The following is a 222504-nucleotide window of genomic DNA, read 5'->3' on the forward strand; positions in this document are numbered from 1 at the left end:
CCGCAGCACCTGGCGCACGCCGGGGTCGCCCCAGGCCTCGCGCAGGCGGGACCACGCCAGCCCGATGCGCGGCAGCAGCCCCAGCCGCCGCAATGCCGGCACCTGCACCCCCAGCTGCAGCACGCCCCCCAGCATGACACCGCCCGCCATGGCATAGATGGGCTCGATGCCCAGCGAGCGGAACCAGGGCGCGCCCAGCCAGGCCGCCGCGATCATCGCCAGGTTCAGCAGCACCGGCGTGGCCGCCGGCAGGGCGAAGCGCCTCCAGGTGTTGAGGATGCCCGCCGCCAGCGCCACCAGCGACATGAAGCCGATGTAGGGGAACATCCAGCGGGTCATCAGCACCGCCGCTTCGAAGCTGGCGGGCTCCTGCCGCAGGCCGCTGGCCAGGGCCCAGACCAGCAGCGGCGCGCCGGCCACGCCCAGGACGCAGGTGACCAGCAGCGCCCAGGCCAGCACGGTGGCCACGCTGTCGATCAGCCGCTTGGTCATGGCCTCGCCGTCCCTTTCCCTGGCATGCGCCAGCGCCGGCACGAAGGCCTGGCTGAAGGCGCCCTCGCCGAACAGCCGGCGGAACAGGTTGGGGATGCGGAAGGCGACGTTGAAGGCGTCGGTCAGCGCGCTGGCGCCGAAGGTGGCCGCCATCAGCAGGTCGCGTACCAGGCCGGTGACGCGGGAAGCCAGTGTCAAGAGCGAGACGGTGGAAGCGGCTTTGAAAAGGCTCACCGGCTCGAGTGTAGCCGTGGCCCCGGCCGGATCCTGGCACTTGGCCTACAATGGAGGGCTTTGCTGGCATCATCCTCAGACAACCCAAGGAACCCACAATGGCATCAGCCAAACCCAAGAAGAAGAACCCGCGCCTCGCGTCGGGCCGTAAACGCGCACGCCAGGACGTCAAGCTCAACGCGGCCAACACGTCCCTGCGCTCCAAGTACCGCACCGCGGTGAAGAACGTGGAAAAGGCCGTCGCCTCGGGCGACAAGGCCAAGGCCACCGAGCTGTTCGCCAAGGCGCAGAGCGTGCTCGACACCGTGGCCGACAAGCAGATCTTCCACAAGAACAAGGCCGCCCGCGACAAGAGCCGCCTGTCGGCCAAGGTCAAGGCCCTGGGCCAGACCGCTACCGCCACCGCCGCCGCCTGACGCCCCTCAGGCACCCGCCCGGGCTCGCTTGCGGGCCTGCCGTTTGAAACGGGTGCGCTGCCAGCAAAGAAAAAGCAAAGAAGCCGTCGCAAGACGGCTTCTTTGCTTTTGGCCTCAGATGGCCGGCGGAAGCCGCGCCTGCCAGGCGTCGGGCAGGCGACTCACCAGCCTGGCCCGCACCTGCGCCCAGGCCGCGGAGAGCAGCAGCAATGCCGAGCTGATCAGCAATGCCGTCAGTCCCATGGACGCCTGGACGATGCCGAATTCGCGGAACAGGGAGCTCAGCGCGATCAGGACGTAGGCCAGCGCCGAAACCATCATGGCGCGCCGGTCGACCACCAGGGCCACCCCGACCAGCAGCACATAACCGGCCAACACGGCCAATGCATGGCCGATGCCGCCGCTGCCGCCGGTCAGGCCTGTCAGCGTGAAGATGGAATGCACCAGCAGCGGGGAGGCCAGCAGGTGCAGCCAGAACGCCACGTCGGCCCGCCGCGTCCTGCGAAGCGGATCCGACATGTCCCAGGCCATCGCCACCGCAAAGGCGATGCCGCCTGCGGCGAAGGCCATCCAGCCCGTGTAGGCGCGCAATGCCGGCACGGCAATGAGCGCGAACGTCACGACCGCGGCCAGCGCCGAGCCCAGCATCACCGCCACCGTGATGGGCACCTGGAATCGGCGCCAATGCGCCACGCTGGCCGCCGCTGCCGCAGCGGCGGCGGCACCCACGCGCCACCCGTTCGCCTTGTCATCGTCCCACCAGGGCGCCAGCGCGCCAAAGACCGCGAAGCTCACGGCCAGGATGAAGGCCAGGTGCAGCAGGATGGATGGCAGGGCCATGCGGCGGCGCCGGGTGAAGTATTCGGCCAGACCCCAGGCCGCCGCCGCCACGGCCAGGGCGCCGGGCCAGCGCCCCACCAGCCACCACAGGGACAGCAGCATCAGGGCCACGGCGATGGACACGAAGACGTCGTTGAACCCCGTGACCAGCCGGAACTGCTCTTCGTCGGCAGCCGGCGCGGCACGCAGGCGCGCGACGTGGCTGCGCAAGGCGGCCGCCGCATCGGCCCCCAGGGCGCCCGCGGCCACCGCGCTGTCGATATCGCTCTCGCTGTACATGCGCCCACCCTCCTCGAGGGCCGCAGTTTAGGGCGCCGGCCGGTCCGGCCGCTCCGGCAGCAGGCAGGCCTCGCCCACCTGCAGGTCGTTGTCCTTGGCGAAGTTCATGACGAAGTCCCAGGCCATGGGCTCGTGCTGGCGCAGCTGGCTGTTGACGACCACGCACTTGACGCCGCCGATGACGGTGGGCACGCACCAGGGCGAGTAGCTCAGGTGGCTGCCCGGCTGGGCGCCGCCGGGCCGGAAGGAGCTCATCACCCCGGCCAGCCGCTCGGCCCAGTCGCTCGGCCGGAACGTCCGGCCGTCGCGGGTGATGCCTTGGATGAAGACTTCTTGGGCGGAGCTGGAAACCATCGGGATGGGTGTGGAGCGCGCCGCCGCCAGGAGTCGCCTCTTGGTGCGACGCACAAGAATTCTATCTTATATAAGACTTGCCGACGCGTGCCGGGGTGGCTGCGGCGCATCGCTGTGATGCGCAATCGGCAAGCCGCGGCGGCGACCCCTGCGCCTAAAATCGGGCCTCAACGGCTCAACACGCGTTGGGCCGCTTTCATTTGCGAAAGGACCGCCATGGCGCTGATCGAGGCTTCGTCGCCCCACACCATGAACACCTACGGCCGGGTGCCCATCGCCCTGTCGCATGGCCAGGGCGTGCGCGTCTGGGACGTCAACGGCAAGCGCTACCTGGATGCCCTGGCCGGCATCGCCGTCAACACGCTGGGGCACAACCACCCCAAGCTGGTGCCTGCGCTGCAGGACCAGGTGGCCAGGATCATCCACAGCAGCAACTACTACCACGTGCCCAACCAGGAGAAGCTGGCGGCCAAGCTGGTGGAGCTGTCCGGGCTGAGCAACGTCTTCTTCTGCAGCACCGGCCTGGAGGCCAACGAGGCGGCGCTCAAGCTGGCGCGCAAGTTCGGCCACGACAAGGGCATCGCCCGGCCGGAGATCGTGGTCTACGAGAAGGCCTTCCACGGCCGCAGCATCGCCACCCTGTCGGCCACCGGCAATCCCAAGGTGCAGAAGGGCTTCGAGCCGCTGCTGGAGGGCTTCATCCGCGTGCCGCTCAACGACGTCGAGTCGCTCAAGCGCGCCACCGAGGGCAACCCCAACGTGGTGGCGGTGTTCTTCGAGACCATCCAGGGCGAAGGCGGCATCAACCCCATGCGCATCGAGTACCTGCAGCAGGTGCGCCAGCTGTGCGACCAGCGCGACTGGCTGCTCATGATCGACGAGGTGCAGTGCGGCATGGGCCGCACCGGCAAGTGGTTCGCCCACCAGTGGGCCGGCATCAAGCCGGACGTGATGCCGCTGGCCAAGGGCCTGGGCTCGGGCGTGCCCATAGGCGCGGTGGTGGCCGGGCCCAGGGCGGCCAACATCTTCCAGCCGGGCAACCACGGCACCACCTTCGGCGGCAACCCGCTGGCCATGCGCGCGGGCGTCGAGACCATCCGCATCGTGGAGGAGGACGGCCTGCTGGACAACGCGGCGCGGGTCGGCTCGCACCTCAAGGGCGCGCTGGTGCGCGAGTTGGGCGGCCTCAAGAGCGTCAGGGAGATCCGCGGCCAGGGCCTGATGCTCGGCATCGAGCTGGACAGGCCCTGCGGCGTGCTGACCAACCGCGCAGCCGAGGCCGGGCTGTTGATCAGCGTGACGGCGGACAGCGTGATCCGCCTGGTGCCGCCGCTGATCCTGACCGAGGCCGAGGCCGACGAGATCGTGGCCCTGCTGGCGCCGCTGGTGACCGCCTTCCTGCGGGAGTGAGCATGGCGATCCGGCACTACCTGCAGTTCAGCGACCTCACGGCCGACGACTACGCCTGGCTGTTCCGGCGCGCCGCCCTCATCAAGGCCAAGTTCAAGGCCTACGAGAAGTACCACCCGCTGGCCGACCGCACCCTGGCCATGATCTTCGAGAAGGCCTCCACGCGCACCCGCGTGAGCTTCGAGGCGGGCATGTACCAGCTGGGCGGCAGCGTGGTGCACCTGACCACCGGCGACACCCAGCTGGGACGCGCCGAGCCGATCGAGGACACGGCCCGCGTGATCAGCCGCATGGTCGACCTGGTGATGATCCGCACCTTCGGCCAGGACAAGATCGAGCGTTTCGCCGCGCATTCGCGCGTGCCCGTCATCAACGGCCTGACCAACGAGTTCCACCCCTGCCAGATCCTGGCCGACATCTTCACCTTGCTCGAGCACCGCGGCCAGGATTCGGAAGGAATGCCGGACCCGGCATTCCTGCAGGGCAAGGTGGTGGCCTGGGTGGGCGACGGCAACAACATGGCCAACACCTGGCTGCAGGCGGCCGAGCTGCTGGGCTTTACCGTGCACCTGAGCACGCCCAGCGGCTACGAGGTCGACCAGTCGGTGGCCGGCGTGCGCAGCAGCGACAGCTACCAGGTGTTCAAGGACCCGATGGAGGCCTGCCGCGGCGCCGACCTGGTGACCACCGACGTGTGGACCAGCATGGGCTACGAGGCCGAGAACGAGGCGCGCAAGAAGGCCTTTGCCGACTGGTGCGTGGATGCCGAGATGATGCGCGCCGCCAAGCCCGGAGCGCTGTTCATGCACTGCCTGCCGGCCCACCGCGGCGAGGAGGTCGAGGCCGAGGTGATCGACGGCCCGCAGTCCGTGGTGTGGGACGAGGCCGAGAACCGCATGCACGTGCAGAAGGCGTTGATGGAGTTCCTGCTGCTCGGCCGCATGGCTTGAGGGTGGCCGCGCTTCAAACCGCCGCCGTGACGAATGGCTGAGCCGGATCCCTGCCTGGCCTGCGGCGCCTGCTGCGCGAGCTTCCGGGTCGATTTCGCGGTCTACGAGCTGGACGAGATGGGCGGCGCCGTGCCCGCCGGGCTGGCGGTGGAGGTCAACGGCAACACCTGCCGCATGCGCGGCACCGACCATGTGCCCCTGCGCTGCGCGGCCTTGACCGGCCAGGTCGGCCGGCAGGTCGCCTGCGGCATCTACGAGTGGCGTCCCTCCCCCTGCCGCGAGTTCGAGGCCGGCAGCCATGCCTGCGGCGTGGCGCGGGTACGGCACGGCTTGCCGCCGCTGGACGCCGGGGTCTTTTGAGACCCGCAGGATTTTTCGCGGGCTGTTGGCATTAACCGACACCACGCGTTTTTCCTCCGCTCCACACTGCGGCCATGCCAAGCCACGACGAGCCCCGCCTCTGGGACATCTCGCCGCCCGTGCACGCCGGCGCGCCGGTGTTCCCGGGCGACACGCCGTACAGCCAGCGCTGGGCCGCCACCATCGCGCCGGGCTGCCCGGTCAACGTCAGCAGCCTGACCCTGTCGCCCCATGTGGGCGCCCATGCCGACGCGCCGCTGCACTACGACCCGCAGGGCGAGCCGGTGGGCGCGCTGGACCTCGCCCCCTTCCTCGGCCGCTGCCGCGTCATCCATGCTCTGCAGCCGGGGCCCCTGGTGGAGTGGCGTCATCTGGAGCATGCCGCGCGCGGGCTGCCGCCGCGGGTGCTGGTGCGCACCTACGAGCGCGCCCCGGTCGACCGCTGGGATCCGGCGCTGGCGGCCTTCGCGCCGCAGACGGTCGAGCGGCTGGCCGACCTGGGCGTGCGCCTGGTCGGCATCGACACGGCCAGCATCGACCCGGCGCAGAGCAAGGAGCTGCCCAGCCACCAGGTGATCCGCCGGCGCGGCCTGCGCGTGCTGGAGAACCTGGTGCTCGACGGCGTGCCCGAGGGCGACTACGAGCTGGTCGCCCTGCCCCTGAAACTGATGACGGCCGACGCCTCCCCGGTGCGCGCCGTCCTGCGTTCCCTATGACTGCCATCTCCCTGCACGACTGCCGCTCGCGCGACGCCGCCGACCCGCTGCGCCCGCTGCGCGACCTGTTCGCCCTGCCGCCGGGCGTGATCTACCTGGACGGCAACTCGCTCGGGCCCTTGCCGCGCGCCACCGCGGCGCGCGTGGCAAGGGCGGTCGAACAGGAATGGGGCCAGGGCCTGATCCGCTCCTGGAACGACGCCGGCTGGTTCGAGATGCCGGGACGCGTGGGCGACCGCATCGCCGCCTGGATTGGCGCCGGCGCGGGCGAGGTGGTGGCCACCGACACCACCTCCATCAACCTGTACAAGGTGCTGAGCGCGGCGCTGCAGATCGCCGCCCAGGACGCGCCGGGCCGGCGCGTGGTGCTCAGCGAGCGCAGCAACTTTCCCACCGACCTCTACATCGCCCAGGCCCTGTGCCGCCAGCAGGGCTGCACCCTGCGGCTGGTGGAGGCGCAGGAGCTGCCCGCGGCGCTCGACGGCGAGGTCGCGGTGCTGATGCTCACCCACGTGAACTACCGCAGCGGCGCCATGCACGACATGGCGGCCCTCACGCGCGCGGCGCACGAAGCCGGCGCGCTCGCGGTGTGGGACCTGGCGCACAGCGCCGGCGCGGTGCCGGTCCATCTGCACGACGCGCAAGCGGACTTCGCCATCGGCTGCGGCTACAAGTACTTCAACGGCGGGCCCGGCGCGCCGGCCTTCGTGTGGGTGCACCCGCGCCATGCGGAGCGCTTCTGGCAGCCGCTGGCCGGCTGGTGGGGCCATGACGCCCCTTTCGCGTTCACGCCCGAGTACGTGCCGGCGCCCGGCATCGGCCGCTACCTGTGCGGCACGCAGCCGGTGCTGGCGATGGTGGCCCTGGCTTGCGGACTGGACACCCTGGAGGCCAGCCTGCCGCACGGCGGCATGCGGGCGCTGCGCGCCAAGTCGCTGGCCCTGACCGACCTGTTCATCGCCCTGGTGGAGCAGCGCTGCGGCGATGCGGGCCTGCGCCTGGTCACGCCGCGCGATCATGCGCAGCGCGGCTCGCAGGTGTGCCTGTCGTATCAGGGCCCCCACGCTCGGCACTGCGTGTCCTCGCTGCCCCCCGAGGGGGCTGTGCCCGCCTTGGGGCAGCCCGGCGACGGGCACGCCGAAGGCGCCTACGCCATGGTGCAGGCCCTGATCGCGCGCGGGGTGGTGGGTGACTACCGCGCCCCCGACATCCTGCGTTTCGGCTTCACGCCGCTGTACCTGGGCTTCGAGGACGTCTGGAAGGCGGTGGAGCAGTTGGGCCAGGTGCTGGACAGTGGCGAGTGGCGGCGGCCGGAGTTCGGCCGCCGACAGGCGGTCACATGAGACGCCCGGCCGTTCCGAAGTCTCATAGCACCGCAGCCCGCAGGGCGGAGGTTACCCAATGAGCGGAACCAGGACGCCCGGGCCGCAGGACATCGTGCACGCCGAAGGCGCGCAGCTGGACTTCAGCCGCTCCATGAGCTACGGCGACTACCTGCAGCTGGACGCCGTCCTGAACGCGCAGAAGCCGCTCTCGCCCGACCACAACGAGATGCTGTTCATCATCCAGCACCAGACCAGCGAGCTGTGGATGAAGCTGATGCTGCACGAGCTGAAGGCGGCCATCGCCGGCGTGGCGAGCGACCAGCTGGGCAGCGCGTTCAAGATGCTGGCGCGGGTCTCGCGCATCATGGAGCAGCTGGTGCATGCCTGGGACGTGCTGGCCACCATGACGCCGCCGGAGTACAGCGCCATCCGCCCCTACCTGGCCAACTCCAGCGGTTTCCAGAGCGCCCAGTACCGCAGCATCGAGTTCGCGCTGGGCAACAAGAACGCCGCCATGCTCAAGCCGCATGCGCACCGCCCGGACCTGCTCGCCCAGGTGCAGGCGTTCTATGAGGCACCCTCGCTGTACGACGAGTCGCTGCGCCTGCTGGCGCGCCGCGGCCTGCCGGTGCCGGCCAGCCACACGCAGCGCGACTGGACCCGGCCCTACGAGGAAAGCGCCGAGGTGGAGCAGGCCTGGCTCACCGTCTACCGCGACCCGCAGCGCCACTGGGACCTGTACCAGCTGGGCGAGGAGCTCACCGACCTGGAGGATGCCTTCCGGCTCTGGCGCTTCCGCCATGTCACGACGGTGGAACGCGTCATCGGCTTCAAGCGCGGCACCGGCGGCACGGGCGGCGTGAGCTACCTGCGCAGGATGCTGGAGGTGGTGCTGTTTCCGGAGATCTGGAAGCTGCGCACGGACCTCTAGCCCGGCACCGTGGCAGACGGGCCCGCTGGAGGCTGCAGCCGCGCGTCCATATGGCGAAAGACATCGGCGGCCAGCACCCGCCCGGCCAGCAACTCGCCCAGGCGCCGATAGCTCTCCCACTGGGCCTCGTCGAAGAACTGGTCGGCGGTGGTTTCCTGCGGGAAGCGCGCATGCGTCTGCGCATAGTGGCCCACATCGGCCGGCCAATCCGCGACGCGCGCCGGCTTGACCCAGACGATGATCCCGTCGGGCGGTTCGGACGCCGTGTCGCGCGGCCGGCCGCTCTCGCGGTCGTGGTAGATCTCCACCCACAAGGCCCAGGGCTGCGATTCGCCCTTCTGCTGCGCGCGGCGGAAGTCTTCCGGCGTGCCGAAGCCCTCGGCCTTGAAGCCGAACCCGACGAGCTCTTCGCGCGAGCGGATCACGCCCTCCGCGCCGAAATCGATCCGGATGCGGCGCAGCAGGTGCGTGAGGTCGTCGAACCGGTAGTGCGGGTCGGCGCCGTTGTCGCTGGCCAGCACGTGCGTGCTGCGGCGGCGCACCAGTTCGTACGCCGCCGTGTTGTCGAAGTGCCCGCCATCGGAGAGGTACCAGTAGCGGCCTTGCGTGCCGAGGAAGCGGCAGCGCATCTCCTCCAGCAACAGGCACCACAGGCCGCCCGGCCCGGCCGGCCCGTCCGCCCGCGGAGCGGGCCACCAGTAGGCGGTTCTCACGTTGGCCAGGAAAGCCAGCAGCGCATAGCCCGGCCTGGTTTCCTTGCCGACACCCACCGAGAACGCGGCACCGGAGATGGCCACCCACTGCGCCAGCGTCAGGGGCGAGGCCTTCATCTGCGCATGCGTGAACCGCGGGCCGGGGTGGCCCGGCCCGCCGCGCAGCGCGGCTTCGACGAACACGCCGTCCCTGGCCAGGCACATGGCCACTCCCTGCCGGTCGCGTGCGAGCGTGGGCGAGGTGGTGCTCAAGCGCTGGTTCACGGTCACGTTGATCACGTGCTCGATGCCCAGCGTCCGGTCGTTGTCCTCGATGTATTTGTCGATGTCCGAAGGCTCATCCCCTGCGCGGACCTCGTTCACGAAGGCAGCCCGGCTCGACTGCAGCCGCGCCGCATCGACAGGGCGCCGCAGCTCGGACAGGCGCTCGGGGTTGGCGGCGCCCAGGTAAGCCCGCTTCAGCCGGGCGGCGTAGAGGTTGTGGAAGCTCGAGAGATTGAGAAAGCCGGGAGCGAAATGCATGCAGGCCGCCGCGAGCACCAGGCCTGCGAGAAGGAGGACGCCCAGTGCCCAGTCGCCCTGGAACGGCCTGGCAAGCGCCCGCGCGTCGTCGACCACCAGGGCGTATGCCATGACCAGATAGGCCAGCGCGAGCGTCGCCGCGACCGCCAGCGCCAGCAGCAGCACGGCAGCGTCCGTCCAGTTGCGCCAGCGCGATGCCCCCTGCTGCTGAGATTCCGCCTGCGTCAGCCAGCGCCAGGCAGCCGCCAGCAAGGTCCCGTAGGCCGCCGCGGGCACCGTCCACGGCCACCAGTCGCCCTGCCGGGCATGGTGCTGCACCAGGCTCATGGCCAGCGTGTCCAGAGCGGCCACGACCGCCAGCACGACGAGCGCGACCAGGCAGCGCGACAGCCACACCGTCAGCCATCGCCGCTGCCGGTCGACCTGCGCTTGGGTGATGGTCAACCACGTGGTGTCGGCCTTGCGTTGCTGCTGGGAGCCTGCGGTGTCCTCGGCAATGCCAGGCGCCGCTTGCCGGACCTGTTTGCGGCGCGTTTTCAGCCGGGCGGCCGCCAGCGACAGCGCCCAGATGAGCACGCCGGCGACGGCGATGCCGCCAAGCATGGCCGGCGGCCACCAGGCCCGCCCCCTGCTCGCGGCGTAGGCCAGCCAGACTGCGAACAGCGCGACGAACACGGCCAAGGACACGAGCACCATGAGGCTTTGCGTCCACTCCTGCGCCGCAGCGGCCGGGTTGTCCTCGCGGTCGTGGAGGCGGCGCACCGTCAGCCAATAGGCCAGGCCGACGGCGCAGGCGAGCGCGAGCACCGCCAGGGCCGCGAGCCACCAGCCGCTGGCCACCCAGGTCGCGCCACAAGCCGCTGGCGCGCCGCCGTGGGCGGCACAGGGCGGCACCGGCAGCCCCAGGGCTTGCGCCAACGCTGCGCGTGCGGTCACGGCCGGCTCCTCGGTGAGCCAGAACAAGGCATCGGCCAGGAAGCCGCCCAGCACCACGGCCAGACCGAGCATCAGGGCGACAAGCGCCAGATCGAAATGCAGGGCCAGCAAGCCGCGCAGGTAGTAGGCGGCTCCCTGCCGCATGTCGCTGCTGCCTGAGGGCGTCAGGTAGCGGCTGTTCTCCCGCAGCCACTGCAAGGGATGGAGGACCAGCGTCGCCGACGGCGACACGCCACCGGGCGCCAGGCTGACGTCCTGCGACGTAGGGGTGAGCAGGATCCTTCCCGTGTGCGTCCAGGCCGTTTCGGCATCCGGCGTGTGCTCCCGCACCCGGGCCGCCAGACGGCACAGGAACGTGCCGATGTACCCGCCGCCCGACACCGTGGACAGCGTGCCGATCCGGCCGAGCCATTCGTGCGCAGCCAGCGCCTGCAGCACGCCCAGCGACACCGTGGCGCTTCGGATGCCGCCGCCCGACAGCGCCAGGTCGATCTTGCGGTCGGATTTCGCGTGCGTTCCCATGGCCACCCTCCTTTGCCACCGACCGCATTGTGGCGGCATCCACAGGCCGGCTTCTTCCCCCATTTGGGGGTAAGCAGCGCGCCTGCGCCGCTGGATGGAGGGTGCCCGGCGTGGTGCCGCTGCGGCCGCCCGACTTCCCGAAGCCCTCAGAGGGGGCCGTACAGCCAGGGCATATCCAACAGCCGCGCACCCAGCAGGCGCAGCGACGCATCGCGGCCCCAGCGCACCAGCCCGCCGGCATGGAAGATGCGGCCGTTGCGCAGCGACCGGCGCTGCACCCGGGCGCAGCGCTGCCAGCGGCCCTGCGCATAGCATCTCAGCGCGGTGGGCACGTCGATCAGCCGGCCGTCGGCCATGGCCAGCGCGCGGCCCAGCGCGCCGGCATCCTCCAGGGCCATGGCGGCGCCCTGCGCCAGGTAGGGGCGCATCGGGTGCGCGGCGTCGCCCAGCAGGGCGGCGCGCCCGCGCGCCATCTCCTGCGCCGAGCCCAGCGGCGCGCGGTCGTGCAGCACCCACAGGCGCCAGCCGGGCATGGCATCGACCAGCGCGCGCAAGCCCCCGCGCACCGGGCGCAGGGCGGCTTGCAGCCGGGCCGCCGTGGCCTCCCGGTCCCAGCCGGTGGGGTCGCCCTCCACACGGCCTTCCACGAAGCACACCACGTTGAGCAGCTCGCCCGAGCGCACCGGGTAGGTCACGGCATGCAGGTCGGGCCCCAGCCAGGCGGTCACCGCGCGCAGCAGGCCGCGATCGGCCACGTCGGCGGCCGGCAGCAGCCCGCGGTAAGCCAGGTGGCCGAAGGCCCGCGGCCTGGCCTGGCCTCCCAGCAGCTGGACGCGCAGCGTGCTCCACAGGCCGTCCGCGACGGCCAGGGCCTCGCCTTCCACGGTGCGGCCGCACTCGGTGTGCAGGCGCACCACGGCCTCGTCCTCGTCCATCGCCGCCAGGCGCGTGCCGGTGTGCAGCCGGGCGCCCCGTCCCTGGGCGGCCTCCAGCAGCACGGCATGCAGGTCGGCCCGGTGGGCGGTCAGGTAGGGGGCGCCGTAACGCCGCTCGATGTCGGCGCCCAGCGCCAGGGCGGCGATCTCGTGGCCGCGGTGCGCATCGCGCACCACCAGCCGCCGGGGCGCGGCCGCCCGCGCGCGCACCGCATCCAGCAGGCCCCACTCGCCCAGCAGCCGGGTGGCGTTGGGGCCCAGCTGCAGGCCCGCGCCCACCTCGCCGAACGCCGCCGCCTGCTCGAACAGCCGCACCTCCCAGCCGGCGCGCGAGCCGGCCACCGCCGCCGCCAGCCCGGCTATGCCACCGCCGGCGACCAGCAGCTCCTGCGTCACTGCGACAGCAGCTGTCTCAGGACGAAGGGAAGAATGCCGCCGTTGCGGTAGTACTCCACCTCGATGGGCGTGTCGATACGCAGCGTCACCGTCAGCTCCTGGCGGCTGCCGTCGGCGCGGGTGACGACCAGCCGGGCGTCGCTCATGGGCCGCAGCTGCGGGTCGGGGATCACGTCCACCAGCTCCGAGCCGTCGAGCTGCAGGGACTGCCAGGTGTCGCCGCCCTTGAACTGCAGCGGCAGCACGCCCATGCCCACCAGGTTGCTGCGGTGGATGCGCTCGAAGCTGCGCGCCACCACCGCCTTGATGCCCAGCAGCTGCGTGCCCTTGGCCGCCCAGTCGCGCGAGGAGCCGGTGCCGTACTCCTCGCCCGCGAAGATCACCGTGGGCCGGCCCTCGGCCATGTACTTCATGGCCGCGTCGTAGATGGACACCTTTTCGGCGTTGCCCTGTGCGTCTCGGTAGACGGTGAGGCCGCCCTCCTCGCGCGAGCCGTCGGGCAGGGCCGGGATCATCAGGTTCTTGATCCGCACGTTGGCGAAGGTGCCGCGCATCATCACCTCGTGGTTGCCGCGGCGCGAGCCGTAGCTGTTGAAGTCGGCCTTCATCACGCCGTGGGCCTTGAGCCACTGGCCGGCGGGCGAGCTCTCCTTGATGGAGCCGGCCGGCGAGATGTGGTCGGTGGTGATGGAGTCGCCGAACAGGGCCATGATGCGCGCCCCCTCCACCCTGACGGGCGCGGCGGTGCTGGCGGGCTCGATGTCGAAGTCGTCGAAGAACGGCGGCTCGGCGATGTAGGTGCTGGGCGGCCAGACGTAGGTCTCGCCGCCCACGCCCTGGATGCGCTCCCACAGCGCGCCGGGGTTGGACTTCACCTGGCCGTAGTTGGCTTGGTAGGCCTTGCCGTTCATGGCGTGCTTCATCAGCTTGTGGATCTCGTCGCTGGACGGCCAGATGTCGCCCAGCCACACGTCCTTGCCGCCATGGCCCTTGCCGACGGGCTGGGTCATCAGGTCCGTGAGCACGGTGCCGGCGATGGCATAGGCCACCACCAGCGGCGGGCTGGCCAGGAAGTTGGCCTTGATGTTGGGATGGATGCGGGCCTCGAAGTTGCGGTTGCCCGACAGCACGGCCGCGCACACCAGGTCGTTCTTGACGATGGATTCGTTGATCTCGGCCGCCAGGTCGCCCGAGTTGCCGATGCAGGTGGTGCAGCCGTAGCCCGCCACGGTGAAGCCCAGCTGCTCCAGGTAGGACAGCAGGCCGGAGCGGGTGAGGTAGTCGGTGACGATGCGCGAGCCGGGGGCCAGCGAGGTCTTGATGTGCGGCTTGACCTGCAGGCCGGCTTCCACCGCCTTCTTGGCCAGCAGGCCCGCCGCCAGCAGCACGCCGGGGTTGGAGGTGTTGGTGCAGCTGGTGATGGCGGCGATCAGCACGTCGCCGTTGCCGATGGTCACGCCCGCGACGTGCTGCTCGGGCGGCTCGGCCAGGGCCACCGCCGACGGCAGCGTGGGCTTGTTGGCCTGCATCTCGGCCTCGAAGCGCGGCGCCGCCGGCGGGGTGTCGGGCGTCATCGGCACCTTGTCGGACGATTCGCCGAACCGCAGCAGGTGCCGTTCGCCCAGCCGCCCGGCCGGCTGGTTGAAGCCGTTCTCGGCCGGCGGCCTGCTGAACAGGGAGGAGAACTGGCGCGAGACGTGGCCCAGCTCGATGCGGTCCTGCGGCCGCTTGGGGCCCGACAGGCTGGGCGTCACCGTGCCCAGGTCCAGGTGGATGACCTGCGAGTAGTCGACCTGCCCGGGCATGGGGATGCCGAACAGCTCCTGCGCGCGGAAGTAGCCCTCCAGCGCGTCCACCTCCTCCTTGCTGCGGCCCGTGCCCTTGAAGTACTCGATGGTCTTCTCGTCCACCGGGAAGAAGCCCATGGTCGCGCCGTACTCGGGCGCCATGTTGCCGATGGTGGCGCGGTCGGGCACGCCCAGCGTGCGCGTGCCCTCGCCGAAGAACTCGACGAACTTGCCCACCACCTTGTGCCTGCGCAGGATCTCGGTGACGGTGAGCACCAGGTCGGTGGCGGTGCAGCCCTCGCGCAGCCGGCCGGTGAGCTCGAAGCCCACCACGTCGGGCGTGAGGAAGTACACCGGCTGGCCCAGCATCGCCGCCTCGGCCTCGATGCCGCCCACGCCCCAGCCCACCACGCCCACGCCGTTGATCATGGTGGTGTGGCTGTCGGTGCCCACCAGGGTGTCCGGGTAGTAGACGCCGTCGTCGCGCCTGTGCACGCCGCGCGCCAGGTACTCCAGGTTGACCTGGTGCACGATGCCGAAGCCCGGGGGCACCACGCCGAAGGTGTCGAAGGCCTGCATGCCCCATTTCATGAATTCGTAGCGCTCCCGGTTGCGCTGGAACTCGAGCTTCATGTTCAGGTCCAGCGCGTCGCGGGTGCCGTAGTGGTCCACCATCACCGAGTGGTCCACCACCAGGTCCACCGGCACCAGCGGCTCGATCGCGCCGGGAGGCTTGCCCAGCCGGGCGGCGGCGCTGCGCATGGCGGCCAGGTCGGCCAGCAGCGGCACGCCGGTGAAGTCCTGCAGCACCACGCGGGCGACAACGAAAGGGATCTCCTCGGTGCGCTCGGCCGTGGGCTGCCAGTTGGCCACCTGGCGCACGTGCTCGGGCGTGACCTTGAGCCCGTCGCAGTTGCGCAGCACCGACTCCAGCACGATGCGCATGGAGACCGGCAGGCGGCGGATGTTGGGGAACTGCTCGGCCAGGGCCGGCAGGGAATGGAACTGGCCGCTCTTGCCGGCGGCGATCTTGAACTTGCGCAGGGTGTGGGCGAAAGCGTGATTCATCAGTCTCGGCCTTCCATTTTTGTTCATCACGTGGAATGCCGGGCCGGCCGCGAGGGCGGGCCCGCCCGGAGCCTCGTTATTGTGCCCCCAGCCCCGCTCCTGCGGTGGCACCGGGGTCAAGCGTTTCAGCCGTGTGCCGCCTCGAACTCGCGCAGGTAGGCCACCAGCGCGCGCACGCCCTCGATGGGCATGGCGTTGTAGATGGACGCGCGCATGCCGCCCACGATGCGGTGGCCCTTCAACTGGACCATGCCGCGCTGGCGCGCGCCGTCCAGGAAGGCCTTGTCCAGCGACGCGTCCCTGAGGTGGAAGGGCACGTTCATCAGCGAGCGGTCGGCCGGCGCCACCTCGTTGCGGAAGAACCGGCTGCCGTCCAGGAAGTCGTACAGCAGCCGGGCCTTGGCCCGGTTGTGCTCTTCCATGGTGGCCAGGCCGCCCAGCGACTTCACGTGCTTGAACACCAGCCCGGCGATGTAGATCGCGTAGGTGGGCGGCGTGTTGTACATGGAGTCGTTCTGCGCCTGCACCTGGTAGTTGAAGGCGGCCGGCGTGATGGGCAGGGCATGGCCGAGCAGGTCCTCGCGCACGATCACCACGGTCACGCCCGAAGGCCCCATGTTCTTCTGCGCGCCGGCGTAAATCAGGCCGTAGCGGCTCACGTCGATCGGCCGCGACAGGATGTTGGACGACATGTCGGCCACCAGCGGCACATCGCCGGTGTCCGGCGTCCAGTGGAACTCGACGCCGCCGATGGTCTCGTTGGAGCAGATGTGCACGTAGGCGGCCTGCGGGTCCAGCCGCCATTCGGACCGGGGCGGGATGGCGCGGAAGGCGCCGGCCTCGCCCGATGCCGCGACGCACACCTGGCCGTAGTTCTTGGCCTCCTTGGCCGACTTCTCCGACCAGGTGCCGGTAACCACGTAATCGGCCCGGCCCGTGCGGCCGATCAGGTTCATCGGCACGATGGCGTTCTCGCCGATGGCGCCGCCCTGCATGAACAGCACGCGGTAGCCGGAAGGGATGGCCATCAGCTCGCGCAGGTCGGCCTCGGCCTCGGCCAGGATGCCCATGAACTCGGGCCCGCGGTGGCTCATCTCCATCACCGACATGCCGCTGCCGTGCCAGTCGAGCATTTCGGCCGCCGCTTGGCGTAGCACGGGTTCGGGCAGGACGGCGGGGCCGGGGCTGAAGTTGAAGACGCGGGTCATCGCAGGGGCTGGGCAAGGGGAAGCGGGCAAGCATACAAGATGCCCCTCGCGCCCGTTGGCGACCCCGCCCGCCGGCTCAGGCCCAGCCGGTCACGCGCGGCGCGCGGCGCAGGCCGGTCCATTGCAGCTCGGCCAGCACCGCCACGCAGAGCGCCTGGGCCAGCACCCAGGCCACGCCCAGCGCATTGGGCGCGACGGCACCGCTGGCCAGCAGGGCCACGCAGGCGACGGCCCAGCCCAGGTTGCCGATCACCAGCGCCGCCACGGCCGGCCGCGGCAGCGGCTCGCGCAGGGCCAGCCAGGCGACCAGGCCGGCATAGGCGACCAGGAAGGCACCGGTGCCCACCAGCAAGGGCACGGGCAGCTGCAGCCAGGCCGCCAGCCGCGGCGCCAGCAGCAGCTGCGCGGCGCCGGTGGCCAGGCAGGAGGCGGCATCGGCCCACAGCACATGGCGCAGGAAACGGGGCGAGGCGAAGATGGACATGGAAGGCTCCTTTTCGGTGACAGGTGCCGCCATGCTGGCGCCCGGCCGGCGGCGGGTCCATGACCTCGCAGGTCATGGAAACCGGCCGGCGCTGCCCTAGCATGCGCACCATGTCCGCCACCGCCTCCGCTCCTGCCCCCGTCGCCCGGCACCAGCCCTTCGGCGAGCACCTGCGCTTCTGGCGCCAGCACCGGCGCCTGTCGCAGCTGGACCTGGCGCACGAGGCCGAGATCTCCACCCGCCACCTGAGCTTCGTGGAGACCGGCCGCGCCGCGCCCAGCCGCGAGATGGTGCTGCGGCTGGCCGAGCGGCTGCAGGTGCCGCTGCGCGAGCGCAACACGCTGCTGGTGGCCGCCGGCTACGCGCCCATGTACCGCGAGCGTCCGCTGGACGACCCGGGCATGGGCGCGGCGCGCGAGGCCGTGGAGCTGATCCTGCGCGGCCACGAGCCCTACCCGGCCGTGGCCCTGGACCGCCACTGGAACCTGGTGCTGACCAACCGGATGGTGGCGCCGCTGCTGGCCGGCGTCGATGCGGCCCTGCTGCAGCCGCCCGTCAACGTGGCCCGCCTGAGCCTGCACCCGGGCGGCCTGGCGCAGCGCATCGTCAACCTGGGGCAGTGGCGCCACCACCTGTTCGAGCGGCTGCACCAGCAGCTGCGGGCCACGGGGGACCGGCAGCTGGCCGCGCTGCAGCAGGAGCTGGCCGGCTACCCGGTGCCCGAAGGCGCGGCACAGCCGCACCTGGCGGGCGAGCTGCTGGGCGTGGTCATGCCGCTGCAGCTGCGCAGCGACAAAGGCGTGCTGAGCTTCATCAGCACCACCACGGTGTTCGGCAGCCCGGTGGACGTGACGCTGCAGGAGCTGGCGCTGGAGACCTTCTTCCCGGCGGATGCGGCCACCGGCGAGGCGCTGCGGACGCTGGCGGCGTCCTGAGGCCTCAGAGCGGCACGTCGGCCGCCGGCTCGGGGGCGTCCGGCCCCACGTCCTCCTGTTCGATCCGGCGTTCGAAGGCGCGCAGCCGCTTGTAGACCGAGATCAGCTCCACGATGGTGCTCCAGCTCAGGACCAGGAACTGGAACGAGCTCTCCACCCGGTCGAAGGCGCGCGTGATCTGCTGCATCACGCCCAGCGTGATGACGCCCGCCACCACGGTGGGCGCCAGCGCGATCAGCGGGATCAGCACCGCGAACTGCAGGTAGGACCACTTGGCCACGTCGAAGTACAGGTAGTGGAAGAACAGGCGGAAGTAGTTGCGCCGCACGTCGGCGAACAGCCCGCGCACCACCGGCGGGCTGGCGCGCTCGGCGTGGTCCTCGCCGTAGACCAGCTCCTTGCGGTAGGCCGCCTCCACCCGCTGGTTCTGGAACTCCAGGCCGGGCAGCTTGAAGCCCACCAGCGCCAGCAGCACCGTGCCGAACAGCGCCGACATCAGCGCCACCCAGACCATGGAGTGCGGCACCGGCCCGACGAAGGGCAGCTCGGTCACCTTCTCCGACAGCACCCAGAGGATGGGCAGGAAGGCGCCCAGCGTCATCAGGCTGCGCATGAACTCCACGCCCAGGCTCTCCATGATGCGGGCGAAGCGCATGGTGTCCTCCTGCACCCGCTGCGCCGCGCCTTCGATGCGGCGCAGCTGCTCCCAGTGCGCCATGTAGTAGTCGTTCATGGCCTGGCGCCAGCGGAAGATGAAATGCTTGATGAAGAAGTCCAGCACCACCGCGATGGTGATGTACAGCATGGCGATGCGACCGAAGGTGAGCAGCTGGCCCCAGAACTGCGGCAGCGTCACGCTGCCGGGCTTGCCCAGCGCGTTCTGGACCATGTCGTAGAAGCTGCCGAACCACTCATTGATCTCCACGTCCAGGCTCACCCGGTACCAGGTGGCGAACAGGATCAGGGCCGAGCCCAGCAGCGACCAAGGCCACCAGCGGCGGGACAGGAAGAAGGACTTGAACATGCGTTGTCGGCTTGGGGTGTTCTGGGAGCGGCACATCCTACAGGCCACGTTGGATGCCTCCGACGCCCCACGGCTGCGTGGCGACCCAAGATGCGCCATCGTCATCCATTCCCCTGGAAGGAGCCTCCATGAGCCGCAACGATTCACCGCATGACACCCTGTGGAAGCTGATCAAGGACATGCGCTTCGGCATGCTCACCCACCGCCACCCCGACGGTACGCTGCATGCGCACCCGCTGACCACCCAGAACAAGGCCCTGGACGAGGGCGTGCTGTACTTCTTCGTTTCCAAGTCCACCGAGGTCGGCCGGCGCCTGCAGGTGGACGGCGACGTGTGCGTGGCCTACGCCGACGCCAGCAAGGACCACTACGTCTCCATCTCCGGGCATGCCACCGTCAGCAGCGACCGCGCCAAGGTCGAGCGTCTGTTCAACGCCCTGGCCAAGGCCTGGTTCCCGGGGGGCGTGGACGATCCCAACCTGGAGCTGGTGGAGGTGAAGATCCTGCACGCCGAGTACTGGGACGTGAAGGAAAGCAAGGTCACCCAGCTGGCCAAGATGGCCACCGCCGCCGTGACCGGCCACCCGCCGCACCTGGGCGAGCACCAGGAACTGCATTTCAGCTGAGGCGCGAAGCGCCTCAGGCCGTCAAAGGAGCAATCATGAAGACACGCAAGACAGTGACCGCCGTCGTCGCGGCCACGGTGCTGACCACCGCACTGGGTACCGCTTTCGCACTAAGCGGCGGCGGTAGTGCCGGCGGCGGTAGTGCCGGCGGTGGTGGTGCCGGCGGTGGAGGCGGTGGCGCCGGAGCTGGTGGTGGCGGTGGCGCCGGTGCAGGCGGTGGCGGTGGCGCCGGTGCAGGCGGTGGCGCTGGCGCCGGTGCAGGCGGTGGCGCTGGCGCCGGTGCAGGCGGTGGCGCTGGCGCCGGTGCAGGCGGTGGCGCTGGCGCTGGTGCCGGGGCTGGTGGTGCTGGCGCCGGCGGCGCTGGTGGAGCCGGCGGTGGCGCAGGTGCGGGCGGCGCGGGCGCTTCTGCCGGCGGGGGGGACAGTGGCGGCGGTGGCCCGAGCGCCGGTGAGGCAGTCACCGGCACGGGCGGCACAGGGCCGGCCGTTGGCGGCCCCGCCACCGTGATTCCCACGCCGGTCTTCGCGGCGCCGGCCGCGGTGCCCCCGACCACGGCCGGCGCACCCAGCACCGACACGGCGCCAGCCGCCCCGGCAGCCCCGGCGACCCCCGCTACTGCCGCGGCGCCCGCCGAGCCCTCGCCGCCTGCGCCTACGGCAGCGGCACCCGCGGCGCCGGACCTCAGCACACCCTTGTCCTCGGGCGCGGCGCCCGCGGCACCGGGCGTCAGCACGCCCTCGTCCTCGGGCCCGCCGCCCGTTGCCCGGCGCGTGCCGGTGCCCGCGACATCGATGGGCGCGGGCCCCAGCCGGCCAGCGGTTCCACCAGGCAACAGCGGCCGGCCACCCGCCAAGCCGGACCGGAACTGAGCAAAAGAAAGCGGCCCGCGGGCCGCTTTTCTTCTTTGTCGCAGCGGGCTCAGGCAGCGACCGTGTCCGCCACCTGCCTGAAGTCGGCGATCTTGTCGAAGTTCATGTACTGGTAGATGGTGTCGCCGTTGGCGTTGATCACGCCGATGTCGGCCATGTACTCCTCGCGCGTGGGGATGCGGCCCAGGCGCGAGCAGATGGCAGCCAGCTCCGCGCTGCCCAGGTACACGTTGGTGTTCTTGCCCAGGCGGTTGGGGAAGTTGCGGGTGCTGGTGGACATCACCGTGGCGCCTTCGCGCACCTGCGCCTGGTTGCCCATGCACAGCGAGCAGCCGGGCATCTCCATCCGCGCGCCGGCGGTGCCCAGCACGCCATAGTGGCCTTCCTCGGTCAGCTGCTTCTGGTCCATCTTGGTGGGCGGCGCCACCCACAGCTTGACCGGGATGTCGCGCTTGCCTTCCAGCAGCTTGGACGCCGCGCGGAAGTGGCCGATGTTGGTCATGCACGAGCCGATGAAGACCTCGTCGATCTTGGCGCCGGCCACGTCGGACAGCGTCTTCACGTCGTCCGGGTCGTTGGGGCAGGCCAGGATCGGCTCGTGGATGTCCGCCAGGTCGATCTCGATGACCGCGGCGTACTCGGCGTCCTTGTCCGCCTGGAGCAGCTGCGGGTCCTTCAGCCAGGCTTCCTGCGCCGCGATGCGGCGGGCCAGGGTGCGGCCGTCGGCATAGCCGTTGGCGATCATCCAGCGCATCAGGGTGATGTTGCTCTGGATGTACTCCATCACCGGCTCCTTGTTCAGGTGCACCGTGCAGGCGGCCGCCGAGCGCTCGGCGGAGGCGTCGGACAGCTCGAAGGCCTGTTCCACCTTGAGGTCGGGCAGGCCCTCGATCTCCAGGATGCGGCCGGAGAAGATGTTCTTCTTGCCGGCCTTGGCCACCGTCAGCAGGCCCTGCTTGATGGCGTACAGCGGGATGGCGTTGACCAGGTCGCGCAGGGTGACGCCCGGCTGCATCTTCCCCTTGAAGCGCACCAGCACCGATTCGGGCATGTCCAGCGGCATCACGCCGGTGGCGGCCGCGAAGGCCACCAGGCCCGAGCCCGCCGGGAAGCTGATGCCGATGGGAAAGCGGGTGTGCGAGTCGCCGCCGGTTCCCACGGTGTCGGGCAGCAGCAGGCGATTCAGCCAGGAGTGGATCACGCCGTCGCCCGGGCGCAGCGAGACGCCGCCGCGGGTGGAGATGAACTCGGGCAGCTCGTGGTGCATCCTCACGTCCACCGGCTTGGGATAGGCCGCGGTGTGGCAGAAGGACTGCATCACCAGGTCGGCCGAGAAGCCCAGGCAGGCCAGGTCCTTCAGCTCGTCGCGGGTCATGGGGCCGGTGGTGTCCTGCGACCCCACCGAGGTCATCCTGGGTTCGCAGTAGGTGCCCGGGCGGATGCCCTGGCCCTGCGGCAGGCCGCAGGCGCGGCCGACCATCTTCTGCGCCAGCGTGAAGCCCTTGCCGCTGTCCTGGGGCGGCTGGGGCAGGCGGAACAGCGTGGACGGCGGCAGGCCCAGCGCCTCGCGCGCCTTGGCCGTCAGGCCGCGGCCGACGATCAGCGGGATGCGGCCGCCGGCGCGCACCTCGTCGAACAGCACCTCGCTCTTGACCTTGAACTGCGCGACCACCTGGCCGTTCTTCAGCGCCTGGCCCTCGTAGGGGCGCAGCTCGATCACGTCGCCCATCTGCATCTGGCCCACGTCCAGCTCGATGGGCAGCGCGCCCGCGTCTTCCATGGTGTTGTAGAAGATGGGGGCGATCTTGCCGCCCAGGCAGACGCCGCCGAAGCGCTTGTTGGGCACGCAGGGGATGTCCTGGCCGGTGAACCACAGCACGCTGTTGGTGGCCGACTTGCGGCTGGAGCCGGTGCCGACCACGTCGCCGACGTAGGCCACCAGGTGGCCCTTGGCCTTGAGCTCCTCGATGAACCTGACCGGCCCGCGCTTGCCGTCCTCCTCGGGCGTGATGCCGGGGCGGGCGTTCTTGAGCATGGCCAGCGCGTGCAGCGGGATGTCGGGGCGGCTCCAGGCATCGGGCGCGGGCGACAGGTCGTCGGTGTTGGTCTCGCCGGTCACCTTGAACACCGTCACCTTCAGGCTTTGCGGCACCTCGGGACGGCTGGTGAACCACTCGGCCTCGGCCCAGCTTTTCAGCACGGCCTTCGCGTTGGCGTTGCCCTTGTCGGCCTTTTCCTTGACGTCGTGGAACTGGTCGAACATCAGCAGGGTTTTCTTCAGGCCGTCGGCGGCGACGGCGCCGACCTCGGCGTCGTCCAGCAGCTCGATCAGCGGGCTGATGTTGTAGCCGCCCAGCATGGTGCCCAGCAGTTCCGTCGCCTTGGCGCGGCTGATCAGCACGCACTTCTCCGTGCCATGGGCCACCGCCGCCAGGTAGCTGGCCTTGACCTTGGCCGCCTCGTCCACGCCCGCCGGCACGCGGTGGGTGATCAGGTTGAGCAGGAAATCGGCTTCCTGGGCCGGGGGATTCTTCAGCAGCTCGATCAGCTCGGCCGTCTGCTTGGCATTGAGCGGCAGCGGCGGGATGCCGAGCGCTGCGCGTTCGGCGACGTGGTCAACATAGGCTTGCAGCATGGTTTCTCCGTACGGGATCGTTATTTGTTTGTTTGTTCGTTCTGCGAATCAGGCTCAACGGGCCGGTGTCGAGGGAGCGGCCGCGCCGCCGCCAGGCGCCGCCTCGGCCGGCGTAGCGGATGCGGCAGGTGCCGGGGCATCGAGGATGCTGGGCAGCGGGTTCTTCTTGAGGGCCTCGGCGTAGGTCACCTGCTGCGGGCTCTGGCACTCGTCGGCCAGGCGCTGGCCGAGCTTCTGGCTCATCAGCATGGACTTGTTGCCCAGCTGCAGCCACATCGCACCGCGCTTGGGGTCTTCCAGGCGGATGGCGCCGGTGCGGCTTTCTACCGGGTGCATGCGGAAGCGGTGGTTGCGGGTACTCACCAGGAAGAAGCCTTCGCGCTTCGTCGGCGTGATCTTCACGGCCGCGCCCAGCTCGCAGGGGATGTCGCCCACGTAGACGTTCCTGGCCACGGCCAGGTCGGCCTCGCTGAGCTGGATGCCGGGGTCGTCGTCGATGGGCGTGTTTTCTTCCACGGCCTTGCGCGCCGAGCGGGCCAGCCGCGGCTTGGCTTCCGGCTTGGCGGCCGGTTTGGCGGCGGCGGGCTTGGCAGCCCCCGCGGCCGGGGCTTGGGCCGGGGCCTGGGCGAATGCCAGCACGGGCGCCAGCACGAACAAGGATGCGATCACGGTCTTCATGGCTCAGGGTCCCTTGAAATTCAATGGTGCGGCGGCTGGAACCAGTGCCGCACCTCGCCGGGCAAGGCCCGGCCGGTCTGGTGCGCCCGCTCCAGCAGCTGCCAGTGGTAACGGTAGCTCGCCCGGTCTTCCAGCTTGCCGTCGAAGGCGATCGGCGCCCAGTCGGCACGGGCCGCCGCCACGACGATCTGCGCCGCACGCTCGATGTCCTGCTGCTGCGGCGCGAAGGCCTCCAGCACGATGCGCACCTGGTCCGGATGGATGCTCCACATGCGCGTGTAGCCGAACTCGCGCGCGGCCCGCTGCGCCGCCGCACGGAATGCGGCTGCGTCCTTGATCTCGGTGACCACGCAGTGCGAAGGCACCTTGCCGTGCGCATGGCAGGCGGTCGCGATCTCCAGCTTGGCCCGCACCACCAGCGGGTGCGTGAACTGCCCCTGCACGCCCATGGCCTCGGCGGCTATGGCGCCGCCATGGGCCGACACGAAGTCCATCAGGCCGAAGCTGAGCGACTGGATGCGCGGGTGCGCGGCGATGTCGAAGGCGCGGTGCAGCGCCGCCGGGGACTCGACCAGCGCGTGCAGGGGCAGCCGGGGCGCGCCGGCTGCATCAAGCGCCCGGGCGGCCTGCTCCACGTCCTGCACGGACTCGGCCTTGGGCAGCATGACATGGCACAGGCGCTGGCCGGCGCGGCCGACCACGGTCTCGACGTCGGCGGCGAAGGCGGGATGGTCTGCTGGATGGATGCGAACCGCCACCCGGGCGCCGGGTGCGGCGCCCAGCGCCAGCTCGGCCACCAGCGCGGCGTGCTCGGCCTCGCCGCCCACCGGGGCGCCGTCCTCGCAATCCAGGGTGACGTCGAACACGCAGGCGCCGAACTCCTGCGCCATCTCGGCCTGCAGCTGCAGGCTCTTGCGCATGCGCGCCTCCACGCCGCTGTAGTGGTCGCACACCGGGATGGAGCCGGTGCGCGCCTGCGCGCCGAGGAGGATCTCGCGTGGACTGGGGGCTGCGGCTCCGGGCCCGCCTGCGCGGGCCTGGACGGCCCCCAGGCCCGATGCCTCTGGCGTCGGGTTCACTTCGCGGTCACAGCAGGTGCGCGACGCCCGCCTGCTCGTCCTGCAGTTCCTTGAGCGTCTTGTTGATCCGCTCCTGGCTGAAGGCGTCGATCTCCAGGCCCTTGACGATCTCGTACTTGCCGCCCTGGGTGGTGACCGGGAAGCCGAACATGACGTCCTTGGGGATGCCGTACTCGCCGTTGGAGGGCACGCCCATGGTCACCCACTTGCCGCTGCTGCCCAGCACCCAGTCGCGCATGTGGTCGATGGCGGCGTTGGCGGCCGAGGCCGCCGAGGACAGGCCGCGCGCCTCGATGATGGCGGCGCCGCGCTTGCCCACGGTGGGCAGGAACACGTTGGCGTTCCACTCCTGGTCGTTGATCATGTCCTTGACGCTCTTGCCGTTCACGGTGGCGAAGCGGTAGTCGGCGTACATGGTGGGCGAGTGGTTGCCCCACACGGTGAGCTTCTCGATCTCGCCGACCTTGGTGCCGGTCTTGGCCGCCACCTGGCTCAGGGCGCGGTTGTGGTCCAGGCGCAGCATGGCGGTGAAGTTCTCGCGCGGCAGCGAGGGCGCGCTCTTCATCGCGATGTAGGCGTTGGTGTTGGCCGGGTTGCCCACCACCAGCACCTTGACGTTGCGGCTGGCGACGGCGTCCAGCGCCTTGCCTTGGCCGATGAAGATCTTCCCGTTGATGGACAGCAGTTCGGCCCGCTCCATGCCCTGCTTGCGAGGCATCGAGCCCACCAGCAGCGCATAGTCGGTGTCCTTGAAGGCCGTCATCGGGTCGCCGTGGGCCTCCATGCCGGCCAGCAGCGGGAAGGCGCAGTCCTCCAGCTCCATCATCACGCCCTTGAGCGCCTTCTGGGGACCTTCCGCCGGCACTTCCAGCAGCTGCAGGATCACCGGCTGGTCCTTGCCCAGCATCTCGCCCGAGGCGATGCGAAACAGCAGGGCATAACCGATCTGGCCGGCGGCGCCGGTGACGGCCACGCGGACGGGCTTCTTGCTCATGGGGAAATCTCCGGATGGATGGTTGACAACGGCGTCGGCCCGGCGGCGGCGCGGCCGCGGCACTTGGCGAAAACAGGGCGGCAGTTTACCCGCGATCCAGGCAGCGGGTCAATTTGTCTTATGTCTTATATAAGATATGATCGGCCACCGTTTCCCCATGGCCACCACCCTGCCCTCCCCTGCCGACGCCGAGGCGCCCACGCCGGCCTTCAGCCCGCTCTACCAGCAGATCAAGGGGCTGATCCTGCAGAGCCTGCAGGCCGGCGAATGGAGGCCCGGCGAGGCCATCCCCAGCGAGATGGAGCTGGCAGCGCGCTTTCGCGTGAGCCAGGGCACGGTGCGCAAGGCGATCGACGAGCTGGCCGCCGACAACCTGGTGGTGCGGCGCCAGGGCAAGGGCACCTTCGTCGCCACGCATGCCGAGCGGCAGGTGCAGTACCGCTTCCTCAAGCTCATGCCCGACACCGGCGACCAGGCCACCGAGGGACCGGCCGAGCGCCGGGTGCTGGACTGCCGGCGCATGCGCTCCACCGCCGAGGTGGCCCGGGCGCTCGCGCTGCGCAGCGGCGACGCGGTGGTGCAGGTGCGGCGCACGCTGGCCTTCGGCGGCACGCCCACCATCCTGGAGGAGCTGTGGCTGCCGGGCAATGCCTTCAAGGGCATCACGGCCGAGCAGATGGCCGGCTACCACGGGCCGACCTACGCGATGTTCGAGCTGGAGTTCGGCGTGCGCATGGTGCGGGCCGAGGAGAAGATCCGCGCCGTCGCGGCCGATGCCGCCGCCGCCGGGCTGCTGCAGGTGCCGGCGGGCAGCCCGCTGCTGAGCGTGGAGCGGGTGGCCTTCACCTACAACGACGTGCCGATGGAACTGCGCCGCGGCTTGTACCGCACCGACACACACCATTACCGCAACGACCTCAGTTAGGCGGGCGCGAATGGCCTACCGTGCCCGTGTGTCTGCTGCGTTGCAATAGAATTTTGGGTTGTTACGAAAGCTACTCCCTATGACAGAGCTTGCCAGTGGCCTGAAGAAGAAAAGGCCCGAATTCCGCAACATCAACGCGTTCAAGGACCTCACCACCTACCGCCTTCCGGCACCCGGCTGGGTTTCCATCCTGCACCGCATCAGCGGCGTGCTGATGTTCGTGCTGCTGCCCCTGGTGTTCTGGATGTTCGACACCTCCGTCTCGTCCGAGCTGTCCTTCATGCGCTTCAAAGCCGCCTTCGAGGGCGGCCTTGGCTTCGTGCCGGGCTGGTTCTTCAAGCTGGTGGTGCTGGGCCTGATCTGGGCCTACCTGCACCACTTCATCGCCGGGGTGCGCCACGTGTGGATGGACGTGAGCCACAAGGCGGTGAGCAAGTCCTTCGGCGGCAAGTCGGCCAAGTTCGTGCTCGTGTCCAGCATCGTGCTCACCGTGCTGCTCGGCGCCAAGCTGTTCGGCCTGTACTGACATCAGGAGCAAAACAATGGCTGTGAATTACGGCTCCAAGCGCGTCGTCGTCGGCGCCCACTACGGCATGCGCGACTGGCTCAGCCAGCGCGTGACCGCGGTGCTGATGGCCCTCTTCACCGTGGTGGTGCTGGCCCAGCTGGTCTTCTTCCGCGGCCCCATCGGCTACGACAAGTGGGCGGGCATCTTCGCGCCGCAGTGGATGAAGGTGCTGACCTTCGCCACCGTCATCGGCCTGCTCTACCACGTCTGGGTGGGCATGCGCGACGTGCTGATGGACTACATCAAGCCGGTCGGCCTGCGCCTGGCGCTGCAGATCTTCGTCATCGTCTGGCTGGTCGGCTGCGTCGGCTGGGCCGTCCAGGTCCTCTGGAGAATTTGAGCCATGCCCTACTCCGCCAAGAACATCACCAAACGCAAGTTCGACGTCGTCATCGTCGGCGCCGGCGGCTCCGGCATGCGCGCCTCGCTGCAGCTGTCGCGCGCCGGCCTGAACGTGGCCGTGCTGACCAAGGTCTTCCCCACCCGCTCGCACACCGTGGCGGCGCAGGGCGGCATCGGCGCGTCCCTGGGCAACATGTCCGAGGACAACTGGCACTACCACTTCTACGACACCGTCAAGGGCTCGGACTGGCTGGGCGACCAGGACGCCATCGAGTTCATGTGCCGCGAAGCGCCCAAGGTCGTGTACGACCTGGAGCACATGGGCATGCCGTTCGACCGCAACCCCGACGGCACCATCTACCAGCGCCCCTTTGGCGGCCACACTGCCAACTACGGCGAGAAGCCGGTGCAGCGCGCCTGCGCCGCGGCCGACCGCACCGGCCACGCCATGCTGCACACGCTGTACCAGCAGAACGTCAAGGCGCGCACCAGCTTCTTCGTCGAGTGGATGGCGCTGGACCTGATCCGCGACGCCGAGGGCGACGTGGTGGGCGTCACCGCCATCGAGATGGAGACCGGCGACCTGCACATCCTGGAAGCCAAGACCACGCTGCTGGCCACCGGCGGCGCCGGCCGCATCTTCGCCGCGTCCACCAACGCCTTCATCAACACCGGTGACGGCCTGGGCATGGCGGCGCGCGCCGGCATCCCGCTGGAGGACATGGAGTTCTGGCAGTTCCACCCCACCGGCGTGGCCGGCGCGGGCGTGCTGCTGACCGAGGGCTGCCGCGGCGAAGGCGCCATCCTGCTCAACAGCAATGGCGAGCGCTTCATGGAGCGCTACGCGCCCACCCTCAAGGATCTGGCGCCGCGCGACTTCGTCTCCCGCGCCATGGATCAGGAGATCAAGGAAGGCCGGGGCTGCGGTCCCAACAAGGACTACGTGCTGCTCAAGCTGGACCACCTGGGCGCCGAGACCATCCACAAGCGCCTGCCCTCGGTCTACGAGATCGGCGTCAACTTCGCCAACGTCGACATCACCCGCGAACCCATCCCGGTGGTGCCCACCATCCACTACCAGATGGGCGGCATCCCCACCAACGTCAACGGCCAGGTGGTGGTGCAGACGCGCGAGAGCCACAACGCGGTGGTGGGCGGCCTGTACGCGGTGGGCGAATGCTCCTGCGTCAGCGTGCACGGCGCCAACCGCCTGGGCACCAACTCGCTGCTGGACCTGCTGGTGTTCGGCCGCGCGGCAGGCAACCACATCGCCGAGTTCAACGAGAAGAACCGCGAGCACAAGCCCCTGCCCGCCGACGCCGCCGACCGCACGCTGGAGCGGCTGGCACGCCTGGACGGTGCCAGCACCGGCGAGTACGCGCAGGACGTGGCCAACGACATCCGCTCGACCATGCAGCGGCATGCGGGCGTGTTCCGCACCCAGGCCAGCATGGACGAGGGCGTGCGCAGGATCGCCGAGATCCGCCAGCGGGTCGGCGCTATCGCGCTCAAGGACAAGTCCATGGTGTTCAACACCGCGCGCATCGAGGCACTGGAGGTGGAGAACCTGATCGAGTGCGCCCAGTCCACCATGGTGTCGGCGGCAGCGCGCAAGGAGTGCCGCGGCGCCCATTCCGTCAGCGACTACGAGCGCCCGTCCGACGACCCGGTGGCACCGATGGGCCGCAACGACGCCGAGTGGATGAAGCACAGCCTGTGGCACAGCCAGACCAACAGCCTGACCTACAAGCCGGTCAACCTCAAGCCGCTGACGGTGGAGTCGGTGCCGCCCAAGGTGCGCACGTTCTGAAGGCAGCTACGTTCTCCTACGTACTACCGAAACGCACACCCGGCACCCAGATCCGAGCCAGAGACCTCCCATGCAAAAACGCACCTTCCAGATCTACCGCTACGACCCGGACAGGGACGCCAAGCCGTACATGCAGACCGTCGAGATCGAGCTCGACGGCAACGAGCGCATGCTGCTGGACGCCCTGATGAAGCTCAAGGCCCAGGACCCCACGCTGTCGTTCCGCCGCTCCTGCCGCGAAGGCGTGTGCGGCTCCGATGCCATGAACATCAACGGCAAGAACGGCCTGGCCTGCCTGACCAACATGCTGACGCTCAAGGGCACCATCGTCCTGAAGCCGCTGCCCGGCCTGCCGGTCATCCGCGACCTGATCGTGGACATGACGCAGTTCTTCAAGCAGTACCACTCCATCAAGCCCTACCTGGTCAACGACAGCATCCCGCCCGAGAAGGAGCGCCTGCAGTCGCCCGAGGAGCGAGAGGAGCTCAACGGCCTGTACGAGTGCATCCTGTGCGCCAGCTGCTCGACCAGCTGCCCCAGCTTCTGGTGGAACCCCGACAAGTTCGTCGGCCCGGCCGGCCTGCTGCAGGCCTACCGTTTCATCGCCGACAGCCGCGACCAGGCCACGGCCGAGCGATTGGACAACCTGGAAGACCCCTATCGGTTGTTCCGTTGCCATACCATCATGAATTGCACCGACGTGTGTCCCAAGGGGCTGAACCCGACGATGGCCATCGGCAAGATCAAGGAATTGATGGTGCGCCGCGCCGTCTGAGACGGTATGACCCCGGACATCCTGGATGAGCACGAGATCGGCAAGCTGCGGTGGCGGTGCCGCCGCGGCCTGCTGGAGAACGATCTCATCCTGGAGCGATTCTTCCAGCGCCACGCGGCGAACCTGACGGCCCGGCAGGCCCAGGCACTGGAGCACCTGATGCAGCTGCCGGACAACGACCTGCTGGACCTGCTGCTGCGTCGCAAGGAGCCTGAGGGCGAATGGGCCTATCCCGAACTGCGGGATTTGCTGGACCTGCTGCGCAGCTGATGAACGAACACGTGAAGGAAAACTGATGAAACTCGCCGACACCAAAGCCACCCTGTCGTTCTCCAGCGGCAGCCCCAGCGTCGAGCTGCCCGTGTATTCCGGCACGGTCGGCCCGCAGGTCATCGACATCCGCAAGCTGTACGCGCAGACCGGGATGTTCACCTACGACCCCGGCTTCCTGTCCACCGCCGCCTGCCAGTCGTCCATCACCTACATCGACGGCGACAAGGGCGAGCTGCTGTACCGCGGCTACCCCATCGAGCAGCTGGCGACCCAGTGCGACTTCCTGGACACCTGCTACCTGCTGCTGTACGGCGAGCTGCCCAACGCCGAGCAGAAGCAGAAGTTCGACCGCAACGTGACCATCCACACCATGGTCAACGAGCAGATGCAGTTCTTCCTGCGCGGCTTCCGCCGCGACGCGCACCCGATGGCGGTGATGACCGGCCTGGTGGGCGCGCTGTCGGCCTTCTATCACGACAGCACCGACATCAACAACCCGGAGCACCGCGAGATCTCGGCCATCCGCCTCATCGCCAAGATGCCCACGCTGGTCGCCATGGCCTACAAGTACAGCGCCGGCCAGCCCTACATCTATCCGAAGAACTCGCTGTCCTACACCGGGAACTTCATGCGCATGATGTTCGGCACGCCGTGCGAGGAGTACGAGCCCAACGACGTGCTGGTGCGCGCCATGGACCGCATCTTCATCCTGCACGCCGACCACGAGCAGAACGCCTCGACCTCCACGGTGCGGCTGTGCGGCAGCTCCGGCACCAACCCGTTTGCCGCCATCGCGGCCGGCGTGGCCTGCCTGTGGGGCCCGGCGCACGGCGGCGCCAACGAGGCGGCGCTGAACATGCTGCATGAGATCCAGAAGAACGGCGGCGTCGACAAGATCGGCGAGTTCATCAAGCAGGTGAAGGACAAGAACTCCGGCATCAAGCTGATGGGCTTCGGCCACCGCGTGTACAAGAACTACGACCCGCGCGCCAAGCTGATGCAGGAGACCTGCAAGGAAGTGCTGGGCGAGCTGGGCCTGGAGAACGACCCGCTGTTCAAGCTGGCCATGGCGCTGGAGAAGATCGCGCTGGAGGACGAGTACTTCGTCTCGCGCAAGCTCTACCCGAACGTGGACTTCTACTCGGGCATCGTGCAGCGCGCCATCGGCATCCCGGTCAGCCTGTTCACCGCCATCTTCGCGCTGGCCCGCACGGTGGGCTGGATCGCCCAGCTCAACGAGATGATCAGCGACCCCGAGTACAAGATCGGCCGTCCGCGCCAGCTGTACGACGGCGCCACCCGGCGCGACATCAAGCCCATCGCCCAGCGCTGAGCAGGGGCGCACCGGCACCAGGAGCCCGCTTCGGCGGGCTTTCTTTCGTCCCCGCCGGCCGACGCCCCACCCATCGCCATTGGCGAAGACCCGGCTTCCTTGCCGCCGGATAATCGCGGACGCCATCGCCGGATGCGATGGCTCTGCTCCATGGACCGCAGCTTCGCCCGCCGCCTCGACCTCACTTCGCTGCAGCTGTTCGTGGCCGTGTGCGAGCACGGCTCGATCGGCCGCGCGGCCGAGCACGAGTTCATCGCCGCCTCGGCCGTGAGCAAGCGGCTGTCGGACCTGGAAGCCATCCTGGAGACCCCGCTGCTGTACCGCCACACGCGCGGCGTGAGCCTGACGCCGGCCGGCGAAAGCCTGCTGCACCATGCGCGCTCGGTGCTGTTCAGCCTGGAGAAGATGCAGGGCGAGCTCAGCGAGTACGCCCAGGGTGTGCGCGGCCACGTGCGCATCCACGCCAACATCTCGGCCATCGTGCAGTTCCTGCCGGAGGACCTGGCCGGTTTCATAGCCCGCCACCAGCAGGTGAAGATCGACCTGGAGGAGCACGTCAGCGCCGAGGTGATCCGCGCCGTGCAGGAAGGCGACGCCGACATCGGCGTGTGCAACCCGCAGGCCATCATGGCCGAGCTGCAGACCCGCCCCTACCGCCAGGACCGCCTGATGCTGGTGGTGCCACGCGGCCACCCGCTGGGCGCGCGGCCCGAGGTGCGCTTCGCGGACACGCTGGATGAGGACCACGTCGGGCTGCACAGCAACAGCGCGCTGTACCTGGCCATGCGGCGCGCCGCCGCCGCGGCCGGCCGCAGCATCAAGCTGCGCATCCAGGTCACCGGGCTGGACGCCATGTGCCGCATGATCCACAACCGCCTGGGCGTCGGGCTGGTGCCGCACCGCGCCTTCGAGCTGCTGCGCGCCGTCGGCGACCTGCAGGCCGTGCCGCTGGCCGATGACTGGGCGGTGCGCGACATCCAGCTGGTGGCCCGCGATTTCGCCGCCCTGCCCGTCACCGCCCGCCAGCTGGTGGACCATTTGTGCCGCCCGGCTGCGGGCAATGCCCACCGATAGAATTTCCCTTCTTCCCAAGGACAAGCGCCATGCCCCGCACGCTGTACGACAAGATCTGGGACGAGCACGTCGTCCATACCGAGGAGGACGGCACCGCCGTCCTCTACATCGACCGCCACCTGGTGCACGAGGTCACCAGCCCGCAGGCTTTCGAGGGGCTGCGCGAGACCGGCCGCAAGGTCTGGCGCATCAGCTCTGTCGTTGCCACGGCCGACCACAACACGCCCACCACCGGCTGGGAGCGCGGCTACGACGGCATCGACGATCCCGTCAGCAAGGAGCAGGTGACCACGCTGGACCGGAACATCGGCGAGTTCGGCGCGGCGGCCTACTTCCCCTTCCTGTCCAAGCGCCAGGGCATCGTGCACGTGATCGGCCCCGAGCAGGGCGCGACCCTGCCGGGCATGACCGTGGTGTGCGGCGACTCGCACACCTCCACGCACGGCGCCTTCGGCGCCCTGGCGCACGGCATCGGCACCAGCGAGGTGGAGCACGTGCTGGCCACCCAGACCCTGCTGGCCAAGAAGGCCAGGAACCTGCTGATCAAGGTGGAGGGCCAGCTGGCGCGCGGGGTGACCGCCAAGGATGTGGTGCTGGCCATCATCGGCCGCATCGGCACCGCCGGCGGCACCGGTTACACCATCGAATTCGCCGGCTCGGCCATCCGCTCGCTGAGCATGGAAGGCCGCATGACGGTGTGCAACATGGCGATCGAAGCCGGCGCCCGCGCCGGCCTGGTTGCGGTCGACGACAAGACCATCGAGTACCTGAAGGGTCGGCCGCTGGCGCCGGGATTCGATGCGAAGACCGGCAGGTTTTCGGGCGGCGCCGAATGGAACCAGGCCGTGGCCTACTGGCGCACCCTGCAATCCGACCCCGACGCCAAGTGGGACGCGGTGGTCGAGCTCGACGGCACGCACATCGTCCCCCAGGTCACCTGGGGCACCTCGCCGGAGATGGTGCTCGGGGTGGACGCGCGCGTGCCCGACCCCGAGCGGGAGAAGGACGCCAACAAGCGCGCCGCCATCGAGCGGGCGCTGACCTACATGGGCCTGGAGCCGGGCAAGCCCCTGGACGACATCCATGTGGACAAGGTCTTCATCGGCTCGTGCACCAACAGCCGCATCGAGGACATGCGGGAGGCCGCGGCCGTGGTCAAGCGCCTGGGCCAGAAGGTGGCCAGGAACGTGCGCCTGGCCCTGGTCGTGCCCGGCTCGGGCGTGGTGAAGGAGCAGGCCGAGCGCGAAGGCCTGCACGAGATATTCAAGGCGGCCGGTTTCGAATGGCGCGAGCCCGGCTGCTCCATGTGCCTGGCGATGAACGCCGACCGGCTGGAGCCGGGCGAGCGCTGCGCCTCCACCAGCAACCGCAACTTCGAAGGCCGCCAGGGCGCCGGCGGGCGCACCCACCTGGTCAGCCCCGCCATGGCCGCCGCCGCCGCGGTGCATGGGCATTTCGTGGACATCCGGCAGTTCGCCTGACGCGCGCCCCTACCAAGGATCCCCATGGACAAGTTCACCGTGCACAAGGGGCTCGCGGCCCCGATGGACCGCGAGAACGTCGACACCGACGCCATCATCCCCAAGCAGTTCCTCAAGTCGATCCGCAAGACCGGCTTCGGGCCCAACCTGTTCGACGAATGGCGCTACCTGGACCCCGGCTACCCCGGCCAAGACCCGGCCAGCCGCAAGCCGAATCCCGATTTCGTGCTGAACCAGCCGCGCTACCAGGGCGCCTCCATCCTGCTGGCGCGGCGCAACTTCGGCTGCGGCTCCTCGCGCGAGCACGCGCCCTGGGCGCTGGAGCAGTACGGCTTTCGCAGCATCATCGCGCCCAGCTTCGCCGACATCTTCTTCAACAACTGCTTCAAGAACGGCGTGCTGCCCATCGTGCTGCCCGAACCCGTGGTGAGCCAGCTGTTCGACGAGGTGTACGCCTTTCCCGGCTACCAGCTGACCGTCGACCTGGAGCGCCAGAAGGTGGTCAAGCCGCAGGGCGAGGAGATCGCCTTCGAGGTGCAGCCCTTCCGCAAGTACTGCCTGATCAACGGCTTCGACGACATCGGCCTGACGCTGCGGCACAAGGACAAGATCCAGGCCTTCGAGAAGGAGCGCCTGGCGAGCAAGCCCTGGCTGGCGCACACCCTGGCAGGCTGATCCGCCCCAACCGAGAAAAAGACACATGAAGATCGCAGTCCTGCCGGGCGACGGCATCGGCACCGAGATCGTGGCGGAGGCCGTCAAGGTCCTGCGTGCGCTGGACCTGAGGTTCGAGATGGAGACCGCGCCCGTGGGCGGCGCGGCCTACGAGGCCCAGGGCCATCCTCTGCCCGAGGCCACGCTCCAGCTCGCCAGGCAGGCCGACGCCATCCTGTTCGGCGCCGTGGGCGACTGGAAGTACGACAAGCTCGAGCGCCAGCTCCGCCCCGAGCAGGCCATCCTGGGGCTGCGCAAGCACCTGGGGCTGTTCGCCAACTTCCGCCCGGCCATCTGTTACGAGCAGCTGACGCACGCCTCCAGCCTCAAGCCCGAGCTGGTGGCCGGCCTGGACATCCTGATCATCCGAGAGCTCACCGGCGACATCTACTTCGGCCAGCCGCGCGGACGCCGCCAGGCGCCCGACGGCCACTTCCCCGGTGCCGAGGAGGCCTTCGACACCATGCGCTACACGCGGCCGGAGATCGAGCGCATCGCCCACGTCGCCTTCCAGGCTGCGCGCAAGCGCAGCAGGCGGGTGACCAGCGTCGACAAGGCCAACGTGCTGGAGACCTTCCAGCTGTGGAAGGACGTGGTCACCGAGGTCGGCAAGAGGTACCCGGATGTCGCGCTGGACCACATATACGTGGACAACGCCGCCATGCAGCTGGTCAAGGCCCCCAAGAAGTTCGACGTGGTGGTGACCGGCAACATGTTCGGCGACATCCTGTCGGACGAGGCGGCCATGCTCACCGGCTCCATCGGCATGCTGCCCTCGGCCAGCCTGAACGCCGGCAACCAGGGCCTGTACGAGCCCAGCCACGGCAGCGCGCCCGACATCGCCGGCCAGGGCGTCGCCAACCCTTTGGCTACAATACTTTCCGCCGCCATGATGCTCCGCTACTCCCTGAACCAGCCCGAGGCCGCCGACCGGATCGAGTCGGCGGTCCAGCACGTGCTGGCGCAGGGCCTGCGCACGGCGGACATCTGGTCCCAAGGCACCACCAAGGTCGGCACCCGCCAGATGGGCGATGCCGTCGTGGCCGCGATCACCTCCACCAAGAAAACCATTACCAAGGGCTAGCAGCTCCGGTTCGTCGCGCGCCTGCCCCGGGCTCCTGACGAGCCGGGGGACACAGGATTCACTTGAAAGGCGTATGACGATGGCACTCTCCAAGGCACAACAACCGCTGGTCGGCCTGGTCGGCTGGCGCGGCATGGTCGGCTCGGTCCTGATGGACCGCATGCAGGCCGAAGGCGACTTCGGGCTGATCGAGCCGGTGTTCTTCTCCACCTCCAACGCCGGGGGCAAGGCGCCGGCCCAGGCGAAGAACGAGACCGCGCTGAAGGACGCCTTCGACGTCGAGGCGCTCAGGAAGTGCGACATCGTCATCACGGCCCAGGGCGGCGACTACACCACGGAAGTGTTCCCCAAGCTGCGCGCGGCAGGCTGGACCGGCCACTGGATCGACGCGGCCTCCACGCTGCGCATGAAGGACGACGCGGTCATCATCCTGGACCCGGTCAACATGCCCGTGATCAGGAACGCCCTGGTCAAGGGCGGGCGCAACTGGATCGGCGGCAACTGCACCGTCAGCTGCATGCTGATGGGCGTGGGCGCGCTCTACAAGGCGGGGCTGGTCGAGTGGATGAGCAGCATGACCTACCAGGCCGCTTCCGGCGGCGGGGCGCAGCACATGCGCGAGTTGCTGACCCAGTTCGGCTCGCTCAACGCCGAGGTGCGTTCCCTGCTGGATGACCCCAAGTCCGCCATCCTGGAGATCGACCGCAGGATCCTGGCGCGCCAGCAGTCCATGTCGGCGCACGAGACCGAGCACTTCGGCGTGCCGCTGGGCGGCTCGCTGATCCCCTGGATCGACAAGGACCTGGGCGGTGGCGTGTCGCGCGAGGAGTGGAAGGCCGGCGCCGAGACCAACAAGATCCTCGGCCAGGGCGCGGGTTTCGGCACGGCAGCTGTTCCGGTCGACGGGTTCTGCGTGCGCGTGGGCGCGATGCGCTGCCACAGCCAGGCGCTCACCTTCAAGCTCAGGAAGGATGTGCCGCTCGCCGACATCGAGGCGATGATCTCTGCGGACAATGAATGGGTGCGCGTGGTCCCCAACACGCGCGAGGCCACGCTGGAAGACCTGACGCCGGTGGCCGTCACCGGCACGCTGGGCATTCCGGTGGGGCGCCTGCGCAAGATGGCAATGGGTCCGGAGTACCTCGGCGCCTTCACCATCGGCGACCAGCTGCTGTGGGGTGCTGCCGAGCCGCTGCGCCGCATGCTGCGCATCCTGCTGGCTGCCTGATCGGCAGCACTTCGACACGCACAGCAGCGAGTCGTTACAGCACGTTGCCCGACCACAACATCAATTGCTGAGTAAGTGCGTGCTCGCGCCCACGCCTGAAGTTAAAACATGTCTCAGCTTGTCACCCTAATTCATTGATGTTATGGTCCTTTTAGCAAATCAAGTCCCGAGGCGATGGTCCGCATGATGAGAAGAAAACTGCCTGCATTCCGAGCAGTGGGGGCCCCCAAACCGACGAAAAGACCGAGCTGGCAAGCCACTGCGCTGGCCATTGCTGCCACCGTTGCGCTGGGCCTTCCCGTTTCGGAAGCGCATGCCCTCGCACTGGGTCGGGTGACCGTCCAGTCCGCATTGGGCGAGCCGCTGCGGGCGGACATCGATCTGCCCCAGATCAATGCGCAAGAGCTCGAAAGCCTCAAGACCAATCTGGCCTCGCCCGAGGCCTTCCGGGCCGCCGGCCTGGAGTACAACCAAGCCTTGGGCGCCTTGCAGATCGACCTGCAGCGCCGCCCCGACGGCAGTTACTTCCTGCGGCTGACCAGCGACCGGCCGGTCAATGAGCCGTTTGTTGACCTGATCCTGGAAGCCAGCTGGGCCTCGGGTCGCATCGTGCGTGACTACACGATGCTGTTCGATCCCCCCAACCTGCGGCAGCCCGCAGCGCCCATGACGGCGCAAGTCTCGCCGGCGGCGCCCGTCCCTGCACCGGCTGTGGAGGCCGCCGTGCCGGCACCCGCGCCCGCGGCCCCTTCCCCGGCCGACAGTGCCGCGACTGCCGTCGCCGCCGCACCGGTGCCGACGGCCCCCGCGCCGGAAGCGCCCGCCTCGGAGACTTCCGTCGCCACAGCCCCGGTTCCGGAGCCTGCCATTGCCGCCGCCCCCGTCCCGGAGCCCGCCGAAGCCGCCGCCCCCGCCCCGGAAATCCCTGCCCCACCCCCCCCTGCCCCTGCCGAGAACCAGCCCGGCGGCGACGCCCGCAAGGTCACCGTGCAAAGCGGTGACACGGCCGGCCGCATCGCATCCGCCTACAAGCCGGCCACGGTCTCGCTGGATCAGATGCTGTTGGCCTTGCTGCGCAACAATCCGGACGCCTTCATGGGCGGCAACATGAATCGGCTGCGTACCGGCGCTGTGCTGGAAGTGCCCACCGCCGAGCAGGCCGCCGCCATCTCCGCGGCCGAGGCGCGCCAGACGCTGGTGGCGCAGAGCCGCGACTTCAACGAATTCCGCCGCCGCCTGGCAGAGAGCCTGCCCACGGCTCCGGTCGCGGCCGCCGACCGCCAGGCGTCGGGCAGTGTCCAGGCCCAGGTCGAGGAGAAGAAGCCGGCCGCCACCGCACCCGACAAGCTCACGCTGTCCAAGGGCGCGGTCCAGGGTCGGACCGGCGAGGACAAGATCGCCCGCGACAAGGCCGCGCAGGACGCCACCGCCCGCGTCGCCGAGCTGGACAAGAACATCGCCGAGCTGAATCGGCTGGGCACGGCCACCGTGGCAAGCGCGGGCGGCACCGCCGCCGCCGGCGCAGCCGCTGCCACGCCGTCCGCCAGTGCGGCCCGTCCGGCGGCTCCCGCGCTGGGCCCCACGATTGCCGCGGGCAACGCGCCCAGCGCGGCCGCATCCGCGCCCGCTCCCGCAACGCCGGCCCCTGCTGCTGCGGCAGCCGCTTCCGCGACCCAAGCGACGGCGAGCGCCCCGGCCGCGACGGCTTCCGCGCCTTCGCCGGCCGTTGCCGCCGCGCCCGCCGCCAAGCCGGTGCTGCCGCGACCCGCTGCGCCCGCGCCGACGCCCGAGCCCCACCTGCTGGAGGATCTGCTCGAAAACCCGGTCGTGCCGGCCGCGGCCGGCGGCCTGCTGGCCCTGCTGCTGGGTCTGGGCTTCTATCGCGCCCGCCGGCGCAAGAAGGCGTCGCAAGTAGACAGTTCTTTTTTGGAGAGCCGGCTTCAGCCGGACTCCTTTTTCGGAGCGAGCGGCGGCCAACGCATAGACACCACTGACAGCAGCAGCGCAGCCGGCTCGTCCATGGTCTACTCGCCCAGCCAGCTGGACGCGGCGGGCGACGTGGACCCGGTGGCCGAGGCGGACGTGTACCTCGCCTACGGCCGCGACCTGCAGGCCGAGGAAATCCTCAAGGAGGCCCTGCGGACCAGCCCGCAGCGGGTGGCCATCCATGCCAAGCTGCTGGAGATCTACGCCAAGCGGCGTGACACCAAGGCGTTCGAAGTGGTGGCCTCCGAGGCCTACAACCTGACCCGCGGCCAGGGCCCCGAATGGCACCACATCTGCGAACTGGGTCAGGAACTGGACGCCGGCAACCCGCTGTACGGACCGGGCGGCCAGCCCGGCGCCGCGGCACCTGCTGCACCGGTGGCAGCAGCCCCCGCCCCCAGCTTGAGCAGTTCGGCCACCCAGCCCATGCCCCTGGCTGCGGCCGTGCCCCCTGGCATGGACGTCGACCTGGATCTGGACTTTTCGCTGGGCGACGAGGCGCCGGCACCCGCACCTGCACCCAGCCCCGTGCGCGCCCAGCGGGCCGCTCCTCCGCCGGTGATCGTGCCGCCGGCGCCCGCGCGTGCTGCCGAGGCGCCTGCTGCCAAGCCGGCAGGCGACATGATCGAGTTCGACCTGGGTGCCTTGTCGCTGGACCTGGACACGCCCCCTCCGGCCGCCAAGCCGTCAGCCAAACCGGCAGCCAGTGCTGCAGCACCGGCGTCCGCCCTGCCGGCCGACAGCGATGACCCGCTGGTGACCAAGCTGGCGCTGGCGCAGGAGTTCAACGCCATCGGCGATCCGGACGGCGCACGCAGCCTGGCCGAAGAGGTGCTGGCCGAGGCCTCCGGCGACCTGAAGCACCGCGCCCAGCGCTTCCTCGCCGAGATCGGCTGATCCCGGCCGGTCCCCCACCCCAACGGCAGGCCGCCATGCGCATGGCGCTCGGCGTCAGCTACGGCGGGCAGGGCTACCAGGGCTGGCAGAGCCAGCCCTCGGGCAACACCATCCAAGACAGGCTGGAGGCGGCGCTCGGCCAGTTCGCCGCCCAGCCCATCGCCACCGTGTGCGCCGGACGCACCGATGCCGGCGTGCATGGGCTGATGCAGGTGGTCCACTTCGACACCGCCCTTCAGCGCGAGGCGTTCTCCTGGGTGCGCGGCACCAACACCTTCCTGCCGCCGGACATCGCCGTGCAATGGGCCCAGGCCGTGCCCGACGCCTTCCACTCGCGCGCCAGCGCCCTCGCCCGGCGCTATGCGTACGTCGTGCTCGAGTCGCCGGTGCGGCCCAGCGTGGAGGCCGGCCGGGTCGGCTGGGTGTTCCGCTCGCTGGACGGCGAGGCGATGCGGGCCGCGGCCGCGCACCTGCTGGGTGAGCACGACTTCAGCTCGTTCCGCGCCTCCGGTTGCCAGGCCCGCTCGCCGGTCAAGACCCTGGGACGCGTCGAGATCGCCCGCCGCGGCCGTTACTGGCGCTTCGAGTTCGAGGCCAACGCCTTCCTGCACCACATGATCCGAAACATCATGGGCTGCCTGCTGGTTATCGGCCAGGGGCAGCAGCCGCCGGGGTGGATGCGGCAGGTGCTGCTCGCCCGCAGCCGCGACGCGGCCGCCCCGACCTTCGCCCCGGACGGCCTGTACTTCCTGGGGCCGGTCTACGAGCCCCTGTGGCAGCTGCCGAGCCAGGCCGCTGCGTATGATTGGCTGCCATGACCGCCCGGGCTTTGCCGTTGCGCACGCGCATCAAGATCTGCGGCCTCACGCGCGAGCAGGACGTGGACGCCGCGGTGGATGCCGGCGCCGACGCCGTCGGCTTCGTGCTGTACGACAGGAGCCCGCGCCGCGTCGTGCTGGACCGGGCGGTGGAACTGGCACGCCGCCTGCCGCCCTTCGTGACGCCGGTGCTGCTGTTCGTCAACGAGGATGCCGCGCGGGTCGCCGCCGCCTGCCGGGCGCTCCCCCGGGCCGCGGCCCAGTTCCACGGTGACGAGACGCCGGCGCAGTGCCTGGCGGCCACGGAAGGCGGCCGCTGGCCCTACCTGCGCGCCGCCCGGATCCCGACGGATCCGGTCGTGCCGTTCGACTTGCTAAGATTCGCCCACGATTTCGCAAGCGCCCAGGCCCTCCTGCTCGACGCCCATGTCGAGGGTTATGGCGGCGGCGGCAAGGCATTCGATTGGTCACGCATTCCAACAAACGTCGGCGCTCACCTCGTCTTGTCTGGTGGGTTGACGCCTGCAAACGTGGGCGACGGCATCCGGCAGGTGCGGCCGCGTTGCAGGACGCTGGCCGTTGACGTGAGTTCCGGCGTCGAGGCCGTCACCAGCGACGGTTCCGTGCTCAAGGGCATCAAGGACGCCGGCAAGATCCATCGGTTCGTCGCCGCCGTGCGCGCGGCCGACGAGCAGCTTGCACGAGGCCTTCATGACTCCCTACCAGCAACCTGACGCCGCCGGCCACTTCGGCATCTATGGCGGCAGCTTCGTCAGCGAGACGCTGACCCACGCCATCAACGAGCTGCGCGCCGCCTACGCGCGCTACCAGCACGATCCCGAGTTCCTGGCCGAATTCCGGCACGAGCTGGCGCACTTCGTGGGCCGCCCCTCCCCCATCTACCACGCCTCGCGCATGAGCCAGGAGATGGGCGGCGCGCAGATTTACCTCAAGCGCGAGGACCTCAACCACACCGGCGCGCACAAGATCAACAACGTGATCGGGCAGGCCATGCTGGCGCGGCGCATGGGCAAGCCGCGGGTGATCGCCGAGACCGGCGCCGGCCAGCACGGCGTGGCCACCGCCACCATCTGCGCGCGCTACGGGCTGGAATGCGTGGTCTACATGGGGATTGAGGACGTCAAGCGCCAGAGCCCCAACGTCTACCGCATGAACCTGCTGGGCGCCAAGGTGGTGCCGGTGGAATCCGGCAGCAGGACGCTGAAGGACGCCTTGAACGAGGCCATGCGCGACTGGGTGACGAACGTCGAGAACACCTTCTACATCATCGGCACCGTGGCCGGCCCGCATCCCTACCCGATGATGGTGCGCGACTTCCAGAGCGTGATCGGCAACGAGTGCCTGAAGCAGATGCCGGAGATGACCGGCCGGCAGCCCGACGCGGTGGTCGCCTGCGTGGGCGGCGGCAGCAACGCCATGGGCATCTTCCACCCCTACATCCCGCACGAGAAGACACGCCTGATCGGCGTGGAGGCCGCTGGCGAGGGCCTGGACAGCGGCAAGCATTCGGCCTCGCTGCAACGAGGCAGCCCGGGCGTGCTGCACGGCAACCGCACCTACATCCTGCAGGACGACAACGGCCAGATCACCGAGACCCACAGCGTCAGCGCGGGCCTGGACTATCCCGGCGTCGGGCCCGAGCATGCCTGGCTCAAGGACATCGGCCGCGCCGAATACGTGGGCATCACCGACAAGGAAGCCCTGGAGGCCTTCCACTACCTGTGCCGCACCGAGGGCATCATCCCGGCGCTGGAATCCAGCCACGCCATCGCCTACGCGATGAAGCTGGCCGGGACGCTGGGCCGCGACCAGAGCATCCTGGTCAACCTGTCCGGCCGCGGCGACAAGGACATAGGCACCGTCGCCGACCTGGCGGGCGTGGACTTCTACGATCGCCCGTCGATGCGCGGCCTGGGCGTCAAGGGCGGCGGCCGATGAGCCGCATCGCCCCCACGCTGGCGGCGCTGAAGGCCGGCGGCCGCAAGGCCCTCATCCCCTACGTCACGGCCGGCTTCCCCGAGGCGGAGATCACCCCCGAGCTGATGCACGCCATGGCCGGCGCTGGCGCGGACATCATCGAGCTGGGCATTCCGTTCTCCGACCCCATGGCCGACGGCCCGGTGATCCAGCGCGCCGGCGAGAAGGCGCTGGCGCTGGGCGTGGGCCTGGCCCAGGTCCTGGAGATGGTGCGCACGTTCCGCCGGAGCGACGACCGCACGCCGGTCGTCCTGATGGGTTACGCCAACCCGGTGGAGCGCTATGACCTGCGCCACGGCGAGGGGGCCTTCATCCGCGATGCCGCCCAGGCCGGCGTGGACGGCGTGCTCATCGTCGACTACCCGCCCGAGGAGTGCGAGGGCTTCGCCGCCCGCCTGCGCTCGGCCGGCCTGGACCTGATCTTCCTGCTGGCCCCCACCAGCACGGACGAACGCATGCGGCAGGTCGCCCGGCTGGCCAGCGGCTATGTCTACTACGTCTCGCTCAAGGGCGTGACCGGCGCGGGCCACCTGGACACCGCCGCGGTGGAACGGATGCTGCCGCGCATCCGGGCGCAGGTCAGCGTGCCGGTGGGCGTGGGTTTCGGCATCCGCGATCCCGAGACCGCGCGCGCCATCGCCCGCGTGGCCGATGCCGTGGTGATAGGCACCCGGCTGATCCAGGTGATCGAGGAGCAGCCGCGCGACCAGGTGCTGCCGGCGGCCGCCGCCTTTCTCGGTGGTATCCGCCGGGCGCTGGACGCATAATCGATTTTTGCGAAGGAGGAACCCCCATGTCCTGGCTAGAAAAACTGCTGCCGCCGAAGATCCAGCCGACCGACCCGACCGAACGCCGCAGCGTTCCGGAGGGCCTGTGGATCAAGTGCCCCAGCTGCGAGACCGTGCTGTACAAGACCGACCTGGAACAGAACCAGAACGTCTGCCCCAGCTGCAGCCATCACCACCGCATCGGCGCCCGCGCCCGGCTCGACGTCTTCCTCGACGGCGAGGGGCGCTATGAGGTGGGACAGGAGGTCCTGCCGGTGGACGCGCTCAAGTTCAAGGACAGCCGCCGCTATCCCGAGCGGCTGAAGGAGGCGCTGGAGAACACCGGCGAGACCGACGCCCTGATCGTCATGGGCGGCTCGGTGCACAGCATCCCCCTGGTGGCCGCGGCCTTCGAGTTCGAATTCATGGGCGGCAGCATGGGCAGCGTGGTCGGCGAGCGCTTCGTGCGCGGCGTCGAGACGGCTCTCGAGCAGAAGGTGCCGTTCCTGTGTTTCACCGCCACCGGCGGCGCTCGCATGCAGGAAGGCCTGCTCTCGCTGATGCAGATGGCCAAGACCAACGCCGCGCTCACGCGCCTGGCCAAGAAGGGCCTGCCCTACATCAGCGTGCTGACCGACCCCACCATGGGCGGCGTCAGCGCCGGTTTCGCCTTTGTCGGCGACATCGTGATCGCCGAGCCCAAGGCCCTGATCGGCTTCGCCGGCCCGCGCGTGATCGAATCCACCGTGCGCGTGACCCTGCCCGAAGGCTTCCAGCGCGCCGAGTTCCTGCAGCAGAAGGGCGCCGTCGACTTCATCTGCGACCGCCGCGAGCTGCGCAAGACGGTGGCCAGCGCGCTGGCCATGCTGCAGCGCCAGCCGGCCGACGCCGTGAGCTGAAGGCCGCTGCGGGCAGGCTAGCCGATCAGCGCGGCCTGTACCGAGGCCAGCACGATCAGCGCCACCTGCAGCACCACCAGCAAGGCCAGCGGCGACAGGTCGATCCCGCCCACCAGCGGGATGAGGCGGCGGAAGGGCCGCAGCACCGGCGCGGCCAGGCGCTCGATCACGTCCACGATGGGCGAATCGGCGCGCACCCACGACAGGATGGCGGCCACGATCACCAGCCCGATCAGCGCCGAGATCGCCAGCCGCAGCAGGCCGAACAGGGCCAGCACGGGGATCAGCTCGGCGCCGCGCCCGCGTCCCAGCAACAGCCACAACAAGGCGTACTGCGCCAGCTCCAGCAGGTAGGCGCCCATCAGGCTGGCCGTGTCCCAGCGCCCGACCGCCGGCAGCACCTTGCGCAGGGGCAGCACCAGCCAATCAGTCAGCGCGAACACGAAGCGTCCCACGGGGTTGCCGAAGGAGATGCGCTGGTGCTGCATGTACAGGCGCAGCAGGCAGGCGCCGCCCAGCAAGCCCACCACCACGTCGAGCAGGAATGAGACGATTTGATAGAGCATGGGGCCGGGTCTTGAAGGTCGTGGGATGATAGCGGGCAGAAACGGATCGCCAGTGCCCGCCGCCCTCACCCTGCAGTCCCTCCCGTTGTTCCCATTGGGCACGGTGCTCTTTCCGGGCGGACTGCTGCCGCTGCGCATCTTCGAGGTGCGCTACCTGGACATGATCGGCCGCTGCCACAAGGCCGGCGCACCCTTCGGGGTGGTGTCGCTGACCCAGGGCCAGGAGGTGCGGCAGCCGGGCAGCCGCGAGGCGTTCGCGACCGTCGGCACGCTGGCCACCATCAGCGCGCTGGAAACGCCCCGGCCCGGGCTGATGATGATCCGCGCCAGCGGTACCCGGCGCTTTCGCATCACCGCCAGCGACCAGCTCAAGCACGGCCTGTGGGTGGCCGACGTGGAAAGCCTGGGCGACGACCTGTCCGTCCCGGTGCCGCCCGACCTGCAGGGCACGGCCGATGCGCTGGGCAAGGTGATCCGGTCGCTGCAGGAAAAAGCCGAATCGGCCGACCAGCTGCCGATCCAGGGCCCCTGGCGCCTGCAGGACTGCGGCTGGGTGGCCAACCGCTGGTGCGAGCTGCTGCCGCTGCCGGTGGCGCTCAAGCAGCGCATGATGGAACTGGACAACCCCCTGGTGCGCCTGGAGCTGGTGAGCGACGTGCTGGCGCGGATGGGGATCGCCTGAGCGGCATGAACGCCCGCGTCCTGGTGACCGGCGGTGCCGGCTACATCGGCTCGCACACGGCCGTGGTGCTGATGCAGGCCGGGCTGGACGTGGTGATCCTGGACAACCTGTGCAACAGCAGCGCGCTGGTGCTGGACCGGCTGGAGCGCGTCTGCAGCCGCCGGCCGGAGTTCGTGCAGGCCGACGCGCGCGACGCGGCGGCCCTGGACGGCGTGTTCGCCCGGCACCGCATCGACGGCGTCATCCATTTCGCCGGCCTCAAGGCGGTGGGCGAGTCCGTGGCGCAGCCGCTGCGGTATTTCGACAACAACCTGGGCAGCACCGTCACCCTGCTGCAGGCCATGGAACGGGCCGGCGTACGGCGCCTGGTCTTCAGCTCCTCGGCGACGGTGTACGGCGATGCCAGCGCCAGCCCCATCCCGGAGACCGCGCCGCTGGCGGTGACCAACCCGTACGGTCGCTCCAAGCTGATGTGCGAGGACATGCTGCGCGACCTGGCCCAGGCGGATCCGCGTTGGCACATCGCCATCCTGCGCTACTTCAACCCGGTCGGCGCCCACCCCAGCGGCCTGATCGGCGAGTCGCCGCGGGGCACGCCCGCCAACCTGATGCCCTACCTGGTGCAGGTGGCCGGCGGGCAGCGCGAGAGCCTGCAGATCTTCGGCAGCGACTACCCCACGCCGGACGGCACCGGCGTGCGCGATTTCATCCACGTCATGGACCTGGCCGAGGGTCACCTGGCCGCCTTGCGCTACCTGGAGCGCAAGGGGACGGGCATCACGGTCAACCTGGGGACCGGCCGCGGCGTCAGTGTCAGGCAGATGCTCGACACCTTCCAGCGCGTCACCGGACGCGCCGTCGCACACCGCTATGCCGACCGGCGCCCTGGGGACGTGGCCGTTTGCTACGCGGACGCCGGCCGGGCCCTGCAGCACCTGGGCTGGCAGGCCCGGCTCGGGCTGGAGCGCATGTGCGAGGACGCCTGGCGCTGGCAGGCGCAAAACCCGGCGGGCTACGGAGGCTGAGTGGCGGAGCCGCGCGTCGCACCGCGCGTGATGCTGGTCATCACCAAGGGGGAAACCGGCGGCGCACAGACCCATGTGCTGGCGCTGTGCCAGGCGCTGGCGGGCCGCGCCGACATAAACGTGGTCATCGGCGGGACCTCGGCCGACTCTCCGCTGGCCCGGGCCCTGCGGCAAGCCGGCGTGCCCACGCGTACCCTGCCCGCCCTGCGCAACTCCCTGTCGCCCTGGGCGGTCGCGAGGGCGACGCGGGACCTGCTGCGGCTGCTGCGCGAGAGGCCGCCCGACCTTTTGCACGCCCACAGCGCCGTGGCTGGCGTGGTCGCGCGGCTGGCCGGCTGGATCGCCCGGGTCCCCGTGGTCTACACCGTGCACGGTTTCGGCTTCAAGCCGCAGGCGCCTGCGCTGCAGCGCCGCATGGCCTTCCTGGCCGAGTGGACCCTGGCGCCCCTGACCCGCCGGATGGTCTGTGTGTCGCACCACGAGCGGGCGCTGGCCGCCCGGTTGCCCCTGCCGGCGCAACGGGTCAGCGTCATCCCGAACGCCGTGGTCGACACGCCTCACCGGGCGTCGCCGGCACGCGAGCCGGCCCGCATCGTGATGGTGGCCCGCTTCGCCGCGCCCAAGCGGCCGGATCTGCTGTTGCGGGCCGCCGCCCTGTTGCGCGACCAGCAGCGGCACGAGGCCCTCCTGACCCTGATCGGCGACGGGCCCGAGCTGGTGAAGTGCCAGGCCCTGGCGCGTGAGTTCGGCCTGGCCGCGGCCCGGTTTCCCGGCGACGTGTCGGACGTGCCCGAGCGCCTGGCGCAGCATGAGGTGTTCGTGCTGCTGTCCGACCACGAGGGACTGCCGATTTCCGTGCTGGAAGCCATGCGGTCCGGCCTGGCCATCGTGGCCAGCGACCTCCCGGGCATCCGCGAGCTGGTGCGAACCGGACAGGAAGCGTTGCTCGTACCCAACGATCCTGCCGCCGTGGCGCAGGCGCTGGCCCGGCTTGCGGCCTCACCGGAACTGCGTTCGCGCCTGGGACAGGGGGCCCGCCGTCGCTACGAGACATTGTTCACGCCCGGCACGATGGTGGATGCGGTGCTCAACCTCTATGGTCAAATTGCAGCCCATGAGCCGTAGCGCGCCCACCGTGGCCGAACGCAGCAGCCTGGCGTCGCTGACGGCGCACCGCCAGGGTATCCAGCTGGCCTGGTCGCTGGCGGGCGCCCTGCCCTTGCTTCTGGGGTATTTGATCGCCCTGGGCCTGGAGCACGCCGACTGGGTCACCCACCAGTTTCCGCAGACGGTGCTGTGGTGCGCCCTGCCCTACCTGCTGACCGGCCACCTCCTGTACCGAGGCGCGGGGCTGCCCAGCGCCGAGCGCCGCAGCCTGCTGGTGGTCACCACGGCCGTGCCGTTCCTGCTCACGCCCCTGGGGTTTGCCCTGCTGCAGCAGCCGTACTCGCGCGGAGCGGTGCTGCTGGTCTATGGCCTGTCCACCGCCTGGTACCTGCTGGGGATGTGGCTGCACAGGGAACGCAGCATGCAGCGGCTGGTCTGCCTGGACCCCGGGATCGCGCAGAAGCTGCAGGCCCTGGTCGGCGCCGAATGCCTGCAACGGCAGCCCATCCTGCTGGAGCCCTGGCCGGCGGGCGGGCTGGTCCTGGACCAGGGCTGGCAATTCGACGGCGTGGTGCTGGACCGGCAGGTGCAGGCCGACGCCGCCCGCACACAGTTGCTCAGCCAGCTCAAGCTCGATCACGTGCGGCTGTACAGCATCGAGTCCGTGGCCGAAATGCTCAGCGGGCGCAAGGTCAGCCCGGCCGGACAGGACGAACTCTGGCAGATCGACGGCAACCCGGCGTATGACGTCGCCAAGCGCTGCATCGACCTGGTCGCCGTGCTGCTGACCGTGCCCTTGTGGCTGTCCTTGTCGCTGGTCGTAGGCCTGGCCGTCAAGCTGGATTCGCCCGGCCCGGCGCTGTTCCGCCAGCAGCGCGTCGGCCGCAACGGACGCAGCTTCTGCCTGTTGAAGTTCCGCAGCATGGTCCATCAGGGCGCCGGCACCCCCGCCCGCTTCGCGCAACGGGGCGACGACCGCATCACCCGCGTGGGCCGGGTGATCCGCCGCTGGCGGCTGGACGAACTGCCGCAGCTGTGGAACGTGCTGGGCGGCGAGATGAGCCTGATCGGTCCGCGCCCGGAGCAGACCCAGTTCGTGCAGGGCTTCGCCAGCCGCATCGCCGCCTACCCCTACCGCCACCTGGTGCGCCCCGGCCTGACCGGCTGGGCGCAGGTGCAGCAAGGCTATGCCGGCAGCGAGGAAGAGACCGTGGTGAAACTCAGCTACGACCTCTACTATGTGGCGCACTACTCCGTCGCGCTGGACCTGCTGATCGCCTACAAGACGGTGCGGACCATCCTCACGGGCTTCGGTTCGCGTTAGAGAACGGCCTTCGCCTCGGCCAAAAGGACATCGGACCAGATCGGACGCATCTTTACAGCCGCCCTCAATGCCTTGCCTTTGAACGTCGACGCCGCCGAGACGGGGCAACCATGCAGGCCATCGCATTGCAGACCAGCGTCGGCCAACACCTTGAGCAGGGTGAACGGGGAAAACCAAGACCGGTGGTCCGTGTTGACCCGCTCCACGCCTTGGACGGCATGGACCGCGTTGCGAAGGGAAAGCGCGTTGGGCACGGTGACGACGAACTCGGCCCGAGGCAGGCAACTCGCCAAGCGCCGCAGGAACGCGGCCGGATCCGGCAGATGCTCTATGACATCCGGCACCAACACCAGGTCCATCTCCCAGCGCGCCAACTGCGCAGCGGCATCAGAGGAAAAGACATCGAGGACATGGACGTTGTTAAAACCAAGCCCGCGGGCAGTGGTCACGGCGCCAGCGTCGATGTCGATGCCTTCGCAGACGCTGGCACTGCGCGTCAAACGCGCATGCAACCAGCTGCCGTCGGCCACCCTCCTGGCAATCAATGGGACATGGTCCGCAAAACCGACATGCAGGACACGACGGCCTGCCACTCTGGCAGTCAGCAGGTCGCCACGCGGTTGGTGATGCCCGATAATTTGCGGCTGGTAGGCAAAATCGTCACTGAAGCATTTCCCGGACAGATAGCCACCGATTTCATGCATACCGTCATTATCGGCCCGGCTCCACTTGGCACCTAACGTTCTGCTGCTGCTGGAGAACCACGCACTTGGCGGCGTGACCACGATTTGCCGAGCGCTCGCCCTCGCGCTGCAGCGACAGGGCTGGAGAGTCGAGATGGTGAGCCTGGCCGAAAGCGGCTGGCGGCAGCTCTTCGCATCGGCCCGGCGATGCGACGTGATCCTCGCGAGCCACAACTTCCGGCCGGCCTACGTCGGATGGGGTCTGGGACGCATGTTGGGCAAACCGACCGTGGTTTGGTTTCACGGCCCGGTCCAGGAGGTTCTGGCACTCTCGGCCGCTTCGCCGCTCAAGCGCGCCTGGCTGCGCTTCTTCTATGCGCGTCTGAAGCTCATGGTGTTCGTTTCTGAACAGTCCCGCCTGTCGCTCAGGCGTTTCTTGGGCCAGCAGGTGCGCCCGGGCGCCGACTTGAGCGTAGTGGCCAATGCGGTACACACCGCCACCATTGCTCCCGCCGCACCGCGGGAGGGCCGCATCGACGAGTCTTCCCGCGTGCGGCTGGCCTTCGTCGGGCGACTGTCCGCTCAGAAGCATCCGGAACTGTTGCTGGAGGTCCTGCGACGGCTGCCGCGAAAATATGAGCTGACGCTGCTGGGCGACGGTCCTCTGCTCTCCGAGCTGCAACAACTCGGGCAAGACCTGCTGCAGGCGGGCCGCCTGGCCTTCGGTGGCGCTCGGCCGCATGGCCCGGACCTGTACCGGGGCTGGGACCTGACCTTGATGACGTCGCGCTACGAAGGCTACCCGATGTCGGTTTTGGAGTCGATATCGGCAGGCGTGCCTTGCGTGGGCGTGCCCATCGGGCCGCTGCGCGAGATGCTGGGTGACGATGCCCCCTACTTGCTCGCCCGCGACGCCTGCGCCGAGGCGATTGCCCAGACGGTGTTGGCGGTGTGCGCGATGCCGCGACGGCGCCTGCAAGCAGACATGGAGCGCGTACTGGCAAGACATCGGATGGAAGACTTTGTAGGGCGCTGGGAACGATTGCTGTCCTCGGCGGCAGGACGATGAAGGTCCACTTCGTTCGGCTTGCGCAGGCCTATCTACCCGAGCTGGACGCCTACGATTCCTTTCTTCGTGCCCTGGGCCACCAGGCGTGCCTTCATACGCACGTCGGCACCATCCCGGCCGATGCACAGGTGGTCTGGTGGATGTGCGGCCGTGTGCCTGCAGCCATTTCCCATTCGGCACCGGGTGCGTTCCACGTGCATGAGTATTCTTCCGCGTCAGTACCGCCTTTTGCCTGGCTGAAGGATCGCGTCAAGCGTTACCTTCAGCCACGGCCCGACTATCGAATCTTCCAGAACGAATGGGTACGTCGCCGCTTTGACTTCCGGGATGGCAGGCCTTCGGAGTTGCGCGACATGGGCGTGGCTCCGGCGTTTCTGGAGATGCCGCCACACGGGGTGACGCCGGACCACGATTTCGTTTACCTGGGCGAAATGCGCCGGCTGCGGGGCTTTCTACGGGTGTTTGATGCCTTGGAACTCGCAGGCTTGCGGGTATTGCTGGTCGGTCAGCTGCCGGACGACTTGGCGCAACGCCTTGGGCCCACCGCATTGAGGACGGTGACCGGTAGGGTTCCGCATGCCCAGGTGCCTTCCTTGCTGCGAAGGGCACGCGTAGGCTTGAATCTGGTGCCTGACCGCGCGCCCTTCAATTTGCAGACTTCGACCAAGCTGCTGGAATACTGCGCTTGCGGCTTGCACGTGCTCTCGACCGACTATCCCTGGGTGCGCGATTTCGCGCGTCAGCGCGGAGGCGACTTCAGTTACCTGGCCGCACCCGCAGACCCGCGCAGCGTCATGCAGGACCTGGCCAAAGCCTTGCAGGCTCAGGCTCAGGCGACAGCAGCGGTGGTCGACGTGCGCGCGCTTGCTTGGCCTCGCCTGCTCGGCGATCTGCACATCTGGCGGACCATTGGCGTGGAACCATGACATTAGGACGAACTTCCGCCTGGGTGGCGCTGTCCAGTGCCGCGGCCCTTGGTCTGCAGGTACTCCTTGGGCTGGTGCTGCTTAAATTGTTCCCGCCCGCAGCGGTGGGCGAGTTCTCGGTCTTGACCCAGATCGCGTTTTATTGGATGACGCTGGCACTGGCTCAAGGGCCGCTCAAGCTGCTCGCGGACGTGCACCAGCCGCCGCTGGAAGCACTGCGCCGCCTTCTGGCCGCCAGCCTGGGCCGCTGGCTGTTGCTGCTGCCACTGGCTTGGGTCGCGGTAAGAATGAGTGAACCGGGCGCACTGCTGCATGCCTTGGGTTGGACCACGCTCATAGCCGTTCTGCAGCTCGGCTGGTATCTGGCTCAGCCGCTGACGCTGCGCATCGGGCATCCGCTTTCGATCGCCTCGGTGCGGATAGCGCCACCGTTGGTGACCTTGCTTGTCGCGCTGGCGCTCGGTTGGTTCTGGCCGGGGGCGCACGTGAGCGCTCTGCTGCTGTCGGTGACGGCCGGCTATGTCCTGGGTACGCTGTGGCTGCTTCCGCTGCGCAGCGCTCGGATTCCGCGCATCCAGGGCGCTTCTTCCGCGGTCATCACACAGGGTGATAACCGCAGCACGGCCTTGCGGCTGGCCCATACCGCTGCCGATGCATTGATCGGCACTTCGATTCTCATCGTGTGGCACCGTATGCACGGTGCGGCGGAGGCAGGCTACTTGGCCGTGCTCCTAAGGATTCTGGGATTCGTTCCGGCTGTTACGCACGCGGCTTGGGCGCAAGTTCTGCTGGCGCAAAACACGCCGCATCGGCGGGCCTCCCTCAGAGCCGGAATGGGAGGGGCGGCAGTCACGACCATGCTGGGCCTGGCTTGCGCCATCGCTTTGCACCTCGACATGCTGTCCTCGGCGTGGAGCGGTCTGTTGCCTTACCTGCTTCCGGTGGTGGCTTGGCAAGCAGGCGCCTGCATTCTGGCATCGCTAAGCCACCTTCCCTTTCAGCAGGGTCGCGCAAGCGCTTTCTCAGTTGCCGCGATCTGCTATGACCTGCTGCAGTTGCTGCTGTTGATCCTGCCATTCGTGCTGGGACTGTCGCTGTCACCACAGCTGCACATCGCCGCATTCGGCGGCTTGTCGCTCGCGGGGCTGCTAATGCTGAGCCTATGGGTCGGGCGGGCGCATTGAGGCGCTCCAGGCCCGAACTTACAATCTTGCCTTTTGCCTGCCCGGCCACGCGATCATCCGCCCCTGTGGATCGCTGGCGCACCGCTTCCACATGTCCGACGTCCACAGTTCGCATAATCCGGCTCCTGACGACAACCAGCTGATCGCCGAGCGCCGCGAAAAACTCAAGGCCTTGCGCGAAGCGCAGAAGGCCGGTGGCGGCGTCGCCTTCCCGAACGACTTCAAACCCTCCGACCACGCGGCCACGCTGCTGCAGCGGCACGGCCACAAGGAAGCACCGCAACTGGAAGCCGAGGGCATCACCGCGCGCGTCGCCGGCCGCATGATGCTCAAGCGGGTGATGGGCAAGGCCAGCTTCGCCACCCTGCAGGACGCCACCGGCCGCCTCCAGGTGTACGTGACCCGCGACGGCGTGGGCGAGGAGGTGTACGCCGCCTTCAAGCACTGGGACCTGGGCGACGTCGTGGGCTGCGAGGGCAAGGTCTTCAAGACCAAGACCGGCGAGCTGTCCGTCAACGCCACGTCCATCCGGCTGCTCACCAAGAGCCTGCGGCCCATGCCGGACAAGTTCCACGGCGTGGCCGACCAGGAGGTCAAGTACCGCCAGCGCTACGTGGACCTGATGACCGACGAGGACGCCCGCCGGCGCTTCGTCGCGCGCAGCAAGGCCGTGGCCGGCATCCGCGACTTCATGGTGCAGCACGGCTTCCTGGAGGTGGAGACGCCCATGCTCCACCCCATTCCCGGCGGAGCCAACGCACGGCCCTTCGTGACGCACCACAACGCGCTGGACCAGGAGATGTTCCTGCGCATCGCACCCGAGCTGTACCTCAAGCGCCTGATCGTCGGCGGCTTCGAGCGCGTGTTCGAGATCAACCGCAACTTCCGCAACGAAGGCATCTCGGTGCGCCACAACCCCGAGTTCACCATGATGGAGTTCTACGCGGCGTACTGGAACTACCGCGACCTGATGGATTTCACCGAAGCCTTGGTGCGCGACGCGGCCCAGAAAGCGGTGGGTACCCTGCAACTCACCTATGGCGGCAGGCCGGTGGACCTGGCGCAGCCCTTCGCGCGGCTGACCATCCGCGAGGCCATCGTCGCGCACACCGGGGCGGGCGACAACGTCGACAATCGCGACTGGCTGACCGGCGCACTGCGCAAGGCCGGCCTCACCGAGGAGAAGCACGGGCTGGCGGGCCGCTCGCTGGCCAGCCTGCAGGTGCTGTACTTCGAGGAGACGGTGGAAGAAAAGCTCTGGCAGCCCACGTTCATCATGGAGCACCCCACGGAGATCTCGCCGCTGGCCCGCGCCAACGACCAGCGGCCCGAGGTGACCGAGCGCTTCGAGCTGTACATCACCGGACGCGAGTTCGGCAACGGCTTCTCCGAGCTCAACGACGCCGAGGAACAGACGGCGCGCTTCGCCGCCCAGGTCAACGCCAAGGACGCGGGCGATGACGAGGCCATGTTCTTCGACCACGACTTCGTGCGCGCGCTGGAGTACGGCATGCCGCCCACGGGCGGCTGCGGCATCGGCATCGACCGGCTGATGATGCTGCTCACCGACAGCCCCAGCATCCGCGACGTGATCCTGTTCCCGGCGCTGCGCCGGGAATGAGCCGGGCCCCCGGGGCCCTGGGCATCGACTTCGGCACGTCGAATTCGGCGGTCGCCGCCGTCAGGCCCGACGGCACGGCCCGCCTGCTGCCCTTGGAAGGCGATGCCACGGCGCTGCCCACCGCCGTGTTCTTCAACGCCGAAGACAAGACGGTCCACTTCGGCCGGGAGGCCATGGGCCTGTACCTGGCTGGGGTGGACGGACGGCTGATGCGCTCGCTCAAGAGCCTGCTGGGCAGCAGCCTGATGCAGGAGCACACGGCCATCGGCTGGGGCGAGATGCGTTTCACGGACATCATCGCGCGCTTCCTCGCCGAGTTGGGCGAGCGCGCCCGCCGCCAGCTGGGTGCCCTGCCGGCACGGGTGACGGTGGGCCGCCCGGTGCACTTCGTCGACGATGCCCCGGAGCGCGACCGCCAAGCGCAGGAGGCGCTGCAGCAAGCGGCGTTGGCGGCCGGCTTCCAGGAGGTGGGCTTCGAAATGGAGCCGATCGCCGCGGCCCTGGATTACGAGCGCCGCATGGCCGCCGAGGCCGTGGTCCTGATCGTCGACGTGGGCGGAGGCACCTCGGACTTCACCGTCGTTCGGCTGGGGCCCGACCGGATCCGGCGGGCAGACCGGGCCGACGACATCCTGGCCACCAGCGGCGTGCACTTGGGCGGCACGGACTTCGACCGCAGGCTGAACCTGGCGCGCGTCATGCCCCTGCTGGGATTCGGCCATCGCGGGCCGCAGGGCCGGGAGGTGCCCAGCCGGGTCTTCATGGACCTGGCGACCTGGCACCTGATCAACTTCCTCCATGCGCCGCGCACCCTGGCCCAAGTGCGTGCCCTGCGCGCCAACTACGGCGACCTGCGCCTGTACGAACGCCTGCTGGCCGTGCTGCAGCGGCGCCTGGGCCATCGGATCGCCGGCGAGGTGGAGCAGGCCAAGATCGACTGCTCCAACACGGGCGGCACGGCGCTCATCGACCTGGCCGCGGTCGAACCTGGTCTACAGGCTGAACTCACCGGTGGCGACATGGCCTTGCAGCTGCAGCCCCTGTTGGGGCAAGTGGTGGATTGCGCGCACGAATGCCTGCGCCGCGCCGGCGTGCCAGGTGAACGCCTGGGCGCCGTCTACCTCACCGGCGGCTCATCGGCCCTCAAGACCTTCCAGAACTCCCTGCGCCAAGCCTTTCCCGGCGTGCCGCTGGTGGAGGGCGACCTGTTCGGCGGCGTCGCGTCGGGGCTGGCGTACGCATCCGGGCGCGCCCGGAGCAGCTGAGGTTCACGTCGGTCGCTGTCGAAAGGAGAGCAGTCAGGGCAGCAGATCGAGCGCGCGCATATAGCGCGGCTCGGCCATCAATGCATCCCAGGACAACGCCGGACGCGCCGGCAGCAGCTCCAGCCGGCGCTGCTCGCTGGCCTCGCTGGACTGCCACTGGCGCTGCTCCTGCGCCGCGGCCAGCCCCTCCAGCAATTCATCGACGGCGGCGCCGCCCTCCGTTTCCACCGACTGGTTGCACAGCAGCACCATGTCGCAGCCGGCGTTCAGCGCCGTGACGGCGGCTTCGGTGTAGCCCACCTGCCGGCCCTCGATCACCCGCGCGCCGGCCATGCTCAGGTCATCGCTGAAGACCGCGCCCTGGAAGCCCAGCTGGCCGCGCAGGATGCCGTTCAGCCAGCGGCTGGAAAAGCCCGCAGGCCGCGCGTCCACCTGCGGGTAGATCACGTGCGCGGGCATCACACTGGACAGCGAACTGCTCAGCCAGCCGTAGGGCGCGGCATCGTCGGCCAGGATGGCCTTCAGGCTGCGCTGGTCGACGGGAATGGCTACGTGCGAATCGGCCTTGACGAAGCCATGGCCGGGGAAGTGCTTGCCGCAGCTGGCCATGCCGGCCTGCAACAGCCCGTGCGCCAGGCTCTTGGCCAGCAGCGCGGCCACCCGCGCATCGCGGTGGAAGGCGCGGTCGCCGATGACACCGCTGCCGCCCCAGTCGAGGTCCAGCACCGGCGTGAAGCTGAAGTCCACGCCGCAGGCGCGCAGCTCGGCGGCCAGCACGTAGCCGGCCGCCGTTGCGGCATCGGTGGCCTGCATCGCGCTCGCGCCCTTGCCGCCGTCGCGCATCCACAGCTCGCCGAAGGCGCGCATGGGCGGCAGGCGGGTGAAGCCGTCGGTGCGGAAGCGCTGGACGCGGCCGCCCTCGTGGTCCACGCAGATCAGCAGGTCCTCGCGCACGGCCTTGACCTCGGCGCACAGACGGGCCAGCTGCTCGCGGTCCTGCCAGTTGCGGGCGAACAGGATCATGCCACCGCACAGCGGGTGGGCCAGGCGACGGCGATCGGCATCGGTCAGCTGCAGCCCGGCCACGTCCAGGATGACGGGCGCATGTTCGGTCATGGGGTGGGGTCTTCCTTTTTCTCCACCACCACGAAGCTGGCGGCGTAATCGGTTTCGTCGGTCACGGTCACATGGGCCACCAGGCCCTGCGCCTCGAACCAGTCCTTGAGCCCGCCGTGCAGCACGATCACCGGCTGCCCGCTGGGCCGCTTGGCGATCTCGCACAGCGCCCAGCTCATGGGCAGGCGCATGCCCAGGCCGATGGCCTTGCTGAAAGCCTCCTTGGCGGAGAAGCGCGTGGCGATGTAGCGCACACCGCGCTCGGGCCAGCGCCTGCTGCGCGCCTGCCAGGTGGCGAACTCGCCGTCGGCCAGGATCCTGCGCGCGAAGCGCTCGCCATGCCGCTCCAGGGAGGTGCGGATGCGCCGCACGTCGCAGATGTCGGTGCCGATGCCGTAGATCACGGGCTGAAAGCCTTGTCGATCTCGGCGCGATAAGCCCGCACCGCCGCCGCATAGCCCAGCTCCAGTGCGTCGGCGATGAAGGCATGGCCGATGGACACTTCCCGCACGCCGGGCACGGTGCGCAGGAAGTCGGCCAGGTTGTCGCGGTTGAGGTCGTGGCCGGCGTTGATGCCCAGGCCGGCCGCCTGCGCCGCTTCGGCCGCCGCTGTAAAGCCGCGCAGCACCTCGGCCTGCCGCGGCGTGCCCCAGGCGCGCGCATAGGTCTCGGTATAGAGCTCGATGCGGTCGGCGCCGGCCGCCCTGGCCGCGGCCATCAGGTCCGGCCGCGGATCCATGAACAGGCTCACGCGCACGCCCAGCGCCTTCGCCTCGGCGATGACCGTCCTCAGCCGCTGGGCGTCGGCCGGGAAGTCCCAGCCATGGTCGCTGGTGAACTGGCCCTCGCTGTCGGGCACGAAGGTGGCCTGGTGCGGCCGCAGGACGCGCACGAAGTCCATCAGGTTGTGGAAAGGGTTGCCCTCGATGTTGAACTCTGCCCCCGGCCGGGCCGCCACCAGCCGGTGCAGCAGGGGCACGTCGTCGGCGCGGATGTGGCGCGCGTCGGGCCGCGGATGCACCGTCACCCCGTGCGCGCCCGCGTCCAGGCACAGCGTGGCGGCGCGCTCGAGGCTGGGGATGCCCAGGTGGCGGCTGTTGCGCAGCAGGGCCACCTTGTTGAGGTTGACCGAGAGCGCGGTGGGGGGGTGGTTCATAAGGCCTGCAGGTCCATCATCAGCTGCCGGGTGCGCAGCGTGGTCACGCCGCAATGGTAGTGCAGCAGCGCGCGCAGCTGCGGCTTGAGGCCGGCGATCACGGCCGCGGCTTCGCGGATGGTGGCGCCGAAGGGCGCGGGCTGCCGCAGCGCGCGCTCCAGCCCCATCCACTGCGCGCCGCTCAGGCTGGCGCGGCCGTCGCCGGCGGCCGCTTCCACCAGCCCCCCTTCGGGCACCAGGCTGTAGCGGCCTTCGGGCTGCAGCGGTGCCAGGGCCAGGGTCTGCATGTCCAGCGCCGGCAGCAGGCCGATCTCGCGCAGCAGCAGCAGCTCGAAGGCTCGCAGGGCCGGCTGCAGCGCCTCGCCATGCTCCCAGGAGAGCACCTGCACTGCGGACGCATAGGCTTCGAACAGGCCGGGATGCGGATCGTCGCGCGCCAGCAGGCGCAGCAGCAGCTCGTTGAGGTAGTAGCCCGACAGCAAGGCGTCGCCGGTGGGCATGACCTGGCCGCCCACCCATTCGGCGCCCTTGAGCGTGCGGATCTCCGCATCGCCACCGAAAGCCAGGCGTAGCGGCTGCAGCGGCAGCAGGACCGGCCGGAAGTTGGAACTGGGCCGCTTGGCCCCCTTGGCCACCAGGGCCACCCGGCCGTGGTGCCGGGTGAACACCTCCAGGATCAGGCTGGACTCGCTCCAGTCGTAGCGGTGCAGGACGAAGCCCGGCTCGTCGGAAATGCGCCGGCTACTCGTAGCCAAAGCTGCGCACCCTTGCTTCGTCGTCGGCCCAGCCGGTGCGCACCTTGACCCAGATCTCCAGGAACACCTTGGCACCCATCAGCTTCTCCAGCTCCTGCCGGGCCTCGGTGCCTATGCGCTTGAGGCGTTCGCCCTTATCGCCGATGACCATGGCCTTGTGGCTGTCGCGCTCCACCACGATGGTGGCGGCGATGCGCACCATGCGCCCATGCTGGGGACTGGGCTCCTCCTCGAACTTCTCCACCACCACGGTGGAGGTGTAGGGCAGCTCTTCTCCGGTGAAGCGGAACAGCTTTTCGCGCACGGTCTCGCCCGCCAGGAACTTCTCGCTGCGGTCGGTGAGTTCGTCCTCGCCATACCACCAGGGCTGCTCGGGCAGGTACTTCTCGCAGATGGCGAACAGCCGCTGCACGTCCTTGGGGTTCTTGGCCGACATGGGGACGAACTCGGCGAAGTCGTGCCGCTGCTGCATGTCGCGCAGCCAGGGCGCGATCTCGCCGCGCCGGTGCACCTGGTCGAGCTTGTTGGCCACCAGCAGGGCTGGGATGCCGGGCTTGAGCAGCGACAGCACCTTGGCATCGCCCGGGGTGAAGTGGCCGGCTTCGACCACGAACAAAACCAGGTCCACGTCGCCCACGGCCCCCATCACCGTCTTGTTGAGCGAGCGGTTCAGCGCCGTGGCATGCCGCGTCTGGAAGCCGGGCGTGTCGACGAAGACGAACTGGGTCGGGCCCACCGTGCGGATGCCGGTGATGCGGTGGCGCGTGGTCTGGGCCTTGCGCGAGGTGATGCTGATCTTCTGGCCCACCAACGCGTTGAGCAGGGTGGACTTGCCGACGTTGGGCTTGCCGACGATGGCGACCAGACCGCAGCGCTGCGCGACCGGCGCCGCAAGGCTGTCCTGCTTCGCCGGCTGCGGGCCTGCATCGGTGGGGTCGGTCGCGTCCATCAAAGATTGCGGCTCCTGAGCGTGGTCAGCATGGCCGCCGCCGCGGCCTGCTCGGCCGCGCGGCGCGAGGCGCCGATGCCCCGCTCGGTGGCGCCCAGTTCGGGAATCTCGCACTCTACATCGAAGGTCTGTTTGTGCGCGGCACCCAAAGTTCCGGCGACCCGGTAGACCGGCAGCTTGAGCTTGCGGCCCTGCAGCCATTCCTGCAGCTCGGTCTTGGGGTCCTTGGCGGCGGCTTTCATCTCGGGCCTGATGTCCACGTCCTGGAACAGCCGGCGCACCAGGGATTCGGCCGCGGCATAGCCCGCGTCGAGGTGGACCGCACCCACCACCGCCTCCAGCGCGTCGGCCAGGATGGAGGGGCGCTTGCTGCCGCCCGAACGGATCTCGCCCTCCCCCAGCCGGATCACCTCGGGCAGGCCCAGGCGCACCGCCAGCTGGTGCAGCGTGTCCTGCTTGACCAGGTTGGCCCGCACGCGCGACAGCTCGCCTTCGGGCAGGTCCTTGAGCCGCTCGTACAGCAGGCCCGCCACGGCCAGGTTGAGGACCGAGTCGCCCAGGAATTCCAGGCGCTCGTTGTGCTCGGCGGAGAAGCTGCGGTGCGTCAGCGCCAGGGCCAGCAGCCGCGGGTCCTGGAAGCGGTGCTGCAGGCGCTCCTGCAGGGCCGCCAGCGCGGGCGCGGACGGGTTCACCGCCGGTACACGGCCCCGTTCACCGGGTCGTGCGGGACTGGCCCGTGTATTTCAGCAGCAGGTGGGCCGGGCCGAACATGTGGATTTCGCGGTTGTAGGCGAACCGCACCACCACCTGGTCGTTCACCTTGGTGATCTCCAGGTCCCGGCCCGAGATCGACTTGATGTCGTCGATCTGCGCCGCCCGGTCGAAGATGGAGCGCACGTCCACCGGCGTGCTGCCTTCATTGGCGGCCTTCTGCACCGCTTTCAGCGCAGCCTGGTACTCCAGCAAGGTGGGGAACACCTGCGCGGCCAGCACGGCGAGGCCGCCGAGCACGACCAGCACGATGACCAGCCCGAAGAACGAAATGCCGGCTTGGCGGGATTTGCGCGATTTCATCATTGCCCTCTCTCCTCACTCGAAACTGCCGATGCGCTTGAAGTCGCCGAAATTCATCCACACGAAGAAGGCCTTGCCCACGATGTTGCGATCGGGCACGAACCCCCAGTAGCGCGAATCGAGCGAATTATCGCGGTTGTCGCCCATCACGAAATAGTGGCCGGGCGGCACCTTGCACACCAGGCCCTCGACGCTGTAGCGGCAGTTCTGCTTGTAGGGGTAGTCCTCGGCCCCCGGGACGAAGGCCGGCCGGTCCTCGTCGTTGAGCACCCGGTAGGTCTTGCCGCCCAGGCTCTCCTGGAACTGGCGGGCGTAGCGCATCGCGTCCTGGTCGAAGAAGTCAGGCACCGGCTGCGTGGGCACCGGCTGACCGTTGATGGTCAGGCGCTTGTTCAGGTAGGCCACCTCGTCGCCGGGCACGCCGACCACGCGCTTGATGTAGTCCAGGCTGGGCCGGGGCGGGTAGCGGAACACCATCACGTCGCCGCGCGCGGGCGGCGTGCCCTCGGTCAGCCTGGTGTGGATCACCGGCAGGCGCAGCCCGTAGGTGAACTTGTTGACCAGGATCAGGTCGCCCACCAGCAGGGTGGGGATCATGGAGCCGGAGGGGATCTTGAACGGCTCGAACAGGAACGAGCGCAGCACGAACACCGCCAGGATCACCGGGAACAGGCCGGCGGTCCAGTCCAGCCACCAGGGCTGCATGAGCAGGCGCTGGCGCGCCGCGGCCAGGTCGCCGCCGTGGTCGGGGGTGATGCCCCGGGCCGCCAGACTGGCGCTGCGCTGCCCGGCGTCGGCCTCCAGGCGGGCGGCCGCCTGGCGCCGGCGGGGCAGGAACACCAGCCGCTCGGCCAGCCAGTACAGGCCGGTGACCAGGGTGGCCAGGAACAGCAGCAGGGCGAAGTTGCCTTCCACGAACCCCAGGTACCAGGCCACGGCGTAGCCGCCGAAGCCCGCCAGCACCAGCGCCGTCAGCACCGGCATCACAGCGCCCCCACGCTTGCGGCGGCAGCCGCGGCGCTGCCCCCCGAGGGGGCCTTCGGGGCTTGGAGCGGTCCGGCGCCCCTCATTCGTCGACCTGCAGGATGGCCAGGAACGCTTCTTGGGGGACTTCGACCGAGCCGATCTGCTTCATTCTTTTCTTGCCTGCCTTCTGTTTCTCGAGGAGCTTGCGCTTGCGGGTGATGTCGCCGCCATAGCATTTTGCCAGCACGTTCTTGCGCAGCGCCTTGATGGTCTCGCGGGCGATGACGTTGGCGCCGATGGCCGCCTGGATGGCGACGTCGAACATCTGGCGGCTGATGATCTCGCGCATCTTGGCCGCCACCGCCCGGCCCCGGTACTGGGCCTGGCTGCGGTGCACGATGATGGACAGCGCGTCCACCTTCTCGCCGTTGAGCAGGATGTCGACCTTCACCACGTCGGAGGCGCGGTACTCCTTGAATTCGTAGTCCATCGAGGCATAGCCGCGGCTGACCGACTTCAGCTTGTCGAAGAAGTCCAGCACGATCTCGCCCAGCGGCAGCTCGTAGGTGAGCATGACCTGGCGTCCGTGGTAGGCCATGTTGATCTGCACGCCGCGCTTCTGGTTGGCCAGCGTCATGACGGGACCGACGTACTCCTGCGGCATGTACAGGTGCACGGTCACGATAGGTTCGCGGACCTCCTGGATGCGGCCCTGGTCCGGCATCTTGGCGGGGTTCTCCACCATGATCACCTCGCCGTCGCCCTTGACCACCTGGTAGACCACGCTGGGCGCGGTGGTGATCAGGTCCTGGTCGAACTCGCGCTCCAGCCGCTCCTGCACGATCTCCATGTGCAGCAGGCCCAGGAAGCCGCAGCGGAAGCCGAAGCCGAGTGCCTGGCTGACCTCCGGCTCGTAGTGCAGCGAGGCGTCGTTGAGCTTGAGTTTCTCCAGGCTGTCGCGCAGTGCGTCGTACTGGTTGGCCTCGGTCGGGTACAGGCCCGCGAACACCTGCGGCTGGATCTCCTTGAAGCCGGGCAGCGGCTCGGTGGCGCTGAACGCAGCGCCGCCGGTGCCGGGCTTGATCAGGGTGACGGTGTCGCCCACCTTGGCGGCTTGCAGTTCCTTGATGCCAGCGATGACGTAGCCCACCTCGCCCGCTTCCAGCGCGTCGCGCGACTCGTTCGCCGGGGTGAACACCCCCAGCTGGTTGGCCTCGTAGCTGGCCTCGGTGGCCATGAGCTTGATCCGCTCGCCCCTGGCCAGGCGGCCGTCGACCACGCGCACCAGCATCACCACGCCGACGTAGCTGTCGAACCAGCTGTCGATGATCATGGCGCGCAGCGGGCCGTCGGACTTGCCGCGCGGCGCCGGCACCTTGGCCACGATAGCCTCCAGGATGTCGTCGATGCCCATGCCGGTCTTGGCCGAGCACGGGATGGCCTCGGACGCGTCGATGCCGATCACGTCCTCGATCTCGCGCTTGGCGTTGTCGGGATCGGCCTGCGGCAGGTCCATCTTGTTGAGGACCGGCACCACCTCCACGCCCAGGTCGAGAGCGGTGTAGCAGTTGGCCACCGTCTGCGCCTCCACGCCCTGGCTCGCATCCACCACCAGCAACGCGCCCTCGCATGCGGACAGCGAGCGCGACACCTCGTACGAGAAGTCGACGTGGCCGGGCGTGTCGATCAAGTTGAGGTTGTAGATGCGGCCGTCGCGGGCCTGGTACTTCAGTGCGGCGGTCTGCGCCTTGATGGTTATCCCACGCTCTTTTTCGAGATCCATCGAGTCCAGCACCTGCTCTTCCATCTCACGGTCCGACAGCCCGCCGCAACGCTGGATCAGGCGGTCGGCCAGCGTCGATTTGCCGTGGTCGATGTGCGCGATGATCGAAAAATTTCTGATGTGATTCATCAACGGGAACGCTTAAGTGATTGAATTCAAACGACAGCGGGCAAGAAAAAAGGGCGCGTCTGGTGGCGACGCGCCCTGAACCAACAATCTATGGCAACTGCGAAGGTTGGAGCTTCATTGTAGGCAAAAAGCCCGGACCGTACAGCCGGGCCGGGCGGGGCAAAGCCTCGTTGCGGGTCGGCAACATGGTTTCTATGCACAGGTTATCAACATTTTTCATGAGCAACCGCGAGGACAAGATGTGGGCGACTTGTGGAAGCTCTGTGACCATGCGGTTCACATCCCGTATCGTGGGCAATACCAACGGGCTTATGCAGTAATGAGCGGTTGAGCCCATCTGATTCTACCCAAACCCGATAATCGGAAGCCGGAAGTGAGCAACCGCAAACTTTTGGGTTGACTAACTGCTGAGTTGTTTTTTATTTTTTGCCCTGCTGGAGAAGGCATGAAAAAGCCCCAAACCCGAGTACGGGCTGGGGCCTTGAAGCGGCTCAGGCGCTCAGCGTGACGGCCGGATCAGCAGGTAGGTGGCCAGTTCGCCGCGGCGCAGCAGCACCGGGATGGGCTTGGTCTTGTCGACCTTGGCGACCACCGCGTCGAACTCGCGCACGCTGTTGATCTCGGTATTGCCGATCTGCACGATCACGTCCCCTTCGCGGATCCCGGCACGAGCCGCGCTCTCGGTGGCGGCTTCCACCCGTACGCCGCCCTTGATCTTCAACTCCTTCTTCTGCGCGTCGCTCAGGTCGCTGACGGCCAGGCCCACCGACTGGGCGGCGGCCGAGCCCTTGGGCTTTTCCTCCGGCGCGGCGGCGCGGCGCACCGGCTTTTCCGGTTCGATCTCCGCCACCTGGATGTTCAGCTCGCGCGTGCCGCCGCGGCGGAACACCGTCAGGCTGGAACGGCTGCCCGGCTTGGTGTTGCCCACCAGGCGCGGCAGGTCGGTGGCGCGCTCGATGGTCTTGCCGTCGAAGCGGGTGATGATGTCGCCTGCCTCGATGCCAGCCCGGTCGGCCGGCGATCCGGCTTCCACGCTGCGCACCAGTGCGCCTTGAGGACGGCCCAGGCCGAGCGACTCGGCCACGTCCTTGGTCACCTGGTCGATCTGCACGCCGATGCGGCCGCGCACCACGCGTCCGCTGGGGCCCCGCAGCTGGTCGGCCACCCGGATCGCCTCGTCGATGGGGATCGCGAACGAGATGCCCATGAAGCCGCCCGAGCGCGAGTAGATCTGGCTGTTGATGCCGATCACCTCGCCGCGCATGTTGATGAGCGGCCCGCCGGAATTGCCGGGGTTGATCGCCACGTCGGTCTGGATGAAGGGCAGGTAGTCGCCGGTCTCGCGGGCCTTGGCGCTCACGATGCCGGCCGTCACGGTGTTCTCCAGTCCGAACGGCGAGCCGATCGCCATCACCCATTCGCCCACCTTGAGCTTGCTGACGTCGCCGATGCGCACGGCCGGCAGGCCGGTGGCGTCGATCTTGATCACCGCGACGTCGGTGCGCTTGTCCGGCGTGCCCACCACCTTGGCCTTGAACTCGCGCTTGTCCGGCAACGTCACGATCACCTCTTCCGCCCCCTCGACCACGTGGGCGTTGGTCATCACGAAGCCGTCCTGGGTCAGGATGAAGCCGGAGCCTACGCCGCGCGGCCGCGCCTCCTCTTCCTGGGGGCGGTCGGGGCGCGGCCCCTGGCGCGGCACGCCGGGCAGCGGCTGGCCGAAGAAGCGCCTGAAGAACTCCTGCATCTCCTCGTCCATGCCGGGCGGCAACTGGCCGCCGCCGCCGCCGCCGCCGCCGCCGCCAGGGTTGCTGCGGGCGCGCTCCAGCGTGCGGATGTTGACCACCGCCGGTCCCACCTGCTCCACCAGCTCGGTGAAGTCGGGCAGGTTGCCGCCCTGCCGGTTGGGCGCCGACTGCGCCAGCACCGGCTGCGCCGGAACCAGCGCCACCGCGGCACCAACGGCCAGTGCCGACACGGCCAGCCGCATCCTCAGGGTTTTCCATTCGATCCGGAACATATCCACCTCTAGTGAAAGAGCAAGACGGGAGCAAGGCCCGGCTGCAGGCTCTGAGCCGCAGCGGGGCGGATTGGTTCGCCGCCGACGCGCCACCTCGGCCGGCCGGGCCACAGATGGGGGCTTATTTGCGGCGCTCAAGGTTCTGCGCGAAGGCGCGCAGGGTCTGGGGCGGAACCTCGCCCACCGCGGTGAGCCACCAGTCCTGGACGCGGCGCGTCAGGGTCTGGCTGGCACCGGCGGCGAACAGGCCTTCCTGCAAGTGGCGCTGGCGGTCGTAGCCCTCGATGAACAGCGACACCGACGCCAGGCCGTCCGAGAAGATCCACTGCACCGTGCCTTCGGCGGCGCTGCCGCGGCGTCGGTAGCAGCTCATCGGCTTGAAGCCCGGCGGACTGGCCTTGAGCGCCCAGCCTTCGGCGGCGGCGTCGGTCTTCACCGCGTCGGAACGCTCGACGCGCCAGCCTGGCGGCGGCGCCATCAGCTCGGCCAGCTTGTCGGCCTTGAGCGGTGCGTCCAGTTGCAGCTCGGAGAAAGCCGCCTGTTCCAGCACCTCGCCCCCGCCGCCCAGGGTCTGCAGCTTGACCACCAAGCCGGTTTTCTTCTCGCTCCAGATGCGGTAGCCGAAACGCAGCCCGTCCTTGGGCGCGATGTGCACCACGTCGGCGTCATAGCCGGCCACCCGGTCGCTGCCGGTGCGGCGCGCGGTGTAGAACTCGGCGATCGCAGTGCCGCTGGATTTGAGCAGGTCGGGGAAGACGCCCAGCGAATCGCGCCGCTCGGTGCGGGCGACGCGCTTTTCCGGCCACAGCGTCACGACCTCGTCGTTGCGGCGCAAGGTGGACCGCGGCGCCCCGGTCAGGCTCTCCACCCGCTCGACCTGCTGCTCGGCGTCGCAGGCGTGCCAGATGCGGGCAGTGGACATGGCGCCGGCGTTGGAGGACACGACGAAGGTGCCCACATAGTTGCGCTGGCGCGAGGCCTCGTGCATGCGCATGAGCCACTCGTTGACGCCGCGCTCCGGCGCGGCCCCGGCCACCGGGGCGGCACCTTGCGCGGCGACCAGGCCGGCGCTGCCCAGGGCCCAGACGGCCAGCAGGCGGCGCGCGGCTTGGGGAAGCAGGAAAACCAGGCGGGGCGACTCCATGAACCGCTTACCGCGCGGGCCCTTCGAAGGTGGCATTGAGCAGGAAACCCGCTGGTGTCTGCAGCGCGGTGGCGCCGCCGAACTGGCGGTGCGCCGCCAGCAGCTCGTCCAGCTGCGGGTCGCGGATCATCACCGCCCCTCGCTCGGCACCCGCCAGCACCATGCCGCCCGCTTGCTGCGGCGCGGCCGCCAGCTGGGGCTGCGCGCCCGAACCCCCGGGTGCGGCCACCACCGACCAGCCCAGGGCGGCCACCGCGGCCACCGAAGCCAGGCCCGCCACCACTTTCCAGCGGAAGACGCCGTCGTTGGCCGCCGGCCTGGCATCCAACCGCTCCATGCCGGAGGGAATGGCTGCGGTGGCCAGGGTGGCCAACGCCGGCTCCTGGGCAAGCCGTTGCGACAGCCGGGCCACGAAGGCCGGCGAGCCGCTGCCCGCGGCCAGGTCGCTGGAGCGCAGCACGTCACCGATGAGGTGATAGGTCTGCCAGGCCTGGCGCGCCACAGGATCGGTGGCCACCGTCTCCACGCCCCGGGCGAAATCCTCGCCGCGCAACTGGCCGTCGGCCAGCGCCGAGATCATTTCCTTGGTGTCCATCTGGTTCATTCGCATCACCTCTCGTCGCCTACCAGCGCTTGCCCGACTGGTTCTCCAGCAAGGGCTTGACCTTGGCCGAAATCGCCTCGCGCGCCCGGAAAATCCGCGAACGCACGGTACCGATCGGGCAATTCATCACTTCCGCGATCTCTTCGTAGCTCAGGCCCTCGATCTCGCGCAGCGTCACCGCCTGGCGCAGTTCGTCGGGCAGGGCTTCCATGGCCGAGTTGACCGTGGCGGCGATTTCCTTGGCGGCCAGCACCGTCTCCGGCGTTTCGGGGCTGGTTAGTTCGTTCTCCACGGAGGAAGTTTCATCCTCCTCGTCGTTCCCGCGCAGGGCGCTCTCGGAAACCAGCGGGTCGCGCTTGAGGTCGACCAGGGCTTTCTTGGCGGTGTTGACGGCAATCCGGTACAACCAGGTGTAGAACTGCGCCTCGCCGCGGAACTGGGCCAGCGCCCGGTAGGCGCGGATGAAGGTTTCCTGGGCGATGTCCTCCACCAGGTCGACATCGCGCACCATGCGGCCGATCAGCCGCTCGATGCGGCGCTGGTACTTGATCACCAGCAGCTCGTAGGCCTTCTGGTCGCCCGCCACCGTGCGCTCCACCAGCATCTGGTCGGTATCCTGGGGCGTTGGGGCGGGAGCGGGCGCGTTCTTGGTCATGGTTTCGCCGCGGAGGACGCCGAAGCCGGGGGCGCATCGGGTCTGGCGCGGGAATATACCGCACGGCGCAGCGCGTCCCAGTGCGCCGCGCGCATGCCCCGCTCCAGCCAAAGCCAGCTTGGAAGCCGGTGCGGCCCCTCGCCCAGGGCGCTCATCCGCAGCAGCAGCGCCCACTGCAGGTCCAGGCCCACTTCGAGCCGGGCCTGCACCGGCACCGCGGCGCCCTCCTCCTGCCAGGTCCAGCCGCCGCCATCCCAGCTGAGCTCGCCCCGGGGACCGGCCCGCCAGGCGGTCAGTGCCCATCCGCCCAGGCCGGCCACCAGGGCCAGGCCCAGCGCCGGGCGCCATCCCGGCACCACCGCCAGCCAGGCCACCTGGGCCACCGCCGCGCAGGTCCAGACCAGCAGCAGCACGGCGCCGCCCCAAACGGAACGCCCCACCGGGTAGCTCACCGATGGGGCGTTGTGCATGGGCTCGTGCCGGGGAAGCGTTACGGGCCGGTGCGGCTGGTCGTCGTCACAGGCGCTTGAAGACCAGCGTGCCGTTGGTGCCACCGAAGCCGAAGTTGTTCTTCATCGCCACCTGGATCTTCGCGTCGCGCGCCTGGTTGGCGCAGTAGTCCAGGTCGCATTCGGGATCCTGGTTGAAGATGTTGATGGTCGGAGGCACCTTCTGCTGCTGCAGCGCCAGTACCGTGAACACCGACTCGATGCCGCCGGCGCCACCCAGCAGATGGCCGGTCATGGACTTGGTCGAGCTGACCACCGTCTTCTTCGCATGGTCGCCCAGCGCCAGCTTGATGGCATTGGTCTCGTTCACGTCGCCCAGCGGCGTGGAGGTGCCATGGGCGTTGACGTAGTCCACCTGGTCGGCGTTCATGCCCGCGTTGCGCAGCGCGTTCACCATGGCGCGGCGCGGGCCGTCCACGTCGGGCGCCGTCATGTGGTGCGCGTCGGCGCTCATGCCGAAGCCGGCGAGCTCGCAATAGATGGTGGCGCCGCGTGCCTTGGCATGCTCGTACTCCTCCAGCACCAGCACGCCGCCGCCCTCGCCCAGCACGAAGCCGTCGCGGTCCTTGTCCCAGGGGCGCGAAGCGGTCTTGGGATCGTCGTTGCGGGTGGACAGTGCGCGCGAGGCGGCGAAGCCGCCGATGCCCAGCGGCGAGACGGTGGACTCGGCGCCGCCGGCGACCATCACGTCGGCGTCCCCGGACTCGATCATGCGGGCGGCCAGGCCGATGGAGTGCAGGCCGGTGGTGCAGGCCGTCACGATGGCGACGTTGGGCCCCTTGAAGCCGTACTTGATGGACACGTGGCCCGAGATCATGTTGATGATCGACGAGGGCACGAAGAACGGGGAGATGCGGCGCGGCCCGCGCGCGGTCAGCTCCTGGTGCTGGGTCTCGATGCCCGGCAGGCCGCCGATGCCCGAACCGATGTTCACGCCGATGCGCGTGGCCAGCTCATCGCCCAGCGCGTCGCCGGTGGGCAGGCCGCTGTCGGCGACCGCCTGGGCGGCGGCGGCCAGGCCCAGGTGGATGAAGCGGTCCATGTGCCGGGCTTCCTTCTCGGGCACATAGTCGCCGACGTTGAGGCCTTTGACCTCGCCGGCGAACTTGCAGGCGAAGTTGCTGGCGTCGAACTGGGTGATGAAGTCGATGCCGGACTGGCCAGCCAGCAGCTTGGCCCAGGACTCGCCCACCGTGTTGCCCACGGGGCTGACGCAGCCCAGGCCGGTTACGACAACGCGGCGTCGGGTCATCCTCTTAAGCCTTCTGGTGCGCGTTGGCGTAGTCGATCGCGTTCTGCACGGTGGTGATCTTCTCGGCGTCCTCGTCCGGGATCTCGATGCCGAATTCGTCTTCCAGCGCCATCACCAGCTCGACCGTGTCCAGCGAGTCGGCGCCCAGATCGGCCACGAAGGCCTTCTCGTTGGTCACCTGGGACTCTTCGACGCCGAGTTGCTCGGCGATGATCTTCTTGACACGTGCTTCGATATCGCTCATGGGTTCCCTCTAGGGGTTTGTGAATGAATCAGGAATTTTAGCGGGCGCGCGCCGGCGCTCCGCCGCTGGGTTACAGGCCGGAACCTCCGGCCCGTTCGGGAGAGCTAGGCCATGTACATGCCGCCGTTGACGTGCAGCTCCTGGCCGGTGACGTAGCCGGCCTGCGGCGAGGCCAGGTAGGCCACGGCGTGGGCCACGTCCTGGGGCCGGCCGAGCGCGCCCAGGGGGATTTGCCCGAGCAGCGCCTTGTGCTGCTCTTCCGGCAGGCTGGCCGTCATGTCGGTGGCGATGAAGCCGGGGGCGACGCAGTTGACCGTGATGCCCCGGCTGCCCAGTTCGCGCGCGAGCGCGCGCGTCATGCCCGCCACGCCGGCCTTGGCGGCGGCGTAGTTGGCCTGGCCCGGGTTGCCCGAGGCGCCCACCACCGAGGTGATGTTGACGATGCGGCCGTAGCGTTGCTTCATCATGGTGCGCATCACGGCGCGGCTCATGCGGAACACCGCCTTGAGATTGGTGTCCAGCACCGCGTCCCAGTCCTCGTCCTTCAGCCGCATGGCCAGCATGTCGCGCGTGATGCCGGCGTTGTTGACCAGCACCTGCAGGCCGCCATGCTCCTTGGCGACGGACTCCACCAGCGCCTCGGCGGCGGCGGCATCGTTCACGTCCAGCTTCGCGCCGCGGCAGCCGGCATGGGCGGCCAGGGCGGCGCCGATCTTCGCCGCGCCGTCGTCGGTGGTGGCGGTGCCGACGACCTTGAGGCCGCGCGCCGCGAGTTCGGCCGCGATCGCCGCGCCGATGCCGCGCGAGGCGCCGGTGACCAGGGCCACCTGGCCTTGGGTATCGCTCATTGCATCATCCCTTTCACCTCGGCCAGCGTGGCCGGGTCGTACACGGCGGCGGCCGCCAGGTTGGCGTCGATGCGCTTGCACAGGCCGGCCAGCACCTTGCCCGGTCCGCATTCCACGAGGGTGGAGATCCCGCGGCCCTGGATGGCGCGCACGCACTCCACCCAGCGCACCGGGCCGAAGGCCTGGCGGTACAGCGCCTCGCGGATGCGATCGGCATCGGTGTGAACCGCCACGTCGATGTTGTTCACCACCGGAATACGGGGCGCCGCGATGGGCGTGGCCGCCAGCCGCTCGCGCAGCCGGTCGGCGGCCGGCTTCATCAGGCTGGAGTGGAACGGCGCCGACACCGGCAGCGGCAGCGCGCGCTTGGCGCCCTTGGCCTTGAGCACCTCGCAGGCCTTGTCCACGCCGGCCTTGCTGCCGGCGATCACGGTCTGCGCCGGGTCGTTGAAGTTCACCGCCTCCACCACCTCGGCCGTGCCCGCACCGAAGGACTGCAGCGCCTCGGCGCAGCCTTCGATCACCTGCCGCGCCTCCAGCCCCAGGATGGCCGCCATGGCGCCGGCGCCCACCGGCACGGCCTCCTGCATGGCCTGGGCGCGAAAGCGCACCAGCGGTGCCGCCTGCGCCAGCGTCAACGCGCCGGCCGCCACCAGGGCCGAGTACTCGCCCAGCGAATGGCCGGCCAGGGCGGCCGGCTCGGCGCCGCCCTCGGCGCGCCAGGCACGGTATGCCGCCACGCCGGCCACCAGCATCACCGGCTGGGTGTTGGTGGTCAGCGCCAGTTCCTCCTTGGGGCCTTCGTGGATGAGCCGGCCGATGTCCTGCTGCAGCGCGTCGGAGGCCTCCTTCACCGCCTCGGCCACGGCCGGGTGGGCGCCCCAGGCGTCGAGCATGCCCACGGCCTGGGAGCCCTGGCCCGGGAAGACGAAAGCGAACGGTTTCATTCTGGTGTGGATCGCCGGTTGATGTGATCGGGCCGCGGCCCCGGTGGAGAAGGCGCGCGGCTAGAAATCCAGCAGCACCGCGCCCCAGGTGAAGCCGCCGCCCACGCCTTCGAGCATCAGCGTGTCGCCCTTCTTGACCTGCCCGCCACGCACCGCGGCGTCCAGCGCCAGCGGGATGGAAGCCGCGGAGGTGTTGCCATGCTGGTCCACCGTGACCACCAGCTTGTCCAGCGGCAGCTTCAGCTTCTTGGCCGTGCCCTGCATGATGCGGATGTTGGCCTGGTGCGGGATCAGCCAGTCGATGTCGGCCTCCTGCCTGCCGGCCTTGGCCAGCGTGGCGCGGGCCGCCTCCTCCAGCACGCCGACGGCCAGCTTGAACACCGCCTGGCCGTCCATCTTGAGCAGGGGATCGCCCAGCACCTGACCGCCCGACACCGTGCCCGGCACGCACAGGATGCCCACGTGCCGGCCGTCGGCATGCAGATCCGTGGCCAGGATGCCGGGGGTGTCGGACGCCTCCAGCACCACGGCGCCGGCGCCGTCGCCGAACAGCACGCAGGTGGTGCGGTCGTTGAAGTCCAGGATGCGCGAGAACACCTCGGCGCCCACCACCAGCGCCTTGCTGGCCGCGCCGGCCTTGATCATGGCATCGGCCACCGTGAGCGCATAGACAAAGCCGCTGCACACGGCCTGCACGTCGAACGCGGCGCAGCCGGCGATGCCCAGCTTGTTCTGCAGGATGCAGGCCGCCGAGGGGAACACCATATCGGGCGTGGAGGTCGCCACGATGATCAGGTCGATCTGCGAGGCGGCGACGCCGGCGGCCTCCAGCGCGTGGCGCGCGGCATGCGCGCCCAGGTCGCTGCTGGTCACGTCGGCGGCGGCGAAGTGGCGGGCGCGGATGCCAGTGCGCTCGATGATCCACTGGTCCGAGGTCTCGACGCCCCGCTGGGCCAGCTCGGCGGCCAGGTCGGCGTTGGTGACGCGCCGCGGCGGCAGGTAGCTGCCGGTGCCGGTGATGCGGGAGTAAGGTCTCATGGAATTCAGGTGGCCACTGCCTCGGCCGGCTGCGCGTCGGCGTCGCCGCCCGCCAGCAGGGGACGGGCATGGGCGATGCGGGCCTGCACCCGCTCCAGCAGTTGGTTGCGGGCCGCATCATACGCGCGGTTGAGCGCCTGGCCGAAGGCGAATTCGTCGGCCGAGCCATGGCTCTTGAACACCAGGCCGCGCAGGCCCAGCAGCGCCGCGCCGTTGTAGCGCCGGTAGTCCACGCGCCGCTTGAACGCGGCCAGCACCGGGTAGGCCATCAGGGCCGCCACCTTGGTCAGCGGGCTGCGCGAGAACTCCTCCTTGAGGAAGCCGCCGATCATGGAGGCCAGGCCCTCGCTGGTCTTCAGGGCCACGTTGCCCACGAAGCCGTCGCACACCACGATGTCGGTGGTGCCCTTGAAGATGTCGTTGCCTTCCACGTTGCCGTGGAAGTTGAGGTCGCCGGAAGCGGCGGCCGAGCGCAGCAGCTCGCCCGCCTTCTTGATGACCTCGCTGCCCTTGATGATCTCCTCGCCGATGTTCAGCAGGCCGACCGAGGGCTGCTCCTCGTTCTTCAGCGCGGACACCAGGGCCGAACCCATCACGGCGAACTGCAGCAGGTGCTGCTCGGTGCAGTCCACGTTGGCGCCCAGGTCCAGCACCGTGGTGGCGCCGCCCTTGGCATTGGGCAGCGGGTAGGCGATGGCCGGCCGGTCGATGCCTTCCACGGTCTTGAGCAGGTAGCGCGCCAGCGCCATCAGCGCCCCGGTGTTGCCGGCCGACACGGCGGCCTGGGCCTGGCCGTCCTTGACCTGCTGCAGCGCCACCCGCATGGACGAATCCTTCTTCTTGCGCAGCGCGATCTCCACCGCGTCGTCCATGGCCACCACTTCCGAGGCGGCGACGACCCGGGCGCGGGGGTGGCTGAAGTCCTGCAGGGACTGCGGCAACCCCACCAGCAGCAGCTGGGCCTGCGGATGCTGCTCCAGGAAGTGCCGGCAAGCCGGCAGGGTGACTCGGGGGCCGTGGTCGCCCCCCATGCAATCGACGGCCAGGGTAATACTCATGGGCTCAACTGTAGAGCGATGCCGGCGGTGCCCACCAAGACAAAGGCCCGTGCCACGCAAGCGGCACCGGGCCTTGTTGGTCGAAAACGACGATGTGGGGAGGGCGGATCAGGCGTCGTTCTTGGTCTTGAGCACCTTGCGGCCCCGGTAGAAACCGTTGGGGCTGATGTGGTGCCGCAGATGCGTCTCGCCCGTAGTGGGCTCGACCGCGATGCCCGGCACGGACAGGGCGTTGTGCGAGCGATGCATGCCCCGCTTGGAGGGCGACTTCTTGTTCTGCTGGACGGCCATGGCGGGCTCCTGGATTCAAGGCGCTGCGCCACGGGCGCAGGGTCATGGGGTGGGTGGGCAGGCGCCGCACGGCCGCAAAAGGCGGCAAGGCAGGCGGCTGGAAAGCCCATGATTATAGCCCAGGGCCGGCTGGCGTCACTCGGCCTTGCCCTGCCGCAGCTTCTGCAGCATGGCGAAGGGGTTCTCGCGGACGGGGGCCGCCTCGCCAGCGCCCGGGTCGGCGGCCGACATCGGCAGCGGCTCGGGGCAGACCTCGTGGCGCGGCGCGACCGGCAGCGCCATCAGCAGTTCGTCCTCCAGCAGCTCGGCCAGGTCGAAGGCCCGGCTGGTGGCCAGCACGTCTTCCTCGGACTGGTCGTCCTCGGCGGCGGCAGCGGCTTCGTCGGCGACGAAGCGGAAACGCCCGTCCACCTCCACCGGCGTCTCCACCGGCTGCAGGCAGCGCTGGCAGGTGAGCTGCAGCTGCGCCCGCGCCCGCAGGTGCAGCCAGACCTGGGGCTGCAGGTGGCGCGGATTGCGCAGTTCGCCCTGCGCGCTCCAGTCCACGAGCGAATCGGCGCCGCGGCCCTCGGTCTCGGCCAGCAGCCGGCCGAAGGCGGACAGCGGCTGTTGCCCGTGCAGCGAGGCGCCCTCCTCGGCAAAGGCCTGGACATCGAGGCGGCGGGCGAGGAACTCCTTGGGCATCGGGCCAGTTTAAAAGAAGATTCGCCGAGAATCGGCCCATGCCCGCTCCCGACCGCGCCACCGCACCGACCTCCGGCCGCAGCGTCGTGCTGGGCTCCACCTCGCCCTACCGCCGCGAACTGCTGACACGGCTGCGCCTGCCCTTCACCGTCGCGGCGCCTCGAGTGGACGAGACACCGCGAGGCGGCGAACTGCCCGCCGCGCTGGCGCGGCGCCTGGCCGTGGCCAAGGCGCACGCCGTGGCCAGCGCCCACCCGGAGGCCGCCGTGATCGGCTCCGACCAGGTGGCGGACCTCGAAGGCGAGCCGCTGGGCAAGCCCGGCACGCACCAGCGCGCGGTCGACCAGCTGCGCCGCATGCGGGGACGTACCGTGGTGTTCCAGACCGCGGTGGCCGTGGTGTGCCGTGCGACGGGCTTCGAGCAGCTCGACCTGGCGCCGGTGCGGGTGCGTTTCCGCCACCTGTCCGATGCCGAGATCGAAGCCTACCTGCGCGCCGAGCAGCCCTACGACTGCGCCGGCAGCGCCAAGAGCGAGGGCCTGGGGATCGCGCTGCTGGAGGCCATCGACAGCGACGACCCCACGGCCCTGGTCGGCCTGCCGCTGATCCGCACCTGCCGCATGCTGCGCGCCGCCGGCGTCACGCTGCTGGCCTGAGCATGGCGGAGCGCGGCAAGCTGTACCTGGTACCGGCGCCGCTGGACTTCGGCGAGGCGCCCGCGCCCCTTGATGACGTGTTGCCCGCCGCTGCGCTGGGCATCGCGGCGCGCCTGGGCCACTGGGTGTGCGAAAACGCCAAGACCACCCGCGCCGTGCTCAAGCGCATCGGCGAGCTGCGGCCGCTGGCCCTGCCGGTGCAGCAGCAGCACATCGTCGAGCTGCCGCGGGAGCTGCACAAGAAGGGGGATGCCGGCACCGCGCCCGACCTGCGCCACCTGCTGGAACCCGCGCTGCAAGGCCACGACCTGGGGCTGATGAGTGAGGCCGGCATGCCCGCCGTGGCCGATCCGGGCGCGTCGGTAGTGCGCGGCGCGCACGACCTGGGCCTGGACGTGGTGCCCCTGGTCGGTCCCTCGTCGCTGCTGCTGGCGCTGGCCGCCAGCGGCCTGAACGGCCAGACTTTCGCTTTCGTCGGCTACCTGCCGCAGGAGGCCGCGGCCCGGACGCAGCGGATCCGGGAGCTGGAGGCGCTGGCCCTGCGCACGGGACAGTCCCAGCTGTTCATCGAAACGCCGTACCGGAACGCCGCGCTGTTGGGGGCATTGCTGCAGGCGCTGCGGCCCGAGACGCGGCTGGCGGTCAGCAGCGGCCTCACGCTGGCCACGGCGTGCACGCGCAGCCTGCCGGTGTCGCGCTGGCGCTCCCAGCCCGCGGCCATCGGCAACGCGCCCGCGGTGTTCGCGATCGGGCGCTGAGCAGCCCGCTCAGCGCAGGCTGGGTACGCTCTTGAGCGCGCGCACCGCGCCCTCGCCCATGGCCGCGCCGAAGCGCTTGGCCAGCTTCTCGGCCACGTTCTCGCGGCGCGTGTAGTCCACCAGCTCCTCGGCCTTGACGATCTCGCGCGCCACGAAGTCCAGGTTGCCCAACTGGTCGGCCAGGCCCAGTTCGACCGCCTGCTGGCCGGTCCAGAACAGGCCGCTGAACAGCTCGGGGGTCTCCTTCAGCCGCTTGCCACGGCCGGCCTTGACCACGTCGATGAACTGGCGGTGGATCTGGTTCAGCATGGTCTGGGCGTAGGTGCGCTGCTGCTCGGTCTGCGGGCTGAAGGGGTCCAGGAAGCCCTTGTTCTCGCCCGCGGTCAGCAGCCGGCGCTCCACGCCCAGCTTGTCCAGCAGGCCGGTGAAGCCGAAGCCGTCCATCAGCACGCCGATGCTGCCGACGATGCTGGCCTTGTCCACGAAGATGCGGTCGGCCCCCGCGGCGATGTAGTAGGCCGCCGAGGCGCAGGACTCCTCGACCACCGCGTAGACCGGCTTCTTGTGCTTGGCGCGCAGGCGCACCACCTCGTCGTTGATGATGCCGGCCTGCACCGGGCTGCCCCCGGGCGAGTTGATCAGCAGCACCACGGCCTGGGCGCCCACGTCCTCGAAGGCGGCGCGCATGGCCGCCACCACGAACTCGGCGCTGGCGTCGGCGCCGTCGGCGATCTCGCCCTTGATCTCGATCACGGCGGTGTGCGGCAGCGACTTGTCGGCGCTGCTGGGGCCGCCGCGGTACAGCAGCGTCCACACCAGGAACGCGAAGAACGTCAGCCAGGCCAGCCGGGTGAAGGTGCGCCAGCGACGCGTCGCGCGCTGCTCGGCCAGCGTGGCGAACATCAGCCGCTCCAGCGTGGAACGCTCCCAGCCCGGACCGTCTGCTTCCTTTTTGGAAGCACCCGGCCCGGCGCTGGCGCGCGCTGCAGGCGAGTTGTCCTCGAATTCGGGGCGTTCCGGCGGGAAGGGATCGGTCATGTGGGGGATCAGAAGGCGACGGGTTGCAGGTTCCAGTCAGTATGCCAGCGCACCACCCCGTCCTGCTCGCTCAGGGTGATCTTCACCAGGCCGCCGCGGCACGGCCCGCCGGCGCAGGCGCCGGTGTCGGGCCGGTAGGCCGCGCCATGGGTGGCGCACAGCAGCCAGCGGCCGCTGTCGTCGAAAAAGCGGTTGGGTTGCCAGTCCATCTCCATCGCCACATGGCTGCAGCGGTTGAGGTAGGCGTGGACCCGGCCCTGCCAGCGGACGGCAAAGGCGCGGCAGGTCTGCCCGCCGTAGACCACGTCGAACGACACCGCCAGGCCGCCGTCGGCCAGGTCGGCGGAGTTGCACAGGTCGACGGCGCCGTCCACGTCCGGCGCCTCAGGCGTTTTCCAGCAGCCAGTCGTGCAGCTCGCGCACCGAATGGGCCACGTGCAGGGGCCGCAGGGCGGCGAAGCTGTCGGGTTCGTGCGCACCGTAGCTCACGCCCACGCTGGCGCAGCCGGCATTGAGCGCCATCTGCAGGTCGTGCGTGGTGTCGCCGACCATCAGCGTGCGCCCGGGCTCGGTGCCGAACTCGCGCATCAGCTCGTGCAGCATGCGCGGGTGCGGCTTGCCCGCCGTCTCGTCGGCCGTGCGCGAGCCGTCGAACACGCCCTGCAGCAGGGTGCTGCGCAGCGTCTCGTCCAGCCCCCGGCGCGACTTGCCGGTGGCCACCGCCAGCCAGTGGTGCCGGGCCTTGAGCTCGCGCAGCAGCGGCATCACGCCCTCGAACAGGCTGAGGTCGTCCTGGTGCTGCTGGTAATGGAAGCGGTAGCGCGCGCCCAGCTCGGCGTATTTGGCCGGCGGCACGTCCGGCGCGGCATGGGCCAGCGCCTGCATCAGCCCCAGGCCGATCACGTAGGCCGCAGCCTTGTCGCTGGGCACCTGGCCGCCCACGTCGGCCACCGCGCGCTGGATGCAGCGCACGATGATCTGGGCCGAGTCGTACAGCGTGCCATCCCAGTCGAAGGCGATGAGGTCAAACCGGCGCGGGCGCATGGTGCAGGGAGTCGGTGAAGGATTGGAGATCGGGTGGCAGCGGCGCCAGCAGCTCGACGCGAGCCAGGCTGGCCGGATGCAGGAACTGTAGCCGGCAGGCGTGCAGGAACATGCGCTTCAGGCCCTGCCTGTGCAGCGCCTTGTTGAGCTCGAAGTCGCCGTACTTGTCGTCGCCGGCAATGGGATGGCCCTGCGACGCCAGGTGGACGCGGATCTGGTGGGTGCGGCCGGTCTTGATGGTGACCTCGAGCAGGGTGGCCTCGCGCAGGCCCCCACCCCCGCCCTCCCCCGGCGGGGGTGGGAGCGACAACCGCTGTGCCACCTTCACCAGGGTGATGGCGCGCATGCCGTCGGGGTCGTCCTTGGCCACCACCCTGACGCGCCGCTCGCTGGCACCGGAGGTGCCTGCGGCCCCGGCCTGCAGGTACTTGTGCAGCGGCACGTCGATCACCTTGCGGCTGGCGGGCCACGCGCCGCCGACCAGGGCCAGGTAGGTCTTGCCGGTCTCGCGCTCGCGGAACTGGTCCTGCAGCCGGGTCAGCGCGGAGCGGCGCTTGGCCACCAGCAGAATGCCCGAGGTCTCGCGGTCCAGCCGGTGCACCAGCTCCAGGAACTTGGCGCCGGGCCGGGCCTGGCGCAGCTGCTCGATGACGCCGAAGCTCACGCCGCTGCCGCCGTGCACCGCCACGCCGGCGGGCTTGGCGATGGCCAGCAGGTGCTCGTCCTCGAACAGCACCGGGAACTCGCGTGCCGGCGCCGGCCGCTGGTCCGCGCTGGCCACCCGCTCGGGCAGCCGCACCGGCGGCAGCCGGATGGTGTCGCCGGCGGCCACGCGCGTGTCGGCGGCCGCCCGGCCCTTGTTCACCCGCACCTCGCCCGAGCGGATGATGCGGTAGACATGGGTCTTGGGCACGCCCTTGAGCTGGCGGATGAGGAAGTTGTCCAGCCGCTGCCCGCTGGATTCCTCGTCCACCTGGACGCTTTGGGCTTGCGCCGTTGCCGGCCCGCCGCTGCCCCCTATAATTCGTTTCACTAGCGTAACGCCGTAAGTGGTTGATTTTCCGGGCAGTTTAGTCCACGGGAATCAGCCGGGCGAACGGTACGCTGGCAGGTCGATGCCACTGGCGTCCCGTGCGGGAGAGTTGCAAGCCCCAGCTTGCGGCGGCCCGCCGGGCACCGGGCTCGGCGAATCTTCGAAAGCACCGATACGGAATACCAGCCTGCAAGCCCCTGGGGCTTGCAGGCGGATCAAAGCGAGAACACCTGTGTTGATGGCGATCTTCCTGGCCTGCTGGCACTGGCTCACGAGCCCGGCCCAAGGCATGGAGCCGCCGCGGGCCCGCGCCAGCTCGTCTGGACGGGAAGCTGCCCAGCCCCCAGCACGCCCCAGGCGCCGCAAAGGCCGCCGGTTCCTCGCCCCCATCCACGCGCCTTGGCCCCGGCCGCCGAGATAAGTCTCGGCCCGCGGACCACTCCGGCAATTCCATCCGCTTCGAAGCTCGCCCGGCATCGTTCGCGTCCCGCAAGGGCGCGTTTGTGTTGAGAACAAGAAGGTGACGCTATGAAGCGGATGCTGATCAACGCCACGCAGGCCGAAGAGCGCCGGCTGGCCATCGTCGACGGGCAAAAGCTCCTCGACTACGAAATCGAGATCGAAGGGCGCGAGCAGCGCAAGGGCAACATCTACAAGGCCGTGGTCACGCGCGTCGAGCCCAGCCTGGAGGCCTGCTTCGTCGACTACGGCGAGGACCGCCACGGCTTCCTGCCGTTCAAGGAGATCTCCAAGCAGTACTTCGCCCAGGGGGTGGCGGTCTCGCAGGCCCGCATCAACGACGTGATCCGGGAAGGCCAGGAGCTGCTGGTCCAGGTGGAGAAGGAGGAGCGCGGCAACAAGGGCGCGGCGCTGACCACCTTCGTCTCGCTGGCCGGCCGCTACGTGGTGCTGATGCCCAACAACCCGCGCGGCGGCGGCGTCAGCCGGCGCATCGAGGGCGACGACCGCGCCGAGCTCAAGGAGGCGATGGACCAGCTGGAATACCCCAACGGCATGTCCATCATCGCGCGCACCGCCGGCATCGGCCGCAGCGCGCCCGAGCTGCAGTGGGACCTGAACTACCTGCTCAAGCTGTGGGGCGCCATCGACGGCGCCGCCAAGGGCGGCAAGGGCGCCTTCCTGATCTACCAGGAGTCGTCCCTGGTGATCCGCGCCATCCGTGACTACTTCAACCACGACATCGGCGACATCCTGATCGACACGGACGAGATCTACGACCAGGCCCAGCAGTTCATGTCGCACGTCATGCCCGAGCATGCGGCGCGCGTGAAGCGCTACCGCGACGACGCCCCGCTGTTCAGCCGTTTCCAGATCGAGCACCAGATCGAGTCGGCCTATGCCCGCGAGGTCAAGCTGCCCTCCGGCGGCGTGGTGGTGATCGACCACACCGAGGCCCTGGTGTCCATCGACGTCAACTCGGCGCGCGCCATCAAGGGCGGCGACATCGAGGAGACCGCCACCCGCACCAACCTGGAGGCCGCCGACGAGGTGGCGCGCCAGATGCGCCTGCGCGACCTGGGCGGCCTGATCGTCATCGACTTCATCGACATGGAGGAGTCGAAGAACCGGCGCGAGGTCGAGAACCGCCTGCGCGACGCGCTGCGGCAGGACCGCGCCCGCGTGCAGTTCGGCACGATCAGCAAGTTCGGCCTGATGGAGATGAGCCGCCAGCGGTTGCGCCCCGCCCTGTCGGAAGGCGCCTCCATCCCCTGCCCGCGCTGCGGCGGCCACGGCCACATCCGCGACACGGAAAGCTCGGCCCTGCAGATCCTGCGCATCATCCAGGAAGAGTCCATGAAGGACGGTACGGCCGCGGTGCACGTGCAGGTGCCGGTGGAGGTGGCCTCGTTCCTGCTCAACGAGAAGCGCGCCGAGATCGCCAAGATCGAGCTCAAGCAGCGCATCGCCGTGGTGATGGTGCCCAACAAGTCGCTGGACACGCCGCACTACAAGCTCGAGCGCCTCAAGCACGACGACCCGCGCCTGGACAACCTGGCGGCCAGCTACCACATGGCGGTCGAGGTCGAGGACCCGACCACGGTGACGCGCCGCTCGCAGGAGCGCGCCAACCGGCAGGAGCCCGTCATCAAGGGCGTGCTGCCGGATGCGCCGGCGCCCATCGCCCCGCCCAGGCCCGAGCCGGTGCAGGCCGCGCCGGCTCCGGCGCCGGTGCAGCCGCCGGTGGCCGCGCCGCAGCCGGCCGAGAGCGGCTTCATGGGCTGGCTCAAGGGCCTGTTCGGCATCGCCCCGCCGCCGGTGCCCATGCCGGCAGCGGCCACGGCCGTGGGCCGCAAGGACGACAAGCCGCGTGAAGGCCGTTCCGGCGAGCGCGGCGAGCGTGGTGGCGATGGCCGCCGTGGCGGCCGGAGCCGCCGCGGCGAAGGCCGCGGGCGCGACGGCGAGGAGCGCGCCGCCGGCGATGTGCGCAATGCCGAGGAGCGGCGCGAGCGTGGCGGCCAGCCGCAGCGCGAGAGCGCCCTGGCAGGCGCCGAGGGCGGTCAGCCGCAGCGCGAAGGCCAGGGCCGCGGCCGCGGTGGCCGTGATGGCGAAGGCCGGCGCGGCGAGCGCGCCGAGCGCGGTGAGGGACGGGAAGGCCGCGAGCCCCGCGAGGGCCGTGGCGAACGGCCGCCGCGCGGCGAGCGCCGCGAGGAGCGCGTGCCGGCCGAGGTCGGCGCATCGGCCCCGCCGGTGGCGGAGGCCGGCACCGGCGGCGAGCCGCGCCAGGAACGTCCGCCGCGCGGCGAAGGCCGTGGCGAGGGCCGCCGCGAGCGCGGCGAGCGCACCGGCGAGCCGCGGCGCGAGGGCGATGCAGGCCGGCGCGAGCGTGGCGATCGCCGCGGCGGCGAACGCGGCCCGCGCGAGGCGGCGCCCCTGGCTGCCGAAGGTGCCGAGCTGACACCGCTGGCGCATCCCGGCCTGGCCGGTGGCGAGCCCGAGTTCGCGGCGGCGGCCCTGGTCGAAGGCGCGATGCCGGCGGAAACGGCGAGCGACGCCCCCGAGGCCCGCGAAGGCGCGGAAGGCCGGCGTGATCGCCGCTCGCGCGACCGTTACGGGCGTGACCGCCGCGAGCGCGCGCCGCGCGAGGAAGGCGCCGCGGCACCCGAAGCCGCGCAGCCGCAGGGCGGCAACGACGTTGCCTCCGGCGAGAACGAGCCGCGCCGTACGCGCTACCCCACCGGCTTCGTTTCCGAAGAGGCCGCGGTGGAGCCGTCACCGGCCCGTCCGGCCCCTGTCCCGGCCGAGGCCGCTGCGGCCGGTGCGACGGCCCCGCGCAGCGGCCAAGGCGCTCAGCGCGCCGGCGGCCTGCCCAAGGTGATCCCGTTCCAGCTGCCAGTGGACCAACTGGCGCAGGTGGCCCAGGCCTCCGGCCTGCAGTGGGTGAACTCCGACGCGCAGAAGATCGCCGCCGTGCAGGCCGCGATCGCCGCCGAGCCCAAGCCGATCCGCGTGCCGCGCGAGCGTCCGGCCCCGGTGGTCATCGACGAAGGCCCGCTGGTGCTGGTGGAAACGCGGCGCGAGCTGCGCGATTTCCAGCTGCCCTCCGGCGGCGCCTGATCCGGTCGAGTCGCGCAAAAAAGCCGCAGCATGCTGCGGCTTTTTTTATTCGCTGGCAGCCCGCTTCCAGGCCTGGCCGGCGGTGACGCCGTCGCCGCGTTCCTCGGCCAGCTCGGCCAGGGCGCGCCAGGCGCTGCGGTGCAGCCGCACGTCCTGCAGGCCCAGCGCCGCCTGCATCAGCAGCTGCTGTGCCTTGCCCCAGAGCTGGCGCTTCAGGCAGGCCATGCCCGCCAGGTACTGCAGGCTGGCGTCGCGGGGGTTGGCGCGGTGCGCGGCCTCGATGCGCGCCAGCCAGGGCGCATCCAGCGAATCCAGTCCGCCCTCCAGGGCGCGCACCAGCTTGACCTTGAGGCTGTCGCTCAGGCTGGCCTGCCGTTCCCACACCGGCAGCAGCCATTCGCGAACCTGGGCCGCATCGCCGCCCAGGGCGGCCAGGCGCTGCGCTGCGTGGATGGCCAGCTCGGGCATCTGGCGCTCGGCCGGCTCCAGCGACGCCCAGGCGCGCTGCAGCTGGGTGACGTCGTGCGCGCCGTTGAGCAGCTCCGTCGCCAAACCGCGCACGATGCTCTGCGCAGCGCTGGGCGAGAACGCCCGGTGCTTGGCCAGCAGCCGCGCCGTGTCCAGCGCCTCGCCGGTGTGGCGGGCCAGGCGCGCGGCCTTGAGCTTCAGGCGCAGGGTCAGCATGCGCCGGGCCGCCCCCTGCGACAGGCCACGCAGCCAGCCGATGGCGGCGTCGGGCTCGCGGTCGTCCAAGGCCCAGCGGGCGGCCCGCAGCAGGGTTCCCTCGTGCAGGTCCGGCACGCCGCCGTTCGCATGCTCCAGCGCCAGCTTGAGGTGCTGGTCGCGCGCGGTGCGGTCCTGCAGCGCCTGGCCGCTCTCGGCGGCCAGCAGATGGGCCAGCGCGCGCAAGCGTCCGGCGTGCGCCGGAGCCTCGCCCGAGGCCCTCAACGAGGCTTCCTGCACCAGCGCCGCCTCGGCCGACTTGCGGGCGCGGATGAAGCGCCCGCTCAGCAGCTGGGCGATGGCGTCGACCAGCGAGGCGTGCATGGCGCGCTCCTTCTGCTGGGCGCGCCAGCGCAGCGCCTGCCGCGGCAGGTCGAACAGCGCCGCCAGCGCGCGCAGCGCGGCGTGCAGGAAGACGAAGACGGCGAGCAGGCCCAGCACCACCAGGTTGAGCGACAGGTCCAGCCGGTGGGGCGGCCAGAACAGCGTGACCGTGCCCTGGTTGTTGCCGGCGAACAGGGCGATCGCCACGGCGACGCCGAACAGGGCCAGGAGCCAGAGAGCAGCGCGCATCCGGTCTCCCCTCAGCGGCCCGCCGCCGCCGCGTCCAGCAGCGCCAGGGTTTCGTCGATGCGCGGCAGCTCCACGTTGCGCAGCTGCGCCTGCAGCTGCTGCAGCGTGGCGGCGGCCGCCTGCGTGCGGCGCGAGCTCGGATCGAAGTACTTGGCCAGCGCCGTGGCGGCCGACGCGACGTCGGCGCGCGCCAGGTCGGTCTGGCGCGCCAGCAGCGACAGCCGCGCATCCAGCAGCTTGAGCTTGAGGTTCTCCCGCAGGAAGAAGCTCTGTTCGGGCGACAGCAGCGCCGCCTCGGGCTGGTCGATGCGGCTGACACGCACCAGGGCGCGCGCTTCCTCGCGCAGCAAGGCCCCGAGGCGCCGCCACCAGGGCTCGGTCGCGGGTTCCGGCTCGCGCCGTGCCTGCGCCGCGGCCGAGGCCGCGCCCACCGCGTTGGCCACCGGCAGCTCGTCGACCTGCCGCGCCAGCTCGTCCAGCCGCACCAGCAGGCCAGCCACGTCGCTCAGGCTGGTGGCCTTGATGCGCTCCATGTCGCGGCTGATGGCGCTGCGCAGCCGGGCCAGCCGCGGCTGGTTGGCGCGGGCCAGGCGCTGTTCCGCCGTGGCCAGGGCCGCCAGCAGCGGCTCGGCGCTGAGCGTCAGCTGGGCCTGCTGCTGCGCCAGGCGCAGGGCCGATTCGATGTCGACCACCAGGTTCTCGTCGCGCGAGCGGCTCAGGTTCTGCATCAGCTCGTCGAGCTGGGCGCGCTGCTGCGTGACCTCGTTCAGCCGGGTATCGGCCACGGCCTGGCGCGCGGCGGTGTCGCGCGCCAGTTCCTGCGCCTGCCGGGCCAGGGCGCGGGCTTCGATCGCGTTGGCGCCCGACTCGGCGCTCTGCCGCGCCAGCTGCTCCTGGATCGCGCCCAGCCGCTGCCACAACGCGACGCTGGCGGCCAGGGCCAGGCCCGTCAGCAGGAGCAGCAGGTAGAACACCGGGCGCGCAACCCGCAAGCCCGCGCGGTCCTCGGGCTCCAGCGGGTCGATGGCGGGCAGCGGCGCCGGGGCGGCGGCCGGGGGGACGGCCAGGGGCTCGTCACTAGGAGGCGTCACACTCATCCGCGCGATTGTAGGAAGGCGAGCAACGCCGCAAGCGTCGGACGGGATTGCGCCACCTCGCCGAATCCGGCCGCGCGCGCCGCCTGCGCGATGCGCGGGTGGGTGGCCACGGCGCGGGCGCGCGACCAGTCCTGGTCCGGCACAAGCGTCCGCAGGTGGCCCAGGGCCTGCGAGCTGCTGAACAGCCACCAGCTGCCGTCCTGCGCCGCCGCGCCGGCGCGCGAGCACTGCACAGGGCTCCAGACCGGCCGCTGGCGCACATAGCTGGCCACCTGGGCCACCTCGGCGCCCGCCTGCCGCAGCTGCTGCGCCAGCCAGTCGCGGCCGGCCGGCTCGCCACCGGCGTCGCCACCGCGCACGATCAGCACCCGGTCGCCGGGCTGCAGCTGCCCGCGCACCACGCTCCACAGCGCCTCGGAATCGAACTGCGGCGCGGCGTCGCACGGCGCATCGATGCGCGCTGCGGGCCAGCCGGCCGCCAGCAAGGCGTCGCGGGTGCCGGGGCCGGTGGCCCAGGCCCGGGTCCGCAGGGCTTGCAGCGCCGCGGGAGCGCCGGCCTCGAAAAAACCCGCCGCGGCCTGGGCGCTGACGAACATGGCGGCCGCGCACTGCGGCAGCGACTGCCAAGCTCGCGCCACGGCCTGCGCGTCGGGTGCGGGGGCGATGGCTATCAGCGGCAAGGCCTCGGCGGCGATGCCATGGTCCCGCAATGCCTGCACCCAGCGCGCGGCCTCGCGCAGGGGTCGCGTCACGATCACCGACACGCGCGGCCCACCTTGCGCCCGCGTCAGTGCGCGCCGGCGGCCCGCAGGCGCGCCGCCACCTCGACGCCCAGCGCGGCGGCCGCTTCCAGGCTGCCGGCCGGCGCCCGCCCCTCGGCACGCACCAGCGTACCCGGCCGCTGGGGATCGCCCCAGGCCGCCTGCAGCGCCAGCGCACCGTCGGCGGCGAAGGTGGCATGGGCGGCCAGCGGCATGGAGCAGCTGCCGCCCATGGCCCGGCTGACGGCGCGCTCGGCGCTCACCGCCAGCCAGCTCGGCTGGTGGGCCAGGGGCGCCAGCGCGGCCCGCAGCTGCGCGCGCTCGCTGCGGATCTCGATGCCCAGCGCGCCCTGCCCCGCGGCGGGCAGCATGTCCTGGGGCTCGAACACCTGGCGGATGCGCTGCGCGAGCCCCAGGCGCTTGAGGCCGGCCGCAGCCAGCACGATGCCCTCGTAGCCGCCGTCGTCCAGCTTGCGCAGCCGGGTGTCCAGGTTGCCGCGCAGCGGCTCGATGCGCAGGTCCGGCCGCAGCGCCTGCAGCAGCACCTGCCGGCGCAGGCTGGAGGTGCCCACCACGCTGCCTTGGGGCAGCTCGGCCAGGCTGTCGAAGCGGTTGGAGACGAAGGCGTCACGCGGGTCCTCGCGTTCCATGACGCAGGCCAGCAGGAAGCCCTCGGGCAGTTCCATGGGCACGTCCTTGAGCGAGTGCACCGCCAGGTCGGCCCGGCCCTCCTCGAGGGCGATCTCCAGTTCTTTGACGAACAGGCCCTTGCCGCCGACCTTGCTCAGGGTGCGGTCCAGGATGCGGTCGCCCTGGGTGGTCATGCCCAGCAGGCCCACCTGGTGGCCGCGCTGGCGCAGCAGGGCCTGCACATGCTCGGCCTGCCACAGCGCGAGCCGGCTTTCCCGTGTGGCGATGACAAGCTTGCTCAAGATTCGAAAAACCGGTGCGTCGGTGGTCTGGAGGGAGGGCGATGCTAGCATGCGCGCTGCCTAACAATTAAGCACACACGAGAGGGAAACCCACATGTCCGCGCCCGCGAACCGACCCGCCGCCCCGCCACCCGAGGCGCCGGCCGCCACGCCCGGCCGGCGCGCGCGCGACAACGAGAAGCCGCTGGCCGAGGACATCCGCCTGCTCGGCCGCATCCTGGGCGACGTGATCCGCGAGCAGGAGGGCGTGGCGGCGTTCGAGCTGGTCGAGCGCATCCGCAAGCTGTCGGTGGCGTTCCGGCGCGACGCCGACCAGGACGCCGACCGCGCGCTCAAGACCCTGCTGAAGTCGCTGTCGGGCGACCAGGCCGTCAGCGTGATCCGCGCCTTCACCTACTTCAGCCACCTGGCCAACCTGGCCGAGGACCGCCACCACATCCGCCGGCGCGTCATCCACGAGCGCGCCGGCGACACGCACGAGGGCAGCATCGAGGTGGCGCTGGCCCGGCTGCGCTGGGCCGGCATCAGCCCGCGCGCCATCGCCACCAGCCTGGCGCACAGCTACGTCTCGCCGGTGCTGACGGCGCACCCGACCGAGGTGCAGCGCAAGAGCATCCTGGACGCCGAGCGCGGCATCGCGCGCCTGCTGGCCGAGCGCGACGAGGTCAAGGCGCGCGCGCTGCCCAAGGACGCGCTGGCGCCGCGCGAGCTGGCGGCCAACGAGGCGCAGATCCGCGCCCGGGTCCTGCAGCTGTGGCAGACGCGGCTGCTGCGCTTCACCAAGCTGACGGTGGCCGACGAGATCGAGAACGCGCTGTCCTACTACGAGGCGACCTTCCTGCGCGAGATCCCCAAGCTGTATGCCGGCCTGGAACGCGAGCTCGGGCGCGAGAGCGTGGCCAGCTTCCTGCGCATGGGCATGTGGATAGGCGGCGACCGCGACGGCAATCCCCATGTCGGCGCCGACACCCTGGACTACGCCCTGCGCCGCCAGAGCGAGGTGGCCCTGCGCCACTACCTGACCGAGGTGCACTGGCTGGGCGCGGAGCTGTCGCACTCGGCCATGCTGGTGGACGTCACGCCGGCCATGCGGCGGCTGGCCGACAGCAGCCCCGACGTCAACGAGCACCGCATGGACGAGCCCTACCGCCGTGCCCTGGCCGCCATGTACGCCCGGCTGGCGGCCACCCTCAAGCTGTTCACCGGCGGCGAGGCCGCGCGCCACGCGCTGGCGCCGCAGAACCCCTACCCGGCCGCCGCCGATTTCCTGGCCGACCTGTGCACCATCCGCGACTCGCTGCTGGCCGACCACGGCGAGGCCATCGTGGCGCAGCGCCTGCACCCGCTGATCCGCGCGGTGGAGGTGTTCGGCTTCCACCTGGCCACCATGGACCTGCGCCAGAGCTCGGACCAGCACGAGGCGGTGGTCGCCGAGCTGCTGGCCACCGCGCGCATCGAGGCGCACTACGGCAAGCTGCAGGAGCAGGCCCGGCGCGACCTGCTGGTCAAGCTGCTGTGCGACGCGCGGCCGCTGCGCGTGGTCGGCGCCGCGTACTCCGACCATGCGCAGCGCGAGCTGGCCATCTTCGAGACGGCGCGCCGGCTGCGCGCGCAGTACGGCCGCGAGGCGATACGCCACTACATCATCAGCCACACCGAGAGCGTGAGCGACCTGCTGGAGGTGCTGCTGCTGCAGAAGGAGGTGGGCCTGATGCGCGGAACCCTGGACGATGCGGGCGTGGCCGACCTGATCGTGGTGCCGCTGTTCGAGACCATCGAGGACCTGCGCAACGCCGCGCCCATCATGCGCGAGTTCTACGCCCTGCCGGGCGTGGTGGCCCTGGTGCAGCGCTCGCACAGCGGCGGGTATGGCGAGCAGGACATCATGCTGGGCTACAGCGACAGCAACAAGGACGGCGGCATCTTCACCAGCAACTGGGAGCTGTACCGGGCCGAGATCGCGCTGGTGGAGCTGTTCGATTCGCTGCCGCCGGCGCACCGCATCCGCCTGCGCATGTTCCACGGCCGCGGCGGCACGGTGGGCCGCGGCGGCGGTCCCAGCTACCAGGCCATCCTGGCCCAGCCGCCCGGCACGGTGCGCGGGCAGATCCGCCTGACCGAGCAGGGCGAGGTGATCGGCTCCAAGTACGCCAACCCCGAGATCGGCCGGCGCAACCTGGAAACCCTGGTGGCCGCGACGTTGGAGGCGACGCTGCTGCAGCCGACCAAGCCTGCGCCGCCGGCCTTCCTGGAAGCGGCCGAGGCGCTGTCGCGCGCCAGCATGAAGGCCTATCGCGCGCTGGTGTACGAGGCGCCGGGGTTCACCGAGTACTTCCAGGGCGCGACGCCGATCCGCGAGATCGCCGAGCTCAACATCGGCTCGCGCCCGGCCTCGCGCAAATCTTCGCAGCGCATCGAGGACCTGCGCGCCATCCCCTGGTCCTTCAGCTGGGGGCAATGCCGCCTGACGCTGCCCGGCTGGTACGGCTTCGGCTCGGCGGTGCATGCCTTCCTGCACGAGAACGCCGCCCAGCCGCGCAAGGAAGCGCTGGCCCTGCTGCAGAAGATGTACCGCCAGTGGCCCTTCTTCCGCGCCCTGCTGTCCAACATCGACATGGTGCTGGCCAAGAGCGACCTGGCCCTGGCCTCGCGCTACGCCGAGCTGGTGGCCGACACGCGGCTGCGCAAGCGCATCTTCGCCGCGATCGAGGCCGAGTGGCAGCGCACGGTGGAAGCCCTGCAGCTGATCACCGGCGAGCGCCAGCGCCTGGCCGGCAACCCGGCGCTGCAGCGCTCCATCCGGCACCGCTTCCCCTACATCGACCCGCTGCACCACCTGCAGGTGGAGCTGGTGCGCCGCTGGCGCGAGGGCAAGGCCGACGAGCGGGTGCAGCGCGGCATCCACATCTCGATCAACGGCATCGCGGCGGGGCTGCGCAACACCGGCTGAGGAGTTGCACCCCGGCAGGATCAACCCGCATACTCCGGAGGATTGATGACTGAGGAAACAAGGTCGTGGATACCCAGGTCGTGGAAGACAACGTCATAGGCCTTTTCTACGAAGGTGCCTTGGACCCCGGGAAATGGCGGGACGGGCTGCGTGAACTGGCCCGGTTCGCGCGCGCCCAGACCGGGATCTCGTTGCGCCACGACATGGGGCCCTCGCAAACCTTGGTGCTGGACAGCTTCGGGCAGGATCCGTCCACGATCCAGGCTTACTCCTCCTTCTACAAGGACCTCGATCCGCTCACCGAATACTTCAGGACGGCCAGGCCCGCTTCCGGATCCTGGCTGAATGACTGGCGCCTGCTGGGCGAACGAGGCCTTGCCCGCACCGCGTTCTACAACGACTTCATGTTGAAGCATGGGACGCATGCGGTGATGGCCCACGTGTCCTACCAGAGCACGGACTTCGCGGCTTCGATCTCCATCCAGCGGGCACCGGGCCAGGGTGCGTTCGACGCCGCGGACGAAGAGCGCTTGTCCCGGTTGACGCCGCATCTCAGCCGGGCGTCCCGCATGTACTTCGACACGGCCGTCTTGCGCAATCGAGGCACGCTGGCGTCGGCGGTCCTCTCGCACATCCAGGTCCCCGTCCTGGTCGTTGCCGCGTCCAGCCAGCTGCTGCTGGCCAGCCCCGCGGCGGAGGGCCGGCTGCGCAGCGCCGCCCATCTGCGCCTGACCCCCCGCTCGTCCCTGATCGCCACCTTGTCCGAGTCGGCACTGGCCCGGGCCATCCGCGCGGCGACGGCCCCCCGGCCGCGCGGCACCTACCTGCAGCTGCGGGGCGCCGGCTCGGTCCCTCCCCTGGTCGCCTGTGTGGCCCCGATGTCTGCCCGGTCGGAACTGGCGTCCGCCTGGCAGCAGCCGCTCGCGATCATCCTGCTGGAAGGCGCCGCTGAGCCTGCCAGCCTCGAGGAGGTCCTGCGGCTGCTTCACGGGCTGGCCCCCGCCGAGGCACGCGTGGCCGTCCGCATCGCGCAAGGCTTCTCTCCGGCAGACATCTCCCAGCAGACCGGCACCTCCGTCCAGACGATCCGCAAGCAGGTCAAGTCCGTCTTCGCAAAGCTCGGAGCGCGCCGCCAATCCGAAGTGGCGCACCTGGTCGGCAAACTCTCCGGACTGGCGGGATCGCGGCGGTAGCTCGGCCCCGGGGCTGCCGCGGCTCAGCGGCTCGCGCTTGCGGTGTTCCCCAGCGGCAGCTGCCGCGTGCCGGGCGGCGCGTTCGGGAAGTCGCGCAGTGCCGCGTCCAGCAACGTCACCGCGCTGACCCCCGAGCTGCCGCTCGCCCGCGACTGGAACACCACCTGACCGCTCGCCAGGTTCCGCAGCTGCACGTCCACGCGCTGGGAGGCCCGCACGCCCGTGCCGCCGATCGGAAAGCCCAGCCCGATGCCGACGCCGACCCCGCTGCCCCCCCAGCTGCCGCCGCCGATGCCCAGGCCCACCGAGGGCGCGCCCCAGGCCGGCCCGCCGGCCACGCGGTCCTGGCTGGCCGTCACCTGCACCGACAGGCGGGGCGAGGTGTCGTCGCGTCGCAACCCCGCGCGGGCCAGCAGCGCGTCGGCGGCCGCTTCCAGCTGGTCCTGGCCGGGCTGGCCGGCCTGCGACGGCAGGCGCTCGTGGCGGTAGGTGGACCCGGCCGGCAGCTGCGGCTGGTTGGTGAAGACCTGCACGGTCGCCTGGGGCGGCGTGCTGGCGCAACCGGCGAGCATGGCGGCCACGGACATGGCAAACAGATGGCGTCGTCGCAAGGCAGTCATGGCCGTATGCTCAGGCCGATGCCGCGGGCGTGCTGTAGGACCGCAGCCGCTGCGTCAAGAGGCCGCGGCTGACCGCGAGACCAACCAGCTCGCGCAGGCAGGGATGGCGGACTCATCAGCACCGTCGCATGGATGACCGGGACCCCGTCCGACGCGGACTTGCCTCCACAATGGCCGGCGCTGCCCGAGCGCACCCCGCATGCCCCAACCCTCCTCCACCCGCCGCTGGGAGATCGATGCGCTGCGCGGTCTGATGCTGGTCCTGATGACCGTGACCCATCTGCCGACGCGGCTGACCGATCCCCTGGGCCAGCCCTTCGGCTTCGTCTCGGCGGCCGAAGGCTTCGTGCTGCTGTCGGCCTACATGGCGGGCCTGGTGTACGGCCGGCTGGCCTGGCGCAAGAGCATCGCCCACATGACGCGGGCCTTCTGGCGCCGCGCGCTGGTGGTCTACGGCTGCCAGGCCGCCACACTGGTGTTCCTGTTCACGGTGATCGCCTTCATCGGTGTCAAGGTGGACCAGCCGGCGGTCAAGAACCTGATGGCGCTGTATCTGGAGCAGCCGGTGGCGGCGCTGGTGAACGGCCTGCTGCTGATCTACGAACCGCCGCTGCTGGACATCCTGCCGATGTACGTGCTGTTCATGCTGGCCAGCCCCTGGGCGCTGGCGCTGGCACTGCGCTTCGGCTGGCTGCCGCTGGTGGCGGCCAGCGTCGCGCAGTGGGTGCTGGCGCAGTTCGGCCTCTCCGAGTGGGTGTACCAGGCGCTGTCCACGTGGCTGCCCACGCCCGTGGCCTACGAGGAGACGGGGTCGTTCTCGACCTTCGCCTGGCAGTTCCTGTGGATGCTGGGCCTGTGGATGGGCGCCACCCGCAACGACCCGGCCGCGCCGCCGCTGGCCTTTCCGCGCTGGGCCGTGCTGCTGGCCTGCGTGGTGGCGGCCGTCTGCCTGGTCTGGCGCCATGCCGTGGGCCAGGCGCCGTTCGAGGCGAACGCCACGCTCAACCTGCTGTTCGACAAGTGGCAGCTCGGGCCGCTGAGGCTGGTCAACCTGTTCGCCCTGCTGATCCTGACCATCCACTTCGGGCCCGCGCTGGCGCGGCGCCTGCCGCGGGTGCGGGCGCTGGAGACGCTGGGCACGGCATCGCTGCCGGTATTCTGCGCCCACCTGGCCGTGGTGCTGCTGGTGCTGGCCCTGTTCGGACCCGAGCTCGACCGCTCGTGGTGGATCGACGCGCCGCTGCTGCTGGGCTGCTTCGCCGTGCTGTATGCGGTGGCGCGCGTCAGCCTTTGGCTGGATCAGCCGCCGGACGACGACGGGCGGCCCCGGCCCGACGACGTGGTCAGCGCGGCGACGTCGACACGGCCCGTGTGGCGAGCGCCGGCGACGGGCTCTCCAGCGGCGCGGGCGGTGTCGTCACCCGCGCGGCGATGACCGAGCGCCACAGCGCGTAGCCGGCCGCGTTCATGTGCAGGCGGTCGGGGCCGTACAGGTCGGCGCGCGGCGCACCAGCCCCGTCGAGCATGGGCGTGAAGACGTCGATGTAGCCGGCGTTGGGCAGCGTGGCCACGTAGCCGGCCAGCAGGGCGTTGGCCTCGCGCGCGCGCGGCAGCAGCGCGGCGCGCAGGGGGCTGGGCTTGATGGAGATGTAGTCGATGCGCGTGTCCGGCAGCTCGGCGCGGACCGTGCGCACGAAGGCCTGGAAGCTTTCCAGCACCTGCGCCGGGCTGCGGCCCTCGGCCAGGTCGTTGTCGCCGGCATAGACCAGCACGTGCCGCGGCCGGTAGGCCACCACCAGCTGGCGGGCGAAGTGGCCGCAGTCGTCCATGGTCGAGCCACCGAAACCGCGGTTGATCACCACCGGCAGCTGGCTGAAATCCTGCGACAGCCGGTCCCATAGCCGGATGGTCGAGCTGCCTACGAACAGCACGCCGCCGTCGGACGGCCGCGCCAGCTTGTCGGCCGCCTCGAAGGCCGCCAGGCTGGACTGCCAACGGGCGCGCGCCGCCGCGGCCGCGCTGTCCGCCTGCTGCGCATTCGCCGCCACCGGGACGCCGAGCACGACGGCCAGGCAGGTCGGCAAGAACGAACGCGGCAAGAGGCGAAGACGAAGGTGCATGGCGACGTCGGGCGGGTAAAGTTCGTGCGATCCGCGGCGCGGGCACGAGTTCCGATTGTTGCGCCTGCTCACGCCACCGCCCCGCCAGCGCTTACTTGCCCCCCGGGCCCTGCTGGGCTGCACGCTCGTACTCGCGCGGCCGGTGCACCGGCACTGTGGCGCGCCGGCGCACCCTCAGGTTGAGCATCTCCACCGCCACCGAGAACGCCATCGCGGTGTACACGTAGCCCTTGGGCACGTGGAAGTCGAAACCATCGGCGATGAGCACCATGCCCACCATGATCAGGAACGACAGGGCCAGCATCTTGATCGTCGGGTTGGCCGAGACGAAGCGGCCGATCGGTCCGGCGGCCACCATCATCATGCCTACCGACAGGATCACCGCGGCGATCATCACTGCCAGCTCGTCCACCATGCCCACGGCCGTGATGATGGAGTCCAGCGAGAACACCATGTCCACCACCATGATCTGCAGGATCACCGCGCCGAAGGTGGCCTTGACGGCGGTGTTCGCGTGGTGCTCCTCGCCCTGCAGCGAGGCATGGATCTCGCCGGTGCTCTTCCAGATTAGGAACAGTCCGCCCGCGATGAGGATGAGGTCGCGCCCGGAGATCTCCTGGTCCACCCACGGCACGGTGAACAGCGGCGCCGTCAGGCCGATGATCCAGGACAGCAGCAGCAGCAGGCCCAGCCGCATGAACATCGCCATGAACAAGCCCAGCCGCCGCGCCAGCTCGCGCCGCTCGGGCGGCAGCTTGTCCACCAGGATGGAGATGAACACGATGTTGTCGATGCCCAGCACCAGCTCCAGCGCCGTCAGGGTCAGCAGGGCGATCCAGGCCTGGGGATCGGTCAGCAGCTCCAGCATGGTTTCCTTCCTTGATGTCGTTCCAACGTGATCAGGTTCCCAGCAGCTCGCCCACCGGCTTGAGGTGGTCCACCCGGTCGCACACCGCCTTGATGACCATCATGATGGGTATGCCCAGCAGCAGCCCCCACACGCCCCACAGCCAGCCCCAGGCCAGCACGCCGATGAACACCGACACGGCGTTCATGCGGCTGGCCTTGCTGGTCAGCCAGGGCACCAGCAGGTAGCCTTCCACCGTGTTGATCAGCAGCGAGGCGCCGCCCACGGCCAGCGCCGGCTCGATCTGGCCGAACTGCATGAAGGCCACCAGCGAGGCCGCGCCGGTCACCAGGATGGAACCGATGTAGGGCACCAGGTTCAGCACGCCGGCAGCCACCCCCCACACCGCTGCATGCTCCAGCCCCAGCATGGCGAAGGCGATGCCGGTGGCCAGGCCCACGCCGATGCTGGCCAGCAGCTGCACCAGCAGGTAGCGCTGGATCTGGGCATTGATCTCGTCCAAGGCCTGCACTGTGAGCTTCTTCTGCGCCAGCCCGGGGCCGGTGATCTTCACCATCTTGCGTCGGAAAGTGTCTCCCGACAGCAGCAGGAAGTAGGTCAGGAAGGTCACCAGCGTGATCTGCCCCACCAGGCTGAGCAGGCCGATGGTGCCGCTCCAGAGATGGTCGCGGATGTCGAAGGCGGGCTTTTCCACCACCACCCGCTGCACGCCGCGCTGACCCGGCCTGCCGGTCTTGGCGTCCTCGGCCGCGCGCTCCAGCTCGGCGGCGGCCTTCTGTACGGTTTCCAGCGGGGTGTCCGGATCGCCGGTGCGCTTGCGCATCACGTCGCGCAGCTTCTGCGCGGCCACCGGCAGCGAGTCGAGCAGCTCGTTGGCGTCGTCGGTCAGCGCGTAGACCGAGGCGCCGGCCGCGCCCAGGATGGACAGGATGAGCACGCCCGCGCCCAGGGCCCGCGGGATGCGCGCCCGGGCCAGGGCTTCGACCACAGGCGCCAGGGCGTAATAGAACACGAAGCCCAGCATCAGGGGGATGAAGAAGGCGCTGGCCCAGCGCAGCACCGCAAGCACCGCGACCACCGCCAGCACGCCCAGGGCGATATTGGGACCCTCGGCGTCGGGGTGCAGCGTCACATGCGGCGGCTCCTTGGGGTCCACCTGCTCGGGCGGGGGGACCTCGCTGAGGACTTTGTCGACCTGCTGTTCCTGATCCATGGGCCTCTCATGTTCAAACCACCGAGTCCCGTGAATCTCCTCAACGCGTCAACGCCTCGCGCACCGCACCGAGCTGGCGCCGCGAAACGGCCAGCACCTCGTCGATGCCGGCCAGCCGCACCGCCCAGCCCTCGCCCTCTTCGGGGTCGTCGTGCCGTTCCAGCGCCCGCACCGCGCGCCGCGCCACCAGGGCATTGCGGTGCACGCGCAGGAAATGCGCCGCGTGGCGCTCTTCCAGCTCGCTCAGCGACACATCCAGAATATAGCTCTTGGCGGCCGTGCGAACGGTGACGTATTTGAGTTCCGCCTTGAAGTACAAAACCTCGACCAGCGGTACGCGCAGGACGACACCGCGGTCCTGGATGACCAGGGTTTCGGAGGTCGGATCGGCTTGTGGCCCGCTTCCCGCCTTCTTCAGGCGCTCTACTTTTTGTAGTGCTGCCTGCAGCCGCTCCAGCCGCACAGGCTTGGTCAGGTAGTCCGCCGCCTCCAGCTCGAAGGCGTGCACCGCGTGCTCGGCATGCGCCGTGACGAACACCACCGGCGGCGGCTGCGGCAGGGATCGCAGCGCCTGCGCCAGCGCCAGCCCGTCGGCGCCCGGCATGCGGATGTCCAGCAGCGCGGCGTCGAAGTGCTGCCTGCGCAGCAGTTCCATGGCCTGCACCGCATTGCCGGCCTCTGCAGCCATCGTGGCGAGCGGCTGCCTGCAGTCGCCCAGCAGGGTGCGCAGGCGCGCGCGGGCCAGCGGCTCGTCGTCCACCACCAGCACCTGCAGCGTCATTCGACAACCTCCGCCCTGCGGGCTGCGGTGCCATGAGCCTTCGGAGCGGCCGGGCGGCTCATCAGAAAACCTCCGCCCTGCGGGCTACGGTGCCATGAGCCTTCGGAGCGGCCGGGCGGCTCATAGAGGAACCTCCATGCGCACCTGGTACACCCCGTCCTTGAGCACGGTCTGGAACTGGCCCTGCACGTCGTGCAGCAGGCGCAGCCGGTCGCGCACGTTGTCCTGCGCGACGCCGTGGCCGGGCCGGCCCTGGCCGGCCGGCACGGTGTTGGTCACCTTGATCACCACGGTGCCGCTGCGCCGCTGGGTGCTGATGCGCACCTGCGCGCCGGCGGCGCTGGGCTCGACGCCGTGCTTGACCGCGTTCTCCACCAGCGGCTGCAGCACCAGCGGCGGCACCTTGGCGCTGCCGGCCCGCGCGTCCAGCGACCACTCCACCTGCAGCCGCTCGCCGAAGCGCACCTGCTCGATGTCCAGGTAGCGGCGCGCCAGCGCCACTTCCTCGGCCAGGGTCACGGCCTCGCCGGGGTCCGCCAGCGCATGGCGGAACAGGTCCGACAGGTCCTCCAGGATGGCCTCGGCGCGGGCGGGATCCTCGCGCACCAGCGTGATGGCGCTGTTCAGGGTGTTGAACAGGAAGTGCGGCCGGATGCGCGCCTGCAGCTCGGACAGGCGGGCGGCCGTGGCGGCCGGCGTGCGGCCCTTGGCGCGCCACACCAGGGCGGCCACCAGGGCCGCGGCCAGCAGCGCGCCGGCGAAGGCCGAGGCCAGCCAGGGCTGCTCGCCCGCAGGCCCGGCCAGGCCGGACAGCGCCAGCATCGCGCAGCCGTACAGGCCGGCCACCGCGCCCAGGGCCACGCCGCCGGCCTGCTGGGCCCAGGGCCGCAGGCGGGCCAGCAGGCGCTTGCAGCTGCAGGCCGCGATCAGCCAGGCCAGCGTTGCTGGCAGCACCGCGCCGCTCAGGAGCGACAGGCGGGCCAGCCAGTCGATGAAGCCCGAGGCGCCGAACATCACGCCCACGCCCGCCACCGCCTCGACGAACAGCACGGCGCGCAGGACCACGCCCACGTGGCAGGCGTCGAACACCAGCACCCGCGACGGCCGCACCGGCACGGCGGCCGGCAGGTCGGCGAAGCTCGATAAAATTTGCGAGTCCTTCATCGGGCGGCAAGCCCCTCCTCAGGCCCGATTATTCCCCCCTTATGTCGCAGAACCAACTCGATCAAAAGTCCCAGGCCTGGTCGGCCCTGTTTTCCGAGCCGATGAGCGAGCTGGTGCAGCGCTACACCTCCAGCGTGTCCTTCGACCAGCGGCTGTGGCGCGCCGACATACAGGGCTCGCTGGCGCATGCCGCCATGCTGGCGGCGCAGGGCATCATCTCCCGGGACGACCTGGCCGCCATCGAGCGCGGCATGGCGCAGATCGCGCGCGAGATCGAATCCGGCGGGTTCGAGTGGAAGCTGGCGCTGGAGGACGTGCACCTGAACATCGAGGCGCGCCTGACCCAGCTGGCGGGCGACGCCGGCAAGCGCCTGCACACCGGCCGCAGCCGCAACGACCAGGTCGCCACCGACGTGCGCCTGTGGCTGCGCGGCGAGATCGACGCCATCGCCGCCCTGCTCGCGCAGTTGCAGCGCGCCCTGGTGGACATCGCCGACCAGCACGCCGAGACGGTCATGCCCGGCTTCACCCATCTGCAGGTGGCGCAGCCGGTGAGCTTCGGCCACCACATGCTGGCCTACGTGGAGATGTTCGCGCGCGACGCGCAGCGCCTGGCCGACGTGCGCCGGCGCGTCAACCAGCTGCCGCTGGGCGCCGCCGCCCTGGCCGGCACCAGCTACCCGCTGGACCGGGAGATGGTGGCGCGCGCCCTGGAGATGGTGGACGAGGACGGCTGCGCCGCCATTTGCCAGAACTCGCTGGACGCGGTCAGCGACCGCGACTTCGCCATCGAGTTCACCGCGGCGGCCTCGCTGTGCATGGTGCACGTGAGCCGCCTGTCGGAGGAACTCATCCTCTGGATGAGCCAGAACTTCGGCTTCATCCAGCTGGCCGACCGCTTCACCACCGGCTCGTCCATCATGCCGCAGAAGAAGAACCCGGACGTGCCCGAGCTGGCGCGCGGCAAGACCGGCCGCGTGGTCGGCCACCTGGTGGGGCTGCTGACGCTGATGAAGGGCCAGCCCCTGGCCTACAACAAGGACAACCAGGAGGACAAGGAGCCGCTGTTCGACACCGTGGACACCTTGAAGGACACGCTGCGCATCTTCGCCGAGATGGTGGGCGGCATCACGGTGCAGCCCGGGGCCATGGAGCGCGCCGCGCTCAAGGGCTACGCCACGGCCACCGACCTGGCCGACTACCTGGTCAAGAAGGGCCTGCCGTTCCGGGACGCGCACGAGACCGTGGCACACGCGGTCAAGACCGCCACCGCGCTGCAGGTCGACCTGGCGCAGCTGCCGCTGGTGGAACTCAAGCGCTTCAACCCCGCCATCGGGCAGGACGTGTACGAGGTGCTTTCCCTGCGCGGCTCGCTCAATGCCCGCAGGCTGCTGGGCGGCACGGCCCCCGACCAGGTGCGCGCGCAGGTCGCGCGGCACCGCCAGCGGCTGGGGTGATCGAAGGCCGCCGCATGCGCCTGCTCCTCGTCGAGGACGACCGCATGATCGGCGAGGCGCTGCTGGACCTGCTGCGCGCCGAGCACTACGCCTGCGACTGGGTGCGCGACGGCGAGATGGCCGACACGGCCCTGCGCACCCACCGCTACGACCTGGTCCTGCTGGACCTGGGCCTGCCGCGGCGCGACGGGCTGGAGGTGCTGCGCAACCTGCGTGCCCGCCGCGACAACGTGCCGGTGCTGGTGGCCACGGCGCGCGACGCGGTGGCCGACCGGGTGGCCGGCCTGGACGCCGGCGCCGACGACTACGTGGTCAAGCCCTACGACACCGACGAGCTGCTGGCGCGGCTGCGGGCCCTGTACCGGCGCCGCGCGGGCCAGGGCGAGCCGGTGTTCTCGCACCACGGCGTGGTGCTCACCCCGGCCACCCGCGAGGCCACGCTGGACGGCCAGCCGGTGCAGCTGTCGGCGCGCGAATGGGCGGTGCTGGAGCCGCTGATCGCCCGGCCCGGCACCGTGCTGTCGCGCGCCCAGTTGGAGGAGAAGCTCTATGGCTGGAAGGACGACATCAGCAGCAACGCGGTGGAGGTCTACATCCACGGCCTGCGCAAGAAGCTGGGCGCCGGCCTGATCCAGACCGTGCGCGGCCTGGGCTACGTGGTGCCGCGCGAATGACCTCCGCCGCCGCCAGGCCCCATTCCCTGCGCCGGCGCCTGCTGGGCCTGGTGCTGGCCGCCATCCTGCTGGCCGCGCTGGGCCTCGGCGCTGCCACCTACCGCGGCGCGCTGCGCCAGGCCGACGCGCTGTTCGACCTGCACCTGCAGCAGATGGCGCAGGCGCTGCGCTGGGGCGTGCCCCTGGGCGGGTTGGCCGACGGCGCGGCGGACGACGGCATCGAGGTGCTGATCCAGATCTGGGGCCTGGACGGCACCCTGGTGTTCCGCTCCGGCCCCTCGCCGCTGCCGCCACGCGCGGTGCTGGGCTACTCGGACGCGGAGGTGGACGGCCGCCGCTGGCGCATCTACACCCTGCACACGCCGATGCAGACGGTGCAGATCGCGCAGGACCGCGACGCCCGCCAGGCGCGCGCCCGCGCGCTGGCGCTGCAGGCCACCCTGCCGATGGCGCTGCTGGCGCCGCTGCTGATGCTGGCCGTGGGCTGGATCATCACGCGCTCGCTGGCGCCGGTAGAGCGCATGCGCCGCCAGGTGGCCGCGCGCGCCGACGACGACCTGTCGCCGCTGCCCGAGCAGGGCCTGCCGCAGGAGGTGCGGCCGCTGGTGCACGAGCTGAACCTGCTGTTCGGCCGGGTCGACGCCGCCTTCGCGGCGCAGAAGAACTTCGTGGCCGACGCCGCGCACGAGCTGCGCTCGCCGCTGGCGGCGCTGCGGCTGCAGGTGCAGGCGCTGCGCCGCGCGTCCGACGACGCGTCCGGCCGCGAGGCCGCGATCGCCCGGCTGCAGCAGGGCATCGAACGGGCCATCCGCCTGGTGGGCCAGATGCTGGTGCTGGCGCGGCAGGAGGCCGGCGGCGAGGCAGCGCCCGTGCAGCCGGTGGCGCTTCAGGCGCTGCTCCAGGAGGCGATCGGCGCGGCCCTGCCCCAGGCCACGGCGCGCGGCATCGACCTGGGGCTCGCGGCCGTGGAGCCCGCCACCGTGCAGGGCCGCGCGCAGGAACTGCTGATCCTGCTGAACAACCTGGTGGACAACGCGATCAAGTACGCGCCGCCCGGCGGCCGGGTGGACCTGGGCCTGGCGCTGGAGGACGGCGCGCCGGTGCTCACCGTGGAGGACAGCGGCCCCGGCATCCCCGAGGACCAGCGCGAGCGCGCCTTCGACCGCTTCCACCGGTTGGGTTCCGCGGACGAGGCCGCGGGCAGCGGCCTGGGCCTGGCCATCGTGCGCGCCATCGCGCAGCGCCATGGCGCCAGCGTGCGGCTGGACGCGTCCGCCCGGCTGGGCGGGCTGCGCGCCGAGGTGCGCTGGCCCCGCCGGCCTTAAGCCCCGCCTAAGCGGCGGGCACCACCATTGCGGTCATCCATCCACAAGGAGTTGACCCCATGAAGCTTGCATCCCTGACCCCCACCCGGCTGACCCTGGCCCTGGCGGCCGCCGGCGTGATCGGCGGGGCCGGCGTCTCGGCGCTGGACCTCGGCCGCGCCCATGCGGCCGACGCGCCCGCCGCCACCGCTCCCGCCGCGCCGCCGCTGACCGGCGTGCCCGACTTCAGCAGGATCACCGAGCGCTACGGCCCCGCCGTGGTCGGCATCAGCGTGGTCGGCAGCGCGCGCCCGGCCGCCATGGGCCCGGGCGGCATGGATCCGTTCCAGGAGTTCTTCGGCTTCGGCCGCGGCGCCCCGGGGCCCCAGCAGCCCACGCGCGGCCAGGGCTCGGGCTTCATCGTGAGCCCGGACGGCATCATCCTGACCAATGCCCACGTGGTGCAGGGCGCCAGGGAGGTCACCGTCAAGCTGACCGACCGGCGCGAGCTGCGCGCCAAGGTGCTGGGCGCCGACCCCAAGACCGACATCGCGGTGCTCAAGGTCGAGGCCAGCAACCTGCCCGTGGTCAAGCTGGGCGACAGCGGCGCCCTCAAGACCGGCGAATGGGTGCTGGCCATCGGCTCGCCCTTCGGCTTCGAGAACACGGTGACCGTGGGCGTGGTCAGCGCCATCGGCCGCTCGCTGCGGGGCGACAGCGCCGTGCCCTTCATCCAGACCGACGTGGCCGTCAACCCCGGCAACTCGGGCGGCCCGCTGTTCAACGCACGCGGCGAGGTGGTGGGCATCAACTCGCAGATCTACAGCCGCACCGGCGGCTACCAGGGCGTGTCCTTCGCCATCCCCATGTCGCTGGCCAGCAAGGTGCAGGACCAGATCGTGCGCACCGGCAAGGTGGAGCACGCGCGGCTGGGCGTGACGGTGCAGCCGGTGAACCAGGCGCTGGCCGACTCGTTCAAGCTGCCGCGGCCGGAAGGCGCGCTGGTGGCCCAGGTCGAGCCCGGCAGCCCGGCGGCGCAGGCCGGCCTGAAGTCGGGCGACATCATCCGCCAGGTGGACGGCAAGCCCATCCTCTCGTCGGGCGACCTGCCGGCGGTGATCAGCCTGTCCACGCCGGGCCAGAAGGTCCAGCTGGAGGTGTGGCGCCAGGGCAAGGCCGAGCAGGTGGCGGCCACGCTGGGCAGCGCCGATACGCAGGGCGAGCAGCAGGCGGCGGCGCCGGCCGAGGCGGGCCAGGGCAAGCTGGGCCTGGCGCTGCGGCCGCTGCAGCCCGGTGAGGCGGGCAGTGCCCAGAGCGGCCTGCTGGTGCAGGGCGCCAGCGGTCCCGCCGCCGCGGCCGGCATCCAGCCGGGCGACGTGGTGCTGTCCATCAACGGCCGGCCGGTCAAGGACGTGGCGCAGGCCCGCGAGGCCGTGGCCCAGGCCGACAGGTCGGTGGCCCTGCTGGTGCAGCGCGGCGACCAGCGCATCTTCGTGCCGGTGCGCATGGGCTGAACCCCTGCGGAGGACAGCCGCCGGGCCGCTGGTCCTACGCCCGGCTGCGCCGCCGCCCGATGCGGCGGCGCTCGCGCTGGCGTCACAGTGCCCCTGTCGGGCAGCGGTCGCCGGCTGCCTGCCTTTGAAGGAGAGCACCATGACGCACGAGCGGATCGCCGCTGCCCTGGCTGCCGCAGTCCTGGGTGCCGCCTCGGGCACTGCCCTCGGCCAGCCGGCCGAGGGCAGTGCCAGGCTGGACCACTCCGGCCGCAAGCAGGTCGGCCAGGCTTCGTTCTATGCCGACAAGTTCACCGGCCGGCCCATGGCCGATGGCACGCCCATGGACCCGCGCGACGACAACGCCGCCAGCAAGACCCTGCCCCTGGGCACCACCGCCCGCGTGACGAATCTGGAGACCGGCCGCAGCGCGGTGGTCACCATCCAGGACCGCGGGCCTTTCGTGCCCGGCCGCATCGTGGACCTGTCGCCCGCCACCGCCGAACGCATCGGCCTCAGCCGCGAAGACGGCTTGGCGCCGGTGGAGGTCGCGCCCATCGAGGTGCCGCAGCCTGGCGGGGGCGTGCGGCGCGGCGTCGGCGCGCGCTAGGTGCCCGCCGCGCTCAATCGATCAGGCTGTTCTTGAGCGCGTAGTAGGTCAGGTCGCTGTTGGACTCGAGCGCCAGCTTCTCCAGCAGGCGGGTGCGGTAGGTGCTCACCGTCTTGACCGACAGCGACAGGTCGCGCGCGATGTCGCTGGCCGTCGCGCCCCTGGCCAGCTTGAGGAAGACCTGGAACTCGCGGTCCGACAGCTGCTCGTGCGGCGGCGCCTCCAGACCGCGGTTGAGCTGGCGCGCCAGAAGGTCGGCCACCGCCGGCGAGATGTAGCGCTTGCCCAGGGCGACGGTGCGGATGGCGTTGAGGATCTCGTCGGGCTGGCATTCCTTGTTGAGGTAGCCGCTCGCGCCCTTGCGGATCAGGGAGGTCGCGTACTGCTCCTCGGGATAGGCCGACAGGATCAGGATGCCCACGTCGGGCGCCTTGGCGCGGATCATGGTCAGCGCGTCGATGCCGCTCTGGCCGGGCATGGACAGGTCCATGAGCAGCACGTCCATGGCGACGTTGCGCACCAGGTCGATGGCCTCGCGGCCGCTGGACGCCTGGCCCACCACCTTGATGCCGATCTGCTCGGACAAGAACGTGAGCAAGGCCGTCCGCACGATGGCGTGGTCGTCGACGATGCCTACCTTGATAATCGAATCGTGCATGGCTGTTTCTTCTTCGTGTTCGCCCTGAATATGCATCAGGCAGTCCACCGCTGGGCCAGTGCGCGGCGTGTCACTGGCTCGTCCTACACCGCTTGAGGGCTTTGTCGTACGAACTCGCCAAGGTCGCGCCGGGATCTCGCTGCTTCTTTTTCAGGAGCGTGCGGCACAGCTTCCTGGCGGTCTGGCGCCAATGTGCCGTGCACGCCAGGCCAGGCTTGCACAACCGCAACGGTTAGAATGGCACCGCCTCTGCAGGCCGCCGCATGCCGCCATCCCCCTTACCTCGACCCGCTGCGGGCTCCGACGCCGAGCGCCTGGACTTTATCGTGGAGACCTGCGGCATCGGCGTGTGGCTCAACCCCATGCCGCTGGGCGCGCTGAGCTGGAACAAGCACGTCAAGGCGCATTTCCACCTGGCGCCCGAGGCCGAGGTCGACATGGCCCTGTTCTACGAGCGCCTGCACCCGGACGACCGGGCGGTCGTGGAGCGGGCGCTGGAGGCCTCCCTGACCAGCCGCGCAATGCTCGACCTGATCTATCGCACCCGCGGGCCGGGCAGCGCCCTCAAGTGGATCCGTGCCGTCGGCCGGCCGACCTTCGATGCCGAGGGCCGTCCGGTCCAGTTCGATGGCATCACCCTGGACGTGACGCGGGAGATGCAGTCCCAGGCCGAGCTGCGCAGCTTCGCCGACACCGCGCCGGCCATGCTGTGGGTCACGGAACCGGACGGCCGCTGCTCCTTCCTGTCGCAGGGCTGGTACGACTTCACCGGCCAGGACGCGTCACATGCGCTGGGCTTCGGCTGGCTGGAGGCGGTGCACCCCGACGACCGCGCTGCCGCACGCCAGGCCTTTCTCGAGGCCAACGCCGGCTTCCGTGCCTTCCAGCTCGAGCATCGGCTGCGCCGGGCCGATGGGCGGTGGCACTGGGTCATCGACGCGGGGCAGCCGCGCTTCGACGAGGCGGGGACCTTCCTGGGCTTCGTCGGCTCGGTGACGGACATCCACGAGCGCCGGCTGGCCGAGCAGCGCCTGCGCGACAGCGAGGAGCGGTACCGCGGCTTCGTCGCCAACAGCACCGAGGGCATCTGGCGGATCGAGTTCGATCCGCCGGTGGACACGCGGCTGCCGCCGGCCGAACAGGTGTCGCTGATCTACCGCCAGGGGCGCTTTGCCGAATGCAACGACGCATTCGCCCGCATGTACGGCTTCTCGGCCGCCGCCGAGCTGGAGGGCCAGAGCCTGTCCCTGATGCTGCCGCAACAGCAGGCGGGAGCGCGGGCCTACCTGGAGGCCCTGATCGCCCAGGGCTACCGCGCTAGCGAGGTCGAGTTCGAGCAGCGCGACCGCGGGGGCCGCACCCTGCACTTCGCCAACAGCCTCACCGGCGTGCTGGAGAACGGCTGGCTGGTGCGCGCCTGGGGCACGCAGCGCGACATCACCGACCGCAAGCGGGCCGAGCAGGCGCTGCTGGAGGCTGACCGGCGCAAGGATGACTTCCTTGCGACACTGGCGCATGAGCTGCGCAACCCGCTCGCGCCGATCCGTAACGCCGTGGAACTGCAGCGCCGGCTGCCGCCCGGGCACCCCGCCCTGCCGCGCCAGCGCGACCTGATCGATCGCCAGGTCAGCCACCTCACCCGCCTGGTCGACGACCTGCTGGACGTCAGCCGCATCACCCGCGACAAGCTCGAGCTTCGCCGTGTCCCGGTGGCAGTGGCCGACCTGGTGCGCGACGCCGTGGACAGCTGCCGTGCCGACCTGGACGCCGGCCGCCATGCGCTGGCGCTGGACCTGCCGGCGCAGCCGCTGACCGTGCAGGGCGACCCGGTGCGGCTGGTGCAGATCCTGGGCAACCTGCTGGGCAACGCCGCCCGCTACTCGCCGCCTGGCACGCCGGTGCGGCTGGCGGTGCGCGCCGAGGCACCGGAGGTGGTGGTCTTCACCGTGACCGACCAGGGCGAAGGCATCGCGCAGGACGACCTGCCGCGCCTGTTCGACCTGTTCTTCCAGGCGCGCCGCGGCAGCGACCGGCCGCACGGCGGCCTGGGCATCGGTCTGTCGCTGGTCCAGCGGCTGGTTCAGCTGCATGGCGGCACCGTGCGCGCCAGCAGCGCCGGGCCGGGCCGGGGCAGCGAGTTCGAGGTGCGCCTGCCCAACCCTGCAGCGGCAGCGGACGTGCCGGCCGAGGCGGCCATGCGGCTTCCTGCACCGCAGCCGGCAGGCCCCGCGGCGCGCGTGCTCGTGGTCGACGACAACCGGGACGCCGCCGACACGCTGGCGGCGTGGCTGGACGTGATGGGCTGCGAGACGGCCACGGCCTACGACGGCCAGGAAGGGCTGGAGAAGGTCGCTGCCATGAAGCCCGATGCCGTGGTGCTGGACCTGGGCATGCCTCGGTTGGACGGCTGGCAGGCGTGCGAGCGCATCCGGCAGCTGCCCGGAGGCGGCGAGATGCTGCTGGTGGCGGTCTCGGGGTGGGGTCAGGAGCGTGATCGCCAGCGCACCGCGCGCGCCGGCTTCGACGCCCACCTGGTCAAGCCCATAGCGCCGGACGCCCTGCTCGAACTGGTGTACCGCCACCGCCGCCGCTGAAGCGGCTGCGGGCTCAGGGCGCGGTGAAGGCGGCGCCCACGGCGATGCGCACCGGCTTGCCCGCGGCCATCAGCAGCCCGTCCCCGGCGTTGTCCATCAGATCCAGCTTCAGCTGGTACTCGCCCTTGGGCGGCTGCAGCCAGACCTCGGTCTGGCCCTGGCGGAAGTCCAGCACCTCGGGCCGCTGGCCGGCGCGCTCCAGCGTCAGGCGGAAGTGCCCGGTGCCGGGCACGGCCGGCGCCACGTGCGAGACGTTGTAGCCGCTGGCATGGAACTGCACCCGGAAAGGCGCCCTCAGCGTCTCGCCGTCGGCCGGGCTCAGCACCTCGATGCGCTTGGGGCCCAGCAGATCGGGCGCCGCCACCTTGTTCTGCCGGGTGACCGTGACCTTCACCGGCTTGCTGTAGACGAAGTACGGGATGTGCCCCTGGTCGGCCAGCAGCAGGTTCAGCGTGTAGGTGCCGGGCTTGAGGTCCAGCACATGCTCCATCTGGCCCTTGCCGAAGTGGATGTACTGGTCGGTGAAAGGCAGCGGCTTCTTGAAGTCCAGCGGCAGCGGCTGGTTGACCAGCAGGTGGTGGTGCCCGGCGCGGCCGGCGGTCTTGCTGGCCGGCACCAGGCCGCGCATGGACAGGCCGAAGCGCGCCACGAAGGGCGACTCCACCGTCATGCCGTCCTTGAGGTTGGTGAAGTACGCATCCGGCTGGCGGCTGGGCGCGGGCACCACCCAGGGATGGCTGACCACTTCCGATTCGACCGGCGCGGTCGCGGCCACGGGCTGGCCGGGCGCCTGGGCACCGGCTGGACCGTAAAAAAGAGCCGCAGCCAGCAAGGCATAAGAGAGCACGGGAGAGCGAACCGGCGTATGCATACTTTTCACCTCATTAAAAGAGAGAGCACTTCCTTATACGCAGCCGCAAAGCTTTTGGTTCTTTTTGTTACAAATAAGCTGGCAACGAACACGGGCTGAGCAAATTTCCACGCCGTCCCAAATTGCTCAAACCGCTGCCCCGGCGCCCGGCTAGCATTCGCGCCTGCCGAGGAGACCTGGACTTGCCCCACATCACCAACATCGAAGACCTGCGCGTGCTGGCGAAAAAACGCGTGCCGCGCATGTTCTACGACTACGCCGACTCCGGCTCCTGGACCGAGAGCACCTACCGCGCCAATGAAGCCGACTTCAACCGCATCCTGCTGCGCCAGCGGGTGGCGGTGAACATGGAAGGCCGCAGCACCCGCACCCGGATGGCCGGCCAGGAGGTGGCGATGCCGGTGGCCATCGCGCCCACCGGGCTGACCGGCATGCAGCACGCCGACGGCGAGATCCTGGCAGCGCGCGCGGCCAAGAAGTTCGGCATCCCGTTCACGCTGTCGACCATGAGCATCTGCTCGATCGAGGACGTGGCGCGCGGCACCGACCACCACCCGTTCTGGTTCCAGCTGTACGTGATGCGCGACCGCGGCTTCATCGAGCGGCTGATCGACCGCGCCAAGGCCGCCAACTGCTCGGCCCTGGTGCTGACGCTGGACCTGCAGATCCTGGGTCAGCGCCACAAGGACATCAAGAACGGCCTGTCGGCGCCGCCCAAGCTCACCCTGCCCAACATCCTCAACCTGATGACCAAGCCGCGCTGGTGCCTGGGGATGCTGGGCACCCAGCGCCGCCAGTTCGGCAACATCGTGGGCCACGTCAAGGGCGTGGAGAACATGGGCTCGCTGGCCGAGTGGACGGCCAAGCAGTTCGACCCGGCGCTGTCGTGGAACGACGTGGAGTGGATCAAGAAGCGCTGGGGCGGCAAGCTGATCCTCAAGGGCGTGCAGGACATCGAGGACGCGCGCCTCGCGGTGGACTCCGGCGCCGACGCCGTGATCGTCTCCAACCACGGCGGGCGCCAGCTGGACGGCGCCCCCTCCTCCATCTCCGCCCTGCCGGCCATCGCCGACGCGGTGGGCAGCCGCATCGAGGTGCACATGGACGGCGGCATCCGCTCCGGCCAGCACGTGCTCAAGGCCGTGGCCCTGGGCGCGCGCGGCACCTACATCGGCCGCGCCATGCTGTACGGCCTGGGCGCCATGGGCGAGGCCGGCGTGACGCGCGCGCTGGAGATCATCCACAAGGAGCTGGACCTGTCGATGGCCTTCTGCGGCCGCACCGACATCAACACGGTGGACAAGGGCATCCTGCTGCCGGGCAGCTGGCAGCACCTGGAAAGCCGCCAGTAGCCGGCGGCGCTCAGTTGATGCGCTTGGCCGAGGGGCCGAGCGTGAAGAAGAAGGTGGCGCCCTCGCCCGGCCGGGCCTGCGCCCAGACCCGCCCGCCGTGGCGCAGCGCGATGCGCTGCACCGTGGCCAGGCCGATGCCGCTGCCCTGGAAATCGGCTGCCGGGTGCAGTCGCTGGAACGGGCTGAACAGGTGGCGCGCGTGGGCCATGTCGAAGCCCACGCCGTTGTCGCTCACGTAGAAGGCGCGCTCGCTGCCCGCCTCCAGCGGCTGGCGGCCGACCTCGATGCGCGCGTGTTCCTGCCGCGCCGTGAACTTCCAGGCGTTGCCGATCAGGTTGGCCAGCAGCTGGCGCACCAGGCGCGGGTCGCCCATGGCCTGCAGGCCGGGCTGCACCACGAGCTCGACCCGTCGGCCGGGCGTGGACTCCTGCAGCTCGGCGGCGATTTGGCGAGCCAGAGCGCTGACGTCCACCAGCTCGTGCCAGATCTCGGCGCGGCTCACCGTGGCCAGCGCCAGCAGGCCGTCGATCAGTACGCTCATCTGCCGCACGCCGGCACGGATGCGGGTGAGGAAGTGGCGCGAGCGGTCGTCCAGCTGCGCGTGCGCGCGCGCCCACAGCTCGTGGCTGAAGCCGTCGATGGTGCTCAACGGCGCGCGCAGGTCGTGCGACACCGAATAGGAAAAGGCCTCGAGCTCGCGGTTGGCCCGCTCCAGCGCCTGCTCCAGTTCCTTCTGCGGCGTGATGTCGGCCCAGTAGCCGGTCCACAGGATCGAACCGTCGGCCTCGCGCCGCAGGATGGCGCTGCTGTGGACCCAGCGCTGCACGCCGTCGGCTCCGGTGACGCGGTAACGCTGGTCGAAAGGCTGCAGCGTGCGCTCGGCCTCCAGCGCCGCCTCCTGCACCCGCCGCCGGTCCTCGGCGGCCATGGTGCGGAACACGATGCGCGGGTCCCGCCGCATGGCTTCGGCGCTGAAGTCGCGCACCCGCCGGGTGTTCTCGCCGACGTAGACGCAGCGCCGGCGCCGGCCCTCGTCCCAGCTCTTCATCTGCCACACGACGATGGGCAGGTTGTCCACCAGATCCGACAGGCGCCGTTCCGCGGCCCGGCGCACGCCGGCCTGGTACACCGCGACCGCATAGGCCGGCACCAGGATCAGCAGGCTCAGCAGGATGGCGACGCCCAGGAAGCGCAGCGCCTGCTGCTGGCGCTCCAGCGCGCTCCCCTGGCGCTGCGCCAGCAGACCCAGCTCCTCGCCGCGCAGGGCTTCGGTCATGTGCTGGACCTGCTCGTCCACCGTGGCGCCCACCATGGACGCCTCCACCGCCGGGACGGGCCCGCCCCGCGCCCAGTCCCCGGCCAGCCCGCGCAACCGGTCCACGCGCGCCTGCTGGCCCGGGTTTTCCGCCGTCCGCGCCTTCAGATGCTCCAGCACGGACAGGAACCTCGCGACCTCGGCATCGCGCTCCTGAAGGTGCTTGCGGATGCCGGTCAGCTCCCAGCTGCGCTGGGCCGAGTCCGCCAGGGCGAAGTGCAGGCGGGCCCGGGCGATCTCGTTGAGCACCTCCTGCGTATGGCCGACCGACTCCGAGGCCGCCTGGCCCTTGACCGCCACGTCGTACAGCGACGCCCACAGCACCAGCAGCAGCCCGGCGGCAGCGGCGAAGGACAGGTGCATGGCCGCCCGCGGCCAGGTGCGCTCCACCCCCAAGATCTGCTTCCTTCCAACAGCAACGGCAACCGGTAGAGCATGGCACGCGGCCGCACCGGCTGTCCAGCAACCTTCAAAATCCAGGGTCATGGATTCGCCGCGCCGCATCGCCCACCTGGACATGGACGCCTTCTTCGCGTCGGTCGAGCTGCTGCGCTACCCGCAGCTCAAGGGCCTGCCGGTGGTGATCGGCGGCGGCCGGCGGCGGGTGGACGAGATGATCCGCGAGCGCTGGGCCGGCCGGCCGCTGTCCGAGATCCCGCCGGAGGCCTTTCCGCGCCTGAAGGACTACGCAGGCCGTGGCGTCATCACCACGGCCACCTACCCGGCCCGCCAGTTCGGCGTGGGCTCGGCCATGGGCATGATGAAGGCCGCCAAGCTGTGCCCCCAGGCCCTGGTGCTGCCGGTGGACTTCGACGAGGTGCGCCGGTTCTCGCGCGCCTTCAAGGCCACCATCCGCGAGATCGCGCCGGTGGTGGAGGACCGCGGCATCGACGAGGTCTACATCGACTTCACCGAGGTGCCGGGCGGCCAGCGCGAGGGCGGCCGGGTGCTGGCCCGGCTGATCCAGAAGGCCATCTTCGAGCGCACGGCGCTGACCTGCTCGATCGGCGTGGCGCCCAACAAGCTGATCGCCAAGATGGCCAGCGAGTTCAACAAGCCCAACGGCATCTCGGTGGTCCATGGTGAGGACGTGCAGCGCCTGATTTGGCCGCTGCCGGTGCGCAAGATCAACGGCATCGGGCCCAAGGCCGAGGCCAAGCTGCACCGGCTGGGGCTGACTGCCATCGGCGACATCGCCGCGCGCGAGCGCGAGTGGCTGGTCGGGCATTTCGGCAAGAGCAACGGCGCCTGGCTGCACGATGCCGCCTGGGGCCGCGACGACCGGCCGGTGGTGACCGAGAGCGAGCCCGTGTCCATGAGCCGGGAAACCACCTTCGAGCGCGACCTGCATGCGGTGCGCGACCGAGCCGAGCTGGGTGCCATCTTCACCGACCTGTGCGAACGGGTGGCGGGCGACCTGCAGCGCAAAGGCTACGTGGGCCGCACCATCGGCATCAAGCTGCGCTACGACGACTTCCGCATCGCCACGCGCGACCAGACGCTGCCGCTGTACACCGCCGACGCCAGGACCATCCGCCAGGCCGCCGGCCAGTGCCTCAAGCGGGTGGACCTGACGCGCAGGCTGCGCCTGCTGGGGGTGCGCGTGGGCAAGCTGGCGCGCGCGGACTCGGCGCCGAACCAGGCCTTGGCCCTGTCCGCAACCGCCCCGACGGTGGCAGCAGAGCCCCGCCCCGCGACGATGGACCTGTTCTGAGCCCGCTCCCGCACCTCAGCGCGGGGGGTGGGCGTGGCCGCCCTCCAGCTCGTCGAGGATGGGGCAGTCCGGCCGCTGGTCGCCCTGGCAGCAATGGACCAGGTGCTGCAGCGTGGCGCGCACCGCCTGCATCTCGGCGATGCGGCGGTCCAGGTCCTGCACATGGCGGCTGGCGATGCGGCGCACGTCGGCGCTGGAGCGCCGGCGGTTCTGCCACAGCTTGAGCAGGTCGGCGATCTCCGCCATGGAAAAACCCAGGTCGCGCGCGCGCCGGATGAAGCGCAGCGTGTGGACCTCGCGCTCGGTGTACTGGCGGTAGCCCGCGTCGGTGCGCTGCACCGCCGGCAGCAGGCCCAGCGACTCGTAGTGGCGCACCATCTTGGCCGAAACGCCCGAGCGCCGGGCCGCCTGGCCGATGTTGAAGTGGGCGGCATCCATCAGCGGCCCCCCCGCCAGCGGCGCAGCATCAGCGCATTGCTCACCACGCTCACGCTGCTGAACGCCATCGCCGCGCCAGCGATCACGGGGCTGAGCAGGCCGAAGGCGGCCAGCGGGATGCCCACCACGTTGTAGACGAAGGCCCAGAACAGGTTCTGGCGGATCTTGGCGTAGGTGCGCCGCGAGATGTCCAGGGCGTCGGCCACTAGGGAAGGGTCGCCGCGCATCAGCGTGATGCCGGCGGCATGCATGGCCACGTCGGTCCCGGTGGACATGGCGATGCCCACATCGGCGGCGGCCAGGGCCGGCGCGTCGTTGATGCCGTCGCCCACCATGGCCACGGTGCGGCCGCCGGCCTTGAGCTCGCCGACGATGCGGGCCTTGTCCTCGGGCAGCACCTCGGCACGCACCTCGGACATGCCCAGCTGGCGGGCCACCACTTCGGCGCTGCCGCGGTTGTCGCCCGTGACCAGCACCGCCTGCACGCCCTGGCTGCGCAGCTTGCGGATGGCTTCGGGCGCCGCCGCCTTCAGCGCGTCGCCGAAGGCCAGCAGGCCCGCCAGCTTCGCAGTCCCGGTCACATCAGCCACCCAGGACACGGTACGCCCCTGGGTCTGCAGCGTGGCGGCCAGGCCCCCCAGGTCGCCAAGGTCCACCCCCAGTTCCCGCATGAAGCGGCTGCTGCCCAGCCGCAGTTCCCGACCGTCCACCGTAGCCGCCATGCCGCGTCCGGCGATGGCGCGCACGTTCGATGCTGGTCGCGACGGCCCCGGCTCCTGCCGCGCGGCCTCGAGCACCGCCCGGGCCAGCGGGTGCTCGCTGCCGGACTGGATCGATGCGGCCAGGGTCAGCAAAGCCCGGCGGTCGCCATCGGTCGCCCGCACCTCCACCAGCTGCGGCCGGCCCTCGGTCAGCGTGCCGGTCTTGTCGAAGGCCACGACCCGGACCTGGTGTGCGACTTCGAGCGCCTGCGCGTCCTTGATCAGGATGCCGTGCCGCGCGGCCACGCCGGTGCCGGCCATGATGGCGGTGGGCGTGGCCAGGCCCAGCGCGCACGGGCAGGCGATCACCAGCACGGCCACGGCGTTCAGGATGGCCGCCTCCCAGTGGCCGGTGAGCAGGCCCCAGCCGAGCAGCGTCAGGGCCGCGATGCCGACCACCACCGGCACGAACACCTCGCTGACCCGGTCCACCAGGCGCTGGATGGGCGCCTTCCCGGCCTGCGCGGATTCCACCATCCGCACGATGCGCGCCAGCGTGGACTCGGCGCCCACGGCGGTGGTGCGCACCAGCAGCAGGCCTTCGGCGTTGACCGAACCGCCCGTGACCGGGTCGCCCTCGTGCTTGGCCACCGGCAGGCTCTCGCCGGTGATCAGCGATTCGTCGACCTGGCTCGAGCCCTCGACGACCTGGCCGTCCACCGGCACCCGCTCGCCGGGGCGGATCACGACGGTGTCCCCCACCGCGACCTTCGCGACGGCCACTTCGGCTTCCGTACCGTCGCCGCGGCGTATGCGGGCGGTCTCCGGCCGCAGCGCGTTGAGCGCGCGGATGGCCTCGGTGGTCTGCCGCTTGGCACGGTCCTCCAGCCACTTGCCCAGCAGCACCAGCGTGATCACCACGGCCGAGGCCTCGAAGTACAGGTGCGGCGTGCCGTGCCCGGCATGCGCCAGCAGCAGGTAGACGCTCAGCCCATAGCCGGCCGTGGTTCCCAGCGCGACCAGCAGGTCCATGTTGCCCGTGCGCGCCTTGAGCGCCTTCCAGCCGGCCCGGTAGAAGCGCGCGCCCAGCCAGAACTGCACCGGCGTGGCCAGCGCCAGCTGAAGCCAGCCGGGCAGCATCCACTCCTGGCCGAACAGCAGGCCAAGCATCGGCAGCACCAGCGGGAACGACAACGTGGCGGCAACTGCCACGGGCCACCATGGACGACCTTCGCTGCGCCCGGCTGCCCCGGCCTGGGAGCCGGTGGCCACGGTCGGGCGGGCCCGGTAGCCGGCTTTTTCGACGGCGGCGACCAGCGTCGCCGCTGTCGTCTCGACGGAGGCGACCCTGACCTCGGCCTTCTCGGTGGCGAGGTTGACTCCGGCGGCCAGCACGCCGGGCACCTTCCTGAGCACCTTTTCGACGCGTGCCACGCAGGAGGCGCAGGTCATGCCCTCGATGTCCAGCGGGATGCTGCGTTCGGGCACGGCGTAGCCGGCCTTCTGCACCGCCGCACGCAGCGTGTCCAGCGACACGCCGGGTCCGGTCGTCACCGTGGCGGCTTGCGTCGCGAGGTTGACGGTGGCATCCTGCACGCCCGGCACGGCGCGCAACGCCTTCTCCACGCGCGCGACGCAGGAGGCGCAGGTCATCCCCTCCACCGGCAGGGTCCAGTCCTGGGGTGGCCGGTTCGGGACGGTCAGGGTGGCAGTGCTCATGGCTCATCTCCATCACAGGTTGGCAATGGAGCCAGTCTCAACCCTCCCATCATGGCAAGGTCAAGGGCCGTGGCGGCGAATCCATGGGCGGCATGCGGGATTGCGCGTTTGCCTACGAGCGCCTGCCTTCGTAGCGCTGGTAGACCGCCGCGCTGCCGTCCCGGGCCAGCAGCATGACGTTGTAGGCATCCCGGCGGCCGCCGTACAGCGGCGAATCCATGCCCGGCGAGCCCACCGGCATGCCCGGTACCGACAGCCCGACGGCCCCGGGCTTCTCCTTGAGCAGCCGGTGGATCTCACGCGCCGGCACGTGCCCTTCGATGGCGTAGCCGCCGATCAGGGCCGTGTGGCACGAGCCCCAGCGGTCGGCCACGCCCAGCTTGCCGCGGACGGTGTCGTTGCCGGTGTCGTTGACCCTGACCTTGAAGCCGTTGGCCTCCAGGTGGCTCACCCACTCCTTGCAGCAGCCGCAATCCGGCTCCTTCCAGACCTCGGCGAACACGGCAGGCCGCGCCTGGGCCATCGCGGTGGCCGGCACCGCCAGCAATGCGGCCAGGCCGAGGGAGAACGAACGGCGGTCCAGCGGGCTGGTTCCGATGCGGGTGGCTGTTGCCATGGCAGATTCCTTTCGATCAGGCAGGAGTCGAATTCTCCAGGACGGCCGAAGTTCCGGATCCCGCCGCTGGGTTTGACGCTGGCTGACGCGGTGCTTACATTGCCTCAAGCCATGACGCTCGCCGAACTCCATCGCATCAAGCAGTGGCAGCTGGCGCACCGGCGCGACCATCCGCTGGAGTACCACTGCTGGGACGGCGTGCTGACGCTCTGGCTGATGGGCTGGATCGGCTGGCTGCCTGCGCTGGCTCTGGACCAGCTGTGGGCCCTTCCCCTGTGCCTCCTGGGCGCCGCCAGCCCCAACCTGTACGTGGCCTGGCGCGCCAGCGCCCACCAGCGGCGGCGCCTGCGCTGCGACTGGCTGCAGGGCTGACAGACCGCCAGGCCCCGCAGGTTGCTGCGGTAGCGGCTGCCTGCTTGTCGTGGCGTTGAATCCGATGAGCCAACGAGTGCGTAAGTATTCGTAACTCAATCCGGAAGGAGCTCCATGAAGACGACATCGATCGCCAGCGCCCTGGTGCTGGCCTGGTCCGCCTGCGGCACGGCCGCCCTGGCCGACACCGGCAAGCTGGTGCTGACCGGCGGCGTCAGCAGCATCGACGGCGCGGCCGGCGGTGGCCTGACCCCCTGGGCGGTCATCGGCAGCAACGCCACGGAGGGCGAGATCGGCGCCTCGGCGCACATCTCCCGCCTGAGCACCCAGGACTACGGCCTGACCACCTACGGCGCCACCGTCGGCCTGTACGACCGGGTGGAGCTGTCGCTGGCCCGCCAGGACTTCGACGCCTCGCCGACGCTGGCCCTCAACGGCATCGCGCCGTTCGGCGTCGCACCGGGCGAGCACCTCAGGATGGACATCGCGGGCGTCAAGGTCCGCCTGGCGGGCGACGCCATCCTGGAGAGCGATTCGCTGCTGCCCCAGGTGTCCGTGGGTCTGCTGCACAAGCGCGTGCAACCCGGTTCGCTGGGTTCCGTGCTGGACTTCCTGGGCACGCGCCGCAGCGGCACCGACTTCTACGTCAGCGCCACCAAGCTGTTCCTGGGACAGGGCCTGCTGCTCAACGCCACCTTGCGCAACACCAACGCCAACCAGAACGGCCTGCTGGGCTTTGGCACTGCCTCGCCCGGCCGCGACAGCCGCCGCTGGCAGCCGGAACTCTCGGCCGCGCTGCTGCTGCGCCGCAACCTGGCGATCGGCGCCGAGTACCGCCACAAGCCCAACAACCTCGAGGCCTTGGGCCGCGCCGCCGGCCTGGGCGGCGCGCTGCGCGAGGACAGCTGGAAGGACATCTTCGTCGCCTGGGCGCCGAGCAAGCACCTGTCCCTGACGCTGGCCTATGTCCAGCTGGGCCGCGTGGTGCCGGGCATCACGTCCGGCCGCGACCAGAGCGGTGCTTACCTCTCCGCCCAAGCGGCGTTCTGAACCTGGAGCAAATCCATGAAAAAGCTGATTCTGGCCATCGCCCTTCTGTCCGCTACCGGCGCCTGGTCGCAAACGGCGTCTGCCGATTCCCTGTACGCCGCGTTCGGCGAGAAGGCCGGCCTGGTCAGGCTGATGGACGACTTCGTCCAGCGGCTCGAGGCGGACGGCCGCACGGCCCCCCACTTCAAGGACGCCAACAAGCAGCGCCTGAAGGAACAGTTGGTCGACCAGGTGTGTCAGCTGAGCGGCGGCCCCTGCGTGTATCGCGGCGCTGACATGAAGACGGCGCACGCCAACCTGGACATCCGCAAATCGGACTTCAATGCCCTGGTTGAGGTGCTGCAGCAGTCAATGGACGCCCAGGGCATCCCGTTCCGCGTGCAGAACCAGCTGCTGGCCAAGCTGGCGCCCATGCACCGTGACACCATCACCGTGCGGTGACGCCATGGTCGGCAACTGGCACGACCGTCGGGCGGCGCTGACCTTGGCGGCCGCACTGGCCCTGGGCACCGCTGCCCACGCCGCCACCATCACGGTGGCGGTGGTGGACCGCGAGGGCAAGCCGGTGCCCGAGGCCGTGGTGGTGCTGTCGCCCTCCGCCGGCGGCCAGCCGCGCACGCCACTGCCCGGCCATGCCCTGGTAGTGCAGCAGAAGATGCAGTTCCTGCCGGCCGTCACGCTGCTGCCCGCGGGCGGACGGGTGATGTTCGTCAACGAGGACAGCTGGGAACACCATGTGCGCGGCACGGCCGCCGGCATCGCCGAACTGAACGCCGCCCCGGCGCACAAGGGCTTCGAGCTGCGCCTGGACGGCAAGTCCGCCGGCAAGGAGGCCAAGACGGCGGAGGTCACGCTGGACAGGGCCGGCGCCATGCTGCTGGGCTGTCACCTGCACGGCTCCATGCGCGGCCACATCTATGTGGCGGACTCGCCCTGGGCCGCCAAGACCTCGCCGGACGGCCAGGCGGTGTTCGACGACGTGCCCGCGGGCGCCGTACGGGTTCGGGTCTGGCACGCCGAACAGCTGATCGACCTGCCGGTCCAGACCGCCAGCCCCGCCGAGGCCGCGCCGGCGCGGCTCAACTTCCAGCTGCAGGTGGTGCCGCGCCGGCGCCGGACCTGAGGCCTAGGGCCTGCCCACGGATGTTTTGCGGGACGCGTTGGACCCACAAAGGCCGCGCGCAAGGCGCGTGGGCGCAGCCGGGCTGGCCGCCCGGCCTAGGAGGGCAACGCTGCATGGCGCGCTTGTGGGCCCGCTCGCGCCCGCAAAACATCCGTGGACAGGCCCTACCGCCGCGTCGGCCAGCGTGCGGTGAACACCACCCAGGGCGCGTGGTACTCGTACACCAGCGTGCCGCCATGGCCGCGCGCGATCTCGCGCGCGATGTACAGGCCCAGCCCCAGGCCGGTCCGGTTGCGGTCGTTGCCCAGGGACTGCCGCTTGAACGGGGCGAACAGCCTGCCCGTCAGCGCCGGCGGGATGGGGGGCGCCTGGTTGCGCACCTGCAGCACCACCTCGCCGCCTTCCCGCCGCACCACCAGGACGATGGGCCGGTCAGGCTCGCCATGGTGCCGGGCATTGCTCAGCAAGTTGCCCAGCAGCTGCGCCAGCCGGTCGGCATCCGCCGGGGCGGTGAAGGCGGGCGCGATGTCGCGCTCGATGGCCAGCCCCGGATGGGCCAGCAGCTCGTCGTCGGCGATGTCATGGGCCAGCTGCGGCACGTCCACCGGGGCGAACGAGAAGCCCAGGCCCAGGCCGGCCTGCAGGCGCGAGGTGTCCAGCACCTGCGCGATCAGCCGCTGCATGCGCGTGCTGGAACGCTGGATGCGGTGCCCCAGCGCCGACGCATCCGCGCCCCGCGCCAGCCCGTGCGCCGCCATGCTGATCGTCTGCAGCGGGGTGCGCAGGTCGTGGCCCAGCACGGCCAGCATCTGGTCGCGCGCACGGCTGAGTTCGGCATGGCGCGCGCCGACGGCCCGGGCCAGCTCGCCCTGCAGCTCCCGGGCCATTTCCAGGTCCGCCGCGGACCACGGCACCGCCTTGCCCCGCACTTCCTCGCGCCAGGTCTCGAACGAGCCGCGCGGCGTCAACCGGGGTCCGAGCGGGCCGCTGGTGTAGATCTTCTCCGGGGGGCCCGCCCATGCCACCGTCTCCACCTGCTCGCGCCGCAGCAGCGCCAGCCAGGCGGGCGCATCCCGGTCGAAGCGCAGGGCGAGCAGGCCGCACCAGGCGCCCAGCGGCTGCGCCAGCGCCGGCGGCACGCCCTGCAGCGAGTCCCGCGCGATCAGCTCGCCGGCCTCGGACGGCAGCGTGGCGTCCAGATGGCCCAGCAGCGCCCGCACGGCCTGCGCAGGCGCCGCGCCGTGCACGGACAGCTCCTCGCCCTCGAGCAGCACCACGGCCTGCGCCGAGAACTCGTGCGCCAGCGCGGGCACCAGCGGCAGCAGCGCCGCCAGCGAATCCTCGGCATGCAGCATGCGCTCGACCATGCGCGCCCGCAGGCTGGCGGCGCTGGCCGCGCGCGCGGCCAGCTCGCCATGCAGCAGGCTCTGCACGTTGGCGGCGACGATCTGCGCCAGCACCTCGCAGGCCATGCGCACCCCGTAGCGCACGCGCCTGGGCGCCATGTGATGGCAGGCCAGCATGCCCCAGAGCCGCCCGCCGACCACGATGGACACGCTCATGGACGCTCCCACACCCATGTTGCGCAGGTACTCGATGTGGACCGGCGAGACGCTGCGCAGGTGGCAGTGGCTCATGTCCAGGGGCTGGGGCGGCGTGCCCAGCACGGGCACCGCCGTCGCGTGGACGTCCGCGATCACGCGCAGCGTGTTGAGCAGGTAGAGCCGGCGCGCCTGCGCCGGGATGTCGCCGGCGGGGTAGCGGTGGCCCACCAGGGGCGGCAGCGCCGGCGCGCGCGCCTCGGCCACCACGTCGCCGCTGTCGTCGGGGCGGAAGCGGTAGGCCATGACCCGGTCGAAGCCGGTCAGCGCGCGCACCTCCTGCACGGCGGTCTCCAGCAGGGCATCGATCGAGCGCTGGCGCCGCAGCTTCTCGATGCCGTGATGCGCCTGCGCCGCGAAGTCCGCGCGCTCCTGCTCGTTGTCGGCGCGCGGCTCGAACTCGCCCACCACCAGGCGGCCGACCCGGTGCACGACCATGTCGAAACGGCGGTCGCCCAGCAGCACCTCCCGCTGCAGCGGCAACGGCGGCCACTGCTCGTCGGCCGCGGCCTCCGCCGCGAACGCCTCCCGCACGGCGGCTACCCGGCCGAAGTGCGCCGGTGCTATAGGCTGGCCGACCGCCGGCAGGCCGACGCCCAGCAAGGCCGACGCGTTGCTGCTGGCCCAGGCCAGCCGGCCTTGCAGGTCGAAAGCCAGCAACGCTCCGTGCGGCTGGATGTGCCCGGGGATATGGATGGGTTCGCTGGCGCAGTTGTCGAGCGTGACCGGCTCGGCCGGCCCTTGCACTGCGCCGCTGGTGAAAGTGGCGTACATGGACGGCCCATGCTAGCCGCGTCCCGTGCTGCCGAGCTAAGCCACAGGCGGTCTTGCCTGTCGGACACCGGAAACGCCGCCTGTCGGATTACTGCCGCGCAGTACGCACGTTGGGCGGCAAGGCGCCCGGATGGCTGGTGCGGAAAGGATTGATGTCCAGGCCGCCGCGCCTGGTGTAGCGGGCATAGACCGACAGCTTCACCGGCCGGCAGCGCCGGCGGATGTCCATGAAGATGCGCTCCACGCACTGCTCGTGGAATTCGTTGTGGTTGCGAAAGCTCACCAGGTAGCGCAGCAGGCCGGCCTGGTCGATCTGCGGCCCGCTGTAGCGGATCTGCACGCTGCCCCAGTCCGGCTGGCCGGTCACCAGGCAGTTGCTCTTGAGCAGCTGGCTGACCAGTACCTCCTGCACCGGCTGCTCGTCGAATGCGGCCGTCAGCAGTTCGGGCGCCGGCGTGTACTGGCTGCACTCGATGTCCAGGCGGTCCAGGTTCAGGCCATCCAGCTCATGGATGGGCTCGCGGTCGAACAGCTCCGGCGTCAGCAGCCGCACGCCGACCGAGGACGCCGCCGGCGCGCCGCGCCACACCGCTTCGCTCACATCGGCGCGGATGCGCTCGCGCACCTCGTCGGCGGAGGCGAACGGCGTGTTGCTGAAGCTGCCCAGGTAGAGCTTGAAGGACTTGCTCTCCACGATGTTGGGCGTTTCGCAGGGCACGGTGACATGGGCGATGGCCACCTGCGGCTTGCCGCGCGGCGTGAGCCAGGACAGCTCGAACGCCGTCCACAGGTCGGCGCCGAAGAAAGGGATGGTGTCGGGGGCCAGCCCCAGTTCCTCGCGCTTGGGCGCGCGCGCGATGGGAAACAGCAGCGACGCGTCGTAGCGGTCGCGGTAGTCGGCTGCCTTGCCCAGCAGCGATTGTTCCGGTGTGCGGGTCATGCCCGCGAGGTTATTCGAATCGGCGTTCCCGCAGCCACTTGGTGGCGATCCATTTCTCCCCGGCCAGCACCGGCGCGCCGCCATGCAGCGTGCGGGTGGACGGATGCGGCCGCTCGTAGCTGAAGAACACGCCGTGGCCGCGCTTGGGCGCGACCTCCAGGTGCACGTCGGGGAAGGTGGTGCCACCGCCCTTCTCCGGCTCGCCCAGGTACATCACCAGGGTGCCCACCCGCTGGCCGCCGCGCTTGAGGATGGTGGGCGTGCCGGGCTCGGCCGGGTCGAAGTAGTCGTAGTGCGGCTTGTACTCGGCGCCGGGCCGGTAGTGCAGCACCTGCAGGCCCTCGCCGTTCTCCACCGGCCAGTTCACCAGGCGGGCGATGCGCGCCTCGATGCGGGCCACCAGCTCGTTCTCGCCGCGCTGGAAGAACATGCCGCTGCTGGTGCGGTCCTCGTTGACCTCCTCGCCGCCGGTCTTGGTCGCCACCGTCAGCGAGCGCGCCAGCCGCGGCTTGGCCAGCCCGATCAGCTGCTCGCACTCCTGGTCGGACAGCAGGCTGCCGAACACCACCACGCGCGGGTTGTACATGGCCTGCAGCACGTGGACGCGGCGGTCGCCCCCGTCCAGGTACAGCGGCGATTCGTCCAGCCGGGGATCGGGCACCGGCACCGCCGGCGGCAGCCCCTTCTGCACGGCATGCGACTCCAGGTGGCTGCGCAGCGAGCTTTCCATGGCCTCGATCGCCACCTCCTCGTTCCAGCCCGACTTGATCATGGAGTCGAGCACCGACTCGGCGCTGTGGCCGGCCTGGGCCTGCTCGACGATCCAGCGGCGCAACTCGGGCGTGACCTGCTGCTGTGTCTGTGTGCTCACGATTCGATCCTCCGGCGAAAGACGAGGCGGTCCGGCTGGGACGCGGCCGCGTGGAAGGCATAGCCTTCCAGGTTGAAGCCTTCCAGCTTCCTGGGCGTGGTCACGCGGTGCGTGATGGCGTAGCGCGCCATCAGCCCGCGCGCCTTCTTGGCGAAGAAGCTGATGATCTTGTAGCCGCCGCCCTTCCAGTCCTCGAACACGCAATCGATGACGCGCGCCTTGAGGACCTGGCGGTCCACCGCCTTGGAATACTCCTGCGAGGCCAGGTTCACCACCACGGGCGTCCGGTCGGCGGCCAGGCGCCGGTTCAGGTGCCGGGCGATCTCGGGCCCCCAGAACTGGTACAGGTTGACCGCGCCATTGACCGCCAGGGGCGTGCCCATCTCCAGCCGGTAGGGCTGCATCCGGTCCAGTGGCCGCAGCACGCCATACAGGCCGCTGAGGATGGCCAGGTGCTGCTGCGCCCAGTCCAGGTCGGCCGGCTTCAGCGTCCTGGCGGCCAGCCCGTCGTACACGTCGCCGTCGAAGGCCAGCACCGCCTGTTTGGAATTCTTGACGGTGAAGCGGGGCGACCAGGCCTGGTAGCGCGCCACGTTGAGCGTGGCCAGGCCGTCGCTCAGCGCCATCAGCTGCGCCACCTGCTGCGGCGACTTGGCGCGCAGCACCTCGATCAGCTCGGCCGAACGCTTGCTGAACTGCGGCTGGGTGGCCGGCAGGTCGCCGGCCGGGGTGTCGTAATCCAGCGACTTGGCAGGAGACAACAGGAAAAGCATGAGCCGATTATCGGCGCCAGGCGCCGGTAAGCAGCCACTGCACCGTGGCGGCCACCCCCACCAGCGCGCCGTAGGTGACCATCTTGCCGTCACGGCCGAACCACCACAGGCCGACACCCAGCACCGCCAGGCCCGCCGCGAACACCACCGCCACCTGGGCCCAGGCCGGCGGTGCCGCCGGCCGGTTCAGGCCCAGCAGGCGGGCCGCGGCGACCAGCAGCAGCGCCAGCCCCAGGGCGGGCGCCGCGAAATTGGCGAGGTGGAGCAGGAAGTCGAAAGGGCCCATGCGGGAATCGCGGCAGCGCAGGTGCTTGCCACGGCTGCGAATTTTATAATTCGCGACCATGAGCGCCCACGGCCATCCTGTCGCCTGCCCCTCGAAGGGGCGGTTGGTGCCCCACGGGCGGCCGGGCGGGCACTGATGGCCGTCTGGGCCTTGGGGCTGAACCACACGACGGCTCCGCTGGACCTGCGGGGCCGTTTCGCGTTCGCCATCGACCAGATCGAGCCCACGCTCAAGGCGCTGCGTCAGAGCTTCGACGGCCGCCTGGCGCGCCAGCCCGAGGCCGCCATCCTGTCCACCTGCAACCGCACCGAGATCTATTGCGCCGGCGAGCAGCCGGCGCTGGAGCCCACGCTGGAGTGGCTGGCCCACTCGGGCGGCGTCTCGCCGGCCCTGCTGCGCTCGCATGCCTACACGCTGCAGGATGGTTCGGCCGCGCGCCATGCGTTCCGGGTGGCCGCCGGACTGGACTCCATGGTGCTGGGAGAGGCGCAGATCCTGGGCCAGCTCAAGGACGCGGTGCGGGTGGCCGACCATGCCGGCGCGCTGGGCACCACGCTCAACCAGCTGTTCCAGCGCTCGTTCGCGGTGGCCAAGGAGGTGCGCACCTCGACCGAGGTCGGCGCCCATTCCATCAGCATGGCCGCCGCCGCGGTGCGGCTGGCCGGCCAGCTGTTCGAGGACCTGGGCGGCATCCGGGTGCTGTTCGTCGGCGCCGGGGAGATGATCGAGCTGGCCGCCACGCACTTCGCCGCCAGGAACCCCCGCTCCATCGCCATCGCCAACCGAACCCTGGAGCGCGGCGAGAAGCTGGCCACCCGCTTCGGCGGCGAGGTGATGCGCCTGGCCGACCTGCCGGAGCGGCTGCACGAGTTCGACGCGGTGGTCAGCTCCACCGCCAGCCAGCTGCCCATCATCGGCCTGGGCGCGGTCGAGCGGGCCATCAAGGCGCGCAAGCACCGCCCCATGTTCATGGTGGACCTGGCGGTGCCGCGCGACATCGAGCCCGAGGTCAAGCAGCTGGAGGACGTGTACCTCTACACGGTGGACGACCTGGCCCACGTAGTCCAGACCGGCCAGGCCCAGCGCCAGGCGGCCGTGGCCCAGGCCGAGGCCATCATCGACGCCGGCGTACAGAGCTTCCTGCACTGGATGGAGCAGCGCCGGGCCGTGCCCCTGATCCAGCAGCTCAACGCGCAGGCGGACCAGTGGCGCGCGCTGGAACTGGCCCGTGCCCGCAAGGCGCTGGCCCGCGGCGAGGAGGTCGACGCGGTGCTGGACGCCTTGTCCAGAGGCCTGACCCAGAAGATGCTGCACGGCGCGATGGCCGAGCTCAACGCCGGCGACGCCGCCTCGCGCGAGCAGGCCTCCAACGCCATCCAGCACTTCTTCCTGCGCAAAGAGCGTTAGCTGCGTTGCCCGCATGGCGCCGCATCCTCGGCGTGTCGGCTTTTTGCGCCCTTTGCGCCTTCTGCGTTCCTGACCCCGCTTTCTCTTGTGAAACCCTTTCTCCGCCAGCAACTCGAGCGCTACCCGGTCCGCCTGCAGGAACTCGACTTCTTCCTGCAGCAGCCCGAGGTGGCCCAGGACATGGAGCGTTTTCGCGCCCTGTCGCGCGAGCACGCCGAGGTCAGCGAGGTCGCCGGCCTGTACGAGCGCTTGCGCCGCCGCGAGGCCGACCTGGCCCAGGCGCAGGAGATGCTGGCCGACGCCGACATGGCCGAAATGGCCCGCGAGGAGATCGCCGCCGCCGAGGCCGAGCTGCCGGCACTGGAGGACGAGCTGCAGAAGCTGCTGCTGCCCAAGGACCCGGACGACGTGCGCAACGTCTTCCTGGAGGTCCGCGCCGGCACCGGCGGCGACGAATCGGCCCTGTTCGCCGGCGACCTGCTGCGCATGTACACCCGCTACGCCGAGCGCCAGGGCTGGCGCTGCGAGCTGGTCAGCGAGAGCGAAGGCGAGGTCGGCGGCTACAAGGAGGTGGTGGTGCGGCTGGTGGGCGATGGAGCCTACGGCAGGCTCAAGTTCGAATCCGGCGGCCACCGGGTGCAGCGCGTGCCGGCCACGGAAACCCAGGGCCGCATCCATACCAGCGCCTGCACCGTGGCCGCCCTGCCCGAGCCCGACGAGGCCCAGGCGGTGCAGATCAACCCGTCCGACCTGCGCATCGACACCTTCCGCGCCTCGGGCGCGGGCGGTCAGCACATCAACAAGACGGACTCGGCGGTGCGCATCACCCACCTGCCCACCGGCATCGTCGCCGAATGCCAGGACGACCGCTCCCAGCACCGCAACAAGGCCAGGGCCCTGCAGGTGCTGGCCGCGCGCATCAGGGAGCAGGAACGCGCCGAAAGGGCGGCCAAGGAGGCGGCCACCCGCAAGGGACTGATCGGCAGCGGCGACCGCAGCGACCGCATCCGTACCTACAACTTCCCGCAGGGCCGCGTCACCGACCACCGCATCAACCTCACGCTGTACAAGCTGGGCGCCGTCATGGAAGGCGAGCTGGACGAGCTGGTGGAGGGGCTGCTGCTGGCGCGCAAGGCCGAGCAGCTGGAAGAACTGGAAGCGGGTTTGGCCCCCTCCCCCCGCCGTCCATGACTCTCGCCCAGGCCCTGGCCTCGGCCCAGACCCTGGGCCTGGCGCGGCTGGACGCCCAGCTGCTGCTGCTGCATGCCCTGGGCCGGCGGCAGCAGGAGCGCGCCTGGCTGCTGGCGCATGACACGGACGAGTTGCCCGCGGCGGCAGCCGCGGCCTTCGAGGCGCTGTGCAGCCGCCGCCACCAGGGCGAGCCGCTGGCCTACCTGGTGGGCCACAAGGAGTTCTTCGGCCTGCAGCTGGCGGTGGACCCGCGCGTGCTGGTGCCGCGGCCGGACACCGAGACCCTGGTCGAGTGGGCCGTGGCGCTGCTGGCGGGCCGCGAGCGGCCGGCGGTGGCTGACCTGGGTACCGGCAGCGGCGCCATCGCGCTGGCCCTCAAGCGGCGGGTCCCGGGTGCCCGGGTGCTGGCGGTGGACCGCAGCGCGCCGGCGCTGGCGGTCGCCGCCGGCAACGCGGCCGCGCACGGGCTGGAGGTGGCCTGGCGCCAAGGCTCCTGGCTGGAAGGCCTGGACGGCCCGTTCGACCTGATCGTCAGCAACCCGCCCTACGTGGCGGCGTCCGACCCGCACCTAGCCGCCTTGCGGCACGAGCCCCTGTCGGCGCTGGCCTCCGGCCCCGACGGGCTGGACGACATCCGCACCATCGTGGCGCAAGCCCCGGCGCGGCTGGCGCCGGGGGGCTGGCTGCTGCTGGAGCATGGCTGGGACCAGGCCGAGGCGGTGCGCGCCCTGCTGCGCTCGGCCGGCCTGGCAGCGGTGCGCAGCCGGCGCGACCTGGCCGGCATCGAGCGCTGCTCCGGCGGACAACGGGTTGAATTGGGATAATCCGCACCAACGTCATGACGGGCCCGGCCCGGCGAGGAGATTCCAGTGAGCGACACCCAGCAACGCATAGACCAGCTCGTGAAGGGCAGCGAGGTCCTGCTGTTCATGAAAGGCAGCGCCGCCTTTCCCATGTGCGGCTTTTCCGGCCGCGCCATCCAGATCCTCAAGGCCTGCGGCGTCGACCCCAAGTCGGTGACCACGGTCAACGTGCTGGAGGACGACGCCATCCGCCAGGGCATCAAGGAATACAGCAACTGGCCCACCATCCCGCAGCTGTACGTCAAGGGCGAATTCGTCGGCGGGTCGGACATCATGATGGAGATGTACCAGAGCGGCGAGCTGCAGCAGGTGCTGGGTTCGTCGGCCAGCGCGCAAGGCTGACGCCGGCCGGGATCAGCAGTCGCTCCCTGCGGCTGCCAACACTGTCGGCAAAAGGCCGACACGCGGTTGCGCTTCGCGCTCCCTTCGATTGATGAGTGGCACGGCTTATGCTGGAATCAATCCGGCATGCGCCGCATGCACCGCCCGTTGAAAAGGAGTGTGAATGGAATCGCGCCAACTCGTGCCGCACGACCCGGCGGCGTTCAAGCTGCCCATCGCCAACCTGCGCAACGTCTTCCGTCCGCACGACGTGGAGCGCAAGCTGGCCAAGCTGCCGGCGCGCGACCACGAAAACCTGCGCACCACCTACGAGCGCATGCTCGAGCGCGGGCCCGAGCGTTTCCAGGTCAAGCCCAGCGGCGTGCCCGACATGACGCAGCTGTACGAGCAGCTGCCCAACTTCACCGACGCCCTGGACGACGTCAAGCGCCACGTGGCCCTGTCGCAGGACTGCCGCGACGGCCTGGAAGTCACGCCCATGCTGCTGCTGGGCCCGCCGGGCATCGGCAAGACCCACTTCGCGCGCAAGCTGGCCGACCTGCTGGGCACCGGCATGAGCCTGGTGCCCATGAGCTCCATGACGGCCGGCTGGCTGCTCTCCGGCGCGTCCTCGCAATGGAAGGGCGCCAAGCCCGGCAAGGTGTTCGAGGCCATCGTCGACGGCCAGTACGCCAACCCGGTGATCGTGGTGGACGAGATCGACAAGGCCGCAGCGGATGCGCAGTACGACCCCCTGGGTGCGCTCTACGGCCTGCTGGAGCACGACACGGCCGCCGCCTTCACCGACGAGTTTGCCGAGATCGCCATCGATGCCAGCCAGGTGATCTGGATCATGACGGCCAACGACGAGCGTTGCATCCCCGAACCCATCCTCAACCGGATGAACGTGTTCGAGATCGAGCCGCCCGGCTTCGAGGCGGCGCGCCAGATCGCGCGCAACCTGTACCGCTCGATCCGCGCCGAGCACGGCTGGGGCGCCCGGTTCGAGGAAGAGCCTTCCGACGAGCTGCTCGACCTGCTGGCCGCCCTGGCACCGCGCGAGATGCGCCGGGCGCTGATGACCGGCTTCGGCAATGCCCGGCTCGATGCCCGCGGCGAGATCCGCGAAGCCGACCTGCCCAAGGCCGGCGCCGGCAAGACCAGGCTCGGCTTCCTGCAGTGAGGGGCTAGCCCGGTCTGGCCGGCCGGGCGGCCGGCGGCGTGTCGTTGAAGGCCCAGGCCTTGCGCGCGGCCAGCACGGCGTTCGGGTACTGCGGCTTGCCCCGGCTGCCGTTGTAGCGGCCCAGGGCCATGAACAGGTCGCCGCGCTCGCGGTCGAGGTAGTGCCGCAGGATCACGCAGCCGAAGCGCAGGTTGGTCTGCATGTGGAACAGCTTGCTGGGGTCGCCGTCGCCGATGACGCGGGTCCAGAACGGCATCACCTGCATGTAGCCGCGGGCGCCCACCGGGCTCACGGCGAACTTGCGGAAACCGCTTTCCACCTGGATCAGCCCCAGCACCAGGGGGGTGTCCAGGCCGGCGCGCCGGCTTTCGTACCAGACGCTCTGCAGGAATTCCTTGCGCTCCTGCCAGTCCGCCTTGCGGCGCTGCAGGCGCTGGCTCATCGCACCCAGCCAGCGCAGGTAGGCCAGCTGGGCCTCGGTGTCGCGGAACTGGGGGACGGGCGGCGCCGAGTACGCGACCGCCGAACTGAGCGCCGTGCGCACGGCATCGGCCAGCGGCTCCTCCAGCTGCCGGCCCGCCTCGGCGCGCCGCCCGAAGGCGAGCAGGCCCAGCCCGGCGGGTGCCGACTGCAGGCACCGGCGCCGCGAGATCACGGCTTCAGGCGGCTGCGCAGGAAATCCACGACGCCGGCCACGGGCACCTTGGTGGCGGCGCTGTCGCGCCGGTGCTGGTACTCGAGATGGCCTTCCTTGAGGCCGCGGTCCGACACCACGATGCGATGCGGCACGCCCACCAGCTCCCAGTCGGCGAACATGGCGCCGGGACGCTCGCCGCGGTCGTCCAGCATCACGTCCACCCCCAGCGCGGCCAGCTCCTCGTGCAGCTTCTCGGCCGCGGCCCTGACCTCGCTGCTGCGGTCCATGCCGATGGGGCAGACCACGATGGTGAAAGGCGCGATGGCGTCCGGCCAGACGATGCCGCGCTCGTCGTGGTTCTGCTCGATGGCGGCGGCGGGCAGGCGCGTGATGCCGATGCCGTAGCAGCCCATCTCCATCAGCTGCGGCTTGCCCGACTCGTCCAGGAAGGTAGCGTTCATCGCACGGCTGTACTTGGTGCCCAGGTAGAACACGTGGCCGACCTCGATGCCGCGCTCGATCGCCAGACGGCCCCTGCCGTCAGGCGAGGGATCGCCCTCGACCACGTTGCGGATGTCGGCCACCGCATCCGGCTCGGGCAGGTCGCGGCCCCAGTTCACGCCGGTGAGGTGGAAGTCCTCCTCGTTGGCGCCGCAGATCCAGTCGGCCATCAGGGCGACCTCGCGGTCGGCCACCACCTTGAGCGGCTGCTCCAGGCCGATGGGTCCCAGATAGCCCGGCTTGCTGCCGAAGTGGGCCACGATCTCGGGCACGGTGGCGAAGCGGAAACCGGCGTCCAGCCCCGGCACCTTGCCGACCTTGACCTCGTTCATGTCGTGATCGCCGCGCAGCAGCAGCAGCCACAGCTGCGCGCCCGCCGCCTCGCCCGCCTCGTTGGCGCGGTCGGTGGCCAGCACCAGCGACTTGACGGTGGACTGCAGCGGCACGCCCAGCAGCTGCGCGACGTCGGCGCAGGTGCTCTTGCCGGGCGTGGGCACGCGCTGCAGGGGCCGCGCCGCGGCCGGGCGCGCATGCGAAGGCGCCAGCGCCTCGGCCTTCTCCATGTTGGCCGCGTAGTCGCTGTCCGGGCAGTAGACGATGGCGTCCTCGCCGGTGGCGGCGATCACCTGGAACTCCTCGGACAGGTCGCCGCCGATGGCGCCGCTATCAGCCGCCACCGCGCGGTAACGCAGCCCGAAGCGGTCGAAGATGCGCCTATAGGCCTGGGCCATGGCCTCGTAGCTTTTCTTCGCGGCAGCCACGTCGCGGTCGAAGCTGTAGGCGTCCTTCATGATGAACTCGCGGCCGCGCATCAGCCCGAACCGCGGGCGCCGCTCGTCGCGGAACTTGGTCTGGATCTGGTACAGGTTCTTGGGCAGCTGCTTGTAGCTGCGAAGCTCCTGGCGCGCGATGTCGGTGACGACTTCCTCGCTGGTGGGCTGGACCACGAAGTCGCGATCGTGGCGGTCCTTGATGCGCAGCAGCTCGGGGCCCATCTTGTCGAAGCGGCCGGTCTCCTGCCACAGCTCCGCGGGCTGGATCACCGGCATGGTGCACTCGACCGCCCCGGCCCGGTCCATCTCCTCGCGCACGATGGCCTCCACCTTGCGGATCACGCGCAGGCCCATGGGCATGTAGGTGTAGATGCCCGCGCCGAGCTTCTTGATCATGCCGGCGCGCATCATCAGCCGGTGGCTTGCCACCTCGGCATCGGCCGGTGCTTCCTTGAGGGTGGAGATCAGGAACTGGGATGCTTTCATTCTCGGAACGCGAGCCGCCGGGCGGAGACTGAGCCGCTTGCCGCCCCCGGACCGGCGTGCATAATGAACTCAGTTTAAGAATTGGGGTTTGATTATGCTTGACCGGGACGGCTTCAGGCCCAACGTCGGCATCATCCTGCTGAACCAGAAGAACCAGGTGTTCTGGGGCAAGCGCATACGCACCCACAGCTGGCAGTTTCCTCAGGGAGGCATCGATCGCGGCGAGACGCCGGAGCAGGCGATGTACCGGGAACTGCACGAGGAGGTCGGCCTCAAGCCGGAGCATGTGCGCATCATCGCCCGCACCCGCGACTGGTTGCGCTACGAGGTGCCGGACCGCTACATCCGCCGCGACGCGCGCGGCCACTACAAGGGCCAGAAGCAGATCTGGTACCTGCTGCAGCTGGTGGGGCAGGACTGGAACCTGAACCTGCGCGCTACCAACCATCCGGAGTTCGACGCCTGGCGCTGGAACGACTATTGGGTGCCGCTGGACGTGGTGGTCGAATTCAAGCGCGGCGTCTACGAGATGGCGCTGACCGAGCTGGCCCGCTTTCTCCCGCGCAGCGATCACCGCAACCGCTTCCTGCGCGGCGGCATGCGCCATCGCGAAGGCGGCGCCGGCAACGAGCCGCCGCACGAGGCGGGTGCCGAACCGCAGCTTCCCGCCGCGCCGTTCGAGTTACCGCCGGGAGGCAGCTTCGAGCCCGATCCGCAGACCGCCACCGCGCCGCGGCCGCAGAGAGGCCGCCATGCGCCGTGAGTGGGCGGGCCTGCTGCTGGCGCTAGCCGCTGCAGGCGTGGGCGCGCAGCCGACGCCCGCGAAGCCGCAATCCCAGGAGAGCGAGGCGCCGACGCCGCCGGCGCTGCAGCTGGATCGGTTGATCCCCGTGGACGTGCCGCGCGCCAGCCTGCGCTACGGCATCGACCCTGCCTCCGTCAGCGTCGGGCCGGACGGCATCGTGCGCTACGTGGTGGTGGCCACCAGCGCCAGCGGCGCCGTCAATGCCATCTACGAAGGCGTGCGCTGCGGCACGGCGGAAGTGAAGGTCTACGCGCGCCACAACCCGGACAGCGGCTGGTCCCCGGTGCGCGAACCCGCCTGGCAGCCGCTGCATGGCAACGCCTCGCGCCACAGCCTGCTGATCGCCCGCGGCGGCGTGTGCCAGGGCCATGCGGCCAACGGACCGCCGGAGCAGATCGTTCGTGACCTGGGGGCATCGCCCGACCGGCGCTTTCGCGGCGAGCTGCGCTGAGCGCGCTCCGTCAGCGGGTGACCACCAGGTTGGTGCGGTGGATCATCTCGGGCTCGGCCACGTAGCCGAGCAGCCGCTCGATGTCGGCGGACGGCTTGCGGCACAACAGGCGCGCCTCGGCGCTGGCGTAATTGGCCAGTCCCCGCGCCACCTCGGCACCCGAAGGGTCGCGCACCGCGATCACGTCGCCGCGCGAGAAGTCGCCTTCCACCGCCACCATGCCGATGGGCAGCAGGCTCTTGCCTTCCTGCCGCAGCTTGGCGGCGGCACCCTCGTCCACCATGACCGCGCCGCGCAACTGCAGGTGGTCGGCCATCCAGCGCTTGCGCGCCTGGCTTTTCTGCGTCGGCGCCACCAGCAGGGTGCCGATGGCCTCGCCGGCGAACAGTCGCAGCAGCGCATCGGGCTCGCGTCCCCAGGCGATCACCGTGGAGGCGCCCGAGCCGGCCGCGCGCCTGGCGGCCAGGATCTTGGTGATCATGCCGCCCTTGCCCAGGCTGGAGCCGGCGCCGCCGGCCATGGCCTCCAGCGCCGGATCCCCGGCGCGCGCCTCGTGCACGAAGGCGGCCGAGGGGTCCTTGCGGGGATCCGCCGTGTACAGGCCCTTCTGGTCGGTGAGGATCACCAGCACGTCCGCCTCCACCAGGTTGGCGACCAGGGCCCCCAGCGTGTCGTTGTCGCCGAACTTGATCTCGTCGTTGACGACGGTGTCGTTCTCGTTGATGACGGGCAGCACGCGCAGCCCGAGCAGGGTCAGCAGCGTGGTGCGCGCGTTCAGGTAGCGCTCGCGATCGGCCAGGTCGGCATGGGTGAGCAGCACCTGGGCGGACCCCATGCCGTTCTGGCGCAGCTTGCTCTCGTACATCTGCGCCAGGCCCATCTGACCCACCGCGGCGGCGGCCTGCAGTTCGTGCAGCTGGTGCGGCCGCGTCGCCCAGCCCAGGCGCTTCATGCCTTCGGCGATGGCACCGCTGGAGACCATGATCACCTCGCGCCCCTCGCCGGCCAGTGCCGCGAGTTGGCGGCACCATTCGCCGATGGCCCGCTCGTCCAGCCCCCGGCCGTCGTTGGTCACCAGGCTGGAGCCGACCTTGACCACGATGCGGCGCGCCGCGCGCATCAGCTGCGCGCCGGAAGGCAGGCTGGAAGCCGGTTTCTCGCTCATGTCGGCGGTCGTCACGCCCCGGGCTCGCCGGCAAAGCGCGGATCGACCTGCGCCGGCTGCTCGGCCACGTGCCGGGCCTTGAGGTGCTGGTAGACGGCCTTGATCAGCTCCTCGCAACCCTCGCGCGTGAGCGCGGAGATCTGGAACACCGGGCCCTTGTACCGGAAGCGCTTGACGAAGTCCTTGACGCGCGCCTCGCGCTCGTCCGCCGGGACCATGTCCAGCTTGTTCAGCACCAGCCAGCGCGGCTTGTCGTACAGCGCCTTGTCGTACTTCTTGAGCTCCTGCACGATGGCCTTGGCCTGGGCCACCGGGTCGACACCTTCATCGAACGGCGCGATGTCCACCAGGTGCAGCAGCAGCCGGGTGCGCTGCAGGTGGCGCAGGAACTGGTGCCCCAGGCCCGCGCCTTCGGAAGCGCCCTCGATCAGGCCGGGCACGTCCGCGACCACGAAGCTCTGCTCCGGCCCGACGCGCACCACGCCCAGGTTGGGATGCAGCGTGGTGAAGGGATAGTCGGCGATCTTGGGCCGCGCGTTCGAGATGGCCGCGATCAGGGTCGACTTGCCGGCATTGGGCATGCCCAGCAGGCCCACGTCGGCCAGCACCTTGAGCTCGAGCTTGAGGTGCTTCTTCTCGCCCGGCCAGCCTGGCGTCTTCTGCCGCGGCGCGCGGTTGATCGAGCTCTTGAAGCGCATGTTGCCGAAGCCGCCGTCGCCGCCCTTGGCAATGGTGATCACCTCGCCCGGCTGCAGCAGCTCGTAGAGCACCTCGCCGGTCTCGGCGTCGCTGATGATGGTGCCCACCGGCATCTTGAGCGTGATGTCGTCGCCGGCGGCGCCGAACATGTCCGAGCCCATGCCGTGCTCGCCGCGCCTGGCCTCGTGCCGGCGGGAGAAACGGTAGTCGACCAGGGTGTTGAGGCTGGGGTCTGCCACCGCGTAGACGTGGCCGCCGCGGCCGCCGTCGCCGCCGTTCGGGCCGCCGAATTCCTTGTACTTCTCGTGGCGGAACGAGACGCAGCCGTTCCCCCCGTCGCCGGCGGCGACGTCGATGTAGGCTTCGTCAACGAACTTCATGGGAAGCGATTTTAGGAAGGGAAACAAAAAAGCCTGCGCGCAGCGCAGGCTTCTCGCGGCGCGAGCCTGGCGATCAGGCCGCCGGCTCGACGCTCACCGTGTGCTTGTTCAGCGCGCCGCGGGTGGCGAACTTCACATGGCCGTCCACCAGCGCGAACAGCGTGTGGTCCTTGCCCAGCCCGACGTTGGTGCCGGGGTGGAACTTGGTGCCGCGCTGGCGCACGATGATGGAGCCGGCGCTGATGAGTTCACCGCCGAAGGCTTTCACGCCGAGCATCTTGGGCTGGGAATCCCGCCCGTTTCGCGTAGAGCCGCCGCCTTTTTTCTGTGCCATGGTTCCTGCTCCTTAGCCAGCGATGGCGCCGATCTGCAGCTCGGTGAACTGCTGGCGATGGCCCTGGCGCTTCTGGTAGTGCTTGCGACGGCGCATCTTGAAGATGCGCACCTTGTCGTGCTTGCCGTGCGCCACGATGGTGGCCTTGACAGTCGCACCGGACACCAGGGGAGTGCCAACCTTGAGCTCGCTGCCGTTGCCGACGGCCAGCACCTGGTCGATCACGATTTCCTGGCCTACGTCCGCAGCAATCTGTTCTACTTTGATTTTCTCGCCGGAGGCAACGCGATACTGCTTGCCGCCGGTTTTTATGACCGCGTACATGAGGACCTCTTGAGAATGCGAGACACGCCCGTGTGTCTTTTCAGAACACGCCGCGCCTCTTCTAAGATCTCCCCGGACGGATTTCCGGAGAGCCCAAGACTATAGCATAGTTTGCGGTTACTCACCTTCGGGGTCATGGAGCGGCCCGCCGCGCAGGGCCCCCTCCCTATAATCGTGGGCCACTCCCCCTGCCCGCCTTGACCGACTCCGCCGCCAGCACCACCTCCGCACTTGCTCTCATCGCCGATGACATGCGCGAGGTCGATGCCGTCATCGCGCAGCGCCTGGATTCGGGTGTTCCGCTGGTCGGCGAGGTGTCGCGCTACCTCATCTCCGCCGGCGGCAAGCGGCTGCGCCCGGCCCTGCTGCTGCTGGTGTGCGGCGCCCTGGGCTACCGCGGACCCCAGCGCTTCAACCTGGCCGCCGTGGTCGAGTTCATCCACACCGCCACGCTGCTGCACGACGACGTGGTGGACGAGTCCACGTTGCGCCGCGGCCGCGCCACGGCCAACCAGAGCTTCGGCAACCCGGCCAGCGTGCTGGTGGGCGACTTCCTCTACTCGCGCGCCTTCCAGATGATGCTCCAAGCCAATGACATGCGGGTGATGGAGATCCTGGCGGAGGCCACCAACGTCATCGCCGAGGGCGAGGTGCTGCAGTTGATGAACACGCATGACGCCTCGCTGGACGAGGCCGGCTACCTGCGCGTCATTCGCTCCAAGACCGCCAAGCTGTTCGAGGCCAGCAGCCGCCTGGGCGCCGTGCTCTCCGGCAGCGCGTCGCCGGTGGAACAGGCCTGCGCCGAGTACGGCCAGGCGCTCGGCACGGCCTTCCAGGTGATCGACGATCTGCTGGACTACGACGGCAATACCCAGGAGATGGGCAAGAACCTCGGGGACGACCTGCGCGAAGGCAAGGCCACCCTGCCGCTGATCGCGGCCATGCAGCGGGGCTCGGCCCCGCAGCGCGAGCTGGTCCGGCATGCCATCGAGCAAGGGGCTGCCGACGAACTCGACGCCATCGTCGACATCGTGCGCCAGACCGGTGCCCTGGAGGTCACGCGCGAGGCGGCGGCGGCCGAGGCGCGCCGCGCGATCGCCTGCTGCGATCTGCTGCCCCGCAATGAGCACACGGCGGGTTTGCTACAATTGGCGTCTTCACTGCTTGAACGACGGCACTGATGGTCGTTTGACCATGGGTCGCCCGTCGCACCAAGACCATCGGGGTGTAGCTTAGCCTGGTAGAGCGCTACGTTCGGGACGTAGAGGCCGGAGGTTCGAATCCTCTCACCCCGACCAGTTTTCGGCATCGCGTCGGTTCTAACCAACTGCGGGCCGGCCATTACAGCCGCGCAGATTTACAAGTGCTCAGCCTTTCGGCGATGATGGGCCACTTGTTTACAAATCGCCGAGCGCCGCATCCGGCGCCCTGAGTTTGCCCATGGCCGCCGTCGATCCCGTCGCCCCCGAAGCCGCTTCCGTGGCCCTGCCCGGCATCGCACGTGCGCTGGTCTCGGCCCGCAAGCTCAGCCAGAAATCGGCCGAGGACCTGTGGCGCAAGGCGCAGGCCAACCGCAGCAGCTTCACCGCCGAGCTCACCGGCTCCGGCGCTGTCTCCCCCTTCGACCTGGCCCACACCATGTCGGCGGCTTTCGGCGCGCCGATGCTGGACCTGGACGCCATCGACATCAAGCGCCTGCCCCGCAACCTGCTGGACAGCAAGACCTGCCAGGCCTTCCGGGTGGTGGTGCTGAGCAAGCGCAACAACCGGCTCATCGTCGCCACCGCCGACCCGTCGGACCAGCAGGCGGCCGAGAAGATCAAGTTCGCCACGCAGATGGGCGTGGACTGGGTCATCGCCGAGTACGACAAGCTCACCAAGATGGTGGAGGCCAACGCCACCACCGCCAGCGAAACGATGGAGAGCATCGTCGGTGACGACTTCGACTTCGACGAATCGTCGATGGAAAGCAGCGCCGCCGACGACGAGGAGAAGGCGGGCGCCGCCGAGGTCGAGGACGCCCCGGTCGTCAAGTTCCTGCACAAGATGCTGCTAGACGCGTTCACCATGCGGGCCTCGGACCTGCACTTCGAGCCGTACGAGCACAACTACCGCGTGCGCTTCCGGGTAGACGGCGAGCTGCGCGAGATTTCCTCGCCCCCGGTGGCCATCAAGGACAAGCTGGCCTCGCGCATCAAGGTCATCTCGCGCATGGACATCTCCGAGAAGCGGGTGCCGCAGGACGGGCGGATGAAGCTCAAGGTCGGACCCGACCGGGTGATCGACTTCCGCGTCAGCACGCTGCCCACGCTGTTCGGCGAGAAGATCGTGATCCGTATCCTGGACCCGAGCAGCGCCAGGCTGGGCATCGAGGCGCTGGGCTACGAGCCTCAGGAGAAGGAGCGGCTGCTCGAGGCCGTGCAGCGCCCGTACGGCATGGTGCTGGTCACCGGCCCCACCGGCTCGGGCAAGACGGTGTCGCTCTACACCTGCCTGAACCTGCTGAACAAGCCCGGCGTCAACATCTCCACGGCCGAGGACCCGTCCGAAATCAACATGCCGGGCGTGAACCAGGTAAACGTCAACGAGAAGGCGGGCCTGACCTTCGCCGCCGCGCTCAAGTCCTTCCTGCGCCAGGACCCCGACGTCATCATGGTGGGCGAGATCCGCGACCTGGAGACGGCCGACATCGCCATCAAGGCGGCGCAGACCGGCCACCTGGTGCTGTCCACGCTGCACACCAACGACGCGCCCACCACGCTCACGCGGATGCGCAACATGGGCATCGCGCCGTTCAACATCGCCTCCAGCGTCATCCTGATCACGGCGCAGCGCCTGGCGCGCCGCCTCTGTGCCAGCTGCAAGGCGCCGGCGGACATCCCGCACGAGACCCTGCTGGACGCCGGCTACAAGGAAGAGGAAGTCGACGGCACCTGGACGCCCTACCGCCCGGTGGGCTGCTCGGCGTGCAACAACGGCTACAAGGGGCGGGTCGGCATCTACCAGGTGATGCCCATCAGCGAAGAGATCCAGCGCATCATCCTGCGCGACGGCAGCTCGCTCGAGATCGCGCAGCAGGCCGAGAGCGAAGGCGTCCGGAGCCTGCGCCAGTCCGGGCTGCACAAGGTCAAGCTGGGCGTCACCTCGCTGGAAGAAGTGCTCGGCTGCACCAACGCATAAACAACGACAAGCAGGACGCTGACAGGAGTATCCCGACATGGCGACGGCTACCGCAACCAAGATCACCGAGTTCGTCTTCGAGTGGGAGGGCCGCGACCGCAACGGCAAGCAGGTCCGCGGCGAGACGCGGGCCGCCGGCGAGAACCAGGTCCAGGCGTCGCTGCGCCGCCAGGGCGTCACTCCGCTCAAGATCAGGAAGCGCAAGATGCGCTCGGGCCAGAAGATCAAGCCCAAGGACATCGCCATCTTCACGCGCCAGCTGGCCACCATGATGAAGGCGGGCGTGCCGCTGCTGCAGTCCTTCGACATCGTGGGCCGCGGCAACGCCAACGCCAGCGTCACCAAGCTGCTCAACGACATCCGCACCGACGTGGAGACCGGCACTTCGCTGTCCGCCGCCTTCCGCAAGTTCCCGCTGTACTTCGACAACCTGTACTGCAACCTGGTCGAGGCCGGCGAGGCGGCCGGTATCCTGGAGGCGCTGCTGGACCGACTGGCGGTCTACATGGAGAAGACCGAGGCCATCAAGTCCAAAATCAAGTCGGCGCTGATGTACCCCATCTCCGTGGTGGTGGTGGCCTTCGTCGTGGTGGCGGTCATCATGATCTTCGTGATCCCGGCGTTCAAGGAGGTGTTCAGTTCTTTCGGCGCGGACCTGCCGGCGCCCACCCTGTTCGTCATCGCCATGAGCGAGATCTTCGTCAAGTGGTGGTGGCTGATCTTCGGCGGCATCGGCGGCAGCCTCTATTTCTTCATGCAGGCCTGGAAGCGCAGCGAGAAGGTCCAGATGTTCATGGACCGGCTGATGCTCAAGGTGCCGGTGTTTGGCGACTTGGTCTACAAGTCGGTCATCGCCCGCTGGACCCGCACCCTGGCGACGATGTTCGCGGCCGGCGTGCCATTGGTGGAGGCCCTCGACTCGGTGGGCGGAGCCTCGGGCAACTCGGTCTACCAGCTGGCCACCGAGAAGATCCAGCAGGAGGTCTCCACCGGCACCAGCCTGACGGCGGCCATGACCAACGCCAACGTCTTCCCCAGCATGGTGCTGCAGATGACCGCCATCGGCGAGGAGTCCGGCTCGATCGACCACATGCTGGGCAAGGCAGCCGACTTCTACGAGGCCGAGGTCGACGACATGGTGGCCGGCCTGTCCAGCCTGATGGAGCCCATGATCATCGTCTTCCTCGGTGGCCTGATCGGCGGCATCGTGGTCGCCATGTACCTGCCGATCTTCAAGCTGGGCCAGGTGGTCTGATGCTGGTGTCCCCGGGCATCGATGCCGGGCTCGCGGCTCTGCTGGGCCTGCTCGTCGGCAGCTTCCTCAACGTGGTGATCCACCGGCTGCCCAGGATAATGGAACGCCAGTGGGCGGCCGAATGCGCCGAGCTCAACGGCCAGCCGGTGTCCGCCACCGAGCCTTTGGATCTCATGCGTCCGCGCTCGCGTTGTCCCCACTGCGGCCATGCGATCCGCTGGTGGGAGAACATCCCGGTCCTGAGCTGGCTGGCGCTGCGCGGCAAATGCTCGGCCTGCCGGGCGCCCATCAGCCTGCGCTACCCCTTGGTGGAACTCGCGACCGCGGCGCTGTTCGGCTATGCCGTGTGGCGCTGGGGCGCGACGGCCAGCGGCCTGGCCTGGAGCGGCTTCGCCGCCGCCTTGCTCGCGCTGGCGCTGATCGACTGGGACACCACCTTGCTGCCCGACGACCTCACCTTGCCGCTGCTGTGGGCCGGACTGATTGCCGCGGCACTGCGCTGGAGCGGCGTGCCGCTCATCGACGCGCTGTGGGGCGCGGTAGGCGGCTACCTGTCGTTGTGGCTGGTGTACCAGGGCTTCAAGCTGCTGACCGGCAAGGAAGGCATGGGCTTCGGCGATTTCAAGCTGTTCGCCGCGTTGGGCGCCTGGTTCGGCTGGCAGGCGCTGGTGCCCATGATCCTGATGGCCTCGGTCATCGGCGCTGTGGTGGGCATCGCGCTCAAGCTCTCCAGCGGACTGCGCGAAGGCGGCTACGTGCCTTTCGGCCCGTTCCTGGCAGGCGCCGGCCTCACGGCCATGGTGTTCGGCCCGGCCGCCATCCTGCAGGCCATCGGCCTGTGACCCCGCACCGGCCATGCTGCGCATCGGCCTGACGGGCGGCATCGGCAGCGGCAAGAGCACGGTGCTGCAGATGCTGGCGGGCCTGGGCGCCGCCAGCATCGACGCCGACGCGATCTCGCGCGGCGTCACCGCCCCCGGCGGCGCGGCCATCCCCCTGATCCGGCAGCGCTTCGGCCCGCCGTTCATCGCTGGCGACGGCGGCATGGACCGGGCGCGCATGCGTGAGCACGCCTACGCCCACCCGGCCGCGCGCAAGCAGCTCGAGGAGATCATCCATCCGCTGGTCGGGCAGGAGAGCGAACGCCAGGCCCTGGCTGCCGAAAGCAGCGGCGCGCGCTGCCTGGTGTTCGACATCCCCCTGCTGGTGGAGTCCGGACGCTGGCGCAGCCGTGTCCATCGCGTGCTGGTGGTCGACTGCCGCGCCGAGACCCAGGTACAGCGGGTGACGGCCCGCAGCGGGCTGCAGCCCGACGAGGTGCGTGCCATCATCGCCGCGCAGGCGCCGCGCGCCCTGCGCCTCGCGGCGGCCGACATCGTGATTTGCAACGAGGGGTTGCAGCTGCCGCAGTTGCAGGCCGAGGTCGAGGAGGTCGCGCGCACCTTCGGGCTATGATGGCGCGCCGTGATCCTCTACGAGTACCCGTTCAACGAGCGCATCCGCACCTACCTCCGCCTCGAGCACCTGTTCCGCCGGCTCGGCCACTTGGTTCCGCGTGAACACCCGATCGATCACCACTACGCGCTGGCCACCCTCTTCGAAGTGATGGACGTGGCGGCACGCGCCGACCTCAAGTCCGACGTGATGAAGGACCTGGAGAAGCAGAAGTCTGCGCTCAACGGTTATCGCGGCAACCCGGCCATCGCCGAATCGGTGCTGGACGAGGTGGTGGCACAGCTGGACCGATGCTTCAGCGCGCTCAACAGCCAGCCGGGCAAGGCTGGCCAGTCGCTCACGGAAAACGAGTGGCTCATGAGCATCCGCAGCCGCGTCGGCATCCCGGGCGGCACCTGCGAATTCGACCTGCCGGGCTACTACGCATGGCAGCACCTGGACGCGGAACGCCGGCAGACCGACCTCAAGCGCTGGGCATCGACACTGTCCTTGCTGGCCGAATCGGTGCATCTGCTGCTGAAGCTGCTGCGCGACTCGGGAGCGCCGCAGAAGGTCATGGCGCCCCACGGCCAGCTGCAGCAGATGCTGCCGCAGGGCCGTACGTTCCAGCTGCTGCGCCTGCGCATCGACCCGCAACTCGGCCTGGTGCCGGAAATCAGCGGCAATCGCCTGATGGTGTCGGTACGACTGATGCGGCAGGAATCCGCCGACCGCATGCAACCCAGCAGCGAGAACGCTGCGTTCGAACTTACCCTGTGTTCCTGAGGCCGCCCGTGCCCGCCAAAGCACCCGATCCCAAGCCCCGCCTCGTGCCCTGCCCCGGCTGCGGCGGCGAGAGCGTGTACGCGCCGTCCAATCCGTACCGGCCCTTCTGCTGCGAACGCTGCAAGGCACTGGACCTGGGCGCCTGGGCCAGCGAAAGCTTCCGGGTGGGCAGCGAGGCGCCGCCGGACGACCAGCCGTTCGGCGACGCCAAGCTGCAGTGAGATCCAGGGCTGCGCGTGCAGGTCCGGTGGAGACAGCGCCGGACCATCAGGCCGGCCCGCACAGGCGCAAGCACTTGGCGCGCATGGTCTCGACCCGACGGTGCAGCTGTCCGCGCAACTGCTCCACCCGCTCCATCGCCTCGCGCGAAGGCCGCACCGTGGCGTCCCACAGCGAATGCATCAGCTCCACATGGGCGATCAGCACTTCGACCACGTCGACGGACAGCTGGGGCAGCGCGCCCCGGTACATGCGGATATCCTCCAGGCGGCGGTTCACGGCGGCGTAGCGTCCCGGGTCATGCCAGGACTGGACCATGCCGTCGAACTCGGCCTGGTAACTCTCCAGCGCCGCCGCCATCTGGAAGGCGACAGCCGTGAGCATGGGCTTGATGGAAGCTGACATGGGCCCAGCTTAGCCACCGATGCACCCCTGCGGGAGTCAGCGTTAGCCCGTTACCCTGGCCGAGCCGTTCCGGGCGGCCGACCGTGCTGATCAGGTTGCCTTATTCATTGGTAGCCTGCCCCCTGGCCCTGGATCAGGTACTCGCGGACCTTGTCGGCCCGGTCGCCGACGGCCGCCACGGCTTCCCTCAACTTCTCGGGTGTGACGCCCAGGCTGCGGGACCAGTCCTGCACTTCATAGTCCTGGTGGACGTTGATGCGCTCGCGGTCCTGGCCTTGGGACTTGCTCCTGTCATCGGACATGACGCTCTCCTTTCGATAGCATCACTCTCAGCCTGTAGGGGCAGGTTGGGTGTAGGACGGCGGCAGATCCGGCGGTCGGCGGCGACGGTTGCCAAGCCCACGGCCACAGGCTTCGACCTCGCATTTCGAGTGATGTAGGAATGCGCCTACTTTTCGACCGGAAGCAACCCTACACCCTCATCCGCAGTTGCTGAATACCTTTCCGGGCATGAGCAAAGATCAGCTTCCAGTGGCGCAAATGATTGGCGAGAGCTTCGTGGATCGAACCGGGCAACGGTGGTGGGTCAAGGGTGCACGGCCCGGGTCCACGGATCAGTTCATTGTCGAAGCCCAGATGAAGGGCAGCTATCCGCGCGTGGCCGTGTACGTGATGACGGAGCGCGAGTTCCACGCGCATGCCGGCGCCGCGGAACTGAAGCGCGAACGGCCCGGATCGACCTCCGAGCGCTGACCCGGCATTCCAGCTGCCACCCTCCAAGCGCCGCCAGGGCGGTGCCGGAGGGAGGGGGAGAAACGATCAGCTAGCGCAGCTTTCCGCTGCGCAGCCCCAGCGTCAGGGCGCACAGCGTGAGCGGCACCGCCAGCGCGGCGAAACCCGCCCGGTAGCTGCCGGCCAGCCCGGACACGGCGCCGAACAGCGGCGGGCCCAGCACCACGCCCAGGAAGGTGATGGCCAGCGTGCCGCCGGTGGCCATGCCGGCCTTGCCGGCGGGCGCCTGCCGGGCGACCTCGGCCAGGTAGACGCCGTTCCAGCCGATGGCCGAGGCGCCGAACACGAACAGCACCGAGATCACGACCAGGTCGGCCACCGGCTGGCTCAGCGCGGACGTGGCCGCTGCCGCCATCGCCATGACTGCGGCCAGGGCCGCCAGCATGCGGCGCGCTCCCATCCAGCGGTCGGCCACATAGCCCCACAGCACCCGCCCGAGCACCGCGCCGATCTGGGAGACCGACAGCACGAAGCCGGCGGCCACCAGGCCGTAGGCCAGGCTGTCGGTGAGGTAGGTCACCAGGTAGGTGGTGAGCGAGAGCTGCGCGATCGAGAAGATGAAGGAGCAGCCCGCCAGCATGCGCAGGCGCGGATCGGACAGGACCAGCCGGACCGGCTCCAGGAAGTTGCCCAGGCCCAGGGCACGCGACGGGTCGCGGTCGGCGTCGAACTCGGCGCGCAGCCGCTGGGCCACCCAGGCACACAGCAGGTTGGCGGCCGCCACCGCCAACAAGGCCGGCTGCCAGCCTGCCAGCAGCTGCAGGCCGGGCACGATGGCGCCGGCCAGGGCGCCCCCCAGCGGCACGCCGGTCTGCTTGACGGAAAAGACCAGGGACATGCGGTGCGCCGGCGTGGTGCGGGCCAGCAGGTGCGAGCTCGCCGGGGTCACGGGCCCGTAGCCCAGGCCCACCAGCAAGGCCCCGAGGGCGAGTGTCGGGACGGTCGGGACCGTGCACAGGACCAGGCCCACGGCGCAGAGCAGCAGGCCCAGCTGGCTGACCCGGATCGGGCCATAGCGCGCGACCGCGGCGCCGGACGCCAGGCTGGCCACCATGGCGCCGGCGTACGCGACCGCGATGTAGAGGCCGATGTAGGCGGGCGATACGCCGGCGGCGCCGGCGACCCGGGGCGCGATCGCGGGCACCGCGAGCAAGGCCATCGCCACCATGGACTGGATCGCCAGCGTGATCGACAGGGGCGCCCAGCCGTTGTTCATTGCCGGGGGGATTCTGCCACCGGCAAGGGCCGGCGGGCCCGGATCACGCCTGCCACACGCCGTACCCCTGCTTGCGCAGCAGGATGCCCAACTCGACCTCCATCGCGCGGGCCTGCTCGTAGGGCATGGGGTTGTAGCGCTCGTACAGCTCGGGCCGCAGGCGCAAGCCGAAATCGCGCGCGAAGCGGTTCGCCTGGATGCCGGCCTTGTGCCGGTCGAAACGCAGGTCGGGGTCCAGCCCCGTCATGCCGACGTAGACCAGCGGCATCCCCTCCCGGTAGCCGGGGTTGGCCTGGCGGAAGCGCGGCACGTCCCAGGCCTTGGATGACAGCTCGACGACGTAGACGTGGTGATGGCCGGCGCGGCGGGGCATGGGAGGGATTCTGGCGTCTGCTCTTGGCCGGAAGCGGACGTGGCGCGCGTTTCTGCGACAAGCGCCCCCGCCTCACATCGCCTGCGGGGTCGATAGCGGGAGGGGATACCGCTAGCCTCGGGCCATGGCGGCAACGAAGTCCTTGGCGGCCGCGCCGACAATTGCGCCCAGTGCCAGGGCCCTGGCATTGGCGGCCGAGATGATGCCGTCCGCGTAGGTGGAGCGGCCATCCCCGATGCGTGCCGTGAAGGCACTCACGGTGGCGGCCGCAATCCCTTTGCGCTCGAGGATCGGCAGGGAGGCGATCCCGGCGTCATCCGCGCCGAAGCCTGCGTCGTTGAACAGCACCAGCTGCATGCCCACCTTTGCCGCGTAGCCGTCGGACGGCGTGCCGCCATGTGAGCCGGTCGACACGATGCCGCCCACATCGCTCTCGCGCGCCAGCGCGACCGAGTCCACCATCACGACCACCCGGCTGGTGCCCGGCACGGTGGCCTCGGACCTGGTCTCCAGCATGGAGGCGGGACGGGTGCTCGGTTCCGCGGCCGCCCGCAGCAGGTCGGCTGCCTCGCCGCAGGACATGCCGGGCTCCACCTTGTAGGCGGCCGCGTGCCGGTTGACGGCGCTGATCGTCCCGCGCTCCAGCATGTCGGCACCGTCCCCGATGCGGGCGGTACGGGCGTCTACCGCGGCCATCGCGAACCCGAACTGCTCGGCCCAGGCCAGGCCGGCGATCCCCGCCCGGTCACGGCCGAATGCCGCGTCGTGCTGGATGGCAGCGCGGGCACCGGCCTTGAGCGTGAGGTAGGTCGTGAATATCGCCGCATGCGAGCCGCCGACCAGGACGGAGCCCACCGTCTCGGGACCCAGCCTGGTCACGGTCGGGACCGCCAGTACCTGCACCTGCTCGATCGACATCGTCACTCCACCTTACGCCAGCTTGCTCGATGAGAATTGAAAGTCTTACGCTCCGTCGTCGGTAGACGGAAGCGACCCCCCGGAGGCCGCCGATCGATTATGGACTGGCGCGGCAGCGACGCGGCCGTGGTCGCCGCGACAGCCGCCGCTTACGCAGCGAGCCTCGCGTCAGCCCGCTGTGTCGGCGTACGCCTCCTCCGCGATGGCACGGTAAACGCCTGGCTTCAGTCCCGTCCAGGAGCCTCCCACCCCAGCAGCTCGGCCAGGCGCCTCCCCACCCAGCTCGCCTCCACCGGAGAAACGGCAGAGCCCTCTGCCTGGAGCGCCCGCTGGATCTTCTCCAGCACCGCTTGTTCATCGCCCCCCGATGCGGACAGCGCGGCCGAGGCCTGCTCGGTGAGCGCCTGCGCAAGGTCCTCGCACAGCTCATAGCGCTCGCGCACCGCGCCCATGGGGTGCGTCAGCCGCGTGCCCGCACCCGTGGTGAACAGGGCCACAAAGGAAGGCGGCACTTCGATCTGGTTGGCATCGTCCATCACGGTGAGGATACCCGCGCGTTGCAGTGAGGTTCGTCCTGGCCTTGTAGCGGTCACGCGACGCGGCAGGCACGACCTCCATCTTCCGCAAGCAGCTGCTCAACAAAGCAGCACGCCCCGCAAAGCCAGCAGTGGCGCCGTTTCTGGCCGGACTCCACAAGCTTGTCCCCAAGCTTCTCCACGGTGGACGTGGACAGGCGCCCGGCTCGGGTGTGCTAGGCACGTCAGACAACCAGAAGCGATTGGTTCTCGCGAATTTAGACCGGCAAGCGCGCGAACAAGGAAGCAGCAAACGGCTGAGATAATTTAAATGGCATTCCAGCATGAAAGCTGAATCCATTTAGCATTTCTTTGACTCTCTTCAGAGTACGCGATATTCTGTGCTGCATCGGAGGCCAAATGCTACATTCAACGAGCATTGTTCAACAGCTGGAGAGCACCCGAAAGGCAGCCCAGCTCACGCAGGCTGAGCTGGCCGAGCGTTCCGGCGTGAATCGGATGACCGTGGGCAGGGTCGAAGCAGGGCTGGACCCCCGGCTCTCGACCGTTGAAGAGCTGGCCCGGGCCCTGGGCATGGAGATCATCCTGGTTCCCAAGGCGCTTCGTCCCGAGGTGGAGAACTTCGTGCGCTCGGGAGGCAAGCTGGTCGCCCAGCCCCCGGGCGTGGGCGCGCCCAAGTCCATCGTCGACCTGCTCCCGGTCCGTGCGCCCCGCCGGGGGTGACACCCCCGCCTGGTGAGCACCTCGATCCGTTACCTCAGGCTGTCCCTGCATGCGCCCGACGGCGGCAAGCAAGGCATCGGCTACCTGTCCCAGTACGGCGACATCCTGCGCGTCTCCTTCGACGAGGCCTACATCGCCGACACGAACCGGCTCACCCTCTCGCTGAACTACCGCGGCGAGGACGAGGCGGCCACGCAGAAGATCCTGCGCGCCGGGCGCGACGAACGCCTGGTCCGCAACGACGGACGCTGGCCGCATTTCTTCCAGAACCTGCTGCCCGAAGCCCACAACCGCGACCGCCTCGCGAAGGAACGGGGCTGCTCACCCGACGACGAGTTCGAGCTGCTGGCGGCCGCCGGCCATGACCTGATGGGCGCGGTGGAAGCCGAGCCCACGGCGCGAGGCGAGGACATACCGCAGGTGGTCCGCCACTGGCACACCTCGCTGGGGCTGGACGTCCTGGAGCCGGGGTTCGTGGAGGAGCCGGTGGAAGACGCCGCGGCCTTGCCCGGGGTGGTGACCAAGTTTTCCGCGATCCAGGAGGGGCGGCGCTACGTGGTCAAGCGGCATGGGGAAGCCGGCCACTACATCCTGAAGCTGCCGTCCATCCGGCACCCCGACCTGGTCGCCAACGAATTCGCCGGCTACCAGCTGTGCGCGGCGCTCGGGCTCGACTGCGCCGAGGCAAAGGTCATCGGCAAGGCGGATGCCGAACTGCCCGAGCAGGTGCCCTTCGACCAGATCCTCGCGGTCAAGCGGTTCGACCGCAAGGACGGCCGTCGCGTGCACATGGAGGAGTTCGCCCAGGTGCTGGGGTATCCGCCCCGCCACAAGTACGGCAAGGGCATCGCGCAGGACTACACGAGGATGCTGGCCACCCTGAACGCGCTCTCCACGCGTCCGGCACGGGACGTGCGCGAGTTCCTGGCGCGCTTCGTGGCCTTCATCCTGATAGGCAACACCGACGCGCACCTGAAGAACTGGTCGCTCATGTACCCGGACGGGCATGAGCCGCAGCTCGCGCCGCTCTATGACCCGGTCTGCGTCAGCGCCTTTTTCGCCGGCGAGGACGAAAGGACCTACGGGGTCAATCGCACCATCGACAGGACGCTTCGCGCCTTCACCTGGAACGACCTGGAAACGCTGATCCACAGCGCCGGACTCTCCCGACCCGCACACCTGATGCGCATGTGCCGGGACACGGTAAGGAAGGCACAGGCGGCATGGCCGGCTCTCCTGGAGAGCGCGCCTGCCAACGTGCGCGAGTCTGTCACCGGGCGGCTCCATGGCGGTGTGGCGCTGGCGGCAGCCAGCCCGGCCCCGATCCTCAGGCCTTCGCCCTGAGCGCCGGGTCGTTCTACGCCCTGTGCACCATCAGGTTGCCGGGGCCTCTGCAAGCGCCAGGCAGGCCGAGCGCAGCCGGGCCAGTCCTTCCTCCAGCTTCGCCTGGGAGGCCGCGAACGAGATGCGGAAGAACGGCGACACGCCATAGGCGCCGCCCTGCAGCACGGCGAGGTTGTGCGCGTCCAGCAGGTGCAGCACGAAATCCTCGTCGCTGCGCAGCGCCTGCCCGGCAGGCGTGCGGCGCCCGATCAGCTGGCGGCACGAGGGGAACAGGTAGAAGGCACCCTCCGGCGCGTGGCATTCGATGCCAGGCAGCCGGTTCAGCGCCTCCACCATGAAGTCGCGCCGCTGCTGGAAGATGCGCTTGCGCTCCTCCATGAAGCCCTGCGGGCCGGTGAGGGCCTCGACGGTGGCCGCCTGGGTGATGGACGAGGGGTTGCTCGTGCTTTGCGACTGCAGCTTCACCATCGCCTTGATCAGCTCGGCCGGGCCGGCGCCGTACCCCAGCCGCCAGCCGGTCATGGCGTAGGACTTGGAGACGCCGTTGACGGTGAGCGTGCGCTCCTTCAGCGCCGGCTCGGCCTGCGCTATGGTGGCGAAGCGCCGGCCGTCGTACAGCACGTGCTCGTAGATGTCGTCGGTGAGCACCCAGACGTGGGGGTGCCGCAGCAGCACCTTCGCCAGGCCCTGCAGCTCCTCGAGCGTGTAGGTGGCGCCGCTGGGATTGTTGGGGGCATTGAGCACCAGCCACTTGGTGCGCGGCGTGATGGCCGCCTCCAGGTCCTCGGGCCGCAGCTTGAAGCCGTTGCCGGGCGGGCAGTCCACGAACACCGGCTTGCCGTCGGCCAGCAGCACGATGTCCGGGTAGGACACCCAGTACGGCGTGGGCACGATCACTTCGTCGCCGGCCTCCACCGTGCACATGAGCGCATTGAAGACGATCTGCTTGCCCCCGGTGCCGGCGACGATCTCCTGCGGCCGGTAGGCCAGGCCGTTGTCGCGCCGGAACTTCCCTGCGATGGCTTCCTTGAGCTCGGGCGTGCCGCCGACGTCGGTGTACTTGGTCCTGGAGGAGGCCATGGCCCGCGCGGCGGCCTCGCACACGTTGGGCGGCGTGTCGAAGTCCGGCTCGCCGGCGGTCAGGCCCACGATGTCGCGGCCCTGCGCCCGCAGCTCGCGCGCGCGCTGGCCCGCCATCGAGCTGGGCGAGGGTTTGATCCGGTTGAGTCGGGCGGCGATGCGGGTCATGGTTCTCCAGTCACATGAGGCGGCCATGCGCGCGCAGGTAGGGCAGCAGCCCCCCGGCCTCGCGCATGGCCAGAACGAACTCGGGCAGGGGCTCGGCTTCGATGATGCGGCCGCCGTCCACCCGGATCCTGGCGCCCTGCCCGTCCACCTCGATGTCGAGCCGGGCGCCTTCGGCGATCCCATGGGTGTCGGCGGTCAGCGCGAGCAGGCCGTTGTTGACCGCGTTGCGCCAGTAGGTGCGGGCGAAGCTGCGGGCGACCACGGCCTGGATGCCCGCGCCGCGAACCACCGTGACCGCGACCTCCATCGCGGAGCCGCAGCCGAAATTGCGGCCCGCCACCAGGATGTCCCCCGGCTGCACGCTGGCGGCGAACGCGGGCGCCAGATCCTCCAGCAGATAGTGGCGCAGGACCTGCGGGTCCAGGCTGTCCTTCTTGCGGCGCGAGGAGATGATGTAGTCGGTGTTGACGTCGTCGCCGAGCACGCGGGCGCGGCCCGGGTTCATGCCGCCTCCCCCGCACCCAGCGTCCCGCGCACCGCCGCCTGCGCGCACGACCGCGGCGAGGCCAGGAAGATCTCCGCCTGCGCGTTGCCCATGCGGCCCTTGAAGTTGCGGTTGGCGGTGGAGACCACCCGCACGCCGCCGGCGGGTGCGCTGCCGCAGGTGCCGCAACAGGCGCCGCAGCCGGGCGCCTGCACGGTGGCGCCGAAGGCGCGGAACTCCTCCAGCAGTCCCTGCTGTTCCAGCTCGGCCCGGATGCTCTCGGACGCCGGCGTCACCACCAGCGTCACGCCGGGCGCGACGCCGCCGCCGGCGCGCAGCACGTCCAGCGCCTCGCGGTAGTCCTTGGCCCGCCCGCCGGTGCAGGTGCCCAGGTAGACCAGGTCGACGGGGACTTCGGCGGTGCCAGCCAAGTCCTGCACGTTGTCCACCCGGTGCGGCAGCGCGACCTGGGGCACCACGTCGCCCAGGTCCAGCGCCAGGGTGCCGCTGTAGCCGGCGCCCTCGTCCGCCGCCACCGGCTGGAAATCGTCCGCCGTGCGCTGCGCGAGGAAGGCCCGGGTGCAGGCGTCGAAGGGGAACAGCCCCGCCTTGGCGCCCATCTCCACCGACATGTTGGCCAGGAGGATGCGGTCGTCCATGTCCAGGTGCGCCAGTCCGGGACCGCCGAACTCCAGCGCGAGATAGCCCGCCCCGTCGGCGCCGAGCCGCCGTGCGAGCGTGAGCGCGACGTCCTTGGCCGAAACGCCGGCGCGCAGCTGCCCGGTCAGCTCGACGCGCAGGGACGCGGGCACCTTCAGCCAGACCTGGCCGCAGGCCAGCACGCCGGCGAAATCGGACGAGCCGATGCCGGTGCCGAAGGCATTGAGGGCGCCGTACGAGACCGCATGGGAATCCGCCGCCACGACGAGCCGGCCGGGCAGGACGTGCCCGCGCTCGATCATCAGCTGGTGGCCGATGCCCTCGCCCACCTCGAACAGCGCGATGCCGTGCAGGCGGGCGTAGCCGCGCGCGGTCTGCTGCAAGGCCAGGGCGCGCTCGCCCGACAGGCCGCCATAGTGGTCCATGGCGAAGAACAGCTTCTCCCGGCGGGCCGGGGCCGGCAAGGGGCCGTCCGAGATCTGGCGCAGGTAGTCCAGCGCCATCGGGACCGAGCCGTCCGTGCCCATGGCCGCGTCGACCTCGCACACCACCACCTCGCCAGCGCGCACCGGCCGGCCGGCGGCACGCGACAGCAGCTTCTCCGCCATCGTTGCGGGACGGCTTGTCATGAGGGAGTCGGCGCGCCGGCTCAGTTCAGCGCGATGCCGGCCGTCTTGATGAGCTTGCCCCACTTCTCGTTCTCCGCGCGCATGTGCCGCGTGAACGCTTCCGGCGGGCCGCCCACGGGTTCGACGCCCATGGCCGCGAACTTCTGGCGCACCTCGTCCATCTTCAGCACCCGGTCGATCGCGCCGTTGAGCTTGGCGACGATGACCGGCGGGGTGGCGGCCGGCGCGACGATGCCGCTCCAGGACAGGGACTCGTAGCCCTTGATGCCGGCCTCGTCCAGCGTGGGCACGTCGGGCAGCGACGGCAGGCGCTTGGTGCTGGTGACCGCGAGCGCGCGCAGCTTGCCCTGCTGCACGAAGCCCATGGACGACGGCGCGTTGTCGAACAGCATGGTGACCTGGCCGGCCATGACGTCCGTGAGCGCCTGCGAGCTGCCCTTGTACGGCACGTGCATGATGTCCACGCCCGCCATGGCCTTGAACAGCTCGGCCGAGAGGTGGGTGGAACTGCCCGCGCCCGAGGAGGCGAAGCTGAGCGTGCCGGGCTTGCCCTTGGCCAGGGCGACCAGCTCCGCGACGCTGCGGGCCGGCACCGTGGGCGGCACCACCAGGATGTTGGTGATCAGCGAGGTGTAGCTCACCGGCGCGAAGTCCCTGGCCGCGTCGTAGCTCATGTTCTTGTAGAGGTGGCCGTTGATGGCCAGCACGCCGGTCGTGCCCATGAGCAGCGTGTAGCCGTCGGCCGGTGCCTTGGCCACGGCATCGGCGCCGATGTTGCCGCCGGCGCCGCCCCGGTTGTCGACCACGAAGGGCTGCTTCAGCTCCACCGCCAGCTTGTCCGCCAGCAGGCGGGCCACCACGTCGGTGGAACCCCCGGCCGCGAAGGGCACGATGATGCGCACGGGCTTGTTCGGGTAGGCATCGGCTTCGCCGTTCGGGGCCGCGGCCGACGCCGGGAGCATGCTGGCGAAGACACCGAACGCCGCGAGGGCGTTGCGCAGGAGGGTTTTCACGGTGGGGCCTCGTTCGGGTGGGGAGCGTTCGGGCGGGTGCCACGAGCCGCGACGATTCTGCGAGGCCTTCTATCTCTCTACAAACCAGAAATTCCGACCTATTATTCGCGTTCCGCGATAACTGCCCGTGGCCGGGACCGGGGCGCATGACCGATCGAGTGACCCTCAAGCATCTGCGCTCGTTTGCGGCGGTGGCCGAGACGGGCTCGTTCACGCTGGCGGCGGCCCGCCTGTGCGTCACCCAGTCGGCGCTGACGGCGGTGATCCAGCAGTTCGAGGAGGCGGTCGGCCAGAGGATGTTCGACCGGTCCACGCGCCGCGTCAGCCTGACGCGCCAGGCCGAACAGTTCCTGCCCGAGGCCTTGCGCGTGCTGCACAGCTTCGACAACGCCGTGGGCGACCTGATGGCGCTGTCCAGCGGGCGCAGCGGCCAGATCCGCATCGCCGCGGCCGCCTCCGTGATCCGGCACTTCCTCGCGCGCTCGCTGGAGGAGTTCCGCCTCGGCTATCCCGACATCAGCATCACCTTGCGCGACGCGGCTGCGAGGGAGGTGGAACGCCTGGTGATCGAAGGCGAGGTGGACTTCGGCATCGAGAGCAGCTACCAGCCTTCCGAGAGCCTGCAGTACGTGCCGCTGGTGAACGACCGCTACGGCGTGGTCTGCCGCAGGGACCTGCCGGTGGCCGCGCTGCAGGCGCCGCTGCGCTGGGCGGACCTCCCCGCGGCGGGCTACGTGTCCTTCAGCGCGGACACCGGCATCGGCCACTTCCTGCGGCGGCACGCGGCGCACTGGCCGGTGCTGCGCCAGGCGCACGACGAGGTGAGCAGCACCACCTCGCTGTTCACCCTGCTGGGCGCCGGCTCGCGGTACTCCGTCGTGCCGGCGATGGCGTTCCGCGAAACGGAGTTCCCGGAACTGGTCTTTCGCGAACTGGTGGACCCGCCGCTGTCGCGCGAGATCTGCCTGATCACCCGGCGCCTGCGCTCGCTCTCGTCCAATGCCGAGCGGCTGCTGAAGGTCGTGGTGTCCAACCTGCACCAGGCGCGCCTGCCGGCCGGGGCGGAGGTGGTGGTCGGGCCGGCCCGGTAGCAGGAGCGTGTAAAGCCTACCGCGGCCGGCGAAGATGCCAGTCGGTGGCGTCCTGGTAGGCCCAGCCTATGCGCAGCGCCGTCGCCTCGTCGTAGGCGCGGCACACGACCTGCAGTGACGTGGGCAGGCCATCGGGCGCGCTGCCGTTGGGCAGCGCCAGCCCGCACAGGTCGAGGAAGTTGCCGAAGCGGGTGAAGTGCGCCGGCGCCTTGGTCTGGTCCACCTCCTCCAGCGGCAGCGCCGTTGTCATCGTGGTCGGCGTCAGCAGCGCGTCGATGCCCTCGAGCGCCGACTCGAACTTGCGCTTCATCTCCTGCCGCACCTGCAGCGCCTCGATGTAAGACTGCGCGCTGATGTTGCGGCCCGCCGCGATGCGCGGCCGCACGTGCGGATCCAGGGGGGCGCTCTCGTCGTCGATCAGCTCGTGGTACAGCGCATAGCTCTCGGCGGCCATGATCCGCAGGTTGAAGGCGGCGACGTCGGCGAACAGGAAAGGCAGGTCGACCGGCACGATCTCGGCGCCCAGGCGTTCCAGGTCCTGCAGCGAGCGGTCGTACGCGGCGAGCACGTCGGCCGACGCGAACTGGCGCTCCACTTCGGGCATTCGCGCCAGGCGCATCCCGCGCACGCCGCGCTTGAGGGTCGGCATGGGGTCGGTGAAAGGCAGGCCCAGCGTGAGCGGGTCCTGCCGGTCCGGCCCCTGCATGGCCATGTACAACAGGGCCGCGTCCTCGACCGAGCGCGCCATCGGGCCGGGCGTGTCGAGGGTCGGGCTCAGGGGCAGCACGCCATGCGTGCTCACGCGGCCTATCGTGGTCTTCAGGCCGGTGATGCCGCACCACGACGCCGGCATGCGCACGGAACCGCCGGTGTCGGTGCCGACCGCCCAGGGCGCCAGCCCGGCGGCGACGGCCACCGCCGATCCGCTGCTGGAGCCGCCCGGCGTGCGCGCCCGTGCCATGTCCCAGGGATTCCACGGCGTGCCGCGCAGCGAGTTGGTGCCCCAGCCGCCCATCGCGAATTCCACGGTGTGGGTCTTGCCGAGCACGATCATGCCTTGCGCTATCAGCTTTTGCGCCAGCGTGGCGGTACGCGTCGCCCGTCTCGTCTTCCACACCTCGCTGCCGCCCGTCACCATCTTGCCCTCGAGCTCGACCAGGTCCTTCAGCGCGATGGGGATGCCGTGCAGCGGGCCGATCGCGTGGCCCGAGCGGATCGCCGCCTCGGCGCCGCGCGCCGCCAGCCGGGCTTCGTCCGCATACACCTCGACGTAGGCATGCAGCTTGGGATCTTGCGCATGGATGCGGGCCAGATAGGCCTCCGTGAGCTCGACGGGCGAGAGCCGGCAGGACATCAGTTGCTGCGAAAGCTGGTGCGCGGGCAGCTGGGTCAAGTCTTGTTGTGCCATGGCGGGCAATTTATCGCCGGCATCCACCCGGGCAAAATCATTTATTTGAGGCGGGGTTGATAACATTTGCCGATCATGCGCATCACCCTCCGCCAGATCGAGGCGTTCTACTGGACGGCCAAGCTCGGGAGCATCCACGCCGCGGCGGACCACCTGAACTTCAGCCAGCCCGCCCTGTCCTCCCGGGTCAAGGAGCTGGAAGGCGCGCTGAACATGGAGCTGTTCTCGCGCAAGAACCAGCGCGTGCAGCTCACCCCGGCCGGCCGCAACGCGCTGGCACATGCAGAGCGCGTGCTCAACGCCGCGCAGGATTTCGCGCGGCTGGGCGGAGCGGTGCCGCCGCTGGAGGGCGTGCTGCGGCTGGGTTCGGACGAATCCACGGCGATGCTGGCGCTGACCGAGGTGTTGAGCCAGTTGAAGCTGCGCCACCCGAAACTGATCGTGGAACTCAGCATCGACGTGGGCGCGGTGCTGATCGAAAAATTGCGCAAGCGGGAATTGGACATCGCGCTGCATACCAACCCCGGCGCGGCCTCGCATGTCATCGACGAGATGCTCGGCTGGGAGGAATTCCAATGGGTGGCCGCGCGCGCGATGCAGATCCCCGAAGGCGAGTTCATCCCCTCGCTGGCGACCGGCCTGCCGATCGTCACCAACTCGCCGCCGTCGACGCTGAACAGCCTGGTGCGCAAGTGGCTGCAAAGCGGCGGCCAGGAGTTCGACGGCGTGAACTCATGCAATTCGCTGCAGCTGATGCTGCAGCTGGTGCGCGCCGGCCATGCGATCGCCGTCCTGCCGGTACCCTTGGTGCGCGAGCACCTGGCCACCGGCGAACTGCGCATCCTGCAGGCCCGGCCGCACATCCCGCTGGCGCCCTACTACGCCTCGTACCTGAAGGACTCGGGCGGGCGCAGCGTGGCGGCGGTGGTGGAGATCGCGCGCTCGGTGCTGGAGAAGGTGCGCTTCTTCACGCGCATCGCGGAGCCGGAAGCCGCCACGGCCTCGTAGCCAGGTTACTGCGGTTCGACGCCGGCGGCCTTGAGGATGCGGCCGTACTCGGCGGAGTCCTTGCGGATCATCTCCGCCATCTCCTGCGGCGTGCCGCCGATCGGGTCGAGACTGATGTCGGCGAACTGCTTGCCCATGTCAGCCTTCAGCCCCTTGTTCAGCTCCGCGTTGAGGCGGTCGACAGCGGGCTTGGGCGTGCCCGCCGGCACGACCAGGCCGATCCAGGTGATCGATTCGTAGCCCGGGACCCCGGCCTCAGCCACGGTCGGCAGGTCGGGGAGCAGGGGCGACCGCTTGGCGCTGGTGATCGCCAAGGCGCGCAGTTTGCCGTCCTTTTCCCTGGCGTAGGGCAACGCCGTCGGCGAGGTCTCGAACATGGTCTGGATCTGGCCGCCCAGCAGGTCGTTCAGAGCCGGGGCGCCGCCCTTGTAGGGCACGTGCAGCACGTTGACGCCCGTCGCCGTGGCGAACTGGCGCGCGGCGATGTCCTGCCCGGTGCCGATGCCGGCGTTGCCCATGGTGATCTTGTTCGGCTGCGCCTTGGCCAGCGCGACCAGTTCCTGCACGCTCTTGGCCGGCAGCGAGGGATGGACCAGCAGGATGTTGGGCTGGTTCACCAGGCGGATCACCGGCGCGAAGTCCTTGAAGGGATCGAAGCCGGTCTTCTTGTACAGGTGCATGTTGGCCGCCAGCACGCCCGAGCTCGAGACGAACAGCGTGTGGCCGTCGGCCGGCGACTTGGCGGCGATCTCCGCGCCGATGTTGCCGGACGCGCCGGCACGGTTGTCGACCACCACCGGCTGGCCGAGCGACTCCGTGAGGCGCTTGGCGACAGCGCGCGCCACCATGTCCACGCTGCCGCCGGCCGGGAAGGGCACGATGATCTTGAGGGGCCCCGTCGGGTAGGCCTGGGCGGACGCGCCCCCGGCGGCGAGGAGCGCGAGCAGGAGGAGGCTGCGACGCACGCAATCGATCATGGATGTCTCCTAGTGGTTCAGGGATGGGGAAGGCACGGCAGTCAGGTCCTGGCCGCCTGTTTCTGCTTCTCGATGGTTTCGAGGATCACCTTCGTGGTCCCCATGATGTCGGGGTACTTCTCGCCGGCGTCGATGCGGGCCAGGGTGTGCTTCTCGTCCCTCATCATCTGCAGCGCGCGGTGCGCCGAATACTCGATGTCGGAGGGCGGCATCACCAGCACGCCGTTCTCGTCGGCCAGGATGGCGTCGCCCGGGTTCACGGCCACGCCGCCGCAGGTGACGGGGATGCCGAACTCGCCGCCCAGCCCCAGGGTCTTGACCGTGACGCAGGAGGTACCGCGGGACCAGACCGGCACGCCATACTGGCGCAGCTCGCCGAGGTCGGTCACCAGCCCGTCCACCACGATGCCCGCGACTCCCGCGGCGCGCGCCGCATAGGCGACCGCGCCGCCGAGCGAGGCGATGGACATGTCGCCGCAGCGGTCGATCACGATGAAGTCGCCGGGCCGCGCCTGGCCCACGGCGTAGTGCACCATCGCGCCGTCCATGCCCGGCATGCGGATGGTGAGGGCGGTGCCGGCCACGCGGCGATCCTGGAAATGGGCCCGGATCTCCGGGCTCATGAAGCCCGTGTAGCGGAAGTGGCCGATCACCGCGGGCTCGGCCTGCACCAGCAGCTCCAGCAGCTGGGGGTCTACGGCAGGCGGAAGGGGATTGAGGACGTACATCGAAAGCCCTGAGGCTCGGAAAAGAAAGTCCGGCCAATTTAGCGCTGCTCCGAGCAGGGGAAGGCGAGTTATCTGGACGGAAGTTGATCAGGTTTTTCGATCAAACCGGACCTGTCCTGCTCAGCCAGCCGCCGAAAAGAAGGACTTTCCGCGCTTGCGCAGCAGTTCGCCGCGCACATCCGGGCCGAGCATGCGAAGTGGAGCGCCCTGATCCGCGAAGCCGACATCCGCATAGAGTAGGCACCCCGGAACCACACACAGGAGACAAGGCATGAACAACCTCCCCCGCCGCGCCGTGCTGGCGCTCGCCATCGCCCTGCCCTTCGCGTCGTCGGCCCAGGCGCCGGCCTGGCCGGCCAAGCCCATCACGCTGGTGGTGGGCAGCGCGCCCGGAGGATCCAACGACACCTTCGCCCGCGCCATCGGCAAGCGGCTGCAGGACGCGCTGGGCCAGCCGGTGCTGGTGGAGAACAAGCCGGCCGGCGGCGGCGTGCTCGCCAACACCTTCGTGGCCAAGGCGCCGCCGGACGGCTACAGCCTGGTGGTGCTGTCGTCCACCTTCACCACCGGCGCGGCGATCCGCACCAACCTGCAGTACGACGCGGTCAAGAGCTTCAAGCCGGTGGCGCTGCTGGCCAAGGGACCGCTGCTGGTCACCGTGCCCGCCGACTCGCCCTACAAGACCATCGCCGAGCTGGTGGCCGCCGCCAAGGCCAGCCCCGGTAAGCTGAACTACGGCACTTCCGGCGCCGGCAGCATCAACCACTTCGCCACCGAGCTGTTCTCCGGCGCGGCCGGCATCCGCATGACCCACGTGCCGTACAAGGGCATGGGGCCGGCCACCAACGACCTGATCGGCGGCCAGATCCAGGTGCTGGTGGCGAGCGCGCCCTCCATCCTGTCGCAGGTGCGCAGCGGCCGCGTGCGGGCGCTGGCGGTGACCACCGCCACGCGCTCGCCGGTGGCGCCCGAGCTGCCGGCGCTGGAGCAGTCCGGCTACAAGGGCAGCGCCAGCGAGCTGTGGTGGGGCGTGCTCGCCCCCGCGGGGACGCCGCAGCCGGTGGTGGACCGGCTGAATGCCGAGATCAGCAAGATCGTGCTGTCCGGCGAGATGAAGGAGTTCTTCCTGAAGGAAGGCGCCGAGCCCGCCCCCATGAAGCCGGCCCAGTTCGAGGCGTTCATCGCCGCCGAGATCGACCGCTGGAAGCAGGTGGCCGGGGCCGCCGACATCAAGCCCGAGTGAGCGCGCCGGCCGTGACGAACCGGCTGCGCGGCATCCTGTCGCTGGAGGATTTCGAGGCGGCGGCCCGGCGCGTGCTGCCCAGGCCGATCTTCGGCTACGTGTCCGGCGGCTGCGAGACCGACGCCTCCCTGCACGGCAACCGTGCCGCGTTCGGCGAATACGGCTTCGTCACGCGCGTGCTGCAGGGCGTGGCGCAGCGCACGCAGGCGACGTCGCTGCTCGGACACAGCTGGTCGGCGCCGTTCGGCATCGCGCCCATGGGCATGTGCGCGCTCAGCGCCTACCGCGGCGACATCGTGCTGGCGCGGGCGGCGGCGGCGGCCAACATCCCCATGCTGTGCAGCGGCACCGGCCTGATCGCCCTGGAGGAAGTGCGGCAGGCCAACCGCGACGCCTGGTTCCAGGCCTACGTCCCCGGCGAGCCGCAACGCATCGAGGCGTTGATCGAGCGCGTCGCGCGTGCCGGGTACGGCACCCTGGTGATCACGGCCGGCACCGCCGTGTCCGGCAACCGCGAGAACCATGTGCGCGTGGGTTTCTCCAGCCCGCTGCGCCCGAGCGCGGCGCTCGCCTGGCAGGGCCTGACGCATCCGCGCTGGCTGGTCGGCACCGCGCTGCGCACGCTGCTGCGCCATGGCATGCCGCACTTCGAGAATTCGCAGGCCACGCGCGGCGCGCCCATCCTCGCCCGCCATGCGGTTCGCGACTTCGGCGCCCGGGACCACCTGGGCTGGGAACACCTGCGCCTGATCCGCACGCTGTGGAAGGGCCGGCTGGTGGTCAAGGGGATCATGAACGCCGACGACGCGCGGCTGGCGCGCGACTGCGGCGCCGAAGGCATCATCGTCTCCAACCATGGCGGCCGCCAGCTCGACGGCGCGGTGTCGCCGCTGCGCGTGCTGCCCGCGGTGGTGGAGGCCGTGCCCGACACCCCGGTGATGATGGACGGCGGCATCCGCCGCGGCAACGATGTCCTCAAGGCCATCGCGCTCGGAGCGGGCTTCGTCTTCGTCGGCCGCCCTTTCATCTACGCGGCCGCCGTCGCCGGCGAGGCGGGCGTGCGGCATGCCATCGCCACCTTGCAGCAGGAGATCCATCGCAACATGGCCCTGCTGGGGATCACGCGGCTCGAGCAGGTGCGCCAGGGCCGCGTCGTGCCCGGTGAGAACACCGCTATCCTTGCCGCCACACCAGACGACCCGGCATCCATGAGAAGCAAGCTCTTCGTTCCCGGCTCGCGGCCGGAACTGTTCGCCAAGGCCCTGGCCGGCGAGGCCGATGCCGTCTCCATCGACCTCGAGGACGCCGTGCCCGAATCCCGCAAGGTGCAGGCACGCGAGGGCGTGGCCGCGTGGCTGCGCACACGGCCGGCGACCGGCGGCAGGCAGGTCATCGTCCGCGTCAACGCGATGGACACGCCGCATTTCGAAGCGGACCTCGCGGCGGTCGTGCAGCCCGGGCTGCACGTGCTGAACCTGCCCAAGCCGCAGAGCCCGCAGGAGGTGCGTGCGGCCAGCGAGGCGATCGCGCGGGCCGAACGCGCCAACGGCGTCACCGATCCGGTGGGGCTGCTGCTCAACATCGAGACCTCGCGCGCCCTGCGCGAGGCGGCGGCCATCGCCTCGGCGGACCCGCGTGTCATGGGCCTGCAGGTCGGACTGGGCGACCTGTTCGAGCCGCTCGGCATCGACCGCCAGGAACGCGCCGCGGTGCAGCATGTCCTGCTCGCGGTCCGCCTGGCCGCCGGCGAAGCCGGGGTCCCGGCCTTCGACGGCGCCTATGCCGACGTGCGCGACACCGAAGGCTACCTGGCGGAGGCGCAGCTGGCCCGCCGCCTGGGCTTTGCCGGCAAGACCTGCATCCACCCGAGCCAGGTGCCGCTGGCGAACGCCGCGTTCCGGCCGACCGACGCCGAGATCGCGCACGCCCTGAAGGTGAGCGCGGCGGCGGACGAGGCGCAGGCGCGCGGCCTGGGCGCCTGGCTGGTGGACGGCCGCATGATCGACCGCCCCTTCCTGCAGCGCGCGCAGGCGATCGTCGCCACCGCCCGCCGCCTGCGCCTGCTGCCCGACGCCTGAGCCGACCCGGAGTCCCCACCATGACCGCACGCGAAGCAGGACCGCTCAGCGGCGTCCGCGTCCTCGACCTCAGCGCCTACATCGCCGGCCCCTACGGCTGCACGCTGCTGGCGGACCAGGGCGCCGAGGTGATCAAGGTCGAGCCGCCCGCCGGCGACAACCTGCGCAAGTACCCGTCCACCCTGGAGGCGGAAAGCCGCGCCTTCCTGGGCGTCAACCGCGGCAAGCTCGGCGTGGTGCTGGACCTGAAGGACGCGCAGGACCTGCAGCGGCTGCTGGCCCTGGTGCGCAGCGCCGACGTGCTGGTGCACAACTTCCGCCCCAGCGTGCCGCCGCGGCTGGGCATCGCGTACGAACAGCTGCGGCCGATCAACCCGCGCCTGGTCTACTGCGCCGTGACGGGCTACGGCGAGGCCGGGCCGCTGAAGGACAAGGCCGGCTTCGACCAGGTGCTGCAGACGATGACCGGGATGTGCACCCTGCAGGGTCCGCAGGGCGGCCCGCCGGAGATCCTGTATGGATCCGTGGTGGACTACTACGCGGCGGCGCTGGTGGCCGGCGGCGTTTCCTCCGCCCTGTACGAACGCGAGAAGAGCGGCGAGGGCCAGTACGTCGGCGTGTCGCTGCTGCGCTCCGCGCTGGCGATGCAGTCCGCGCGCATGGTGTGGAGCGAGGGCGAGCCGCGCGAAGTGGGGCGCGACATGCGCTCGGGCGGCATCACCGGCATCCACCCGACCGGCGAAGGCTACCTCTACATCTCCGCCAACACGCCGCACTTCTGGCAGGCGCTGTGCGAGAAGACGGGCCTGCACGAGCTGCTCACCGAACGCTACGACAGCGTGCGCAAGCGGGCACGGCACCAGCAGGAGATCGTCCCGCGGCTGCACGCCGCGCTGGCCGCGCGCACGGCGCTCGCGTGGGAGGCCCTGTTCGGCGAGGAAGTGCCCTGCGCCGCGGCGCGGTCCATCGAGGACATGTTCGATTTCCCGCAGGTGCGGGCCGAAGGCCTGGTCGGCGCGTTCGAGCATCCGGTGGTGGGCCGCTACCGCGGCTTCACGCGCGCCTGGCGCTTCGGCCGCACGCCCGGCAGCCAGCCCTTCGCCGCCCCGGCGCTGGACCAGCACGGCGATGCGGTGCGGGCGGAAGCCGACCGCTTGCGACCTTAAGGCCGACCCTGGGGCCGGTCCAATGCGCCCGGGCGCACGGGGATCCCGTGGCCGCCCTTCTTCAGGAGCTCGACCTTGTCCTTGGCGGCTTCGACGCGGACCATGGCCCGGTGGTACTCGGCCGTCAGCTCCGCGTCGAACAGCGCGGATCCGGGTGACCGGCTGTTCACCGCCATCCACTTGACCCATTCGGACTCCAGCGCGCCCGCCAGGTCCTCGAGCGCCTCCTGCAGCAGCTGCTCGGGCAGCCGGCTGGACGAAGCCCCCGTCGAGCGCTGGATGGCCTGGGCCTGCATGTGGGCCACCACGCTGGCCGCGCCCCGCCCGCTCTTGCCGAAGACCGGCGTGTTGCCGGCAGGGTCCGGGGCCTGCGCCGCCGCCGCGGGATCGGTCTCCCTGGCGGCTCGCACGTACTTGTCCAGCAGCAGGTCGCAGTGCAGCCGCAGCGCATGCACCTCGTCGATCAGCGCGGCCGGCAAGGGCCCGCGGCCTTCCTTGTGAAGCTGCAAGGCGTCTTCCAGACGCAGGCTGTGCGCCTGCAGGGCGCGGCGGCGCTCGCGCCACGTGTCGAAGGCGCGTTCTACCGCGTCCGCACGGGGATTTCCTGGGTCCACGTTTTTTCTATGTCCTTGCCAAAAGTGTACAGACCTTGCTGCGGTAACTTTTTTTGTCTCTCCCGCCGAGCCACACCGACTGTTTCCTCTGTGTGCCTTGCGCGGGCCGCCGCCGGGCCCAACTGCGTTGCTCGTCCGCTTGCTCCGGCGCGGCCTGCCTTTTCCAGAAAGAACCATGCATCCCGATCTCCAGCGCCTTCTCCAGACAGCCACGCACCTCACCCGCCGCGGTGACCTGCAGGCGGCCACCCAAGCGATCCAGCGCGCCCTGGGCGGCCCCGCCGGGTCCGAACCTGGCGGCGAGGTTATCGACGTGGAGGCCCGCGAGGTGCCCGACGTCGGGCAGCCGCCCGGGCGCGGCCCCGCCGCCGCGCCGACGGCGCCGCGCACGCGCGACCCGGCAACCGCCGTGCCCGGGCAAGAGGCCTTCGTCGCGGGCCACCACGGCGGCGCCGGCCTGGCCGGCCGCGACTACAAGCTGTTCATCCCGGCCGGCGCCGGCAGCGGGCCCCTGCCCCTGGTGGTCATGCTGCACGGCTGCACCCAGGACCCGGACGACTTCGCCGCGGGCACGCGCATGAACGAACTGGCGCAGGCCGAGGGCTTTTTCGTCCTATACCCCGCCCAGGCGCAGCGCGCCAACCCGCAGCGCTGCTGGAACTGGTTCAAGCCCAACCACCAGGGGCGCGGGCGCGGCGAGCCCGAACTGCTGGCCGGCATGGTGCGCGGGCTCATGGCCCGTTATCCGATCGATCCGGACCGGGTGTACGTGGCGGGCCTGTCGGCCGGCGGCGCGATGGCCGCCATCGTGGCAGCGGCCTACCCGGAAATTTTTGCCGCCGCCGGCGTGCATTCGGGGCTGGCGGCCGGGGCGGCACACGACGTGCCGTCGGCCTTCGAGGCGATGAAAAAGGGCGCGCAGCGGCCTGCCCGCGCCGTCCCGGTGCCGACCATCGTCTTCCACGGCGATGCCGACGCGACGGTGCACCCGGTCAACGGCCGGCAGGTCATGGCCGCGGCCGGGCCCGTGGGCGGCACCACCGCCGAGCCGGAGGAACTGCGGCCCGCCGGCCGGCGGCGCGCCACGCGGCAGGTGCAGCGGGACGCCACGGGCGCGGTGGTCGCCGAGCACTGGCTGGTGCACGGCGCGCCCCATGCCTGGTCGGGCGGCAGCAAGCGCGGCAGCTACACCGACCCTGAAGGACCGGACGCCACTGCCGAGATGCTGCGCTTTTTCCGCGAGCACCCGCGCAAAGGCGTGGCCACGGGCTGATTGCGCGGCGACGCGGCCTGGACTAACGGGCGTTGATCCTCAGCCATGCACCGCCGCGCAGCTCGACACAGACAGCCTCGCCGCGCTCGCGCATCCGCTCCACCGGGGCGGGCAGGCCTACCGGGGCGGCTGCCTCGCGCCAGCCTTGGCCGGCCCGCCACTGCAGCAGCAGCAGGCGTGCAAACGCCTGGTCCGGCACCACCACGAGCGGCCCGCGCGGGCCGCGGACGATCGCCGACAGGCGCTGCTCGGGCGAGCCCATGCGGTGGTTGGAGACCCCGCCCATGCGGGCGACGGTACGCAAGTGCGGCGGCGCGTAGCGGTACAGCGTGAGCACGCCTCCGATGTGCGGCGTCGAAACACTAGCGATTTCGGAATGCCCGTCGCCGTCGAAATCGGCAACGCCCACCGGGTTGAGCCAGCGCATGGCACCGACGGGCTCGCTGCGGGCACGCTCGAGCCAGCGCTGCTGGCTGCCGCTGCGGTCAATGGCGTACACCACGAGCGCCGCGCCACGGCTCGCGTGCGACTCCACGACGATCGCCTCATCCTGCCCGTCGCCGTCCAGGTCGGCGAGGCGCGGCAGCCGGTCCTCGATCACGCGCTCCGGCGGCAGCTCCAGGACAAGCTCGCGCCCGTTCTGACCGCGGGTGATCGCATGCAGGCTCGCTGCGTGGGTGCCGCTGCCCAGCGCCGCGTGCGTATACCGCTGTGTGGATGAGCCAAGCCAGATCCAGGCGATGTCGCGCTTGCCTGCCACCGGCAGGCTGCCGGGCAGCAACTCGCTGAAGGTCGGCTGCTGTCCCGCAGCCGCCGCAGCGGCCACCGGGGACCCGGTGCAGTTCGCCCGAGCCTCGTCGCCACCTGCGACCTGTATCGCGGTGAACGAGGACGCCGCCGCGAGCGGGCTGCCGAGCAGCCAGCAGCAGCAGATCGCCCCCAGGCGGCAGGTCCAGGCCGGAGCACGCGCAAGCATGCGCAGGATTCTGCCCGGCCTGGTGACTCGGCCGCCAGGCTGCGCTGAGCAATACCTGCGCCCCCCGGGCTGCCAACCTGCGCTTACATGGGGCGAGATCGTGGAAGGGATGATGGACGCACCATGAAGTCGAAGCCGACCACGCCGCCAGCCGGCGCCCGACCAACCTTGGAAACCGCGATGAACACCGAAGGCAACCGTCCTCGCGTCCTGCTGTTCGACGGTCCACGGCTGGGATGTGGCCGGGGCGGCCTGGGCGGGCATGCGCACCGCCTTCATCGCACGCCAGGAGCAGCAGAAGTTTCCCCTGGCGCCCGAGCCGACGCTGCACGTTGCGGACCTCCAGGTGCTGGCAGACCGCCTGCTTTCGGGCGCTTGAGGGCGCCCGACCCTGGCTCTGCGGTCATGGTGTGGAAAATTTTCTTTTGGGCCGGCCACTGCTCACGGCTGGGCCTCGCGTCCGCGGCAGCAAATCTAGAATCGCCGACCACCTTCCACCGCAGCCACCACGGGGCTGCATCCGAACAGCATGGAGCGGCCTGCGGCCGAGCCAGACGACACCCTGATGAACACCGAGCAGATCCAACGGTTCGTCAAGAACGCGCCCGACCTGTTGCTCGTCGTCCGTCCCGACGAAGGGTTCTGCATCGTGGGCGCCAGCGAAGAGTACCTGCGGGCCACCCACACCGACCGCGGCATCTTCGGCCGGCCGGTCTTCGAGGTGTTCCCGGACAACCCGGCCACCGTGGACGCCCGTTCGACGCAGAACCTCCGGGCCTCGTTCGAGAAGGTCCTGGCCACGCGCCAGACCGACGCCATGCCCACGCAGAGATACGACGTGCGCCGGCCGGCCGCGGCCGGCGGCGAGTTCGAGGAGCGCTTCTGGACCGTGATCAACGCGCCCGTCTTGTCGGAGGACGGCGAGGTCCAGTACATCCTGCACCGCATCGAGGAGGCCTCGGCCAAGGCCAAGCGCGACGCGGTGGCGATCCTGGAGAGCATCACCGAGGGCTTCTTCACGCTGGACCGGAAATGGCGGTTCGACTACGTGAACCGCGAAGCCCACCGGATCCTGGGGCGCGAGCGCGGCTCGCTGGAGGGCAGGACCCTGTGGACCGAGTACCCGGGGCTGGAAGGGACGATCTTCGAGCGGATGTACCGCCGCACCATGCACGAGCGGGAGATGTCCAGCTTCACCGCCTTCTATGCCGGGCACGACCGCTGGTACGAGGTGACCACCTTCCCCGCCCACGAGGGCATCTCGGTGTACTTCCGCGACGCCACCGAGCCCAAGCGGCTGCAGGCCGAGCGGGAGCGGCTGATCGCCGCGTCCGAGACCCAGCGGCGCATCTACGAGACCGCGCTGAACAGCACGCCGGACTTCGTCTACGTGTTCGACCTGGACCACCGCGCCATCTACGCCAACGAGGCGCTGCTCAAGGTCTGGGGCGTGGACGACGTGCGCGGCAAGCGCTGGATGGACCTGGGCTACGAGCAGTGGCACGCGGACAGGCACGACGCCGAGATCGACGAGGTGATCCGCACCCGCGCGCCGGTGCGCGGCGAGATCCCTTTCACCGGCACCAACGGCACGCGGGTCTACGACTACATCTTCGCGCCGGTGCTGGGGCCCGGCGGCGAGGTGGTGGCCATCGCCGGCACCACGCGCGACGTCACCGACCGCCAGGCCGCCGAGCAGGCCTTGCGTGAGCAGGCGGCCCGCCTGGCCGAGTCGGACCGGGCCAAGGACGAGTTCCTGGCGACGCTGTCCCACGAGCTGAGGAACCCGCTGGCGCCCCTGCGCAACTCGCTGGCCCTGCTGCGGCGCGTCGACGGCGCCAACCCCAAGACCGAGCGCATCCAGGTGATCATGGAGCGCCAGCTCAACCACATGGTGCGCCTGGTCGACGACCTGCTGGAGATCTCGCGCATCAGCCGCGGCGCGCTGTCGCTGCGCAAGGAGCCGGTGGAGGTCTCCACCATCGTCCACAACGCCTTGGAAACCAGCGAACCCCTGATCCAGGCGGCCGGGCACCGGCTGGCGCTCGAGCTCGCGGCGGCCCCGCTCTGGGTGGAAGGCGATCCCGTCCGGCTGGCGCAGATCGTGGCCAACCTGCTGAACAACGCGGCCAAGTACAGCCATGAAGGCGGGCACATCACGGTGCGCAGCTGGGCCGAGGATGGCCACGCGGTGGTCAGCCTGCGCGACACCGGCCTGGGCATCGAGCCCGAGGCGCTGCCGCGCATGTTCGAGATGTTCAGCCGGGGGCACCGCGACAGCGGCCGGCCCCAGGGCGGGCTGGGCATCGGGCTGGCCCTGTCGCGCCGGCTGGCGCAGATGCACGGCGGCACGCTCGAGGGCTACAGCGAAGGACTGGGCAAGGGCAGCGAGTTCGTGCTGCGCCTGCCGCTGGCGCAGCACGAGCGGCACGCCGCGCCCGGGCCGGCGGCTTCCGGCCCGCAGGACCTGGACCGCATCACGGTGCTGGTGGTGGACGACAACCACGACGCGGGCGACAGCCTGGGCGAAATCCTCGGCTACCTGGGCGCCGACGTGCGCATCGCCCGCGGCGGGCGCGAGGCGCTGCAGGTCTTCGCCGATTTCCAGCCGCGCGTCGTGCTGCTGGACATCGGCATGCCGGAGATGAACGGCTACGAGGTGGCCCAGGCCATCCGGGCCGGCTTTCCGGACAGCCCGGCCACGCTGGTGGCGCTGACGGGCTGGGGGCAGGACAGCGACCGGCGGCGGGCGCAGGACGCCGGGTTCGACCACCACCTGGTCAAGCCGGCCGATATCGACGGGCTGCAGGCGCTGCTGCGGTCGATCCGCGATACCGTCTAAGTACGAGTACCGCGGAGTCTCAACCGCCGGTCAGCACCAGCGGCCTCTTCAACGGCCGGCGCCACCCAACTGCTGGCGAAGAATACGGACGTTCGACACCCCCGGCCTCGCGTCGATGCGTGTTGCGTCGCTCTCATCCTGGATCCGATTTCCCGTTGATGGCGGAAACGGCGGTGGTGGGGGCGGGGGAACGCTGGGGTATTTTTGCGAGTCGATGATGAGCTGCTGCGCGGTGTCCTTTTGGGGCTTGAGATGCTCAAGGGCCTTGGGTGGCGGAACTGGAGCGGGCGGAACTCCTGGATAAGTTGGTGGCGGTGGCGGGTCGACGCCGGGGAACGAGTTGCCGCCGGGCACGGCCGCCGACTGCTTCGGCACAGGCTGTGTACTGCCCGCAGACAACGAGCCTGGACTGGCTTGCGCGCCTGTCGTGGCCGCAGTGACGAGCAGGATCCAAGCGGCGGCTCTGAAGACCGCGCCGCCCAAGAGGCCGATCAGAGTGCGTCGCATGGTGCCCTCTCCTTGCTCTTGCTGCTGCCGCAGTACCACTTGATGGGACCGTCGGTCGAAGCGGATATGTCGCGCAGGAACTGAGACTTCAAGCCTGAAAACGCCGCGGCGATATCGGCGTCCGAGTACTCGGGCTTAGCCCCTGCAAGCTGCGCCCACTGAGCCTCCAGGATCTTCGCCAGACCCTCCATGTACCTGGCCTTGTCCTGCGTTTTGTAGGTGGAAACGTAATCGATGGCCGCCTGGCCCGCTACATCGCCTCTGGACATCAACGATGCGAGCGTGTCGTTGGAAACCTTCGCGTAGGCAACCGCCTCCTTGGCGAATGCTCTTGCGTCCCGCGCATTTGCCGCAATGGGCTCCATGGCGATCGCCAAGGCAGCGGCGGTTTGTGCGCCGTACAGGGCCAGGACCGCTCTTTGGAGCTCACTCAAGTGCTCCTTGGGAAATGGGCGGATCTTGGCATTGAGCGTCAGCGCCTGCTCATAGACTTGCCGATTCAGCGCCGGATTGTGCTTGGCCTCCGTCAGGTCCTTGACGACATTCGATGTGTGGACCGCGATCTCGTTGAAGTACTGGCTCGCACTGTCCCTCGGGCGCGGATGGTGACACTCCGGATCGAGAGCCATCTTGTCTGGATCCAACTTCAGCTGCAAAACCAGAAAGACCGCGAAGCCGCCGGTGGCCACGATGATCACGCCGGGAACCAGGTTCCTTGAGCGGGCATGGATGGACCCCGCAAAGGTCCACGCAAAGAAGCCGGCCGCGAGGGAAAGTATGGTGGTGAAGGTCGTGATCTTCAGGGGCGAACACAGCGGGGGACCGAACATGATGTACCCGGCCGAAGCCAAGGTAAACAAGAGCCAGACCACGCCAACAACGAAGAACCGTTGCTCAAGGAAGGTCGGGTGGGAGCTGTCCCGCCCGGCACGACGCCGCTGCACTGCGGGCGCCGGAGCAGTTGGCATTTCTGGCATTGGCTCCTCCAGCAGGTTGTCCTGACCCGTTGTTAGGCGATGAAGTCCTAAAAATCAAGTACAGCTCCAGCTCGGCATCGCCACATCAAGATTACTGTTCAGCTCAAAGTTTTGGCCGAAGAACTCACACGGTCCAGCAACGACACTTGCCGTCGCCCCGCAAAAAGGTGTCAACTTGGCGCCCCATCGCCGCACCGCCGGCGTACTTCCAAGGAGACGACCATGAGCGTGAACTACTTCTGGGACGAGCGTCTGATGAACGAAACGGAATCGCGGGCGCCGACGATCCTGGCGATCGGCGATTCCTGGTTCTGGTATCCCTTCTATGGCGGCAGCCTGATCAACTACCTCGGGCAGGCGGTGAAAAGCAAGGACCACTTCATCTTCGCCATCGGCATGAACGGCGCGGAAGCCTACGACTACATCGACGGCAAGTACGCCCGGCAGGTGCGCGAGGCGCTCAAAGGCTACCGCAACAAGCTCAAGGCGGTCTTCATCAGCGGCGGCGGCAACGACTTCGCCGGCTTCGCCGACCTGCGCCCCCTGCTCAAGAGCGACTGCTCCCAGGAGGATGACCCGCAGGCCTGCTTCGCGGCGAAGCCGGGGCTCGATGAATTCTTCGCCGCCGTGGACGACCATTACCGGCGGCTCGTCGGCCTGATCCACGCCAGCACCCGCAGCGACTGCGTCGTCGTGATGCACACGTACGACTACGCCATCCCCAATGGCCGGGGCGTCTTCGGCGACAGCTGGCTCAAGCCCGCCCTGGACGATGCCAAGGTGAAGCCGCACCTGCAGCAGGAATGCGTGAAACTGCTCATCGACCGGTTCGCCGAGGTGCTCGAATCCATCTGCGAGAGCGATCCGGAGCACTTCAGGCTGGTGGACTCGCGAGGCACCCTGGCGCCGGAGCACTGGGCCAATGAACTGCACCCGACGCCGCAGGGATTCCAGAAACTGGTGAAGGACCAATGGAGGCCAGTGCTGCAAGAGGCAGGGCTGGCCGCCTGAGGGCAGGAATTACTTCTTGCGCGCCGCGATCGCCTTCTCGGCCGTGTTCACCAGGTCGGCGCCCACGGTGTTCTTCCACTTGTCGTAGACCGGCCGGGTGGCCTTGACGAAGGCCTCGCGCTCGGCCGGCGTCAGGCTGGTCACGGTCACGCCCATGGCGGCCACTTCCTTCAGCAGCGGCTTGTCGGCCTCCACCAGGCCCTTGCGGGCCAGCGCGATCTCCTGCTTGCCGGCGTCCACCGCCGCCTGCCGCACGATGGCCTGGTCGGCCAGCGTCCAGGACGCCCACACGTCCTTGTTCACCACGAAGATCAGCGGGTCGGCCACGTAGCCCCAGGTGGTCACGAACTTCTGGCCCACGGTGTGCATCTTCAGCACGGTGAACAGGAACATCGGGTTCTCCTGGCCGTCCACCGCGCCGCTGGACAGCGCCGGCTGCGCATCGGCCCAGCTCATCTGGGTCGGGTTGGCGCCCAGCGCGTTGAACGTGTCGGAGAACAAAGGCGAGCCGACCACGCGGATCTTCATCCCCTTGAGGTCCTGCGGCGACTTGATCGGCTTCTTGCTGTTGGTGAGCTCGCGGAAGCCGTTCTCGCCCCAGGCCAGCGGCACCGCGCCGGCCCGGTCCACGATCTCGAACATGCGCTTGCCGACCTCGCCCTGCGTGAGCGCGTCGACCGCCGCGTAGTCGGGCATCAGGAAGGGCATGGAGAACAGGTTCAGCTCCTTGATCTGCGGCGACCAGTTGATGGTGGAGCCGACCGCCATGTCGATCACGCCCTGGCGCAGCGAGCTGAACTCCCGGGTCTGGTCGCCCTGCACCAGCGACACGCCGGGGTAGAGCTTCATGTTGATGCGCCCTTGGGTGCGCTCCTTCACCAGGTCGGCCCAGATCTGGCCGGCCATGCCCCAGGGCGTGGGCGGCCCCAGCACCAGCGAGACCTTGTACTCGGGCTTGTAGGCGGCCTGGGCGATGGCGCCGGTGCCGAAGGTGGCGCCGGCAACGGCGGTGGCGGCGAGGGCCAGGCCCAGCAGGGTTCGACGGAATGTCATGGTGTGTCTCCTAGGGTTGCGTTCACGGATAACAGGGGTGGGAAATCAGTAGCCCAGGGTGCGCGGCAGCCACAGCGCCGTCTGGGGGAAGGCGATCACGGCCGCCATCACCAGCGCCATCGAGACCAGCATCCAGCCGACCCAGCGGACGGTGGATTCCATCGGCACCTTGGCGATGCGGCACGAGACCATCAGGTTCACGGCCAGCGGCGGGGTGAACTGGCCGAGCGCCACCTTGAGGGTGAGGATGACGCCGAACCAGACCGGGTCCCACTGGTAGTGGCGCATGATGGGCAGCAGCAGCGGCACGAAGATGAGGAAGATCGACACGCCGTCCAGGAACATGCCGAAGGTGACCAGCATCAGGATGAGCAGCGCCAGCACGCCGTACTCGCCCAGGCCGGAGCCGACGATGGCGCGCGTCACCGGGTCGATCACGCCCAGGGTGGACAGCGAGTACGCGAAGATGCCGGCCAGCGACACCACCAGCAGGATCACGGCCGACAGCTCGCCCGACTCGCGCAGGATGACGAACAGGTCGCGCACCTTGATGGTCCGGTGCACCGCCATCCCCACGAACAGGCCGTAGAACACCGCCACCACGGCGGCCTCGGTCGGCGTGAACCAGCCGGCGCGCATGCCGCCCAGGATCAGCACCGGCGCGAACAGGCCCCAGGCCGCCTCGCGCAGGCTGCGCCAGAAGGGCGGCCGCGGCATGCCGGCCTCCTGCGCGCCCATGCCGTGGCGGCGGGCCAGCCACACCGCGGGGACCATCAGCGCCAGCCCGGCCATCACGCCGGGCACCATGCCCGCCGCGAACAGCGCCGGCACCGAGGCGCCGGGCACCAGCACCGAGTAGATGATGAAGGCGATGGACGGCGGGATCAGGATGTCGGTGGCGGCGGCCGCGCCCACCACGCTGGCCGAGTAGGCCGGCGGGTAGCCCGCCCGGCTCATGGCCGCGATCATCACGGCGCCCACCGCGGCCGCGTTGGCCGGGCCGGAGCCCGAGATGCCGCCCAGGAACATCGCGACCGCGATGGCCACCAGCGGCAGCATGCCCGGGCCGCGGCCGACGATGGACACGGCGAAATTCACCAGGCGCGAGGCGACGCCCGAGCGGTCGAAAATGGAGCCGACCAGCACGAACATGGGCACCGCCAGCAGCGGGTACTTGGCCAGCCCGGCGTAGAAGTTCTGCGGCACGGCCAGCAGCCCCCACCACTGCACGTCGGCATTGGCCAGCGCGATGCACACCGCCCCGGCCAGGCCGAGCGCCGCGCCGATGGGCACGCCGATGAACAGCAGCCCGAGGAAGGCGGCGAACAGCAGGGTCGCGATCACGGCCGGCGACCCCGGCGGATGAACAGGCCCAGGGCCCGCAAGGCGATCGCCACCGACATGACGGGCAGCCACACCGTGTACCACCACTGGGGCACGCCGATGCCGGGCGAGGTCTCGCCGAAGCGGATGTCGTCCCACACCACCCGCGCGCTCAGCACGGCGATCAGCGCGAACAGCACGAACACCGTCAGGGCGCCGAAGCGCGCCAGCGCGCGCTGACGCCAGGCGGGGCCGTTGTCCGAGAAGTACTCGATGCGGATCTGCCGGTTGCGCGCCACCGCCGCGGAGCCCGCGACCAGGGTCAGCACGATCATGAGGAAGACCGAGATCTCCTCGGTCCAGGCGAAGGACTGGCTGGTGAAGTAGCGCACCAGCACGTTGGCGAAGGTGATCAGCGCCAGCAGGGCCATCACCACCACCGTCAGCCAGTCCTCGATCTTCAGCGGGACGACCGTGGCCTCGTCCGGCTCGTCGCCCGTTTGCAGCTGATCCGCCTGCGGGGTGCCCGTCTCCCGGTTCTGCGTCATCGCGTCTGCTCCAGCATGCCTCGTGCGGCGGCTGCGATGTCGGCGGCCTGGATGCGCGCCTGCGCCTCCAGCACGGGCGAGTAGCCCACCGGGATGCGCGGCGCGCCCAGGCGCCTGACGCGGCAGCCGGTCGCCTCGGCCGCGGCGGCGGCGATCTCGGCGCCGAAGCCGGCCGCCTGCACCGCCTCGTGGACCACCAGCAGGTGGCCGGTCCGCGCGCAGGACGCCAGCACCGCGGCCCGGTCCCAGGGCCAGATGCTGCGCAGGTCGATCAGCTCCGCGGCTATGCCCTGGGCGGCGAGCGCCTCGCAGGCCTGGGCGCAGGCATGGACCTGGCGGCTCCAGCTGACGAGAGTGAGGTGCCGGCCCGGGCGCACCGTGCGCGCGCTGCCCAGCTGCTCGCGGGCCTGCACGTCGACCTCGCCCTGCAGCCCCCACAGGGTCTTGTGCTCCAGGTAGACCACCGGGTCGCCGCAGTCCAGCGCCGCGCGCAGCAGCGAGTAGTTGTCCTGCGGGGTGGCGGGGCAGACCACCACCAGCCCCGGCACGTGGGCGAACCAGCTCTCCAGCGACTGCGAGTGCTGCGCGGCCGACGAATCCCAGATGCCCACCGGCATGCGCATCACCAGCGGCACCCGGCCCTGGCCGCCGAACATGAAGCGGTTCTTGGCCGCCTGGTTGACGATCTCGTCCATGGCACACAGGGCGAAGTCGACGACGCGCATCTCGACCACCGGCCGCAGGCCGGCCAGGGCCATGCCGACCCCGGCGCCCAGGATGGTGGCCTCGCTGATCGGCGTGTCGATCACCCGGTCCGTACCGAAGCGCTGCTGCAGGCCCTGGTACTGGCCGAAGATGCCACCGCGGCCGATGTCCTCGCCCAGCACCACGACGCGGGGGTCGGCTTCCATGGCGTGCGCGAGCGCCAGCGCCGCCGCCTGCGCGTAGCTCATCACCGCCACAGCCCGGCCCCCGTGGTCTGCACGTCGGTGAACGCGGCCTCCGGCGCCGGCCAGGGCGCGGCGTCGGCCGCCGCCAGCGCCCGGGCCACCTCCTCTTGCGCCTCGCGGTCGATCGCGTCCAGCACGGCCGCGTCGCCGCCCTGCGCCAGGAAGCGGCTGCGGGCGCGGGCGAGGGGGTCGGCCTGCAGCGCCTGCTGCAGCTCGCGCGGGTCGCGGTAGGCCGCGGCGTCGACGGACACGTGGCCCTTCACGCGGTAGGTGATGGCGTGCAGCAGCCGCGGTTGCCGCCGGGCCCGGACCTCCCGCACCAGGCGGCCGGCCGCCTCGTCAACCGCGAGCACGTCGTTGCCGTCCACCTGCTCGCCGGCGATGCCCAGGCTGTCGGCGCGGGCCGAGGCGCCCTCCCCGGCCGTCATCGGGCCGCTGGCCGTGGTGGCGCTCCAGCGGTTGTCCTCGCACACGAACAGCAGGGGCAGGCCGTACACCTGCGCCCAGTTGAGCGACTCCAGGAAGGGCCCGCGGTTGATGGCGCCGTCGCCGAAGAAGCAGGCGGTGATCGCGTCGCGCCCCTGCAGCTTCTGCGCATGGGCCGCGCCCACCGCGATGGGCAGGCCCGCCGCCACCACGCCGTTGGCGCCCAGCATGCCCACCGAGAAATCGGCGATGTGCATGGAGCCGCCCTTGCCGGCGTTGGACCCGCTGGCCTTGCCGAACAGCTCGGCCATCATGCGCGCCAGGTCGGCGCCCTTGGCCAGCGTGTGGCCGTGGCCGCGGTGGGTGGAGGTCAGGTAGTCGTCGGTACGCAGGTGGGCACAGACGCCGGCGGGCACCGCCTCCTGGCCCGTGGACAGGTGGAGCGGGCCGCGGACCCGGGCGCCGGCGCCCGCCGAGCTGCCGTAGGCGCTGACCCCGCCCTGGCTGGCGATCTCCGCTGCGTTCTCGAAGGCCCGGATGCGGGCCATCGTCCGATACAGCGCCACGGTCCGCTGCGAGCTTTCGACCAAGGGTTTGTCTCCGCTGCTCCTGTTGTGCGCGCATTCTAGGGGCGGGGGTGGGGGCAGAAACCAGTACAGGGTTAGTACTAGGCGGGATCAGGAGAGGGAGACCCGCCGTGGAGACCTGGTATGACAGGGCTCCCGGAGCAGTCTTCTTCGGGGGCCCAGGGCGTGCGGGCACCTGACATGTGCGGCTGAGTTTTGCGCGGACCAGCAGCGTGGTTTCGACGACGATCATGGGTTCGCCGCGCTGCAGGCCCAGCTCCGAGAACGCCGCTTCGATTTCCGCGAGCGCGAGCCGCCCGCTGCGTGCGAAGCGGCGCCCTTTCGCGTTGACCGCCACCGCCCTCCCGTGCCGCTCCACCAACGGCTGGCCCACGGCCTCCTCGAGCGAGCGAACCGCGCGGTGGATCGACGCCGGCGACAGGCCCGTCGCCACGCCCGCCGCGCTGAAGCTGCCCGCCTCCACCAACGCCAGAAAGGCGTGCACCTGCGGCATCGAGAGTCGCCGCTCGAGCTTCGCGATGCCCTGGGTCAGCGCCGGCTGGCTCGCAGGACGCTGCGGGCCTGAGAGTGCGGCTTCGAACGATCTCAGCGCCGTGGTGTGCGGAGCATCGGAAAGATAGGCGGCGATGTCCCCACCTGAATGGTGCCCAGCAACTCGAACCCGTGCCGTTGATAGAGCGGAATGTTCTCTGGATTGGAGGATTCAAGATACGCCAGCGCGTGGTCGCGGTCGCACGGCATGAGGGCATGCTGCATCAACGCGGCGCCGTATCCTTTGCCCTGGTGAAACGGATCGACTCCAATGAACGGCAGATACCAATGCGGCTCCCGCGGGTGGTAGCGCCCCATCTGTTCGAAGACCGCGGCGCCGTCCTTTTGCACCTGCGCGGACCCGGTGCGTTGCAACAGTGCGATCAGCGCGTCCTCGTCAGGGCTGACCCCTGGCGGCAGCCACAGCGCCGCCCCGGCATAGCCGTCCACGTAGTAGGCGCTATCGTGGGCAAACGCGTTGCCCCCGAATACCCTGACGAAGCTCGGGAAATGCCTGAGGTACTGATCTGGATCAGGCCATGCCCAACGCGCCGCGGGGTCTGCGCTGAACGCCAGTACCACGACAGCAATGGTTTGAGCTTCATCGGATACCGTGGCGGTCTTGATGAGGAAGGATTGGTCACATCGCATGCGACGGAGCTTAGGAATGCCTGACGGACACCGCCATGTCGAAAGAGCCGCGGTTCCTGCCAAAAACATCGTGATCGTGGTGTTCGAGGGGGCCGAGGCTGTTGACATCGCTGCCCCTGCAAGCGTCTTCACCAAAGCTGAGCAACTGCATGCAGGCACGTACCGCCTGTGCTTCGCCAGTCCGAAGGGTGGCGACGTGCAGACGAACTCCGGCCTGTGGATCCGCGCAACGCATTCATTCGAGGCGGTGCCGGCTACGCTCGACACCCTGATCGTCGCCGGCGGTGATGAGGCTCCTTTGCGCGCCCTGCTCCGAGACGGCAGCGTTGCCGAGTGGCTCGCCAGGGTGGCACCCGGCACCCGACGGATCGCCAGCGTTTGCTCTGGCGCATTCGCGTTGGCCGCGGCAGGTCTGCTGGATGGCCGGGAAGCGACCACCCATTGGAGCGCACTGGACCTTCTGCAGTCGGTTCGACCGGCCGTGCGCGTGCTGCGTGACCGGATCTATGTGCGCGATGGCCAGGTCTGGACCTCGGCGGGAGTCACGACCAGCCTGGAATTGGCGCTTGCGTTGGTGGAGGATGACCTCGGGCAGTCTGTTTCGATGGCCATCGCTCGCACGCTTGCGCTGCCCATGCTGCGCGGCAGCCACCAGCCGCAGCTGAGTCAGGCTCTGCAGGTGCAAACGGGCGCCAGGAATCCCCTGCGTGAACTGATCGCCTGGATGAGCACGCACCTGCACGAGCAACTCACCGTTGAACTTCTGGCGCAGCGGGCGAACATGAGTGCGCGACAGTTCGCCCGCGCATTCGCTGCCGAGACAGGTTGCACTCCCGCCCGGTTTGTGGAGCGGGCGCGCGTCGCTCAAGCTGCCGATCTTCTTGTCCGAACCCGCTGGCCGCAGGATCGAATTGCCGAACTGAGTGGTTTCGGATCGGTGGACGCCCTCCAGCGAGCCTTTGCCCGCCAGCACGGCAAGACGCTGAAGGATTACCGCGCGTCGAAGCAACTTCGCGTCTGATCCCGATCGGAAGGCCATCGGATTGACGCTCGATGGTATTGAAGCCGAGCCAGCTCAGGACGGCATGCGGTAGGTCACGTGCGTGACCAGGCGAGCCGCGCGCGACTTCACCTGCTCGAGATTCAGTGGCGGGACGCCCTCGAACAACCGCGTGCCCGCGCCAAGCGTGAGCGGCGCGAGGTGCAGCCGCAACTCGTCGACCAAACGGCCGGCCAGGTACTGGTTGATGGTGGTCGCGCCGCCGAGGACAGCGATATCGCCGTCGGCGGCGACCGCGCGTGCACGTGCCAGTGCCGACTGGATCCCGTCGGTGACGAAGTGGTACGTGGTGCCGCCCCGCATGCGCTGAGGCTCGCGCGCGTGGTGGGTGAGAACGAACACCGGCGCATGGAAGGGCGGATCGTCGCCCCACCAGCCGTTCCACTGCCGATCCCACGCGCCACGCACCGGGCCAAACATGTTGCGGCCCATGATGAATGCTTTGGCCGCCATGATCTGGTCAACTTCGGCCCGGTTCTCCTCTGGCGTCTCGAACATCCATGCGTGCAGCTTGTTCCCCCAGCCGTCGCCGCCGTCTTCGCCAAACGGGCGCTCCTCAGTCTGGTTGGGCCCGGCCGAGTACCCGTCGGCCGAGATCGTCAAGTCGCAGATGACCCTTTCCCAACCTGTGCTCATTGCTCTCTCCTTCCAGTGGCGACCTCTCGCTTCGGTCCTTGGGCCGGCATGTCAGCGGCTGCATTGCAGCCGGCCGGGATACTCCAGCTCCATCATCACCCACTCACTACGCGCCTGCCCGAAGCGGTTGGCGATCTCGCACAAGGTCTGGTCGAGCTGCTGGCTGGGATTCAAGCCCGGCGTGAGGGGCAGACGACCTTGACTGGCCTCGGCACGTTCGGTGAGCAGGCGCAAACCGCTTTTCAGCGTCACGGGCCTGGCGCCGCTCGCCGTCACGCGCACGTGTCCAGTGCGCGACCAGGCATCGGCCGTGAGGGCCACTGCGATGTCGTCAAGGCCGTCGCGCGCATCCAGCTCCCAATGCTCGTCACGCCAGAACGCCGCCTTGGCGAGGAGGTAGTGCACTGCCCGTCTGGCGTCCACGCCGAAGGCGGAACTGTCGTGCGCAGGTGTCCAGGAAGCCACGCCGAGCTCGGCCGCCAGTTCCTGCGCCCGCGCGCGGCCCCCGACCGCTTCGACCAGCGCTAGCATCGCGGGCATCGACGCGGTGATGCCCGTCGTCGTGGCGATGTTGCCGTCCACCGTGTAGCGTTGGTGCGGTACGTAGGTGGCGGTCGGATGCCGGCGGAGCACGTCCTTGCGGAAGTGCCAGTGCGTGACGAAGCGCCGGCCATCGAGCAGGCCGGCCCGGCCGACGATCAGCGCGCCCGCGCAAACGCTGACGATGCGGGCCCCTTTGGCCGTCTGCTGCTGCAGCCACCGGCTGATGGCGGGGTCGTCGGCATCGTCCAACGCCGGCACGATCACGTAGTCGGCTCCCCCCGGGTGCGCCCGGTCGAAGCTGCCCAGGTCCTGCGCCACTTCGATCTGCAAGGCGGGATACAGCGCGACCGGACCTTTCCTCGGCGCGACAGCCTCGACCTGGGCCACCCCGGATCGCTGCAGCACCGCGTGCGACAAGAGGAAGTCCGTGGTCTCCGTGCTCTCGTTGTAGGCCAGCACTGCAATGACAGGCTTGCCCGGACGTCGGGGCTTCATGGCCTCCAGGAACGCCTGCCCTTGCCGAGCCACGGCCGTGGCATCCGGCAGGTCCGCAGGGACCCGGACGCCGCCGTCACAGCCGCTCAAGGCCATCAAGCCCGCCAGGATCAGCAGGCGAAGTGCAGTGAAAAATGGGTACGACCTCATGCCGGCAAGCGTACGAATGGCCGACTCCTCGCACAATGTCGATAAAGCCGCGATTCCTGCCAAGGACGTCGTCTTGGTCGTGTTCGACGGCGCGCAGGCGAGTGGGTCGCCGGCCCCGCGAGTGTGTTCAGCAGGGGGCGAGCGGGTGCATCCGAGCACTTACCGGCTGTACGTTGACTCGTCCGGCGCTTCGGTCAGGCGACTGAAGTGCAAGTCGTAAAGGAAGCGTCCGCGAGCCGCTTCCCTAAGAGTTTGTGATACCGACCCATTGCGGCACCTCCTCGCCCGACGCCACCCTCTCTCCCAGTTTCAGACAGAGATCGGCCATGGAGGCCCTGCTCACAAAATTCGTCACGCCCATGGCCTCCTTCATGATGCTTGCCTCGCCCGACCAATAAGTATTCGTCTTCCTTCCATCGTTGAGCAATGCGGGCAAGATGAGAGTCGGCCGGATGAGCCCCTTGTCCTTCGCGTCTCCTACCTCTGCCAACTGCTTCTCAAAATCAGCCAAGGGCTTCGACCAGAACAACACCGTAGCGACACTGACGAACATGCGCGCAAAGAAGTTGGTCATGTATGCCCCCGTCGGGCCCAGCCCCCAGGCGGCGATGCTGATGAATGGCGTAGGCCTTGGATCTACCGCAGCGACGGCCTTCAACTTCCTCAGGGCCAGCAGCGTGTTGTGCGTACCTGTGGAAACGGCCGTATGTGGCTTGGTCTCCGACGCCAGCATGACATACACCACGTCTGGTTTCGCAGTCCTTATCGCCAGCTCTATCTTTTCCGCTTCGTGTAGCTCGCCTGTAAAAACACGCAGGTACGGATGCGAGATAACAGACGCAGGCAATTTCAATACGCCGCGAACGTAGATGGTCACGAAGTGACCACGGGCAAGCGCCTGCGACAGAAAGGGCAAGCCCGTACGGCCCGTGGCACCCAGGAGGAAGAAGCTGAGTGACGAAGTGACTACATCGGCTGAAGGCTCGGCTGCTGTTGCGGAAAGAGAAGAGTTCGATCGCCGCATCGCGCGATACTAGCAATTCGCACGGAACGATGAGAACTTGCTACGAGCCCAGCGGGATCGTGTCGGGGTACTGCGAGACGACCGGTAGGACGAGAGCTCCTGGACCGTGAGCGTCCGCCGCGGCACTCCCAGTTCAGGGCTGGCCATCCAGCAGCGGTCCAGGGTGCGCAGAGGAACCTCGTTGAACAGCCAGCCCCAAACGGGGCCCGGCATCAGTGCCAGGTCGTAGCGGCCCTGCCCCAGCTTGTCCAGCAGGCGCCCGCCGTGGTCCACGCCGATTTCCAGAAGCACGCGGGGATAGGTCTGCTGCGCTGAGGCGCAGCTCAGAATGATGCTTGAGTAGGCCGATCTGGGAATTGAGAGAGGGGCAATGAACAACGATAGCGTCAAGGCCGGCCGGAGGTGCCGCATGAAACACGCAGTCATCCTGCTGGCGCTGCTGGCCGCCGTCAGCGCGAGCGCCGACGGCATCCCCAAGCCCACCACCGCCGGCCTGCACCTGGTCAGCGTGCACGACCGGGACAACCACCGGTGGAACAACGACAACCCGGGCGCCTATGCGCGCTGGGACAGCGGTTTCATCGCCGGCACCTACCGCAACAGCCTGCGCAACCAGACCGTCTATGCGGGCTGGTCCATCGCCGACGACAAGGACCGCTTCGCCCTGATGATCGGCGTGTTCACCGGCTACGCGAAGTTCACCAAAGTGGTCACCAAAGACACCATCCAGTGCGACAGCCCGTCGGGCTATTGCATCCGCACCAGAACCACCTACGAGCAGGAAAGCATCCTCACGCTGGGCATCGTGCCTTCGGTGCGCATCGGCCTGGGCGGCATCGGCCTGGACGACACCAGCATGCGCCTGTCGGCCGTGCTGCCGCCCAAGAGCGCCAAGGCGCTGCACCTGTCCGTGGAACGAGGCTTCTGACGATCGCCAGAGCGCTCGGCGGACAATGCGCCGACAACCTCTCCACCAACGTCCATCGTGGCACGCCCTTCCTCTTCCTCCTGGCCTGACAAGATCCTGGCGCTGCTGCGCGCCGGCAACCCGGCGGCCGCCATCGCCCAGATCAAGGTGGCGCCCAGCGTGCGTGACCTGCGGGCCCTGGAGAAGGCGCTCACCGCTGCTGGGCTGACGGGAAGGTGGAGCGAGGTCGATGCCGCGGTCACTGAAAGCCTGCAGGCGCTCTCCGCGCCGAGGCTGCACCGGTCGCCATGACCGGCTGAGCTTCAATCGGCGGTGCCCTGCGCCGCCTTCGGCAGATCACCGGTGGGCGATGTCTGCCCCAGGTGGACGCGGACCTCGTGGACCTGGTTGCCGACGGCCTGCACAGCCTGCCGCAGACGCTCGGGACTGGTGTTCAGGCGGCGGGCCCAGCTCTGCACTTCCTGCTCGTCGTCCAGGGGAATGCGCTGCGAATCCCGTCGGGCCAGGTTGGTCACGTCATCGGACATCGCGATCGCTCATGGAACAGGTCAGGAACTGATAGTGGACGACGGCAAGCGCCGCCGTCTGTAGGAGCGGGGCGCAAGCGCTTCGCCTACTCCCTGGTGACCGCCGCCAGGGTCCAGTCACCACTGGCTTCGTCCCGCCGCAGGACATACAGGCCGTCATCAGTCTCGATCTTCCACCAGCGATGGTGCGAGCCGTACCACCGGTCCACGATGGAACGCACCTCTACGCGCCGGTTGCCGAACCAGACGATCCCGGGCTCGGGTTCGCCGGAGGCTGATGCCTGGTATTCGACGCGGATGTCCATCCCTGGACCTTAGGGAGGTCTGAACAGCGCAAACCAGTTCTGCATCAGGTGCACCCGCAGCATCGCCCTGCTCCATTTCCTCCAGGAAGACTTCCCGCCGTGTCTTCTTCCTCATGCCGGCGTACTCGGCATCCGCGAAGCTGAGTTGGATCAGCCCATAGCCCCTTAGCGCGCCGTGGCCTCAGCGTCCACCCCGGGCCGCGCCGGGCCCCCGGGCGAAAGCGTCCACCCGCGCCGCGGCCCGCCGCAGCGCCTGCTGCAATGCCGAATGTCCGGCCAGCTCGCCCCACAGCACGCGGTCGGCGGCGAACGCGGCTACCGGATCGGGCGCGGCGCAGATCGCATGGGCCGCTGCCGGGTCCATGGCCTGGTCCTGGTACTCGTAGGGCAGCGTGCCGGCGTGCCAGCGATGCAGGCAGGCCAGGAACAAGGCTGGCAGCAGGGCCACCGCCTCGATGTCGTCGTTACGAGCCAGGCGTTGTGCGATGGTCGGCACAATGAAGCCCGGCAGCTTGGAATACCCGTCCATCGCCACGCGCTGGTTGGTGTCTTGCAAGGCCGCATTGGCGAAGCGGTGCAGCACCGTGTCACGGTAGGCGCCCAGGTCGATGGGGCTGGGGCTGAGCACCGGGATCACATTCTGCGTGGCGTAGTCGTGCGCCATGCGCCGGATGCGCGCATCGGCCACTCCCTCATGGATGTAGCGCGTGCCCGCGAGCGTGCCGGCCCAGGCGATGCAGCTGTGCGTGCCGTTGAGCAGCCGGATCTTGGCTTCCTCGTGCGCATCGACCGAATCCACCATCTCCACGCTGACGGCCTCCCACTCGGGCCGGCCATTCGTGAACCGGTCCTCGATCACCCACTGGATGAAGCTTTCGGCCATGAGGGCGGCAGGATCGTGCCGGCCTGTGGCGGCGCGCACCCGCTCCACCACTTCGGCCGTCGGCCGGGGCGTGATGCGGTCCACCATGGCATTGGGCGTGCTGGTGTTTGCCTCCACCCAGCGGGTGAGGGCCGGGTCGCCGACCTCCTGCAGAAACGCGGTCAGGCCGGCGAGCAGCCGGTCGCCGTTGTGCCGTAGGTTGTCGCAGTTGAGCAGGGTGACGGGGCCCGCCCCGCACCGCATGCGCGCACGCAGGATGGCGGCCAGCGCGCCGTAGATGGTGCTGCCGGCCCGGCCCTGCCGCAGGGCCTGGATGTCGGCCGCGATCTCGGCATGCACTCGGTCCAAGGACAGCGAAGGATCTAAGTAGTAGCCGGCCTCCGTGACGGTGCAGGAGATGATGCGGGTGCCAGGCTGCGCGCCCAGCTCGACCAGCCTGGTGAGCCCAGGCTCCCAGGGAACGATGGTGCGGATCGATTCCACCAGCAGGTACTCGCGTTCGCCCTCGGGCGTGACCGTCTCCAGCGTGTAGTGCCCCTGCTGCGCACGCAGCGCGTCGATGGTGTGCGCCATGTCCGGCCGCAGATTGCCGCCGGCCAGGGCCCAGCGCCGGTCACCACGTGCCATCAGCTGATGCAGGTACACGGCCTGGTGCGCCCGATGGAACGAGCCCAGGCCGAGGTGCAGCATCGTCAATACTTCATTCGGCATGGCTAGGGAGGGCTACGCAGCAGGACCGGGTACAGCCGCGAGGGACTGGCCATCGGCATCGAACACATGGGCTGCGCGCCAGTCCAGCTCCACTCCCACAGCATTACCGATTAGACATCACCACCATGTGTTCTGAAGAACTGAGTTAGGACTTTCTTAAAGGCCGGCAATGAGATGTATGGCTGACGAGCGGCGCAACCCCGAGCCGGTTATGTCCAGATACAAATCCAACGACAACTACGGCTCCGGAATATCAGTTTCGAGGTTCTAGCGTATCAATCACTGGTCACAGCGGGGCTAATCTGACCTTCAGTTCAAGCTTGTGAAGAGAGTGAACTGTTGGCAGGTCAGAACCAATGTCGCGTCCGATCACCTTCCAAGTTGAACACCTCGAGGATGACAGGTGTGCGGCGACAAGTGCGCAAACGTGGCGATTATCAACCGCCGTAATTGATGGGTTTTAGGTTGACTTGAATGCTTACTTATGGTTTCCGTTGGACTTCTTGATGCATTCGGCGGCAACGCATTCGATACCGAATCGGTTTTGCGCCAGGCCGGTGTGGCTCCCGCCAAATTCGAAGATTGGGAGCTGCTTTCGAGAGCGCTTTATCGCCATCACTTTGACGCGATTGTCTTCGTGATCGGCGACCGGGACGACCAGTGGCGTGCGCGGCTGGAGAAGGTGCGGTCGCAGCTGCTGCCGATGACGTGGTTGCTGGTCGTGGGTAGGGGCCGTGAGCTGGCTGTTTGCGCCTTGGAAGCCGGGGCGGACGATTACCTTTGTCACCCTTTGGAGGTGGACATAGTCCGATCACGCTTGGCGGCAGCACTCCGACGGCAGCACAAGCTCTTTAACGGCCAGCGAACTATAAGCTGTGGGCCTTATCTACTCGACATACCGACCCACACGCTCAGGCTGGAGAAGTCCTCGGTGCCGCTAACCTCGCGTGAGGCTGCCCTGCTCGCGCTGTTCTTCAACAATCCTGGAGCGACCATTCCACGCGTCGATTTGGCGCACAGCAGCGGGATTGTCGAGTCGGTTACAAGCCACGCTATCGAGCAGCAGATGTACCAGCTCCGTCGCAAATTGCGCCGGGTTGCGCCACGGCTGGTACTAAGCAGCTCGTATGGGCGGGGTTATGTGCTGCACGTGACGGCCGAAGACCAAGGGCGTCGGACTCGGACCGCCGGCACGGCCCCGTCTGACGCCAGCCGCTCGCCTTCGGAGCGCATGTAGACGGCGGACGACCGGCCGCGCGGCTCAAATTCCCGAAACGGCCAGGAACCCGAGCGGATGCAGCTGCTGTGGCCTGTCGGCGCTCCGAGCTGCTTGCGCGCCGTGCTGGCAATGCTGGTTCTCGATGACCTTAGCCACCTGGATGCCATGCGCCGCCGCCGTCGTCACACAAGGGTGCAAAAAGTTGGTGACGCTGCCTGCCGCGAACAACCCGGGAACGCCGGGAATCGCCCCGGACTGATCGACTTCGAGATAGCCGTCCTTGCGGGGCAGCTCCAGGTACACAGGGATGCAGGCTTCGTAACCGTATTGCACGCTAAAAACGTCGTACTGCTGGTCGTTAACCCGCATCGTCTTTTGGTCGGCATGGAAGGGCCCGGCATGGACATGGGCGGCCAGGCCTTGCAGGCGCTGCCGCAGGGCCGGACGCGCGCGGGGAGCTCTCCTGCAGTAGAGGTCCACACAACGGGCGCCACGCCGCAGGGCGAACTCCGCTTGCTCGAAAGCGGCATCACCGCCGCCGAGAACCGCCATGCGCTTGCCCTGCACCGGGATCTTCTCGATCGATGTGCCCGGTCCGATACCCACACACTCGGACTCGGCGAATCCACCCGTCCGCGGCCGGGTTCCCGTCGCTATGACGATGTAGCGCGCCCGGTGGACGTCCGAGCCGTTGGACACCTCCCAGGGCGCCGCGGCATGCCTCCGCCGAACCGACACGACGTGGTAGTTCAACAGACATTCCACCTGCTCCTGGCGCAGGTGCATATGCAGTTGCCGCGCCACCTCCTGGCCCGTCTTGCCCACCAGGCCGGGAATCCAGCGATTCATGTACGGACTGCGCTGCTGCAGTCCGCCGATGGCGGCTCCGCCCTCGATGAGCATGGTCGCCATACCGAGCTGGTGCAACCAGAGCGCGCACGCCGCGCCCGCGGGGCCGCCGCCAATCACCAACGCATCCTTCATCGTGCAACTCCACAGGTGGTTCAGCGATCGAGCCATTCTCCGCCGCCCCCTGCGTCCGGGCCGCCTCGGACGCGAAGCACGTTGAGGACGGGCGAACCCGTGGTAGCAGGCATGCGGCAGAGCACTCCATCCGACCCATGGGCCTCGAAAACACCCGGATACACCGGCGTACCCCGAAGGTGGTGGACTATTCGTCGTCACACCCAAGGCCGCCCCCGGAGGTCGGGGTCACAGACTCAGGGAGCAGAGATAACGCCATGACAGAACACGTCCATCTTCCCCGCTTGAAGCATCCCGAGTTCGAGCACCCGTTCTCGCGGGATCCATCCCTCGGGTACGAAGCGCCCGACGAGTCGACGGTGATCCACTGCGTTGCGCATGGCTTTCCCAGCCCGCTGGCGCGATGGCACTGCCATGACGAGTACGAATTGCACCTGATCATCGCCTCGGCGGGGCGGGCATTCGTCGGCGACTACATCGGCGACTTCGAACCGGGCCACTTGGTCCTCACCGGCCCGCGGCTGCCCCACAATTGGATTTCCTACGAACTGCCCGCCGAGGGATTGAAGGTCCGTGACCTGGGCATCCAGTTCCCGCACGCCCCCATCGAAGCGGCAATGAAGGCCCTGCCGGAAATGGCCGAGGTTCTCCCGCTGCTCGAGCGGGCCCGCCACGGCATCGAGTTTTTCGGCCTGGCGGACGCCGCCCAGGCGCACTGGCATCATGTGAAAGGCGCCAAGGGGCTGGCGCGCCTTACCGCCTTCTGCCAGTACATGACGGACCTGGTCCGCTGCAAAGACTACCGCCTGCTGTCCCACGCGCACGTCCTCACGCCCGACGAGAACGTGCAGTTCGACCTGATCGACGCCGTGATGCACCGCGTCTTAGGCGACTTGGCCAAGCCCGTGTCAATGCAAGAGATGGCATCCAGCCTTGGCATGGGCCATCAACAGTTCGCCCGCCTTTTCCGCCGGTCCACCGGCGGCACGCTGACGGACTTCGTCAACCGCATACGCGTCAACTACGCGTGCAAGCTGCTGATGGAGTCGGACCACACCATCAGCCGCGTCTGCTACGAAGCGGGGTTCAACAACGTGTCGAACTTCAACCGGCGGTTCATGGAGATCAAAGGCATCACGCCCAGCGGTTACCGCAAGCTGTCGCACAACCGCTTCGGGCAGAAGCACTGAGCGCTGGCCATCGACCCGCGCCGACTCACACCATTGCCGAACCCTGGCCCGCCCGCTCCAGGTGCGCCAATGCGTTTTTCAGCCCTTCGTTCGCCGGAGCGTTGATGTCGATGTTCTTTCTCTCCAACACGATGTCGATGCGGTCTGTTTTCAGATAGCTCGCCCAACCAGGGTCACTCTGCAAAAGCGTCACACCTGCATTCCTCATCGCACCTTCAGCCAATTGAGTCATCATCTCCACAGCCTGGTCATCTCCCTGAGGCGTCGACAGGTCGAGCGCAAGCTGGGGCAACTCGGAGATGGCGGTTTGCGCCGAGAAGACGGTGCTCTTGGGCCCGAGAAAGCAGTCGATCGCATACCTCATCGCGGCTGGGTCATGAACGATGCCGCGCGTCTTCATTGCCTTCGTGATATCTAGCAGGCGCCTGGAGACGTGGTCAACTTGGGCCGTATCGCGTAGTCTTGCGTGCTCCGCGTTCCTGGCGGCGCTGCTGCCGACCACCAAGTACTGGTTGGTGTGTTCCACCATGCTGGACTGGCTTGAAAGGATCGACTCGGTCATCCGCGCGAATGCATCATGGTGGTCGGCGCTGCGCGGCAGGTCAGCCAGATATTTGCACACGGCGTCCGAGATTCGGAAGACGTCCTCGCCCAGGGGCTTGGCGTAGTCGCCTTCGGGTAGCTTCTCACGCAGTCGGCACCTGGCCTGCACCTCCGCCAAGAATCGGTCGGCGAGTGCACAGCCGGCTTGGGCAAGTTCCGCTGCCGGCAAGCGCCGCGCCTGACGATCTACGGCAGCAAAGTCGGCTTCGGATCGGGCCATTGCGATAGCGGCATTGATAATTTGCGCGCGGCTGGCTACCAAATCTCCAGCCGCGCTATCCGACGGCTCGGACTGCGCCTGCTGAGCCATTCGGGGAAGGCACGACAGGCTCATGCGCCTGCCCAACGGCGCAGAGCCCGCGTTGCGTTCCAGCGGTAGCGGGCTGCCGGCAGCACGCGATCGCGGTTGCGCAACCGTCTGTTGCTGCCCGGGCTCAGGCAACTGCGTGGGCGTAGGAAGGCCAGCGTTCGATGCAGTTGGCCCGATCGTGTTGTTGGTCATCGTATGATTCCTTCATACCGTCGTGCCTGCGCGTTCGCCACGTGTGTGGGCGCCCTTAAAACAGGTTTAGGTTGAACATTCAAGCGCGCAGCCACGCGTACTCGCCGGACGCGATCCCCTCGAACATGTCGTCGATGGAGTTGCTCATGTTGTCGCGCCAGTAGCGGCCGTGCTCGGCGTAGTGCACCAGCGTGTCGGCGAACCAGGTGCCCGTGATGTCTTCGCCCATGGGCACGCGCAGGATCAGGAGCACGCCCCCCGTGTCGGGATTAACGCCGAGCTGCGCCTGGTCCTGGGCGTAGACCAGCAGATTCGACTCCAGCATCATGCGGAAGATGCGCAGCGTGCGCCCGGCCGTCACGATACCGTAGTCGAACTGCATGTACATGGCGTCCGCATCGTCCTCGAAATGGTCGAGCAGCACGGTGAAGCCCTCCACCTCCAAGGTCTTGGTCTCCAGCACCACCGTCGGGTCGCCGAGCTCGGTGGTGTTGCACAACTCGGTCACCAGCTGCTGGTATCGTTCGAAACTCACGTCGGGTCCTCGTCGTTCTCCAGCTTCGTGGCGGGTCGCGGGTAGCCGCCGCCCTCCGAGACGCGGACCAGCACCGCCAGCCGGACCATCATGGCGCGCACCTGGCTCGGCGTGCGCGGGCGCGCCAGCCCGTGCACCACGAGCCAGAGAAGGCAGAACATGGTCTCGCGCGCGCGATGGGGCGGCAGGCGGACAGCGGGAAGGGCCTTGCTGCGCTCGATGAGGAGCGCAGCCGCGCTCGGCCACGCCTGGTCGCCGGCGAGGCCCAACGGTTGGCGCCGGTCATAGCGGGCGGCATAGGCCGCGGCCACGTCGCCCATCCAGTCCTTGCGCCACTCGATGCGGTCCGACCCCCTGGCCGCCAGCATCAGGCGGTCCACCAAGGCGCTGCGCAACGCCGGCAAGCCGCCCTCGTCCATGGCGACATCGGCCCAGGACGCATGCAGCGCGGCCATCGCGTAGATCCTGCGGCTGCGACCGCCGCCCAAGGCGCCTGCCTGCCCGATCGCGCGCAGCCGAGCCCGCCGGCGACCCACCGGCGTCCCGGCACCGTCGTCGCCCTCGGGCGGACTGTCCTTGTCGCCCTGGCCGGACGCGCCGCCACCGCCGCCGCCCTGCGTGCCGCCGCCGAAGCCGCCCACCCCGCCGCCGCCATCGCCACCGGAACCGGCAAACCGCAGACGCCGCCCATCGTCCCATTCGTCATCGACCGCGGCCACTTGCACCGACTCTCCGGCCGCCGCATGCACGCGCACGTCGGGCAGCGAGGGCGGCTTGGGCGCGGACTTGAGCTTGCCCATCATCGCGCGCGCCATGCCGCTCGGCTTGCCCATCGCCAGCGACGTGCGGATCATCGCGCCCTTGTACTGCGCCGCCTGCTCACCCGGGCGCGGCGGCTGCTGCGTGTGGCCCGGCTGCGCATGCGGGTGGGCGCTGGCGTGCGAGACGGCGCGGGCCGGGTACGTGGGACTGCTCATGGTGGCCGCCGCCGCCGTCAGCTCATGGCCATGCGCATCATCGCATTGGCGAACTCCAGCACCAGGCGCGCCCCCCAGGGTGCCGCCAGCAGCAGGACGACGGCCACGGAGATCATCTTGGCGGCCTGGGAGATCGCCTGCTCCTGCAGTGAGGTGACGGCCTGCACGAAAGCGACCAGCAGGCCCACCGTGGCCGCCACCAGCACGGCCGGCAGCGACACCACCAGGCACAGCAGCAATGCATCCGACGTGACGCGCGTGATGTTCTCGGTTCCCATTTCTTCACCCTTTATCGGTACGTCATGACCAGGCCGTGCAGCAGCACGGACCATCCGTCCATCACCACGAACAGCAGCAGCTTGAAGGGGATCGCGATCTGCGTGGGCGTCACCTGCGACAAGCCGAGCGCCAGCAGCACGTTGGCCACGACCAGGTCCACCACGACGAAGGCGAGATAGATCAGGAACCCGATCTTGAACGCTTCCGTGAGCTCCGACAGCGTGAACGCCGGGGCCAGGATGATGAGGTCGTCGGGCCTGACGGTTTTGGCCCGCTCGGGGGTCCAGATGGCGGACACCGACTTCAGGAAAAACGCCTTCTCCCGCGCGTGCGCATGCTTGTCCAGGAAGCGGCGCACCGGCTCGCGCGCCGCCTCCACCACCGACGCGACCTGCCGCGCGCCGCCGCCCTCGGCGACCGCGGGCTTGTTAAGCGCCTCGAACGAGTCCATGAATAGCGGCGCGACGATATACACCGAGATGATGATCGCGATGCCGTTGAGCATCATGTTCGGCGGCACCTGCTGGACGCCCAGCGCGTTGCGCACCAGGCCGAGCACAACGACGATCTTGGTGTACGAGGTGACCATCATCGCGACGAACGGCAGAAAGCCGATCGCGAAGATGATCGCCAGCAGCGGGACGACTTCAATCGACGTGTCGGTGTGCATCTTCGGCCGCCATGTGGCTGATGCGCGCGCCTAGGCGGTCGCCGACGGCCACCAGTTCGGCCGAGCCGATCACGCGGCCGCAGGCGACCAGCCTGATCCTGGCGTTCGCCAGCGGCGTAGCCAGCTCGATCACGTAGCCGTTGGCCATGGCCTCGATGTCCGCCAGGGACACCGGCGCCGTTTCTATCTCGAATCGCACGGGCACCTCGATGTCGTGTGGTGCCTTGGCGGCATTGCGCGCCGGCGCCGCGTCGTTGTCCTCGTTGATCATGCGTCCAGCTCCTTTGATCGTCAGGGATGTCTCGTCCAGCGTCACGGCCGCGCGCCAGCGGCTGGCGCTGCGGGCACCGAAGCTCACGCAGCAGTCGACACGCTGCTGCTCGGCGCCTGATGCCAGCAGCAGCACGTCGCCCGGCAGCAGCGACGCCAGCACGCTGCGCCGCACGCCGCGCGTGGTGAGCGTCACCTGCCCCCGCATCGCCAGCGACCGGGCCCGGCCCGCGGTCGCCTGCCGCGTCAGGTGGCGGCGCACGATGCCGCGCAGCACGGCCTCGGGCACCTGCGTGAGCGCGATGCTGGCCACCGGCTCGCCCTGGCGCAGCAACCGGACCCAGCCCGCGGCGGGCACCTCGTCGAAACGGCCCTCCAGCGTGGCCAGTCCCGTGACAGTGACGTCGGCCAGGCCCACCGCGCCGAGCGCCTCCAGCACCGGCTGCATCAGCGCCTCGGCCGCGAGCTGCCGCAGCGGCGCCGGCATCGCGTCAGCATGCGAGGCGCCCACGTCGATGGACGGGAAGCCGGGCGCGCTGAAGAAGGCGGCCGCCGGGCCGTGGGGCGTCTGGAAGGACACCCGCCGCACCGCGTCCGCTGGCCGGCCCTGCAGCGGCACGAATTCCAGCCCGTCCAGCACCCGGCGCCAGCCGGCGCGCAGCCGGGCGTCGTGCAGGACCCGGGACGCCGCCGCGACGCCGCGCTCGACACGTGGCAAGACGGCAGCGAGGGTGGGTTCGGAAATCGCGCTGGCGGTGTTCATTTCGGTTCGAAGCTGATGGCGACGTCCCGGTTGCGCACCAGCAAGGCTTTCAGGATGTCGGCCAGCTCCTGCTGGCCACGGAACAATAGGTCGTGCGCGGACGCATCCCGCGCATGGAAGCGAAGCGTCAGCCAGTGCGGCGAAAGCGTCACGCACAGGGTCGTGTCGGCCACCACGTCCGGCCGCAGCTCCATCTGCACCTGCCAGCCCTCGGAATTGGCCACCGCCGGCTCGTTGCAGAACGCGGCGATGGTGGCAGCCACGTCGCGCGCCATCCGGCGCCAGGGCTCGTCCGGGTGCAGCGCCGCGTCCTGCACGGCGGCGGCCGGCTCCGGGGCCGGCGGCGGGTCGTCGTGCGGCCGGCTTCGGGCGGGTGCACGGCCGGCCGGCGGCCGCTCCCGTTGCGGTGCCGGTTCGGCGTTCGTGGGCGGCGGCTCCTGCGCGGCCTCGCCTACCTGGCCCGTTGTGGCGTCGGCCTGCGCCGCTGGCGCCGGCCTGCGCTGCCTCAGCAGCTCGGAGAACAGCACCTGCTGCATGCCTGGCGGCGGCAATGCGCGCCCGGCGGGACGCGGGTCGCGGGCGGTGGACAACGGCGGCACCGGCCGGGGCCTGCTCATCGCGCCGCCACCCGAAGCGGCCCCGTGCTCACAGCGACACGCGTCCGATCGGCTCGAGCTTCACCTGCGGCCCCAGCTCCTGGAACGAATACACCGACAGCCACTTCATGTCGACCTCCACGATGCGGCGCACGTAGCGCCGGATGTCCATGGACGTGACCACCGCCAGGCCCGCCCGTGGCCGTTCGCCGGCCAGGTGGCGGATGTCCTGGGCGATGGCCACCATGGTGTCTGGCGGCAGCGCGAGGTAGTTGCCCGCCGGTGTGGGCTTGATGGCCTCGCGGATCATCTTCTCGACCGAGGGGTCGAGCAGCACCGCGGCCAGGGCGCCGGTGCCGCCGGTGGCGCGGTGCGTGAGGTAGCGGCCGAGGTCGCCACGCACATACTCGGTCAGCATGAGGATGTCCTTCTCCTTCGGCCCCCAGAGGATCAGGCTCTCGCAGATGGCGCGCATGTTGCGGATCGGCAGCTGCTCCTCCAGCAGCCGCCGCAGCACCTCCGAGATGCGCTGTAGCGGCACCACCTTCTGCGCCTCGGCCACCAGGCCCGGGTAGTCCTGGCCCACGCGCTCCAGCACCCACTGCACCTCCTGGATGCCGAGGAACAGGTGCGCCAGGTCGTGCAGCACCATCACCGCGTGGCGGGCCACCGCCTGCTCGTGGGACAGCATGGCCAACCCCTCGGCGGGGCCCAGGCCCGCCGAGTCGGCCCACCAGCTCTTGGCCTCGCCACCGGCGGGCCCGCCCGCCTCGCAGCGCGGCTGCAGCTCGGGCGGCGGCTGCAGCACCTGTTGCCGCCCCGGCTGCAGCACGCCCGCGCTCGCCGGCACGTCGTGCACCAGGATCTCGTAGGCGTTCTCGTCCAGCGTGGCCTGCTGCCAGAGCCGGATGCCGGGAAACGGCAAGCCCAGCCGCTCCTGCAGCGAGCTGCGCTCCTTCTCGAAGGCCGCCCCCAGCAGCTCGGCGTTGAGCGACCTGGCCAGCTGCGCCGACAAGGTCACCGCCAGCGGGGAGCTGAAGGCGGTCGGCTTGTCCTCGATGCCGCCCGGCGCCTCGCCCCTGGCGCCCTCGCGCTGCAGGCCCTTGAGGGGGCTGGCCTCCGGGTCGCCGACGCGCCCGCTCTGCAGCTTGCGGGCCACCACCACCAGCAGCACGGCCAGGCCGATGAACACGAACCAGGGAAAGCCGGGCACGATCGCGAAGCCGCACAGCAGCGCCGCGGCCAGGTACAGCGCGCTCGGGTTCGCCATCATCTGCTGCGCGATCTCGGTGCTCAGCGGCTTGGGCCGCTTGTTGTCGTCGGCCACGCGGGTGATGATCACGCCCGCGGCCACACAGATCAGCAACGACGGGATCTGCGACACCATGGCGTCGCCGATCGACAGCACGGCGAACACGTTGGCCGCCTCGGCCGCTGGCATGCCGTGGTAGGTGATGCCGATCACGATGCCCGCCAGCAGGTTGATCGCCGTGATCACCAGGCCGGCGATGGCGTCGCCCTTGACGAACTTCATCGCGCCATCCATGCCGCCGTGCAGCTGGCTCTCCATGGCCAGGTGGGCGCGCTTGATGCGAGCCTCCTCGCCGGTCAGGTGGCCAGCCCGCAGGTCGGCGTCGATGCTCATCTGCTTGCCCGGCATCGCGTCCAGGGTGAAGCGTGCGCCCACCTCGGCCACGCGTTCCGATCCTTTGGCAATCACGATGAACTGCACGATGGCGATGATCAGGAACACCACGATCCCCACCACCAGGTTGCCGCCCACCACCAGGTTGCCGAAGGCCTCGATGATGTGGCCCGCGTCGGCGTGCAGCAGGATCAGCTTGGTGGACGCGATGTTCAGCGCCAGCCGGAACAGGGTGGTGAACAGCAGCAGCGACGGGAACGAGCTGAGCGCCACCGCGTTGGGGATGTAGAGTGCCACCACCAACAGCAGCACGCTCACCGTGATGTTCACGCCTAGCAGCATGTCGATCACCAGCGTGGGCAGGGGAAACACGATCAAGGCCAGGATGGCCACGATCGCGGCGAGCGTGCCGATCTCCGCCCCGTGGCCCTTCTTGCCCAGGCGGCGCGTCGCGGCCCGTCCCATCACCAGCCTCCTTTCGCGGCAGCGTCCGGCGGCCGCCGCCCCAGGCGGTCGACCCAGCGCAGCACGGCGGCCACCGCCTCGAACAGCTCGGCGGGGATGACCCCGCCCACATCGACCTTGTGCAGCGCCCGCGCCAGCGGCGGGTTGGAGAAGACGGGCACGCCATGCGCCTGCGCCGCCTGGCGGATGCGCAGCGCCTCCTCATCCATGCCCTTGGCGACTACGATGGGCAGCCCCGTCTCCTCGGCCACGTAGCGGATGGCGACGGCGTAGTGCGTCGGGTTGACGATCACGGCGCTGGCCGCCTCCACCGCCTTCCTGGGCGGCGGCCCGTTGGCGTTCTCGCGCATCAGCTGCTTGCGCTGGCCCTTGAGCTGCGGGTCGCCCTCCTGACCCTTGTGCTCGCGCTTGACCTCGTCCTTGGACATGCGCTGGTCCTTCATGAAGAGGAACCTCTGCAAGGCGAAGTCCACCGGCGCGAGCACGATGAACAGGCCAAGCGCGATCATCAGCAGCATCATCAGCGCCCGCCAGGCGATGGTCCCGATCCCGCCGACCGACTGGTAAGCCGCGCCGCCGATGAGCGGCAGTAGCATCAGAATTACCTGCCAGGCCGCGACGCCGATCACCGTCGCCTTGAACACCATCATCAGGAAGTTCGTCAGCGACTTCAGCGAGAACAGCCGTTTGGTGCCGGCCACCGGGTCGAGCTTCTCGGGCTTGGGCGCCACCGCCTCCATGGCCACCATCAGGCCGACGTGCGACATCAGCCCCAGCGCGGCGAAGACGGCCGCCACAACCAACAGCGGCAGGATCGCCAGCACCGTCTGCAGTGCCATCCCCTGCATGCGGCGAAAGATTTCGGAGTGCGGCAGGTCGCCGTCACCGAAGTCGAGCGCGGAGCCCATCACGAGATGGACGCGCTCGAAGATCGAATCGCCCAGCGCCACCAGCGCCAGCACCACACCCAGCATGGAGGCGGCCACCGCCACGTCCTGGCTCTTGGCCACCTCGCCTTTCTCGCGCGCCTGTTCCAGCTTGTGGTCTGTCGGCTCTTCGGTCTTTTCGTCGGACATGTCGGCGGTCGGGTACGTTGCGCTGTCCTAGCCGGCCGACTTCCTCATCTCGTCCGCCCTGGCGATGACGGCGGCAGCGTACTTGTCGGCTTCGATCACGCGGCCATACGAATCGGTCGCGCCGGGCGCCCAGTTGTCCCCGCCGTTGTATTTCATGAGCCTGCTGGTGAGGTCGCCGCCCTTGTCGGCCAGGATGACGGCGGCCAGCGCGACCTGGTCCTTTTCGTCGGCATGGTCGTAGGCGTGACCCATCTTCTCCTGGAACTTCGCGGCGTAGGTGTCACGGGTGCCAGGTTCGACCTGCATCAGGCCGTCACCGCCGGAGTCTCCCCTCAAGTCCTTGCCGAACTTGCTTTCCCTCTCCATCTGCGCAGCGAGGACGAAGGGGTCCTCACCCCTCTTCTGCCCGGCCTCCACGCAGTGTTGCCACAACCCGGCCGGCATGCCCGCCGGGGGCTTGCCCACATCTGCGGACACGTTGCCCGTTGCCGTCGCTTGCGTGTCGCCCGTCGTCGTCTGAGGCGCTCCGCCACCCGGCTGCACCGGTGGGGTTTGTGGCGTGTCCGGAGCGGCTTGTGGCGTGCCGGCATCCGGCCTCACCGACTTGTTGCGGGAGAACACGTCTTCTTCGGGGCTCTGTGCAGCGGCCGGGTTTTGCCGCATGTTGCCCTGGCCCTGCGCGGCCTTCATCATCTCGTTCAGCAATATGCTGATCATCTGGAGCACGAGTTCCAGAGCGATCTCGGGGGACGGGCGCTGCGACGGCGACACCGGCTGGCATGTGATGTCGGGAACGGTCGGCTGGTTTTGAACGGCGACGGACATGGCGGGCCTCGAAGGTGTGAATGGTGGAGCCGATCCTGAGGGACTTGCGTGCGGCCGGCAGGCATGAGGCGAAGCAGCCGATGGAGCGACGAAGGCCTGCCGCCCGCCTCCCCCGCAGCGCCGGCCAATCGCCGGACGCGACCGCACTTCGCGTTCGCTCGACCTGCCGGGCAGGGCGCCTGCCACCCTCGCGGCAGGAGGCTCCCATGAGCACGATACCCCTGCATCAACGCCCGGCTGCGATGCGCCCGTCGAACGGGCGCGGCCCGCGAATCCTCCACCGGCCCGATGAGCCTACGGCCGGCGATGGATGGCCATCGCGTGCGCCCGGGCGGCTGGCGGCATGCCTCCTGCTGGGCTGTCAACTCGGCATCGCGGACGAGGCGGTACCGATCGCGACGGTGTTCGAGCACTGGCTCGGCGATGCCCGGAAGGTCAGGTCCTGCTGGCGGTCGGAGCGCTGTTGAACGGAGATGCCTCGGTCGCGCGAGCCGAACTCGCACGCGACCGCCAGACCGGCGAGGCCGACGCCGAGGCGCTGGTGTTCGCGATGGTGGACCGGCTGGCCGGCGGCAGCGACGACTGGCGGGTGCCGGTCGAGCGCGTGCTCGCCACCAGCAGCAACCCGACTTGGCGCTCGATCGCGCACGCGATCGAAAAGCTCGGCTAAGGGTTTGCGGGCCAGGTGCCGTTTCCGACGGAGGCGGCGCCCGCACTCGCACCCAGCGCCAGAGGATGTCGCGTCCGGCACTGCGCTGCATGGCCGGCCGTGAAGGACGCATGTTCGCATTCGCGCTCGCGTATTCGCGCGGCCGCGCGCCCGGCGCCCGCATCCAGCGCACAGTCATGGCACCTGCCCGACGAGACGCCGCCATGCCCAAGCTGCCGATACCACCTGCCACCTTCTACGCCCTCAAGGAATACGCCAAACTGAAGGCCGTCGAGGTCGCGGTCGGCGGTGCCACCTCGACGCGGAAGGCGTCCAGCGCCATCGGCCTGCTCGCCCGGACCGCCACGACGGTGGCCAGCGGCGCCACGCGGCCCTCGCAGGCACCGCGAGTGGGCCTGCGTAGTCTGGCTGGCGCCATGGCGGGCTCGACAGCCAGCCGTGAGACCGCCAGCCGCGCACGCAGCGGGGAGTCCTCCCACGGCTCCACGGCTCAGACCCCCGGACCGGTCAAGCAGACCTTGGGCGTGCAGCGGGCGACCATGGCGGAGGCTCCTGCGCGGCAAGCGCAAGCCGATGCCGCGTCGCTGCAGGCGCAGGCGCGTGACGGAAGCGAAGGCTCCCGCGTCGCGCACACAGAGTCGGTCACGGCGCAGGCGTCGCGGATGCGGGCGTTCGTGGCCAGGCGCGCCGGGCCGAGCCCGGAGGCGCTGCTGGTGCATGACAGCATCATGAATACCATCCAAACACTGCGTGAGCGCAACCGCCAGATGAGTCAGCTGCTGCACGAAATGCCACTGGATACGCAACGGCAGCAGGACAGCGCGACCGGTCTGACCGCACGGGACCGATCGCCCTACGACGCCACCGTCCCCGACGTCGGGCCGAGGGCTGCCGCGGCCTACAAGGCGCTGGAGCTGGAACCCGGCGCGCATTGGCGCGAGGTTTTCAGCGTCGGCCAGCAGCCCTTGTCGGCCGCGCTGAAAGGCGCCGTCGAGCAGAAGCAGCAGGAGCTCGAAGACCGCTTCAGGGACGACGGCGACGTGAGCGACGCCGTGCTCAACATCCTGAGCGAGGCCCGTGCCGCATGCCAGGCCGAACTGGATCACCCGCCCGGTCAGGAGGCCCCCACGGCGGGCGGCGACCAGTCACTCAGGCAGGCGGATGGTGGCAAGTCGGTCGCTGAAGAAGCCAGCGACACGCAACCGCAGCCGAACAGCGCTGTCCAGCGGTGGCTGGAGCAGATGTCCACGGATGCAAAAGCCAGTGACGCAACGACCCAGACCGGCACGCATGCCGGCTCCCAATCGCGTTCTTGATCCACCCGCCGCGGCGGGTACGCCGCGCGCATCGGCGCGGGCCGGGTGGTCAGTGACTTTTCCCGATCCGGGGCAAGGCTGCGGATGACACGCGCGACACGCCGGCACCTTGCCGAGTGCCGGCGCCCACGCGCAAGAGGCTCGCAGGCCCTCGCTCACGCCGCCCCGGGTGCGGGCGCCCCGTCCGCCGCGGCCGGCAGCTGATTGCGGCGGGCCTGCAGGGCCTGCAGTCCGTCTTCGGTTTCGATGCTCAGCGAGCGCGCCAGAACGGCGACATCCTTCGAGGCCACCTGTTCGTCGGTGACGCTCGAGCGCACCACGAGGGACTCGATCTGTCCGCGATCGCGGCCTTGCAGCTCCAGCGCCCGACCCACCAGGTCTCGCTCCTCGGCCGACGCGAGCAGCCAGGCCTGGGCGCTGATGGCGTCCTCGTGCGCGTCCGCGGGCTGGTTGGCAATCGCCGACAAGCGGCCGGCGCCGTCGTCGGGAATGTCGTTGCGAAGTTCTTGGAAGAGCGCTTTCGCCTGCTGCCTCAGCTCGGGCGGATACGACATGCTGTTGAGCGCCAGGGCGAATAGCGGCCCCGCCTGCATCCGCGCAGGAAGCGCCTTCAGGCCCGACTTGAAGGCGTCCAGGTCATCGGACGAGAGGATGGCCGCCGAATGACCCGACAGACGCATCGCGTCATGCTCGTGCAGCTTCTGCCGCACGTGAACGTTTCCTTGTTCCACCATGGCCGCGAGCGGCGAGAGCTGCGCCGCGAACTTCTGCTGGAGGCCGTTTTTGAAGCCCTTCTTGACGTGGGTTCGCAGGCCGGTGGCATCGCCCCGCAATTCCATGCGATCGCGCACCTTGTCGGACTGCGAGCGACTCAGGTCCCCCAGCGCCTCGCTCGTGCGCCTCAAGCCGCGCGCCAGCATCTCCGCACCCACCACGTTCTCAGGCGTGATCTCCGTGGCAGTTGGACGGTTCATGCGCGCACGCAGCTCGCTGGCAGTCTTGCGCAAGCTGGTGGGCGAACCTTCGGCCTGCGTGCGGGTGCTCGACATGCCCTCCAACATCGCATTGCGTGCCTGTCTGCCCATCGTCCTGGCTTCGGCGTTGAAAGTCTCCTTCAAGCCGCTGCCGATTTGGCGCAGGCTCTGCTGCAAGGAGGTGATGCCGGAAGACTTTCCCATGGTGTGCTCCTGGATGATGGTTGTCGCATTACGCGTCCACCGTGTGGGCCCGATAAGCCGCCCACCCGATGCGAAGTTCCGCTTCCCAAAGCCACCGCGCGCCAGCGGCGCTCATGGCGCGAGGTGGGCCGCGATCTTCGCCAGGTTCCCGGCGAAGCGGCCTATGCGCACCGTCATGGCGGCCATGTCGACCTGGTCGGCCTGTCGCGCCAGACCCACTGGCTGCTGAGCGCGGTAAGCCCGGCAGCGGCCTTGGTATTCCCGATAGAAAGCGTTGTCGCGCTCGACGGACCGCATCAGCTCGCCCAGTTCGCCGAGCAGCGCGTCCGCCTCGCTGCGCAGCCGCGAATGCGCATCGGGCTGGCCCGGCGGCGGCGCGGGCAGTTTCCGCAACGTCTCCATCAGCTCGTTCGCCTGCGCGTACATCTGTTGCGCCTGTCGGTCCACGCGCGCGGACTTGGCGAGGAACTCGTCCAGTTTCTCCTCCTGGTGATGCACCGAGCGAAACAGCTCCTGCGTGAACGGAATGTGCACGGCCGACACGAGTTCGCGGGCGCGCGTGCGCCAGCCGCGGCCGCCCCCGCCCTCCTTAACCTCGCCGGCCTGCAGCCTGGCCAACGCCGCGTCGCCTTTCACGATCGACTGGGCCGCCTGCTCGCGGTCCTTCGTGAACTGCTTGACCGTCTGCGCCATCCGCACCAGCGAGTAGGCGGCCTTGGCCGGGCTGATCGGGTTGGGCAGCAGCACGGCGGTGCCCGCGTTCGCCGCCACCGATACCGCCTGCATCGTGAGCCTCACGCCGAAGCGGGCGTTGCTCGCGCGCAGGGCCAGGTCGCGCTGCTTCTGCAGGCTCCACTCGCGCTGGACGGCTTGCTCGATCTTCGCCTGCTGCGCCGACGCGATGCCGCGGCACGCCGACTCGAAGGTGCGCTGCCGCTCCGCCGCCTCGCGCGGCGACGCCGGCGGGCGCTGCGCCACGGAGGCGTCGAACTCGCGGATCGCGCTCTTCACCTCGCGCGAGGCATCCTGGATGGACTCGAAAGCCTTGAGCTGCAGACGCTGGAGCACCAGGTCCTCGCGGCTGCCACCATAGCCGCCCAGCAGCCGCGGGTCGTCGCACGTCACCGAGACAGTCATGAGAGGCACGGTGACATGCCGCGTCGGCAGGTCCGCCGCGAGGTCCACGCTGGCAAGCACCCGCGGCTCAGCCGCGGGGGTCGCCATCCGGTCACGCATCGAGGCCAGCTTGCCCAGACTGGCCGTCAGGGGCTGCCGCGCCGCGAACGCATCCGCCGCAGTGGCCGGGGTGAGCGTGGCCGGGGTGAGCGTGGCCGCGGCCGCGCGCGGTGGCGGCAGGCCGGCGCACCTGCCGGGCAAGGATCGGTCTTTGGCCGGCGGCGCCGCCGTCCCGGGCGCGGGATCGTTGGCGACCGGGCGTCTTCCGAGCCCGAGAATGTGGAGGTGGACGTGTTGCACAGGTCGTCCTTGGAATAGCGTCGTGGATCGGCTTTGATGGTCGGCGGGCGGCGGCCACGTCGGCGATGGAGCGGCGAAGTTCCGTGCGGCGCTGCGACGGCGAGGCGCGCCGGGAGCCTCAGTCCTCTCCCGCTGGTCCGCAGGACCGCGCGTACGCAGCCGCCGGCGAAGCAGGTTCGCCGCCCTCCCCGCCTTGCTGGTAGCGGCCGCGCCATTCCAGCACCGACTGCACGTAGGCTCGGGTCTCGGCATACGGTGGCACGCCCGCCCAGCGGGCCACCGCGCCTTCGCCGGCGTTGTAGGCGGCGAGCACCAAGTCCAGGCGGTCCGGGAACTTGTCGCGCAGCCGGCGCAAGTGGCGCGCGCCGGCGCGCAGGTTGGTCGCGGGGTCGAGCAGCGCCCGGCGCGGAGCCGCGACACCGAGGCCAGCCGCCGTGGCAGGCATGATCTGCATCAGTCCGATGGCGCCCTTCGGCGAAACCGCCAGGGGATTGAAGGCCGACTCCACGTGGACCATGGCCCTCACCAGCGACGCTTCGTGGCCGAATGCGGCCGCCGCCGCCTCGATCTGTCGCGACAGCTCACCCGGAATCCGTGGCAGCTTCGGCACCCCGCCGGCCGCTCCGACGCGCAGGCCCTTCTCCAGCGAAAGCCCGGGGCCTGGGGACGCCTGCGGCGGCAGCAGCCGCAAGCCACCGCAATCGGACGCCACCGCCAGCCGCGGCGGCGCCCGCTGCTCGCGCGCAGGCGCCAGCCGCAGGCCGTCGCACATGATCGCCGGCGCATACGCGCCCATCCAGAGCAGCAGGATGGCGCGCAGCCACGCGGCCAGGTGCCCCGACGCCACCCAGACGCCGGGCAGCGTGCCGTCCGGTGCCATCAGGCGGTACGGGTCGGCGCTGGCTCGCGGCGTGCCAGCGTGTCGGCCGGCGTCTCCCGGAAATGCTTGCGGTAGGACGACACCAGGGTCGAGCGGTTGCGAATGCCCCAGCGCGCCGCCGTTTCCAGGACGGAGCTGCCGCAGCCTTCGGACTGCAATAGGTCGTCGTGGATGCGCTCGATCCGGCTGCGCCGCAGCACCTCAATGGGCGTCATGCCCAGGTAGCATCGGAACGCCGACTGCACGGCCCGCTCGCTGACGCCGATGTGGCCTGCGATCTCGCGCACGCTCAGGTCGGCGCGGTCCATCTGCGCGAGCAGGTAGCGGTAGGCACGGCGGTACCTGGCCGGCAGCGCCAGCTCGACCTCGTCCCGCGCCTCGCCCGCACGCGGGTTCGGCACTTTCACCGCCGGCATCTTCTGCACCTCGTTGCGCAGGCACATGACGGACTCCATGGCGTAGCGCTGGTAGTGGCGCAGGCATTCGTCGTTCTGGCCCGCCATCTCGCACAGCTTCGCGCGGCAATACGACAGCTCGAAGTTCCAGCGCTGGGGGCCTTCCGCCTGGCGGCCAGACAGCGGCTCCAGCAAGCTGCGCGCGAGTTCCGCGTCATGCGCCACGATGGCGGCCAGCGCGCCCTCGATGCGGTACTGGCGCTCCGCCGCGGCCAGGTGCATGCGCCGCAGCCAGGACAGGTGCTCGTGCGCCGGCGCCAGCGCGCGCGCATGGCCCATGCACGCTTGCACCAGGGTCAGCAGGTACTGCAATCGCCGTGCGAGCAGCGGGTGGCCGGCCACCGTCGCCATGCCGTCGCGCAGCTCGCAAGCGAGGTCGCTGTCGCTATGGTGTGCACGGGTGCAGGCCGAATCGGACTGCCAGAAGATGTGGTCGGCCAGGACGGCGTTGGTGCGGATTGCGTACTGCACCGAGAGTTCGATCCGCACCAGGCGCAGGAACAGCCGCAGCGCGGCGTTGTCGGCGGCATCGTGCGGGCCCGCGGCGGACAGCCGTGCGGACGCATCGTCCATCGCCGCCGCGGCCATGTCGCTGCGGCCCAGGGCATGGTGGGTCAGGGCTGCGCCGGCCAGCGCCTCCACCCGCTGCGCCAGGGTTGCGGCGTCATCCTCCACCACGCGCGCGAAGCTGGCCACCGCCGCGCCGTAGCGCCGCTGGTACAGGCACAGGAACCCGGTGTTGCGGCAAGAGGCGACGCGCACCTGCCCGCGCGGCGCGGCCGCGGCCGCAGTGAGCGCCTGGCGATAAAGGTCCTCGGCCTCCTCGGCGCAATCCTGCGCCAACATGAGGTCGGCCGCCAGAGTGGCCTGCTCCATCGCCGCGGTGCCGGTGCCGGCCACCGCGCCCTTTTCCAGGGCCTCCATGGCCAGCGACGACGCCGCTTGCGCCCGTCCTTCGAGCACCATGGGCACCAGCTCCCGCGCGGTCGAAGAACGGGTCATGGCAGTCAGCATGTAGAAAAACACTTGCGCTCCTTGATAGTGGGTGGTGTGAACGGGACACAACGCAGGTTAGGAGCAGGACGACGCCAACACTTTCACGAATCGTCAGACAAGCTTCGCTACAGCCATTGCAAAGGAAAGCATGTCCGTGATGGCGTGCGCTGCGGCGCGATGGCCTTTGGTTCGGGTTCCGCGCAGGCAAGCCGGTGCGATGCGAACGACGGCGGCGCGGGTCGGTGACAACCCCGTGAATCGACCGCAGCCTCTTTGAAAGCAGATGTGGAACTCGCCCTCCGAAGAAGGCCGGGGGTGGCCCGGGGAGCGCGCGCGAGCAGCCGCGAGTGGTCAGTGCGGCAGCAGCTTCTCGAGCCTTGGCAGCAGGTCGCGCGGCAGCAGGTGCTGCCGGGCCTCCGCGACGAACACGCCGCAGAGCAAGGCGAGCAGCAGCATGGCCACGGCGCCCTTAACCGGCTGCGCCAGCGAATGCGGCTCCAGCTTGTCCGCCGCGCGCGTTACCAGCCCGAAGCCCAGGTCGATCAGCACCAGCACCAGCAGCACCGGCGCCGCGAACTTCACGGTTGCCGTCATCAGGCCGTCAACCTCGCGAAGGAAGAAGACCTCGGAGAAACCCTCGGTCGACGGCATCGGCGCCAGCAGCGGCCATACCTTGAACGATTCGAACACAGCGCCCAGCAGCACCAGCATGCCGCCCAACGCGAAGAACACCGCGATCACCAGCTGCAGCAGCATGTCGGACACGGGCGTGCTTTGCTGGCCGCTCAGTGGGTTGGTCATCTGCACGTTGTTGTAGCCGGCCTGGGTGTCGACCAGGGCGCCAACGCACTCGGCGACCCAGAACACCGTGGATACGGCGAATCCCAGCACCAGCCCGATCACGGCCTCCTTGATGGCCAGCGTGAGCCAGCTGGACGCCGGCAGGTTGCCCACGTCCTGCGCCGGCATGCCGGCGGCGATGAACAGGCCCACCAAAATGACGAAGCCGGTACGCACCATGCCTTGGACGGCCTCGCCCGCCATGGCCGGCAGCACGAGAAAAATCACGTACAGGCGCAGGCTGCACAGCGCAACAGTCTTCAGAATATCGGCGAAGCCAGTCCCAATGTGCGCCAAGTCGAACTCATACATGGCCTGCCGGGTCCCCGGGTTGCCGGCGGCGCCCGCCGACGCGCACGGTGGCCATCTCCTCGGCCTCCTCGTCGGAGGCTTCGTCTTCTTGCACCTGCCTCGCCTTCAGTGCCGCGCCGATTTGAGCGTCGAAGCGTTCCAGGCGCTCCTGGTTGCGGCGCCACGCCGCCTGCGCAGCCAGCACCAGCTGCTGCTGCCGCTGGGCCACCGACTCCAGGCGCCTGACAGCCTTGTCGGCGTCCCCCTTGTGGGACACCCGGGTCTCGATCTCGAGGTCGGCCGTGCGGATGTGCGCCGAGGTAAAAGTGTGGTCCAGCATGCGCGAGCGCGCTTCGAGCGCCTGCTGGTGCCGCGCGATGCAGTCGTCGCGCTGGGTGCGCGCGGCCTCCGAGGCCGCCATGCATCGCTCCAGCTCGGCGCGCTGCTGCGCGAGATCTTTTTCCAGCGCTTTTCCGCGTCGGCGCCGCATCTCGGCCAGCGTGCGCAGGCTGCGGATCTCCGGATCGGCCATGCGGTTGCCGTCAATTCACCAGCGACCCGAGGTGCGCCAGCGTTTCCTCGAAGGGCTGGAGGTCGGTCGTGGCCTGGCTCAGGAAGGCGCGGATGTGGTCGATGCGCTCCACCGCCGCATCAGCCAGCGGGTCGTTCCCGGCCTTGTACTCGCCCACCTGCAGCAGCATCTCGACCTCGTCGTACTTGGCCATCAGGCTGCGCAGGGTGGAGGCCATGGCGGCATGCTCCTTGGGCACCACCTGCGTCATTACGCGGCTGAGGCTGCCCAGGACGTCGATGGCGGGATACTGGTTCTTGGCCGCGATGCGCCGCGACAAGATCATGTGGCCGTCGAGGATACCTCGTACCTCTTCGGCGATCGGGTCGCCGCCGCTCTCGTCCTCGACCAGCACGGTGTAGAGCGCGGTGATCGAGCCGGTCGCACCCATGCCGGTGCGCTCGAGCAGGCGAGGCAGCTCGGCGAACACGGAGGGCGGGAATCCGCGCCGCGCGGGTGGCTCCCCCGCGGCCAGGCCGATCTCGCGCTGCGCGCGCGCGAAGCGGGTCAGCGAATCCATCATCAGCAGCACCTTCTGCCCGTGGTCGCGGAAGTACTCCGCCACCGCCGTCGCGACGTAGGCAGCCTTGGCCCGCTCGATCGACGAGCGGTCGGAGGTGGCGCACACCACCACCGAGCGCGCCATGCCCTCTTCGCCCAGGATGAACTCGACGAATTCGCGCACCTCGCGCCCGCGCTCGCCGATGAGGGCGATCACGCTGACATCGCACTGCGCGCCGCGCGCCAGCATGCCCATCAAGGTGCTCTTGCCGGCGCCGGCCGGCGCGAAGATGCCCATGCGCTGGCCCTCGCCGAAGGTCATCAGGCCATCGATGATGCGCACGCCCGTGGGCAGCGGGTGCTCGATCATCGCCCGGCTCATGGGGTCGGGCGGGTCGGCAAACACCATTCTTTCCTCCGAGCCGGCGATCGGGCCCTTGCCGTCGATCGGGTCGCCCAGGCCGCCGATCACGCGGCCCAGCAGGCCGGGCCCCACCTTCACGGTGAGCGGCTTGCCGGTGCCCACGACGCGCGTGCTGTCGCTCACCCCCGTGAGCCCGCCAAACGGCGACAGCACAGCCCCGCCCTTGCCGAAGCCCACCACCTCGGCGCGCTGGATCTTGCGGCCGCGCATGTCCTCCAGCTCGCAAAGCTCGCCGATGCGCACGTCCAGGCCGACGGCCCGGATCAGGGTGCCGACCACCTCGAACACCTTGCCGGTGCGCGCCAGCACCGACTCGTATTTGAGTTCGTCCTCCAGGGCCTGGGCAAAGCGCAGCAAGTCGCTCATACAGCTTTCGACGCTCGCGGGCGCTCAAGGGTGCGGACAGGATGCATGCGCTCGACTGTGCGGCGTGCGGGAGGCGCGGATGCGCCGGCGAACGAACCCACGAGCGCGATTGCGAGCCCAGCTCGCCAGGAAGCCGCGGCTCAGGCTGCGTCCAGCGCCTCGCCTTGCGCATGCGCGGCGGCGGCCTGCACGCCGGCCAGCTTCTCGTGATCGCCGTCCCGCGCCTGCGGCTGCTGCGGGTCGTCGCGCGTCAGGGTTGCCGCGCCTGCCACGTCGCCCGTGGACGGCTGCGTGGCTTGCTCGATCGCCAGGCGCTGCGCGGCGCGGTCCATCGCACGCTGGATGGCCGCGAGCTGGGTTTTGAGGCCGGCGTCGATCACACCCTGGTCGGACTCGAACAGGCAGCTGCCCGGTCCCAATGCCGAGTCGCCCATGACCTCTATTTGCAGCCGGCCAACGGCGCAGGGGGCGAACGCCTTGACGGCCGACTGCGCGCTGCCCAGCTCTGACGGGCTCACGCGCAGGGTCGCCATCGGCACGTCGCGCACGATCTTGGAGATTGCGCCGAGCGCCCGGTTGAACAGTGTGACCCGGTCCTCCTGCTCGACCAGCCGCTCCAAGGCCAGCGACACGATGTGGCTCAAGCGTTTGGTTTGCTGCATCAGGCTGCGTTGGGTCGAGGCTGCCTCCTGCAGGGCGCCCTGAGTCCAGGCGGCGGCTGCGTCTTCCAAGCCCTGCGCCTTGCCCTCTGCGTAGCCGCGCGCCCGCTCCTCGCGCGCCGACGCGAGGCTGGCCTCGACTTCCGCGGCGGCCGCGGAACGCATCTCGGCGATCTCCCGCTCGACGCCGGCGATCAGCTGCTCGCGTTCGGTCTGCAGCGCCTGCGCCGCGTCAAGCAGTGCCGTTAGGACCGCGAAGTCGCCGGCGCGGACGATGCCGTCCTCGACGCCGACAGTGCACGGTCCATATCTGAACCAAACAACCATACGAGCTCCGGAAAGTATTCGTGCAACCGATCGATCGTGCCGTCGACGCCGTTGGTCGCCAGCGCGCACGGCCGGTCATCGGCTGGCTGGTCGGCGGAGGCGGATGGCGCCAGGCTGAGCCGCACCAGCGTGAGCAGCGTGGGGTGGCGCCACGCCGCTTGGCCGCACAGAATGCGAAAGCCCTCTTCCGCCAGTCGGTCCTGGCCCGCCTCGCGTGCGTCCAGCGGGCCGGACACCTGCACGCCGGGCGCCGGACTGTCGAGCACCTTCCGGTAGGCGCTCTCGCCAATGCCCTCGATCAGCAGCTGGCGCACCATGCGGCCGACCGACCGGCGCACGCTGTCGCGCCGGCCCTCCAGGGCGCAGGCGGCCAGCACCCGCAACAGTCGATCCCGGTCGAGCAGCGCAAGGCGGTGAGCGGGCTCGCGAAATGCCTCCAGCGGTGGCCAGGCCAGGCCATAGGCATCGGCCAGCAGCGCGGAATGGCGGCGTGGCGGCAGACGCGCCGCCCAGTCGCCAGCGCGCGGCCCCAGCCGCGCCCAGGCGGCATCGATCCACGCGGGATGCAGGTCCGCTGCGAGCGTGGCCGCTTTGCGGTCGACCGCCGCGAGCAGGCGACGCAGCGGGCCCACGGCATCGGCGGGTGGGCTCATGCCGAGGGCTCCTGGGCCGGCTCGCCGGCGCGGCCGAGCAGCTTGCCGGCGGGGCCGCGCACGGGTGCGGGCAGCCACTGAGGCCGCAGCAGCGCGACGCCCAGGACGCCCAGCAGGCAGGCCAGCAGGCCCAGCATGGCCATCACCGGCAGCGAGACGGCCGGCTTGCGGGCGGCGGTCAGCCTTTCGGGCAGTTCGAAGGGCGAGGCGGCTACGACCGTCACGTTGACGTTGTCGTAGGACAGGCCTTCGACGCTGCGCATCACTAGGTTCCTGACCACCGGCGTGAGGGTGGCCACATTCGCCTCGGGCCGGTGCTTGATGAACACCGAAGCGCTCGACGGCTTCACATTCTCGGCCAGCGGATCGTTGTTGGGCAGTACCACGTGCACGCGTGCGGTGATCACGCCGTCGATGGCCGACAGCGTGGCCGCCAGCTCCTGCGAAACGCCGTGGATGAACCGCACGCGCTCCTCGGTGGGCGTGGAGATCAGCCCGTCCTTCTTAAAGACATCGCCCAGGCTGGTGTGAGCCCGGGCCGGCAAGCCGTTGGACCGCAGAACCTGCAGCGCCGCTCCCATGTCGTCCGACTCCACCGAGACGGTCCAAGTCTTGCCGTCCGGCGAAGCCTTGCTGGCATCGATGTTCGCCTCGAGAAGCACGGCGAGCATGTCGTTGGCATCCGACTCCACCAACTTGGAGTAGAGGTCCTGCTTGCAGCCCGCCAGCGCGAAGGCCAGGCAAAGCCACAGCAGCGGACGCAACGAGAAGGCAAGCCGGATGGCTGGGTTGGAAAGCATGGGATCCCCGCGCGGTGCAAGTGCGGCCAGCGTCACTGGTTCTTGAGGAGCGACTGCATGCTCTTGTTGGTGCCGGAAGCGATCGATGTGGCCGCCTGCAGGCGGAAGTGCCCGATTGACGCCGCCTCGCTCACCTCGATCGAAGCGGAGATGAACTCCGCGGGCGTCATGTACGGCGACTGAGCGCGCAGCTCGGCGACCTTCTCGTGGGTTTGCCGCAGGAACTCCTCGCCGTTGGCCAGCATGTGCGTGAGCATGCTGTCCTGGGGACCCGACGGCGGCCGCTCGACGGGATGCGGCGCGTCCATCAGCGCCTTGAAGCGCTGCGTCAGCTCCTCCATCGACGGGTTGGGGCCGTTGCCTGCCTGCGCGGCGAGTTGCACCGCCTGGACCGAGGGGCTCACCGGCGCCGTTGGCGAGGCAGCCGCGAGCGCGGCGATGGGATCGACGGAACTCATGGAATGCTTCCAGCGCTCAGCAGACAACGCCCACGTACCGGTGCGCCACGGCGCCCAGCGTGGCGCCGGCAGCGGCCTGCGACTCCTCGGTTTCGGTTTCCTCGAAAGGATCGCCGCGCGCGATGCGGTCCAGGTAGTCGAGGATGGACAGCGCCTTGGGATCGGGCGGCAGGTTGCGCGCTTCCTGGGCGTAGGCCTGCCACAGGCCGTTGCGCTGCTGCTGCAGCACCAGCGCGAACATCGCCTTGACGACGGGCGTCCCGGGGCTGCATGCGTCGGCCTCCTCGAGCAGCAGGCGCGCGCCCTGCAGGTCGCCGTTCTCCACCAATTGCTGGGCCTCGACGACGGCCAGCGTGGGCGCATGGGGGCGCAACCGACGGATGGCGCGCAACACGACCAGCGTCTGCGCGTCTTCCTCGAGGTCGCTGCCGACGTAGAAGACGGCGGCCAGCGCGTCCACGAGGGGTTTGTCAATGTGAGCTGAAGTCATGTCGGTCTCCGTTGCAATCGGCTGGACGCACAAGCAGGTGGGAAGTTGCGGCTTCAAAGCGCCACGGCCGGTGGCCACCGGCCGCGGCGAGATGCCGCTGGTCAGGCCGACTTGGCTTCCGGTGCGCCCATCTGCTGCAGCAGCTGTACGATCAGCTGCAATAGCTGCGGATCCATGTTGTTCTTCTGGCCACCCTGGCCCGCCTGATTGGCCGGGCTCTCCGCCGACTGCTTCTTGCCCTGCTCGAGGATCTCGCGCAGCTGTCTGAGCAGCTCCTCCATGTCGAGCTTCTGACCTGGCGCGTCCGCGCCGGCGTTCTTCAAGGCGTCGATCGCCTGCCGCAATTCAGCCTTGGCGCCTTCCATGTCGCCGCTCTTGATCTTCTCCAGCGCCTGGCCGATGTTGGCCTGCGCCTCGACGTTGTCCAGCTGCTGCAGCGTGCCGCCGCCTGCGCAATCTACTTTCATGTTCATGATGATCTCCTTGCCGATGCATGAGGTGAGTGAAGAATCACGCTACTCAAATGGAGCCTTTGAGTAGCTCGGACGCGGCCTTGCGTGCGTTGTTCAGCATGGCCTGCGTGTTCATCGCTTCGTTGGCCTTGGACATGGCGTCCGAATTGCCGATTTGCGTGTTGGCCATGCTTTCTCCGGCCTGAGTCGCCGCGTTCGACGTGGCGCTCGTGTTCAAGGCGCCGCTTCCGGAGTTGGCGATTGAGTTGGTTGACGGGTCCGCAAGTTGGCCCATGCCAGATCCAGCCATGATGGTTTCCTTTCAGTTGATTCACAAAAACGCAGCCATCGGTTGCACGCTCGATAGAAAGGCGTGCCAGAGGCACCGGCCGCGGAAAGCGCCTAAGACTTGCCGGACTGCGCGAGCAGCTGGTGTGCGTACAGCCGCGCATCGTTGTCGTTGCTGGCGGCCAGCGTGCGCTCGCACACGTCGATCCATTGGGGGTCGCCGCTGATCTTCAGCGCCATGGCCACCGACACCTTGGCCGCGTCGGCGTCAGGCCAGCCGTCCATGCCCTCGGCGAGCAGGTCCCGGGCGGGTTGCGCATTTCCGCCGATGGCGCTGGCCATAGCGAGGCTGATCCGCAGGTGCCGCCCGTCGCCGATCATCTTGGACAAGGCGCGGAAGACGCGTTCGACCTCGCCGTCCATGTCACGGTTCATCTGTCCCACCATCATGGTGGCCGCGAGCTTGCGAATGAACTCCACCTGCTGCAGCGGCGAAACGGCCTGTCCGTGCTGGGCGCATATCGCAGGCGCCGGGACGGTCGGCATGTTGAAGCTTCCTAGAACGATCATGTTGAATCCCTGCGGCAAACCCTGCGTGCCTCAGACGTGGAGCTCCGACCCGTGGGCCTTCTGCCAGGCCTTCATCAGGATGCGCGACGACGAAGCGAAGGCGTCGCTGAGCATCTGCGCGAACTGCTTCCGCTCGTAGTCCAGCGTGCGCAGTTGCATCTCGCGGCTCTTGATCTCTGCCTGGCGGAAGTAATCGACCAGCTTGCGCGTCTTCTCTCCATCCTTGTCGTCCAGGATGGTCATCTGCAGGTCCTTGAAGTCGTCGAGCAGGCTGGACGGCGGATTGAGGGTGTCGATGCTCATGGCGTGAGTCCTTTTGGTGAAGTGGCGGTGGCGGTGACTTGGGCCGGCGACCGGACCGGTCGGGACCGGGGCGCGGCTGCGGACACGGAAACGGGCGGCGGTGCAACCGCGCGCGGAGACTGGATGACCAGGTGCTTCACGCCGTCACGCGTCTGCACCACCGTCAGCCCGTCCTGCTGCGAGCGCGACAGGACCGGCCCCAGCGGGTCACTCGGGTAAATCCGCTCGAGCCTGGCAGTGATTCGCTTGACCGTGGGCGCCAGGTCGGCGCCCATGCGGTCGAGCGCAGCACGCGCGGCACGCTCGTCCGTCACATCGGCGACGACGTCGAACACGCCATCGCCCACATGGCGAACGCTCGCGTTCGTCAGCCCAGAAGTGCCGCGGATGGCCTCGGCGATGTCGGTGGCCACCGTGAAGCGCGGCACAGCCGGATACGGCCCGCGATGCGCATTGAGCGCGGCGCGGCTGGCCATAGCCTCCCGCGCGTCTTCGGCCATACCCGTCACGTGGATGGTGCGGCGCTCGATGCTTGCAACCAGGCGGCCGCCGGCGGTAGTCGCGAGGGCGCGCTGCACCCGGGCACGCGCCTCCTCAATGGTCGGCCTCGACGACGACGCCGGCGCCGGCGCCGGCTCGAGCAGCAAAGGCCAGGCGGTCACCATGGCGGTCAGCACGGCAGCCGCCAGGCCGAGCGGCACGAGGCGGCGCGGGACACGCTGCCAGGCCTGGCCGGCCCATCGCCGCCGGGTCCGCGCGAACACCAGCGACAGCAGTTCGAGGTCGTTCGGCCATTCGGCGTCGACCGACCCTGTGCACAGGACGATGCCGTCGAACTCGCGCGGCTTGAAATCCTCCAGCACCGCGCTGAGATCGACGCCGGCGTGCCCGGGTTCGACGCGTGCCGCATTGCCGGCCTGCCGCCAGCGGCACCTGACGGCACCGTCCGAGACCACCAGCTCCAACGGAGCGAAGGTCCAGTCCGTGATCGCGATGTCGCACTCATGCTCTGCTCCGACAAGGTATGTTCCGGAGGTCAAATCTAGGTGGGCACCGACGTGTTTGCCGGTGAGGATGCGAAGGCGTTTCATGGCATCTGAAGTGGCAGTCCGGGTGTCCGCGGCGCCCCGGGCGCAGCGGCCGGGGGAGTGGCTGGCGGGGATGCCGGCGGAGTGGCGGGTGAAATCGTCTGCGGGCGCGGCGGTCCGGAAAGGGGCACTTCACCTCGGGACGATGGCACGGCGACCGGCGCCGCCTGCAGGCCGACCACTTTCGGCGTGATCAGAAAGAGCCGCTCGCGGCGGACCTTGCCAGATTCGTCGTGGCGGAACAGGCCGCCCACGAGAGGAACGCGTGACAGGCCCGGCAGGCCGCTGCGCCCGCCGATGTCGGAGTCGACCGAAATGCCGCCGATCAACAGGCTTTCGCCTTCGAGCAGCGCCGCTTCGGTACGGATCTCGGTCCTTTTGATGATGGGAATGGCGTCGACGGCCTTACCTTCGAATGCGCCGTCCTCGATGAACAAGGACAAGCGCAACTCCTTGCGGTCCACGCCGGTGACGATCTGCGGCATGACCTGAAGCGTGGTGCCGGCCTCCACGGTGAACAAGTTGGCATCGAGGTTCCCCGCCACCCGCACCGAAGCCAGGCGCCTGTCAACCATGCTGGCCGTGCGATTGGCCATGCCCAGCACCTTCGGCCGCGAGACGATGCGCGCCCGACCGTTGCCTTCCAGCGCCCGGATGCGCGCAAGCAGCGAGCGGCCGGCATCCGCGACCAGCGTGGTGACGTTCGGGGAGAACAGCGTGGGGGAAGAACCCCCGCCCGAACCCGTGTTGGGACTTCCGGGCGACACGAAGATGCCGCCCTTGCCAACGCGCGAGTAGTCCCACTCGATACCCAAGGAGTCGAACGACTCGGTGCTAACATCGATGATGGTGGCCTCGATCTCCACCTGGGGCTGGGCGACGTCCAGCTGGCGGATCAGCGTCTGGTACTGCGCCATCCGCTCGGGCACGCCGCGCACGATGATCGCATTGGACGCTTCGTCGGCCTGGAAGAAGGGCGTGTCGTCGCGGGCCGTCTCGACGCCCGCCTCCGGAACCACCAGGCGGCCGGCCGGGTCGCGCACGCCGTCCTTGCGCGCCGGGCCACTCTCCGGGTCGCCGGCACGGGCGCCGTACGCCAGTTCCTGGGCGCGGCGCTTGTTCGGGTTTCCGTTGGCGGGCGTGTCGGCGCCCGTCATCAGGTTGGCTTCCGGGGCACCGCCGGCGGCGCGTGAGCCGCGCGTGAAAAGGTTGTTCAAGGTGCTCGCGAGCCCCGGCACCCGCACGTTGCCGGAGATCCGGTCAGCCGCTACCGTATTGACCAACGGAAAGACGCGAATGGAGGATCCGACACGGTCGCGGGCGCTGCCGTCCAGTGTGTCGATCACCGTCTGCACCAGCTCGATGTGGCGTGGCGGTCCGTAGGCGAGGAGGGTTTGCTCCGCGTCGTTGAAGCGCAGCGGATAGCGCGGGTCTCCGAGTCCCATCGAAGCGAGCATCCTCTGCACCTTGTTACGCGAGTAGCCTCGTAGGCGGAACAGGCGGCTCTGGATCATCCGCGAGGGATATACGAACAGCGCCATGCCGTCGAAGTACCAGATGACCCCGTAGCTTTTGCCGATAGTCCGCATGAAATCCTCCGGCCTGGCGTCGAACTGGCCGTTGACGGTGCCCTCAATGCCGGCGTCGATGACGACGGAGATCGACTGCGCCGCCGCGAAGTCCTGCAGCACCTCGGTCAGCCGCTTGCCATCGGCACGGTAGACGAAGCGCTTGTCCGGCAGGCCGGCCTGCGCGCCGCACACCGCCATCACCAGGGCGACGCATATCAGTCTTGCGTATCGCATGGCGCGCGGCGTCACGGTGGGAGGACCGGCCTTGCGATCGCGGTTCACGATTGGCATGGCTTCTAAGTTAAGGTTTCGCGCGCGGGCCCAAGACCGGGCGAGCGAAGGGGCCGCCATTAACCCGAACACGGCAGCAGGCCTTCTTCAGATCATGTGAAGCTGGTGCCAGATCGGGGCGCGCATGGCCAGGATGCCGTCCACCACGCGGCGGATTTCCTCCAGCTCGCTCTCCTTGCCAGGCAGGGGCTCGTGCGCCAGCACGATGGGCGGCCCTTGGTCGGTGAGCACCTGCCAGATCCAGTGCGTGAGCGCCTGCCGGTCCAGCGGCTGCGGCTTCCCGCGCAGCGCGTGGTACACCAGCCGCTGCAGCGCGCTGGCGCTGACGCCGGAACCCAGCAGCGGCGAGGCCAGCGCCTGGTAGTTGTCGTCGGCCACCGCCTGGGCGGCGACCACGGCGTTGAGCCGCAGCGAAGCCGCTTTGGGCGATGCCTGCGTGCCCACGATGAAAGGTGCGCCCTGGTCGTGCCACACCAGCAGCGACATCAGGTTGGCGATGGCCGCGGGGTCGCAGCCCTGTCGACCGGCCAGTTCCTGCACCGACCGCGGCCCGTCCTCCAGCACATCGAGCACGGGGCTGGCGAAGGCCCGGCCTTCGCCGCCCGGCTCGGCCGGCTGGCCCAGCGTGGCGCAGCGGCGCGGCACGGTCAGTGCCAGGCCGATCTGTTCCCACCAGGTGCGGCGGCGCACCGGGGCCATGCGACGCGCGCCGCGGATGAAGATGTCGCTGCGAAAGGCCGTGTTCTGCAGGTAGTCGAGCACCGTCTCGCGCAGCACCGGGTCGTCCACCGCCTCGACGATCCGGCGCTGCTCCACGGGCAGCTGCTGCGGGTCGACGTTCAGGCACAGCTCGGCGGAGGTGGCGAAGTCGAGCTTGGCCGCTGCGAAGTCGCGCACCACGTCGGCGTGGTACAGCGCCTGCCACGACTGGTTCATATATTCGTGCGCCAAGTACATGGGCTTGTCCTTGGCCCAGGAATCGAGTCGGCTTCGCAGGATGCCGTTCTCGTTGGCCGTGAAGTAGCCGGCCTTGGCCTGGACCAGCCGGTCGATCAGCGTCTTGGCGTCGCGCACCTGCGCCTCCAGGCGGCCCGGCACGGCGCGCGCGTGCTCGAGCACCAGCCGTTGCAGCGGCGCTGCCGCCGACCAGCCCGGCAAGGCGTTGTAGCTCACATAGACGATGCCACCCGGCTTGAGCCGGCGTGCGATGAGATCGACGATATGGCGGCGGTTTTCCGGGTTGATCCAGGAGTACACGCCGTGCAGGGTGATGAAATCCAGCGGCGGCAGGTCGCCCTCGCCCGCCGCGAGCTGCTCGAAGCTTTTCTCCAGGTGCGTCACGTTGTCCAGTTGCGCCGCCTGCGCGAGCTCGCCGGCTGTGGCGATGTGCCCCGGCATGAAGTCGGCGGCGAAAAACTGCGCGTGCGGGTTGGCCGCTGCGAGCACATTGGCGGTGAAGCCTTTCCCCGACCCCAGCTCCAGGTAGGTGAAGGGCTTGCGCGTGTCGACCGGCTCGAAGCCGGCGAGCGCGCACGCCACGCTCAGGTGCACCGGGCTTTGCTTGCGGAAGAAGCCGCTGGTGTAGGCCTCTTCGACCACGTAGCCGTCGTTCCAAACCATTGCTTTCGTCTCCTGCGTCGTATGGGACTGCGCGCAGGCTAGGGGTGCGGCCGGCTGGTGACGCGCAAGGACGCGAAGCGCGCGACGCGCGCGCGAAAAGAAAGCGGCGGCCGGCCGACGCTCCGGAAGCAAGCGGTGGCGCCTTCGCATCGCAACATACCGCTTCGGCGATGCGCGGGCAGGCCCGGCGGGACGGCGCTAGCTTTTTGGTATTCGTCGCGGTGCGGCGTGACGGTATCGCGCGCACTTTCGCCACTCTTCACACCCGGGATACACCATGGCCATTCAGAAACTTCTCGCCGACAAAGCGATGCAAATCGCGAGCAACCCGAAGGTTCATGACGCGCTAGGCGAGCTGGCGACCAAGGTCGGGGGGGAGCTTTCCGGAAAACTACTCCAGCGGCTTAGCGACGGCCCGTCGGCCAGGAAGGAAAAGCCGTCGTCGAACACGTCTCTGGGACCGAGGAACGGCAGCCTGCCTGTGACGACCGCGCGCATGAGCAAGGAGGCGCAAATGGATGCTGGGATGCTCAGCGAGCGCTCCGGGATGGGCCTGCGCCGCTTGAATGCCACCAAACGCCGGCCGGACCACCTGCCGGTGTCGCCCGAGAGAGTCAAGCCCGACGCCTTGCCGGGCATGCAGGACGACGGCATGTGGGTAAGGCCCGACGACGCGCGCCACCCGTCGAACGCGCGGCTCGCGGTGCATGCACAGCCGCCGACCTACGAGGAGAACGTCGCCGACGATCTGCCGCCGTCCTGCGACGCGCCCCTCCTCGCGAACGCGCACCTCGCGCCCGTCGCTCAGCCGCCCACCCATGAGGACGCCATGGCCGGCAACCCGCCTCCGCCTGAGCGCAACCCGTTGGCTGTCGCAAGCCATCCAGCCGCGCAGCCGGAAGCCGGCATGCAGCACACGCCAGGCGGGTTCTCGATCAGGGAGAAACTCGGCAGCATCCTCAAGGCTTGGATCGCCGAGCCCTCACTCAAGGCCAAGGCCGGCCCGGACATCGTCTCCCTCAGCGTGCGGGACGGCGCGGACCGGGGCATCGATCTGAAAGTCTCGCGAAAAGAGGTGAAGGCCTATCAGAAGAACAACGGCATCCCCGATGCGCAGTTCGACCTAAGGGCCTACCTCCAATACGAGCGGAGCCGGCACAACGACCTGCAGCCCGGCAAGGTAAAGGTCATTGTCGGTTCGGGTGTCACGAACCTGACCGTCCTCGACATCGACGCGCTGGAAATCGACAACCGGCATTCGCGCCAACGGCTGTTGGGCGTCTGATGGCGAGCGCCCTCGCCTTCGTCGGACCTGGCACCGCTTCGCGGCCACGCCGCGCGTGGCGCCCGCCGCCCCCTACCTTGAAGCCGTCGCGACCCGGCGGCGCCTCATCCGCCCTCCTCACGGACCCTTCCATGAACATGCCTCTTCAACGCACCGAGCAATCGGCTTCCTTTCCAGCGGCTGCCGCGGCGACCATCAAGCCCACCGCCGCCATGTGCCACGCGCAGTGCTCGCCGCTGCCAGCGGTGCTTGCCGCCGCCATCTGGGCCGCGATGTTGCACATGCTGAAGAGCGGTGGCCAGGCCACGGGCACCAAGGCTGGATTGAGCGCCTGCGCCGGTGCCGGTGTCGGCGCCGAAGGCGGATTCGCCAAGCAGTCCGCCGCGGCGCTGGCTGGGGGCACGCTGGCAAAGCCGAAATTGGCCACAGCGGCGGGCAACAGCCCGGCGCTCGAGAAGGCGGGCGCCGCGCCCCTGGACGGCACGCAAGGCGTCGACCAAGCCTGCCCGCGCGGTGGCGGCTTCGACTTCGCCCTGTTCGTGGAACTCGTGCGCCAGCTCTGCAACTCCGCGTTCAGCAGCAGCGACCTGCGCAGCGGCTGGCAGAGCCACGGTGAGGGCCAGGAAGGCTGCCCGATGCTAGGCCAGCAAGGCGCCCTGCTGGACCCTGCCGTCGAGCACAAGCGCATGGAAACCATCGCCGTCCTCGGCCGGCACGAGGACAAGTTCAAGAAGGCGGTGGACGGCAAGGGCATCGACAAGCTGATCGAGGACGAGAAAACGCCGCCGGACCTGGTGCGGGCCCTGAAGGACCTGAAGGCCGATCCGCAGATGATGGAGGCGCTAGACAAGGCCAAGACCGGCAAGACGGACGGCAAGATCAGCGCCAAGGACATCAACATCCTGCAGTCCAACAACGCGAACAAGGCTTTCGCGGAACAGAAGGCCGAGGACTTCGAGGAAACCTACATCCCGTCGGACAACAAGGACCCGAACGCGGTGCCGCGGCCGATCACCAGCAACGACGCCAAGCGCGAGCTGTTCCGATACTCCGACTACCTGCCCAAGCACGTGTCGCGCGAGAACCTGCAGAAGATCGTCGACGGCACGGCCGAACAGGGCAAGGCGCCGCCGCAGCTGGTGGCCGCGGCCAAGTTCTACGTCGACAACCCCGACGCATGGCAGAAGGACATGGACAGGAAGGGCCCGGACGAGCCAATCCGCAAGGACGGCCTGTGCAACCATGTCTCCAAGTCGATCGAGCTGACGGCCGATGAGGACAAGACGCTGAAGGTGATGGGCGAGAACCGCGACGTCTTCTTCGGCGGCAGCAACCTCAACGACTCGAAGCTCAAGAAGATTGCCGGAGACCCGGCGGGCAAGCCGGAGGTGCGCGAGGCGGCCGAGATGCTGCTGGACAAGCGCGGCTCGCTGCTCTACACCATGCTCGACAACGGCAAGCACGGCCATGGCGGCAACATCCTCCATGCGGCGGACGACCGCAGCATTGGTGGCGGTGACTTCGAGCGCTTCATGCAGCAGCGCAACAAGAGCATCGCGCCGCCGCAGGAAGTGCTGACCGCGGAGGAAGCGGCGGCTGCCGGGAAAGCGGCCCAGGCAGAGAAGTCCGACAGCACTGGCCAGGCCACGAGAACGGCGGACCCGGCAGCCGCGCGCTCGGCCCAGGCGGCCCAGGACATGTCCGACGGCCTGTACAACCAGCCCGACGCCAAGAAGAAGAAAGGCGGGCAACTGCGCGACATCGCCACCTTCTTCCTGAAGGCGTATTCGATCATCATGGGTGCCGTTTCGTCGGTGCTGGCCGTGCTAGCCAAGGTGCCGGGCCTGGGCCTGATTGCCGCGCCCGCGGCGTTGGCAACTTCCGCAGCGTCCGGCGCCGCCTCGATCGGCGCAGCTGCACTGCAGGGCAAGGACACCAAGAACGCGGCGATGATGGCAGGCATCGGCGTAGCGACCACGGCTGCCAGCCTGGTCGTTCCCGGCGCCGGCAAGCTGGTCACCGAGAGCGCCAAGGTGTCGGCCAAGGAAGGCGGCGAAGTCGCCGCCAAAGAAGGCGCCAAGACCGCCGCCACGCAAGGCGGCAAGACCTGGGGCCAGCGGGAGATTGTGGAAGGCACCGCCATCCGCAACGATGTGGTCGCCCAACGCGCTGGTAAGGCTGCCGGCTTCTCGCTTGGGGTGTCGGTGGCCAGCAACACGGCGGATCAGACTGGACTCACCGACGCCGCCAGCGGCCGCGCGATGAACGAGTACCACGCCCACCAAGTGGATCACTCGCAGCAGCAACAGCCCGTTGCTTGACGGCCATGCAGACCTTCGACACGCCCCCCCTGCCCTCCGATGCGCCTTCGCTGCCGGACGAGGTGTTCGACGCGCTGGTTGGCGTGTTGTCGGTCGCGCCGCAGGACACGGCCTCGGATGACGTGCTGGTGTCCCTGCAGGCCTTGCAGGCCGCCCGCCCTCACCTGCCGGAACTGTCGATCGCACTGGCGCAGCGGCACCTGCTCGCGAAAGACCTCGTGTCGGCACGGGACGTGCTCGAGTCCGCTGACCGGCGGGCGCCGCGCCAACCCCTGGTGGGCGCCCTGCTTGCCTTCACGCTGCACGCCCTCAAGGATCCTACTTGGCGGTTGCGTGCCTTCGAGGTAGAGGGCGCACCATGCGACGATCTCAGCGAACTCCTGTTAGCTACCTTGCGGGATCCAGCTTCTTCCTGCTAAGAAGTCGATAATCAACTGCTCCGTTTGATAAGACTAAGGGAGCCGTTAAGCGAACGGCAGGTGACGATGCCTCCGGCTTTTCCGATATCTAACCGTTCGGTCAAGGCTCCGATACTCATCCCTCAGCTCCCCATTTGTGTCAAGAAGTATGAGTAATGTGCACTTGATCGGGAGCATATCGGGGCCAGAATCGATGCGAGACTGGTGACAGGCACGTTAGGGGAACGCACGGATTGCCGGCGGCTCCACGACAGGCTACCTTTACGAGGCACCTTGCAGTAACCACGACGTTTCTTGCTGATGAAGGCACTACTCGAAAGTCTGCTCGTTCCGGAGGACGCTTCTTGGCGGTATTTCTACCGTCGGCTCGACGACTGCATCTTGTTCAATCGCCCTTGGCACTATCATCCCGAGTTGGAACTTACCATCACGGAAAACAGCATCGGTCAGCGGTACGTCGGCGACAGCATCGAGCCTTATGAGGATGGGGATGTGACTCTTGTGGGCTCAAATCTGCCTCACACGTGGATGTCGCAAGATCGAATCGACCGAGCAAAGCCGCACGTGGCGCATGTCTTCTGGATCCGCGCTGATTGGCTGACTTCTTTGTGCGATCACTTTCGTGAGTTGGCTGCCATTCGTACTATGCAAAAAGATGCCAACCGTGGTGTGGTGTTTTCACCGGCGGTGTCGAAAATTGTCCGCACGCGCGTCGCTGGCGCACACGCCTTGACACCAACGCTCCAGCTAACCCGGTTCATAGAGATTCTTTCGCTGCTGGCTGACGACCGCGATTACAGGGTTTTGTGCGCGCCACGCGTCGAGCAGTTGCAGTCCGGCCCAGCCGGGCGCCCGCGAATCGACTGCACCCTGGAGTACATTCACAAGAACTACCAGCGTGAGATCGCGGTACCGGAGCTTGCCGAGTTGGTTGCTTTGAGCGTCTCGGGCCTACACAGGCTGTTTAAGCGCCACACACGCGTGACGGTAGGTGAATACATTGCGCAGCTACGCATTGGTAAGGCGTGCGCACTTCTTACGTCTACAGAAAAGCCGATCTCGGTTATTGCAGACGAAGTGGGATATGCAAACCTATCGCACTTCAACCGGCAGTTCCTCTCGGTGAAGGGTCTAACACCGCGGGAGTTTCGGCGCTCGTTTGCCAGGAACGATCCGCACTTGACAAGGCCGCAGCCGCGCTCATTGGTAAGCGCAGAATGGCGTGAGGTGGGCTAGATTTCCGCAAATGTTGCCTTCCAGAGTGGAACGACTAAGTTCCAGTGTGTACATTGTCCTACGTGCCTGAGCCTGGCCCGGTTTACCTGTGCGAAGAACCATTGCAGCGAGCGGTATTCATAAGGTAGCAGTTATTTTCTGCAAATGACGTGGGCGGTCAGGGTCGCACTTGCGCGCACGCGCCAACATCTCCACCATGAGATAGAAGCTCTGGATGGCCGCCAAAGGATCCAACTCAGGCAATCCGGTCGTCACAAGCGTAAGTTCACGCTCGCGAACATCGGCCGGAGCAGCCAGCAGCACGCAAGCGGCGCGTTGCCGTAACTCGTAAGCCAATGACAAAAGATCCGCTTGGGCCGGGCCACGTGGCGCAAACACCAGCACGGGATAGCCGCGGTTCACCAGCGCCATCGGACCGTGGCGGACCTCCGCACTGGTGAAAGCCTCAGCCTGAATACCACAGGTCTCCTTGAATTTCAGGGCTGCCTCTAACGCAACGGCCATGCCGGTGCCCCGACCAATAACCAAGATGCGCTCGGCGCCTACAAGGCTCCCAATTGCCGCGCTCCAGTCCTCAGCACATGCAGCCTGCAAGCAAGCCGGAATAGCAGTCAGTGAGGCGAGTAGTTCCCCATCGTTGCACCACTGCCCCGCCAACCTCGCCAGTGCAGTTAAGCTGCAGATGAAGCTCTTAGTTGCCGCCACACTGTCCTCGACTTGAGCATGCAACGGCAGCACCCACTGCGCCGTTTGCGCAAGGGGCGAAGCGGTGTCATTGACGGCAGCAACGGTCAATCCGCCCTGCTCTCCAAAGAGTTGCAGGGATGCGCGCAGGTCCGGGCTGCCACCTGACTGCGACACTGCCACCGTCAGAAGTTCCTGTCCGCGCAAGGGCGCCCGGTGCAGGGTGATCAATGACATCGGCAAAGATGTGACCAAGTGGCCTCCACGGACCGCACTTAGATAAGAGAAAAAAGCTGCGGCATGGTCCGAACTGCCGCGCGCCACAGTTAGCGCGCCGCGCGGCGGCCGCTCCCGCAACCGGGCACCCAGCGCTTGGTAAAGCCCTTCGTCCCTCCCTAGCTGATGGCCAACCCGCTCAGGGGTAGACCGCGCCTCGTCAAGCATCCGTGAGCTCAATGCATTCCCCCTCAATGTAAACCTTGTTCACTTGGAGCCCGGGCGTAAGTACCACCATGTCGGCCCAAACCCCAGCACACAATCGGCCACGCTCGCGCTCGCCTATGTAGTCCGCCGGATGCGTGGAGAGGCATCGGGCCGCGGCATCAAGATCAAGCCCGATCTCGACAAGGTTCCTTAACGCCTGATCCATGGTCAACGAACTACCGGCAAGCGTTCCATCCGCAAGTCGAAC

220 protein-coding genes, 1 tRNA gene and 3 pseudogenes (2 of these 224 running past the window's edge) are annotated in these 222504 nt (G+C 69.5%); 93 read left to right on the top strand and 131 right to left on the bottom strand.

All coding sequences use genetic code 11. The features are described 5' to 3' along the window. Window positions 1-726: the beginning of a murein biosynthesis integral membrane protein MurJ gene (murJ, locus tag RTA_RS14260; RefSeq protein WP_013902118.1), read on the bottom strand. The gene continues 840 nt to the left of window position 1, outside the view; 726 of the gene's 1566 nt are visible here — the first part of the coding sequence; it begins with the start codon at window positions 724-726; its stop codon lies off the left edge, out of view. Between the two features lie 98 nt (window positions 727-824). On the opposite strand from murJ, the gene rpsT reads away from it, so the two are divergent. Next, entirely contained in the window at window positions 825-1142 is a 318-nt protein-coding gene (gene rpsT, locus RTA_RS14265; RefSeq protein ID WP_013902119.1) for a 30S ribosomal protein S20, read from the top strand. Between the two features lie 114 nt (window positions 1143-1256). On the opposite strand, the gene RTA_RS14270 is transcribed toward rpsT, so the two are convergent. Then, a complete protein-coding gene (locus tag RTA_RS14270; protein ID WP_013902120.1) occupies window positions 1257-2261 on the bottom strand; it encodes a hypothetical protein in 1005 nt (334 codons plus the stop codon). 27 nt (window positions 2262-2288) lie between these two features. Further along, a complete protein-coding gene (locus RTA_RS14275) occupies window positions 2289-2615 on the bottom strand; it encodes a DUF3579 domain-containing protein (RefSeq protein ID WP_041675607.1) in 327 nt (108 codons plus the stop codon). A gap of 216 nt (window positions 2616-2831) precedes the next feature. Here RTA_RS14275 and RTA_RS14280 point away from each other — a divergent pair, with 216 nt between their 5' ends. From RTA_RS14280 to kynA, 6 genes are all read left to right on the top strand, one after another. Beyond that, complete coding sequence (locus RTA_RS14280; RefSeq protein WP_013902122.1) at window positions 2832-4025, top strand: aspartate aminotransferase family protein; 1194 nt, start codon at window positions 2832-2834, stop codon at window positions 4023-4025. Between the two features lie 2 nt (window positions 4026-4027). Continuing rightward, window positions 4028-4975, top strand: a complete 948-nt coding sequence (gene argF, locus RTA_RS14285) for an ornithine carbamoyltransferase (protein WP_013902123.1) — start codon at window positions 4028-4030, stop codon at window positions 4973-4975. Between the two features lie 33 nt (window positions 4976-5008). Continuing rightward, the gene (locus RTA_RS14290; protein ID WP_013902124.1) at window positions 5009-5335 is read left to right on the top strand and encodes a YkgJ family cysteine cluster protein; all 327 of its coding nucleotides are present in this window, start codon (window positions 5009-5011) and stop codon (window positions 5333-5335) included. Window positions 5336-5409: 74 nt separating this feature from the next. After that, complete coding sequence (kynB, locus tag RTA_RS14295; RefSeq protein WP_041675608.1) at window positions 5410-6051, top strand: arylformamidase; 642 nt, start codon at window positions 5410-5412, stop codon at window positions 6049-6051. Beyond that, on the top strand, window positions 6048-7394 hold the full coding sequence (kynU, locus tag RTA_RS14300) for a kynureninase (RefSeq protein ID WP_013902126.1): 1347 nt from the start codon (window positions 6048-6050) through the stop codon (window positions 7392-7394). The genes kynB and kynU overlap by 4 nt, the downstream gene beginning before the upstream one ends. A 58-nt stretch (window positions 7395-7452) precedes the next feature. Beyond that, complete coding sequence (kynA, locus tag RTA_RS14305) at window positions 7453-8307, top strand: tryptophan 2,3-dioxygenase (RefSeq protein ID WP_013902127.1); 855 nt, start codon at window positions 7453-7455, stop codon at window positions 8305-8307. On the opposite strand, the gene RTA_RS14310 is transcribed toward kynA, so the two are convergent. From RTA_RS14310 to RTA_RS14330, 5 genes are all read right to left on the bottom strand, one after another. After that, window positions 8304-11000, bottom strand: coding sequence for a membrane protein (locus RTA_RS14310; protein WP_013902128.1), 2697 nt, complete (start codon window positions 10998-11000; stop codon window positions 8304-8306). The genes kynA and RTA_RS14310 overlap by 4 nt on opposite strands. Window positions 11001-11146: 146 nt before the next feature. Beyond that, window positions 11147-12331 carry an FAD-dependent monooxygenase gene (locus RTA_RS14315; protein WP_041675609.1) on the bottom strand — a complete coding sequence of 395 codons (1185 nt, stop codon included), beginning with the start codon at window positions 12329-12331 and terminating at the stop codon, window positions 11147-11149. Further along, window positions 12328-15186, bottom strand: a complete 2859-nt coding sequence (locus RTA_RS14320; protein WP_013902130.1) for an aconitate hydratase — start codon at window positions 15184-15186, stop codon at window positions 12328-12330. The genes RTA_RS14315 and RTA_RS14320 overlap by 4 nt, the downstream gene beginning before the upstream one ends. Before the next feature lie 125 nt (window positions 15187-15311). Further along, window positions 15312-16394 (bottom strand): 3-phosphoserine/phosphohydroxythreonine transaminase, encoded by a 1083-nt coding sequence (gene serC / locus RTA_RS14325; protein WP_041675610.1) that lies wholly within the window; start codon window positions 16392-16394, stop codon window positions 15312-15314. A 76-nt stretch (window positions 16395-16470) separates the two neighbouring features. Then, entirely contained in the window at window positions 16471-16878 is a 408-nt protein-coding gene (locus RTA_RS14330; RefSeq protein ID WP_013902132.1) for a hypothetical protein, read from the bottom strand. A gap of 110 nt (window positions 16879-16988) precedes the next feature. Between RTA_RS14330 and RTA_RS14335 the strand changes: the two genes are divergently transcribed. After that, window positions 16989-17813, top strand: a complete 825-nt coding sequence (locus RTA_RS14335; RefSeq protein WP_041676450.1) for a helix-turn-helix domain-containing protein — start codon at window positions 16989-16991, stop codon at window positions 17811-17813. Window positions 17814-17817: 4 nt separating this feature from the next. Here RTA_RS14335 and sbmA read toward each other — a convergent pair whose 3' ends face one another. Next, window positions 17818-18837 carry a peptide antibiotic transporter SbmA gene (sbmA, locus tag RTA_RS14340; protein ID WP_041675611.1) on the bottom strand — a complete coding sequence of 340 codons (1020 nt, stop codon included), beginning with the start codon at window positions 18835-18837 and terminating at the stop codon, window positions 17818-17820. Window positions 18838-18965: 128 nt separating this feature from the next. On the opposite strand from sbmA, the gene RTA_RS14345 reads away from it, so the two are divergent. Both RTA_RS14345 and RTA_RS14350 read left to right on the top strand, forming a co-directional pair. Then, window positions 18966-19463: a pyridoxamine 5'-phosphate oxidase family protein gene (locus tag RTA_RS14345; protein WP_013902135.1), complete on the top strand. Its 498-nt coding sequence runs from the start codon at window positions 18966-18968 to the stop codon at window positions 19461-19463. Window positions 19464-19589: 126 nt separating this feature from the next. Continuing rightward, window positions 19590-19970, top strand: coding sequence for a hypothetical protein (locus RTA_RS14350; RefSeq protein WP_158307841.1), 381 nt, complete (start codon window positions 19590-19592; stop codon window positions 19968-19970). A gap of 411 nt (window positions 19971-20381) precedes the next feature. On the opposite strand, the gene acnB is transcribed toward RTA_RS14350, so the two are convergent. The 4 genes from acnB to RTA_RS14370 are packed head-to-tail and all read right to left on the bottom strand — an operon-like array spanning window position 20382 to window position 25718. Beyond that, entirely contained in the window at window positions 20382-22967 is a 2586-nt protein-coding gene (acnB, locus tag RTA_RS14355; protein WP_013902137.1) for a bifunctional aconitate hydratase 2/2-methylisocitrate dehydratase, read from the bottom strand. Window positions 22968-23021: 54 nt separating this feature from the next. Continuing rightward, on the bottom strand, window positions 23022-23645 hold the full coding sequence (locus RTA_RS14360) for a hypothetical protein (RefSeq protein ID WP_013902138.1): 624 nt from the start codon (window positions 23643-23645) through the stop codon (window positions 23022-23024). Window positions 23646-23665: 20 nt separating this feature from the next. After that, window positions 23666-24724 carry an HpcH/HpaI aldolase/citrate lyase family protein gene (locus tag RTA_RS14365; RefSeq protein WP_041675612.1) on the bottom strand — a complete coding sequence of 353 codons (1059 nt, stop codon included), beginning with the start codon at window positions 24722-24724 and terminating at the stop codon, window positions 23666-23668. A gap of 7 nt (window positions 24725-24731) precedes the next feature. Further along, window positions 24732-25718, bottom strand: coding sequence for a malate dehydrogenase (locus tag RTA_RS14370; protein ID WP_013902140.1), 987 nt, complete (start codon window positions 25716-25718; stop codon window positions 24732-24734). A 157-nt stretch (window positions 25719-25875) separates the two neighbouring features. Between RTA_RS14370 and RTA_RS14375 the strand changes: the two genes are divergently transcribed. The 18 genes from RTA_RS14375 to accD all read left to right on the top strand — a co-directional run bounded on the left by RTA_RS14375 (window position 25876) and on the right by accD (window position 44690). Then, complete coding sequence (locus RTA_RS14375) at window positions 25876-26643, top strand: GntR family transcriptional regulator (RefSeq protein ID WP_013902141.1); 768 nt, start codon at window positions 25876-25878, stop codon at window positions 26641-26643. 79 nt (window positions 26644-26722) lie between these two features. Continuing rightward, window positions 26723-27169, top strand: coding sequence for a succinate dehydrogenase, cytochrome b556 subunit (sdhC, locus tag RTA_RS14380; protein WP_013902142.1), 447 nt, complete (start codon window positions 26723-26725; stop codon window positions 27167-27169). A 16-nt stretch (window positions 27170-27185) separates the two neighbouring features. Continuing rightward, window positions 27186-27551 (top strand): succinate dehydrogenase, hydrophobic membrane anchor protein, encoded by a 366-nt coding sequence (gene sdhD / locus RTA_RS14385; RefSeq protein ID WP_013902143.1) that lies wholly within the window; start codon window positions 27186-27188, stop codon window positions 27549-27551. A 3-nt stretch (window positions 27552-27554) separates the two neighbouring features. Continuing rightward, window positions 27555-29363, top strand: coding sequence for a succinate dehydrogenase flavoprotein subunit (gene sdhA, locus RTA_RS14390; protein ID WP_013902144.1), 1809 nt, complete (start codon window positions 27555-27557; stop codon window positions 29361-29363). Between the two features lie 70 nt (window positions 29364-29433). Next, window positions 29434-30138, top strand: a complete 705-nt coding sequence (locus RTA_RS14395) for a succinate dehydrogenase iron-sulfur subunit (RefSeq protein ID WP_013902145.1) — start codon at window positions 29434-29436, stop codon at window positions 30136-30138. A gap of 6 nt (window positions 30139-30144) precedes the next feature. Continuing rightward, entirely contained in the window at window positions 30145-30408 is a 264-nt protein-coding gene (locus RTA_RS14400) for an FAD assembly factor SdhE (RefSeq protein WP_013902146.1), read from the top strand. A 25-nt stretch (window positions 30409-30433) separates the two neighbouring features. Then, window positions 30434-31744 (top strand): citrate synthase, encoded by a 1311-nt coding sequence (gltA, locus tag RTA_RS14405; protein ID WP_013902147.1) that lies wholly within the window; start codon window positions 30434-30436, stop codon window positions 31742-31744. A gap of 150 nt (window positions 31745-31894) precedes the next feature. After that, window positions 31895-32818, top strand: coding sequence for a LysR family transcriptional regulator (locus RTA_RS14410; protein WP_226986079.1), 924 nt, complete (start codon window positions 31895-31897; stop codon window positions 32816-32818). Between the two features lie 29 nt (window positions 32819-32847). After that, a complete protein-coding gene (leuC, locus tag RTA_RS14415; RefSeq protein ID WP_013902149.1) occupies window positions 32848-34299 on the top strand; it encodes a 3-isopropylmalate dehydratase large subunit in 1452 nt (483 codons plus the stop codon). A gap of 24 nt (window positions 34300-34323) precedes the next feature. Then, window positions 34324-34974: a 3-isopropylmalate dehydratase small subunit gene (gene leuD / locus RTA_RS14420; protein WP_013902150.1), complete on the top strand. Its 651-nt coding sequence runs from the start codon at window positions 34324-34326 to the stop codon at window positions 34972-34974. Window positions 34975-34999: 25 nt separating this feature from the next. After that, window positions 35000-36097, top strand: a complete 1098-nt coding sequence (gene leuB, locus RTA_RS14425) for a 3-isopropylmalate dehydrogenase (RefSeq protein WP_013902151.1) — start codon at window positions 35000-35002, stop codon at window positions 36095-36097. Between the two features lie 79 nt (window positions 36098-36176). Next, entirely contained in the window at window positions 36177-37325 is a 1149-nt protein-coding gene (asd, locus tag RTA_RS14430; protein WP_013902152.1) for an aspartate-semialdehyde dehydrogenase, read from the top strand. Window positions 37326-37511: 186 nt separating this feature from the next. After that, complete coding sequence (locus tag RTA_RS21375) at window positions 37512-40208, top strand: FimV/HubP family polar landmark protein (protein WP_143763089.1); 2697 nt, start codon at window positions 37512-37514, stop codon at window positions 40206-40208. Window positions 40209-40243: 35 nt separating this feature from the next. Further along, window positions 40244-41026, top strand: coding sequence for a tRNA pseudouridine(38-40) synthase TruA (gene truA, locus RTA_RS14440; RefSeq protein ID WP_013902154.1), 783 nt, complete (start codon window positions 40244-40246; stop codon window positions 41024-41026). Beyond that, entirely contained in the window at window positions 41023-41760 is a 738-nt protein-coding gene (locus tag RTA_RS14445) for a phosphoribosylanthranilate isomerase (RefSeq protein WP_049871293.1), read from the top strand. Before truA ends, RTA_RS14445 begins: the two co-directional genes overlap by 4 nt. Then, a complete protein-coding gene (trpB, locus tag RTA_RS14450) occupies window positions 41738-42985 on the top strand; it encodes a tryptophan synthase subunit beta (RefSeq protein WP_013902156.1) in 1248 nt (415 codons plus the stop codon). Before RTA_RS14445 ends, trpB begins: the two co-directional genes overlap by 23 nt. Then, window positions 42982-43791: a tryptophan synthase subunit alpha gene (gene trpA / locus RTA_RS14455; RefSeq protein WP_013902157.1), complete on the top strand. Its 810-nt coding sequence runs from the start codon at window positions 42982-42984 to the stop codon at window positions 43789-43791. The genes trpB and trpA overlap by 4 nt, the downstream gene beginning before the upstream one ends. Before the next feature lie 26 nt (window positions 43792-43817). Beyond that, a complete protein-coding gene (gene accD / locus RTA_RS14460; protein ID WP_013902158.1) occupies window positions 43818-44690 on the top strand; it encodes an acetyl-CoA carboxylase, carboxyltransferase subunit beta in 873 nt (290 codons plus the stop codon). A 17-nt stretch (window positions 44691-44707) separates the two neighbouring features. Here the strand turns inward: accD and RTA_RS14465 are convergent, their stop codons facing one another. Then, window positions 44708-45256, bottom strand: coding sequence for a YggT family protein (locus RTA_RS14465; protein ID WP_013902159.1), 549 nt, complete (start codon window positions 45254-45256; stop codon window positions 44708-44710). A 25-nt stretch (window positions 45257-45281) separates the two neighbouring features. Here RTA_RS14465 and RTA_RS14470 point away from each other — a divergent pair, with 25 nt between their 5' ends. Genes RTA_RS14470 through RTA_RS14485 form a run of 4 tightly spaced genes read left to right on the top strand, consistent with a single transcriptional unit; the run spans window position 45282 to window position 49394 of the window. Continuing rightward, on the top strand, window positions 45282-45938 hold the full coding sequence (locus RTA_RS14470; protein ID WP_013902160.1) for an LON peptidase substrate-binding domain-containing protein: 657 nt from the start codon (window positions 45282-45284) through the stop codon (window positions 45936-45938). 5 nt (window positions 45939-45943) lie between these two features. Further along, window positions 45944-46963, top strand: coding sequence for a UDP-glucose 4-epimerase GalE (gene galE, locus RTA_RS14475; protein ID WP_013902161.1), 1020 nt, complete (start codon window positions 45944-45946; stop codon window positions 46961-46963). A 30-nt stretch (window positions 46964-46993) separates the two neighbouring features. After that, entirely contained in the window at window positions 46994-48088 is a 1095-nt protein-coding gene (locus RTA_RS14480) for a glycosyltransferase (protein ID WP_041676453.1), read from the top strand. After that, the gene (locus RTA_RS14485) at window positions 48078-49394 is read left to right on the top strand and encodes a sugar transferase (RefSeq protein WP_049871294.1); all 1317 of its coding nucleotides are present in this window, start codon (window positions 48078-48080) and stop codon (window positions 49392-49394) included. Before RTA_RS14480 ends, RTA_RS14485 begins: the two co-directional genes overlap by 11 nt. On the opposite strand, the gene RTA_RS14490 is transcribed toward RTA_RS14485, so the two are convergent. Next, complete coding sequence (locus RTA_RS14490; protein ID WP_013902164.1) at window positions 49391-50098, bottom strand: class I SAM-dependent methyltransferase; 708 nt, start codon at window positions 50096-50098, stop codon at window positions 49391-49393. The two genes, RTA_RS14485 and RTA_RS14490, sit on opposite strands and share 4 nt — an antisense overlap. A 133-nt stretch (window positions 50099-50231) precedes the next feature. Between RTA_RS14490 and RTA_RS14495 the strand changes: the two genes are divergently transcribed. The 5 genes from RTA_RS14495 (at window position 50232) to RTA_RS14515 (ending at window position 56142) form a co-directional block, all read left to right on the top strand. Continuing rightward, window positions 50232-51146 (top strand): glycosyltransferase family 4 protein, encoded by a 915-nt coding sequence (locus RTA_RS14495; RefSeq protein ID WP_049871295.1) that lies wholly within the window; start codon window positions 50232-50234, stop codon window positions 51144-51146. Then, window positions 51143-52072: a glycosyltransferase gene (locus RTA_RS14500; RefSeq protein WP_013902166.1), complete on the top strand. Its 930-nt coding sequence runs from the start codon at window positions 51143-51145 to the stop codon at window positions 52070-52072. The genes RTA_RS14495 and RTA_RS14500 overlap by 4 nt, the downstream gene beginning before the upstream one ends. Continuing rightward, entirely contained in the window at window positions 52069-53256 is a 1188-nt protein-coding gene (locus tag RTA_RS14505; RefSeq protein ID WP_041675616.1) for a hypothetical protein, read from the top strand. The genes RTA_RS14500 and RTA_RS14505 overlap by 4 nt, the downstream gene beginning before the upstream one ends. Before the next feature lie 91 nt (window positions 53257-53347). Beyond that, window positions 53348-54877, top strand: coding sequence for a lysine--tRNA ligase (lysS, locus tag RTA_RS14510; protein ID WP_013902168.1), 1530 nt, complete (start codon window positions 53348-53350; stop codon window positions 54875-54877). Continuing rightward, on the top strand, window positions 54874-56142 hold the full coding sequence (locus tag RTA_RS14515; RefSeq protein WP_013902169.1) for an Hsp70 family protein: 1269 nt from the start codon (window positions 54874-54876) through the stop codon (window positions 56140-56142). Before lysS ends, RTA_RS14515 begins: the two co-directional genes overlap by 4 nt. Window positions 56143-56175: 33 nt before the next feature. On the opposite strand, the gene nagZ is transcribed toward RTA_RS14515, so the two are convergent. From nagZ to RTA_RS14625, 22 genes are all read right to left on the bottom strand, one after another. Next, window positions 56176-57258: a beta-N-acetylhexosaminidase gene (gene nagZ, locus RTA_RS14520; RefSeq protein WP_013902170.1), complete on the bottom strand. Its 1083-nt coding sequence runs from the start codon at window positions 57256-57258 to the stop codon at window positions 56176-56178. Continuing rightward, a complete protein-coding gene (gene acpS, locus RTA_RS14525; RefSeq protein WP_013902171.1) occupies window positions 57255-57662 on the bottom strand; it encodes a holo-ACP synthase in 408 nt (135 codons plus the stop codon). The genes nagZ and acpS overlap by 4 nt, the downstream gene beginning before the upstream one ends. Continuing rightward, window positions 57659-58414 (bottom strand): pyridoxine 5'-phosphate synthase, encoded by a 756-nt coding sequence (locus tag RTA_RS14530; RefSeq protein ID WP_013902172.1) that lies wholly within the window; start codon window positions 58412-58414, stop codon window positions 57659-57661. Before RTA_RS14530 ends, acpS begins: the two co-directional genes overlap by 4 nt. After that, complete coding sequence (gene recO / locus RTA_RS14535; protein WP_013902173.1) at window positions 58411-59169, bottom strand: DNA repair protein RecO; 759 nt, start codon at window positions 59167-59169, stop codon at window positions 58411-58413. The genes RTA_RS14530 and recO overlap by 4 nt, the downstream gene beginning before the upstream one ends. Beyond that, window positions 59156-60118, bottom strand: coding sequence for a GTPase Era (gene era / locus RTA_RS14540; protein WP_013902174.1), 963 nt, complete (start codon window positions 60116-60118; stop codon window positions 59156-59158). The genes recO and era overlap by 14 nt, the downstream gene beginning before the upstream one ends. Then, window positions 60118-60810 carry a ribonuclease III gene (gene rnc, locus RTA_RS14545; protein WP_013902175.1) on the bottom strand — a complete coding sequence of 231 codons (693 nt, stop codon included), beginning with the start codon at window positions 60808-60810 and terminating at the stop codon, window positions 60118-60120. The genes era and rnc overlap by 1 nt, the downstream gene beginning before the upstream one ends. 19 nt (window positions 60811-60829) lie before the next feature. Continuing rightward, a complete protein-coding gene (locus RTA_RS14550; protein WP_041676456.1) occupies window positions 60830-61192 on the bottom strand; it encodes a DUF4845 domain-containing protein in 363 nt (120 codons plus the stop codon). Window positions 61193-61207: 15 nt separating this feature from the next. After that, window positions 61208-62176, bottom strand: a complete 969-nt coding sequence (gene lepB, locus RTA_RS14555) for a signal peptidase I (RefSeq protein WP_013902177.1) — start codon at window positions 62174-62176, stop codon at window positions 61208-61210. A gap of 82 nt (window positions 62177-62258) precedes the next feature. Continuing rightward, window positions 62259-64070 carry a translation elongation factor 4 gene (lepA, locus tag RTA_RS14560; RefSeq protein WP_013902178.1) on the bottom strand — a complete coding sequence of 604 codons (1812 nt, stop codon included), beginning with the start codon at window positions 64068-64070 and terminating at the stop codon, window positions 62259-62261. 499 nt (window positions 64071-64569) lie between these two features. Continuing rightward, on the bottom strand, window positions 64570-66090 hold the full coding sequence (locus RTA_RS14565) for a DegQ family serine endoprotease (protein ID WP_013902179.1): 1521 nt from the start codon (window positions 66088-66090) through the stop codon (window positions 64570-64572). A 121-nt stretch (window positions 66091-66211) separates the two neighbouring features. Further along, complete coding sequence (locus RTA_RS14570) at window positions 66212-67234, bottom strand: MucB/RseB C-terminal domain-containing protein (RefSeq protein WP_041675617.1); 1023 nt, start codon at window positions 67232-67234, stop codon at window positions 66212-66214. Between the two features lie 7 nt (window positions 67235-67241). Next, a complete protein-coding gene (locus tag RTA_RS14575; protein ID WP_013902181.1) occupies window positions 67242-67838 on the bottom strand; it encodes a sigma-E factor negative regulatory protein in 597 nt (198 codons plus the stop codon). A 19-nt stretch (window positions 67839-67857) separates the two neighbouring features. Then, complete coding sequence (rpoE, locus tag RTA_RS14580; RefSeq protein WP_041675618.1) at window positions 67858-68493, bottom strand: RNA polymerase sigma factor RpoE; 636 nt, start codon at window positions 68491-68493, stop codon at window positions 67858-67860. Further along, window positions 68490-68963 (bottom strand): hypothetical protein, encoded by a 474-nt coding sequence (locus tag RTA_RS20790; RefSeq protein WP_041675619.1) that lies wholly within the window; start codon window positions 68961-68963, stop codon window positions 68490-68492. The genes rpoE and RTA_RS20790 overlap by 4 nt, the downstream gene beginning before the upstream one ends. 46 nt (window positions 68964-69009) lie before the next feature. Then, window positions 69010-70254, bottom strand: coding sequence for a beta-ketoacyl-ACP synthase II (gene fabF / locus RTA_RS14590; RefSeq protein WP_013902184.1), 1245 nt, complete (start codon window positions 70252-70254; stop codon window positions 69010-69012). Window positions 70255-70258: 4 nt separating this feature from the next. Beyond that, complete coding sequence (gene acpP, locus RTA_RS14595; RefSeq protein WP_013902185.1) at window positions 70259-70498, bottom strand: acyl carrier protein; 240 nt, start codon at window positions 70496-70498, stop codon at window positions 70259-70261. Between the two features lie 104 nt (window positions 70499-70602). Further along, window positions 70603-71346, bottom strand: a complete 744-nt coding sequence (gene fabG, locus RTA_RS14600; RefSeq protein ID WP_013902186.1) for a 3-oxoacyl-ACP reductase FabG — start codon at window positions 71344-71346, stop codon at window positions 70603-70605. Further along, on the bottom strand, window positions 71343-72293 hold the full coding sequence (gene fabD, locus RTA_RS14605) for an ACP S-malonyltransferase (protein ID WP_041675620.1): 951 nt from the start codon (window positions 72291-72293) through the stop codon (window positions 71343-71345). Before fabD ends, fabG begins: the two co-directional genes overlap by 4 nt. Before the next feature lie 60 nt (window positions 72294-72353). Next, window positions 72354-73331 (bottom strand): beta-ketoacyl-ACP synthase III, encoded by a 978-nt coding sequence (locus RTA_RS14610; RefSeq protein ID WP_013902188.1) that lies wholly within the window; start codon window positions 73329-73331, stop codon window positions 72354-72356. Between the two features lie 5 nt (window positions 73332-73336). After that, window positions 73337-74389, bottom strand: coding sequence for a phosphate acyltransferase PlsX (plsX, locus tag RTA_RS14615; RefSeq protein ID WP_081466284.1), 1053 nt, complete (start codon window positions 74387-74389; stop codon window positions 73337-73339). 108 nt (window positions 74390-74497) lie between these two features. Beyond that, window positions 74498-74680 (bottom strand): 50S ribosomal protein L32, encoded by a 183-nt coding sequence (gene rpmF / locus RTA_RS14620; RefSeq protein ID WP_013902190.1) that lies wholly within the window; start codon window positions 74678-74680, stop codon window positions 74498-74500. A 135-nt stretch (window positions 74681-74815) separates the two neighbouring features. Next, complete coding sequence (locus RTA_RS14625) at window positions 74816-75364, bottom strand: YceD family protein (protein WP_013902191.1); 549 nt, start codon at window positions 75362-75364, stop codon at window positions 74816-74818. Between the two features lie 38 nt (window positions 75365-75402). Between RTA_RS14625 and RTA_RS14630 the strand changes: the two genes are divergently transcribed. Together RTA_RS14630 and RTA_RS14635 are read left to right on the top strand one after the other, a co-directional pair. Then, the gene (locus tag RTA_RS14630; RefSeq protein WP_013902192.1) at window positions 75403-76020 is read left to right on the top strand and encodes a Maf family nucleotide pyrophosphatase; all 618 of its coding nucleotides are present in this window, start codon (window positions 75403-75405) and stop codon (window positions 76018-76020) included. A gap of 2 nt (window positions 76021-76022) precedes the next feature. Continuing rightward, window positions 76023-76778: an SAM-dependent methyltransferase gene (locus RTA_RS14635; RefSeq protein WP_013902193.1), complete on the top strand. Its 756-nt coding sequence runs from the start codon at window positions 76023-76025 to the stop codon at window positions 76776-76778. Window positions 76779-76787: 9 nt separating this feature from the next. Here RTA_RS14635 and RTA_RS14640 read toward each other — a convergent pair whose 3' ends face one another. From RTA_RS14640 to RTA_RS14655, 4 genes are read right to left on the bottom strand one after another with little or no spacing between them, the layout of a single operon-like run. Then, entirely contained in the window at window positions 76788-77816 is a 1029-nt protein-coding gene (locus tag RTA_RS14640; protein WP_041675621.1) for a S49 family peptidase, read from the bottom strand. An 8-nt stretch (window positions 77817-77824) separates the two neighbouring features. Beyond that, window positions 77825-78190 (bottom strand): Rieske (2Fe-2S) protein, encoded by a 366-nt coding sequence (locus RTA_RS14645; protein WP_013902195.1) that lies wholly within the window; start codon window positions 78188-78190, stop codon window positions 77825-77827. A 10-nt stretch (window positions 78191-78200) separates the two neighbouring features. Then, on the bottom strand, window positions 78201-78860 hold the full coding sequence (locus RTA_RS14650; protein WP_013902196.1) for an HAD family hydrolase: 660 nt from the start codon (window positions 78858-78860) through the stop codon (window positions 78201-78203). Continuing rightward, window positions 78841-79893, bottom strand: coding sequence for an RluA family pseudouridine synthase (locus RTA_RS14655; protein ID WP_049871298.1), 1053 nt, complete (start codon window positions 79891-79893; stop codon window positions 78841-78843). The genes RTA_RS14650 and RTA_RS14655 overlap by 20 nt, the downstream gene beginning before the upstream one ends. A gap of 528 nt (window positions 79894-80421) precedes the next feature. Between RTA_RS14655 and RTA_RS14660 the strand changes: the two genes are divergently transcribed. Further along, window positions 80422-83469: an Rne/Rng family ribonuclease gene (locus RTA_RS14660; protein WP_013902198.1), complete on the top strand. Its 3048-nt coding sequence runs from the start codon at window positions 80422-80424 to the stop codon at window positions 83467-83469. 45 nt (window positions 83470-83514) lie between these two features. Here the strand turns inward: RTA_RS14660 and RTA_RS14665 are convergent, their stop codons facing one another. From RTA_RS14665 to hemC, 4 genes are read right to left on the bottom strand one after another with little or no spacing between them, the layout of a single operon-like run. Next, window positions 83515-84765 (bottom strand): heme biosynthesis HemY N-terminal domain-containing protein, encoded by a 1251-nt coding sequence (locus tag RTA_RS14665; protein ID WP_013902199.1) that lies wholly within the window; start codon window positions 84763-84765, stop codon window positions 83515-83517. 11 nt (window positions 84766-84776) lie between these two features. Continuing rightward, on the bottom strand, window positions 84777-85862 hold the full coding sequence (locus RTA_RS14670) for a uroporphyrinogen-III C-methyltransferase (RefSeq protein ID WP_049871299.1): 1086 nt from the start codon (window positions 85860-85862) through the stop codon (window positions 84777-84779). Further along, window positions 85859-86626: a uroporphyrinogen-III synthase gene (locus RTA_RS14675; protein WP_013902201.1), complete on the bottom strand. Its 768-nt coding sequence runs from the start codon at window positions 86624-86626 to the stop codon at window positions 85859-85861. Before RTA_RS14675 ends, RTA_RS14670 begins: the two co-directional genes overlap by 4 nt. Window positions 86627-86649: 23 nt before the next feature. Then, complete coding sequence (gene hemC / locus RTA_RS14680) at window positions 86650-87606, bottom strand: hydroxymethylbilane synthase (RefSeq protein WP_013902202.1); 957 nt, start codon at window positions 87604-87606, stop codon at window positions 86650-86652. Window positions 87607-87649: 43 nt separating this feature from the next. Between hemC and ppc the strand changes: the two genes are divergently transcribed. Next, window positions 87650-90505 carry a phosphoenolpyruvate carboxylase gene (ppc, locus tag RTA_RS14685; protein WP_013902203.1) on the top strand — a complete coding sequence of 952 codons (2856 nt, stop codon included), beginning with the start codon at window positions 87650-87652 and terminating at the stop codon, window positions 90503-90505. Between the two features lie 65 nt (window positions 90506-90570). Further along, window positions 90571-91698: a helix-turn-helix transcriptional regulator gene (locus RTA_RS14690; RefSeq protein ID WP_013902204.1), complete on the top strand. Its 1128-nt coding sequence runs from the start codon at window positions 90571-90573 to the stop codon at window positions 91696-91698. A 23-nt stretch (window positions 91699-91721) separates the two neighbouring features. Here RTA_RS14690 and RTA_RS19845 read toward each other — a convergent pair whose 3' ends face one another. Beyond that, entirely contained in the window at window positions 91722-92285 is a 564-nt protein-coding gene (locus tag RTA_RS19845; RefSeq protein WP_049871300.1) for a DUF4136 domain-containing protein, read from the bottom strand. Window positions 92286-92517: 232 nt separating this feature from the next. Here RTA_RS19845 and opgC point away from each other — a divergent pair, with 232 nt between their 5' ends. After that, window positions 92518-93753 (top strand): OpgC domain-containing protein, encoded by a 1236-nt coding sequence (opgC, locus tag RTA_RS14700; RefSeq protein WP_013902206.1) that lies wholly within the window; start codon window positions 92518-92520, stop codon window positions 93751-93753. Here the strand turns inward: opgC and RTA_RS14705 are convergent. The 5 genes from RTA_RS14705 to RTA_RS14725 all read right to left on the bottom strand — a co-directional run bounded on the left by RTA_RS14705 (window position 93662) and on the right by RTA_RS14725 (window position 98464). Continuing rightward, a complete protein-coding gene (locus tag RTA_RS14705) occupies window positions 93662-94417 on the bottom strand; it encodes an SGNH/GDSL hydrolase family protein (RefSeq protein ID WP_438865673.1) in 756 nt (251 codons plus the stop codon). The two genes, opgC and RTA_RS14705, sit on opposite strands and share 92 nt — an antisense overlap. Before the next feature lie 112 nt (window positions 94418-94529). Continuing rightward, window positions 94530-95306, bottom strand: a complete 777-nt coding sequence (locus RTA_RS14710) for a TerC family protein (protein ID WP_013902207.1) — start codon at window positions 95304-95306, stop codon at window positions 94530-94532. A 31-nt stretch (window positions 95307-95337) separates the two neighbouring features. Further along, the gene (locus RTA_RS14715; RefSeq protein WP_013902208.1) at window positions 95338-96519 is read right to left on the bottom strand and encodes an AI-2E family transporter; all 1182 of its coding nucleotides are present in this window, start codon (window positions 96517-96519) and stop codon (window positions 95338-95340) included. A 40-nt stretch (window positions 96520-96559) separates the two neighbouring features. Further along, a complete protein-coding gene (locus RTA_RS14720; RefSeq protein ID WP_013902209.1) occupies window positions 96560-97300 on the bottom strand; it encodes a LytR/AlgR family response regulator transcription factor in 741 nt (246 codons plus the stop codon). A gap of 120 nt (window positions 97301-97420) precedes the next feature. Continuing rightward, window positions 97421-98464: a sensor histidine kinase gene (locus RTA_RS14725; protein WP_013902210.1), complete on the bottom strand. Its 1044-nt coding sequence runs from the start codon at window positions 98462-98464 to the stop codon at window positions 97421-97423. A 41-nt stretch (window positions 98465-98505) separates the two neighbouring features. Between RTA_RS14725 and argH the strand changes: the two genes are divergently transcribed. The 5 genes from argH (at window position 98506) to RTA_RS14750 (ending at window position 104002) form a co-directional block, all read left to right on the top strand. Further along, window positions 98506-99921 carry an argininosuccinate lyase gene (gene argH, locus RTA_RS14730; RefSeq protein ID WP_013902211.1) on the top strand — a complete coding sequence of 472 codons (1416 nt, stop codon included), beginning with the start codon at window positions 98506-98508 and terminating at the stop codon, window positions 99919-99921. Between the two features lie 14 nt (window positions 99922-99935). Continuing rightward, entirely contained in the window at window positions 99936-100595 is a 660-nt protein-coding gene (locus tag RTA_RS14735) for a response regulator transcription factor (RefSeq protein ID WP_041676463.1), read from the top strand. After that, window positions 100592-101920, top strand: coding sequence for an ATP-binding protein (locus RTA_RS14740; protein WP_013902213.1), 1329 nt, complete (start codon window positions 100592-100594; stop codon window positions 101918-101920). The genes RTA_RS14735 and RTA_RS14740 overlap by 4 nt, the downstream gene beginning before the upstream one ends. Window positions 101921-101979: 59 nt before the next feature. Continuing rightward, window positions 101980-103413, top strand: coding sequence for a Do family serine endopeptidase (locus RTA_RS14745; RefSeq protein ID WP_013902214.1), 1434 nt, complete (start codon window positions 101980-101982; stop codon window positions 103411-103413). A 139-nt stretch (window positions 103414-103552) separates the two neighbouring features. After that, window positions 103553-104002 carry a septal ring lytic transglycosylase RlpA family protein gene (locus RTA_RS14750; protein WP_013902215.1) on the top strand — a complete coding sequence of 150 codons (450 nt, stop codon included), beginning with the start codon at window positions 103553-103555 and terminating at the stop codon, window positions 104000-104002. A 13-nt stretch (window positions 104003-104015) separates the two neighbouring features. Here the strand turns inward: RTA_RS14750 and RTA_RS14755 are convergent, their stop codons facing one another. After that, window positions 104016-104648 (bottom strand): response regulator, encoded by a 633-nt coding sequence (locus tag RTA_RS14755; RefSeq protein ID WP_041676464.1) that lies wholly within the window; start codon window positions 104646-104648, stop codon window positions 104016-104018. Window positions 104649-104923: 275 nt separating this feature from the next. On the opposite strand from RTA_RS14755, the gene RTA_RS19850 reads away from it, so the two are divergent. After that, a complete protein-coding gene (locus RTA_RS19850; RefSeq protein ID WP_081466286.1) occupies window positions 104924-107254 on the top strand; it encodes a hybrid sensor histidine kinase/response regulator in 2331 nt (776 codons plus the stop codon). 13 nt (window positions 107255-107267) lie between these two features. On the opposite strand, the gene RTA_RS19855 is transcribed toward RTA_RS19850, so the two are convergent. Next, complete coding sequence (locus RTA_RS19855; RefSeq protein WP_226986080.1) at window positions 107268-108029, bottom strand: DUF4399 domain-containing protein; 762 nt, start codon at window positions 108027-108029, stop codon at window positions 107268-107270. Between the two features lie 278 nt (window positions 108030-108307). Between RTA_RS19855 and RTA_RS14770 the strand changes: the two genes are divergently transcribed. Beyond that, a complete protein-coding gene (locus RTA_RS14770; RefSeq protein WP_013902219.1) occupies window positions 108308-109477 on the top strand; it encodes an alpha-hydroxy acid oxidase in 1170 nt (389 codons plus the stop codon). A gap of 10 nt (window positions 109478-109487) precedes the next feature. Here RTA_RS14770 and RTA_RS19860 read toward each other — a convergent pair whose 3' ends face one another. After that, window positions 109488-111182, bottom strand: coding sequence for a sensor histidine kinase (locus RTA_RS19860; RefSeq protein ID WP_158307842.1), 1695 nt, complete (start codon window positions 111180-111182; stop codon window positions 109488-109490). Between the two features lie 94 nt (window positions 111183-111276). Between RTA_RS19860 and dinB the strand changes: the two genes are divergently transcribed. Continuing rightward, a complete protein-coding gene (dinB, locus tag RTA_RS14780) occupies window positions 111277-112506 on the top strand; it encodes a DNA polymerase IV (protein ID WP_013902221.1) in 1230 nt (409 codons plus the stop codon). Window positions 112507-112521: 15 nt separating this feature from the next. On the opposite strand, the gene cueR is transcribed toward dinB, so the two are convergent. The 3 genes from cueR to RTA_RS14795 form a co-directional block, all read right to left on the bottom strand. Beyond that, a complete protein-coding gene (gene cueR, locus RTA_RS14785; protein WP_013902222.1) occupies window positions 112522-112944 on the bottom strand; it encodes a Cu(I)-responsive transcriptional regulator in 423 nt (140 codons plus the stop codon). Next, complete coding sequence (locus RTA_RS14790) at window positions 112944-115364, bottom strand: heavy metal translocating P-type ATPase (protein ID WP_013902223.1); 2421 nt, start codon at window positions 115362-115364, stop codon at window positions 112944-112946. The genes cueR and RTA_RS14790 overlap by 1 nt, the downstream gene beginning before the upstream one ends. Before the next feature lie 112 nt (window positions 115365-115476). Continuing rightward, a complete protein-coding gene (locus RTA_RS14795) occupies window positions 115477-115980 on the bottom strand; it encodes a DUF411 domain-containing protein (protein ID WP_013902224.1) in 504 nt (167 codons plus the stop codon). A gap of 111 nt (window positions 115981-116091) precedes the next feature. On the opposite strand from RTA_RS14795, the gene RTA_RS14800 reads away from it, so the two are divergent. The 4 genes from RTA_RS14800 (at window position 116092) to RTA_RS14815 (ending at window position 118525) form a co-directional block, all read left to right on the top strand. Beyond that, on the top strand, window positions 116092-116352 hold the full coding sequence (locus tag RTA_RS14800; protein ID WP_041675624.1) for a hypothetical protein: 261 nt from the start codon (window positions 116092-116094) through the stop codon (window positions 116350-116352). 114 nt (window positions 116353-116466) lie between these two features. Further along, a complete protein-coding gene (locus RTA_RS14805) occupies window positions 116467-117402 on the top strand; it encodes a DUF3034 family protein (RefSeq protein WP_013902226.1) in 936 nt (311 codons plus the stop codon). A gap of 15 nt (window positions 117403-117417) precedes the next feature. Further along, window positions 117418-117843: a group I truncated hemoglobin gene (locus RTA_RS14810; RefSeq protein ID WP_013902227.1), complete on the top strand. Its 426-nt coding sequence runs from the start codon at window positions 117418-117420 to the stop codon at window positions 117841-117843. A gap of 4 nt (window positions 117844-117847) precedes the next feature. Next, window positions 117848-118525 carry a cupredoxin domain-containing protein gene (locus RTA_RS14815; protein ID WP_226986081.1) on the top strand — a complete coding sequence of 226 codons (678 nt, stop codon included), beginning with the start codon at window positions 117848-117850 and terminating at the stop codon, window positions 118523-118525. A gap of 164 nt (window positions 118526-118689) precedes the next feature. On the opposite strand, the gene RTA_RS14820 is transcribed toward RTA_RS14815, so the two are convergent. From RTA_RS14820 to RTA_RS14840, 5 genes are all read right to left on the bottom strand, one after another. After that, window positions 118690-120900, bottom strand: coding sequence for a GAF domain-containing protein (locus RTA_RS14820; protein WP_013902229.1), 2211 nt, complete (start codon window positions 120898-120900; stop codon window positions 118690-118692). A gap of 88 nt (window positions 120901-120988) precedes the next feature. Continuing rightward, window positions 120989-121840, bottom strand: coding sequence for an NADPH-dependent 7-cyano-7-deazaguanine reductase QueF (queF, locus tag RTA_RS14825; protein ID WP_013902230.1), 852 nt, complete (start codon window positions 121838-121840; stop codon window positions 120989-120991). Between the two features lie 10 nt (window positions 121841-121850). Then, a complete protein-coding gene (locus RTA_RS14830; protein WP_013902231.1) occupies window positions 121851-122711 on the bottom strand; it encodes a 2-oxoglutarate-dependent dioxygenase in 861 nt (286 codons plus the stop codon). Continuing rightward, the gene (gene yaaA, locus RTA_RS14835; protein ID WP_013902232.1) at window positions 122708-123484 is read right to left on the bottom strand and encodes a peroxide stress protein YaaA; all 777 of its coding nucleotides are present in this window, start codon (window positions 123482-123484) and stop codon (window positions 122708-122710) included. The genes RTA_RS14830 and yaaA overlap by 4 nt, the downstream gene beginning before the upstream one ends. A 7-nt stretch (window positions 123485-123491) precedes the next feature. Next, window positions 123492-123770, bottom strand: coding sequence for a hypothetical protein (locus RTA_RS14840; RefSeq protein ID WP_041675625.1), 279 nt, complete (start codon window positions 123768-123770; stop codon window positions 123492-123494). Window positions 123771-123905: 135 nt separating this feature from the next. Between RTA_RS14840 and hemA the strand changes: the two genes are divergently transcribed. The 5 genes from hemA to RTA_RS14865 all read left to right on the top strand — a co-directional run bounded on the left by hemA (window position 123906) and on the right by RTA_RS14865 (window position 128735). After that, window positions 123906-125177, top strand: a complete 1272-nt coding sequence (gene hemA / locus RTA_RS14845; protein ID WP_013902234.1) for a glutamyl-tRNA reductase — start codon at window positions 123906-123908, stop codon at window positions 125175-125177. A gap of 87 nt (window positions 125178-125264) precedes the next feature. Further along, window positions 125265-126368, top strand: a complete 1104-nt coding sequence (prfA, locus tag RTA_RS14850) for a peptide chain release factor 1 (protein ID WP_041675626.1) — start codon at window positions 125265-125267, stop codon at window positions 126366-126368. Continuing rightward, a complete protein-coding gene (prmC, locus tag RTA_RS14855) occupies window positions 126365-127192 on the top strand; it encodes a peptide chain release factor N(5)-glutamine methyltransferase (RefSeq protein WP_013902236.1) in 828 nt (275 codons plus the stop codon). Before prfA ends, prmC begins: the two co-directional genes overlap by 4 nt. A 45-nt stretch (window positions 127193-127237) precedes the next feature. Continuing rightward, window positions 127238-127573 carry a Grx4 family monothiol glutaredoxin gene (gene grxD, locus RTA_RS14860; RefSeq protein ID WP_013902237.1) on the top strand — a complete coding sequence of 112 codons (336 nt, stop codon included), beginning with the start codon at window positions 127238-127240 and terminating at the stop codon, window positions 127571-127573. 163 nt (window positions 127574-127736) lie between these two features. After that, entirely contained in the window at window positions 127737-128735 is a 999-nt protein-coding gene (locus RTA_RS14865) for an AAA family ATPase (protein ID WP_013902238.1), read from the top strand. Between the two features lie 4 nt (window positions 128736-128739). On the opposite strand, the gene RTA_RS14870 is transcribed toward RTA_RS14865, so the two are convergent. After that, window positions 128740-129390 carry a lytic transglycosylase domain-containing protein gene (locus RTA_RS14870; protein ID WP_013902239.1) on the bottom strand — a complete coding sequence of 217 codons (651 nt, stop codon included), beginning with the start codon at window positions 129388-129390 and terminating at the stop codon, window positions 128740-128742. Continuing rightward, window positions 129387-131132: a proline--tRNA ligase gene (locus RTA_RS14875; RefSeq protein WP_013902240.1), complete on the bottom strand. Its 1746-nt coding sequence runs from the start codon at window positions 131130-131132 to the stop codon at window positions 129387-129389. Before RTA_RS14875 ends, RTA_RS14870 begins: the two co-directional genes overlap by 4 nt. 94 nt (window positions 131133-131226) lie before the next feature. Between RTA_RS14875 and RTA_RS14880 the strand changes: the two genes are divergently transcribed. Both RTA_RS14880 and RTA_RS14885 read left to right on the top strand, forming a co-directional pair. Beyond that, complete coding sequence (locus RTA_RS14880) at window positions 131227-131895, top strand: RNA pyrophosphohydrolase (RefSeq protein WP_013902241.1); 669 nt, start codon at window positions 131227-131229, stop codon at window positions 131893-131895. Next, window positions 131885-132388, top strand: coding sequence for a CNP1-like family protein (locus RTA_RS14885; RefSeq protein WP_013902242.1), 504 nt, complete (start codon window positions 131885-131887; stop codon window positions 132386-132388). Before RTA_RS14880 ends, RTA_RS14885 begins: the two co-directional genes overlap by 11 nt. Before the next feature lie 10 nt (window positions 132389-132398). Here RTA_RS14885 and proB read toward each other — a convergent pair whose 3' ends face one another. The 4 genes from proB to rplU form a co-directional block, all read right to left on the bottom strand. After that, complete coding sequence (gene proB, locus RTA_RS14890; RefSeq protein ID WP_041676472.1) at window positions 132399-133508, bottom strand: glutamate 5-kinase; 1110 nt, start codon at window positions 133506-133508, stop codon at window positions 132399-132401. A gap of 56 nt (window positions 133509-133564) precedes the next feature. Next, entirely contained in the window at window positions 133565-134632 is a 1068-nt protein-coding gene (gene cgtA / locus RTA_RS14895) for an Obg family GTPase CgtA (RefSeq protein ID WP_041675627.1), read from the bottom strand. Window positions 134633-134705: 73 nt separating this feature from the next. Next, a complete protein-coding gene (rpmA, locus tag RTA_RS14900; protein ID WP_013902245.1) occupies window positions 134706-134966 on the bottom strand; it encodes a 50S ribosomal protein L27 in 261 nt (86 codons plus the stop codon). 12 nt (window positions 134967-134978) lie between these two features. After that, window positions 134979-135290 carry a 50S ribosomal protein L21 gene (gene rplU / locus RTA_RS14905; RefSeq protein ID WP_013902246.1) on the bottom strand — a complete coding sequence of 104 codons (312 nt, stop codon included), beginning with the start codon at window positions 135288-135290 and terminating at the stop codon, window positions 134979-134981. Window positions 135291-135541: 251 nt separating this feature from the next. On the opposite strand from rplU, the gene RTA_RS14910 reads away from it, so the two are divergent. The 8 genes from RTA_RS14910 to RTA_RS14945 all read left to right on the top strand — a co-directional run bounded on the left by RTA_RS14910 (window position 135542) and on the right by RTA_RS14945 (window position 142166). Further along, window positions 135542-136471, top strand: coding sequence for a polyprenyl synthetase family protein (locus RTA_RS14910; RefSeq protein WP_049871302.1), 930 nt, complete (start codon window positions 135542-135544; stop codon window positions 136469-136471). Window positions 136472-136511: 40 nt separating this feature from the next. Beyond that, a tRNA-Pro gene (locus RTA_RS14915) sits at window positions 136512-136588 on the top strand. A 142-nt stretch (window positions 136589-136730) separates the two neighbouring features. Next, a complete protein-coding gene (gene pilB, locus RTA_RS14920; protein ID WP_041675628.1) occupies window positions 136731-138470 on the top strand; it encodes a type IV-A pilus assembly ATPase PilB in 1740 nt (579 codons plus the stop codon). 37 nt (window positions 138471-138507) lie between these two features. Next, a complete protein-coding gene (locus RTA_RS14925; protein WP_013902249.1) occupies window positions 138508-139725 on the top strand; it encodes a type II secretion system F family protein in 1218 nt (405 codons plus the stop codon). Further along, window positions 139725-140567, top strand: coding sequence for a prepilin peptidase (locus RTA_RS14930; protein WP_013902250.1), 843 nt, complete (start codon window positions 139725-139727; stop codon window positions 140565-140567). The genes RTA_RS14925 and RTA_RS14930 overlap by 1 nt, the downstream gene beginning before the upstream one ends. A 13-nt stretch (window positions 140568-140580) precedes the next feature. Next, entirely contained in the window at window positions 140581-141180 is a 600-nt protein-coding gene (gene coaE, locus RTA_RS14935; RefSeq protein WP_013902251.1) for a dephospho-CoA kinase, read from the top strand. A 9-nt stretch (window positions 141181-141189) separates the two neighbouring features. After that, a complete protein-coding gene (zapD, locus tag RTA_RS14940) occupies window positions 141190-141945 on the top strand; it encodes a cell division protein ZapD (protein ID WP_013902252.1) in 756 nt (251 codons plus the stop codon). 8 nt (window positions 141946-141953) lie between these two features. Beyond that, window positions 141954-142166: a DNA gyrase inhibitor YacG gene (locus tag RTA_RS14945; RefSeq protein WP_041675629.1), complete on the top strand. Its 213-nt coding sequence runs from the start codon at window positions 141954-141956 to the stop codon at window positions 142164-142166. A 46-nt stretch (window positions 142167-142212) separates the two neighbouring features. Here RTA_RS14945 and RTA_RS14950 read toward each other — a convergent pair whose 3' ends face one another. Next, entirely contained in the window at window positions 142213-142569 is a 357-nt protein-coding gene (locus tag RTA_RS14950) for a hypothetical protein (protein ID WP_013902254.1), read from the bottom strand. A gap of 104 nt (window positions 142570-142673) precedes the next feature. Then, on the bottom strand, window positions 142674-142871 hold the full coding sequence (locus RTA_RS14955) for a DUF3606 domain-containing protein (protein WP_013902255.1): 198 nt from the start codon (window positions 142869-142871) through the stop codon (window positions 142674-142676). 208 nt (window positions 142872-143079) lie between these two features. Between RTA_RS14955 and RTA_RS20795 the strand changes: the two genes are divergently transcribed. After that, on the top strand, window positions 143080-143322 hold the full coding sequence (locus RTA_RS20795) for a hypothetical protein (protein WP_143762984.1): 243 nt from the start codon (window positions 143080-143082) through the stop codon (window positions 143320-143322). A 70-nt stretch (window positions 143323-143392) separates the two neighbouring features. Here RTA_RS20795 and RTA_RS14960 read toward each other — a convergent pair whose 3' ends face one another. The 4 genes from RTA_RS14960 to RTA_RS14975 all read right to left on the bottom strand — a co-directional run bounded on the left by RTA_RS14960 (window position 143393) and on the right by RTA_RS14975 (window position 146404). Further along, entirely contained in the window at window positions 143393-144577 is a 1185-nt protein-coding gene (locus tag RTA_RS14960) for an MFS transporter (protein WP_013902257.1), read from the bottom strand. 43 nt (window positions 144578-144620) lie between these two features. Beyond that, window positions 144621-144950 (bottom strand): hypothetical protein, encoded by a 330-nt coding sequence (locus RTA_RS14965; RefSeq protein WP_041675630.1) that lies wholly within the window; start codon window positions 144948-144950, stop codon window positions 144621-144623. 111 nt (window positions 144951-145061) lie between these two features. Then, complete coding sequence (locus tag RTA_RS14970; RefSeq protein ID WP_013902259.1) at window positions 145062-145868, bottom strand: hypothetical protein; 807 nt, start codon at window positions 145866-145868, stop codon at window positions 145062-145064. Between the two features lie 224 nt (window positions 145869-146092). Continuing rightward, window positions 146093-146404 carry a hypothetical protein gene (locus RTA_RS14975; RefSeq protein WP_013902260.1) on the bottom strand — a complete coding sequence of 104 codons (312 nt, stop codon included), beginning with the start codon at window positions 146402-146404 and terminating at the stop codon, window positions 146093-146095. A gap of 399 nt (window positions 146405-146803) precedes the next feature. On the opposite strand from RTA_RS14975, the gene RTA_RS14980 reads away from it, so the two are divergent. Beyond that, entirely contained in the window at window positions 146804-147127 is a 324-nt protein-coding gene (locus tag RTA_RS14980) for a helix-turn-helix transcriptional regulator (RefSeq protein ID WP_013902261.1), read from the top strand. A 12-nt stretch (window positions 147128-147139) separates the two neighbouring features. Then, a complete protein-coding gene (locus RTA_RS14985) occupies window positions 147140-148471 on the top strand; it encodes a type II toxin-antitoxin system HipA family toxin (RefSeq protein WP_013902262.1) in 1332 nt (443 codons plus the stop codon). A 30-nt stretch (window positions 148472-148501) separates the two neighbouring features. On the opposite strand, the gene RTA_RS14990 is transcribed toward RTA_RS14985, so the two are convergent. From RTA_RS14990 to RTA_RS15005, 4 genes are read right to left on the bottom strand one after another with little or no spacing between them, the layout of a single operon-like run. Beyond that, window positions 148502-149719 carry a pyridoxal phosphate-dependent aminotransferase gene (locus RTA_RS14990; protein ID WP_013902263.1) on the bottom strand — a complete coding sequence of 406 codons (1218 nt, stop codon included), beginning with the start codon at window positions 149717-149719 and terminating at the stop codon, window positions 148502-148504. A 10-nt stretch (window positions 149720-149729) separates the two neighbouring features. Next, complete coding sequence (locus RTA_RS14995) at window positions 149730-150224, bottom strand: LeuD/DmdB family oxidoreductase small subunit (RefSeq protein ID WP_013902264.1); 495 nt, start codon at window positions 150222-150224, stop codon at window positions 149730-149732. Further along, window positions 150221-151492: a 3-isopropylmalate dehydratase large subunit gene (locus tag RTA_RS15000; protein ID WP_041676473.1), complete on the bottom strand. Its 1272-nt coding sequence runs from the start codon at window positions 151490-151492 to the stop codon at window positions 150221-150223. Before RTA_RS15000 ends, RTA_RS14995 begins: the two co-directional genes overlap by 4 nt. Window positions 151493-151512: 20 nt before the next feature. Continuing rightward, window positions 151513-152505, bottom strand: coding sequence for a Bug family tripartite tricarboxylate transporter substrate binding protein (locus RTA_RS15005; RefSeq protein WP_013902266.1), 993 nt, complete (start codon window positions 152503-152505; stop codon window positions 151513-151515). 146 nt (window positions 152506-152651) lie between these two features. Between RTA_RS15005 and RTA_RS15010 the strand changes: the two genes are divergently transcribed. Further along, window positions 152652-153596 carry a LysR family transcriptional regulator gene (locus tag RTA_RS15010; RefSeq protein WP_013902267.1) on the top strand — a complete coding sequence of 315 codons (945 nt, stop codon included), beginning with the start codon at window positions 152652-152654 and terminating at the stop codon, window positions 153594-153596. A 16-nt stretch (window positions 153597-153612) separates the two neighbouring features. Here the strand turns inward: RTA_RS15010 and RTA_RS15015 are convergent, their stop codons facing one another. Further along, complete coding sequence (locus tag RTA_RS15015; RefSeq protein WP_041675631.1) at window positions 153613-155004, bottom strand: amidase; 1392 nt, start codon at window positions 155002-155004, stop codon at window positions 153613-153615. A 75-nt stretch (window positions 155005-155079) separates the two neighbouring features. On the opposite strand from RTA_RS15015, the gene RTA_RS15020 reads away from it, so the two are divergent. Further along, on the top strand, window positions 155080-156012 hold the full coding sequence (locus tag RTA_RS15020; RefSeq protein ID WP_041676474.1) for a LysR family transcriptional regulator: 933 nt from the start codon (window positions 155080-155082) through the stop codon (window positions 156010-156012). Between the two features lie 5 nt (window positions 156013-156017). Here RTA_RS15020 and RTA_RS15025 read toward each other — a convergent pair whose 3' ends face one another. Beyond that, window positions 156018-156989 (bottom strand): Bug family tripartite tricarboxylate transporter substrate binding protein, encoded by a 972-nt coding sequence (locus RTA_RS15025; RefSeq protein WP_013902270.1) that lies wholly within the window; start codon window positions 156987-156989, stop codon window positions 156018-156020. 41 nt (window positions 156990-157030) lie between these two features. Further along, window positions 157031-157717 (bottom strand): RraA family protein, encoded by a 687-nt coding sequence (locus tag RTA_RS15030; RefSeq protein WP_013902271.1) that lies wholly within the window; start codon window positions 157715-157717, stop codon window positions 157031-157033. A 271-nt stretch (window positions 157718-157988) separates the two neighbouring features. On the opposite strand from RTA_RS15030, the gene RTA_RS21280 reads away from it, so the two are divergent. From RTA_RS21280 to RTA_RS15045, 4 genes and pseudogenes are all read left to right on the top strand, one after another. Beyond that, window positions 157989-158960: a Bug family tripartite tricarboxylate transporter substrate binding protein gene (locus tag RTA_RS21280; protein ID WP_013902272.1), complete on the top strand. Its 972-nt coding sequence runs from the start codon at window positions 157989-157991 to the stop codon at window positions 158958-158960. Beyond that, window positions 158957-160117 (top strand): annotated as a pseudogene (locus RTA_RS21285) (alpha-hydroxy acid oxidase); the annotation flags it as partial. The gene RTA_RS21280 and the pseudogene RTA_RS21285, both read left to right, overlap by 4 nt. Before the next feature lie 51 nt (window positions 160118-160168). Then, complete coding sequence (locus tag RTA_RS21290) at window positions 160169-161038, top strand: HpcH/HpaI aldolase/citrate lyase family protein (RefSeq protein ID WP_226986175.1); 870 nt, start codon at window positions 160169-160171, stop codon at window positions 161036-161038. Between the two features lie 20 nt (window positions 161039-161058). Then, window positions 161059-162204 (top strand): CaiB/BaiF CoA transferase family protein, encoded by a 1146-nt coding sequence (locus tag RTA_RS15045; protein ID WP_013902274.1) that lies wholly within the window; start codon window positions 161059-161061, stop codon window positions 162202-162204. Here RTA_RS15045 and RTA_RS15050 read toward each other — a convergent pair. Then, window positions 162201-162818, bottom strand: a complete 618-nt coding sequence (locus RTA_RS15050; RefSeq protein WP_013902275.1) for a hypothetical protein — start codon at window positions 162816-162818, stop codon at window positions 162201-162203. The genes RTA_RS15045 and RTA_RS15050 overlap by 4 nt on opposite strands. 175 nt (window positions 162819-162993) lie before the next feature. On the opposite strand from RTA_RS15050, the gene RTA_RS15055 reads away from it, so the two are divergent. After that, the gene (locus RTA_RS15055; RefSeq protein ID WP_041675633.1) at window positions 162994-164091 is read left to right on the top strand and encodes an extracellular catalytic domain type 1 short-chain-length polyhydroxyalkanoate depolymerase; all 1098 of its coding nucleotides are present in this window, start codon (window positions 162994-162996) and stop codon (window positions 164089-164091) included. Window positions 164092-164113: 22 nt separating this feature from the next. Here the strand turns inward: RTA_RS15055 and RTA_RS19865 are convergent, their stop codons facing one another. After that, window positions 164114-165067, bottom strand: coding sequence for an FG-GAP repeat domain-containing protein (locus RTA_RS19865; protein WP_013902277.1), 954 nt, complete (start codon window positions 165065-165067; stop codon window positions 164114-164116). Between the two features lie 565 nt (window positions 165068-165632). Here RTA_RS19865 and RTA_RS19870 point away from each other — a divergent pair. Continuing rightward, the gene (locus RTA_RS19870) at window positions 165633-167909 is read left to right on the top strand and encodes a hybrid sensor histidine kinase/response regulator (protein ID WP_158307844.1); all 2277 of its coding nucleotides are present in this window, start codon (window positions 165633-165635) and stop codon (window positions 167907-167909) included. A 491-nt stretch (window positions 167910-168400) separates the two neighbouring features. Here the strand turns inward: RTA_RS19870 and RTA_RS15070 are convergent, their stop codons facing one another. Continuing rightward, complete coding sequence (locus RTA_RS15070) at window positions 168401-169393, bottom strand: hypothetical protein (protein WP_143762986.1); 993 nt, start codon at window positions 169391-169393, stop codon at window positions 168401-168403. Window positions 169394-169615: 222 nt separating this feature from the next. Between RTA_RS15070 and RTA_RS15075 the strand changes: the two genes are divergently transcribed. Then, window positions 169616-170404, top strand: a complete 789-nt coding sequence (locus RTA_RS15075; protein ID WP_013902281.1) for an SGNH/GDSL hydrolase family protein — start codon at window positions 169616-169618, stop codon at window positions 170402-170404. Window positions 170405-170413: 9 nt separating this feature from the next. Here the strand turns inward: RTA_RS15075 and RTA_RS15080 are convergent, their stop codons facing one another. The 7 genes and pseudogenes from RTA_RS15080 to RTA_RS15105 form a co-directional block, all read right to left on the bottom strand. Next, the gene (locus RTA_RS15080) at window positions 170414-171457 is read right to left on the bottom strand and encodes a DctP family TRAP transporter solute-binding subunit (RefSeq protein WP_013902282.1); all 1044 of its coding nucleotides are present in this window, start codon (window positions 171455-171457) and stop codon (window positions 170414-170416) included. 45 nt (window positions 171458-171502) lie between these two features. Further along, window positions 171503-172801: a TRAP transporter large permease gene (locus RTA_RS15085; protein WP_013902283.1), complete on the bottom strand. Its 1299-nt coding sequence runs from the start codon at window positions 172799-172801 to the stop codon at window positions 171503-171505. Then, window positions 172798-173328, bottom strand: a complete 531-nt coding sequence (locus RTA_RS15090) for a TRAP transporter small permease (protein ID WP_013902284.1) — start codon at window positions 173326-173328, stop codon at window positions 172798-172800. Before RTA_RS15090 ends, RTA_RS15085 begins: the two co-directional genes overlap by 4 nt. Next, window positions 173325-174290, bottom strand: a complete 966-nt coding sequence (locus tag RTA_RS15095; protein WP_013902285.1) for an alpha-ketoacid dehydrogenase subunit beta — start codon at window positions 174288-174290, stop codon at window positions 173325-173327. The genes RTA_RS15090 and RTA_RS15095 overlap by 4 nt, the downstream gene beginning before the upstream one ends. Further along, window positions 174281-175252, bottom strand: a complete 972-nt coding sequence (locus RTA_RS15100; protein ID WP_049871391.1) for a thiamine pyrophosphate-dependent dehydrogenase E1 component subunit alpha — start codon at window positions 175250-175252, stop codon at window positions 174281-174283. The genes RTA_RS15095 and RTA_RS15100 overlap by 10 nt, the downstream gene beginning before the upstream one ends. 364 nt (window positions 175253-175616) lie before the next feature. Then, a pseudogene (locus tag RTA_RS21455) lies at window positions 175617-175784 on the bottom strand (helix-turn-helix domain-containing protein); the annotation flags it as partial. A 92-nt stretch (window positions 175785-175876) separates the two neighbouring features. Continuing rightward, window positions 175877-176473 (bottom strand): GNAT family N-acetyltransferase, encoded by a 597-nt coding sequence (locus tag RTA_RS15105; RefSeq protein WP_013902287.1) that lies wholly within the window; start codon window positions 176471-176473, stop codon window positions 175877-175879. Window positions 176474-176489: 16 nt separating this feature from the next. On the opposite strand from RTA_RS15105, the gene RTA_RS15110 reads away from it, so the two are divergent. Then, window positions 176490-177494: a GlxA family transcriptional regulator gene (locus RTA_RS15110; RefSeq protein WP_013902288.1), complete on the top strand. Its 1005-nt coding sequence runs from the start codon at window positions 176490-176492 to the stop codon at window positions 177492-177494. Between the two features lie 54 nt (window positions 177495-177548). Here the strand turns inward: RTA_RS15110 and RTA_RS15115 are convergent, their stop codons facing one another. The 4 genes from RTA_RS15115 to RTA_RS21460 all read right to left on the bottom strand — a co-directional run bounded on the left by RTA_RS15115 (window position 177549) and on the right by RTA_RS21460 (window position 180852). Then, complete coding sequence (locus tag RTA_RS15115) at window positions 177549-178169, bottom strand: dihydrofolate reductase family protein (protein WP_013902289.1); 621 nt, start codon at window positions 178167-178169, stop codon at window positions 177549-177551. Between the two features lie 51 nt (window positions 178170-178220). Further along, complete coding sequence (locus RTA_RS15120; protein ID WP_041676479.1) at window positions 178221-179357, bottom strand: DJ-1/PfpI family protein; 1137 nt, start codon at window positions 179355-179357, stop codon at window positions 178221-178223. Window positions 179358-179601: 244 nt separating this feature from the next. Further along, window positions 179602-180381: an NAD(P)H-binding protein gene (locus RTA_RS20385; RefSeq protein ID WP_081466288.1), complete on the bottom strand. Its 780-nt coding sequence runs from the start codon at window positions 180379-180381 to the stop codon at window positions 179602-179604. 9 nt (window positions 180382-180390) lie between these two features. Further along, entirely contained in the window at window positions 180391-180852 is a 462-nt protein-coding gene (locus RTA_RS21460) for a LysR substrate-binding domain-containing protein (protein WP_143762987.1), read from the bottom strand. On the opposite strand from RTA_RS21460, the gene RTA_RS15135 reads away from it, so the two are divergent. Both RTA_RS15135 and RTA_RS15140 read left to right on the top strand, forming a co-directional pair. Beyond that, window positions 180791-181309 (top strand): hypothetical protein, encoded by a 519-nt coding sequence (locus RTA_RS15135; RefSeq protein WP_013902292.1) that lies wholly within the window; start codon window positions 180791-180793, stop codon window positions 181307-181309. The genes RTA_RS21460 and RTA_RS15135 overlap by 62 nt on opposite strands. A 57-nt stretch (window positions 181310-181366) precedes the next feature. Next, window positions 181367-181600, top strand: a complete 234-nt coding sequence (locus RTA_RS15140; RefSeq protein ID WP_041675638.1) for a hypothetical protein — start codon at window positions 181367-181369, stop codon at window positions 181598-181600. An 11-nt stretch (window positions 181601-181611) separates the two neighbouring features. Here RTA_RS15140 and RTA_RS15145 read toward each other — a convergent pair whose 3' ends face one another. The 4 genes and pseudogenes from RTA_RS15145 to dalD all read right to left on the bottom strand — a co-directional run bounded on the left by RTA_RS15145 (window position 181612) and on the right by dalD (window position 183714). Next, complete coding sequence (locus RTA_RS15145; protein ID WP_013902293.1) at window positions 181612-181836, bottom strand: DUF3606 domain-containing protein; 225 nt, start codon at window positions 181834-181836, stop codon at window positions 181612-181614. An 86-nt stretch (window positions 181837-181922) separates the two neighbouring features. Beyond that, window positions 181923-182141 (bottom strand): hypothetical protein, encoded by a 219-nt coding sequence (locus tag RTA_RS20805; protein WP_013902294.1) that lies wholly within the window; start codon window positions 182139-182141, stop codon window positions 181923-181925. Between the two features lie 15 nt (window positions 182142-182156). Then, window positions 182157-182295: pseudogene (locus tag RTA_RS21500) on the bottom strand (IS5/IS1182 family transposase); the annotation flags it as partial. Between the two features lie 27 nt (window positions 182296-182322). Then, a complete protein-coding gene (gene dalD, locus RTA_RS15155) occupies window positions 182323-183714 on the bottom strand; it encodes a D-arabinitol 4-dehydrogenase (RefSeq protein WP_226986083.1) in 1392 nt (463 codons plus the stop codon). Between the two features lie 505 nt (window positions 183715-184219). Between dalD and RTA_RS15160 the strand changes: the two genes are divergently transcribed. Next, a complete protein-coding gene (locus RTA_RS15160) occupies window positions 184220-184972 on the top strand; it encodes a response regulator transcription factor (RefSeq protein ID WP_013902296.1) in 753 nt (250 codons plus the stop codon). A 24-nt stretch (window positions 184973-184996) separates the two neighbouring features. On the opposite strand, the gene RTA_RS15165 is transcribed toward RTA_RS15160, so the two are convergent. Beyond that, window positions 184997-185938, bottom strand: coding sequence for an FAD-dependent oxidoreductase (locus tag RTA_RS15165; RefSeq protein WP_049871304.1), 942 nt, complete (start codon window positions 185936-185938; stop codon window positions 184997-184999). Window positions 185939-186195: 257 nt separating this feature from the next. Between RTA_RS15165 and RTA_RS15170 the strand changes: the two genes are divergently transcribed. Next, window positions 186196-187128, top strand: a complete 933-nt coding sequence (locus tag RTA_RS15170) for a helix-turn-helix domain-containing protein (RefSeq protein ID WP_013902298.1) — start codon at window positions 186196-186198, stop codon at window positions 187126-187128. A gap of 25 nt (window positions 187129-187153) precedes the next feature. Here RTA_RS15170 and RTA_RS15175 read toward each other — a convergent pair whose 3' ends face one another. The 10 genes from RTA_RS15175 to RTA_RS19880 all read right to left on the bottom strand — a co-directional run bounded on the left by RTA_RS15175 (window position 187154) and on the right by RTA_RS19880 (window position 196334). Then, window positions 187154-188233 (bottom strand): hypothetical protein, encoded by a 1080-nt coding sequence (locus RTA_RS15175; protein ID WP_143762988.1) that lies wholly within the window; start codon window positions 188231-188233, stop codon window positions 187154-187156. A gap of 79 nt (window positions 188234-188312) precedes the next feature. After that, on the bottom strand, window positions 188313-188768 hold the full coding sequence (locus RTA_RS15180; RefSeq protein WP_013902300.1) for a CesT family type III secretion system chaperone: 456 nt from the start codon (window positions 188766-188768) through the stop codon (window positions 188313-188315). Beyond that, the gene (locus RTA_RS15185) at window positions 188765-189745 is read right to left on the bottom strand and encodes a hypothetical protein (protein ID WP_013902301.1); all 981 of its coding nucleotides are present in this window, start codon (window positions 189743-189745) and stop codon (window positions 188765-188767) included. The genes RTA_RS15180 and RTA_RS15185 overlap by 4 nt, the downstream gene beginning before the upstream one ends. Before the next feature lie 17 nt (window positions 189746-189762). Next, complete coding sequence (gene sctS / locus RTA_RS15190) at window positions 189763-190023, bottom strand: type III secretion system export apparatus subunit SctS (RefSeq protein ID WP_013902302.1); 261 nt, start codon at window positions 190021-190023, stop codon at window positions 189763-189765. A gap of 11 nt (window positions 190024-190034) precedes the next feature. Next, window positions 190035-190694: a type III secretion system export apparatus subunit SctR gene (sctR, locus tag RTA_RS15195; protein WP_013902303.1), complete on the bottom strand. Its 660-nt coding sequence runs from the start codon at window positions 190692-190694 to the stop codon at window positions 190035-190037. Then, window positions 190672-191727: a FliM/FliN family flagellar motor switch protein gene (locus RTA_RS15200; protein WP_013902304.1), complete on the bottom strand. Its 1056-nt coding sequence runs from the start codon at window positions 191725-191727 to the stop codon at window positions 190672-190674. The genes sctR and RTA_RS15200 overlap by 23 nt, the downstream gene beginning before the upstream one ends. Beyond that, window positions 191724-192344 carry a type III secretion HpaP family protein gene (locus RTA_RS19875; RefSeq protein ID WP_081466292.1) on the bottom strand — a complete coding sequence of 207 codons (621 nt, stop codon included), beginning with the start codon at window positions 192342-192344 and terminating at the stop codon, window positions 191724-191726. Before RTA_RS19875 ends, RTA_RS15200 begins: the two co-directional genes overlap by 4 nt. A 28-nt stretch (window positions 192345-192372) precedes the next feature. Further along, window positions 192373-194433 carry a type III secretion system export apparatus subunit SctV gene (gene sctV / locus RTA_RS15210; protein ID WP_013902306.1) on the bottom strand — a complete coding sequence of 687 codons (2061 nt, stop codon included), beginning with the start codon at window positions 194431-194433 and terminating at the stop codon, window positions 192373-192375. Beyond that, window positions 194433-195509 (bottom strand): type III secretion system export apparatus subunit SctU, encoded by a 1077-nt coding sequence (gene sctU / locus RTA_RS15215; RefSeq protein ID WP_013902307.1) that lies wholly within the window; start codon window positions 195507-195509, stop codon window positions 194433-194435. Before sctU ends, sctV begins: the two co-directional genes overlap by 1 nt. A gap of 27 nt (window positions 195510-195536) precedes the next feature. Then, entirely contained in the window at window positions 195537-196334 is a 798-nt protein-coding gene (locus RTA_RS19880; RefSeq protein ID WP_013902308.1) for a transglycosylase SLT domain-containing protein, read from the bottom strand. 463 nt (window positions 196335-196797) lie between these two features. Here RTA_RS19880 and RTA_RS15225 point away from each other — a divergent pair, with 463 nt between their 5' ends. Both RTA_RS15225 and RTA_RS15230 read left to right on the top strand, forming a co-directional pair. Continuing rightward, window positions 196798-197004 (top strand): hypothetical protein, encoded by a 207-nt coding sequence (locus tag RTA_RS15225; RefSeq protein ID WP_013902309.1) that lies wholly within the window; start codon window positions 196798-196800, stop codon window positions 197002-197004. Between the two features lie 110 nt (window positions 197005-197114). Next, the gene (locus RTA_RS15230) at window positions 197115-198320 is read left to right on the top strand and encodes a TrbL/VirB6 family protein (RefSeq protein ID WP_013902310.1); all 1206 of its coding nucleotides are present in this window, start codon (window positions 197115-197117) and stop codon (window positions 198318-198320) included. Window positions 198321-198475: 155 nt separating this feature from the next. On the opposite strand, the gene RTA_RS15235 is transcribed toward RTA_RS15230, so the two are convergent. From RTA_RS15235 to RTA_RS15320, 19 genes are all read right to left on the bottom strand, one after another. Further along, entirely contained in the window at window positions 198476-199498 is a 1023-nt protein-coding gene (locus RTA_RS15235; RefSeq protein WP_013902311.1) for a hypothetical protein, read from the bottom strand. Between the two features lie 111 nt (window positions 199499-199609). Next, a complete protein-coding gene (locus RTA_RS15240) occupies window positions 199610-200974 on the bottom strand; it encodes a hypothetical protein (RefSeq protein WP_013902312.1) in 1365 nt (454 codons plus the stop codon). Window positions 200975-201092: 118 nt separating this feature from the next. After that, window positions 201093-201854 carry a lytic transglycosylase domain-containing protein gene (locus RTA_RS19885; RefSeq protein WP_013902313.1) on the bottom strand — a complete coding sequence of 254 codons (762 nt, stop codon included), beginning with the start codon at window positions 201852-201854 and terminating at the stop codon, window positions 201093-201095. Next, window positions 201854-203311 (bottom strand): helix-turn-helix transcriptional regulator, encoded by a 1458-nt coding sequence (locus tag RTA_RS15250; protein ID WP_143762989.1) that lies wholly within the window; start codon window positions 203309-203311, stop codon window positions 201854-201856. The genes RTA_RS19885 and RTA_RS15250 overlap by 1 nt, the downstream gene beginning before the upstream one ends. Before the next feature lie 345 nt (window positions 203312-203656). Continuing rightward, entirely contained in the window at window positions 203657-204457 is an 801-nt protein-coding gene (gene sctT, locus RTA_RS15255; RefSeq protein WP_013902315.1) for a type III secretion system export apparatus subunit SctT, read from the bottom strand. Then, window positions 204450-204968 carry a hypothetical protein gene (locus RTA_RS15260; RefSeq protein ID WP_013902316.1) on the bottom strand — a complete coding sequence of 173 codons (519 nt, stop codon included), beginning with the start codon at window positions 204966-204968 and terminating at the stop codon, window positions 204450-204452. Before RTA_RS15260 ends, sctT begins: the two co-directional genes overlap by 8 nt. Before the next feature lie 10 nt (window positions 204969-204978). Continuing rightward, a complete protein-coding gene (gene sctN / locus RTA_RS15265) occupies window positions 204979-206298 on the bottom strand; it encodes a type III secretion system ATPase SctN (protein ID WP_013902317.1) in 1320 nt (439 codons plus the stop codon). Between the two features lie 140 nt (window positions 206299-206438). Next, window positions 206439-207284: a FliH/SctL family protein gene (locus RTA_RS19890; protein WP_013902318.1), complete on the bottom strand. Its 846-nt coding sequence runs from the start codon at window positions 207282-207284 to the stop codon at window positions 206439-206441. After that, entirely contained in the window at window positions 207203-207937 is a 735-nt protein-coding gene (locus tag RTA_RS15275; RefSeq protein ID WP_013902319.1) for a type III secretion protein HrpB4, read from the bottom strand. Before RTA_RS15275 ends, RTA_RS19890 begins: the two co-directional genes overlap by 82 nt. After that, a complete protein-coding gene (sctJ, locus tag RTA_RS15280; RefSeq protein ID WP_013902320.1) occupies window positions 207934-208737 on the bottom strand; it encodes a type III secretion system inner membrane ring lipoprotein SctJ in 804 nt (267 codons plus the stop codon). Before sctJ ends, RTA_RS15275 begins: the two co-directional genes overlap by 4 nt. 32 nt (window positions 208738-208769) lie before the next feature. Beyond that, entirely contained in the window at window positions 208770-209195 is a 426-nt protein-coding gene (locus RTA_RS15285; protein ID WP_013902321.1) for a hypothetical protein, read from the bottom strand. A gap of 16 nt (window positions 209196-209211) precedes the next feature. Beyond that, window positions 209212-209685, bottom strand: a complete 474-nt coding sequence (locus tag RTA_RS15290; RefSeq protein WP_013902322.1) for an HrpB1 family type III secretion system apparatus protein — start codon at window positions 209683-209685, stop codon at window positions 209212-209214. Window positions 209686-209786: 101 nt separating this feature from the next. Continuing rightward, the gene (locus RTA_RS15295; RefSeq protein ID WP_013902323.1) at window positions 209787-210158 is read right to left on the bottom strand and encodes a hypothetical protein; all 372 of its coding nucleotides are present in this window, start codon (window positions 210156-210158) and stop codon (window positions 209787-209789) included. Window positions 210159-210204: 46 nt separating this feature from the next. After that, window positions 210205-210447: a hypothetical protein gene (locus tag RTA_RS20810; RefSeq protein WP_143762990.1), complete on the bottom strand. Its 243-nt coding sequence runs from the start codon at window positions 210445-210447 to the stop codon at window positions 210205-210207. Between the two features lie 92 nt (window positions 210448-210539). After that, window positions 210540-210971 carry a hypothetical protein gene (locus RTA_RS15300; RefSeq protein ID WP_041675643.1) on the bottom strand — a complete coding sequence of 144 codons (432 nt, stop codon included), beginning with the start codon at window positions 210969-210971 and terminating at the stop codon, window positions 210540-210542. 54 nt (window positions 210972-211025) lie between these two features. Continuing rightward, window positions 211026-211298, bottom strand: coding sequence for a hypothetical protein (locus RTA_RS15305; RefSeq protein ID WP_013902326.1), 273 nt, complete (start codon window positions 211296-211298; stop codon window positions 211026-211028). Further along, a complete protein-coding gene (locus tag RTA_RS19895) occupies window positions 211295-212389 on the bottom strand; it encodes a hypothetical protein (RefSeq protein WP_049871306.1) in 1095 nt (364 codons plus the stop codon). The genes RTA_RS15305 and RTA_RS19895 overlap by 4 nt, the downstream gene beginning before the upstream one ends. After that, window positions 212386-214248, bottom strand: coding sequence for a type III secretion system outer membrane ring subunit SctC (gene sctC, locus RTA_RS15315; RefSeq protein ID WP_158307846.1), 1863 nt, complete (start codon window positions 214246-214248; stop codon window positions 212386-212388). Before sctC ends, RTA_RS19895 begins: the two co-directional genes overlap by 4 nt. Window positions 214249-214335: 87 nt before the next feature. Beyond that, window positions 214336-215868 carry a class I SAM-dependent methyltransferase gene (locus RTA_RS15320; protein WP_013902329.1) on the bottom strand — a complete coding sequence of 511 codons (1533 nt, stop codon included), beginning with the start codon at window positions 215866-215868 and terminating at the stop codon, window positions 214336-214338. A 277-nt stretch (window positions 215869-216145) separates the two neighbouring features. Between RTA_RS15320 and RTA_RS15325 the strand changes: the two genes are divergently transcribed. The 4 genes from RTA_RS15325 to RTA_RS20395 all read left to right on the top strand — a co-directional run bounded on the left by RTA_RS15325 (window position 216146) and on the right by RTA_RS20395 (window position 221129). Continuing rightward, a complete protein-coding gene (locus RTA_RS15325) occupies window positions 216146-217153 on the top strand; it encodes a hypothetical protein (RefSeq protein WP_143762991.1) in 1008 nt (335 codons plus the stop codon). A gap of 131 nt (window positions 217154-217284) precedes the next feature. Further along, window positions 217285-219474 (top strand): HrpF/NolX family T3SS translocon protein, encoded by a 2190-nt coding sequence (locus RTA_RS19900; protein ID WP_013902331.1) that lies wholly within the window; start codon window positions 217285-217287, stop codon window positions 219472-219474. A 5-nt stretch (window positions 219475-219479) separates the two neighbouring features. Next, complete coding sequence (locus tag RTA_RS15335) at window positions 219480-219893, top strand: HrpB1 family type III secretion system apparatus protein (protein ID WP_041675645.1); 414 nt, start codon at window positions 219480-219482, stop codon at window positions 219891-219893. Window positions 219894-220193: 300 nt separating this feature from the next. Then, window positions 220194-221129, top strand: a complete 936-nt coding sequence (locus RTA_RS20395; RefSeq protein ID WP_013902333.1) for a helix-turn-helix domain-containing protein — start codon at window positions 220194-220196, stop codon at window positions 221127-221129. A gap of 117 nt (window positions 221130-221246) precedes the next feature. Here RTA_RS20395 and RTA_RS20400 read toward each other — a convergent pair whose 3' ends face one another. Together RTA_RS20400 and nagA are read right to left on the bottom strand one after the other, a co-directional pair. Then, window positions 221247-222257, bottom strand: coding sequence for an SIS domain-containing protein (locus RTA_RS20400; RefSeq protein WP_013902334.1), 1011 nt, complete (start codon window positions 222255-222257; stop codon window positions 221247-221249). Continuing rightward, on the bottom strand, window positions 222250-222504 hold the end of the coding sequence (nagA, locus tag RTA_RS15340) for an N-acetylglucosamine-6-phosphate deacetylase (protein ID WP_013902335.1). It continues 864 nt past the right edge of the window; only the last 255 of its 1119 coding nucleotides appear in the window; its start codon lies beyond the right edge, outside the window; its stop codon occupies window positions 222250-222252. Before nagA ends, RTA_RS20400 begins: the two co-directional genes overlap by 8 nt.

Origin of the sequence: Ramlibacter tataouinensis TTB310 (genome assembly GCF_000215705.1) — a bacterium.
Taxonomy (GTDB): Bacteria; Pseudomonadota; Gammaproteobacteria; order Burkholderiales; family Burkholderiaceae_C; genus Ramlibacter; species Ramlibacter tataouinensis.

Excerpts from the sequence above, each read along its gene's own strand:
- rpsT (WP_013902119.1), top strand. The coding sequence starts at position 825 with ATGGCATCAGCCAAACCCAAGAAGAAGAACCCGCGCCTCGCGTCGGGC.
- RTA_RS14270 (WP_013902120.1), bottom strand. The coding sequence starts at position 2,261 with ATGTACAGCGAGAGCGATATCGACAGCGCGGTGGCCGCGGGCGCCCTG.
- RTA_RS14275 (WP_041675607.1), bottom strand. The coding sequence starts at position 2,615 with ATGGTTTCCAGCTCCGCCCAAGAAGTCTTCATCCAAGGCATCACCCGC.
- RTA_RS14280 (WP_013902122.1), top strand. The coding sequence starts at position 2,832 with ATGGCGCTGATCGAGGCTTCGTCGCCCCACACCATGAACACCTACGGC.
- argF (WP_013902123.1), top strand. The coding sequence starts at position 4,028 with ATGGCGATCCGGCACTACCTGCAGTTCAGCGACCTCACGGCCGACGAC.
- RTA_RS14290 (WP_013902124.1), top strand. The coding sequence starts at position 5,009 with ATGGCTGAGCCGGATCCCTGCCTGGCCTGCGGCGCCTGCTGCGCGAGC.
- kynB (WP_041675608.1), top strand. The coding sequence starts at position 5,410 with ATGCCAAGCCACGACGAGCCCCGCCTCTGGGACATCTCGCCGCCCGTG.
- kynU (WP_013902126.1), top strand. The coding sequence starts at position 6,048 with ATGACTGCCATCTCCCTGCACGACTGCCGCTCGCGCGACGCCGCCGAC.
- kynA (WP_013902127.1), top strand. The coding sequence starts at position 7,453 with ATGAGCGGAACCAGGACGCCCGGGCCGCAGGACATCGTGCACGCCGAA.
- RTA_RS14310 (WP_013902128.1), bottom strand. The coding sequence starts at position 11,000 with ATGGGAACGCACGCGAAATCCGACCGCAAGATCGACCTGGCGCTGTCG.
- RTA_RS14320 (WP_013902130.1), bottom strand. The coding sequence starts at position 15,186 with ATGAATCACGCTTTCGCCCACACCCTGCGCAAGTTCAAGATCGCCGCC.
- serC (WP_041675610.1), bottom strand. The coding sequence starts at position 16,394 with ATGACCCGCGTCTTCAACTTCAGCCCCGGCCCCGCCGTCCTGCCCGAA.
- RTA_RS14330 (WP_013902132.1), bottom strand. The coding sequence starts at position 16,878 with ATGTCCATCTTCGCCTCGCCCCGTTTCCTGCGCCATGTGCTGTGGGCC.
- RTA_RS14335 (WP_041676450.1), top strand. The coding sequence starts at position 16,989 with ATGTCCGCCACCGCCTCCGCTCCTGCCCCCGTCGCCCGGCACCAGCCC.
- sbmA (WP_041675611.1), bottom strand. The coding sequence starts at position 18,837 with ATGTTCAAGTCCTTCTTCCTGTCCCGCCGCTGGTGGCCTTGGTCGCTG.
- RTA_RS14345 (WP_013902135.1), top strand. The coding sequence starts at position 18,966 with ATGAGCCGCAACGATTCACCGCATGACACCCTGTGGAAGCTGATCAAG.
- acnB (WP_013902137.1), bottom strand. The coding sequence starts at position 22,967 with ATGCTGCAAGCCTATGTTGACCACGTCGCCGAACGCGCAGCGCTCGGC.
- RTA_RS14360 (WP_013902138.1), bottom strand. The coding sequence starts at position 23,645 with ATGAAGACCGTGATCGCATCCTTGTTCGTGCTGGCGCCCGTGCTGGCA.
- RTA_RS14370 (WP_013902140.1), bottom strand. The coding sequence starts at position 25,718 with ATGAGCAAGAAGCCCGTCCGCGTGGCCGTCACCGGCGCCGCCGGCCAG.
- RTA_RS14375 (WP_013902141.1), top strand. The coding sequence starts at position 25,876 with ATGGCCACCACCCTGCCCTCCCCTGCCGACGCCGAGGCGCCCACGCCG.
- sdhC (WP_013902142.1), top strand. The coding sequence starts at position 26,723 with ATGACAGAGCTTGCCAGTGGCCTGAAGAAGAAAAGGCCCGAATTCCGC.
- sdhD (WP_013902143.1), top strand. The coding sequence starts at position 27,186 with ATGGCTGTGAATTACGGCTCCAAGCGCGTCGTCGTCGGCGCCCACTAC.
- sdhA (WP_013902144.1), top strand. The coding sequence starts at position 27,555 with ATGCCCTACTCCGCCAAGAACATCACCAAACGCAAGTTCGACGTCGTC.
- RTA_RS14395 (WP_013902145.1), top strand. The coding sequence starts at position 29,434 with ATGCAAAAACGCACCTTCCAGATCTACCGCTACGACCCGGACAGGGAC.
- RTA_RS14400 (WP_013902146.1), top strand. The coding sequence starts at position 30,145 with ATGACCCCGGACATCCTGGATGAGCACGAGATCGGCAAGCTGCGGTGG.
- gltA (WP_013902147.1), top strand. The coding sequence starts at position 30,434 with ATGAAACTCGCCGACACCAAAGCCACCCTGTCGTTCTCCAGCGGCAGC.
- RTA_RS14410 (WP_226986079.1), top strand. The coding sequence starts at position 31,895 with ATGGACCGCAGCTTCGCCCGCCGCCTCGACCTCACTTCGCTGCAGCTG.
- leuC (WP_013902149.1), top strand. The coding sequence starts at position 32,848 with ATGCCCCGCACGCTGTACGACAAGATCTGGGACGAGCACGTCGTCCAT.
- leuD (WP_013902150.1), top strand. The coding sequence starts at position 34,324 with ATGGACAAGTTCACCGTGCACAAGGGGCTCGCGGCCCCGATGGACCGC.
- leuB (WP_013902151.1), top strand. The coding sequence starts at position 35,000 with ATGAAGATCGCAGTCCTGCCGGGCGACGGCATCGGCACCGAGATCGTG.
- asd (WP_013902152.1), top strand. The coding sequence starts at position 36,177 with ATGGCACTCTCCAAGGCACAACAACCGCTGGTCGGCCTGGTCGGCTGG.
- RTA_RS21375 (WP_143763089.1), top strand. The coding sequence starts at position 37,512 with ATGAGAAGAAAACTGCCTGCATTCCGAGCAGTGGGGGCCCCCAAACCG.
- truA (WP_013902154.1), top strand. The coding sequence starts at position 40,244 with ATGCGCATGGCGCTCGGCGTCAGCTACGGCGGGCAGGGCTACCAGGGC.
- RTA_RS14445 (WP_049871293.1), top strand. The coding sequence starts at position 41,023 with ATGACCGCCCGGGCTTTGCCGTTGCGCACGCGCATCAAGATCTGCGGC.
- trpB (WP_013902156.1), top strand. The coding sequence starts at position 41,738 with ATGACTCCCTACCAGCAACCTGACGCCGCCGGCCACTTCGGCATCTAT.
- trpA (WP_013902157.1), top strand. The coding sequence starts at position 42,982 with ATGAGCCGCATCGCCCCCACGCTGGCGGCGCTGAAGGCCGGCGGCCGC.
- accD (WP_013902158.1), top strand. The coding sequence starts at position 43,818 with ATGTCCTGGCTAGAAAAACTGCTGCCGCCGAAGATCCAGCCGACCGAC.
- RTA_RS14465 (WP_013902159.1), bottom strand. The coding sequence starts at position 45,256 with ATGCTCTATCAAATCGTCTCATTCCTGCTCGACGTGGTGGTGGGCTTG.
- RTA_RS14470 (WP_013902160.1), top strand. The coding sequence starts at position 45,282 with ATGATAGCGGGCAGAAACGGATCGCCAGTGCCCGCCGCCCTCACCCTG.
- galE (WP_013902161.1), top strand. The coding sequence starts at position 45,944 with ATGAACGCCCGCGTCCTGGTGACCGGCGGTGCCGGCTACATCGGCTCG.
- RTA_RS14480 (WP_041676453.1), top strand. The coding sequence starts at position 46,994 with ATGCTGGTCATCACCAAGGGGGAAACCGGCGGCGCACAGACCCATGTG.
- RTA_RS14485 (WP_049871294.1), top strand. The coding sequence starts at position 48,078 with ATGAGCCGTAGCGCGCCCACCGTGGCCGAACGCAGCAGCCTGGCGTCG.
- RTA_RS14490 (WP_013902164.1), bottom strand. The coding sequence starts at position 50,098 with ATGCATGAAATCGGTGGCTATCTGTCCGGGAAATGCTTCAGTGACGAT.
- RTA_RS14495 (WP_049871295.1), top strand. The coding sequence starts at position 50,232 with ATGGTGAGCCTGGCCGAAAGCGGCTGGCGGCAGCTCTTCGCATCGGCC.
- RTA_RS14500 (WP_013902166.1), top strand. The coding sequence starts at position 51,143 with ATGAAGGTCCACTTCGTTCGGCTTGCGCAGGCCTATCTACCCGAGCTG.
- RTA_RS14505 (WP_041675616.1), top strand. The coding sequence starts at position 52,069 with ATGACATTAGGACGAACTTCCGCCTGGGTGGCGCTGTCCAGTGCCGCG.
- lysS (WP_013902168.1), top strand. The coding sequence starts at position 53,348 with ATGTCCGACGTCCACAGTTCGCATAATCCGGCTCCTGACGACAACCAG.
- RTA_RS14515 (WP_013902169.1), top strand. The coding sequence starts at position 54,874 with ATGAGCCGGGCCCCCGGGGCCCTGGGCATCGACTTCGGCACGTCGAAT.
- nagZ (WP_013902170.1), bottom strand. The coding sequence starts at position 57,258 with ATGACCGAACATGCGCCCGTCATCCTGGACGTGGCCGGGCTGCAGCTG.
- RTA_RS14530 (WP_013902172.1), bottom strand. The coding sequence starts at position 58,414 with ATGAACCACCCCCCCACCGCGCTCTCGGTCAACCTCAACAAGGTGGCC.
- era (WP_013902174.1), bottom strand. The coding sequence starts at position 60,118 with ATGGACGCGACCGACCCCACCGATGCAGGCCCGCAGCCGGCGAAGCAG.
- RTA_RS14550 (WP_041676456.1), bottom strand. The coding sequence starts at position 61,192 with ATGAAATCGCGCAAATCCCGCCAAGCCGGCATTTCGTTCTTCGGGCTG.
- lepB (WP_013902177.1), bottom strand. The coding sequence starts at position 62,176 with ATGCCGGTGCTGACGGCGCTGGTGCTGGCGGGCTTCGGCGGCTACGCC.
- lepA (WP_013902178.1), bottom strand. The coding sequence starts at position 64,070 with ATGAATCACATCAGAAATTTTTCGATCATCGCGCACATCGACCACGGC.
- RTA_RS14565 (WP_013902179.1), bottom strand. The coding sequence starts at position 66,090 with ATGTTCCGGATCGAATGGAAAACCCTGAGGATGCGGCTGGCCGTGTCG.
- RTA_RS14570 (WP_041675617.1), bottom strand. The coding sequence starts at position 67,234 with ATGGAGTCGCCCCGCCTGGTTTTCCTGCTTCCCCAAGCCGCGCGCCGC.
- RTA_RS14575 (WP_013902181.1), bottom strand. The coding sequence starts at position 67,838 with ATGAACCAGATGGACACCAAGGAAATGATCTCGGCGCTGGCCGACGGC.
- rpoE (WP_041675618.1), bottom strand. The coding sequence starts at position 68,493 with ATGACCAAGAACGCGCCCGCTCCCGCCCCAACGCCCCAGGATACCGAC.
- RTA_RS20790 (WP_041675619.1), bottom strand. The coding sequence starts at position 68,963 with ATGCACAACGCCCCATCGGTGAGCTACCCGGTGGGGCGTTCCGTTTGG.
- fabF (WP_013902184.1), bottom strand. The coding sequence starts at position 70,254 with ATGACCCGACGCCGCGTTGTCGTAACCGGCCTGGGCTGCGTCAGCCCC.
- acpP (WP_013902185.1), bottom strand. The coding sequence starts at position 70,498 with ATGAGCGATATCGAAGCACGTGTCAAGAAGATCATCGCCGAGCAACTC.
- fabG (WP_013902186.1), bottom strand. The coding sequence starts at position 71,346 with ATGAGCGATACCCAAGGCCAGGTGGCCCTGGTCACCGGCGCCTCGCGC.
- fabD (WP_041675620.1), bottom strand. The coding sequence starts at position 72,293 with ATGAAACCGTTCGCTTTCGTCTTCCCGGGCCAGGGCTCCCAGGCCGTG.
- RTA_RS14610 (WP_013902188.1), bottom strand. The coding sequence starts at position 73,331 with ATGAGACCTTACTCCCGCATCACCGGCACCGGCAGCTACCTGCCGCCG.
- plsX (WP_081466284.1), bottom strand. The coding sequence starts at position 74,389 with ATGAGTATTACCCTGGCCGTCGATTGCATGGGGGGCGACCACGGCCCC.
- rpmF (WP_013902190.1), bottom strand. The coding sequence starts at position 74,680 with ATGGCCGTCCAGCAGAACAAGAAGTCGCCCTCCAAGCGGGGCATGCAT.
- RTA_RS14625 (WP_013902191.1), bottom strand. The coding sequence starts at position 75,364 with ATGCCCAAGGAGTTCCTCGCCCGCCGCCTCGATGTCCAGGCCTTTGCC.
- RTA_RS14630 (WP_013902192.1), top strand. The coding sequence starts at position 75,403 with ATGCCCGCTCCCGACCGCGCCACCGCACCGACCTCCGGCCGCAGCGTC.
- RTA_RS14635 (WP_013902193.1), top strand. The coding sequence starts at position 76,023 with ATGGCGGAGCGCGGCAAGCTGTACCTGGTACCGGCGCCGCTGGACTTC.
- RTA_RS14640 (WP_041675621.1), bottom strand. The coding sequence starts at position 77,816 with ATGACCGATCCCTTCCCGCCGGAACGCCCCGAATTCGAGGACAACTCG.
- RTA_RS14650 (WP_013902196.1), bottom strand. The coding sequence starts at position 78,860 with ATGCGCCCGCGCCGGTTTGACCTCATCGCCTTCGACTGGGATGGCACG.
- RTA_RS14660 (WP_013902198.1), top strand. The coding sequence starts at position 80,422 with ATGAAGCGGATGCTGATCAACGCCACGCAGGCCGAAGAGCGCCGGCTG.
- RTA_RS14665 (WP_013902199.1), bottom strand. The coding sequence starts at position 84,765 with ATGCGCGCTGCTCTCTGGCTCCTGGCCCTGTTCGGCGTCGCCGTGGCG.
- RTA_RS14670 (WP_049871299.1), bottom strand. The coding sequence starts at position 85,862 with ATGAGTGTGACGCCTCCTAGTGACGAGCCCCTGGCCGTCCCCCCGGCC.
- hemC (WP_013902202.1), bottom strand. The coding sequence starts at position 87,606 with ATGCTAGCATCGCCCTCCCTCCAGACCACCGACGCACCGGTTTTTCGA.
- ppc (WP_013902203.1), top strand. The coding sequence starts at position 87,650 with ATGTCCGCGCCCGCGAACCGACCCGCCGCCCCGCCACCCGAGGCGCCG.
- RTA_RS19845 (WP_049871300.1), bottom strand. The coding sequence starts at position 92,285 with ATGTCCGTGGCCGCCATGCTCGCCGGTTGCGCCAGCACGCCGCCCCAG.
- opgC (WP_013902206.1), top strand. The coding sequence starts at position 92,518 with ATGCCCCAACCCTCCTCCACCCGCCGCTGGGAGATCGATGCGCTGCGC.
- RTA_RS14710 (WP_013902207.1), bottom strand. The coding sequence starts at position 95,306 with ATGCTGGAGCTGCTGACCGATCCCCAGGCCTGGATCGCCCTGCTGACC.
- RTA_RS14715 (WP_013902208.1), bottom strand. The coding sequence starts at position 96,519 with ATGGATCAGGAACAGCAGGTCGACAAAGTCCTCAGCGAGGTCCCCCCG.
- RTA_RS14720 (WP_013902209.1), bottom strand. The coding sequence starts at position 97,300 with ATGACGCTGCAGGTGCTGGTGGTGGACGACGAGCCGCTGGCCCGCGCG.
- RTA_RS14725 (WP_013902210.1), bottom strand. The coding sequence starts at position 98,464 with ATGAAGGACTCGCAAATTTTATCGAGCTTCGCCGACCTGCCGGCCGCC.
- argH (WP_013902211.1), top strand. The coding sequence starts at position 98,506 with ATGTCGCAGAACCAACTCGATCAAAAGTCCCAGGCCTGGTCGGCCCTG.
- RTA_RS14735 (WP_041676463.1), top strand. The coding sequence starts at position 99,936 with ATGCGCCTGCTCCTCGTCGAGGACGACCGCATGATCGGCGAGGCGCTG.
- RTA_RS14740 (WP_013902213.1), top strand. The coding sequence starts at position 100,592 with ATGACCTCCGCCGCCGCCAGGCCCCATTCCCTGCGCCGGCGCCTGCTG.
- RTA_RS14745 (WP_013902214.1), top strand. The coding sequence starts at position 101,980 with ATGAAGCTTGCATCCCTGACCCCCACCCGGCTGACCCTGGCCCTGGCG.
- RTA_RS14750 (WP_013902215.1), top strand. The coding sequence starts at position 103,553 with ATGACGCACGAGCGGATCGCCGCTGCCCTGGCTGCCGCAGTCCTGGGT.
- RTA_RS19850 (WP_081466286.1), top strand. The coding sequence starts at position 104,924 with ATGCCGCCATCCCCCTTACCTCGACCCGCTGCGGGCTCCGACGCCGAG.
- dinB (WP_013902221.1), top strand. The coding sequence starts at position 111,277 with ATGGATTCGCCGCGCCGCATCGCCCACCTGGACATGGACGCCTTCTTC.
- cueR (WP_013902222.1), bottom strand. The coding sequence starts at position 112,944 with ATGGATGCCGCCCACTTCAACATCGGCCAGGCGGCCCGGCGCTCGGGC.
- RTA_RS14790 (WP_013902223.1), bottom strand. The coding sequence starts at position 115,364 with ATGAGCACTGCCACCCTGACCGTCCCGAACCGGCCACCCCAGGACTGG.
- RTA_RS14795 (WP_013902224.1), bottom strand. The coding sequence starts at position 115,980 with ATGGCAACAGCCACCCGCATCGGAACCAGCCCGCTGGACCGCCGTTCG.
- RTA_RS14800 (WP_041675624.1), top strand. The coding sequence starts at position 116,092 with ATGACGCTCGCCGAACTCCATCGCATCAAGCAGTGGCAGCTGGCGCAC.
- RTA_RS14805 (WP_013902226.1), top strand. The coding sequence starts at position 116,467 with ATGAAGACGACATCGATCGCCAGCGCCCTGGTGCTGGCCTGGTCCGCC.
- RTA_RS14810 (WP_013902227.1), top strand. The coding sequence starts at position 117,418 with ATGAAAAAGCTGATTCTGGCCATCGCCCTTCTGTCCGCTACCGGCGCC.
- RTA_RS14815 (WP_226986081.1), top strand. The coding sequence starts at position 117,848 with ATGGTCGGCAACTGGCACGACCGTCGGGCGGCGCTGACCTTGGCGGCC.
- RTA_RS14820 (WP_013902229.1), bottom strand. The coding sequence starts at position 120,900 with ATGTACGCCACTTTCACCAGCGGCGCAGTGCAAGGGCCGGCCGAGCCG.
- queF (WP_013902230.1), bottom strand. The coding sequence starts at position 121,840 with ATGACCCGCACACCGGAACAATCGCTGCTGGGCAAGGCAGCCGACTAC.
- yaaA (WP_013902232.1), bottom strand. The coding sequence starts at position 123,484 with ATGCTTTTCCTGTTGTCTCCTGCCAAGTCGCTGGATTACGACACCCCG.
- RTA_RS14840 (WP_041675625.1), bottom strand. The coding sequence starts at position 123,770 with ATGGGCCCTTTCGACTTCCTGCTCCACCTCGCCAATTTCGCGGCGCCC.
- hemA (WP_013902234.1), top strand. The coding sequence starts at position 123,906 with ATGGCCGTCTGGGCCTTGGGGCTGAACCACACGACGGCTCCGCTGGAC.
- prmC (WP_013902236.1), top strand. The coding sequence starts at position 126,365 with ATGACTCTCGCCCAGGCCCTGGCCTCGGCCCAGACCCTGGGCCTGGCG.
- RTA_RS14865 (WP_013902238.1), top strand. The coding sequence starts at position 127,737 with ATGGAATCGCGCCAACTCGTGCCGCACGACCCGGCGGCGTTCAAGCTG.
- RTA_RS14875 (WP_013902240.1), bottom strand. The coding sequence starts at position 131,132 with ATGAAAGCATCCCAGTTCCTGATCTCCACCCTCAAGGAAGCACCGGCC.
- RTA_RS14880 (WP_013902241.1), top strand. The coding sequence starts at position 131,227 with ATGCTTGACCGGGACGGCTTCAGGCCCAACGTCGGCATCATCCTGCTG.
- RTA_RS14885 (WP_013902242.1), top strand. The coding sequence starts at position 131,885 with ATGCGCCGTGAGTGGGCGGGCCTGCTGCTGGCGCTAGCCGCTGCAGGC.
- proB (WP_041676472.1), bottom strand. The coding sequence starts at position 133,508 with ATGCGCGCGGCGCGCCGCATCGTGGTCAAGGTCGGCTCCAGCCTGGTG.
- cgtA (WP_041675627.1), bottom strand. The coding sequence starts at position 134,632 with ATGAAGTTCGTTGACGAAGCCTACATCGACGTCGCCGCCGGCGACGGG.
- rpmA (WP_013902245.1), bottom strand. The coding sequence starts at position 134,966 with ATGGCACAGAAAAAAGGCGGCGGCTCTACGCGAAACGGGCGGGATTCC.
- rplU (WP_013902246.1), bottom strand. The coding sequence starts at position 135,290 with ATGTACGCGGTCATAAAAACCGGCGGCAAGCAGTATCGCGTTGCCTCC.
- RTA_RS14910 (WP_049871302.1), top strand. The coding sequence starts at position 135,542 with ATGCGCGAGGTCGATGCCGTCATCGCGCAGCGCCTGGATTCGGGTGTT.
- pilB (WP_041675628.1), top strand. The coding sequence starts at position 136,731 with ATGGCCGCCGTCGATCCCGTCGCCCCCGAAGCCGCTTCCGTGGCCCTG.
- RTA_RS14925 (WP_013902249.1), top strand. The coding sequence starts at position 138,508 with ATGGCGACGGCTACCGCAACCAAGATCACCGAGTTCGTCTTCGAGTGG.
- RTA_RS14930 (WP_013902250.1), top strand. The coding sequence starts at position 139,725 with ATGCTGGTGTCCCCGGGCATCGATGCCGGGCTCGCGGCTCTGCTGGGC.
- coaE (WP_013902251.1), top strand. The coding sequence starts at position 140,581 with ATGCTGCGCATCGGCCTGACGGGCGGCATCGGCAGCGGCAAGAGCACG.
- RTA_RS14950 (WP_013902254.1), bottom strand. The coding sequence starts at position 142,569 with ATGTCAGCTTCCATCAAGCCCATGCTCACGGCTGTCGCCTTCCAGATG.
- RTA_RS14955 (WP_013902255.1), bottom strand. The coding sequence starts at position 142,871 with ATGTCCGATGACAGGAGCAAGTCCCAAGGCCAGGACCGCGAGCGCATC.
- RTA_RS20795 (WP_143762984.1), top strand. The coding sequence starts at position 143,080 with ATGAGCAAAGATCAGCTTCCAGTGGCGCAAATGATTGGCGAGAGCTTC.
- RTA_RS14960 (WP_013902257.1), bottom strand. The coding sequence starts at position 144,577 with ATGAACAACGGCTGGGCGCCCCTGTCGATCACGCTGGCGATCCAGTCC.
- RTA_RS14965 (WP_041675630.1), bottom strand. The coding sequence starts at position 144,950 with ATGCCCCGCCGCGCCGGCCATCACCACGTCTACGTCGTCGAGCTGTCA.
- RTA_RS14970 (WP_013902259.1), bottom strand. The coding sequence starts at position 145,868 with ATGTCGATCGAGCAGGTGCAGGTACTGGCGGTCCCGACCGTGACCAGG.
- RTA_RS14975 (WP_013902260.1), bottom strand. The coding sequence starts at position 146,404 with ATGGACGATGCCAACCAGATCGAAGTGCCGCCTTCCTTTGTGGCCCTG.
- RTA_RS14980 (WP_013902261.1), top strand. The coding sequence starts at position 146,804 with ATGCTACATTCAACGAGCATTGTTCAACAGCTGGAGAGCACCCGAAAG.
- RTA_RS14990 (WP_013902263.1), bottom strand. The coding sequence starts at position 149,719 with ATGACCCGCATCGCCGCCCGACTCAACCGGATCAAACCCTCGCCCAGC.
- RTA_RS14995 (WP_013902264.1), bottom strand. The coding sequence starts at position 150,224 with ATGAACCCGGGCCGCGCCCGCGTGCTCGGCGACGACGTCAACACCGAC.
- RTA_RS15000 (WP_041676473.1), bottom strand. The coding sequence starts at position 151,492 with ATGACAAGCCGTCCCGCAACGATGGCGGAGAAGCTGCTGTCGCGTGCC.
- RTA_RS15010 (WP_013902267.1), top strand. The coding sequence starts at position 152,652 with ATGACCGATCGAGTGACCCTCAAGCATCTGCGCTCGTTTGCGGCGGTG.
- RTA_RS15015 (WP_041675631.1), bottom strand. The coding sequence starts at position 155,004 with ATGGCACAACAAGACTTGACCCAGCTGCCCGCGCACCAGCTTTCGCAG.
- RTA_RS15020 (WP_041676474.1), top strand. The coding sequence starts at position 155,080 with ATGCGCATCACCCTCCGCCAGATCGAGGCGTTCTACTGGACGGCCAAG.
- RTA_RS15025 (WP_013902270.1), bottom strand. The coding sequence starts at position 156,989 with ATGATCGATTGCGTGCGTCGCAGCCTCCTCCTGCTCGCGCTCCTCGCC.
- RTA_RS15030 (WP_013902271.1), bottom strand. The coding sequence starts at position 157,717 with ATGTACGTCCTCAATCCCCTTCCGCCTGCCGTAGACCCCCAGCTGCTG.
- RTA_RS21280 (WP_013902272.1), top strand. The coding sequence starts at position 157,989 with ATGAACAACCTCCCCCGCCGCGCCGTGCTGGCGCTCGCCATCGCCCTG.
- RTA_RS21290 (WP_226986175.1), top strand. The coding sequence starts at position 160,169 with ATGAGAAGCAAGCTCTTCGTTCCCGGCTCGCGGCCGGAACTGTTCGCC.
- RTA_RS15045 (WP_013902274.1), top strand. The coding sequence starts at position 161,059 with ATGACCGCACGCGAAGCAGGACCGCTCAGCGGCGTCCGCGTCCTCGAC.
- RTA_RS15055 (WP_041675633.1), top strand. The coding sequence starts at position 162,994 with ATGCATCCCGATCTCCAGCGCCTTCTCCAGACAGCCACGCACCTCACC.
- RTA_RS19865 (WP_013902277.1), bottom strand. The coding sequence starts at position 165,067 with ATGCTTGCGCGTGCTCCGGCCTGGACCTGCCGCCTGGGGGCGATCTGC.
- RTA_RS19870 (WP_158307844.1), top strand. The coding sequence starts at position 165,633 with ATGAACACCGAGCAGATCCAACGGTTCGTCAAGAACGCGCCCGACCTG.
- RTA_RS15070 (WP_143762986.1), bottom strand. The coding sequence starts at position 169,393 with ATGCCAGAAATGCCAACTGCTCCGGCGCCCGCAGTGCAGCGGCGTCGT.
- RTA_RS15075 (WP_013902281.1), top strand. The coding sequence starts at position 169,616 with ATGAGCGTGAACTACTTCTGGGACGAGCGTCTGATGAACGAAACGGAA.
- RTA_RS15080 (WP_013902282.1), bottom strand. The coding sequence starts at position 171,457 with ATGACATTCCGTCGAACCCTGCTGGGCCTGGCCCTCGCCGCCACCGCC.
- RTA_RS15090 (WP_013902284.1), bottom strand. The coding sequence starts at position 173,328 with ATGACGCAGAACCGGGAGACGGGCACCCCGCAGGCGGATCAGCTGCAA.
- RTA_RS15100 (WP_049871391.1), bottom strand. The coding sequence starts at position 175,252 with ATGGCCCGCATCCGGGCCTTCGAGAACGCAGCGGAGATCGCCAGCCAG.
- RTA_RS15105 (WP_013902287.1), bottom strand. The coding sequence starts at position 176,473 with ATGCGATGTGACCAATCCTTCCTCATCAAGACCGCCACGGTATCCGAT.
- RTA_RS15110 (WP_013902288.1), top strand. The coding sequence starts at position 176,490 with ATGCCTGACGGACACCGCCATGTCGAAAGAGCCGCGGTTCCTGCCAAA.
- RTA_RS15115 (WP_013902289.1), bottom strand. The coding sequence starts at position 178,169 with ATGAGCACAGGTTGGGAAAGGGTCATCTGCGACTTGACGATCTCGGCC.
- RTA_RS15120 (WP_041676479.1), bottom strand. The coding sequence starts at position 179,357 with ATGAGGTCGTACCCATTTTTCACTGCACTTCGCCTGCTGATCCTGGCG.
- RTA_RS20385 (WP_081466288.1), bottom strand. The coding sequence starts at position 180,381 with ATGCGGCGATCGAACTCTTCTCTTTCCGCAACAGCAGCCGAGCCTTCA.
- RTA_RS15135 (WP_013902292.1), top strand. The coding sequence starts at position 180,791 with ATGAAACACGCAGTCATCCTGCTGGCGCTGCTGGCCGCCGTCAGCGCG.
- RTA_RS21460 (WP_143762987.1), bottom strand. The coding sequence starts at position 180,852 with ATGCCGTCGGCGCTCGCGCTGACGGCGGCCAGCAGCGCCAGCAGGATG.
- RTA_RS15145 (WP_013902293.1), bottom strand. The coding sequence starts at position 181,836 with ATGTCCGATGACGTGACCAACCTGGCCCGACGGGATTCGCAGCGCATT.
- RTA_RS20805 (WP_013902294.1), bottom strand. The coding sequence starts at position 182,141 with ATGGACATCCGCGTCGAATACCAGGCATCAGCCTCCGGCGAACCCGAG.
- dalD (WP_226986083.1), bottom strand. The coding sequence starts at position 183,714 with ATGCTGCACCTCGGCCTGGGCTCGTTCCATCGGGCGCACCAGGCCGTG.
- RTA_RS15160 (WP_013902296.1), top strand. The coding sequence starts at position 184,220 with ATGGTTTCCGTTGGACTTCTTGATGCATTCGGCGGCAACGCATTCGAT.
- RTA_RS15165 (WP_049871304.1), bottom strand. The coding sequence starts at position 185,938 with ATGAAGGATGCGTTGGTGATTGGCGGCGGCCCCGCGGGCGCGGCGTGC.
- RTA_RS15170 (WP_013902298.1), top strand. The coding sequence starts at position 186,196 with ATGACAGAACACGTCCATCTTCCCCGCTTGAAGCATCCCGAGTTCGAG.
- RTA_RS15175 (WP_143762988.1), bottom strand. The coding sequence starts at position 188,233 with ATGACCAACAACACGATCGGGCCAACTGCATCGAACGCTGGCCTTCCT.
- RTA_RS15185 (WP_013902301.1), bottom strand. The coding sequence starts at position 189,745 with ATGAGCAGTCCCACGTACCCGGCCCGCGCCGTCTCGCACGCCAGCGCC.
- sctS (WP_013902302.1), bottom strand. The coding sequence starts at position 190,023 with ATGGGAACCGAGAACATCACGCGCGTCACGTCGGATGCATTGCTGCTG.
- sctR (WP_013902303.1), bottom strand. The coding sequence starts at position 190,694 with ATGCACACCGACACGTCGATTGAAGTCGTCCCGCTGCTGGCGATCATC.
- RTA_RS15200 (WP_013902304.1), bottom strand. The coding sequence starts at position 191,727 with ATGAACACCGCCAGCGCGATTTCCGAACCCACCCTCGCTGCCGTCTTG.
- RTA_RS19875 (WP_081466292.1), bottom strand. The coding sequence starts at position 192,344 with ATGAGCAGGCCCCGGCCGGTGCCGCCGTTGTCCACCGCCCGCGACCCG.
- sctV (WP_013902306.1), bottom strand. The coding sequence starts at position 194,433 with ATGGGACGGGCCGCGACGCGCCGCCTGGGCAAGAAGGGCCACGGGGCG.
- sctU (WP_013902307.1), bottom strand. The coding sequence starts at position 195,509 with ATGTCCGACGAAAAGACCGAAGAGCCGACAGACCACAAGCTGGAACAG.
- RTA_RS19880 (WP_013902308.1), bottom strand. The coding sequence starts at position 196,334 with ATGTCCGTCGCCGTTCAAAACCAGCCGACCGTTCCCGACATCACATGC.
- RTA_RS15230 (WP_013902310.1), top strand. The coding sequence starts at position 197,115 with ATGTTCGCATTCGCGCTCGCGTATTCGCGCGGCCGCGCGCCCGGCGCC.
- RTA_RS15235 (WP_013902311.1), bottom strand. The coding sequence starts at position 199,498 with ATGGGAAAGTCTTCCGGCATCACCTCCTTGCAGCAGAGCCTGCGCCAA.
- RTA_RS19885 (WP_013902313.1), bottom strand. The coding sequence starts at position 201,854 with ATGGCACCGGACGGCACGCTGCCCGGCGTCTGGGTGGCGTCGGGGCAC.
- RTA_RS15250 (WP_143762989.1), bottom strand. The coding sequence starts at position 203,311 with ATGACCCGTTCTTCGACCGCGCGGGAGCTGGTGCCCATGGTGCTCGAA.
- sctT (WP_013902315.1), bottom strand. The coding sequence starts at position 204,457 with ATGTATGAGTTCGACTTGGCGCACATTGGGACTGGCTTCGCCGATATT.
- RTA_RS15260 (WP_013902316.1), bottom strand. The coding sequence starts at position 204,968 with ATGGCCGATCCGGAGATCCGCAGCCTGCGCACGCTGGCCGAGATGCGG.
- sctN (WP_013902317.1), bottom strand. The coding sequence starts at position 206,298 with ATGAGCGACTTGCTGCGCTTTGCCCAGGCCCTGGAGGACGAACTCAAA.
- RTA_RS19890 (WP_013902318.1), bottom strand. The coding sequence starts at position 207,284 with ATGGTTGTTTGGTTCAGATATGGACCGTGCACTGTCGGCGTCGAGGAC.
- RTA_RS15275 (WP_013902319.1), bottom strand. The coding sequence starts at position 207,937 with ATGAGCCCACCCGCCGATGCCGTGGGCCCGCTGCGTCGCCTGCTCGCG.
- sctJ (WP_013902320.1), bottom strand. The coding sequence starts at position 208,737 with ATGCTTTCCAACCCAGCCATCCGGCTTGCCTTCTCGTTGCGTCCGCTG.
- RTA_RS15285 (WP_013902321.1), bottom strand. The coding sequence starts at position 209,195 with ATGAGTTCCGTCGATCCCATCGCCGCGCTCGCGGCTGCCTCGCCAACG.
- RTA_RS15290 (WP_013902322.1), bottom strand. The coding sequence starts at position 209,685 with ATGACTTCAGCTCACATTGACAAACCCCTCGTGGACGCGCTGGCCGCC.
- RTA_RS15295 (WP_013902323.1), bottom strand. The coding sequence starts at position 210,158 with ATGAACATGAAAGTAGATTGCGCAGGCGGCGGCACGCTGCAGCAGCTG.
- RTA_RS20810 (WP_143762990.1), bottom strand. The coding sequence starts at position 210,447 with ATGGCTGGATCTGGCATGGGCCAACTTGCGGACCCGTCAACCAACTCA.
- RTA_RS15300 (WP_041675643.1), bottom strand. The coding sequence starts at position 210,971 with ATGCCGACCGTCCCGGCGCCTGCGATATGCGCCCAGCACGGACAGGCC.
- RTA_RS15305 (WP_013902326.1), bottom strand. The coding sequence starts at position 211,298 with ATGAGCATCGACACCCTCAATCCGCCGTCCAGCCTGCTCGACGACTTC.
- RTA_RS19895 (WP_049871306.1), bottom strand. The coding sequence starts at position 212,389 with ATGAAACGCCTTCGCATCCTCACCGGCAAACACGTCGGTGCCCACCTA.
- sctC (WP_158307846.1), bottom strand. The coding sequence starts at position 214,248 with ATGCCAATCGTGAACCGCGATCGCAAGGCCGGTCCTCCCACCGTGACG.
- RTA_RS15320 (WP_013902329.1), bottom strand. The coding sequence starts at position 215,868 with ATGGTTTGGAACGACGGCTACGTGGTCGAAGAGGCCTACACCAGCGGC.
- RTA_RS15325 (WP_143762991.1), top strand. The coding sequence starts at position 216,146 with ATGGCCATTCAGAAACTTCTCGCCGACAAAGCGATGCAAATCGCGAGC.
- RTA_RS19900 (WP_013902331.1), top strand. The coding sequence starts at position 217,285 with ATGAACATGCCTCTTCAACGCACCGAGCAATCGGCTTCCTTTCCAGCG.
- RTA_RS15335 (WP_041675645.1), top strand. The coding sequence starts at position 219,480 with ATGCAGACCTTCGACACGCCCCCCCTGCCCTCCGATGCGCCTTCGCTG.
- RTA_RS20395 (WP_013902333.1), top strand. The coding sequence starts at position 220,194 with ATGAAGGCACTACTCGAAAGTCTGCTCGTTCCGGAGGACGCTTCTTGG.
- RTA_RS20400 (WP_013902334.1), bottom strand. The coding sequence starts at position 222,257 with ATGCTTGACGAGGCGCGGTCTACCCCTGAGCGGGTTGGCCATCAGCTA.